This is a genomic window from Pseudomonas juntendi, from assembly GCF_021560075.1.
GTDB lineage: Bacteria > Pseudomonadota > Gammaproteobacteria > Pseudomonadales > Pseudomonadaceae > Aquipseudomonas > Aquipseudomonas juntendi.
Genome location: NZ_CP091088.1, coordinates 3,011,379 through 3,234,836 on the forward strand (window position 1 = coordinate 3,011,379; position 223,458 = coordinate 3,234,836).

The 223,458-nt window shown below is 63.9% G+C and carries 208 protein-coding genes, 9 pseudogenes and 2 riboswitches (2 of these 219 running past the window's edge); of the genes and pseudogenes, 124 read left to right on the plus strand and 93 right to left on the minus strand.

The window, feature by feature from the left end; all coding sequences use genetic code 11:
- From ilvA to L1P09_RS13940, 4 genes are all read right to left on the minus strand, one after another.
- On the minus strand, positions 1-184 hold the 5' end (the start) of the coding sequence (gene ilvA / locus L1P09_RS13925; protein WP_115294016.1) for a threonine ammonia-lyase, biosynthetic. It extends 1,376 nt beyond the left edge of the window; only the first 184 of its 1,560 coding nucleotides appear in the window; its start codon is at positions 182-184; its stop codon lies off the left edge, out of view.
- 180 nt (positions 185-364) lie between these two features.
- Entirely contained in the window at positions 365-796 is a 432-nt protein-coding gene (locus tag L1P09_RS13930) for a PACE efflux transporter (RefSeq protein ID WP_009686655.1), read from the minus strand.
- A gap of 79 nt (positions 797-875) precedes the next feature.
- Positions 876-2,174, minus strand: coding sequence for an ATP-binding protein (locus tag L1P09_RS13935; RefSeq protein ID WP_125854691.1), 1,299 nt, complete (start codon positions 2,172-2,174; stop codon positions 876-878).
- 6 nt (positions 2,175-2,180) lie between these two features.
- Positions 2,181-2,882: a response regulator transcription factor gene (locus L1P09_RS13940; protein WP_009686653.1), complete on the minus strand. Its 702-nt coding sequence runs from the start codon at positions 2,880-2,882 to the stop codon at positions 2,181-2,183.
- A gap of 271 nt (positions 2,883-3,153) precedes the next feature.
- On the opposite strand from L1P09_RS13940, the gene L1P09_RS13945 reads away from it, so the two are divergent.
- Together L1P09_RS13945 and L1P09_RS13950 are read left to right on the plus strand one after the other, a co-directional pair.
- Positions 3,154-4,329 carry an efflux RND transporter periplasmic adaptor subunit gene (locus tag L1P09_RS13945; protein WP_125854692.1) on the plus strand — a complete coding sequence of 392 codons (1,176 nt, stop codon included), beginning with the start codon at positions 3,154-3,156 and terminating at the stop codon, positions 4,327-4,329.
- Positions 4,330-4,340: 11 nt separating this feature from the next.
- Positions 4,341-7,466: an efflux RND transporter permease subunit gene (locus L1P09_RS13950; protein ID WP_115294014.1), complete on the plus strand. Its 3,126-nt coding sequence runs from the start codon at positions 4,341-4,343 to the stop codon at positions 7,464-7,466.
- A 27-nt stretch (positions 7,467-7,493) separates the two neighbouring features.
- Here the strand turns inward: L1P09_RS13950 and L1P09_RS13955 are convergent, their stop codons facing one another.
- A complete protein-coding gene (locus L1P09_RS13955) occupies positions 7,494-7,805 on the minus strand; it encodes an HU family DNA-binding protein (protein WP_235767754.1) in 312 nt (103 codons plus the stop codon).
- A 186-nt stretch (positions 7,806-7,991) separates the two neighbouring features.
- On the opposite strand from L1P09_RS13955, the gene mobA reads away from it, so the two are divergent.
- The 11 genes from mobA to L1P09_RS14010 all read left to right on the plus strand — a co-directional run bounded on the left by mobA (position 7,992) and on the right by L1P09_RS14010 (position 19,312).
- Positions 7,992-8,582 (plus strand): molybdenum cofactor guanylyltransferase MobA, encoded by a 591-nt coding sequence (gene mobA, locus L1P09_RS13960; protein ID WP_197885594.1) that lies wholly within the window; start codon positions 7,992-7,994, stop codon positions 8,580-8,582.
- A gap of 122 nt (positions 8,583-8,704) precedes the next feature.
- Complete coding sequence (locus tag L1P09_RS13965; RefSeq protein WP_235767755.1) at positions 8,705-9,013, plus strand: hypothetical protein; 309 nt, start codon at positions 8,705-8,707, stop codon at positions 9,011-9,013.
- Positions 9,014-9,581: 568 nt separating this feature from the next.
- The gene (locus L1P09_RS13970; protein WP_009686646.1) at positions 9,582-10,643 is read left to right on the plus strand and encodes a 3-deoxy-7-phosphoheptulonate synthase; all 1,062 of its coding nucleotides are present in this window, start codon (positions 9,582-9,584) and stop codon (positions 10,641-10,643) included.
- Positions 10,644-10,723: 80 nt separating this feature from the next.
- A complete protein-coding gene (locus L1P09_RS13975) occupies positions 10,724-11,005 on the plus strand; it encodes a peptidylprolyl isomerase (protein WP_009686645.1) in 282 nt (93 codons plus the stop codon).
- Between the two features lie 17 nt (positions 11,006-11,022).
- On the plus strand, positions 11,023-12,945 hold the full coding sequence (locus L1P09_RS13980) for an extracellular solute-binding protein (RefSeq protein ID WP_235767756.1): 1,923 nt from the start codon (positions 11,023-11,025) through the stop codon (positions 12,943-12,945).
- A complete protein-coding gene (locus tag L1P09_RS13985; protein ID WP_235767757.1) occupies positions 12,942-14,000 on the plus strand; it encodes a microcin C ABC transporter permease YejB in 1,059 nt (352 codons plus the stop codon). The genes L1P09_RS13980 and L1P09_RS13985 overlap by 4 nt, the downstream gene beginning before the upstream one ends.
- Positions 14,000-15,016, plus strand: a complete 1,017-nt coding sequence (locus tag L1P09_RS13990; RefSeq protein ID WP_009686642.1) for an ABC transporter permease — start codon at positions 14,000-14,002, stop codon at positions 15,014-15,016. The genes L1P09_RS13985 and L1P09_RS13990 overlap by 1 nt, the downstream gene beginning before the upstream one ends.
- Before the next feature lie 52 nt (positions 15,017-15,068).
- On the plus strand, positions 15,069-16,451 hold the full coding sequence (locus L1P09_RS13995; protein WP_110678397.1) for a sigma-54 interaction domain-containing protein: 1,383 nt from the start codon (positions 15,069-15,071) through the stop codon (positions 16,449-16,451).
- 232 nt (positions 16,452-16,683) lie between these two features.
- Entirely contained in the window at positions 16,684-18,075 is a 1,392-nt protein-coding gene (locus tag L1P09_RS14000; RefSeq protein ID WP_054904462.1) for a GntP family permease, read from the plus strand.
- A 10-nt stretch (positions 18,076-18,085) separates the two neighbouring features.
- The gene (hbdH, locus tag L1P09_RS14005; protein ID WP_054904463.1) at positions 18,086-18,856 is read left to right on the plus strand and encodes a 3-hydroxybutyrate dehydrogenase; all 771 of its coding nucleotides are present in this window, start codon (positions 18,086-18,088) and stop codon (positions 18,854-18,856) included.
- A 180-nt stretch (positions 18,857-19,036) separates the two neighbouring features.
- A complete protein-coding gene (locus tag L1P09_RS14010; RefSeq protein ID WP_009686637.1) occupies positions 19,037-19,312 on the plus strand; it encodes a peptidylprolyl isomerase in 276 nt (91 codons plus the stop codon).
- 52 nt (positions 19,313-19,364) lie between these two features.
- Here the strand turns inward: L1P09_RS14010 and L1P09_RS14015 are convergent, their stop codons facing one another.
- On the minus strand, positions 19,365-19,988 hold the full coding sequence (locus L1P09_RS14015) for a LysE family translocator (protein ID WP_009686636.1): 624 nt from the start codon (positions 19,986-19,988) through the stop codon (positions 19,365-19,367).
- 131 nt (positions 19,989-20,119) lie between these two features.
- On the opposite strand from L1P09_RS14015, the gene L1P09_RS14020 reads away from it, so the two are divergent.
- Both L1P09_RS14020 and L1P09_RS14025 read left to right on the plus strand, forming a co-directional pair.
- Positions 20,120-20,929 carry a helix-turn-helix transcriptional regulator gene (locus L1P09_RS14020; RefSeq protein WP_154211015.1) on the plus strand — a complete coding sequence of 270 codons (810 nt, stop codon included), beginning with the start codon at positions 20,120-20,122 and terminating at the stop codon, positions 20,927-20,929.
- 106 nt (positions 20,930-21,035) lie between these two features.
- The gene (locus tag L1P09_RS14025; RefSeq protein ID WP_054904466.1) at positions 21,036-21,650 is read left to right on the plus strand and encodes a LysE family translocator; all 615 of its coding nucleotides are present in this window, start codon (positions 21,036-21,038) and stop codon (positions 21,648-21,650) included.
- On the opposite strand, the gene L1P09_RS14030 is transcribed toward L1P09_RS14025, so the two are convergent.
- Positions 21,598-22,323, minus strand: a complete 726-nt coding sequence (locus L1P09_RS14030; protein WP_235767758.1) for a metallophosphoesterase — start codon at positions 22,321-22,323, stop codon at positions 21,598-21,600. The two genes, L1P09_RS14025 and L1P09_RS14030, sit on opposite strands and share 53 nt — an antisense overlap.
- Before the next feature lie 228 nt (positions 22,324-22,551).
- On the opposite strand from L1P09_RS14030, the pseudogene L1P09_RS14035 reads away from it, so the two are divergent.
- Positions 22,552-22,800 (plus strand): annotated as a pseudogene (locus L1P09_RS14035) (nitrilase-related carbon-nitrogen hydrolase); the annotation flags it as partial.
- 8 nt (positions 22,801-22,808) lie between these two features.
- Positions 22,809-23,051: a hypothetical protein gene (locus L1P09_RS14040; RefSeq protein ID WP_029885218.1), complete on the plus strand. Its 243-nt coding sequence runs from the start codon at positions 22,809-22,811 to the stop codon at positions 23,049-23,051.
- A gap of 4 nt (positions 23,052-23,055) precedes the next feature.
- Here L1P09_RS14040 and L1P09_RS14045 read toward each other — a convergent pair whose 3' ends face one another.
- Positions 23,056-23,556 carry a methylated-DNA--[protein]-cysteine S-methyltransferase gene (locus L1P09_RS14045; protein WP_235767759.1) on the minus strand — a complete coding sequence of 167 codons (501 nt, stop codon included), beginning with the start codon at positions 23,554-23,556 and terminating at the stop codon, positions 23,056-23,058.
- Between the two features lie 222 nt (positions 23,557-23,778).
- On the opposite strand from L1P09_RS14045, the gene L1P09_RS14050 reads away from it, so the two are divergent.
- Positions 23,779-23,949: a hypothetical protein gene (locus tag L1P09_RS14050; protein WP_009686627.1), complete on the plus strand. Its 171-nt coding sequence runs from the start codon at positions 23,779-23,781 to the stop codon at positions 23,947-23,949.
- A gap of 54 nt (positions 23,950-24,003) precedes the next feature.
- Here the strand turns inward: L1P09_RS14050 and L1P09_RS14055 are convergent, their stop codons facing one another.
- Positions 24,004-24,333 carry a hypothetical protein gene (locus tag L1P09_RS14055; protein WP_235767760.1) on the minus strand — a complete coding sequence of 110 codons (330 nt, stop codon included), beginning with the start codon at positions 24,331-24,333 and terminating at the stop codon, positions 24,004-24,006.
- 240 nt (positions 24,334-24,573) lie between these two features.
- Here L1P09_RS14055 and L1P09_RS14060 point away from each other — a divergent pair, with 240 nt between their 5' ends.
- Both L1P09_RS14060 and L1P09_RS14065 read left to right on the plus strand, forming a co-directional pair.
- Entirely contained in the window at positions 24,574-24,888 is a 315-nt protein-coding gene (locus L1P09_RS14060; protein WP_054904471.1) for a hypothetical protein, read from the plus strand.
- Between the two features lie 62 nt (positions 24,889-24,950).
- Complete coding sequence (locus L1P09_RS14065) at positions 24,951-25,202, plus strand: hypothetical protein (protein ID WP_054904472.1); 252 nt, start codon at positions 24,951-24,953, stop codon at positions 25,200-25,202.
- Here the strand turns inward: L1P09_RS14065 and L1P09_RS14070 are convergent.
- From L1P09_RS14070 to L1P09_RS14085, 4 genes are all read right to left on the minus strand, one after another.
- On the minus strand, positions 25,189-25,497 hold the full coding sequence (locus L1P09_RS14070; RefSeq protein ID WP_235768966.1) for a hypothetical protein: 309 nt from the start codon (positions 25,495-25,497) through the stop codon (positions 25,189-25,191). The two genes, L1P09_RS14065 and L1P09_RS14070, sit on opposite strands and share 14 nt — an antisense overlap.
- A 168-nt stretch (positions 25,498-25,665) precedes the next feature.
- Positions 25,666-26,034, minus strand: a complete 369-nt coding sequence (locus tag L1P09_RS14075) for a hypothetical protein (RefSeq protein WP_054904474.1) — start codon at positions 26,032-26,034, stop codon at positions 25,666-25,668.
- A 125-nt stretch (positions 26,035-26,159) separates the two neighbouring features.
- On the minus strand, positions 26,160-27,323 hold the full coding sequence (locus tag L1P09_RS14080) for a PAS domain-containing sensor histidine kinase (RefSeq protein WP_192441797.1): 1,164 nt from the start codon (positions 27,321-27,323) through the stop codon (positions 26,160-26,162).
- Between the two features lie 10 nt (positions 27,324-27,333).
- On the minus strand, positions 27,334-28,146 hold the full coding sequence (locus L1P09_RS14085) for an alpha/beta fold hydrolase (protein ID WP_235767761.1): 813 nt from the start codon (positions 28,144-28,146) through the stop codon (positions 27,334-27,336).
- Positions 28,147-28,729: 583 nt separating this feature from the next.
- Here L1P09_RS14085 and L1P09_RS14090 point away from each other — a divergent pair.
- Positions 28,730-29,407, plus strand: a complete 678-nt coding sequence (locus L1P09_RS14090) for a DsbA family protein (protein WP_235768983.1) — start codon at positions 28,730-28,732, stop codon at positions 29,405-29,407.
- Between the two features lie 71 nt (positions 29,408-29,478).
- On the opposite strand, the pseudogene L1P09_RS14095 reads toward L1P09_RS14090, so the two are convergent.
- Positions 29,479-29,794, minus strand: a pseudogene (locus L1P09_RS14095) (AMP-binding protein); the annotation flags it as partial.
- 132 nt (positions 29,795-29,926) lie between these two features.
- Between L1P09_RS14095 and L1P09_RS14100 the strand changes: the two are divergent.
- Together L1P09_RS14100 and L1P09_RS14105 are read left to right on the plus strand one after the other, a co-directional pair.
- Positions 29,927-30,253: pseudogene (locus tag L1P09_RS14100) on the plus strand (GNAT family N-acetyltransferase); the annotation flags it as partial.
- Between the two features lie 303 nt (positions 30,254-30,556).
- The gene (locus L1P09_RS14105; RefSeq protein WP_125855629.1) at positions 30,557-31,069 is read left to right on the plus strand and encodes a GrpB family protein; all 513 of its coding nucleotides are present in this window, start codon (positions 30,557-30,559) and stop codon (positions 31,067-31,069) included.
- A 178-nt stretch (positions 31,070-31,247) separates the two neighbouring features.
- Here the strand turns inward: L1P09_RS14105 and L1P09_RS14110 are convergent, their stop codons facing one another.
- Positions 31,248-31,706 (minus strand): VOC family protein, encoded by a 459-nt coding sequence (locus L1P09_RS14110; protein WP_232892124.1) that lies wholly within the window; start codon positions 31,704-31,706, stop codon positions 31,248-31,250.
- Positions 31,707-31,732: 26 nt separating this feature from the next.
- Between L1P09_RS14110 and L1P09_RS14115 the strand changes: the two are divergent.
- The 3 genes and pseudogenes from L1P09_RS14115 to L1P09_RS14125 all read left to right on the plus strand — a co-directional run.
- Positions 31,733-31,998 (plus strand): annotated as a pseudogene (locus L1P09_RS14115) (site-specific integrase); the annotation flags it as partial.
- A 20-nt stretch (positions 31,999-32,018) separates the two neighbouring features.
- Positions 32,019-33,605, plus strand: coding sequence for an ABC-F family ATPase (locus tag L1P09_RS14120; RefSeq protein WP_235767762.1), 1,587 nt, complete (start codon positions 32,019-32,021; stop codon positions 33,603-33,605).
- Positions 33,606-33,753: 148 nt separating this feature from the next.
- Positions 33,754-34,947: an MFS transporter gene (locus tag L1P09_RS14125; RefSeq protein ID WP_235767763.1), complete on the plus strand. Its 1,194-nt coding sequence runs from the start codon at positions 33,754-33,756 to the stop codon at positions 34,945-34,947.
- Here the strand turns inward: L1P09_RS14125 and L1P09_RS14130 are convergent.
- Entirely contained in the window at positions 34,918-35,955 is a 1,038-nt protein-coding gene (locus L1P09_RS14130) for an alpha/beta hydrolase family protein (RefSeq protein ID WP_054903977.1), read from the minus strand. The genes L1P09_RS14125 and L1P09_RS14130 overlap by 30 nt on opposite strands.
- Before the next feature lie 201 nt (positions 35,956-36,156).
- Between L1P09_RS14130 and yghU the strand changes: the two genes are divergently transcribed.
- The 6 genes from yghU (at position 36,157) to L1P09_RS14160 (ending at position 43,117) form a co-directional block, all read left to right on the plus strand.
- Positions 36,157-36,999 carry a glutathione-dependent disulfide-bond oxidoreductase gene (gene yghU, locus L1P09_RS14135; protein WP_235767764.1) on the plus strand — a complete coding sequence of 281 codons (843 nt, stop codon included), beginning with the start codon at positions 36,157-36,159 and terminating at the stop codon, positions 36,997-36,999.
- Between the two features lie 185 nt (positions 37,000-37,184).
- Positions 37,185-38,888 (plus strand): amidase, encoded by a 1,704-nt coding sequence (locus tag L1P09_RS14140; protein WP_047149638.1) that lies wholly within the window; start codon positions 37,185-37,187, stop codon positions 38,886-38,888.
- 93 nt (positions 38,889-38,981) lie between these two features.
- Positions 38,982-39,650 carry a helix-turn-helix transcriptional regulator gene (locus tag L1P09_RS14145; RefSeq protein ID WP_050492191.1) on the plus strand — a complete coding sequence of 223 codons (669 nt, stop codon included), beginning with the start codon at positions 38,982-38,984 and terminating at the stop codon, positions 39,648-39,650.
- Entirely contained in the window at positions 39,647-40,564 is a 918-nt protein-coding gene (locus L1P09_RS14150; protein ID WP_232892126.1) for a pyridoxal-phosphate dependent enzyme, read from the plus strand. Before L1P09_RS14145 ends, L1P09_RS14150 begins: the two co-directional genes overlap by 4 nt.
- A 177-nt stretch (positions 40,565-40,741) precedes the next feature.
- Positions 40,742-41,839, plus strand: coding sequence for a carboxynorspermidine decarboxylase (locus L1P09_RS14155; RefSeq protein ID WP_009686603.1), 1,098 nt, complete (start codon positions 40,742-40,744; stop codon positions 41,837-41,839).
- A gap of 33 nt (positions 41,840-41,872) precedes the next feature.
- A complete protein-coding gene (locus L1P09_RS14160; protein WP_054903974.1) occupies positions 41,873-43,117 on the plus strand; it encodes a saccharopine dehydrogenase family protein in 1,245 nt (414 codons plus the stop codon).
- A gap of 77 nt (positions 43,118-43,194) precedes the next feature.
- Here L1P09_RS14160 and ltrA (L1P09_RS14165) read toward each other — a convergent pair whose 3' ends face one another.
- From ltrA (L1P09_RS14165) to L1P09_RS14175, 3 genes are all read right to left on the minus strand, one after another.
- Positions 43,195-44,616: a group II intron reverse transcriptase/maturase gene (gene ltrA, locus L1P09_RS14165; RefSeq protein ID WP_222186725.1), complete on the minus strand. Its 1,422-nt coding sequence runs from the start codon at positions 44,614-44,616 to the stop codon at positions 43,195-43,197.
- A gap of 497 nt (positions 44,617-45,113) precedes the next feature.
- The gene (ltrA, locus tag L1P09_RS14170) at positions 45,114-46,535 is read right to left on the minus strand and encodes a group II intron reverse transcriptase/maturase (RefSeq protein ID WP_222186725.1); all 1,422 of its coding nucleotides are present in this window, start codon (positions 46,533-46,535) and stop codon (positions 45,114-45,116) included.
- Positions 46,536-47,016: 481 nt separating this feature from the next.
- Positions 47,017-47,880: a type 1 glutamine amidotransferase domain-containing protein gene (locus tag L1P09_RS14175; RefSeq protein ID WP_054903973.1), complete on the minus strand. Its 864-nt coding sequence runs from the start codon at positions 47,878-47,880 to the stop codon at positions 47,017-47,019.
- A 152-nt stretch (positions 47,881-48,032) separates the two neighbouring features.
- Between L1P09_RS14175 and L1P09_RS14180 the strand changes: the two genes are divergently transcribed.
- From L1P09_RS14180 to L1P09_RS14190, 3 genes are all read left to right on the plus strand, one after another.
- A complete protein-coding gene (locus L1P09_RS14180; protein WP_054903972.1) occupies positions 48,033-48,953 on the plus strand; it encodes a LysR family transcriptional regulator in 921 nt (306 codons plus the stop codon).
- Between the two features lie 100 nt (positions 48,954-49,053).
- On the plus strand, positions 49,054-50,274 hold the full coding sequence (locus L1P09_RS14185) for a putative DNA modification/repair radical SAM protein (RefSeq protein ID WP_054903971.1): 1,221 nt from the start codon (positions 49,054-49,056) through the stop codon (positions 50,272-50,274).
- Complete coding sequence (locus L1P09_RS14190) at positions 50,265-51,107, plus strand: TIGR03915 family putative DNA repair protein (RefSeq protein WP_235767765.1); 843 nt, start codon at positions 50,265-50,267, stop codon at positions 51,105-51,107. The genes L1P09_RS14185 and L1P09_RS14190 overlap by 10 nt, the downstream gene beginning before the upstream one ends.
- Before the next feature lie 33 nt (positions 51,108-51,140).
- Here the strand turns inward: L1P09_RS14190 and L1P09_RS14195 are convergent, their stop codons facing one another.
- The 6 genes from L1P09_RS14195 to L1P09_RS14220 all read right to left on the minus strand — a co-directional run bounded on the left by L1P09_RS14195 (position 51,141) and on the right by L1P09_RS14220 (position 60,363).
- Complete coding sequence (locus tag L1P09_RS14195; protein WP_009686597.1) at positions 51,141-51,398, minus strand: PAAR domain-containing protein; 258 nt, start codon at positions 51,396-51,398, stop codon at positions 51,141-51,143.
- Positions 51,395-52,207 carry a DUF6708 domain-containing protein gene (locus tag L1P09_RS14200; RefSeq protein ID WP_313903893.1) on the minus strand — a complete coding sequence of 271 codons (813 nt, stop codon included), beginning with the start codon at positions 52,205-52,207 and terminating at the stop codon, positions 51,395-51,397. Before L1P09_RS14200 ends, L1P09_RS14195 begins: the two co-directional genes overlap by 4 nt.
- On the minus strand, positions 52,204-55,422 hold the full coding sequence (locus L1P09_RS14205; RefSeq protein ID WP_232892128.1) for a T6SS effector BTH_I2691 family protein: 3,219 nt from the start codon (positions 55,420-55,422) through the stop codon (positions 52,204-52,206). Before L1P09_RS14205 ends, L1P09_RS14200 begins: the two co-directional genes overlap by 4 nt.
- The gene (locus L1P09_RS14210) at positions 55,419-56,342 is read right to left on the minus strand and encodes a hypothetical protein (protein ID WP_235767766.1); all 924 of its coding nucleotides are present in this window, start codon (positions 56,340-56,342) and stop codon (positions 55,419-55,421) included. Before L1P09_RS14210 ends, L1P09_RS14205 begins: the two co-directional genes overlap by 4 nt.
- Positions 56,342-58,414 (minus strand): type VI secretion system Vgr family protein, encoded by a 2,073-nt coding sequence (locus tag L1P09_RS14215; protein ID WP_232892130.1) that lies wholly within the window; start codon positions 58,412-58,414, stop codon positions 56,342-56,344. The genes L1P09_RS14210 and L1P09_RS14215 overlap by 1 nt, the downstream gene beginning before the upstream one ends.
- Positions 58,415-58,737: 323 nt before the next feature.
- Positions 58,738-60,363, minus strand: a complete 1,626-nt coding sequence (locus L1P09_RS14220) for a methyl-accepting chemotaxis protein (protein WP_232892131.1) — start codon at positions 60,361-60,363, stop codon at positions 58,738-58,740.
- Positions 60,364-60,722: 359 nt separating this feature from the next.
- Here L1P09_RS14220 and L1P09_RS14225 point away from each other — a divergent pair, with 359 nt between their 5' ends.
- Entirely contained in the window at positions 60,723-61,967 is a 1,245-nt protein-coding gene (locus tag L1P09_RS14225; RefSeq protein ID WP_235767767.1) for a DUF1835 domain-containing protein, read from the plus strand.
- Positions 61,968-62,002: 35 nt separating this feature from the next.
- Here the strand turns inward: L1P09_RS14225 and L1P09_RS14230 are convergent, their stop codons facing one another.
- The gene (locus L1P09_RS14230; RefSeq protein WP_029885762.1) at positions 62,003-63,136 is read right to left on the minus strand and encodes an aminotransferase class V-fold PLP-dependent enzyme; all 1,134 of its coding nucleotides are present in this window, start codon (positions 63,134-63,136) and stop codon (positions 62,003-62,005) included.
- A gap of 154 nt (positions 63,137-63,290) precedes the next feature.
- On the opposite strand from L1P09_RS14230, the gene L1P09_RS14235 reads away from it, so the two are divergent.
- From L1P09_RS14235 to L1P09_RS14245, 3 genes are read left to right on the plus strand one after another with little or no spacing between them, the layout of a single operon-like run.
- Positions 63,291-63,638: a metalloregulator ArsR/SmtB family transcription factor gene (locus L1P09_RS14235; RefSeq protein WP_054903964.1), complete on the plus strand. Its 348-nt coding sequence runs from the start codon at positions 63,291-63,293 to the stop codon at positions 63,636-63,638.
- A 21-nt stretch (positions 63,639-63,659) separates the two neighbouring features.
- A complete protein-coding gene (locus L1P09_RS14240; protein ID WP_029885760.1) occupies positions 63,660-64,943 on the plus strand; it encodes an arsenic transporter in 1,284 nt (427 codons plus the stop codon).
- A 28-nt stretch (positions 64,944-64,971) separates the two neighbouring features.
- Positions 64,972-65,442, plus strand: coding sequence for an arsenate reductase ArsC (locus tag L1P09_RS14245; protein ID WP_054903963.1), 471 nt, complete (start codon positions 64,972-64,974; stop codon positions 65,440-65,442).
- 52 nt (positions 65,443-65,494) lie between these two features.
- Here the strand turns inward: L1P09_RS14245 and L1P09_RS14250 are convergent, their stop codons facing one another.
- From L1P09_RS14250 to L1P09_RS14260, 3 genes are read right to left on the minus strand one after another with little or no spacing between them, the layout of a single operon-like run.
- The gene (locus tag L1P09_RS14250; RefSeq protein ID WP_425594994.1) at positions 65,495-65,659 is read right to left on the minus strand and encodes a hypothetical protein; all 165 of its coding nucleotides are present in this window, start codon (positions 65,657-65,659) and stop codon (positions 65,495-65,497) included.
- A gap of 6 nt (positions 65,660-65,665) precedes the next feature.
- Entirely contained in the window at positions 65,666-66,340 is a 675-nt protein-coding gene (locus L1P09_RS14255; RefSeq protein ID WP_235767768.1) for an FMN-dependent NADH-azoreductase, read from the minus strand.
- Between the two features lie 31 nt (positions 66,341-66,371).
- On the minus strand, positions 66,372-66,854 hold the full coding sequence (locus L1P09_RS14260; protein ID WP_054903962.1) for a GNAT family N-acetyltransferase: 483 nt from the start codon (positions 66,852-66,854) through the stop codon (positions 66,372-66,374).
- Between the two features lie 91 nt (positions 66,855-66,945).
- Here L1P09_RS14260 and pdxR (L1P09_RS14265) point away from each other — a divergent pair, with 91 nt between their 5' ends.
- A complete protein-coding gene (gene pdxR / locus L1P09_RS14265; RefSeq protein WP_235767769.1) occupies positions 66,946-68,436 on the plus strand; it encodes a MocR-like pyridoxine biosynthesis transcription factor PdxR in 1,491 nt (496 codons plus the stop codon).
- Positions 68,437-68,491: 55 nt separating this feature from the next.
- On the opposite strand, the gene L1P09_RS14270 is transcribed toward pdxR (L1P09_RS14265), so the two are convergent.
- The 4 genes from L1P09_RS14270 to L1P09_RS14285 form a co-directional block, all read right to left on the minus strand.
- Positions 68,492-68,968: a nuclear transport factor 2 family protein gene (locus L1P09_RS14270; RefSeq protein WP_182388983.1), complete on the minus strand. Its 477-nt coding sequence runs from the start codon at positions 68,966-68,968 to the stop codon at positions 68,492-68,494.
- 60 nt (positions 68,969-69,028) lie between these two features.
- Positions 69,029-69,598 (minus strand): TetR/AcrR family transcriptional regulator, encoded by a 570-nt coding sequence (locus tag L1P09_RS14275; RefSeq protein ID WP_054903960.1) that lies wholly within the window; start codon positions 69,596-69,598, stop codon positions 69,029-69,031.
- A gap of 122 nt (positions 69,599-69,720) precedes the next feature.
- Positions 69,721-70,932 carry a chromate efflux transporter gene (chrA, locus tag L1P09_RS14280; protein WP_054903959.1) on the minus strand — a complete coding sequence of 404 codons (1,212 nt, stop codon included), beginning with the start codon at positions 70,930-70,932 and terminating at the stop codon, positions 69,721-69,723.
- A 159-nt stretch (positions 70,933-71,091) separates the two neighbouring features.
- On the minus strand, positions 71,092-72,474 hold the full coding sequence (locus tag L1P09_RS14285; protein ID WP_235767770.1) for an aminotransferase-like domain-containing protein: 1,383 nt from the start codon (positions 72,472-72,474) through the stop codon (positions 71,092-71,094).
- 122 nt (positions 72,475-72,596) lie between these two features.
- Here L1P09_RS14285 and L1P09_RS14290 point away from each other — a divergent pair, with 122 nt between their 5' ends.
- Positions 72,597-73,466, plus strand: a complete 870-nt coding sequence (locus L1P09_RS14290) for a DMT family transporter (protein WP_054904037.1) — start codon at positions 72,597-72,599, stop codon at positions 73,464-73,466.
- Between the two features lie 10 nt (positions 73,467-73,476).
- On the opposite strand, the gene L1P09_RS14295 is transcribed toward L1P09_RS14290, so the two are convergent.
- Together L1P09_RS14295 and dapA are read right to left on the minus strand one after the other, a co-directional pair.
- Positions 73,477-74,370, minus strand: coding sequence for a LysR substrate-binding domain-containing protein (locus L1P09_RS14295; RefSeq protein ID WP_235767771.1), 894 nt, complete (start codon positions 74,368-74,370; stop codon positions 73,477-73,479).
- Positions 74,371-74,499: 129 nt separating this feature from the next.
- The gene (gene dapA, locus L1P09_RS14300; protein ID WP_054903956.1) at positions 74,500-75,366 is read right to left on the minus strand and encodes a 4-hydroxy-tetrahydrodipicolinate synthase; all 867 of its coding nucleotides are present in this window, start codon (positions 75,364-75,366) and stop codon (positions 74,500-74,502) included.
- Positions 75,367-75,758: 392 nt separating this feature from the next.
- Here dapA and L1P09_RS14305 point away from each other — a divergent pair, with 392 nt between their 5' ends.
- Positions 75,759-77,609 (plus strand): ABC transporter ATP-binding protein, encoded by a 1,851-nt coding sequence (locus tag L1P09_RS14305; protein ID WP_054903955.1) that lies wholly within the window; start codon positions 75,759-75,761, stop codon positions 77,607-77,609.
- Between the two features lie 24 nt (positions 77,610-77,633).
- Here L1P09_RS14305 and L1P09_RS14310 read toward each other — a convergent pair whose 3' ends face one another.
- On the minus strand, positions 77,634-78,398 hold the full coding sequence (locus L1P09_RS14310; protein ID WP_054904036.1) for an IclR family transcriptional regulator domain-containing protein: 765 nt from the start codon (positions 78,396-78,398) through the stop codon (positions 77,634-77,636).
- Between L1P09_RS14310 and L1P09_RS14315 the strand changes: the two genes are divergently transcribed.
- Positions 78,307-80,028 (plus strand): FAD-dependent oxidoreductase, encoded by a 1,722-nt coding sequence (locus tag L1P09_RS14315; protein ID WP_054904035.1) that lies wholly within the window; start codon positions 78,307-78,309, stop codon positions 80,026-80,028. The genes L1P09_RS14310 and L1P09_RS14315 overlap by 92 nt on opposite strands.
- An 8-nt stretch (positions 80,029-80,036) precedes the next feature.
- Here L1P09_RS14315 and L1P09_RS14320 read toward each other — a convergent pair whose 3' ends face one another.
- Entirely contained in the window at positions 80,037-82,223 is a 2,187-nt protein-coding gene (locus tag L1P09_RS14320; protein ID WP_054903954.1) for an OsmC domain/YcaO domain-containing protein, read from the minus strand.
- Positions 82,224-82,467: 244 nt separating this feature from the next.
- On the opposite strand from L1P09_RS14320, the gene L1P09_RS14325 reads away from it, so the two are divergent.
- From L1P09_RS14325 to L1P09_RS14340, 4 genes are read left to right on the plus strand one after another with little or no spacing between them, the layout of a single operon-like run.
- Positions 82,468-82,923 carry a (2Fe-2S)-binding protein gene (locus L1P09_RS14325; protein WP_009686563.1) on the plus strand — a complete coding sequence of 152 codons (456 nt, stop codon included), beginning with the start codon at positions 82,468-82,470 and terminating at the stop codon, positions 82,921-82,923.
- Positions 82,923-85,172 carry a xanthine dehydrogenase family protein molybdopterin-binding subunit gene (locus L1P09_RS14330; RefSeq protein ID WP_054903953.1) on the plus strand — a complete coding sequence of 750 codons (2,250 nt, stop codon included), beginning with the start codon at positions 82,923-82,925 and terminating at the stop codon, positions 85,170-85,172. The genes L1P09_RS14325 and L1P09_RS14330 overlap by 1 nt, the downstream gene beginning before the upstream one ends.
- Before the next feature lie 17 nt (positions 85,173-85,189).
- A complete protein-coding gene (locus L1P09_RS14335; RefSeq protein ID WP_235767772.1) occupies positions 85,190-86,533 on the plus strand; it encodes a c-type cytochrome in 1,344 nt (447 codons plus the stop codon).
- 50 nt (positions 86,534-86,583) lie between these two features.
- On the plus strand, positions 86,584-87,603 hold the full coding sequence (locus L1P09_RS14340; RefSeq protein WP_235767773.1) for an XdhC family protein: 1,020 nt from the start codon (positions 86,584-86,586) through the stop codon (positions 87,601-87,603).
- Positions 87,604-87,624: 21 nt separating this feature from the next.
- On the opposite strand, the gene L1P09_RS14345 is transcribed toward L1P09_RS14340, so the two are convergent.
- From L1P09_RS14345 to L1P09_RS14355, 3 genes are all read right to left on the minus strand, one after another.
- Complete coding sequence (locus tag L1P09_RS14345; protein ID WP_054903951.1) at positions 87,625-88,413, minus strand: substrate-binding periplasmic protein; 789 nt, start codon at positions 88,411-88,413, stop codon at positions 87,625-87,627.
- Between the two features lie 241 nt (positions 88,414-88,654).
- Entirely contained in the window at positions 88,655-88,852 is a 198-nt protein-coding gene (locus L1P09_RS14350) for a DUF1289 domain-containing protein (RefSeq protein ID WP_029887314.1), read from the minus strand.
- Positions 88,853-88,859: 7 nt separating this feature from the next.
- Entirely contained in the window at positions 88,860-89,177 is a 318-nt protein-coding gene (locus L1P09_RS14355; protein WP_054903950.1) for a hypothetical protein, read from the minus strand.
- A 314-nt stretch (positions 89,178-89,491) separates the two neighbouring features.
- Between L1P09_RS14355 and L1P09_RS14360 the strand changes: the two genes are divergently transcribed.
- On the plus strand, positions 89,492-91,240 hold the full coding sequence (locus tag L1P09_RS14360; RefSeq protein ID WP_054903949.1) for a BCCT family transporter: 1,749 nt from the start codon (positions 89,492-89,494) through the stop codon (positions 91,238-91,240).
- 159 nt (positions 91,241-91,399) lie between these two features.
- Here L1P09_RS14360 and L1P09_RS14365 read toward each other — a convergent pair.
- A pseudogene (locus L1P09_RS14365) lies at positions 91,400-91,504 on the minus strand (hypothetical protein); the annotation flags it as partial.
- A 159-nt stretch (positions 91,505-91,663) separates the two neighbouring features.
- Between L1P09_RS14365 and L1P09_RS14370 the strand changes: the two are divergent.
- Complete coding sequence (locus L1P09_RS14370; protein ID WP_054903948.1) at positions 91,664-92,314, plus strand: TIGR04211 family SH3 domain-containing protein; 651 nt, start codon at positions 91,664-91,666, stop codon at positions 92,312-92,314.
- Between the two features lie 6 nt (positions 92,315-92,320).
- Here L1P09_RS14370 and L1P09_RS14375 read toward each other — a convergent pair whose 3' ends face one another.
- Positions 92,321-93,253, minus strand: a complete 933-nt coding sequence (locus tag L1P09_RS14375; protein ID WP_029887319.1) for a LysR family transcriptional regulator — start codon at positions 93,251-93,253, stop codon at positions 92,321-92,323.
- 208 nt (positions 93,254-93,461) lie between these two features.
- Here L1P09_RS14375 and L1P09_RS14380 point away from each other — a divergent pair, with 208 nt between their 5' ends.
- Both L1P09_RS14380 and L1P09_RS14385 read left to right on the plus strand, forming a co-directional pair.
- Positions 93,462-93,848 (plus strand): VOC family protein, encoded by a 387-nt coding sequence (locus L1P09_RS14380; protein WP_054903947.1) that lies wholly within the window; start codon positions 93,462-93,464, stop codon positions 93,846-93,848.
- Between the two features lie 42 nt (positions 93,849-93,890).
- Positions 93,891-94,460, plus strand: a complete 570-nt coding sequence (locus L1P09_RS14385; protein WP_054903946.1) for a hypothetical protein — start codon at positions 93,891-93,893, stop codon at positions 94,458-94,460.
- 34 nt (positions 94,461-94,494) lie between these two features.
- Here L1P09_RS14385 and L1P09_RS14390 read toward each other — a convergent pair whose 3' ends face one another.
- From L1P09_RS14390 to L1P09_RS14400, 3 genes are all read right to left on the minus strand, one after another.
- Entirely contained in the window at positions 94,495-94,935 is a 441-nt protein-coding gene (locus tag L1P09_RS14390) for a VOC family protein (protein WP_054903945.1), read from the minus strand.
- Positions 94,936-95,002: 67 nt separating this feature from the next.
- Positions 95,003-95,929: an alpha/beta fold hydrolase gene (locus L1P09_RS14395; protein WP_009686546.1), complete on the minus strand. Its 927-nt coding sequence runs from the start codon at positions 95,927-95,929 to the stop codon at positions 95,003-95,005.
- Positions 95,930-96,081: 152 nt separating this feature from the next.
- Positions 96,082-98,586, minus strand: a complete 2,505-nt coding sequence (locus tag L1P09_RS14400) for a UvrD-helicase domain-containing protein (protein WP_054903944.1) — start codon at positions 98,584-98,586, stop codon at positions 96,082-96,084.
- Between the two features lie 184 nt (positions 98,587-98,770).
- On the opposite strand from L1P09_RS14400, the gene L1P09_RS14405 reads away from it, so the two are divergent.
- The 4 genes from L1P09_RS14405 to L1P09_RS14420 all read left to right on the plus strand — a co-directional run bounded on the left by L1P09_RS14405 (position 98,771) and on the right by L1P09_RS14420 (position 102,238).
- A complete protein-coding gene (locus L1P09_RS14405) occupies positions 98,771-99,469 on the plus strand; it encodes a pirin family protein (protein ID WP_235767774.1) in 699 nt (232 codons plus the stop codon).
- A gap of 124 nt (positions 99,470-99,593) precedes the next feature.
- Positions 99,594-100,511, plus strand: coding sequence for an AEC family transporter (locus L1P09_RS14410; protein WP_235767775.1), 918 nt, complete (start codon positions 99,594-99,596; stop codon positions 100,509-100,511).
- A gap of 32 nt (positions 100,512-100,543) precedes the next feature.
- A complete protein-coding gene (locus tag L1P09_RS14415) occupies positions 100,544-101,155 on the plus strand; it encodes a cell wall hydrolase (RefSeq protein ID WP_235767776.1) in 612 nt (203 codons plus the stop codon).
- Positions 101,156-101,386: 231 nt separating this feature from the next.
- Positions 101,387-102,238, plus strand: a complete 852-nt coding sequence (locus L1P09_RS14420) for a CAP domain-containing protein (protein ID WP_235767777.1) — start codon at positions 101,387-101,389, stop codon at positions 102,236-102,238.
- 34 nt (positions 102,239-102,272) lie between these two features.
- On the opposite strand, the gene L1P09_RS14425 is transcribed toward L1P09_RS14420, so the two are convergent.
- A complete protein-coding gene (locus tag L1P09_RS14425; RefSeq protein ID WP_029887073.1) occupies positions 102,273-103,247 on the minus strand; it encodes a GlxA family transcriptional regulator in 975 nt (324 codons plus the stop codon).
- A gap of 105 nt (positions 103,248-103,352) precedes the next feature.
- On the opposite strand from L1P09_RS14425, the gene L1P09_RS14430 reads away from it, so the two are divergent.
- Complete coding sequence (locus tag L1P09_RS14430) at positions 103,353-103,964, plus strand: LysE family translocator (protein ID WP_054905564.1); 612 nt, start codon at positions 103,353-103,355, stop codon at positions 103,962-103,964.
- Between the two features lie 41 nt (positions 103,965-104,005).
- On the opposite strand, the gene L1P09_RS14435 is transcribed toward L1P09_RS14430, so the two are convergent.
- Positions 104,006-105,208 (minus strand): MFS transporter, encoded by a 1,203-nt coding sequence (locus L1P09_RS14435; RefSeq protein WP_054905563.1) that lies wholly within the window; start codon positions 105,206-105,208, stop codon positions 104,006-104,008.
- 104 nt (positions 105,209-105,312) lie between these two features.
- Positions 105,313-106,218, minus strand: a complete 906-nt coding sequence (locus L1P09_RS14440; RefSeq protein WP_235767778.1) for a LysR family transcriptional regulator — start codon at positions 106,216-106,218, stop codon at positions 105,313-105,315.
- A gap of 318 nt (positions 106,219-106,536) precedes the next feature.
- Between L1P09_RS14440 and L1P09_RS14445 the strand changes: the two genes are divergently transcribed.
- Together L1P09_RS14445 and L1P09_RS14450 are read left to right on the plus strand one after the other, a co-directional pair.
- Entirely contained in the window at positions 106,537-108,954 is a 2,418-nt protein-coding gene (locus L1P09_RS14445; RefSeq protein ID WP_054905561.1) for a glucose/quinate/shikimate family membrane-bound PQQ-dependent dehydrogenase, read from the plus strand.
- A gap of 128 nt (positions 108,955-109,082) precedes the next feature.
- Positions 109,083-110,351 carry a carbohydrate porin gene (locus tag L1P09_RS14450; RefSeq protein ID WP_009686532.1) on the plus strand — a complete coding sequence of 423 codons (1,269 nt, stop codon included), beginning with the start codon at positions 109,083-109,085 and terminating at the stop codon, positions 110,349-110,351.
- A 70-nt stretch (positions 110,352-110,421) separates the two neighbouring features.
- Here the strand turns inward: L1P09_RS14450 and argE are convergent, their stop codons facing one another.
- Together argE and L1P09_RS14460 are read right to left on the minus strand one after the other, a co-directional pair.
- Positions 110,422-111,582, minus strand: coding sequence for an acetylornithine deacetylase (argE, locus tag L1P09_RS14455; RefSeq protein WP_054905560.1), 1,161 nt, complete (start codon positions 111,580-111,582; stop codon positions 110,422-110,424).
- Positions 111,575-112,252 carry a DUF1028 domain-containing protein gene (locus tag L1P09_RS14460; protein ID WP_054905559.1) on the minus strand — a complete coding sequence of 226 codons (678 nt, stop codon included), beginning with the start codon at positions 112,250-112,252 and terminating at the stop codon, positions 111,575-111,577. The genes argE and L1P09_RS14460 overlap by 8 nt, the downstream gene beginning before the upstream one ends.
- Positions 112,253-112,560: 308 nt before the next feature.
- Between L1P09_RS14460 and L1P09_RS14465 the strand changes: the two genes are divergently transcribed.
- Together L1P09_RS14465 and L1P09_RS14470 are read left to right on the plus strand one after the other, a co-directional pair.
- Positions 112,561-113,880 (plus strand): flavin-containing monooxygenase, encoded by a 1,320-nt coding sequence (locus L1P09_RS14465; protein ID WP_182365138.1) that lies wholly within the window; start codon positions 112,561-112,563, stop codon positions 113,878-113,880.
- Positions 113,880-114,296, plus strand: coding sequence for a RidA family protein (locus L1P09_RS14470; protein WP_029887064.1), 417 nt, complete (start codon positions 113,880-113,882; stop codon positions 114,294-114,296). Before L1P09_RS14465 ends, L1P09_RS14470 begins: the two co-directional genes overlap by 1 nt.
- Before the next feature lie 170 nt (positions 114,297-114,466).
- Here the strand turns inward: L1P09_RS14470 and L1P09_RS14475 are convergent, their stop codons facing one another.
- The 4 genes from L1P09_RS14475 to pgm all read right to left on the minus strand — a co-directional run bounded on the left by L1P09_RS14475 (position 114,467) and on the right by pgm (position 120,107).
- The gene (locus L1P09_RS14475) at positions 114,467-116,872 is read right to left on the minus strand and encodes a TonB-dependent receptor (RefSeq protein ID WP_235767779.1); all 2,406 of its coding nucleotides are present in this window, start codon (positions 116,870-116,872) and stop codon (positions 114,467-114,469) included.
- A 66-nt stretch (positions 116,873-116,938) separates the two neighbouring features.
- Positions 116,939-117,883, minus strand: a complete 945-nt coding sequence (locus L1P09_RS14480; RefSeq protein ID WP_054905556.1) for a FecR domain-containing protein — start codon at positions 117,881-117,883, stop codon at positions 116,939-116,941.
- Positions 117,880-118,392: a sigma-70 family RNA polymerase sigma factor gene (locus L1P09_RS14485; protein WP_009686523.1), complete on the minus strand. Its 513-nt coding sequence runs from the start codon at positions 118,390-118,392 to the stop codon at positions 117,880-117,882. The genes L1P09_RS14480 and L1P09_RS14485 overlap by 4 nt, the downstream gene beginning before the upstream one ends.
- Before the next feature lie 77 nt (positions 118,393-118,469).
- Positions 118,470-120,107, minus strand: coding sequence for a phosphoglucomutase (alpha-D-glucose-1,6-bisphosphate-dependent) (gene pgm / locus L1P09_RS14490; RefSeq protein WP_054905555.1), 1,638 nt, complete (start codon positions 120,105-120,107; stop codon positions 118,470-118,472).
- 204 nt (positions 120,108-120,311) lie between these two features.
- On the opposite strand from pgm, the gene L1P09_RS14495 reads away from it, so the two are divergent.
- On the plus strand, positions 120,312-120,959 hold the full coding sequence (locus L1P09_RS14495; RefSeq protein WP_235767780.1) for a DUF1345 domain-containing protein: 648 nt from the start codon (positions 120,312-120,314) through the stop codon (positions 120,957-120,959).
- 274 nt (positions 120,960-121,233) lie between these two features.
- Positions 121,234-121,494: a DUF1652 domain-containing protein gene (locus L1P09_RS14500; protein WP_009686520.1), complete on the plus strand. Its 261-nt coding sequence runs from the start codon at positions 121,234-121,236 to the stop codon at positions 121,492-121,494.
- On the opposite strand, the gene L1P09_RS14505 is transcribed toward L1P09_RS14500, so the two are convergent.
- The 3 genes and pseudogenes from L1P09_RS14505 to L1P09_RS26380 all read right to left on the minus strand — a co-directional run.
- On the minus strand, positions 121,491-123,581 hold the full coding sequence (locus L1P09_RS14505; protein ID WP_235767781.1) for a putative bifunctional diguanylate cyclase/phosphodiesterase: 2,091 nt from the start codon (positions 123,579-123,581) through the stop codon (positions 121,491-121,493). The genes L1P09_RS14500 and L1P09_RS14505 overlap by 4 nt on opposite strands.
- 173 nt (positions 123,582-123,754) lie before the next feature.
- Positions 123,755-124,396 (minus strand): annotated as a pseudogene (locus L1P09_RS26375) (dioxygenase family protein); the annotation flags it as partial.
- Positions 124,394-125,155: pseudogene (locus L1P09_RS26380) on the minus strand (muconate/chloromuconate family cycloisomerase); the annotation flags it as partial. The pseudogenes L1P09_RS26375 and L1P09_RS26380, both read right to left, overlap by 3 nt.
- A 135-nt stretch (positions 125,156-125,290) precedes the next feature.
- On the opposite strand from L1P09_RS26380, the gene L1P09_RS14520 reads away from it, so the two are divergent.
- Positions 125,291-126,163, plus strand: coding sequence for a LysR family transcriptional regulator (locus tag L1P09_RS14520; protein WP_054905552.1), 873 nt, complete (start codon positions 125,291-125,293; stop codon positions 126,161-126,163).
- 101 nt (positions 126,164-126,264) lie between these two features.
- Here L1P09_RS14520 and L1P09_RS14525 read toward each other — a convergent pair whose 3' ends face one another.
- The 3 genes from L1P09_RS14525 to L1P09_RS14535 are packed head-to-tail and all read right to left on the minus strand — an operon-like array spanning position 126,265 to position 130,437.
- A complete protein-coding gene (locus L1P09_RS14525; RefSeq protein ID WP_029887055.1) occupies positions 126,265-127,320 on the minus strand; it encodes a lipocalin-like domain-containing protein in 1,056 nt (351 codons plus the stop codon).
- Positions 127,310-129,772: an ABC transporter permease gene (locus L1P09_RS14530; protein ID WP_235767782.1), complete on the minus strand. Its 2,463-nt coding sequence runs from the start codon at positions 129,770-129,772 to the stop codon at positions 127,310-127,312. The genes L1P09_RS14525 and L1P09_RS14530 overlap by 11 nt, the downstream gene beginning before the upstream one ends.
- Positions 129,769-130,437 carry an ABC transporter ATP-binding protein gene (locus L1P09_RS14535; protein WP_054905549.1) on the minus strand — a complete coding sequence of 223 codons (669 nt, stop codon included), beginning with the start codon at positions 130,435-130,437 and terminating at the stop codon, positions 129,769-129,771. The genes L1P09_RS14530 and L1P09_RS14535 overlap by 4 nt, the downstream gene beginning before the upstream one ends.
- A gap of 201 nt (positions 130,438-130,638) precedes the next feature.
- Here L1P09_RS14535 and L1P09_RS14540 point away from each other — a divergent pair, with 201 nt between their 5' ends.
- Both L1P09_RS14540 and L1P09_RS14545 read left to right on the plus strand, forming a co-directional pair.
- Entirely contained in the window at positions 130,639-131,706 is a 1,068-nt protein-coding gene (locus L1P09_RS14540) for an aromatic ring-hydroxylating dioxygenase subunit alpha (protein ID WP_054905548.1), read from the plus strand.
- Between the two features lie 12 nt (positions 131,707-131,718).
- The gene (locus tag L1P09_RS14545) at positions 131,719-132,516 is read left to right on the plus strand and encodes a ferredoxin reductase (RefSeq protein WP_235767783.1); all 798 of its coding nucleotides are present in this window, start codon (positions 131,719-131,721) and stop codon (positions 132,514-132,516) included.
- Here L1P09_RS14545 and L1P09_RS14550 read toward each other — a convergent pair.
- A complete protein-coding gene (locus L1P09_RS14550) occupies positions 132,496-133,236 on the minus strand; it encodes a GntR family transcriptional regulator (RefSeq protein WP_009686503.1) in 741 nt (246 codons plus the stop codon). The two genes, L1P09_RS14545 and L1P09_RS14550, sit on opposite strands and share 21 nt — an antisense overlap.
- Positions 133,237-133,292: 56 nt before the next feature.
- Positions 133,293-134,222: pseudogene (locus L1P09_RS14555) on the minus strand (MFS transporter); the annotation flags it as partial.
- A 358-nt stretch (positions 134,223-134,580) separates the two neighbouring features.
- Between L1P09_RS14555 and mrdA the strand changes: the two are divergent.
- Positions 134,581-136,476, plus strand: coding sequence for a penicillin-binding protein 2 (gene mrdA / locus L1P09_RS14560; RefSeq protein ID WP_110678469.1), 1,896 nt, complete (start codon positions 134,581-134,583; stop codon positions 136,474-136,476).
- A gap of 61 nt (positions 136,477-136,537) precedes the next feature.
- Here mrdA and L1P09_RS14565 read toward each other — a convergent pair whose 3' ends face one another.
- Positions 136,538-137,170 (minus strand): glutathione S-transferase family protein, encoded by a 633-nt coding sequence (locus tag L1P09_RS14565; RefSeq protein ID WP_009686498.1) that lies wholly within the window; start codon positions 137,168-137,170, stop codon positions 136,538-136,540.
- A 189-nt stretch (positions 137,171-137,359) separates the two neighbouring features.
- Between L1P09_RS14565 and L1P09_RS14570 the strand changes: the two genes are divergently transcribed.
- Complete coding sequence (locus tag L1P09_RS14570; RefSeq protein ID WP_009686497.1) at positions 137,360-137,677, plus strand: DUF2388 domain-containing protein; 318 nt, start codon at positions 137,360-137,362, stop codon at positions 137,675-137,677.
- A 60-nt stretch (positions 137,678-137,737) separates the two neighbouring features.
- Here the strand turns inward: L1P09_RS14570 and glcC are convergent, their stop codons facing one another.
- Positions 137,738-138,502 carry a transcriptional regulator GlcC gene (gene glcC, locus L1P09_RS14575; RefSeq protein WP_232892147.1) on the minus strand — a complete coding sequence of 255 codons (765 nt, stop codon included), beginning with the start codon at positions 138,500-138,502 and terminating at the stop codon, positions 137,738-137,740.
- A gap of 195 nt (positions 138,503-138,697) precedes the next feature.
- Between glcC and glcD the strand changes: the two genes are divergently transcribed.
- The 6 genes from glcD (at position 138,698) to pdxR (L1P09_RS14605) (ending at position 144,873) form a co-directional block, all read left to right on the plus strand.
- Positions 138,698-140,197 carry a glycolate oxidase subunit GlcD gene (glcD, locus tag L1P09_RS14580; protein WP_154211006.1) on the plus strand — a complete coding sequence of 500 codons (1,500 nt, stop codon included), beginning with the start codon at positions 138,698-138,700 and terminating at the stop codon, positions 140,195-140,197.
- Positions 140,197-141,249: a glycolate oxidase subunit GlcE gene (gene glcE / locus L1P09_RS14585; protein ID WP_054905078.1), complete on the plus strand. Its 1,053-nt coding sequence runs from the start codon at positions 140,197-140,199 to the stop codon at positions 141,247-141,249. The genes glcD and glcE overlap by 1 nt, the downstream gene beginning before the upstream one ends.
- A gap of 9 nt (positions 141,250-141,258) precedes the next feature.
- Positions 141,259-142,494, plus strand: a complete 1,236-nt coding sequence (glcF, locus tag L1P09_RS14590) for a glycolate oxidase subunit GlcF (protein WP_232892148.1) — start codon at positions 141,259-141,261, stop codon at positions 142,492-142,494.
- Positions 142,487-142,885, plus strand: a complete 399-nt coding sequence (locus L1P09_RS14595) for a heme-binding protein (RefSeq protein ID WP_232892149.1) — start codon at positions 142,487-142,489, stop codon at positions 142,883-142,885. Before glcF ends, L1P09_RS14595 begins: the two co-directional genes overlap by 8 nt.
- A gap of 131 nt (positions 142,886-143,016) precedes the next feature.
- On the plus strand, positions 143,017-143,355 hold the full coding sequence (locus L1P09_RS14600; protein ID WP_054905082.1) for a hypothetical protein: 339 nt from the start codon (positions 143,017-143,019) through the stop codon (positions 143,353-143,355).
- 84 nt (positions 143,356-143,439) lie between these two features.
- On the plus strand, positions 143,440-144,873 hold the full coding sequence (pdxR, locus tag L1P09_RS14605; protein ID WP_235767784.1) for a MocR-like pyridoxine biosynthesis transcription factor PdxR: 1,434 nt from the start codon (positions 143,440-143,442) through the stop codon (positions 144,871-144,873).
- On the opposite strand, the gene L1P09_RS14610 is transcribed toward pdxR (L1P09_RS14605), so the two are convergent.
- A complete protein-coding gene (locus tag L1P09_RS14610) occupies positions 144,866-146,059 on the minus strand; it encodes a CynX/NimT family MFS transporter (protein ID WP_232892162.1) in 1,194 nt (397 codons plus the stop codon). The two genes, pdxR (L1P09_RS14605) and L1P09_RS14610, sit on opposite strands and share 8 nt — an antisense overlap.
- A 200-nt stretch (positions 146,060-146,259) precedes the next feature.
- Between L1P09_RS14610 and L1P09_RS14615 the strand changes: the two genes are divergently transcribed.
- Positions 146,260-146,700 carry a carboxymuconolactone decarboxylase family protein gene (locus L1P09_RS14615; protein WP_029887041.1) on the plus strand — a complete coding sequence of 147 codons (441 nt, stop codon included), beginning with the start codon at positions 146,260-146,262 and terminating at the stop codon, positions 146,698-146,700.
- Between the two features lie 45 nt (positions 146,701-146,745).
- Here L1P09_RS14615 and L1P09_RS14620 read toward each other — a convergent pair whose 3' ends face one another.
- Positions 146,746-147,756 carry an AraC family transcriptional regulator gene (locus L1P09_RS14620; protein ID WP_054905074.1) on the minus strand — a complete coding sequence of 337 codons (1,011 nt, stop codon included), beginning with the start codon at positions 147,754-147,756 and terminating at the stop codon, positions 146,746-146,748.
- A gap of 170 nt (positions 147,757-147,926) precedes the next feature.
- Here L1P09_RS14620 and L1P09_RS14625 point away from each other — a divergent pair, with 170 nt between their 5' ends.
- Genes L1P09_RS14625 through L1P09_RS14635 form a run of 3 tightly spaced genes read left to right on the plus strand, consistent with a single transcriptional unit; the run spans position 147,927 to position 150,566 of the window.
- The gene (locus L1P09_RS14625; protein ID WP_029887040.1) at positions 147,927-149,111 is read left to right on the plus strand and encodes an acetyl-CoA C-acyltransferase family protein; all 1,185 of its coding nucleotides are present in this window, start codon (positions 147,927-147,929) and stop codon (positions 149,109-149,111) included.
- 12 nt (positions 149,112-149,123) lie between these two features.
- Positions 149,124-149,972: a 3-hydroxybutyryl-CoA dehydrogenase gene (locus L1P09_RS14630; protein ID WP_054905073.1), complete on the plus strand. Its 849-nt coding sequence runs from the start codon at positions 149,124-149,126 to the stop codon at positions 149,970-149,972.
- Positions 149,973-149,984: 12 nt separating this feature from the next.
- Positions 149,985-150,566 carry a TetR/AcrR family transcriptional regulator gene (locus L1P09_RS14635; RefSeq protein ID WP_110678489.1) on the plus strand — a complete coding sequence of 194 codons (582 nt, stop codon included), beginning with the start codon at positions 149,985-149,987 and terminating at the stop codon, positions 150,564-150,566.
- Positions 150,567-150,614: 48 nt separating this feature from the next.
- On the opposite strand, the gene L1P09_RS14640 is transcribed toward L1P09_RS14635, so the two are convergent.
- Genes L1P09_RS14640 through L1P09_RS14660 form a run of 5 tightly spaced genes read right to left on the minus strand, consistent with a single transcriptional unit; the run spans position 150,615 to position 157,115 of the window.
- On the minus strand, positions 150,615-150,992 hold the full coding sequence (locus tag L1P09_RS14640) for a response regulator (RefSeq protein ID WP_009686481.1): 378 nt from the start codon (positions 150,990-150,992) through the stop codon (positions 150,615-150,617).
- Between the two features lie 45 nt (positions 150,993-151,037).
- The gene (locus L1P09_RS14645; RefSeq protein WP_054905071.1) at positions 151,038-152,264 is read right to left on the minus strand and encodes a hybrid sensor histidine kinase/response regulator; all 1,227 of its coding nucleotides are present in this window, start codon (positions 152,262-152,264) and stop codon (positions 151,038-151,040) included.
- Positions 152,258-152,833, minus strand: a complete 576-nt coding sequence (locus tag L1P09_RS14650; RefSeq protein ID WP_154211005.1) for a chemotaxis protein CheB — start codon at positions 152,831-152,833, stop codon at positions 152,258-152,260. The genes L1P09_RS14645 and L1P09_RS14650 overlap by 7 nt, the downstream gene beginning before the upstream one ends.
- Positions 152,830-153,651: a CheR family methyltransferase gene (locus L1P09_RS14655; protein ID WP_054905069.1), complete on the minus strand. Its 822-nt coding sequence runs from the start codon at positions 153,649-153,651 to the stop codon at positions 152,830-152,832. Before L1P09_RS14655 ends, L1P09_RS14650 begins: the two co-directional genes overlap by 4 nt.
- Entirely contained in the window at positions 153,648-157,115 is a 3,468-nt protein-coding gene (locus L1P09_RS14660) for a response regulator (protein ID WP_054905068.1), read from the minus strand. The genes L1P09_RS14655 and L1P09_RS14660 overlap by 4 nt, the downstream gene beginning before the upstream one ends.
- On the opposite strand from L1P09_RS14660, the gene L1P09_RS14665 reads away from it, so the two are divergent.
- Positions 157,114-157,281: a hypothetical protein gene (locus L1P09_RS14665; RefSeq protein ID WP_154211004.1), complete on the plus strand. Its 168-nt coding sequence runs from the start codon at positions 157,114-157,116 to the stop codon at positions 157,279-157,281. The two genes, L1P09_RS14660 and L1P09_RS14665, sit on opposite strands and share 2 nt — an antisense overlap.
- An 82-nt stretch (positions 157,282-157,363) precedes the next feature.
- Entirely contained in the window at positions 157,364-157,714 is a 351-nt protein-coding gene (locus L1P09_RS14670; RefSeq protein ID WP_054905067.1) for a response regulator, read from the plus strand.
- 69 nt (positions 157,715-157,783) lie between these two features.
- Here the strand turns inward: L1P09_RS14670 and cobF are convergent, their stop codons facing one another.
- Positions 157,784-158,533 carry a precorrin-6A synthase (deacetylating) gene (gene cobF, locus L1P09_RS14675; protein ID WP_054905066.1) on the minus strand — a complete coding sequence of 250 codons (750 nt, stop codon included), beginning with the start codon at positions 158,531-158,533 and terminating at the stop codon, positions 157,784-157,786.
- Positions 158,534-158,601: 68 nt separating this feature from the next.
- Positions 158,602-159,891, minus strand: a complete 1,290-nt coding sequence (locus L1P09_RS14680; RefSeq protein WP_232892152.1) for an OprD family porin — start codon at positions 159,889-159,891, stop codon at positions 158,602-158,604.
- 360 nt (positions 159,892-160,251) lie between these two features.
- Here L1P09_RS14680 and L1P09_RS14685 point away from each other — a divergent pair, with 360 nt between their 5' ends.
- The 3 genes from L1P09_RS14685 to L1P09_RS14695 all read left to right on the plus strand — a co-directional run bounded on the left by L1P09_RS14685 (position 160,252) and on the right by L1P09_RS14695 (position 161,692).
- Positions 160,252-160,611, plus strand: a complete 360-nt coding sequence (locus L1P09_RS14685; RefSeq protein WP_054905064.1) for a histone-like nucleoid-structuring protein, MvaT/MvaU family — start codon at positions 160,252-160,254, stop codon at positions 160,609-160,611.
- A gap of 226 nt (positions 160,612-160,837) precedes the next feature.
- A complete protein-coding gene (gloA, locus tag L1P09_RS14690) occupies positions 160,838-161,365 on the plus strand; it encodes a lactoylglutathione lyase (protein ID WP_054905063.1) in 528 nt (175 codons plus the stop codon).
- 84 nt (positions 161,366-161,449) lie between these two features.
- Positions 161,450-161,692, plus strand: a complete 243-nt coding sequence (locus L1P09_RS14695) for a hypothetical protein (protein WP_009686469.1) — start codon at positions 161,450-161,452, stop codon at positions 161,690-161,692.
- 73 nt (positions 161,693-161,765) lie between these two features.
- On the opposite strand, the gene L1P09_RS14700 is transcribed toward L1P09_RS14695, so the two are convergent.
- Positions 161,766-162,587, minus strand: a complete 822-nt coding sequence (locus L1P09_RS14700) for a shikimate 5-dehydrogenase (RefSeq protein WP_054905062.1) — start codon at positions 162,585-162,587, stop codon at positions 161,766-161,768.
- A gap of 158 nt (positions 162,588-162,745) precedes the next feature.
- On the opposite strand from L1P09_RS14700, the gene L1P09_RS14705 reads away from it, so the two are divergent.
- Together L1P09_RS14705 and L1P09_RS14710 are read left to right on the plus strand one after the other, a co-directional pair.
- Positions 162,746-163,093 carry a hypothetical protein gene (locus L1P09_RS14705; protein WP_009686467.1) on the plus strand — a complete coding sequence of 116 codons (348 nt, stop codon included), beginning with the start codon at positions 162,746-162,748 and terminating at the stop codon, positions 163,091-163,093.
- Between the two features lie 94 nt (positions 163,094-163,187).
- On the plus strand, positions 163,188-163,370 hold the full coding sequence (locus L1P09_RS14710) for a hypothetical protein (protein WP_054905061.1): 183 nt from the start codon (positions 163,188-163,190) through the stop codon (positions 163,368-163,370).
- A gap of 97 nt (positions 163,371-163,467) precedes the next feature.
- Here L1P09_RS14710 and L1P09_RS14715 read toward each other — a convergent pair whose 3' ends face one another.
- A complete protein-coding gene (locus L1P09_RS14715; RefSeq protein ID WP_054905060.1) occupies positions 163,468-163,779 on the minus strand; it encodes a hypothetical protein in 312 nt (103 codons plus the stop codon).
- Between the two features lie 159 nt (positions 163,780-163,938).
- Between L1P09_RS14715 and L1P09_RS14720 the strand changes: the two genes are divergently transcribed.
- Positions 163,939-164,763: a S24 family peptidase gene (locus L1P09_RS14720; protein ID WP_054905059.1), complete on the plus strand. Its 825-nt coding sequence runs from the start codon at positions 163,939-163,941 to the stop codon at positions 164,761-164,763.
- Positions 164,764-164,801: 38 nt separating this feature from the next.
- Here L1P09_RS14720 and L1P09_RS14725 read toward each other — a convergent pair whose 3' ends face one another.
- On the minus strand, positions 164,802-165,122 hold the full coding sequence (locus tag L1P09_RS14725) for a DUF1654 domain-containing protein (RefSeq protein ID WP_054905058.1): 321 nt from the start codon (positions 165,120-165,122) through the stop codon (positions 164,802-164,804).
- Positions 165,123-165,348: 226 nt separating this feature from the next.
- On the opposite strand from L1P09_RS14725, the gene L1P09_RS14730 reads away from it, so the two are divergent.
- Positions 165,349-166,023 carry a polysaccharide lyase family 7 protein gene (locus tag L1P09_RS14730; RefSeq protein ID WP_235767785.1) on the plus strand — a complete coding sequence of 225 codons (675 nt, stop codon included), beginning with the start codon at positions 165,349-165,351 and terminating at the stop codon, positions 166,021-166,023.
- A 281-nt stretch (positions 166,024-166,304) separates the two neighbouring features.
- Positions 166,305-167,231, plus strand: a complete 927-nt coding sequence (gene pbpG / locus L1P09_RS14735) for a D-alanyl-D-alanine endopeptidase (RefSeq protein ID WP_054905056.1) — start codon at positions 166,305-166,307, stop codon at positions 167,229-167,231.
- Between the two features lie 30 nt (positions 167,232-167,261).
- Here the strand turns inward: pbpG and L1P09_RS14740 are convergent, their stop codons facing one another.
- A complete protein-coding gene (locus tag L1P09_RS14740) occupies positions 167,262-167,708 on the minus strand; it encodes a hypothetical protein (RefSeq protein ID WP_232892155.1) in 447 nt (148 codons plus the stop codon).
- A gap of 276 nt (positions 167,709-167,984) precedes the next feature.
- On the opposite strand from L1P09_RS14740, the gene L1P09_RS14745 reads away from it, so the two are divergent.
- The 8 genes from L1P09_RS14745 to L1P09_RS14780 are packed head-to-tail and all read left to right on the plus strand — an operon-like array spanning position 167,985 to position 174,018.
- Positions 167,985-169,178, plus strand: a complete 1,194-nt coding sequence (locus tag L1P09_RS14745; RefSeq protein WP_235767786.1) for a PepSY-associated TM helix domain-containing protein — start codon at positions 167,985-167,987, stop codon at positions 169,176-169,178.
- On the plus strand, positions 169,175-169,714 hold the full coding sequence (locus L1P09_RS14750) for a hypothetical protein (protein WP_054905053.1): 540 nt from the start codon (positions 169,175-169,177) through the stop codon (positions 169,712-169,714). The genes L1P09_RS14745 and L1P09_RS14750 overlap by 4 nt, the downstream gene beginning before the upstream one ends.
- A complete protein-coding gene (locus tag L1P09_RS14755; protein WP_009686454.1) occupies positions 169,711-170,031 on the plus strand; it encodes a hypothetical protein in 321 nt (106 codons plus the stop codon). Before L1P09_RS14750 ends, L1P09_RS14755 begins: the two co-directional genes overlap by 4 nt.
- Positions 170,028-170,597, plus strand: a complete 570-nt coding sequence (locus L1P09_RS14760; protein WP_054905052.1) for a DUF6162 family protein — start codon at positions 170,028-170,030, stop codon at positions 170,595-170,597. The genes L1P09_RS14755 and L1P09_RS14760 overlap by 4 nt, the downstream gene beginning before the upstream one ends.
- Positions 170,598-170,613: 16 nt before the next feature.
- On the plus strand, positions 170,614-171,516 hold the full coding sequence (locus tag L1P09_RS14765; protein ID WP_110678520.1) for a metal ABC transporter substrate-binding protein: 903 nt from the start codon (positions 170,614-170,616) through the stop codon (positions 171,514-171,516).
- Complete coding sequence (locus L1P09_RS14770) at positions 171,513-172,259, plus strand: metal ABC transporter ATP-binding protein (RefSeq protein WP_009686451.1); 747 nt, start codon at positions 171,513-171,515, stop codon at positions 172,257-172,259. Before L1P09_RS14765 ends, L1P09_RS14770 begins: the two co-directional genes overlap by 4 nt.
- On the plus strand, positions 172,259-173,158 hold the full coding sequence (locus L1P09_RS14775) for a metal ABC transporter permease (protein WP_054905049.1): 900 nt from the start codon (positions 172,259-172,261) through the stop codon (positions 173,156-173,158). The genes L1P09_RS14770 and L1P09_RS14775 overlap by 1 nt, the downstream gene beginning before the upstream one ends.
- The gene (locus L1P09_RS14780) at positions 173,155-174,018 is read left to right on the plus strand and encodes a metal ABC transporter solute-binding protein, Zn/Mn family (RefSeq protein WP_192440263.1); all 864 of its coding nucleotides are present in this window, start codon (positions 173,155-173,157) and stop codon (positions 174,016-174,018) included. The genes L1P09_RS14775 and L1P09_RS14780 overlap by 4 nt, the downstream gene beginning before the upstream one ends.
- Positions 174,019-174,118: 100 nt before the next feature.
- Here the strand turns inward: L1P09_RS14780 and L1P09_RS14785 are convergent, their stop codons facing one another.
- The 6 genes from L1P09_RS14785 to L1P09_RS14810 all read right to left on the minus strand — a co-directional run bounded on the left by L1P09_RS14785 (position 174,119) and on the right by L1P09_RS14810 (position 178,191).
- Positions 174,119-175,174: a DUF1615 domain-containing protein gene (locus L1P09_RS14785; protein ID WP_290129209.1), complete on the minus strand. Its 1,056-nt coding sequence runs from the start codon at positions 175,172-175,174 to the stop codon at positions 174,119-174,121.
- Positions 175,175-175,197: 23 nt separating this feature from the next.
- Entirely contained in the window at positions 175,198-175,749 is a 552-nt protein-coding gene (locus L1P09_RS14790) for a hydrolase (RefSeq protein ID WP_054905048.1), read from the minus strand.
- A gap of 57 nt (positions 175,750-175,806) precedes the next feature.
- Positions 175,807-176,526 (minus strand): thioesterase II family protein, encoded by a 720-nt coding sequence (locus L1P09_RS14795; protein ID WP_192440265.1) that lies wholly within the window; start codon positions 176,524-176,526, stop codon positions 175,807-175,809.
- Positions 176,523-176,744: an MbtH family protein gene (locus tag L1P09_RS14800; protein WP_009686443.1), complete on the minus strand. Its 222-nt coding sequence runs from the start codon at positions 176,742-176,744 to the stop codon at positions 176,523-176,525. The genes L1P09_RS14795 and L1P09_RS14800 overlap by 4 nt, the downstream gene beginning before the upstream one ends.
- A gap of 93 nt (positions 176,745-176,837) precedes the next feature.
- Positions 176,838-177,239: a hypothetical protein gene (locus tag L1P09_RS14805; protein WP_054905046.1), complete on the minus strand. Its 402-nt coding sequence runs from the start codon at positions 177,237-177,239 to the stop codon at positions 176,838-176,840.
- A gap of 67 nt (positions 177,240-177,306) precedes the next feature.
- On the minus strand, positions 177,307-178,191 hold the full coding sequence (locus tag L1P09_RS14810) for a LysR family transcriptional regulator (protein WP_192440266.1): 885 nt from the start codon (positions 178,189-178,191) through the stop codon (positions 177,307-177,309).
- Between the two features lie 146 nt (positions 178,192-178,337).
- Between L1P09_RS14810 and L1P09_RS14815 the strand changes: the two genes are divergently transcribed.
- Both L1P09_RS14815 and L1P09_RS14820 read left to right on the plus strand, forming a co-directional pair.
- A complete protein-coding gene (locus L1P09_RS14815; protein WP_029887295.1) occupies positions 178,338-179,357 on the plus strand; it encodes an alpha/beta hydrolase in 1,020 nt (339 codons plus the stop codon).
- A 321-nt stretch (positions 179,358-179,678) separates the two neighbouring features.
- Complete coding sequence (locus L1P09_RS14820) at positions 179,679-180,914, plus strand: hypothetical protein (protein ID WP_232892157.1); 1,236 nt, start codon at positions 179,679-179,681, stop codon at positions 180,912-180,914.
- 64 nt (positions 180,915-180,978) lie between these two features.
- On the opposite strand, the gene L1P09_RS14825 is transcribed toward L1P09_RS14820, so the two are convergent.
- Positions 180,979-181,272 (minus strand): DUF1330 domain-containing protein, encoded by a 294-nt coding sequence (locus L1P09_RS14825; RefSeq protein WP_054905043.1) that lies wholly within the window; start codon positions 181,270-181,272, stop codon positions 180,979-180,981.
- 77 nt (positions 181,273-181,349) lie between these two features.
- Here L1P09_RS14825 and ribBA point away from each other — a divergent pair, with 77 nt between their 5' ends.
- The 7 genes and pseudogenes from ribBA (at position 181,350) to L1P09_RS14860 (ending at position 189,467) form a co-directional block, all read left to right on the plus strand.
- Positions 181,350-182,471 carry a bifunctional 3,4-dihydroxy-2-butanone-4-phosphate synthase/GTP cyclohydrolase II gene (gene ribBA, locus L1P09_RS14830; RefSeq protein ID WP_235767787.1) on the plus strand — a complete coding sequence of 374 codons (1,122 nt, stop codon included), beginning with the start codon at positions 181,350-181,352 and terminating at the stop codon, positions 182,469-182,471.
- Between the two features lie 265 nt (positions 182,472-182,736).
- Positions 182,737-183,762 (plus strand): ABC transporter substrate-binding protein, encoded by a 1,026-nt coding sequence (locus L1P09_RS14835; protein ID WP_054905041.1) that lies wholly within the window; start codon positions 182,737-182,739, stop codon positions 183,760-183,762.
- A complete protein-coding gene (locus tag L1P09_RS14840) occupies positions 183,759-184,676 on the plus strand; it encodes an ABC transporter permease (protein ID WP_009686435.1) in 918 nt (305 codons plus the stop codon). Before L1P09_RS14835 ends, L1P09_RS14840 begins: the two co-directional genes overlap by 4 nt.
- Positions 184,677-184,682: 6 nt before the next feature.
- Positions 184,683-185,489 carry an ABC transporter permease gene (locus tag L1P09_RS14845; protein WP_054905040.1) on the plus strand — a complete coding sequence of 269 codons (807 nt, stop codon included), beginning with the start codon at positions 184,683-184,685 and terminating at the stop codon, positions 185,487-185,489.
- 17 nt (positions 185,490-185,506) lie between these two features.
- Positions 185,507-186,654, plus strand: a pseudogene (locus L1P09_RS14850) (ABC transporter ATP-binding protein).
- A gap of 286 nt (positions 186,655-186,940) precedes the next feature.
- On the plus strand, positions 186,941-188,248 hold the full coding sequence (locus L1P09_RS14855) for a substrate-binding domain-containing protein (RefSeq protein ID WP_054905038.1): 1,308 nt from the start codon (positions 186,941-186,943) through the stop codon (positions 188,246-188,248).
- A gap of 178 nt (positions 188,249-188,426) precedes the next feature.
- Entirely contained in the window at positions 188,427-189,467 is a 1,041-nt protein-coding gene (locus L1P09_RS14860) for a TerC family protein (protein ID WP_154211002.1), read from the plus strand.
- A gap of 22 nt (positions 189,468-189,489) precedes the next feature.
- Here the strand turns inward: L1P09_RS14860 and L1P09_RS14865 are convergent, their stop codons facing one another.
- On the minus strand, positions 189,490-190,719 hold the full coding sequence (locus L1P09_RS14865) for an acyl-CoA dehydrogenase (protein WP_029887303.1): 1,230 nt from the start codon (positions 190,717-190,719) through the stop codon (positions 189,490-189,492).
- A 139-nt stretch (positions 190,720-190,858) separates the two neighbouring features.
- Here L1P09_RS14865 and L1P09_RS14870 point away from each other — a divergent pair, with 139 nt between their 5' ends.
- Both L1P09_RS14870 and L1P09_RS14875 read left to right on the plus strand, forming a co-directional pair.
- Positions 190,859-191,785, plus strand: a complete 927-nt coding sequence (locus L1P09_RS14870; protein ID WP_029887304.1) for a LysR family transcriptional regulator — start codon at positions 190,859-190,861, stop codon at positions 191,783-191,785.
- A gap of 210 nt (positions 191,786-191,995) precedes the next feature.
- Positions 191,996-193,150 (plus strand): cysteine desulfurase family protein, encoded by a 1,155-nt coding sequence (locus tag L1P09_RS14875; RefSeq protein WP_054905037.1) that lies wholly within the window; start codon positions 191,996-191,998, stop codon positions 193,148-193,150.
- Positions 193,151-193,591: 441 nt separating this feature from the next.
- On the opposite strand, the gene L1P09_RS14880 is transcribed toward L1P09_RS14875, so the two are convergent.
- Positions 193,592-194,245 (minus strand): oxygen-insensitive NAD(P)H-dependent nitroreductase NfsB, encoded by a 654-nt coding sequence (locus L1P09_RS14880; RefSeq protein WP_029884991.1) that lies wholly within the window; start codon positions 194,243-194,245, stop codon positions 193,592-193,594.
- A gap of 104 nt (positions 194,246-194,349) precedes the next feature.
- On the opposite strand from L1P09_RS14880, the gene L1P09_RS14885 reads away from it, so the two are divergent.
- Genes L1P09_RS14885 through L1P09_RS14895 form a run of 3 tightly spaced genes read left to right on the plus strand, consistent with a single transcriptional unit; the run spans position 194,350 to position 196,786 of the window.
- Positions 194,350-195,273, plus strand: coding sequence for a LysR family transcriptional regulator (locus L1P09_RS14885; protein ID WP_009683964.1), 924 nt, complete (start codon positions 194,350-194,352; stop codon positions 195,271-195,273).
- Positions 195,274-195,321: 48 nt separating this feature from the next.
- Entirely contained in the window at positions 195,322-196,152 is an 831-nt protein-coding gene (locus L1P09_RS14890) for an AraC family transcriptional regulator (RefSeq protein ID WP_054905212.1), read from the plus strand.
- Between the two features lie 49 nt (positions 196,153-196,201).
- Complete coding sequence (locus L1P09_RS14895; RefSeq protein WP_054905213.1) at positions 196,202-196,786, plus strand: LysE family translocator; 585 nt, start codon at positions 196,202-196,204, stop codon at positions 196,784-196,786.
- 52 nt (positions 196,787-196,838) lie between these two features.
- Here the strand turns inward: L1P09_RS14895 and L1P09_RS14900 are convergent, their stop codons facing one another.
- Positions 196,839-198,038: a sugar transporter gene (locus tag L1P09_RS14900; RefSeq protein ID WP_054905214.1), complete on the minus strand. Its 1,200-nt coding sequence runs from the start codon at positions 198,036-198,038 to the stop codon at positions 196,839-196,841.
- Positions 198,039-198,240: 202 nt separating this feature from the next.
- Here L1P09_RS14900 and L1P09_RS14905 point away from each other — a divergent pair, with 202 nt between their 5' ends.
- Complete coding sequence (locus tag L1P09_RS14905) at positions 198,241-199,557, plus strand: hypothetical protein (RefSeq protein ID WP_009683968.1); 1,317 nt, start codon at positions 198,241-198,243, stop codon at positions 199,555-199,557.
- Between the two features lie 70 nt (positions 199,558-199,627).
- On the opposite strand, the gene calA is transcribed toward L1P09_RS14905, so the two are convergent.
- On the minus strand, positions 199,628-200,680 hold the full coding sequence (calA, locus tag L1P09_RS14910; RefSeq protein WP_029884986.1) for a vanillin reductase: 1,053 nt from the start codon (positions 200,678-200,680) through the stop codon (positions 199,628-199,630).
- A 180-nt stretch (positions 200,681-200,860) separates the two neighbouring features.
- Between calA and L1P09_RS14915 the strand changes: the two genes are divergently transcribed.
- Entirely contained in the window at positions 200,861-201,766 is a 906-nt protein-coding gene (locus L1P09_RS14915; RefSeq protein ID WP_235767788.1) for an AraC family transcriptional regulator, read from the plus strand.
- Positions 201,767-201,791: 25 nt separating this feature from the next.
- On the opposite strand, the gene thpR is transcribed toward L1P09_RS14915, so the two are convergent.
- The gene (gene thpR, locus L1P09_RS14920; RefSeq protein ID WP_054905216.1) at positions 201,792-202,358 is read right to left on the minus strand and encodes an RNA 2',3'-cyclic phosphodiesterase; all 567 of its coding nucleotides are present in this window, start codon (positions 202,356-202,358) and stop codon (positions 201,792-201,794) included.
- A 159-nt stretch (positions 202,359-202,517) separates the two neighbouring features.
- Between thpR and lpxO the strand changes: the two genes are divergently transcribed.
- The 8 genes from lpxO (at position 202,518) to L1P09_RS14960 (ending at position 211,485) form a co-directional block, all read left to right on the plus strand.
- Entirely contained in the window at positions 202,518-203,417 is a 900-nt protein-coding gene (lpxO, locus tag L1P09_RS14925) for a lipid A hydroxylase LpxO (protein WP_029884983.1), read from the plus strand.
- A gap of 136 nt (positions 203,418-203,553) precedes the next feature.
- The gene (locus L1P09_RS14930) at positions 203,554-203,898 is read left to right on the plus strand and encodes a carboxymuconolactone decarboxylase family protein (protein ID WP_029884982.1); all 345 of its coding nucleotides are present in this window, start codon (positions 203,554-203,556) and stop codon (positions 203,896-203,898) included.
- Between the two features lie 75 nt (positions 203,899-203,973).
- The gene (locus tag L1P09_RS14935; protein WP_054905217.1) at positions 203,974-204,543 is read left to right on the plus strand and encodes a GNAT family N-acetyltransferase; all 570 of its coding nucleotides are present in this window, start codon (positions 203,974-203,976) and stop codon (positions 204,541-204,543) included.
- A 44-nt stretch (positions 204,544-204,587) separates the two neighbouring features.
- A riboswitch (cobalamin riboswitch) is annotated at positions 204,588-204,795 on the plus strand.
- Positions 204,796-204,906: 111 nt separating this feature from the next.
- On the plus strand, positions 204,907-207,033 hold the full coding sequence (locus L1P09_RS14940; RefSeq protein ID WP_232892482.1) for a TonB-dependent receptor: 2,127 nt from the start codon (positions 204,907-204,909) through the stop codon (positions 207,031-207,033).
- A gap of 137 nt (positions 207,034-207,170) precedes the next feature.
- Positions 207,171-208,337 carry a DUF1624 domain-containing protein gene (locus tag L1P09_RS14945; RefSeq protein WP_054905218.1) on the plus strand — a complete coding sequence of 389 codons (1,167 nt, stop codon included), beginning with the start codon at positions 207,171-207,173 and terminating at the stop codon, positions 208,335-208,337.
- A 28-nt stretch (positions 208,338-208,365) separates the two neighbouring features.
- Positions 208,366-208,563: riboswitch (cobalamin riboswitch) on the plus strand.
- A 110-nt stretch (positions 208,564-208,673) separates the two neighbouring features.
- Positions 208,674-209,684: an ABC transporter substrate-binding protein gene (locus L1P09_RS14950; RefSeq protein WP_054905219.1), complete on the plus strand. Its 1,011-nt coding sequence runs from the start codon at positions 208,674-208,676 to the stop codon at positions 209,682-209,684.
- The gene (locus tag L1P09_RS14955) at positions 209,684-210,700 is read left to right on the plus strand and encodes a FecCD family ABC transporter permease (protein ID WP_033690610.1); all 1,017 of its coding nucleotides are present in this window, start codon (positions 209,684-209,686) and stop codon (positions 210,698-210,700) included. Before L1P09_RS14950 ends, L1P09_RS14955 begins: the two co-directional genes overlap by 1 nt.
- Positions 210,697-211,485 (plus strand): ABC transporter ATP-binding protein, encoded by a 789-nt coding sequence (locus tag L1P09_RS14960; RefSeq protein ID WP_054905220.1) that lies wholly within the window; start codon positions 210,697-210,699, stop codon positions 211,483-211,485. The genes L1P09_RS14955 and L1P09_RS14960 overlap by 4 nt, the downstream gene beginning before the upstream one ends.
- 41 nt (positions 211,486-211,526) lie before the next feature.
- Here the strand turns inward: L1P09_RS14960 and L1P09_RS14965 are convergent, their stop codons facing one another.
- Positions 211,527-212,024: a GNAT family N-acetyltransferase gene (locus L1P09_RS14965; RefSeq protein WP_009683983.1), complete on the minus strand. Its 498-nt coding sequence runs from the start codon at positions 212,022-212,024 to the stop codon at positions 211,527-211,529.
- Between the two features lie 130 nt (positions 212,025-212,154).
- Here L1P09_RS14965 and L1P09_RS14970 point away from each other — a divergent pair, with 130 nt between their 5' ends.
- From L1P09_RS14970 to L1P09_RS14980, 3 genes are all read left to right on the plus strand, one after another.
- Complete coding sequence (locus tag L1P09_RS14970) at positions 212,155-212,634, plus strand: hypothetical protein (RefSeq protein WP_054905221.1); 480 nt, start codon at positions 212,155-212,157, stop codon at positions 212,632-212,634.
- A 58-nt stretch (positions 212,635-212,692) separates the two neighbouring features.
- Positions 212,693-214,264, plus strand: a complete 1,572-nt coding sequence (locus L1P09_RS14975) for a sensor domain-containing diguanylate cyclase (protein ID WP_235767789.1) — start codon at positions 212,693-212,695, stop codon at positions 214,262-214,264.
- A gap of 186 nt (positions 214,265-214,450) precedes the next feature.
- Positions 214,451-215,788 carry an MFS transporter gene (locus L1P09_RS14980; RefSeq protein WP_054905239.1) on the plus strand — a complete coding sequence of 446 codons (1,338 nt, stop codon included), beginning with the start codon at positions 214,451-214,453 and terminating at the stop codon, positions 215,786-215,788.
- A gap of 576 nt (positions 215,789-216,364) precedes the next feature.
- Here the strand turns inward: L1P09_RS14980 and L1P09_RS14985 are convergent.
- The 3 genes from L1P09_RS14985 to L1P09_RS14995 are packed head-to-tail and all read right to left on the minus strand — an operon-like array spanning position 216,365 to position 221,973.
- Complete coding sequence (locus tag L1P09_RS14985) at positions 216,365-219,511, minus strand: efflux RND transporter permease subunit (protein ID WP_235767790.1); 3,147 nt, start codon at positions 219,509-219,511, stop codon at positions 216,365-216,367.
- A gap of 16 nt (positions 219,512-219,527) precedes the next feature.
- Positions 219,528-220,727 carry an efflux RND transporter periplasmic adaptor subunit gene (locus tag L1P09_RS14990; protein WP_054911915.1) on the minus strand — a complete coding sequence of 400 codons (1,200 nt, stop codon included), beginning with the start codon at positions 220,725-220,727 and terminating at the stop codon, positions 219,528-219,530.
- Entirely contained in the window at positions 220,720-221,973 is a 1,254-nt protein-coding gene (locus tag L1P09_RS14995; protein WP_235767791.1) for a TolC family protein, read from the minus strand. The genes L1P09_RS14990 and L1P09_RS14995 overlap by 8 nt, the downstream gene beginning before the upstream one ends.
- 237 nt (positions 221,974-222,210) lie before the next feature.
- On the opposite strand from L1P09_RS14995, the gene aroQ reads away from it, so the two are divergent.
- Both aroQ and L1P09_RS15005 read left to right on the plus strand, forming a co-directional pair.
- Positions 222,211-222,660, plus strand: a complete 450-nt coding sequence (gene aroQ / locus L1P09_RS15000) for a type II 3-dehydroquinate dehydratase (protein WP_192440284.1) — start codon at positions 222,211-222,213, stop codon at positions 222,658-222,660.
- Positions 222,657-223,458, plus strand: the 5' portion of a protein-coding gene (locus L1P09_RS15005) for a shikimate dehydrogenase (RefSeq protein WP_009682786.1). The gene runs 47 nt beyond the window's last position; the window shows 802 of its 849 coding nt (coding positions 1-802); it begins with the start codon at positions 222,657-222,659; its stop codon lies off the right edge, out of view. The genes aroQ and L1P09_RS15005 overlap by 4 nt, the downstream gene beginning before the upstream one ends.

Sequence of the window (223,458 nt, forward strand, 5' to 3'; positions counted from 1 at the left end):
TCGGCTGCAGGTCTTCACGCTTGAGCAACACCTGGTTACCCAGGCGGGCAGACAAGGCCGGGGCAGCTTGCAGCGGCGTTTCGATAGCCAGGTCGTACACCGGCGCGGCAAGAATGCGCCGCACATGCTCCGACAGCAGTTGCTGGGGGGTTGCTGGGGTACGGGGTGTGCTGAAGCTGGTCATCGATGACTCCTTGGCGTTTTTACGTTGCCCAGGAGTCAGAGAGAAAAAACCCGCCTCCAGGGCGGGTTCGGTGCACGTACGCGCTAGCCCGCCAAGCTGATAATGGCGGTAATAATAATGGCGTTCACGTGCGGGTAAGTGTTCATAGACCAGGAACTTAGCTTGCCGCGCAGGCCCACGTCAACACTTGGCTTGCTGCGCCGACAGCGGCACATCGAACACTTTGTCGAAGCCCCACTGGAACACGAAGGCGTACACGAAGAAGAACACGAACAATGCCAGGTTGGTGAGCAGCGCCGCCCACAGACTGACGTTCAGCCAGTAGGCCACCAGCGGCAGCAGGATCAGCACCAACCCACCCTCGAAGCCCAGGGCGTGCAGCAGGCGCCGGGTGAACGTACGTTCACGCCGCTGCTGGCGCGCCTCCCAGCGCTCGAACACCCAGTTGTAACCCATGTTCCAGCTCATGGCGATGCCTGACATCAGCACCGACAGCACTGTGGATTGCGCCATGCCGGCGCCGAACGCCAACGCCAGTGCCGGGGCCACGCAGGCGACGGCGATGGCCTCGTAAAGAATGGCCTGAACGATCTTGCGTGCCTTGCCTTGCATGTTCAGCTCCCTGGCTTGAAGAACTGTAAACCTACAAGAACTGGCCGAGAAGAAAAAGCCTGTACGCCCCTGCCGCCTGCTAACGGGCAGGCAAGCGGATGCGGAACTGCGCCCCGCCCAGCGCCGACTGTGCGACAGTCAACGTACCGCCCTGGCCCTCGACCGCACGCCGGCTGATCGCCAAGCCCAGGCCAAAACCACCGGTGTTCCGGTCACGGCTGCGGTCCAGCCGGTAGAACGGCTGGAAGATCCGCTCCCGCTCCGCTACCGGAATGCCGATACCGTCGTCTTCCACCGTCAACAGGCACGCGCCGTCCTGGTCCAGGCACAAGCGCAGCAACAGGCTCTGGTCACAGTAACGCATGGCATTGCGCACCAGGTTCTGCACGGCCCTGGCGGTGAGCCGCGGGTCCAGCACAAAGCGGGGTAGCTCGCCTTCGGCGCGAACTTCCCACTGGATGCCACGGCCATCGAGCTCCTCGGCGAACCCCCCCAGCACGCTGTCGACCAGTTCCAGCAACGACACCTCGACCCGCTCGCGGGCCTGGTCGGCGTTGTACAGCCGGCTGTACGACAACAATTCCAGCACCAGCTCATCCAGCTCGCGCACATGGCCAACCAGTTCCAGCAAGCGCTTGCGGCTGGCTGGCGGCACTTCGTCGAACAACAGCACCAGGCCGAAGTCGAGCCGGGTCAACGGCGTACGCAGCTCGTGCGACACCGCATTGAGCAGCTCGCGTTGCTGGTTGACGTGCCGCTCAAGGTCGCTGGCCATGGTATCGAACACCCCGGCCAGTTCACCGATGTTGGAGTGCGGCGAGATGTGCGTACGCTCGGCCATGTGCCCCTGGCCCAGGCGCCGTGCGGTTTCCTTCAGGCGCTCCAGGTCCCGCCAGTGCGGCCACACCCACAGCAGCAGGCAGCCGAGCATGGCGGCACCGATCAAGACGGTCACCCCCCAGGACAATACGTTGATGTCGAACGGGTCGGGCGGCGAATGCAGCTCTACCAGCCACTGTTTGTCCAAGGGGGCCAGCACGGTTTCGTAATAGCCCCACTCGCCAATGCGTACCGCGTGCAGCCCCTGCGCCAGGCGCGCCTGCTCCTGGTCGCTCAGGCCCGCCTGGTCCATGGGCAACAGCCGCAGTTGCAGCGGTGCGAAATCACCCGCCAGCTCCTGCGCTACCGCTGGCCACTGCTCGCGCGGCGCCTGGCGGAACTGGCGCACGACCATCGACTGCACACCCTTGGCCTGGTCCAGGTTGTAGGCCATGAACCGATCATGGAACAGGCCGACGATACTGTCGGGGATAAGCAGCAGCGCACCGGCATAGGCAATGATGATCACCAGGTACAGCCGCACCAGGATCTTGAGCATGGCCGGTCAGCACTCCCACTCGACGCGGCTGAACAGATAGCCCTTGCCCCATACGGTCTTGATCTTGCGCGCTTCACCGGCGTTGTCGTCGAACTTGCGCCGCAGCTTGGAAATGGCCACGTCCACCGAGCGGTCGGTGCCATTGAATTCGATGCCCCGCAGTTGCTGCAGGATGCGGTCGCGGTTCAGCACTTCGCCGGCGTTGCGCGCCAGCACCACCAACAGGTTGTACTCGCCGCTGGACAACTCCACTTCGTCGCCGCGCCAGCTGACCGTGCGTTCGGCCAGGTCGATGCGCAGGCCGCCGATCACGATCAGGTCGTGGTCCAGCCGTGGCTCGTTGACACTGCTGCGGCGCAGCAAGGTACGCACCCGCGCCAGCAGCACACGGGGCTCGCAGGGTTTGCTCACATAGTCGTCGGCACCCATTTCCAGGCCCAGTACCTGGTCGTGGCTGTCGTCACGGGCGGTCAGCATCAGGATCGGCAAGCCTTGCGATTCCTGGCGCAACAGGCGGCAGACCTGCAGGCCATCGAGGCCCGGCAGCATCAGGTCGAGAATGACCAGATCGGGCTTTTGCCGGCGGTACTCGTCCAGCACATGATCGCCGCGGGCGATCACTTGGACGTGGAAGTCGTTGCGTTGCAGGTAGCTGGCGATCAACTCGGACAGGGCGCTGTCGTCTTCGACCAGGAGAATATTCGGCATAGGTGCTTGGGAATCTAGGTTGTGTTGGGCCTTGCCGGCCTCTTCGCGGGCTTGCCCGCTCCCACAGGTACAGCACAGATTTCAGATACTGTGCGGTCCTTGTGGGAGCGGGCAAGCCCGCGAAGAAGCCGGCACAGGAATACTCAGGATATAGAACACTGCAACACCACAGGCTTGTTCTTTACATTTTTTCACACTCGCCCTACAGGTATTAACAGCCGCCCAGCAATGCCTGCCGTAGCATATACCCCGTCATCATCGGAAGATCCGCATGCCTACTACCCTCTCCCTTCGCCTGCGCCCAGTGGCGCTTCTGGCGTTTCTGAGCCTGTCCCTGGCCGGCTGCGGCAACAGCGCCGAGCAAGACGAACAGGCACCCACCCCGCAAGTACGGGTGGAAACCCTGCAACTGCAGCCCTTGGCCATCAGCAGCGAACTCAGTGGCCGCATCCTGGCCCCGCGTACCGCAGAAGTGCGCGCGCGGGTCGCCGGCGTGGTGCTCAAGCGGGTGTACCGCGAAGGCAGTGACGTCAGGCAAGGCGATGTGCTGTTCCTGATCGACCCGGCGCCGTTCAAAGCCGACCACGACAGTGCCCGCGCAACCTTGGCCAAGGCGGAAGCCACTCGCTACCAGGCCCGCCTGCAAGAGCAGCGCTACCGCCAGCTGGTCGACGACAAGGCGGTCAGCCGCCAGGAATACGACAATGCCAAGGCCAGCCTGCTGCAGGCCGATGCCGCCGTAGCCGAAGCCAAGGCGGCACTGGCGCGCGCACGCCTCAACCTCGGCTATGCCACGGTCACCGCGCCCATCTCCGGGCGAATTGGCCGTGCCCAGGTCACAGAAGGCGCGCTGGTCGGGCAAAACGAGAGCACCCCGCTGGCGACCATTCAGCAACTGGACCCGATCCACGCCGATGTCACCCAATCCACCCGCGAGCTCAATGCCCTGCGCCGCGCCTTGCGCGCGGGCGAGCTGCAGCAGGTGGGCGACGGTCAGGCCCGGGCGACGCTGATCCAGGACGACGGCAGCGCCTACCCACTGCCGGGCAAATTGCTGTTCTCCGACATCAGCGTCGACCCCAGCACCAACCAGATCACCCTGCGCAGCGAGTTCCCCAACCCGGACCTGGACCTGTTGCCCGGCAGCTACGTGCGCGTGCGCCTCGAGCAGGCCGTGCAACCCCACGGCCTGAGTGTGCCGCAGCGCGCCATTCTGCGTGACAGCGCCGGGGAGCCCAAGGTACTGGTGGTCGACCCGCAGGCGCGGGTGAGCGAGCGCGAGGTGGTGCTGGGCAATACCCTGGGCGACCGCTGGATCGTCAGCGCCGGCCTGGCCGCTGGTGAGCGCGTGGTCATCGAGGGCCTGCAGCACGTCAAGGCCGGCGACCAGGTGCAGGTCGACCCCAGCCCACAAACGCCGCCCATCGCACAGCACAACGGCCAGTGAGGGCCTGACCCATGCCGCAATTCTTCATCGACCGCCCGGTATTCGCCTGGGTGGTCGCGCTGTTCATCCTGCTGGCCGGCGCGCTGGCCATCCCGCAACTGCCGGTGGCCCAATACCCTAACGTGGCACCGCCGCAGGTCGAGATCTACGCCGTATACCCCGGCGCCTCGGCAGCCACCATGGACGAAAGCGTGGTCAGCCTGATCGAACAGGAACTCAACGGCGCCGACAACCTGCTGTACTTCGAATCCCAGAGCAGCCTGGGCAGCGCCACCATTACCGCCACCTTCGCCCCGGGTACCCACCCGGACCTGGCCCAGGTCGACGTGCAGAACCGCCTGAAGGTGGTCGAGTCCCGCCTGCCGCGGCCGGTCACCCAGCAGGGCCTGCAGGTCGAGAAGGTGTCCACCGGCTTTCTGCTGCTGGCCACCCTCACCTCCACAGACGGCAAACTCGACGAAACCGCCCTGTCGGACATTCTGGCGCGTAACGTGATGGATGAAATACGCCGCCTCAAAGGCGTCGGCAAGGCCCAGCTGTATGGCTCGGAACGGGCCATGCGCATCTGGATCGACCCGCGCAAACTGGTCGGTTTCAACCTCACGCCCAACGACGTGGCCGACGCCATCGCCGGCCAGAACGCCCAGGTAGCCCCTGGAAGCATTGGCGACCTGCCGAGCCGCAGCACTCAGGAAATCACGGCCAACGTGGTGGTCAAAGGCCAGCTGAGCACGCCGGAAGCGTTCGCCGCCATTGTGCTGCGCGCCAACCCCGACGGCTCCGTGGTCACCCTTGGCGATGTCGCCAGGGTGGAAGTCGGCGCACAGGAATACCAGTACGGCACCCGCTTGAACGGCAAGCCGGCAACGGCCTTCAGCGTGCAACTGGCACCGGGCGCCAATGCCATGCAGACCGCCACCCTGGTACGGGCGAAACTGCAGGACCTGGCGCGCTACTTCCCCGAGGGGGTCAGGTACGACATCCCCTACGACACCTCGCCGTTCGTCAAGGTGTCGATCGAGCAGGTCATCAGTACCCTGTTCGAAGCCATGCTGCTGGTGTTCGCGGTGATGTTCCTGTTCCTGCAGAACCTGCGCTACACGCTGATCCCGACCCTGGTGGTACCGGTGGCACTGATGGGCACCTTCGCCGTAATGCTGGCGCTGGGTTTCTCGATCAACGTGCTGACCCTGTTCGGCATGGTGCTGGCCATCGGCATCCTGGTCGATGACGCCATCGTGGTGGTGGAAAACGTCGAACGCATCATGGCCGAAGAAGGCTTGCCGCCCCGGCAAGCCACGCGCAAGGCCATGAGCCAGATCAGCGGCGCGATCATCGGCATCACCCTGGTACTGGTGGCGGTGTTCCTGCCCATGGCCTTCATGCAAGGGTCGGTGGGTGTGATCTACCAACAGTTTTCGGTCGCCATGGCGGTATCGATCCTGTTCTCGGCATTCCTCGCCCTCAGCCTGACCCCGGCACTGTGCGCCACGCTGCTCAAGCCTGTGGCCAAGGGCGAACAGCATGCACGCAAGGGTTTCTTCGGCTGGTTCAACCGCCGTTTCGAGGGCATGAGCGATGGCTACCAGCGCTGGGTCATGCAAGCGCTGCAACGCAGCGGGCGCTACCTGTTGCTGTATGCGCTGCTGCTGGGGGTATTGGGCTATGGCTTGAGCCAGCTGCCCACGGCGTTCCTGCCCACCGAAGACCAGGGCTACACCATTACGGACATCCAGCTGCCGCCGGGCGCCAGCCGCATGCGCACCGAACAGGTGGCCGCCCAGATCGAGGCGCACAACAGTGAAGAACCGGGGGTCGGCAACACCACACTGATCCTGGGTTTCAGCTTCTCGGGCAGCGGGCAGAACGCCGCGCTGGCCTTCACCACCCTCAAGGACTGGTCCGAGCGCGGTGCCGAACACACTGCCCAGTCGATTGCCGAGCGCGCCAACCAGGCCTTCACGCAACTCAAGGATGCGGTGGCCTACGCCGTGCTGCCGCCGCCCATCGACGGGCTTGGCGAGTCGACCGGCTTCGAGTTCCGCCTGCAGGACCGGGGTGGCATGGGCCACCGCGCGCTGATGGCGGCGCGTGACCAGCTGCTCGAGCAGGCCGGCAAGAGCAAGGTACTGAGCAACGTGCGCGAAGCCTCGCTGGCGGAAAGCCCGCAGGTGCAGCTGGAGATCGACCGCCGCCAGGCCAATGCCCTGGGCGTGACGTTTGCCGATATTGGCTCGGTACTCGACGTGGCAGTGGGCTCCAGCTACGTCAACGACTTCCCGAACCAGGGCCGCATGCAGCGCGTGGTGGTGCAGGCCGAAGGCGACCAGCGCAGCCAGGTGCAAGACCTGCTGAACATGCATGTGCGCAACAGCAGCGGCAAGATGGTGCCGTTGGCCGCGTTCGTCCAGGCCAAATGGGTCAGCGGCCCGGTGCAATTGACGCGTTATAACGGCTACCCGGCGGTGTCGATTTCCGGCGAACCGGCCGCCGGCTACAGCTCGGGCGAAGCCATGGCCGAAATCGAGCGCCTGGTGGCGCAACTGCCCGCCGGTGCCGGCCTGGAATGGACCGGCCTGTCACTGCAAGAACGCCTGTCCGGCAGCCAGGCGCCGATGTTGATGGCGCTGTCGCTGCTGGTGGTGTTCCTGTGCCTGGCTGCGCTGTACGAGAGCTGGTCGATACCCACCGCAGTGCTGCTGGTAGTGCCGCTCGGCGTGCTGGGTGCGGTCCTGGCGGTAACCCTGCGGGGCATGCCCAACGACGTGTTCTTCAAGGTCGGCCTGATCACCTTGATTGGCCTGTCGGCGAAGAACGCCATTCTGATCATTGAGTTCGCCAAGCACCTGGTCGACCAAGGCGTGGACGCCGCCGATGCCGCCGTACAGGCCGCCCGCCTGCGCCTGCGGCCGATCGTGATGACATCGCTGGCGTTCATCCTCGGCGTGGTGCCCTTGGCGATCGCCAGCGGTGCCAGCTCGGCCAGCCAACAGGCGATCGGCACCGGGGTTATCGGCGGCATGCTGAGCGCAACGTTGGCGGTGGTATTCGTGCCGGTGTTCTTCGTCAGCGTGATGCGGCTGGCTGGCACGCGCAAAACCGTAACGGCCGGCGAGGCGCTGCACGACAGCCCCTGAATGAGGGTCCCCAGTGACCTTCTGCGTTCACTTGCGGGGTTTGGTCTTGGCGTCGGCCTCCCCGTTGAATCTGACGGCGTCCTTGGGGGCCTTGCCAGCTCGAAACTTGACCGTCATCGCCGCCGGAATGTTCAGCGGTTTGCCAGACCGCGGGGCCCTGCCGACCCGCGCTGGCCTTCGGGCAGTCTCGAACCTGCCGAAACCGACCAAAGCGACAGGCGTGTGTGTGCTCAGCGATGCCTTGATCCCGTCGATGAAGGCATCGACTGCCTTTTTGGCCATCGCCTGGCTGAGTTCGGCGCGCGCTGCTACCTGTTCAATAAGTTGCGCTTTGTTCAATTGCCTTCTCCTGGGAATCTGGCTTGCCCTCATTGCGCGGGCAAGGCTGCAGCCCTATTCAAGGGAGAAGCAGCGGCGGGCACAACTGGCAAAAATGTCAGTGCCCTGGCCCCGCGCTCACGTCCACTGGACAACCGCTGTCGTGCGTGTGAGGGTTGCCTTCGTGCCTGCCTCGGACTTTAGCCAATGACTGAACAATTGCTCACCTGCTCTGCCCTGATCCTCGCGGGGGGCCGCGGGCAACGCATGGGCGGCCGGGACAAGGGCTTGATCAGCTGGCAGGGCGAGCCACTGGTGGCCGCAATCCATCGCGTGCTGCGGCCCCTGACTGACGACCTGGTGATTTCCTGCAACCGCAACCAGCAGGCCTACCGGGTGTATGCCGACCAGTTGGTGGGCGATGCCGACAACGACTTCCCCGGGCCGCTGGCGGGGGTGATTGCCGGGCTCAAGGTGGCGCGGCATGCATGGGTGGTGGTGCTGGCCTGCGATGCACCGCTGGTCGACCGCGCACTGATCGAAGACCTGCTGCGGGTTGCTGCGGCCAATGACAGTGCCGCGATGGCGCACCAGGGCGGCTACTGGCAGCCGATGTTCAGCGTGCTGCCGCGCCAGTTGTTGCCGGTGCTGGAGCAAGCCTGGGCCGAGGGTGAGCGGAGCTTGCAAAAGGCCCTGTTGCGCGACAAGGTGCAAGCACTTGAGTGCAGCGCAGACGATCGCCGCTTGAGCAACTTCAACAGCCCCGAGTTGCTGCAGGAACACGCGCAACCTCGCTGATCGCCGGCCCGGCGCAGCGGCCCCCATCGCTTGTTGCGCTTACCGCTCGTCGCCCGAACGGCACCCAGCCCGGCTCACCAGGCCAAACGAATGACAGATCATCCGCACGATGGAGATATCCCATGATCCGCATTCGCCCGCTCTCCCTGTGCCTGGCACTGGCGCTGACCCCACTCGCTGGCACCAGCTTCGCCGCCACGGCCACCAACACCGACAGCCACCCACAAACCGACCAGTCTGGCGGCAAGACTGCCGGTGAGGGCAGCAGCGTCAACACCCCTGGCAGCGGCAAAAGCAATGACAGCAGCGACACCGGCAGCAGCACCGACGCCGCCGATGGCGCCACGGGCGGCTCCAACAGCACCGGCGAGGCTACTGGCTCGGGTGCCGGCGCCAGCGGTGGCACCTCTGAAGATCAGGACAGCCGTTGACAGGGCCGTTTAACCATTCAGTACACAAATAAATGATTGGACACATAGTATTTATCCATTGAATGGCCCAGCCGAACTGCAGTAAGCTCGGGCTCATTCACTGGAGCGCAACATGCCAACACACATCCGCCACCTCGCCAACCACACCGGTCGCCAACCGCGCCCTGTGCTGGCCGTTGCCGGCTGCGTAGCTCCAGCAAGCTATTACTTCGGGTATTGGTTTAGCCACTAGGCGCCGATACCTGCACGGCGCCCACCTTCGAGGGGCCGCCGAACATGAGAATACTCAAACCCCCGGTCGGCTCCCCGACCGGGGGTTTTGCGTTTCAGGCCTTTGAAAAAACCATTGATTCACATTGAGGACCGCTTCATGAACTACGCCACCTATTACTACGCCGACACCTACACCTGGCGATTTAGCCAATCCCGCTCGGGCCAGCCAGCCGCCTCCGATCGGTCTTGCACAGGTGGCAATGCAGCAGCCAACAGTAATTCAACGATCTGTCGAACACCTCGATAGGGCCGACCGAGCGGGCCAGCCCCCGCCGTCCGCCCAGGGAAAAATGCCATGCACGCCTCCAGCCTCGCCCTGCCCCTGACCCAGCCGCAAGCGGCCAACACCGCAGTCAGCAAACGCCTCCCCAGTGCGCACCTGCTTAAACAGCAAATGCCGCTCGCCACAGACCTGGCCCAGCAAGTACATGCCCACCGCCAGGCTATACGCAACATCCTCGAAGGCCACGATCAGCGCCTGCTGGTGATCGTCGGCCCGTGCTCGATCCACGACCCGCGCGCCGCGCTGGAATACGCCGACCGCCTGGCCGCCCTCAGCCGCGACGTCGACGACAAGCTGCTGTTGGTGATGCGCGCCTACGTTGAAAAACCGCGTACCACGGTGGGCTGGAAAGGCCTGGCGTATGACCCGCACCTGGATGGCAGCGACGACATGCATGCCGGCATCGCCCTGTCTCGCGGGCTGATGCTTAGCATGATCGAGCGCGGCCTGCCCATCGCCACCGAGTTGCTGCAACCGCTGGCCGCGGGCTACTTCGACGACCTGCTGGCCTGGGCTGCGGTAGGCGCGCGTACCACCGAATCGCAGATCCACCGCGAAATGGTCAGTGGCCTGGCGCTGCCGGTGGGCTTCAAGAACGGCACCGACGGTGGTATTGCCGTAGCCAGCGACGCCATGCGCAGCGCTGCACACCCGCACCGCCACTTCGGCCTGGACGCGCAAGGCCACCCGGCGATCATCGAAACCCTGGGCAACCCCGACACCCACCTGGTACTGCGCGGCGGCCACAAAGGGCCCAACTACGATGCCCCTAGCATTGCCCTCGCCCGCCAGGCGCTGGCCAAGGCTGGCTTGCAGCCACGGATCATGGTCGATTGCAGCCATGCCAACAGCGGCAAGGACCCAGCGCGCCAGCCTGCGGTGTTCAATGAGGTGCTGGCGCAACGCCTGAGCGGCGACCGCTCGCTGGTGGGCGTGATGATCGAAGGCCACCTGTTCGACGGTTGCCAGGCGCTGGGCAAGGGCGCCCTGAAGTACGGCGTGTCGATCACCGACGGCTGCCTGGGTTGGGCCTCGACCGAAACGCTGTTGCGCGAAGCCGCACAACAACTGTGAGCCGATGGTTGCAAGCCTGGCGAGACATACCCCGGACAAGTGCGCTAGGCTTGCACTTTTTACCCCAAGGAGCAGTACCCATGGCCCGTGCAACCGCCCGTCACATCCTCGTTGCCAGCGAAGACAAGTGCAACGAACTGAAAGCCCAGATCGAAGCCGGTGCCGATTTCGCTGAAATCGCCAAAGCCAACTCCACCTGCCCGTCCAGCCGCCAGGGCGGTGACCTGGGTTCGTTCGGCCCAGGCCAGATGGTCAAGGAATTCGACACCGTGGTATTCAGCGCACCTGTGAATACCGTGCAAGGCCCGGTAAAGACCCAGTTCGGCTACCACCTGCTGGAAGTCACCAGCCGTCAGGACTAAGCAGCCAACAGCTGTTCATGCCCCTGGTGGCAGCGGGTTCACACGCGAATACGTCAGCTCAGGCAACGAGGCTGCATGCTCGGGCGTATTCGCGGGGTAACCCGCTTCTGCATGGGTTGTGGTGCCTGTTGCTGCTTTGTTTCGCCCTCGATACCCTGGCCGCCCCCACCCATGCCCTCACGGTGTACGGCGAAGCCCCCCGCTACGGCGCCAGTTTCCAGCATTTCGACTATGTGAACCCCAGCGCCCCCAAGGGCGGCATGCTGCGCCGCTCGGCCATCGAGATTGGCCAGTTCGACCATATCCTGCCGTACATCGACAAAGGTATTGGTGTCAGCCAGGTCGATGGCCTGTTGTTCGCACCCCTGGCCGTGCGCTCATTCGACGAACCCTACACCGTCTATGGGCTGATCGCCCGGCGCATGGAGCGTGGCCCGGATGACGCCTGGCTGCGTTTCGATATCGACCCACGGGCGACCTTTGCCGACGGCAAGCCGGTGCGCGCCGAAGACGTGCGCTTCACCTACGACCTGCTGATGAGCAAAGGCAGCCTGACCTACCGCACCCAGTTCGCCGACGTCAGCGCGGTGACCGTGGAAGGCCCGCGCAGCATCCGCTTCGACTTCAAGCCCGAGCACGGCCGTACCCTGGCGCTGGACCTGGCCAGCTTGCCCGTGCTGCCCGAGCACGACTGGCAGCAACGCGATTTCGCCAACGGGGCCGGCTTCGACAAACCGGTCGGCAGTGGGCCCTACCGCATCGGCCAGATCGACAATGGCCGCAGCATCACCTTCGAGCGTGACCCCACCTGGTGGGCCCGTGACCTGCCGGCCAGCCGTGGCCGCTACAATTTCGCCAAACTGCGCATCGAGTACTTCGGCGACACCGAGGTGGCGCGCCAGGTGCTCAAGGGCGGGGGCTACGATTACAACCGCGAGTTCTCCGCAACCGCCTACACCCTGGGTTACAACGGGGCCACACTGGACGACGGTCGCCTGCAGCGGGCCCACCTGGGCCCAGCCAAACCGCAGGTAGCCCAGGGCTTCGTGTTCAACCTGGACCGGCCGCAGTTCAAGGACCGCCGTGTGCGTCAGGCACTGGGCATGCTCTGGGACTTCGAGTGGAGCAACCGGCAGATGATGCGCAACCTGTACATCCGCCAGCAGAGCATGTTTTCCAATACACCGCTGGCCGCCCGCCAGCTACCCGATGCCGGCGAGCTGAGACTGCTCGAACCGCTGCGTGGCCAGGTGCCGCAGGAAGTCTTCGACCACGTGTTCACGGCACCGGTCACTGATGGCTCGGGAATCATCCGCGCCCAGCAGTTGCAAGCCCTGGCCCTGCTGCAGCAGGCCGGCTGGCATGCCGATGGCGACCGCCTGGTCAACCGCGAAGGTGAGCCACTGGCGTTCACCTTCCTCAACGGCCAGGCCGGCATGGAGCGCCTGTTGTTGCCCTGGAAGCGCAACCTGGCACAGATCGGCGTTACCCTGAACATCCGTAACGTCGACTCGGCGCAGTACGTCAACCGGCTGATGGCCCGTGACTACGACATGGTCGTGACCGGCTACCCGGTGACGCTTTCACCGGGTGCCGAGCTGTACAACTACTTCGGCTCGGCCGCTGCCCACGACCCCGGTTCGAACAACCTGATGGTGCTGCAGGACCCGGCCGTCGACCACCTGATCGACGGCCTGGTACGCGCTGCCAGCGAGGCCGACATGCTGCGCCACGCTCACGCCCTGGACCGGGTGCTGCAGTGGAATTACTACTGGATCCCCAACTACTACCCGCCAGGCAGCTCTACCGTCTGGTGGAACCGCTTCGGCTTGCCCAAGGTTCCGGCCACCTACGATGAAGGCCTGGACACCTGGTGGGAGATCAACCCAACGGCGCTGACCAATGAACAGATGGCCATACGCCGGAACGCCGCCCCATGACCCGCTACCTGTTGCGCCGCCTGCTGCTGATCATCCCGACCTTGCTGGCGATTCTGCTGGTCAACTTCGTCATCGTGCAGGCCGCGCCAGGCGGCCCGGTGGAACAAGCCGTGGCGCGCCTGCAAGGCATCGGCGGTGGCGCCCCCGGTGCGCGCTCGGAGGTTGTGCACGGTGAATCACGCGCCACCCGCGGGCTCGACCCCAAACTGATCGAAGAGATCAAGCGCCAGTACGGCTTCGACAAGTCAGCGCCCGAGCGCCTTTGGCTGATGCTGGGCCAGTATGCCCGGCTGGACTTCGGCAACAGTTTTTTCCGGGGTGCCAAGGTCACCGACCTGATCCTCGACAAACTGCCGGTCACCCTGTCGCTGGGCTTTTGGGCCACGCTGATCACCTACCTGGTGTCCATCCCCCTGGGCATTCGCAAGGCGGTGCGCCACGGCAGCCACTTCGATGCCTGGAGCAGCGCACTGATCGTGGTCGGCTACGCCCTGCCCTCGTTCCTGTTCGCCCTGTTGCTGATCGTGGTGTTTGCCGGCGGCACTTCGCTGAACTGGTTTCCGGTGCGTGGCCTGGTTTCCGACAACTTCGACGAGCTGAGCCTGCTCGGCAAGGTGGCCGACTACTTCTGGCACCTGGTACTGCCCATCGGCGCCCTGGTGATCGGCGGGTTCGCCACCCTCACCTTGCTGACCAAAAATGCCTTCCTCGACGAAATTTCGCGCCAGTACGTGGTCACCGCCCGCGCCAAGGGCCTGAGTGAGCGGCGGGTGCTCTACGGCCATGTATTGCGCAACGCCATGCTGCTGGTGGTGGCAGGGTTGCCACAGGCACTGATCAGCGTGTTCTTCGCCGGCTCGCTGCTGATCGAGGTAATTTTCTCACTGGATGGCCTGGGCCGCATGAGCTACGACGCCGCCGTGTCCCGCGACTACCCCATCGTCTTCGGTACGTTGTTCATCTTCACCTTGGCAGGGCTGCTGATCCGCCTGATCGGCGACCTGGCCTACACCTTGCTGGACCCGCGCATCGACTTCGACACGAGGGCACACTGATGCTGTCGCCTGTGGCGCGCCGGCGCCTGCAACGCTTTCGCCGCAACCGCCTGGGCTGGGTATCGCTGTGGGTATTCGCCGCCCTGCTGTCGCTGAGCCTGGGCGCCGAGCTGGTGGCCAACGACAAGCCGTTGCTACTGGGCTACCAGGGCGAACTGTACGTACCGGCGCTCAAGCGTTATACCGAGCAGCAATTTGGCGGCCAGCTGCCGTTCCAGCCCGACTACCGCAGCGCCTACGTGCGCAAGCTGATCGAGGACCAGGGCGGCTGGATGCTGTTCGCACCGATCCCGTTCAGCGCCGACACCCCGAACTACGACTTGCAGGTCCCAACGCCCAGCCCACCGAGCAGCAGCAACTGGCTGGGTACCGATGACCAGGGCCGTGATGTGCTGGCCCGGGTGTTGTATGGCACGCGGGTGTCTTTGCTGTTTGCCTTTGCCCTGACCGTGATCAGCGTGGTCATCGGGGTGACGGCAGGCGCCCTGCAGGGCTACCACGGCGGCTGGGTCGACCTGTTCGGCCAGCGCCTGCTGGAGGTATGGTCCGGGCTGCCGGTGTTGTACCTGCTGATCATCCTCAGCGGGTTCGTCGAGCCGGATTTCTGGTGGCTGCTGGGGATCATGGCGCTGTTTTCATGGCTGACCCTGGTCGACGTGGTGCGGGCCGAGTTCCTGCGGGGGCGCAACCTGGAATACGTCAAAGCAGCCCGGGCGCTGGGTTTGCCAGACAGCCAGGTCATGCTGCGGCATATCTTGCCCAATGCCTTGAATGCCACACTGACCTACGTGCCGTTCATGCTCACCGGGGCCATCACCACGCTGACCGCGCTGGACTTCCTCGGTTTCGGCATGCCCGCGGGCAGCGCCTCGCTGGGGGAGTTGGTGACCCAGGGCAAGCAACACCTGGAGGCACCGTGGCTGGGCTTTACCGCGTTCTTTGCCCTGGCGCTGATCTTGTCGCTGCTGGTGTTCATCGGCGATGCCTTGCGGCAGGCGTTTGACCCGAAAGGCTGACGTTTCAGGCAAGGTGCCGGCGCGGGCAAACAACGTATTCAGGACTTTTTCCATGCACGACAGCGACAGCCTCAAGGACTACCCCCACGTTCGGCAACTGGCGATCCGTTCGTTGTTCGAGATCATCGAACAGTCCAGCGAGGGTACGGTGATCGTCGACCGCCAGGCGCGTATCGCCTGGATGAACGAACGCTATGCCCGGCGCTTTGGCCTGGCGGACGCGGCCAGTGCGATTGGCCAGCCCTGCGAAGCAGTGATCCCAGGTAGCCTGATGCGCGAGGTGGTGAGCAATGGCCGGCCTATCCTGCTGGACATGCTGGACACGCCGAACGAGCCGTTGGTGGTCATGCGCCTGCCTATCCACGACGACCAAGGCGCGCTGATCGGCGCCATCGGTTTTGCCCTGTTCGATCAGTTGCGCAGCCTGTCGCCGCTGCTCAAGCGTTATTCGAGCATGCAGCAGGAGCTTGCCTCGACCCGCTCGCAACTGCGCGCCCGCCAGGCCAAGTACAGCTTTGCGCAGTTCGTTGGCAGCAGCGCTGCCAGCCTGGAAGCCAAGCGCCGTGCGCGGCGCGGTGCAGGCAGTGACTCGCCGGTGCTGTTGCTGGGCGAGACGGGCACGGGCAAGGAGTTGCTGGCGCACGCCATCCACGCCGCCTCGGCCCGGGCCCACAAAGCGTTCGTCAGCATCAACAGCGCCGCTATCCCGGAAACACTGCTGGAGGCCGAGTTCTTCGGCACCGCGCCCGGTGCCTTTACCGGGGCGGACCGCAAAGGCCGCAGCGGCAAGCTGCAACTGGCCGAAGGCGGCACATTGTTCCTCGATGAAATCGGCGACATGCCGCTGGCCTTGCAAAGCAAGCTGCTGCGGGTGCTGCAGGAAAAGGAATACGAGCCGGTGGGGTCGAACCAGATGCTGCGCAGCGACGTGCGCATCATTGCGGCCACGTCCATCGACCTGCAGGCGGCCATGGCCCGCGGCGCATTCCGCGCCGACCTGTACTACCGGCTGAACGTGTTACCGATCGAAGTACCCCCGCTGCGGCAGCGGCTGGAGGACCTGCCGGCGTTATGCGAGGCCGTGCTGGCAGAGCTGGGCAGCCAATACGAGCTGGAAACCGAAGCGCAGCAACTGCTGGCACGCCATGCCTGGCCGGGGAATATCCGTGAACTGCGCAACGTGCTGGAGCGGGCGACCTTGCTGGCCGATCAACCACGCCTGGGGGTGGCGGACTTGCGTGCGGCGTTGGGGCCGTTGAGTCCGCTGTCGGCGGCACCGGTGCGCCAGACCTACCGCGAGGCGTGCGAGGCATTCGAGCGGTCACTGATCGCCGGGGCGTTGGCGGACCATGCCGGCAACGTGCCGCAGGCGGCAAAGGCGCTGGGGCTGGGGCGCTCTACCCTGTACAAGAAGATGGTGGCGCTTGGTCTCTAAGCAGAGACTTTTGTCTCCTTTTAGAGATAGCCTAACAAGCTCGGTTGTGCAGACAGGCAGCGTGCAAATCTGGGAGGAGATGGTGCGGGCGCTTGAACAACAAAATCTCAAAACAGAGACTGAAACACTGCAAAAAATAAAAACTCCATGTAAATCAATAAGTTAAAAATTGGCACGATATCCGCTTTCTCCTGCAAACCGATAACAACAAGACTCACCCAGGAGAAACACGATGACCGTGCTCATCGCCCTTGCCGCGCTGGCCCTGCTGATGCTGGCCGCCTACCGCGGCTACAGCGTCATACTGTTCGCCCCTATCGCGGCCCTCGGCGCCGTTCTGCTCACTGACCCGTCCGCCGTTGCCCCCGCCTTCACCGGGGTTTTCATGGAAAAAATGGTGGGCTTCATCAAGCTGTATTTCCCGGTGTTCCTGCTGGGTGCGGTGTTCGGCAAACTGATCGAGCTGTCCGGCTTTTCCCGCTCGATCGTGGCCGCTGCCATCCGCCTGCTCGGCACCCGCCAGGCCATGCTGGTGATCGTGCTGGTCTGTGCGTTGCTGACCTACGGCGGCGTCTCGCTGTTCGTGGTGGTGTTTGCGGTATACCCGTTTGCGGCCGAGATGTTCCGCCAGAGCAACATCCCCAAACGGCTGATCCCGGCCACCATTGCCTTGGGGGCGTTTTCATTCACCATGGACGCCCTGCCCGGTACCCCGCAGATCCAGAACATCATCCCCAGCACCTTTTTCAACACCACCGCCTGGGCCGCACCCTGGCTGGGCCTGATCGGCACACTGTTCGTGTTCTGCACCGGCATGGCCTACCTGCAGCGCCAGCGCAACAAAGCCCAGCGTGCCGGTGAAGGGTATGGCACCGACTTGCGCAACGAACCGGAAACCGCTGCCGACCTGAGGTTGCCCAACCCCTGGCTGGCGATATCCCCGTTGATGCTGGTGGGGGTGATGAACCTGCTGTTCACCCACTGGATCCCGCAGTGGTACGGCGCCAGCCACAGCTTGCAACTGCCCGGCATGAGTGCCCCAGTGAACAGCGACGTGACCAAGCTGACCGCCATCTGGGCGGTACAGGCAGCATTGCTGGTCGGCATCTTGATGGTGCTGGCATGTGCCTTCGGCGCCATCCGCAGCCGTTTGGCCGAAGGCACCAAAAGTGCTGTCGGCGGCGCCTTGCTGGCAGCCATGAACACGGCCTCGGAGTATGGCTTTGGCGCAGTGATCGCCTCGCTGCCTGGCTTCCTGGTGCTGGCCGATGCCCTGCGCGGCATCCCCAACCCCCTGGTCAATGAAGCCATCACCGTCACCCTGTTGGCCGGTATCACCGGCTCTGCCTCGGGCGGCATGAGTATTGCGCTGGCCGCCATGGGTGACACCTTCATCGCCGCCGCCCATGCCGCCAACATTCCGCTCGAGGTGCTGCACCGGGTAGCGGCCATGGCCAGCGGCGGCATGGACACCCTGCCGCACAACGGCGCGGTGATCACCCTGCTGGCAGTCACCGGCCTGACCCACCGGGAAGCCTACAAGGACATTTTCGGTATTACCCTGATCAAGACCCTGGCAGTGTTCGTGGTAATTGCCACGTTCTACGCCACTGGCATTGTCTAAGGAGCACTGCATGACCCTCAACGGCAAGACTGCACTCGTGACCGGCTCGACCAGCGGCATCGGCCTGGGTATCGCCCAGGTACTGGCCCGGGCCGGTGCCAACATCGTCCTCAACGGTTTTGGCGACCCGGCACCCGCCCTGGCGGAAATTGCCCGGCATGGGGTAAAAGCCATCCATCACCCGGCCGACCTGGCCGAGGTGGCCCAGATCGAGGCATTGTTCGCCGCGGCCGAGCGCGAGTTCGGCGGCGTCGACATCCTGGTCAACAACGCTGGTATCCAGCATGTGGCCCCGGTCGAACGGTTTCCGGTGCAAAGCTGGGACAAGATCATCGCGCTCAACCTGTCGGCGGTCTTCCATGGCACACGCCTGGCGCTGCCGGGCATGCGCACGCGCAATTGGGGGCGCATCATCAACATTGCCTCTGTGCATGGCCTGGTCGGTTCGACCGGCAAGGCGGCGTACGTGGCCGCCAAGCATGGCGTAGTGGGCCTGACCAAGGTCGTGGGCCTGGAAACCGCCACCAGCCCTGTCACCTGCAACGCCATTTGCCCGGGCTGGGTGCTGACTCCGCTGGTGCAGCAACAGATCGATGACCGTGCCGCCAACGGTGGCGATGCGCTGCAGGCGCAGCATGACCTGCTGGCGGAAAAGCAACCTTCGCTGGCCTTCGTTACCCCGCAGCACCTGGGCGAGCTTGTGCTTTTCCTGTGCAGCGAAGCGGGTAGCCAGGTGCGTGGTGCCGCCTGGAACGTTGACGGGGGCTGGTTGGCCCAGTGACGCAGGCTCCCGCGGTGGTTGGCAGCGGTTTTTGCCGGTGTTTGCCGCCGAACGGCTGCTGGCCGATGCGCTATCAGCGGTGCGATAGCACCGCCCACGGGCCTGGGTGAAAGGCCACAAACGCGCAGCAATCAGGCATAATGCGCGCTTTTCGCCCCCCCCCCGAAGCACAGGTAATCCATGAAAGCTCAAGCCCGCCATATTCTGGTCAAGACCGCTGACGAAGCCGAAAAGCTCAAGCAGCGTATCGCCAATGGCGAGGCGTTCGACGTGCTGGCGAAAAAGTTCTCGACTTGCCCGTCCGGCAAACGGGGCGGCGACTTGGGTGAAGTCCGCCCAGGGCAAATGGTCGGCGCCATCGACCAGGTCATCTTCAAGAAGCCCCTGCGCGTGGTACACGGCCCGATCAAGAGCAAGTTCGGCTATCACCTGGTGCAAACCTTCTACCGCGACTAACGCACTGGCCCTGTGCCACCTGACATTTACAGCTTACTACCCGGGTTGAACCCTAGCGACGCGCCACCAGTAGGCCGAGGCCAGCGCAACCCAACAGCGAGGCGCTGACCCGGTTGAACAGGCGCCGCGGACCTGGCTGGCTGAACCAGCGCTGCAGGTAGGCGCCAAGGCCTGCATAGAGGGCGATCGCTGCCCATTCCAGCACCAGGAACAGCGCTCCCAGCCAGAGGAACTGCTCACTGACCGGCATACGACTGTCGACGGTTACGAACTGCGGCAGGAACGCAGTGAAAATCAGGATCGCCTTCGGGTTGCCGGCCGCTACGAAGCATTCCTGCCGCGCCAGGTGCCACATGCCCCGCAGCTCACCGCCGGTGCTCGCAGCCACGCCCACCGGAGCCCGCCACAGTTGCCAGGCAATGTAGAACAGGTAACCCGCGCCCACCACTTTGATGGCCAGAAACAGATATTCACTGGTATGCAGCACCACCGCCAGGCCCATGGCCGCCAGCGCAATCATGCCACTGAACGCCAGAATGCGCCCGGCACCGGCCACACAGGCGGTGCGCAGCCCGTAGCGGCTGGCGTTGTGCAGCGACAGCAGGTTGTTCGGCCCCGGGGCCATGTTCAGGGCGAAGCAGGCGGGGATGAAGAGCAGCAGGCTCGATAAGTCCATTGTTGTTTTCCTTTGGCAGCAGGCGCCTATTTCGGCGGGCCCGGTGCCATTCAGTCAAGTGACAGCCAGCGATAAAAACTGTACAGGTGCCTTGCAGCTGTTACCCTGCCGACAACCCCGAGGAGCGCATAATGCCCCGTACCCACGCCGCACTGTGGCGCGACCCGAACCTGCCACATGTGGAAAGCCGGCGCGCCTGCCATAGCCGCGCCTGCTACAAAGCCCACAGCCACCCGACATTCTCCATCGGCGCAGTGGATGCTGGCCTCAGCCTGTTCAGCGGCGCTGCCGGCGGGCAGGCGCGGTTGACACCTGGAACCCTGGTGCTGGTACCGCCCCAGCGCGTGCATGCCTGCAACCCCGCACCCGGCTATGCCTGGAGCTACCAGATGCTGCATGTGGATGCCCGCTGGCTGTCGCAACTGCGCCTGGAGTCGGAACTGGGTGACGGCGGGGCTGGTGCACCTGCGCGTATCTGCCGGGAGGCACTGCTGTACCAACAATTCTGCGAGCTGAACGGCCTGCTGTTCTCCACCGCCAGCAATGCAGAGAAAGACGCGGCGCTGGTCGCCTTTCTCGGGGACCTGGACTTTGCCGCACAGCCGCCTCTGGCACCGGCACCGGCATTGGCGGCGACGGCCTTGAGCGGCTTGATCGCACGGATCGAAGCCCAGGATCCGGCACAGTTGAGCCTGGCGGTACTGGCGCGGGAGGCCGGGCTTGGGCGCTATCAGTTGATTCGGGCATTTCGTGCAGCCACGGGTTTCACCCCCCATGCTTACCTGCTCAACGCCAGGGTCAACCTTGGGCGGCAGCTGCTGGGCAAAGGGCAGGCACTGGCAGAGGTGGCCTACCGGTTGGGGTTTGCCGACCAGAGCCATTTCCAGCGGGTGTTCAAGGCTCATGTGGGGGTGACACCGGGGCAGTATCGCGGCGCTTGAAGGTGCACAGCCGCGAGGATGACCCATGGGGCCCCTGCAATATTCTTCAATACGCCATGCCAGCCCGGCAGCAGACTGCGGCTTTTCCCGCAGAGCAGCCCGGCCCATGCAAATATTCCTGATCGTCGCCCTCGCCCATTTTCTTGCACTGCTATCGCCAGGCCCGGACTTCTTCCTGGTCGCACGCACGTCGGTCAGCAGCGGCTGGCGTAGCGCCAGCGGCGTGTGCCTGGGTATCGCCCTGGCCAATGGTGCGTTCATCACCGTGGCCTTCACCGGCTTGTCGATGCTCCAGGAAGGCAGCCCATTGTTTGCCAGCCTGCAGCTGGTCGGTGCCGTCTACCTGGTGTACATCGGTATGCTGTTCCTGCGCCATGCAGGGCATACCCGCCTGACTGCGGCCGTTGGCAAGCACACTGGGCCAGGGTGGTGGCAGGGGCTGGGCATGGGTTTGCTGTCTGCCCTTCTCAACCCCAAGAACGCACTGTTCTACGCAAGCCTGGCCAGTATGGTGGGCAGCGCCAGTGTCGGCTGGAAAGCCGCTTGCGCGCTGTGGATGTTCGGTGTGGTGCTGCTGTGGGACCTGCTGATCGCCGTGGCCATCGGCAACCAGCGGGTACTGCGGCGCTTCGCGCGCTGGCTGCCGTGGCTGGAACGCAGCTCCGGGATCATGCTGGTGCTCTTGGGCGCGGCGGTGCTGTTACACCTGGCCTGGGGCTGACCAGCTTCAGGCTGCGCATGTCCACCAAGGTGAAGTGGCCGCTGGCCCAGCCGCCGGTGTCCAGGTGCCAGACGTTGCCCAGCAGCGTGGCCTGCGGCACCGGCGTGTGGCCCACCAGCAAGGCGCGCAGGCCTTGCACCGGCTCGGTATCGCCAGCCCTGAGTCGCCGCCGCGACCACTGGCATACTTGCCTGACTTTGGGGTCATCCAGCAGCTCCAGCCACGCTCTCAATTGCAGCCAATCGGCAGTCGGGCTGTCGGCATGCAGCAGGCCGACCAGGCCTGCCGCACTTTCAACCTCGATCGCAATCGGCAGTTGCTCGAAACGTTCGACGAAGCGCAGTTGCTCGGCCCGCGGCAGGTCGATGAACCAACCGCCGCCAGCTTCGCGGTACATGGCCAGGTCCAGTTTCCCACCCCGCACGCGGGTAATGGCCAAGGCCTCATGATTGCCTTGCACGGCATGAAACCAAGGCTTGGCCAGCCACTCCAGGGCCGCCTCGTTGTCTGGCCCGCGGTCGACCAGGTCGCCCACGCTGAACAGGCGGTCCACGGCGGGGTCGAAACCCACCGCATCCAGGCATTGCTGCAGGCGCTGGAAATGGCCGTGAATATCGCCCACTGCCAGGTCGCGGCCCCGCAGGTTGGCGATCATGCGCCGTAACCGTCCCATCTCACTGTTCCTCTGCTGGCGCTGCCCAGGCAGGGATGAAAGGCTGACGGACCCGGCCTCCCCCCGCACGCATCGCGCCCTTGATGAACAGCATGGCACAACCTGCTCCAAGCGCGCAGGTCGCGGGCCACTTTCGCCCCTTGTGCTCGCTGAACTCCCCTTCACTGGTACAGGCGTCGTGGCCGATAGTATGCTGGCGGCTTCAACCTTTACCAGGGAAGGGTTTACATGAAGCTGTGCGCCGTCCAACTGGCATCGCTCAAAGGCGAGGTCTCAGCCAACCTGCAGCGCCATCTGGCCTGCATCGAACAGGCTGCAGCGCTTGGCGCCGAACTGGTGGTGTTTCCCGAGTTGTCGCTGACCGGCTATGAGCCCAGTGTGGTACGCCAGGCGGCCATGCCGGCGCTGCTGGCAAACTGCATCGGCGAAGGCCTCATCGTCGATACCCGCCAGGCCAATGCCATTGCCCTGCCACTGGACCCGGTATGACCTATTTCGTACTGGCCGTGCTCAGCTATGCCTGTGCCTACTACCTGACCGGCCTGATCATTCGGGGGCAAATGGCCGACGTGGCCGAGCATTTGCGTCACCGGCCCGACGCGCCGACACCCGGCGCCTACCTGCGTGAAGTGCAACAGGCTGCGCGGCGGGCCCACCGGCACTACACCCTGATGGCAGGTTCGGTACTGGCGGTGCTGGCTTGCCTGATCGCCAGCTGGTTCGGTTGAACCGCTACAGGTCCAGCGCCAGGCTCTGCCGCCCTTCCAGCGCCAGCAGGTATTGCTTGGCCGCCAGCCCGCCGGCAAACCCGGTCAAGTTGCCTGATGAACCGATGACCCGGTGGCAAGGCGCGATGATCGAGATGGGGTTTCGGCCATTGGCCGCGCCCACCGCACGCACCGCACCGGGGTTGCCGACCTGCCGGGCAATTTCGGCGTAGCTGCGGGTTTCACCGAAGGGTATGGCCAGCAACGCGGCCCACACCTGGCGCTGGAACCCGGTACCGGCAAAATCCAGCGGCAGCTCGAACTGTCGGCGCTTGCCGCTGAAGTACTCACCTAGTTGGCGAGCGGTTTCCAGCAGCACCGTGCATTGATCGTCACTGTGCAGTGCGCCCAGGCGCACGCGGTTTTCGCGCTCGTTCTCCCACAGCACGGCTGCCAGGCGATCGCCGCGCGCTACCAGGGTAAGCGTGCCGACAGGCGAATGCATCATGGTGAATGCGCTGGACATCAGCGGGCTCCTGCAGATTGCGATGCCGCCACTGTAAGTCTGTACCGTCTGTGGCGCATCCGCTTTCTTGCTCGGGTAACTGCACAGCAGGCACTGATCCGCACCGGACGGGCGGACCGAGGCGTCCACACTATCACTTTGTGATTAACCCTAATCGAACTGAATCACGGGTTCTTCTGATGGGTCGAGAATTATGAATGCAGTCAATTCATGAGGTGAACCATGACCATCGTGGCAGAAACGCTCGCCCAGCTCGCCCAGGCACTCAAGGCTCAGGGGGCGCGGCGCATCGCGGACCTTACCTTCATCCGTGCGCCCTATCGCTGCGGCAAGCGCTGGATATGCAGTGTGGTACGCCGAGGGGCCGGGCGCAAACTGATCAAGCAGTCGTAAGCCCGGTTGAAACCTGGCGCGGTCTGAAAGGACCCAGCCGCGCTCGGCGCTGTTTCAGTCCAGGCATTCCTTGGCCGCCTGGCGCAACTTGTCCCCGGACAAGAAACTGCCTTTGTAGAACGTAGCACGGCTGCCTTCGCCTGAATCGATCACCTCCAGTACATCGTCACTGGCCACGGCACTGGATGCCGTCAGCCGATAGCCGTGGGCAATCGATTTCTGCGTGGCTTGCGGAGCCACAGCCTGCCATTTCGGCAACACGCAGGCCGCATATTCCTGGGGCGTTTTCGAACTGAGCTTGCTGGCCGTCGGCTTGCCAGGCGTCGCACAACCGGCGAGGCCGGCGATTAACAATGAACTGATAAAAATACGAAAAGTATGCATTTGCAATTACTCGTATGGATATGCTGCATTCTAACGAGACCGATACCGACTGACCAATCAACCAAAGGTCTTGCATTGAGTAGCCTGTTGTTCAACGGCAGCGCATCACAGCGATTATTTGCGTCTAACAACGGAACGAATTGAATCCGCTCCGCTTCTGATGAGCAACAGGCAGCGCAGATTCGGGCTGGCCCTGTTCACTTACCTTGACTCAGTGCTCGCTTCGTTCAGGAGATTGCCATGCTCTGGTGGCTGGAACTACTCACCCAATATGCAACCGCCACTGGCTTGGCTGTCCTCTGCATCCTGGTGTTCTGGGCTTTTGGGCTGGCGTTCGGACGCGCCTATCTGAAGTTGCTTTCTGGCTTGCTAGCCACCATGCTGCTGATGATCGCCGCGTTCCCGCACGGCGTGGACTTCGCCCTGAGGAACCACCTCACTCCGGGCGACGTCAGCGCCCTGCTATTGTTCATTGCCGACGCATCGGGCGTAATCACCGCGGTGCTGCTGGCCTCGTTCTTCTTCGATCCGGAACTGTTGCTGGATGAGGCCTGATCACTCAGGCCGGCCTTTGCTGACCCCAGGCGCAACAGCATCAGACAATCAGGCCCCGCATTATGGAAACGCTTCGCACCATCAAGTCAGATCTGGTCAGGACAGCAGAGCACCTGGACCAGCTTAGCCAGGCCATGAGTGGCCATGTGCGCTTCATGCTGGCTCGCGGCAGTTCGCCAGGCGACATCGATGTCACCGCGCACGTGCGCGCTATTGATGGGGTTGCGGAGCAACTGCGCGCCGTTGCTGCGAGAATGGATGGCGGCGAGCGCGCAGGTGAAAGCTGGCCGCAGCGCCAGCCTAGCGAAACTTGAGCTTCACGACTTTACTGAGTGCCCAGCCGCTGAAAACGTAGAATGCGTCCAGATACAAACGGCCTGCATAATTGGGCAACGGCGCGTTGTTGAGCAGCACATCAGGATCAGGCGCTGGCGGAAACAGCGCATAGATACCATTGGGCAGCACTGCCAGTGCCAGCAACAACAGGTAAGTCGATACTTGCAACAGGGTGGCCCGGCTGCCGAACCTGACCGACCATTTCAAACCGTAATAGGCTACCAGGCCGGCCACCGGCAATACCCAGAAATGCGTCGGAATTCCAATAAACATTTCGGCGACAACGCTTCTTGCTTCCACCCGCTGCTCTCCATTCAAACTGCTTTAATAGTGCGTAATGCTGTATCACCCGTTAAGGGGCTGCTGGGCAGCCCATCGCAGGTAAGCCAGCTCCCGCAGGTACCGCAGGCGCTGGTTCGTGGTTTCAAAGCGCGTGGGCAATCAAGCTTTCGAGCACAGCAGAGCGGCATCAAGCAGCCTGCCGTGGTCGTACCAGGCGTCACGCTGGTAGGCCGCGTATTGGCGCTGGGGCCCTTGCCCCTTCAACTCGACAAGGCCATCGGCCTTGTCAGGATCGGTGCTTTCAACGAACAGCCTGACCGAGTCGCTACTCTGGATCTCATAGGTTTTCACCTGGGCTGGAAGTTCGCTTCTGACGCAACCCAGGTACGTGGGTGGGCTTTTCGCGGTGGTCCCGTAAGTGTTGTCATGACTGTCGCGCACATCACCATCATGGGCACAGCCTGCCAACAACAGGGTACTTACCCCAACCATCAACACAGCGCCTGCCAGCGATTGGAATTTCATCATGCGACACGCTCCTGTTACCCCCACGAGAAACCGAGAACGTACTACCAGGTAAGCCGCCTTTTTAATTGTCTTTGCGCCATCATACTACCGAGTCTCACTCGGAAAAACTGACAGGTCAGAAGTGACTACGCCTCAGTGGCCGGGCGCTCCTTGTACAACTGAACCATGAAGGTAGTGCCGTACACGGCATTGGAGGTCATGGAGATGTGCCCGCCGTGGGCGTGGGCAACTTCCTTGACAATGAACAGACCAAGGCCGATGGACCGCAGCCCTTCCTGGCGGTCGCTGCCGCGCGTCATTGGCTCGTACAACGTGGGTATCACTGCTTCGGCGATGGCGGGGCCGTGGTTGTGCACACTGATCAGCACGCTGTCCGCAAAACAGTCAGTGGTCACCGTAATCGGCTGGCGCAAGTCACCGTAGGCAACGCTATTGGCGACCAGGTTGCCGATCATTTGCTGCAGCCTGTCCTGATCCACTTCGAACATGGCCTGCCCGCGGGAAAGATGACGAATGCTGGCGTGGCTGAAGGTGATCCTCAGCTCGCTGACACATTGATCCACCACCCGCAACAGGTCGACTCGCTGACGCTTGATGCTGATGCCCTGGCCTAGCCTGACCGAGGCGAAATCCAGCAGGTCGACGATCATGCGCTGCGCGCGCTCGGCCGATGTGTTGATGCTGCCCAACAGGCGCCGGGCCCGCTCGCCCTGGGCATCACGCCCCAGCAGTTCGGTGGCCATCCGGATAGCGGTCATGGGGTTTTTCAAATCATGGCTGGCAACCGCCACCATCTGCTCGGCCAGTAGCGCACGCCGCTGGGCCTCGGCGTAGGCCAGGGCCAGGTCGTCCTGTGCGCGCTGCAGGGCATGCTCGGCGCTGATTTTTTGCGCCAGCAGTTCCTCGGCCCGTTGCATGGCCTGAAACACCGTGTGCTCGTTGCGATCACGCTCGCTGGTACTGAACAAGGCCAGCTGAAAGCGAACCCCTTCAGCGGTTTCACGGCGCACGGCATTGAGCAGCATGGCCACCACGTGACCATCGCGGTGACGCAGGCCGACCTTCACCTCTGAAATCGAGCCCTGCAAGTTCAGCAAAGGCCCCCAGTGGGTAAGCTGGAAGGTACGGCCCACGGTGGTCAGCAACTGATCGAAACTGCGCTGTTTCAACTGCGCTACGTCATACCCCAGCCAGTTGCCAAAGGTGGCGTTGCAGCGCAGCAGTGTGCCGTCCGCCTCCATGACGACCAGGCCGCAAGGCGCATGCTCGAAGTAAGACGCGTCGAACATCACGGTCGGATCATCCACGGCCCAGCCCCAGGCGGGCGAAAAACCCGTCCATGGCCGCGGCGCAGGCGCTGGAGGCGCTGAGCTGCGGGTAATGGCCCATGTTGTCCACCAGTACAAGCTGGCTGCTGGGCATCACCCTTTCCAGGTACTCGCCCACGGCCACTGGAACTACCGGGTCCACTCTGCTCTGCAGGATCAGCGTCGGCACATTCAAGCCTTTCACATCCTCGCGGTGGTCGGACAAGAAGATCACGCGGGCGAAATGCCGGGCGATCTCCGCGTTGGTGCGACGGAAGCTGCTGGCCAACTCTTCCTGCATCGCGGGCTCACCCGACGCACCCATCAGCACAGGCGCCATGGTGCTGGACCAGCCCAGGTAATTCTCATCGATCATCGACAGCAGCCCCAGCACATCCTCCTGGCTGAAGCCGCCGTTGTAACCGTCCGAGTCGATGTAACAAGGCGACCCCCCGATCAACACCAGCCCCGCGATTCTGCCTGGCTGCCGTAGCTCGGCCAGCACACCGATCATGGCACTGACCGAATGCCCCGCAATAATGACCGGGCCCTGGCCGAAATCATCGATGATTGCGTTCAGGTCATCGGCATAGCCCAACAGGGTCGAGTATTTCGCTCTGTCGTAGGCAGCGAGATCGGACTGCCCAGCACCGACCAGATCGTACGTGATGACACGCATGTGTGGAATGAAATGCGGCGACAACGCCTTCCACATCGACTGGTCGCAGCCAAAACCGTGAGACAGAATCAGGGTAGCCGGGCCGTCACCCTCGATATGTACATTGTTACGCTGCTGTACAGTCATACATATCCCGATTTCGGTCGACATTGCGCTGATAAAACCAACCAGTCCATGCTGCCTGAGAGCATAGTGGACTGCAGATCAAGCTGCCTGTAGTGCTTGCTGAACGACATTGAGCGCGAAGCCGATCCACTTTCGAAGCCTTAAACCGGCACCATACAGGATGCAGATGGATAGTTCCGAAAAAACCATCGATCACGCAGCTTTTTGTATGCCTTAGCGCTCGGTCAGGTGAACGCCGATAGCAAAAGCCGCCACGACCAGCACCACCTCGACCACGACATAAGCAACCAGGAATTCATCGGAAAACATGACAGGGTCTCTGAGACGCCGCAGCGCACAATGCGCTGTGGGAATGGCTCAGAGCCATCAACGCCGGCAAAAGTTCAGCCACGGTGCGGCGCTGCCCAGCAGGGGGCTGGGGCGGCCGAAGCCGTGCACCGTTTTCGGGAAAAGGCTCGGCTGCGACAGGCAGGTTTTCGAACCGCATTTGCCCGGTTTGCGCAATGATCTATGCGCTGTAATCGCCTATTTCCGCGCATACCAATCGAATAGCCTGGCGCCATCACATTCAAGGAGCCTGATGATGGCCGCTATGAAATTGCACTTTCTGTTCGACCCGCTCTGTGGTTGGTGCTATGCCAGCGCCGACACGCTGAGGCACCTGGCAGAGCGCTTCGCCGGTGAGCTGGAGATGCACCCTACAGGGCTTTTCGCAGGGCCAGGTGCACGGCAGATAAACGCTGAGTTTGCCCACTTCGCCCGGGCCAACGACTTGCGAATCGCTTCACTCACCGGCCAGTCTTTCAGCGAGTTGTATGTTAAGGAGATTCTCGGTGACCGCTCGCTGCGGTTCGACTCACTGCCGGTCAGCCGTGCGCTTACCCTGGCCCGAGGGTACGGCAAGGCGCTGGAGCCAAAGCTGTACGCGGCACTGCAAACAGCGCGCTACGTGGATGGCCTTGATACCTCGTCGCCCGACGTAGTGGCGGCCTGCACTGCCGACTTCCTGGGCCAGGAGGGTTTCACGGCCGATACGCAGGCACTGCTCGCGGCGCTTACCCAGCAAGCGCGACTGGCCAGCCAAACCTCGGCCCGCTTCACCGAAGCGCAGGCACTGATGCGCAAAGCGGGCGCAAATGGTGTGCCGCTGTTGCTGGTCGAGCTCGACCAGCGCATGCATGCCTTCAGCGGGCCAGACCTCTACAACCAGCCAGACCGCCTGATCGCTACGATCGAGCAGTTCAGGCAGGCTGCAGTCTGAAGCCGCCAAGCACGGTGTTTGCCGCCAGGCTGCACTAGAAGTTGGCGCCCACGCTGAACGGCAAAGTGCGCATCGGGTGATCAGTGCGACAGTGCAGGAGCCTTCCAGTACCCGCACCACTCCATCCACCGACAGCCGCGCATTGATCGGCACCCTGACCATCGCCGCCTTGTACAGCGCCACTTCCGCTTCGACCAGTTCCACGCGTTTGGCGGCAAGAATCGCCACATGCTCGCCAACGCCCACGCCAAGCGTACCCAGCGCGCACGCCAGGCGGTTGCTGCGCCGTTCCAACTGCGCGTAGGTCAGGCGCGTCTGGCTGTCCGCCGCGGCGATGTGGTCCGCCCAGTAGCGGGCACTTCGGGTAATGATCGATCCAATGTTCACGTTATTGTTCTCGTCGACAGAAAGACATCGACGATACTAATCAGCTGTGCGCGCACAGATGAAATGCCAGATTCAGATGTGGCCCATACCTTTATTGGCTGGCGTACCGCGAGTGGCCGCCGACAGCTCGTTAGCTTTTCCCCTGAAGCCATCTCCAGGGAGCTTACGAAGCGTAAGGTTTTTGTAGCTTTGTTCGGCGACGACATTGTTGGCACTGCCGGTCTTGACGGCGAGGTGGTCAGGAGTGTTTTCGTTGACCCGGCCCGCCAGAAACGCGGTATCGGGCGGCATTTGATGGATGTCATTCATACAGCTGCTGCCAGTGCAGGCGTTGAGGCTGTACGTGTGCCATCGTCAATTACGGCTGAAGAGTTTTATACCGCGTTGGGGTATAAAAAAATCCGCGACGTGTTTCATGGGGCGGAACGCACCATCGTTATGGAGAAGCGGCTGGGCTGAGGGCGTTTCTCGCCATGGTTGCGCCGAATTGAAGGCATTCCTGAACGACCCAGGCCTTGAGCGGTTTTGGCCAAGAGCTCCGAGCGTCATCAACCAGGCGCTACCGACCCATTGCAGCCCTTCGCATGGGGCGGCAGTCGGCCAGAAGTACACGCTAGACAGGACGGCTACCCAACCTCGGTCAGATTCGATTTGGATCTACTAAATTGCCGAATGGCCGGGGTATCGTTATCAGTGGCTGGCGAATTCACAAGTATTGAGGGAACATTCGGAGTATCAGGTACTAGCCTCCAAGGAACGGAAATGGCACTGACCAGCAAGATCATCCCCTATGACCCCACTTGGCCCACCCGCTTTCTGGCAGACAAGCCACTCATCGCTTCGGCCTTTGGCGATGAACTGATTGCCATACAGCATATTGGAAGTACCTCCGTTCCAGGGCTCGCGGCGAAGCCTGAGATCGATGTGCTCATCGAGGTTCACGATCATAGCAACGCCTCGGCGCGGGACGAGGTGTTGATGGGCCTGGGATATGTGCGAGGAAGCGACTTATCGGAAGGGCATCATTTCTATCGACGTAATGTGAATGGGATTCGCACGCACAAGCTCCACGCTTGTGTCAGTGGACACCTTGCGATCACCCAGATGGTGGGGTTCAGAGATTTGCTTAGATGCGATGCCTCGATGCGCCAGCAGTATGAAGCACTGAAGCTCCAACTTGAGTCGAGCAATACAGGTGGGATGGCTGAGTATCTGGAGAAAAAGTCTCCGTTTATTATCGCGGCACTAGTGCATGCCGGCATCGTACCTGGATGACCGATGGGTTGCTAAGCGCCGCCGGTATCAAGTGTCTGCATTGGATCGGGAGCAGCCGATCACCATTGCCTTTCTCGGCCCAATGCGCACGCTTATGCCCGATGGCGGCATTACCGTTGGCTAGGTTGCCCATCATCACGATCAATGGCCTGAGATACGGGAGTCTGTTCGCAGCCCGCTACTCAGCCGCCTGCATCAGCTCCAGCGTAATGTTATCTGGCCCGGTCACATACACCACCAGCGTACCCTTGCGTGGGCCTGCGGGAATCGGTTGAGGCGTACCCCTGGCCTGCCAGCCCGCTTGCTCGATGCGACCGAGTACGGCGTGCATGTCTTGCACGCTCAATGCCAGATGCGCTGAGCCAATCGCAGATGCCGTAGGCGGAGTGACACCGTGGCGGGCACCCTGCGAATATTCCAGCAACTCCACTCGGCTGCCATCCGGCCCTTTCACTATCGCCGTTCGCACCTTCGGGTCGGCGGTGCCGGTTACATCGAGAATGAATCGTCCTCCCATTTCCGACTGGCGTTCGAGCGTGAAACCAAGCCCGATTGTCCAGAAGCGAATGGCTTCTTCCAGTGAGCTGACGGCGAAGCCAATATGATCGACGGCATAGACGCTGTGGTTGGAATTCATCAAGTCATCCTTCAAGGGGGACGGTCACGTCGGACCGGCATCAACCATGGCGGCCGATCTTCGCAGGTTTGGGGATCAGGTACCGCCCCCGTATAACTGCCGCCACACCTATGCGACAATACGCTCAATGTCTGGTCTCAACCCCACATTTATCGCCCAACAGCTCGGGCATGGCGTGCAGATGCTCTTATCGACTTATGCGCGCTGGATTGACTCGTCCAACCACTGGTCAGAACTGGAAAAGCGCCAGACTGGTCCCAAATTGGTCCGCAGCTGCGAAGAAGCCACGTAAGTTATTGATAGGTAAGCTCCTTGATCTCCACCGCCAACATCACCATGCAGTTCGGCTCCAAGCCGCTGTTCGAAAACGTTTCTGTCAAATTCAACAACGGCAACCGCTACGGCCTGACCGGCGCCAACGGCTGCGGCAAGTCGACTTTCATGAAGATCCTCGGCGGTGACCTGGAGCCTTCGGGTGGCCAGGTCATGCTCGAACCCAACACCCGCCTGGGCAAGCTGCGCCAGGACCAGTTCGCCTACGAGGAATTCACCGTCATCGACACGGTGATCATGGGCCACGGCCAGCTGTGGAAGGTCAAGGCTGAGCGCGACCGTATCTACTCGCTGCCGGAAATGTCCGAGGAAGACGGCATGGCCGTCGCCGAACTGGAAACCGAATTCGCCGAAATGGACGGCTACACCGCCGAGTCGCGCGCCGGCGAACTGCTGCTGGGCCTGGGTATTCCGCTGGAGCAGCACTTCGGCCCGATGAGCGAAGTGGCCCCTGGCTGGAAGCTGCGTGTGCTGCTGGCCCAGGCGCTGTTCTCGGACCCGGACGTGCTGCTGCTCGACGAACCGACCAACCACCTGGACATCAACACCATCCGCTGGCTCGAAACGATCCTCACGGCGCGTAACAGCACCATGATCATCATTTCCCACGACCGCCACTTCCTCAACAGCGTGTGCACCCACATGGCTGACCTGGACTACGGCGAGCTGCGCCTGTTCCCGGGCAACTACGACGAGTACATGACGGCCGCCACCCAGTCGCGCGAGCAATTGTTGGCGGACAACGCCAAGAAGAAAGCCCAGATCGCCGAACTGCAGACCTTCGTCAGCCGCTTCTCGGCCAACGCTTCGAAAGCCAAGCAGGCCACTTCGCGCGCCAAGCAGATCGACAAGATCCAGCTGGCCGAGGTGAAACCGTCCAGCCGCGTCAGCCCGTTCATTCGCTTCGAGCAGACCAAGAAGCTGCACCGCCAGGCCGTGGTCGTCGAGAAAATGGCCAAAGCCTTCGATGACAAGGTGCTGTTCAAGAACTTCGACCTTACCGTGGAAGCGGGTGAGCGCGTGGCGATCATCGGCCCGAACGGTATCGGCAAGACCACCCTGCTGCGCACCCTGGTCGGCGAAATGGCCCCGGATGCCGGTTCGGTGAAGTGGACCGACAGCGCCGAAGTCGGCTACTACGCGCAAGACCACGCCCACGACTTCGAAGACGACATGACCCTGTTCGACTGGATGGGCCAGTGGACATCCGGCGAGCAGGTGATCCGCGGCACCCTGGGGCGCATGCTGTTCTCCAACGACGAGATCCTCAAGTCGGTGAAGGTGATTTCCGGTGGTGAACAAGGCCGCATGCTGTTCGGCAAGCTGATCCTGCAAAAACCCAACGTGCTGGTGATGGACGAACCGACCAACCACCTGGACATGGAGTCGATCGAAGCACTCAACCTGGCGCTGGAAAACTACCCAGGCACCCTGCTGTTCGTCAGCCACGACCGCGAATTCGTTTCGTCGCTGGCTACCCGCATCATCGAGCTCTCGGCCGATGGCGTGGTGGACTTCAGCGGTACCTACGACGACTACCTGCGTAGCCAGGGTGTATTGGTCTGATTGAGCGGTAAGGCCTGGCCGCCTTCGGCGGCCAGGCCTTGCGCCACAGCGCAGGCCTCTCCACGAAAAATTCGTTAGCCTGCTTTCATTTCCTTCGCGCAACGGCCATGATGGGTTCACGCCCAACCGCCCGCCCGCGAACGAGCCCATGACCGCGCAACAACCTGCTCCCCCCAGCGATAGCTTGCACATAACCCTGCAAATCCTGTCGATCGTCTTCTACACCTTCATTGCCTTCCTCTGCATCGGCCTGCCGATTGCGGTACTGCCCAGCCATGTGCACGATCAGCTGGGCTTCGGCGCCGTGATAGCGGGCGTGACCATCGCCTTGCAATACCTGGCCACCCTGCTCAGCCGGCCATTAGCCGGCAGGGTGGCCGATACCCTGGGCGGCAAGCGGGCAATACGCTATGGCCTGCTGGGTATCGCCGGCTGCGGTGTGCTGACCCTGCTGTCCGCCTGGGCGCTGAACCTGCCAATCCTCAGCCTGGGCCTACTGCTTGCCGGGCGCCTGCTGCTGGGCATAGCCCAAGGTTTGATCGGCGTGGCGACCCTGAGCTGGGGAATCAGCCAGGTCGGCCCTGAACACACCGCCCGGGTCATTTCATGGAACGGCATCGCCTCTTACGGTGCCATCGCCATCGGCGCGCCGGTGGGTGTGCTGGCCGTGGACGGGCTGGGCTTCAGCGTGCTGGGCCCGGCGCTGCTGGGGTTGGCAGCCATTGCCCTGCTGGTGCTGCGCAAACGCCCCGACGTGGCGGTGACGCGCGGCGAGCGCCTGCCCTTCTGGTCGGCGTTCGGCCGGGTGGCGCCGTGTGGTGTTGGCCTGACCCTGGCTTCCATCGGGTACGGCACCCTGACCACCTTTGTCACCCTGTATTACCTTGAGCGTGGCTGGGCCGGAGCAGCCTGGTGCCTGAGCGCGTTTGGCGTGTGCTTCATCATCTCCCGGCTGCTGTTCGTCAAAGCGGTCAACCGCTTTGGTGGCTACAACGTCGCGGTCGCCTGCATGGCCACCGAAGTGCTCGGCCTTGGCCTGCTGTGGCTGGCGCCCTCACCACCGTGGGCGTTGCTGGGTGCCGGGCTGACCGGCTTTGGGCTGTCGCTGGTGTACCCGGCACTGGGGGTCGAAGCCATCAGGCAGGTACCCAGCAGCAGCCGGGGTGCCGGGCTGAGCGCCTACGCGGTGTTCTTCGACATGGCCCTGGCCCTCGCCGGGCCGGTAATGGGGGCGGTTGCCGCGCACCTGGGCTATGCCTCGATCTTCTGCGTGGCCGCCCTGCTGGCATTGGCCGGCGTTGGGCTGACGCTGCTACTGGCGCGGCGTGGCCGTGGCCGCTGAGCGCTCGGCCAATTGCGGCGCCCCCAGCGCCTCGCTGAAGAACGCTGCGGTTTCACGTTGCAGTGAGTGGTGGATATGCCGACGGTCAACGCCTTCGGCATCCTTGCACAGCACCGGCATGCGCTGGTATTGCTCGGCATCGCAACGGGCCATGAACACAAAATGCCCGGCACCGGCCAACAGCCGGTAATCCGGTGTGACTGGCAGCTTGCGGGCCAGCGCTGCGGCGTTGCGGTCCACGGCCACCAACTGGTCGCTGTCGCCGCTGTAGATCAATGCCGGCACCTGCACCCCGGCCAGGGCATGCCGCCCGAACAGCAGGCTGAGCGGCGCCATCAACATCACCGCGCCGACACGCGGGTCGGCCTTGGGGCCAAGCTCACTGCGGTCGGCTATCAATATGCCGTGGGTCTTGCAGGCGTCGGCGTCGTTCGGGCGTTCCAAGCAGTACTGGCGCAAGCGCTCCAGGTCCGGATGCGCGCCAGACAAGATCAACGCCGTTTCACCACCCGCCGAGTAGCCGATCACACCCACCTTGCCGTCCGTCAGGTACGGGCCCACCACGCCGTCTGCGCGGGCCGCAGTGATCGCGGCGCTGAGCTGCAACGGCCGGCCATACAGATTGCTCAGGGTGCCCAGGCGGCTGTGGTCGCGGGTGTTGTCCCCGGGGTGGACCACCGCCACCACCACGAACCCTGCGCGCGCCAACGCCGTAGCCAGATAATGCAACGCCAGCGGGCTGCCGGTATTGCCGTGCGACAGCACCAACAGCGGGAAGCGCCCCATGGCGATGGGGGCCTCTTCGGCCACGTCGAGCGGGTAGCCATCGATACGGCTACTGCGGGCCGGGCCCAGCGCTGGGTAGAACGCCAGCGCCTGCATGGGCCGGTTATCGACCGGGTCGGTCAGGGTCATGTGATGCAGCCCTGCTGCCCATTGCGCAGCCTCGGCATGGGCCAGCAGGCAGGCGCACAGCGCCAGCGCCAACACGCAACGGGGGAGATTCATCAGCCAGCGGCTCCTTGCGTGGCAATGCGATAACCCAGCATAGGCCTGGCCCCGCAGGCGCCGCATGAAAACTGGATGAAACCAGCGTTATGCCAGGCCTGCACGCGCACCCTGCATTTGCACCTGGCGGCGAGCCCGTGGCATAGATGACGGTCAACGGTTTTATCTGACCGCTTCAGCGCCCTTGAAGGAGTTTCATGCATGAGCAAACCTACCTACGTGCCACCCAAGGTCTGGCGCCCTGACGCTGCATCCGGGGGCCAGTTCGCCAGCATCAACCGCCCTGTCGCCGGCCCTACCCACGACAAGGACCTGCCCAAGGGCAAGCAACCGCTGCAGCTGTATTCGCTGGCCACACCCAACGGCGTGAAGGTCACCATTGCCCTGGAAGAGCTGCTTGAACTCGGCCACGCTGGCGCGGAATACGATGCCTGGCTGATCCGCATCGGCGAAGGCGACCAGTTTTCCAGCGGCTTCGTCAAGGTCAACCCCAACTCCAAGATCCCCGCACTGCTCGACTGCAGCCAGGAACCACCGGTGCGAGTCTTCGAGTCCGGCTCGATCCTGTTGTACCTGGCAGAAAAGTTCGGCGCCCTGCTGCCGACAGCGCCTGCTGCCCGCACCGAGTGCCTGAACTGGCTGTTCTGGCAGATGGGAGCGGCGCCCTACCTGGGTGGCGGCTTCGGTCATTTCTATGTGTACGCGCCGGAGAAGTTCGAGTACGCCATCAACCGCTTCACCATGGAAGCCAAGCGTCAGCTCGATGTGCTAGACCGGCGCCTGGCCGAAAGCCGCTACCTGGGCGGTGAGGCATACAGCATCGCCGATATTGCCGTATGGCCCTGGTACGGCCAGTTGGTACTGGGCAACCTGTACGGCGCAGCAGAGTTCCTGGCGGTGCACGAGTACCCGAACGTACAGCGCTGGGCCCAAGAGATTGCCCAGCGCAAGGCAGTGCAACGCGGCACCCGGGTGAACCGCACCTGGGGCGACGAAGCCAGCCAGGTGCCTGAACGGCATTCGGCTGCGGATCTGGACAACTGATACAACGCGCGCCGAAGGTGGCCCTGTGGTGACACAGGGCCGCCGCTGCCAATGCCTGCCGCGTACTCGGGCATGACAATGCCCACCTGCACAAAACCGTTTGCCCCTGCGCAAACCTGCGTCCGCGTAGCCCTTCTTGTACACTCCCCGCAATAGCCCCCACCTGTACATTGTTTGGTGAACGCATGATCGAGGTAACCGAGGTTTCCATTGCCGAGCTGCGCGACGCGCTCGAATCGGGCCGCACGACGGCGGTCGAGCTGGTCAAGGCCTACCTGGCCCGCATTGATGCCTACGACGGCGCCGACACGGCCACCGCCCTGAACGCCGTAGTGGTGCGCAACCCGCAGGCGCTGCAAGAAGCCGAGGCCTCCGATGCCCGCCGCGCCAAAGGCCAGCTGCTGAGCCCGCTGGACGGCATTCCCTACACTGCCAAGGACAGCTACCTGGTCAAAGGCCTGACTGCGGCATCGGGCAGCCCGGCCTTCAAAGACCTGGTGGCCCAGCGCGACGCTTTCACCATCGAGCGCCTGCGCGCCGCCGGGGCCATATGCCTGGGCAAGACCAACATGCCGCCCATGGCCAACGGGGGCATGCAGCGCGGTGTGTATGGCCGCGCCGAAAGCCCGTACAACGCCCATTACCTGACCGCGCCGTTCGCCTCGGGCTCGTCCAACGGCGCCGGCACGGCTACCGCCGCCAGTTTCAGCGCCTTCGGCCTGGCCGAAGAAACCTGGTCCAGTGGCCGCGGCCCCGCCTCGAACAATGGCCTGTGCGCCTACACGCCCTCGCGTGGGGTGATTTCGGTGCGCGGCAACTGGCCGCTGACCCCGACCATGGATGTGGTGGTGCCCTATGCGCGCACCATGGCCGACCTGCTGGAGGTACTCGACGTGGTGGTCGCCGATGACCCCGACAAGCGTGGCGACCTGTGGCGCCTGCAGCCCTGGGTGCCGATCCCCGCGGCCTCGGCGGTGCGCCCAGCGTCGTACCTGGACCTGGCCGCCGATGCCGGCGCCCTCAAGGGCAAACGCTTCGGCGTGCCGCGCATGTACATCAATGCCGACGACGCAGCCGGCACTTCGCAAAAGCCTGGTATCGGGGGCCCTACCGGCCAGCGCATCCACACCCGCGCCAGCGTTATCGCCCTGTGGCAACAGGCCCGTCAGGCCCTGGAAGCGGCCGGCGCGCAAGTGGTGGACGTCGATTTCCCGCTGGTGTCCAACTGCGAAGGGGACCGCCCCGGCGCACCCACGGTGTACAACCGCGGCATCGTCAGCAAGGAATTCCTGCACGACGAGCTGTGGGAGCTGTCGGGCTGGGGCTTCGATGATTTCCTGCGCGCCAATGGCGACCCCAAGCTCAACCGTCTGGCGGATGTCGATGGGCCTCAGATTTTCCCGCACGACCCGGGCACCCTGCCCAACCGCGAAGACGACCTTGCAGCCGGCATGGACGAATACGTCAACATGGCCAAGCGTGGCCTGAAAACCTGGGACCAGATCGAGACCCTGCCCGATGGGCTGCGCGGCCTGGAGCGGACCCGCAAGCTGGACCTGGAAGACTGGATGGACGCCCAAGGCCTGGACGCCGTGCTGTTCCCCACCGTGGCCGATGTCGGCCCGGCCGATGCCGACGTCAACCCGGTATCGGCGGACATCGCCTGGAGCAACGGCGTATGGGTGGCCAATGGCAACCTGGCGATCCGCCACCTTGGCGTACCGACCGTGACCGTACCGATGGGCGTCATGGCCGACATCGGCATGCCGGTGGGCCTGACCTTCGCCGGGCGGGCCTACAGCGACAATGCCCTGCTGACCTTTGCGGCCGCCTTTGAAGCGACCGGTTCGCGCCGCATTGTGCCGCCGCGCACCCCCGCCCTGGGTTGAGCCCCACACGGCAACGACCTTCAGGCAACTGTCGCTAAAATCAACGATTCGTGTAAATATACACAAATCGTTGATTTTTTCGGCTCGTTGCCCATGACACCCACTGCCGAGCGCCAGCTCACCCTCACCGTGCTCAAGGCCGCCATCCAGGCCTTGGGCAGCGTTGCCGCGCGCAACATGGAAATCCTCCTGCACGACCTCGACCACCCCGAGCACTCGGTGGTGGCTATCGTCAATGGCCACCTTTCCGGTCGCAGTATCGGCAGCCCGATCCTTGCCGCCCCGGAACAGGACCAGGGTTTCAAGGCCCTGATGCAGGCCTCGGCCGACCAGCAGGGTTGTGAGCCGGTGGTGCTGCCCGACTACCCCACTACCCTCAAGGGCCGCACGCTGCGCAGCGCCACCGCGATATTCCGCGACAGCAGCGGCCACCCGTTTGCCAGCCTGTGCGTGAACACCGATGTCACCGGCCTGGACGCGGCCATGCAGTTCCTCCAGCACTTCCAGCCCCTGGGCGCTACGCCAACCGCCACCGAGCCTGCCGACATGGCGCTGCTGATGAGCGAGATCATCCAGGGCGCACTGCAGCGCAACGGCCAAGGGCGAATGAACAAGCAGGCCAAGCTCGAAGCTGTGCGCGTGATGCAGGAGCGTGGCCTGTTCATCGTCAAGGGCGGCGTCGAGAAGGCCGCCAGCGCACTCGGCGTGACCCGCTACACCATCTACAACTACCTCGAACAACTGCGCGGAGCCAGCCTATGACCTTGCACATCCCTACGCCCCTGATCGAATCACGCCCGCTGTCGCTGGCTGCCGGGCGCAACATCTGGCTCAAGCTTGACGCCCTGCAGCCTTGTGGCTCGTTCAAGCTGCGCGGGGTGGGCCACGCCTGCGAGGTTCACTACGCGCGGGGTGCCAGGCACCTGGTGTCGTCCTCGGGGGGCAATGCCGGCCTGGCGGTGGCCTACGCCGGGCGCAAACTGGGGGTGCCGGTGACCGTGGTGGTGCCCGAGACCACCACCGAACGGGCCAAGGAACTGCTGCGCCTGGAAAATGCCAAGGTACTGGTACACGGCAGCTCGTGGCAGGAAGCCAACGAACTGGCACTGACCCTGGTAGGCGCTGGCGATGCCTTCATTCACCCCTTCGACGACCCGCTGCTGTGGGCCGGGCATGCCAGCCTGGTCGACGAAGTGGTTGCAACCGGCTTCAAGCCCGATGCGGTGGTGCTGTCGGTGGGGGGTGGCGGGCTGCTCAGCGGCGTGGTCGAGGGGCTGCAACGCAATGGCTGGGCGGACGTGCCGGTGCTGGCCGTGGAGACGACCGGCGCTGCCTCGCTGCACGCGGCCATGCAAGCCGGGCACACCGTGGCGTTGCCGCGCATTGCCTCGATCGCCGGCTCGCTGGGTGCCAAGCGGGTGGCCGAACAGGCGCTGGCCTGTACGCATCGGCAACCGGTACACAGCCACCTGGTCAGCGACCGTGCCGCGCTGCAGGCTTGCGAGCGCTTTCTGCAAGACCATCGGCTACTGGTGGAGCCCGCCTGTGGCGCCGCGTTGGCGCTGGCCTACGACGCCAGCGCCATGGCGCGTTACCCGAACGTGCTGGTGGTGGTATGCGGGGGTGCTACCGCCACTTTGGAACAGATACAGGCGTGGTTGCGACAGGTCGACTGATACGGGCTGTCATCTGTCTGTTTCCTTTGCCGTGTATCACTGAACCCGACACTGCCGGCGACTCTGCCCGGCAGTGGCAGCCACGCAAAGGAAAAATGCCCTGCGCCCTTTCGATCTGCGGCAAGGGAAGGCACAATGCGTGTCCTTTTTTTGGCCGGCCTGGCCGGGGGCCTTTAAATGATCAAGACGCCGTACTACCTCATCGATAAAACCAAGCTGCTCAGCAACATGGAGAAGATCGCCTACGTGCGCGAACACTCCGGTGCCAAGGCACTGCTCGCCCTCAAGTGCTTTGCCACCTGGTCGGTATTCGACCTGATGCAGCAGTACATGGACGGCACCACCTCGTCTTCCCTGTTCGAGCTCAAGCTCGGCCGCCAGAAGTTTGCCGGCGAGACCCACGCCTACAGCGTGGCCTGGGCCGACGACGAGGTCGAGGAAATGCTCGAGAACTGCGACAAGATCATCTTCAACTCGATCGGCCAGCTGCAACGCTTTGCCGACCAGTCCGAAGGCAAGGTGCGCGGCCTGCGCGTCAACCCGCAGGTCAGCAGCTCCGACTACTTGCTGGCCGACCCGGCCCGGCCGTTCAGCCGCCTGGGCGAATGGGACCCGGCCAAGATCGAGCAGGTGATCGGCCAGATCTCTGGCTTCATGTTCCACAACAACTGCGAGAACGGTGACTTCGGCCTGTTCGACAAGATGCTCACGCACATCGAAGAGCGCTTCGGCCACCTGCTGCACCAGGTCGAGTGGGTCAGCCTGGGCGGCGGCATCCACTTCACCGGTGAAGACTACGCAGTAGACGCCTTCTGCGCGCGCCTCAAGGCCTTCGCGCAAACCTACGGGGTGCAGGTGTACCTGGAGCCTGGCGAAGCCGCCATCACCAACAGTGCCTCGCTGGAAGTGACCGTGCTCGACACCTTGTACAACGGCAAGCACCTGGCCGTGGTCGACAGCTCGATCGAAGCGCACCTGCTCGACCTGCTGATCTACCGCCTGAACGCCAAGATGGCCCCCAACGACGGCGAGCACACCTACATGGTCTGCGGCAAATCGTGCCTGGCCGGTGACATCTTCGGTGAGTACCAGTTCGACCGCCCATTGGCCATTGGCGATCGCCTGTCGTTCGTAGATACGGCCGGTTACACCATGGTCAAGAAAAACTGGTTCAACGGTTTGAAAATGCCGTCCATCGCGGTCAAGCAACTCGACGGCAGCGTCGAGGTCGTCCGTGAGTTCGGTTTTGAAGACTACGTTTCCAGCCTGTCGTAAGGCCGGCTTCCCAAGTAAGGAGCAACAGGTAAATTGAAGAAGAACGTTCTTATCATTGGTGCAGGAGGTGTCGCCAAGGTGGTGGCCCACAAGTGCGCGCAGCATAACGACGAACTGGGTCGTATCGCTATCGCGTCACGGAACATCTCCAAATGCCAGGCCATCATCGACAGCGTCAAGGCCAAGGGTAGCCTCAAGGTTCCCGCCGACATCCAGGCCTTCTCGCTCAACGCCCTCGATGTCGAGGCGACCAAGGCGCTGATCCGCGAGACCGAGTCGCAGATCGTGATCAACGTCGGTTCCGCCTTCCTCAACATGTCGGTGCTGCGTGCCTGCATCGATACCGGTGTCGCCTACCTGGACACCGCCATCCACGAAGAGCCGGGCAAGATCTGCGAGACCCCGCCGTGGTACGGCAACTACGAGTGGAAACACCTCGAAGAGTGCCAACAAAAGAACATCACCGCCATTCTCGGGGTCGGCTTTGACCCGGGTGTGGTCAACAGCTACGCAAAACTTGCGCAGCAACAGTATTTCGACAGCATTGATTCGATCGACATTCTCGACGTCAATGCCGGTTCGCATGGCAAGTACTTCGCCACCAACTTCGACCCGGAAATCAACTTCCGCGAGTTCACCGGGCAAGTGTGGAGCTGGCAGAACAGCCAGTGGACCAGCAACACCATGTTCGAAGTCAAGCGTACCGACGACCTGCCGGTGGTCGGCTCGCAAAACCTCTACCTTACCGGCCATGACGAAGTTCACTCGATTTCGAAGAACCTCAACGTGCCGAATGTGCGCTTCTGGATGAGCTTCGGCGAGCACTACATCAATGTGTTCACGGTGCTGAAAAACCTTGGCCTGCTCAGCGAGCAGCCGGTGAAAACGGCCGAAGGCCTGGAAGTGGTGCCGCTGAAAGTGGTCAAGGCCGTGCTGCCAGACCCGGCCTCGCTGGCCCCGGGCTACACCGGCAAGACCTGCATCGGCGACCTGGTCAAAGGCACCAAGAACGGTCAACCGCGCGAAGTGTTCATCTACAACGTGGCCGACCACGAAGAGGCCTACGCCGAAACCGACAGCCAGGGCATCTCCTACACCGCAGGCGTACCGCCAGTGGCTGCCGCCCTGCTGGTTGCCCGTGGCGAGTGGGATGCCAAACGCATGGTCAACGTCGAGGAGCTGCCAGCCGAGCCGTTCCTCAAGGCGCTGGACGTGATGGGCCTGCCGACCCGCGTCAAGGATGAAAAAGGTGATCGTCCTTGGGACGCTGAAGCCTAAGCGGTAATCGAGTAGGAGGCGGGTTCACACCCGCCGTCCTCTCACACCACCGTGCGTACGGTTCCGTACACGGCGGTTCAGGCTATGCGGCTAAGCCGGTTGATCGTATCCAGTATCGAGACCAGTCCGAGTCGATCCCATAGCTTCTTCGGCAGCGCCTGATTCATATGAGATGCTCCCGAGTTCCACCATGGGCCTCGACCATTAGAGGCTGATTTGCAGGCACGCTCTTCACTTAGACCCAGGCGCATCAGGTTGCGCACCCTCGTAGAGGGCTGCTTCCATTGGCGCCAGATGGCACAGCGGAGTTTGTGCCTGAGCCAGCCATCCAGTTCCTCAAGTGGCCGTTTGCTCTGGCTGAGCTTGAAGTAACCCGCCCAGCCTCGTAATACAGGGTTTATCCGCTCGATGGTATTTGCCATCTTGCGACCCCGTGCACCGCGTAGCAGCTCTGCGAGCCGGTCGCGCAGGCGACCCAGGCTCATCGTTGCCACCCGCAGCCTTGGCTGCTGATGCCAGCTCATCCCATAGCCCAAGTAGTCACACTTCCAGGCTCTCGCGACTCGACTCTTCTTCTGATTCACCGTCAGTTTCAAACGTTGGTTCAGGAAGCGCTCGACACTGACCAGTACTCGCTCGCCAGCCCGAGGACTGCGCACATAAATGTTCGCGTCATCGGCATAGCGCACGAAGCGATGGCCCCGCCGCTCCAGTTCGCGGTCAAATTCATCGAGCAGGATATTCGACAGCAGCGGCGAGAGCGGGCCGCCTTGCGGCGTCCCTTCCTGCCGTGGGCTAACGACACCACCTGACATGACTCCCGCTTCAAGGTAGCGACGGATAAGCCTAAGTACGCACTTATCTTTGACCCGGCACTCGATACAGGCCATGAGGATGTCGTGGTTGACTCGATCGAAGAACTTTTCCAGATCGATTTCCACGCACCACCGATGTCCCGATGCCACATGGGCACGGGCCATCTCGACAGCTTGATGTGTGCTTCTGCCCGGACGGAAGCCATAACTGTAGTCCGAGAACAGTGGGTCGAAGATGAGCGTGAGCTGTTGCTGCAAGGCTTGCTGGATCAAGCGATCCACGACGCTGGGGATTCCCAGTTGCCGTGTGCCGCCCTGCGGCTTGGGAATTTCAACCGCTCGCACTGCTTGTGGATGGTATTCACCGGCCAGTAGCCTGGCCTTGAGGGTTGGCCAATACTGTTTCATGTAGCCCGCCAAGTCAGCGACCGTCATGCCATCGGCACCCGGCGCTCCCTTGTTGCTGACCACGCGTTGATACGCACGTCTGAGGTTGGCCGGTGCAAGCACCCGCTCCATCAGCGTGTCCGGCTCCGCGTTCGTCCACGTCGCTGACGCCGCCGGCACCTTTGCACTGTCAGGCATCACCCTCGGCTTCTGGCCGGGATTCGGGATGACAGTTTCCGCTGTGGGAAATTTCTGCATTACGGCTACCAACGAGACAGTGACGCCTACTAGCGGCATAACCTGTTCGGCCCTTGGTGGCGCGGTTATCCGCCACTTACTACGGCTTCGGCTGACTTCTGCACGCTCATCCCGTCGCCTTTCGACGCGCGGTAGCACAATGGCAAACGTACAGATCTCCCAGGGTAATTCGCGTGACCTTCCTGCTTATGCCTGTCGGATTTACGTCACAGCGTTCCGTGCAAGTATTGGGCTTTGGCGATTGTTGCCGCCTAACCCCGCTGTGCCGCCTGATCCGCTTCCTGTTCGTCAGGCCAGCATTTTGCCTCGGGCTTCCTTCAGATTCGCAGTCGCCCGCGACACCCTTGCCTCCGGCTAACACTTCCCCTTGCCGGGTGTGTAGAGGACTTTCACCTCCAAGTCACCCGCTTGGCCACCACAGCCAAGCAGGTTGCGCTTACGCGCAACGCGCCATGCCTGGCGCACATCGAGTAGGAGGCGGGTTCACACCCGCCGTCCTCTCACACCACCGTGCGTACGGTTCCGTACACGGCGGTTCAGGCTATGCGGCTAAGCCGGTTGATCGTATCCAGTATCGAGACCAGTCCGAGTCGATCCCATAGCTTCTTCGGCAGCGCCTGATTCATATGAGATGCTCCCGAGTTCCACCATGGGCCTCGACCATTAGAGGCTGATTTGCAGGCACGCTCTTCACTTAGACCCAGGCGCATCAGGTTGCGCACCCTCGTAGAGGGCTGCTTCCATTGGCGCCAGATGGCACAGCGGAGTTTGTGCCTGAGCCAGCCATCCAGTTCCTCAAGTGGCCGTTTGCTCTGGCTGAGCTTGAAGTAACCCGCCCAGCCTCGTAATACAGGGTTTATCCGCTCGATGGTATTTGCCATCTTGCGACCCCGTGCACCGCGTAGCAGCTCTGCGAGCCGGTCGCGCAGGCGACCCAGGCTCATCGTTGCCACCCGCAGCCTTGGCTGCTGATGCCAGCTCATCCCATAGCCCAAGTAGTCACACTTCCAGGCTCTCGCGACTCGACTCTTCTTCTGATTCACCGTCAGTTTCAAACGTTGGTTCAGGAAGCGCTCGACACTGACCAGTACTCGCTCGCCAGCCCGAGGACTGCGCACATAAATGTTCGCGTCATCGGCATAGCGCACGAAGCGATGGCCCCGCCGCTCCAGTTCGCGGTCAAATTCATCGAGCAGGATATTCGACAGCAGCGGCGAGAGCGGGCCGCCTTGCGGCGTCCCTTCCTGCCGTGGGCTAACGACACCACCTGACATGACTCCCGCTTCAAGGTAGCGACGGATAAGCCTAAGTACGCACTTATCTTTGACCCGGCACTCGATACAGGCCATGAGGATGTCGTGGTTGACTCGATCGAAGAACTTTTCCAGATCGATTTCCACGCACCACCGATGTCCCGATGCCACATGGGCACGGGCCATCTCGACAGCTTGATGTGTGCTTCTGCCCGGACGGAAGCCATAACTGTAGTCCGAGAACAGTGGGTCGAAGATGAGCGTGAGCTGTTGCTGCAAGGCTTGCTGGATCAAGCGATCCACGACGCTGGGGATTCCCAGTTGCCGTGTGCCGCCCTGCGGCTTGGGAATTTCAACCGCTCGCACTGCTTGTGGATGGTATTCACCGGCCAGTAGCCTGGCCTTGAGGGTTGGCCAATACTGTTTCATGTAGCCCGCCAAGTCAGCGACCGTCATGCCATCGGCACCCGGCGCTCCCTTGTTGCTGACCACGCGTTGATACGCACGTCTGAGGTTGGCCGGTGCAAGCACCCGCTCCATCAGCGTGTCCGGCTCCGCGTTCGTCCACGTCGCTGACGCCGCCGGCACCTTTGCACTGTCAGGCATCACCCTCGGCTTCTGGCCGGGATTCGGGATGACAGTTTCCGCTGTGGGAAATTTCTGCATTACGGCTACCAACGAGACAGTGACGCCTACTAGCGGCATAACCTGTTCGGCCCTTGGTGGCGCGGTTATCCGCCACTTACTACGGCTTCGGCTGACTTCTGCACGCTCATCCCGTCGCCTTTCGACGCGCGGTAGCACAATGGCAAACGTACAGATCTCCCAGGGTAATTCGCGTGACCTTCCTGCTTATGCCTGTCGGATTTACGTCACAGCGTTCCGTGCAAGTATTGGGCTTTGGCGATTGTTGCCGCCTAACCCCGCTGTGCCGCCTGATCCGCTTCCTGTTCGTCAGGCCAGCATTTTGCCTCGGGCTTCCTTCAGATTCGCAGTCGCCCGCGACACCCTTGCCTCCGGCTAACACTTCCCCTTGCCGGGTGTGTAGAGGACTTTCACCTCCAAGTCACCCGCTTGGCCACCACAGCCAAGCAGGTTGCGCTTACGCGCAACGCGCCATGCCTGGCGCACAACAAGAAGGGGCGCCACTGTGGCGCCCCTTCTGCTTTGGCTGGCCGCTTACGCTTCAGTTGGCCTCGGCCGTGAGCTTCGCGCGCTCACCGAGTTTTTTCAGCAACGCCTTGGCCAGGGCCTTGTCCGAGAACGGGTTCTGCCCGGTAATCAACTCGCGATCCACCACCACATTCGGTTGCCAGGGCTTGGCATAACCCATGTCGCCGCCGGCCATCGCCATCGCGTTCGCCGGGTAGAACAACAAGCGCTGGCCGTTGAGCGAACGCTCGAACACCTGCTCCTCCGGGTCAGAGAAGATAGTCATCTTGTAGCCCTGGTACACCCAGTCTTTGGCTGCCGCCCGCTCGCCACGCGCCAGTGCGGCCTGGTAGCCAACCGGGTCTTGCTGCGCCGACAGCAAAGCGATTGGGCCGTGGCAGATAGCCGCAGTGGGTTTGCCTGCCTGGTGGAAATGCCGCAACAAGGCGCCGACATCCGGGTTGTTGGCCAAGTCGATCAAAGGCGCGTGGCCGCCGGGGATGAACAGCCCGGCATAGCGGTCGAGGTCGCCAGCCAGCACTTCTTTCACCGACAGGGTATCGCCGATGTCTGGCAGCCCCTGCACCACCTTTTCAATCCGGCGCATCTCTGTGGCATCACCGGCGAAATACTGCGGGTCGACCGAGCGTGGGTCCACACGCGGGGCATTACCCTTGGGTGTCACCAGCACCAGGCGGTAGTCAGCCTTGAGCAATTGGTCGGCGGGCACACCGAACTCATTGAGGTAATAGCCGGTGGCGTAGTGTTCGCCGTTCTGCAACGGCAGCTGGTGTTCACTGGACAGCAGCACCAGTACCTCGCCCTTGGGCGCCGATTGGGCACCACCGGCAAGCAAAGCGCCGGTGACTGCCAGCGCCAGTGTGGTCGGCTTCTTCATGCGTTAACTCCTGATCAGGCAAGCGCCTGCAATACCAAAGTGGCGGAGCGCAGGGTGTAATTGGCAGCTCCGGGTCAGTCATCACTGGGGGAATGCTACCGCTGCGGCTATGATTCGATAATTCTAAAGTGATCATGGCTGCCATTCGGAATATGAATATCGCCAACAAGGACTTGAACCTGCTCTATCTGTTCCATGTGCTTTACCAGGAGCGCAGCGCCACACTCGCCGCCCAACGCATGGCGCTTAGCCAGCCCGCACTCAGCCACAAACTCGGCAAACTGCGTGATCAGCTCGGCGACCCCCTGTTCGTGCGTGCGCCCAGGGGGCTTACCCCCACACCACGGGCCCATGAGCTGGCGCCGGAGGTAGAACGCCTGGTAGCGGGCCTGGAAGGCTTCTATGAACGCTGCGAGGGGCAAGACTTTCTCTCCCGCCCTGCCCGCGTACACCTGTACAGCACCGATTATGTGGAGCAGACACTGCTGCCCAGGCTGTTACCAATACTGCGCAGCCAAGCGCCCAACCTGACGCTGATCACACACAACACCCGCGGCATGCTACCCCGAGAAGCGCTGGAAAAAGGCACCTGTGACCTGGCTGTCGCCGGCTTCTACACCGACTTGCCCGATACTTTCCACCAGCAGCGGCTGCTCAGGGAGCAGTTCGTAGTCCTTGCCTCGCGCAGCCATCCGGGCCTGGCCAGCGGCTTGGACTCGGACTTGGACTTGGACACATTTCTGGCCAGCGACCATCTGCTCACCACCCTGACCGGTGACCTTGATGGGCTGGTTGATCGCGCCCTGCACAGCCAGGGCAAGCAACGCCGGGTGGTGGCAGGCCTGTCCAGCTTCATCGCACCCATGCGCTTGCTGCGGGGTACCGACCTGCTTCTGACCTGCCTGCGCTCGCTGGCCCTCGAAGCTATCGACCGTGACCAGGACCTGCGCATGTTCCCGCTACCGCTGGAACTGCCGCCCGTGGAGGTGATGCAGATCTGGCATGCGCGTACCCATGCCGACCCCTTGCGGCGCTGGCTTCGCCAGCAGCTGTGGGCCGTGGCCCAGCAATAGGGATGTTTCCGACGAAAGTAGTCGGGTATGGCGAACAACTTCTTGCAATCCGGAAGATCTCAAAATACTGTATGAATATTCAGTACAGCGAGACGCCCCCATGCAACTCATCGCCAAACTCGGTATTTTGGCCGACGCTGCCAAGTACGACGCTTCCTGCGCCAGCAGCGGCGCGCCCAAGCGCAATTCGCGCGGTGGCGATGGCCTGGGTGCTACCAACGGCATGGGTATTTGTCACAGCTATACGCCCGACGGCCGCTGCGTGTCGCTGCTGAAGGTGCTGCTGACCAATTTTTGCCTGTACGACTGCCAGTACTGTGTCAACCGCCGCTCCAGCAACGTGCCTCGGGCACGTTTCAGCCCGGAAGAAGTGGTGCGCCTGACCTTGGATTTCTATCGGCGCAACTGCATCAGCGGCCTGTTCCTCAGCTCTGGCATCATCCGTTCGGCGGACTACACCATGGAGCAGCTGATTCGCGTGGCCCGGCTGTTGCGCGAAGAACACAACTTCCGCGGCTACATCCACCTGAAGACCATCCCCGACGCCGACCCGCTGCTGATCGAAGAAGCCGGGCGCCTGGCCGACCGGCTCAGCGTCAACATCGAGCTGCCGACCGACGACAGCCTCAAGCGCCTGGCACCCGAAAAGCAGGCACACACCATTCGCCAGGCCATGGGCGTCATTCACCAGGGCCAGCTAGCCATAGCCAATGAGCCCAGGGCACCGCGCTTTACCCCGGCGGGGCAAAGTACCCAGGTCATCGTCGGTGCCGACAGCACCGATGACAGCACCTTGTTGCGCAATGCCGAATCGCTTTACCAGGGTTACGGCCTCAAGCGGGTGTACTACTCCGCGTTCAGCCCGATCCCCGACAGCCCAGGTAGCGTGCCGTTGGCCGCACCCCCACTGTTGCGCGAGCACCGCCTGTACCAGGCTGACTTCCTGCTCCGGGGCTATGGCTACAAGGCGGGTGAACTGTTGGGCCAGCACGGTAACCTGGCACTGGACATCGACCCCAAGCTGGCTTGGGCGCTGGCCAACCGCGAGGTATTCCCCTTGGACGTGAACCGCGCCGAGCCGGCACTGCTGGCACGCATCCCCGGCATAGGCCTGCGCAGCGTGCAGCGCCTGGTGGCCTTGCGCCGGGAACGGCGTATCCGCTATGACGACCTGATTCAGCTGCGCTGCGTGCTGGACAAGGCGCGCCCGTTCATCGTCACCAGCGATTACCGCCCGGCACAGGCCGAACTGCGCAGCGGCTTGCTGCGTGCACGCCTGCGCGAACCGCAGGCACCGGTGCAAATGGGGTTGTGGGGGTGATTGCGCTCGACTGCGACGACCTGTTCGCCACATGGCGTGAACAGGCGCGGGTGTTACTGGGGCATGGCATCGACCCTTCGGAAATCACCTGGAACCAGGGCCCCATGTCGGATTTGCTGGCTGTACCCGCAGCGCTGCCTACCGGCCCTGGCCCCTTCCGGGCCAAAGTCCCGGCCCAATTGTTGGGTCAGTTGGAACTGGCCTCTCGCTACCGTGGCGAGCAACGCTGGAACCTGCTGTACGAAGTGCTGTGGCGTGTCGCCCACGGCGACCGCACCGCAATGCTGGCGGGGGACCGCCTGGGCAGTGAGTTGCAACGGCGCATCAAGCAGGTAACGCGCGAAGCCCATCATTTGCATGCCTTTGTCCGCTTCGTGCCGCTACCCGAAGTGGTGGCTGGGCAATTGCAACTGGACCTGGTGGCTTACCACGAGCCGGCACATGACGTTCTGCAGAGCGCCAGTGCGCACTTCGCCGACCGCCTGGGCAAGTTGCGCTGGCTGATCGCTACGCCTCAGGATGGCATTCGCTTCGACGGTGCCGGGTTCGACTATCAACGGCGCTGCCCGGCGCAATGGCGGCAGTGGGGGCGCAGTGCCGAAGACCCAGGGGCCGAGCTGTGGCGTACCTATTACCGCCATACGTTCAACCCTGCCCGCCTCAACCCTGATGCCCTGCGCCTGCACATGCCGGGGCGGTTCTGGAGGCACTTGCCGGAAGGCATGCTGATACCCCAGCTCGAGGGCCTGGCACGCCAAGGCAAGCAGCGGGACGGCCAGGCGCTGGAAGTGGCTGCGCAGGCCGGCAAAAAGATCAGCAAGACTGGGCGGTGATGCACGCCAGCCATACCGTGCGCGCAAATCGCCTCACTCCAGCAACCAGCCTGCATCGCCTTCGTCCAGCACGCCGCCATGATCAGTCCTGTCCCCCTTGCGCGCGACAGCAGCCCCCTCGATCAGGAAGTGCTCGGCCCCGCTTTCGATTACCGCACCGCAGGTAGTCCGGTCCCCCACCCTGGCCACTGCGCTGCCGTTGAATGTATACCCAGCACTCCCGCTCTCGACCTGGTTAGCGCCATGCAATGGGCAGAGATGTCGATGACCGACAAGCACAACAGGTTTCATCGCGCTTCGCCTGCGTGCGGTGCGGTACGTGATTCGCGATCAATCGCCACTGGCCAGTGAACCCTCGGCGCCAGGCAGTGCATGTGGCTCAGACCATCATCATCATTCCAGTCGCGGGCGGGGTGTACGAACTTCGGGAGGGCCTGGGGGCCTTGCTGCATGAACAGTCTGGCGATGGCCCAGTAGGCCTCGCCGTGGTAGAGGTCGTGGCTGAAAAACACGCGGTCAATGACTTCGTTGGTTTCCGGGTTACGGACCGACAGCATGACGTTTTCGATCAGACCGCCGTGGCCGGGGGCATAGATTCGGTAAACCTCGGCGGTAACGTCATCCCAGTTGTAGGCAACGGGTTTGACGCCCCAATGCTTTCGGCTGCAAACAAAGAATCGATTGAACCTGTATTGGTAAAGATAAATTCTTCGGCGCAGTCTATTGAAACGAATGGGCTCGTCTCTTGGAAGCACAAAATCAAGCTTGATGTAGGGCGATAGCACCCACGCCACGAGTAGCGGTGTAAGCAAGATAACAATATTCGTTATCCAGTCCCCCTGCCAATTGTCGAAAACCAGCCAATACGTGAACAACGTCATCCCACCACCCGCAATAAGAGCGGCAGAGCCTATCAGCGCACCTAGCCCCCGCGGACGAACAGTAGCCCTTGGCAACTCCAAATAGACATCATCGTAATAATTGGGCGGAGGGTTAATTTTTTGTGGTTCATGCTTGAACGTTGGCCTTTCTTCGATACCGGGTAAATCATGACTCCAACCCAATTGCCGATATGCTAATGGTCTGTGCTTGACGCTCATGCATTCTCCGCCTGCACCCGACTTTCGAGGCGTGCGCTTGAAATATTTTTATCTGGCCAATACGCAACCGTCAGTGTGGCCGATTTAATGGTGTGCGCACCAGCGGTCGGCATTAGCGCTATCACACCAGTCAATTCTAATGACGGCGCGCTTTCTAGATGCGCATGCACACTTTCCATCAATGAAACATCGGGGCGATAGTCCGGAAAACGTGGAGCGACGAAATTTGAAAACTTGTTTGTTTGGGTGAGAAACTCCGGGCAATCAGAATTACGGCTGCCGGATGCTACCAACTCTCCACTATCGCAGTCAGGAAACTCGCCATCACCTGCGCGATGTACTAGTAACGCCCAATCGTACCCTGAATTGACCTCGTCATACCGGGGCAAGCTAATTTGAAATTTTATTTTTTGCTCAACAACCAAGCCGGCCACCCCACCGACTTTGCGCATTGCGATATCGCTGGCCAGAACCGAGTCGAAATTCAGTCCAATTTGAAGTCCAAGAGTTGCAGCATTAAGCTCCGCAATGGCTATATCTGCCCACGCCACCGAATCCCAACGAACGTTAGGAATTTCGCCACCCTTGCCAAACAAACTACGACTGAGCCATAACTCAAGAGGGTTGAGCTCGTTGTTTTCCGCCATCCTTCTATAAGTGTAAGCGGAGAGTGTCAGTACTATTGCAACGCCCAAAGGCCCTGCAATCAAAGGTGACGCGACCGCCAGTGCAAACGCTGCAGAACCACCCAGATAAAGCACGCCTGATACAGCGTATTGTTTGCTCGACAAAATGCTACCCGACTTGACGGCGCGTTTTGATGCGGCAAACGCTTGGGCAACGTCAAACACCCCAGCCACTGAACTTATCAATGCGCCTAAACTTATGAGGAAACCTCCTACAACGGCGGCTCCCCTCGCCCAGGGCGCTTGCAGATGACGAATGCTCGTTCGCAGAACAAGCCCCACCAATTCTATTTGCCCCCCAAGCACACCCAGTTGCGAACCCTGCAGCGCCAATTTGGCTTCGTAAGCCTTGGGCCCAATCTCTGCCTCGGCCTTTTCTTGATTCCTGGTCAGGCTGTCATACTGCAAATACAACCCACCGATCCCGAGTAGCACCTCCCAACTGCCAGCAACCCCGCGCAGGCCTGAGAAACCGCCACGCACCAGCTGGCTGGCCTGGTGCGCAGTTATCTTCATCCCGTCAAGCAACTTGCGGGCATTGCTGTCGAGGGTACCTGCCGCGACCGAGATATCCACCATGGCCGCGTGCGCCGCACTGCTCGCCTGAGTCAGCTTGATGCTGGCCGCTTCGACTAACCGGCCATGCACTTGCGCAGCCGTGCCTTCGACCCAGACCGTGACACTGATCACGGTGTTGGTCAGACGAGGGTCGAGCAGCGCAAGGCTCATCAACCCGTGCTGCAGGATCGGCCGGACCTTGCGCATCGCCTTGAGCGAACCAACTTCAAAGTCATCGACACTGCGATACATACGGTCTCTCGCCTCAGCGAGGGTGGCATTTGCGCGGTGCTGCAACTGGCGTAAGTGCGCACTCTGCAAGGCGTAGTACTCGCCTAGCTTCATCTTCACTTCAAGCTCGATCAGTTGCACCCCGTTGTAAAGAAACTGGATTGCGCTGTTCAGGTGCCGAACAGCGTTGTGAATGCCTGGCCCGAGGCTAGGCGCCAGGCGTTGACTGGCGGCATTCACCGCGCTCTGCGTTTCGGCGATGGCCTGCTTCAAGCTATTTCGCATGCGTAAACCGGCATCGTCGCTGGCGATGACCTTGCTCAACATGCCGAAGAGCTTGTCGCTGTCGTTCCAGTTGATTTCCTGGTCACCTGAAAAACTGGGGAACAGCGCGGCCAGCAAAGCGTTGTCACGCATCAGCAGCGCGCGGTAGGGAGGGCTGTCGGGGTTTTGTAGCCATACCTGCCACAGCCGTTCGCTGGTACCGGCTGGGGGCTGGCGGGGTTCAAGGCTGGCCACCACGGCCTCTGTGACACCACCGCCCAAGCACAGCCCCATGGTCTTGGTATAGGCCACACCGGACTCGCGATCACGGCCGTCATAGTCGTGGCGCTCGGCCACCTTGAACATCGGGGTATCGAATAATGCAACATAGGCCTGCGCGTCCTGGTCGATGTAGCGCTGGAACTCGGCATCCTGCGCCTCGTACTCAGCTTGGAAAGCAGCCCGCTGCGGCTCGTGGTAGCGCTCTTCTAGACGGGCATCACTTTCCAGCTGCGCACGCTCGACCAAACGCTGTCGCTCGACTGCCGGGTCCACGAAAATTGGTGGCCCGTCGCCGGTCACCGGCTGCAGCGACGGCACCCCTTGTGCCGCCCACTCCCGGTGCGTGGCGCGGATCACCTGTACTATCTGCGACGTCTGCAACTGGTACGCGCGTTGTGGGTCCTCACGCCAGACCTGGCGCTTCACTACCCAGCTCAGCCGCTGGTGGTTATATTCCTGGATGAGACCTACGGTGTCGTCCAGCACCAGCGCCAACACACCGCTTGCCAACTGGTGGCGGTCCGATGCATTGACCACGTAACCACGCAGGGCAAACCTGCGCAGCCAACGACTGTGGAAACCATGCACGCTGTCGAACGGTGCGCACGCCTGCTGGCTGTACTCAAACACCTGGTTGTCAACTTGCAACTGGTCGGCCGTCATCGCCAGGCCCAGCAATTGCGGATGGGTACGCGCCTGGGTCAGATCAATCCCTACGAAGCGGTGCCTTGGTGCCACGCCTTGCTTGTAGGCGTTCAGCACGCTCACCGGCCAGGCATCACTGGAAAAGGCCAGCCAGGCACTGTTGTATTTGTCGGTGTCGATCGTGACGAAGGCCGCCGGAATATCGTGGTTTTCCTGCGCACATTTTTCCGGCAGTGGCCCAGGTGGGCCAGCTGGGGGCGCATAGGGGTCAAAGCGTCGCAGATGGCCCTGTGCGCTGACGGCGTAGGCTTGCCAGACCTGCTGGTCAAGCAAGACATACAGGTAGCCCATGCGTAACGTGCGCAGGCCAGGCTTGGCGCAGATGTGCAAATGCCCCGCCACGGTAGTGACGCACTCCGGTCGGGTATCCGGGACCAGCGCACGGCGCAGGGGCAGAATGGGCAGCCCCTGGCGCTGACAAGCCATGCAGTGGTCATGCGGCAGCCCGGCTTCAGCGACAGCCAGGGCGATTCGTTGACTGATGGTCATGCAAGGCGCTCCGCTTCCGGCAGGAGTTGGATCAGGTGCCGCCATTGCGCCTCGGAGTAGCAGGCAAGCAACGGCGCTAGCGCGCGCTGCTCTTGGCAGGCTACATCTATCAGGCCGCGCACGGCGGCAAGGGAGGTTAGCTGGGGATGAATGCACAGCTGGTGCAGGGCCAGCACCACGATATCTTCCGAGTCGGTCAAGCCCAAGGCGCGTGCTTCCTGGATATGGTTGCCGGCTCGTACAGCCGCAAACGACGGTATCTGACACTGAAGGCTATTGTTCACGCCTGCTCGCAGAGCGCTCAAGCTCCGCAATACGCGCTCGACCAATGCTCCATCCGCTTGCATGCGCCAAGCAGACGCGGGCAGCAGACAGCGCTGCTCGCTCTGCCCCTTGAGGTTCAGCAACTGCCCACTGCTGTTGAGGAACAACCAGCGGCTGATGGGCCACCACGGCGCACGCTCCCCTTGCTTGAACGTTGCCGCAAGCAGCTCCAGGCGTATCGGCTCGTAGACCGGATAGAAGCTCAGTGCCTGGGCCCTGTCGGGTAACCGGCACAAGCGACTGAGGTGAGCTGCGATGTCGGCCGCTGGCTGTTCACTGAACACCCAGCCGCATAGGTAGCGCCTTGGCTGAAACAACCCACGCACGGCTGCCCGGGCGGTCAATTCCAATACTGCGCGGTTGGGCAGCGCCCCGGGCACAGCCAGGCATACCAGTACAGGATGCAGGTGCGGCACATGCGCCAGGTCGGGCCTGGGTACACGCATCAAAGCGCTCGCCCCCAATGCCTCGCGAAGCTGGGCGAGCAAGGCTGGATCGCCTTTGTCCTCGGGCGCGAGGGGGTCGACCAACACATAGCTGTACAGGGTGGGCGCATGCTGCTGTTCGATCACGTGGGTCAGTTCATCAGCCGTCATCAGAGCTTTCCCTCACAGGTGCTGGCAGCGTTCGGCGTCAATGTCAGCGATGTAGCGCTGCCTGCCCCCTGCGCAGTCGCCTGGGTTTGCCCCAACAGGTTCAGGGTCTGGCCGTTGAGAGTGATGCCGCGCCGGTCCAGCACGATGCAGCCACCTGGGGTTTTCAACTCTATTCGCTCACTGGCATGCAGCTGATACACGGTAGTGCGCTGCTGCATGCCGTTGCCGACTTCGACCCGTTGAGCACCTTTGACCACCAAGGCGCTGTCCTTGCCGACGAGAACCTGCTGACAGCCCAGGGTCGCTTCACTGCGGTTGTTACCGACCTGGTGCGTCAGGTCATGCTTGATTTCGACCTGGCAGTTCTGCCCGATGAACTGGTTGTGGTTGCCCCCGGTTTCCTGGCGATAATGGTTACCGATGCTAAGTTGCTGATCATTGCCCACCTGCTCCAGCCGATCGCGCCCGACACGCGTGGTCTCGTCGTTGCCGACCACCGTGTTGTAGTCGCGCTGGGCATGAATGAACACCTCCTCCCTGCCCAGTTCATCCTCGAAGCGCAGCTCATTGAAGCCATTGCCCTTGTGAGTCTGGCTCTTGATGGTCATGCGGGTTTTGTGCTCCGGCAGGTCATACGGCGGAAGCTGATCACCGCAGTAGGTACGCCCGATGATCAGCGGCTGGTCGGGGTCGGCATTGACGTACTGGATGATCACGTCCTGGCCAATACGCGGGATGGCCATCGAGCCCCAACTGCCGCCTGCCCAGCTTTGCGAAACCCGGACCCAGCAAGAGCTGAACTCATTGCCCTTGCTCTCCCGATCCCAGGGAAAACTGACCTTGACCCGGCCCCACTCGTCACAGTAGATCTCTTCGCCGGGCGGGCCGACCACGGTGGCCATGTGCGGGCCATCGATACGGGGTTTGGCCAGGGGGGCCGGGCGCCATTCGCGGGTGCCCGGCACCAGCATGGCACGCTGCACGTAGCGGGTGCCCTGGTCGGCGCTGCCTGCCTCTTCCTGCAGGCTGGTGAACTGCACGCCTTCATGGTGCACGCGGATCGGCCGCCAATGCACGTTCAGGTCTTCGCGCGGGTGCCCGACAAGCGTGAAACTCAGCCCTGGTTGCAGGCGTACATCATCGCCCTGCACCTCGGCAACATGCGCGTCGTGGCGCAGCGCCGCGAGGCGCGTGGCCGTGAACGGTACGCCGACCGCGTCCCGCTTGTAGCGCCCAGGGTAGTCGAAACGCTCGTAGGCCAGCGTTTGATGGGGGATGCTGCTGTCAGCGGCCCGATGCTCCTGGCGGTAGCGCGGGTGGGTGAAGGTGTAGTCCCGCTGCACCTGCCGGGTGCTGCGGACCTGCTCGCTGTAACGCAGGCGCCGCAGGCACGGCACGGCCTGATCACCACCGCTGTTGGCGTGATACAGCACGTGGTCGGGGTCGATATCACCCTCATCTACCGCTTGCAGGTCATCGGCCCGGACCGCGCCGCGGCTGATAGTGCCAAACGCCAGCAGCCGATCGGTAATGACCAGGCGGTGCTGTTGTGGCGTGTGCTCGAAGCGGTAGACAAAGCCTTCTTCGGCTGCCAGCCGGGCGATGAAGTCGAGGTCGGTTTCACCGGCCTGGACGCAGAACTCGCGAACCTGATGCTCGCCGAGGCTCTTGATTTCGAAGCGGTTGATGCCCTGGCGCTGCAACATCAGTTCAATAATCTGCGGCACAGTCTTGTGCTGGAAGATGCGCCAGTTCGAACGCAGCCTGGCGCGGGCCAGTTGCGGCTCTACCAACGCGTGGTAGTAGGTACGAAACCTGCCGGTCTCGCCTTGGCTGAAACTGCTGACCAGGCCGTGCACATGGCGCAGCGGCTGCTCGCCACGCCAGACCGTGAACAGCCCGGGCTTGTCGAGCAGCAGGCCGAAGTCGACATCCGCGTCGAAACTGATCAGTTCCAGGTGCAGTTGGAACGGCGCGCTGATGGCCTCTTCGAGTTCGAATGAAACCACTTCGAACTCAACCCGGCCGGCCAGGGCCTCAAAGCTGAACCGCAGATCGGACTGGCTAGGCATGCGGACTCCCGGCTACCACCTTAAGACAAGGCTGTCGAGCGACTGCAGCACTCCGGCGCTGCTCAGCGCTCAGGCGAAATCGGTAGCAACAGAAGGCCCCGCGGCCTTGAGGTGGGTGGTGCATGAAGAGGTCCTTGTCTTCCGGCAAACTGAAGACATGAACGCTAGCGGGGAACCGATTCTGCGAGAAGTCCAGCACTTCCCGGCGTAACGTAGGAAATGTCGGCTGAGTTTTCGATGACAGGCGCGCGCCGAGAGACCGAGCGCTGCGCGAGGGCCGCTCGATCTCTGCGAGGCTCGTAAATGTTCAGGGCCGAAGGCGTTCAAAGCTTGAACTGCCCGACCAAGGTCGTCATCTCCCCCACCAGGCCCGACAGTGCCTTGCTCGCAGCGCTGGTCTGATGCGCCCCGGCCGCCGAATGGTTGGACAGTTCACGGATGTTCAGCAGGTTGCGATCCACTTCGCGCGCAACCTGCGCCTGCTCTTCGGCGGCGCTGGCGATGACCAGGTTGCGTTCGTTGATTTCGCCAATCGCACTGTAGATACCCTCCAGCACCTGCCCCGAGGCCAGGGTGACGTCCAGGGTCGACTGCGCACGGTGGGTGCTGGCCTGCATCGACGCCACTGCCGCTTCGGTGCCGGCCTGTACGCGGCCGATCATCTGCTCGATTTCCTGGGTCGACTGTTGCGTGCGGTAGGCCAGCGTACGCACTTCATCGGCCACCACGGCAAAGCCGCGGCCCGCCTCCCCGGCACGCGCCGCTTCGATGGCGGCGTTCAGCGCCAGCAGGTTGGTTTGCTCGGAGACCGAGCGGATCACTTCCAGCACCTTGCCGATATCGCGCACCTGCCCCACCAACTGCTCCAGGTGGGTACTGCTGGTCTGGATCTCGCGGGTCATGGCCTCGGTGCCGTCGATATTGTCGCTGACCTGGCGGCGGCTTTGCGTGGCTAGCTGGTTGGACTCGCTGGTGGTCTGCGAGGTGCTGATCGCATTGCGTGCAACCTCCTCCACGGCGGTGGTCATTTCGGTCACGGCAGTGGCTGCCTGTTCCAGCTCCAAGCCTTGTTGGCGCAGGTTTTTGGCGCTTTGCTCGGTTACCGCGTCCAGCGCAGTGGCGGCTTCGTCCAGTTGCCGGGCACAGCGGCCGATCTGGCCCAGGGTGTCGCGCTGGCTTTGCTGCATACGCTGCAACTCGTGGAACAGCTGGCCGATCTCGTTACTGCCTTGTGCCTGCACTGGCATGCTCAGGTCGCCCCCGGCAATACGCTGAAAGTGCTGGCCGGCCTCACGCAGGGGGTGCAGCACGCGCTGCGCGATGAAGCCCCAGCACAGGGCTGCCAGGGCCAAGGTCAGCGCCAGCAGGCCAAGGCTGAGCAACTGCGCACGGGCCAGGCGGCGATCGGATTCGAGCATGATCTGCTGGCCACGCTGGCCCAATTCGCCAACCAGTTGCTGACGTAGCGCCTGCAACCGGCCCATGGCGTTACCGGCGTCGACGTTGACCTTGAAGTATTGCTCCAGCGAGCGCTGGCGGGTGGCCTCACGCTGCCCGGCCACCGCGGCGGCGTATTCGGCGAAGGTCGCCTGCAACTCGGTCGCCAAAGTGCGCAGGGCCGGCTCGCGGCTGTTTTCGACGAATTCGTCGACCAGCTTCTGGCTTTTTTCGTTCAACTCGAGCGACAGTGCCATGCGCTGGGCAGCACTGTCGTCGTGGCCGCCGAGTTGCTCGATGAAGCCCGACGACACGTTGGCGCTGGAACGGATGGCCATCAGCAAGGCATTGTTCAAGCGGTCCGACTGGTGCGCAGTCTGGTCCAGTTCGGTGATCTGCTGGTCACTGCCAACCGCCGCTCGCCAGGCACTGAGGGTGGAAAACAGCAGGGTCAGGCTGAACAGCGACAATACCCAGAACATTCCGGTGCGGATCTTCAAGTTGGCAAGCATGCGGGCAGTACTCCTGGTTGGCACCACTTCTGATCGATGATGCGACGGTGGGTGTGCTGCTATCGGAGCGGCGCGGCGCCGGCTTGAGGGGCTCAGGCATGCTTGTGGGCGGTAACCGCACAGATGTTGCCTGCATGCGGGGCCTCGCCAAGCAACCCGCGCGGTGCCTGGCAGCGCATGCGTTGGCGGGCTCGGCAGGGAAAGCCTGGGTTTGCCAGCCAAGCCGCGATGCGGTTAAAGTCGAGCCCTGGCGCTGGCTGCGCCTGCGGTCCGCGCAAAGGGGTTACCCGAGCCATGCGATAACCTGTTTCCATACCAGCTCCAGGCTTGTCGGCGGACCGAGCCTCAAAGGAGTTGGCATGCCCACCATCCATGCATCCCGCCACCATGGCCTGCTCGATCTTGCCGCTTTGCGCAAACGCGCCAAGCGTTTGCTCAACGCCCTGAAGCACCACCAGGCCGACGACGCCCGGGAACAGTTGCGCACCCTTGGCCTGCCTGGCCCCCATTATCGCCTTGCCGATACCCAATGGCTGGTGGCCCGCGAAGCCGGCTTCGCCAGCTGGCCCAAGCTCAAGGCGCATGCCGATGCCGTAGCGTTCGCCGCACGCCAGCCTGGCTTCGCTGCCGATGACGAAGCCGCCGTGCAGCATTGGCGCTGCGGTAACGATATTGCCCACAGCTTGCGGGTTGCGGGGTTTGCCGGCGCTTTCCAGATGTTCGACGACCCCATGGTGATGGGGCCGGTGCCGGCCCTGCCAGAAGATCGGTACTGGCCGGTGCGCGGCGCGTTCATACAGCAAGCGTTCAACCTCAGCGCCGAGGCTGTCGCCCCGCGCCAGGCTGCACAGCAAGCCGCATTGGCCGGTTTGAACGGCGACAGTCAGCTGGTGCTGTGGTGCGAAGCCGACGCTTACGACCAGTTGTTCCTGATCCGCGTGCTCGCCAGCCTGCCCTGTTTGCCGCGACGCCTGGAGCTGATCGAAATCGACCAGGTCCCTGGCGTAGAGCGCTTCATCGGTATCGGCCAACTGGCCCCGGATCTGCTGGCCTGGCTATGGCCACAACGTCGCGCGCTGGGTGAGGATGCACTGACCTTGGCGCGCCAGGCTTGGGCTGCCTACACCGCCGCTGAACCCCAAGCCTGGGCCGCCCTCGCTGGCCGCCAGCACCGGCCTTTGCCGCTGTTGGGCCGGGCACTGGCGCGCCAGCTGCAAGAGCTGCCTGGCGCCAGCGACGGCTTGAGCCTGACCGAACGCCTGCTGCTGCGCGTTCTGGCATCGCATGGGGAGCTGCCAGCCGGACGCGTGTTTACCCAACTGATGCAGCAGGATGAGCCGCTCCCTTACCTGGGCGACATGATGTTCCATGCCCTCCTGCAGCCGTTGCTCCATACACCCCACCCGCTGCTGCGCGAAGGCCCGGTCGACGCCTGGGCCCATCGGCCATTACGGCTGACCGCACTCGCCGAACAGGTGCTGGCCGGCCAGCGCCACTGGCTCGACCAGCGCCCTGCTCAGCGTTGGGTAGGCGGGGTATGCATCGACCCGGCTGACAAGCCTTGGGTGGTTAGCGAGCAAGGCGAGGTCTGGCGACGACAATAGCGACGCGGCTTGGCTGCAAGGGTTGGCGGGAAGCCTTATTCCGCCAGCACCTCCTCCAGCGCCTGCTCCAGCGTGCTGACGGTGCGCTCGATATGCTGCAGTTTTTCCAGCCCGAACAGGCCAATGCGGAAAGTCTGGAAATCTGCCGGCTCATCGCACTGCAGCGGCACCCCAGCGGCGATCTGCAGCCCGTGGTCGGCAAATTTGCTGCCGTTCTTGATGGCGGCATCATCGGTGTAGCTCACCACTACACCCGGGGCCTGGAAACCGCTGGCGGCCACGCTCTTGATGCCTTTGCCGGTCAACAGGGCGCGCACCCGCTTGCCGAGGGCCTGTTGCTCGGCCCGCAGTGCGTCGAAGCCGTAGGCGCGCATCTCGTTCATCACGCCGTTGAACCTTGCCAGTGCATCGCTAGGCATGGTCGCGTGGTAGGCATGCCCGCCCTGCTCATAAGCCTGCATGATCTGCAGCCACTTTTTCAGGTCGCAGGCAAAACTGCTGCTCTGTGTCTGCTCGATGCGTTGCAGGGCCAGGGCACTGAACATCACCAAGGCGCAGCATGGGGAAGCACTCCAGCCCTTCTGCGGGGCGCTGAGCAGCAGGTCGACGGCGCATGTGTGCATATCGACCCACACCGCGCCGGAGGCGATGCAGTCCAGCACGAACAAGCCGCCCACTGCATGCACGGCCTCACCCACCGCGCGCAGGTAGTCGTCGGGCAGCATGATCCCGGATGACGTTTCGACATGCGGGGCAAAGACCACCTGCGGTTTGTGTGCCGCAATCGCCGCCAGCACTTCATCCAGCGGCGGTGGCGCATAGGCTGCCTGGCGCCCGGTTTCCACCGGCCTGGCTTTCAGCACCGTGGTAGCCGCCGGAATGTTGCCCATCTCGAGAATCTGGCTCCAGCGATAACTGAACCAGCCGTTGCGGATCACCAGGCACTGCTGGCCAGTGGCGAACTGCCGCGCCACTGCTTCCATGCCAAACGTGCCACTGCCCGGCACCACGGCCACGCCCTGGGCGTTGTACACCTGTTTCAAGGTGCCGGAGATGTTCTTCATCACGCCCTGAAATGCCTGTGACATATGGTTGAGGGAGCGGTCGGTGTACACCACCGAGTACTCGATCAAACCCTCGGGGTCGACACTGGGATAAAGCTTTGACATGGGCTGGCTCCTTTGGCAGAGACGTCATTGCCCTCGACCCTGCCTCAAGCCCCGGCAAATGACAAGGCGCGGCCGCGGCGGCAGCTCACAAATCCGCTTGGACAATACATATGGAAATACGTATATTCGGATTTCCATATGTAAAGACCCTGCCATGATTACCCCACCTGAAGTGTTCAAATGCCTGGCCGACGAAACCCGTGCCCGCGCCACCCTGCTGATCGCCAGGCTGGGTGAACTTTGCGTCTGCGAGTTGATGTGCGCGCTGAACGACAGCCAGCCGAAGATAAGCCGCCACCTGGCCCAGCTACGCAGCAGTGGCCTGTTGCTGGACCGACGCCAGGGGCAATGGGTGTATTACCGCCTCAACCCGGACCTGCCCACTTGGGTCAATGCGGTTCTGCAGGCGACGCTACAGGCCAACGAGCAATGGTTGGCACACAACACCCAACGCCTGCAGAACATGGATGGCCGCCCTGTCCGGGGCTCTGCCTGCTGCTGATCAACAACGAGAAAGAACCCTATGCTGGTCGCCATTGCAGTCTTCGTTTTCACCCTTACCCTGGTCATCTGGCAGCCCAAAGGGCTTGGCGTTGGCTGGAGCGCCGCGCTCGGCGCGGTCATCGCCCTTGCCACAGGTGCCGTTTCGCTGCACGACATCCCGGCGGTCTGGGGCATCGTCTGGAACGCCACGTTCACGTTCATCGCCGTCATCATCATCAGCCTGCTGCTCGACGAAGCCGGGTTTTTCGAATGGGCAGCCCTGCATGTGGCGCGCTGGGCAAATGGCAGCGGCTACCGCCTGTTCGCCTTTTGCGTACTCCTCGGTGCTGCCGTGTCGGCATTGTTCGCCAACGACGGTGCGGCGCTGATCCTCACCCCCATCGTAATGTCGATGCTGCTGGCACTGCGTTTCTCGCCGGCTGCGACGCTGGCTTTCGTCATGGCCGCCGGCTTTATCGCCGATACCGCCAGCCTGCCGCTGGTTGTCTCCAACCTGGTGAACATCGTTTCGGCCGATTACTTCGGGTTGGGCTTCGCCGAGTACGCTTCGGTGATGGTGCCGGTGAACCTGGCCAGCGTCGCCGCGACGCTGGTGGTACTGTCGCTGTACTTTCGCCGTGACATACCGCAGCACTACACCGTTGCAGCCCTCAAAACGCCCGGCGAAGCGATCCACGACCGTGCCACCTTCACGGTCGGGGGTTGGGTGTTGCTGGCGTTGCTGGTGGGCCTGTTCGCACTTGAGCCACTGGGTATCCCGATCAGTGCAGTGGCAGCCGTGTGTGCCGCCCTACTGTTCGCGGTCGCCGCGCGCGGGCAGCGCATTGCGACCCGCCGCGTGCTGCGCGAGGCCCCCTGGCAGGTGGTGATTTTCTCGCTCGGCATGTACCTGGTGGTCTACGGGCTGAAAAATGCCGGCCTGACCGACATGCTCACCCAACTGCTCGACCGCCTGGCTCAACAAGGGCTGTGGAGTGCCACCCTGGGCACCGGGTTGATCGCAGCGTTGCTGTCTTCGGTCATGAACAACATGCCCAGCGTGCTGGTCGGCGCGTTGTCGATCCAGGCCAGCGAAGCGCAAGGCCTGGTGCGCGAGGCGATGATCTACGCCAATGTGATTGGCTGCGACCTGGGCCCGAAAATTACCCCTATCGGCAGCCTGGCAACACTGCTCTGGCTGCATGTGCTGGCGCGCAAAGGCGTGCGGATAACCTGGGGTTACTACTTCAAGGTCGGCATTTTGCTGACCCTGCCCGTGCTGTTGATCACCCTTTCGGCTTTGGCACTGCGCCTTAGCCTCTGATAGTCCGCCAGCAAGCGGAGGAGCCCCTATGCGAGTTCTGTTCATGTGCACGGCCAACAGCTGCCGCAGCATCCTTTCCGAGGCCGTGTTCAATCACCTGGCGCCTGACGGCTTTGAAGCCGTCAGTGCCGGCAGTTTTCCCAAGGGCCAGGTGTTGCCTCGCAGCCTGACCACCCTGCAGCAGGCCGGCATTTCGACCCAGGGCCTGAGCAGCAAGGGTAACGAGGCATTCGAGGGGTGCCCGCCCGACATCGTGGTCACCGTGTGCGACAAGGCCGCCGGCGAAGCCTGCCCGGTGTACTTCGGCACGGCACTGAAGGCGCACTGGGGCCTGGAGGACCCGTCCGATGTAGAGGGCGATGCAGCGACCGTCGACGCGGCTTTCCACGCCACGTTGGCGCGGATAACAGCCCGTTGCGAAGCATTCTTCGCCCTGCCCTTCGACACGCTGCAACGCGATCAGCTGCAGCAAGCGCTGGCTCGCATCGGTACGCTTTAAGCATCAGGGGCAGGAGGTCGCCGCTACAGGCCTGAACCCCTGCCACCAACCCTCACGCTTTTGCGGCCGGTCGCAAGCGGAAGCTGACACCCATGCGGTTGAACGCGTTTATCGCGGCAATGGCCGCGGTGAGCTCGACCAAATCTTTTTCTGTGAACGCGGCCGACGCGGCGGCGTAGGCATCGTCCGATACGTGCGTCTCACTGACCCGGGTCACTTCCTCTCATGCGTGTTGCCCCTGCGGTAGCGGCTTGGAAGACGCGGCGAAGAACCCTTGCACTTCAGCCTGTGCAGCAGCCCTGGCCGCTTGCAGAAACTCCGTCCCTCTGGCGGTGCCCTCGAGGGTGAAGTAATTGACCTGCTTTAGGCCAATCGTGGCAAGTACGGCGGACAGGTATGGCCGGAGAAAGTCGGGTTGGCGGGCATTCGGCCCGCTGATGTAGCCCCCGGAGGCTACAGCCACATAAACCGGCCGATCCACCACCGTGCCCACCTTGCCTGCCGCAGTGCTCAGGAACGTGATGCCGACCCGTACCACGTGATCGATCCAGGCCTTGAGCGGTGCTGGCACACTGTAGTTATGCATTGGCGTGGCAATCAGCAGCAGGTCGCAGGCCTGCAACTGGCCAATCAGTTCGTCGGAACGGTTCAATGTGCCGTCTTGCGCTACGGCTTCAGGCCCTCCTGGGTTGGCCAGGGCCTGGGCATACCCGGCGTCGACGGGCGCCAGGTCATTGAGGTCGAAATCGGTGACCTGGATACCGCGTCTGCCAGCCTGCACGGCCAAGCCGAGCAGAATGTGCTGGGACAGTTTGAAGCTTTCTGATGCCTGACCGTTCGGGCTGGCGATCAGGCGAAGAATGCGCAAAGGCGCCCTGGGCTGCTCTGACGACGTCATGAAGTTACCTCGTTGAGAGACGTGCTGCCGCTCAAGGCGCAGCGAACTGTTTTTGGAAGCGCGTGGCACTGTTGTGCAGGCCTTGACGGGAATAGAAGTGTTGGGCGCGGGTATTGGCCAACCCGGTATCGAGCACGAGGCGCGCACACCCCGTGGCCTGGGCCAACCGCTGCAAGGCAGCCAGCAATCGTGCGCCCCACTGCTGGCCACGCTGCGTTTCGGCGGTGACCAGGTCGTCCACATACAGGAACCGCCCGTAGACCAGGTTTTCCTGAAGGCGGTAACCTGCCAGCGCCACGAGTTGGCCTGAGTCGAAGCCCCCGAGCAGCCGATAGCCTTCAGCGCGCATACGCTGGACGCGGCCGATGAAGTCGGCCTCGCCAGCCAGGTGCGGGCGCAGTTGCTGCATGACCGGGAACGCGAGATGCAGGTCATTCTCGCCGTCCAGATAGCGCAGGTCCGAATCAGCCAGGTCAGGCTCACGCGGTACTGAGGGGGCCGGGGTGAACGTCATGGTGGCAAAGCTCGCTCGATGGGTGACGGGGCTATGATGAACCACGTTCAACCCATTTGAATGAGCCAAGAAAGGGTATATGAACTAGGCCATGATGACGTTTTCTTCTCCATCCTTCGCACCGCTCGATGAGCGCTCCGCCGCGCCGCTCTACCGGCAACTCTACAACCGTGTGCTCGCCGCGATAGCAGCAGGCACCTTGGCGCCGGGTGACCGCTTGCCGTCTGCGCGGGCCATGGCCAAGGAGCTGGGGGTGGCACGTGGCACCGTCGAGCTTGCCTATTCGTTGCTCACCAGTGAGGGCTACCTGCTGGGCCTGAAGCAGAAAGGCACCGTGGTCAACCCTGAGCTGCGCCCGCCCGCAGCCGCGGCGACAGCGCAGCCCCCGGCCAGTGATGGTCCCGAGGACCCGGACGCCCTGCGGCGCCCGCCACAGCTTTTTCCATTTCAAATGGGTTTGCCGGCGATGGATGCCTTCCCGCGCAAGATCTGGGCGCGCCTGGGTGCTCGCTACCTGCGCGGGATGCAGCCGGGTGACCTGGACTACCCGCCGCCCCTTGGGCTGCCAGCACTGCGCAGCGCGATTGCCTCGTACCTGCAGATGTCACGGGGCATCGCTTGCACGGCCCAGCAGGTGTTCATCACCAGCGGTTGGCGCAACAGCCTGTCGCTGGTAGCGCAGACGTTGTTGCGCAACGGCGAGCGTGCCTGGGTTGAAGACCCGGGTTATCCCGTCACGCGCCAGGTACTGCACCAATTCGGGCTTGAACTGGAGGGGGTGGCAGTGGATGCCGAGGGCATGAATGTCGAGCAGGCTATCGCCAACGCCAGGGCAGCGCAGGTCGCCATGGTCACACCGGGCCATCAGAGCCCCCTGTCCATGGCCTTGTCGCTGCCGCGACGGCAACTGCTGCTGGACTGGGCCGCCAGCACCGGGGCCTGGATCGTGGAGGACGACTACGACAGCGAGTACCGCTATGTCAGCCGCCCGCTCCCGCCGCTTGCCAGCCTGGATCGCAATGGGCGGGTGCTGTATGCGGGCACCTTCAGCAAAGTGCTGTTCCCCGGTATCCGCCTGGCCTACCTGGTGGTGCCCCTGGCTCAGGTTGCAGCGTTCGAGCGGGTCGCCCACGCACTGTTTTCCGGCGGTTCACCCTCGATGACCCAGGCCCTGGTGGCGCAGTTCATTGCCGAGGGCCATTTCACCCGTCATATCCAACGTATGCGCCGGCTCTACAACGAACGCCGGGCCTTGACCGTCGGCGCACTGGAGCGGAGCTTGCCCAAAGGTTGGCATGTCGAGCGGTCTCCAGGCGGCATGCATTTGCTGCTGCGCCTGCCGCAGGGGGTAAGTGACACCCTCCTGGCGGAGCAATTGCTCGCCAAGGGGATCGCGGTACAGGCCCTGTCGCGCTGGCATCTGGCGCTTCCCCGCCGTTCAGGGCTGCTGCTGAGCTTCACCAATTGCGCCAGCGCTGCCCAGGCTGAGCAGCTCGGCGCATTGATCAGCGAGAAGCTAAGCCACTCGCCGCGGCCCCTCGCACCGGCTGCAAATCTTCTGGCAAATAACCGTGAGCCCTGATGCGTTCTGTGGGCAGGGCTAGCTCGCTAACGAAGACGCTCAGGCGGAAGATCACTTACAGCCCGAGCTCGCTCAGCCCAGGGTGGTCATCCGGGCGGCGGCCCAATGGCCAGTGGAACTTGCGCTCGCTTTCCTTGATAGGCATATCGTTAACGCAGGCGAAGCGACGGTGCATCAGGCCATCCGCTTCGAATTCCCAGTTCTCGTTACCATAGGAGCGGAACCAGTTACCGGAATCATCATGCCACTCGTAGGCGTAACGCACGGCGATGCGGTTATCGGTAAACGCCCAGAGCTCTTTGATCAGGCGGTAATCCAGCTCTTTTTTCCACTTGCGGGTCAGGAAACCTTTCGCTTCTTCGCGGTTGGTGGCGAACTCAACGCGGTTACGCCATTGGGTATCCAGCGTATAGGCGTGCGAGACTTTTTCCGCGTCGCGGCTGTTCCAGCCATCTTCAGCGAGTCGAACTTTCTCGATGGCTGTTTCACGGGTAAAAGGTGGAAGTGGCGGGCGAGCTTGGGCATTGGACATGATCATGTCTCCAGTCGAGTTGGGCAGCAAAGTGTGATTACAACTTCAGGCATTCAAACGTCAGGGCGCAAACTCTTTCAGCAAAAGTTGCGCAACTTCCATGGCATCATCAGCAGCGTGATAATCCCCCATGACACGCGCCGTGGTGATCGCGCCCTCGATCAGGACAAACAACTGCCGGGCCAAGACCAACGGTTGCCGAACATTCAATTGCTCAGCCAGTTCAAGCGTGTAGTCCAGGAGTTTCTGCTTGTGCAACTTAGCGATCTGGCGGATGGGGTCTTCAGGGTCCCCGACCTCGCCTGCCGTGTTGATGAATGCACAACCGCGAAAACCATCCGACTCGAACCAGCCTTTCAACACAGTGAACATGTTCAGTATGCGAGCGTATGGCGTGGCTGCTTTATCGCATTCAGTCCTGAACCACTGCATCCAGCGTACGTCGCGGGCACCCAAGGCCGCAGCGGCAATATCATCTTTGGTGGCGAAGTGGTTGTAGATGCCCTTTCTCGACACGCCCGAAGTTTTCACCAGTAAATCCATGCCCGTTGCATGAATCCCGTTTTCGTAGATGAGTTTCTCGGCGGTCGCCAAGATCTGGTCTCTGTGATCTATCGTTGGTCTGCTCATGGGGCCAATGTAGAACGATCGTTCTCTACGGTCAAGCACCTTTCGGTGATTTATGTTTTCAGGCCAGCGGGGCAGTGACGCAACGCTCCGGGCAATCCCCCCGCGATTGCAGACATCAGCAATCAGCCTGTCAGGGCGATATCCAACAGCCAGCCCAGGCCACCGCTGCCGAGTACAACCAGCCACGGCGGCAATTTCCAGAACATCAAGGCAACCAGCGCCACAAGGGCCAGGCCAACGTCATGTGGGGCGCGAATCGCGCTCGTCCATACGGGCTGATACAAGGCGGCAAGCAATAGCCCTACCACTGCCGCATTGATGCCCAGCAGTGCCGCTTGGGTGCCGCTGTTGCGCAACAGCCGCTGCCAGAACGGCAAGACACCCACAACGAGCAGGAACGCAGGCGCGAAAATCGCCACCAGGCAGCTCAGGCCCCCCACCCAGCCGCTGGGCGCCTGGTTCATCGAGGCGCCAAGGTAGGCTGCGAAGGTGAAAAGCGGCCCTGGGACGGCTTGAGCCACGCCATAGCCAGCCAGGAATGCGTCTTTGTCGACCCACCCAGATGGCACGACTTGCGCCTCCAATAGCGGTAGCACCACATGCCCGCCACCGAAGACCAGCGAGCCCGAACGGTAGAAAGCGTCCAGCATCGACAGCATCTGACCGGGGAACAACGTTGCCAGGAGCGGCAGGCCCAGCAGCAAGGTCAAGAACAAGGCGAGCCAGCATAAGCCTGCGCGACGGCGAATGCTGATGGGCAGTGAATCATGGCATGCCCCTGGCTGGGGCTTGAACAGCAATAGACCGATGAGTGCGGCAACGCCAATGACGCCCACTTGCCCTAAAGCGGACGGCAGCAGCAGCACGAAACAAGTGGCTGCCGCCATGATGGCCATACGCGGTGCATCGGTGCACGCATTACGCGCCATACCCCATACCGCCTGTGCGACTACCGCCACCGCCACCACCTTCAAACCGTGCAACACGCCAGTGGGCACCGCATCGCCATAGCTGGCCAGGCCCTGAGCGAAGAGGATCAAGGCAATCGCCGACGGTAGGGTGAAGCCCATCCAGGCAACCAGTGCACCGCCATAGCCCAAGCGGCTCAGCCCAAGCGCGATGCCGACCTGACTGCTTGCAGGCCCGGGCAGAAACTGGCAAAGGGCGACCAAATCCGCATAACTGCGCTCGCTTAGCCATTGTCGACGCACAACGAATTCATCCCGGAAATAAGCCAAGTGTGCGACGGGGCCGCCAAACGAAGTCAGGCCCAATCGCAAAAAAATCAGGAAAACAGCCCAGTGGCTACGGTCGGCCTGAAGGGTATCGCTCATATTCGTTTGATCCATGACTGGCGATTGCGCCAAACGATAATCCAAAATCCGAACGCCACAGCATGAACCTGGCATTGCGACCTGATGAAGCAGGTGCCATTGAACCTTACGGGTCACCGCCCGGCCGGGCAACGGGGATGGCGCCGGGCCCTAGACCTCTCAACCGCGCAACGCCCGCGCCAACACGTCCCAGATTCTGTCATCTGCACATTGGGCCACGTTGAAACGCAGGAAATCACCGGCAGTACCGGCTTGGCTGAATGCATTGCCAGGGGCCAGCACCACGCCTTCGCTCAAGCAGGCCTTGGCCAGCGTGGCGGCATCTTTACCGTGGGGCAACTGGCACCACACGTACATGCCTGCCTGGGGCGTTATCCAAGGCTCGATGCTCAGGGCGCGCAGCCTGGCGACCGTTGTGGTCATTGCCTGGGCCAGGCGTTGGCGAACACCCTCCATGTGTTTGCGGTAGCCACTGTCGGTAATGGCCTGGTAAATGATGTCTGCACCGAGGCGGCCACCGCCGAAGGTGGTGGCAATCTTCAGATCGACCAGGCTCTCGATCCATTCACCACGCGCAGCAATGTAGCCGCAGCGAATGGAGGCGGAGATGGTCTTGGAAAAGCTGCCGATCTGGATGACCCGCGAAAGCCCGTCGAAGGCCGCCAGGCGAGGCGCCGGTGTGGCCTCGAAATCCGCGAAAATCTCGTCTTCCACGATCACCAGGCTGGAGCTGTCGGCCAACTTCAGCAGCCGGTGTGCCGTGACCGGCGACAGGCTGGCGCCGGTCGGGTTGTGAATCCCGGCATTGGTTATGTACAACCGTGGCGCATGCTCACGCAAGGCAGCACCGAACGCCTCGATGTCCGGGCCTGCCGGCGTGTAGGGCACACTGACGATGTTCACCCTGTGTGCCTTGAGCAGGGCGTGGAAATTGAAATAGCACGGGTCGTCGACCAGCACCGTGTCACCCGGCTGCAGCAGAAAGCGGCAAATCAGGTCAATGGCATGGGTGCCGGACTCGGTGAGCATGATGTGGTCTGCCGGGGCTTCGATCCCGGTCCCCGCCAAACGCCGCGACAAGAACTGCCTGAGCGGCGGATGCCCAAGCGGTGAGGCGTAGTCGGTCAGCTTCACGGTGTCGGAACGCGCCAGGGTGCGCAACGCTTTGCGCATGCCCGCCTCGTACATCCAGGCGGCAGGCAGCCAGCCACACCCCGGTTTCATCGCGTCGCTGGCAGTTTCCAAGGACTGGCGCGAGATCCACAACGGGTCCACTTCCCGGTCGAGCCTGGGCGCCAGTTCGGTCAGCACCAATGGCGCGACCGGCCCGGCGACGTAAAAGCCAGAGCCCGGGCGGGAATTGAGCAGCCCCTCGGCCATCAAGCGTTCATAGGCTTCCAGCACGGTAGACACCGACACCTGCAGGGCCCGCGCCATGGCCCGCACCGAGGGTATTCTGGCACCAGGGGTATAGGTTCGCGAGGCTATCCGCGATTTGATTTCGCCCATCACCGCATCAATCCGCGTTCCGTTCCGGCTCATCACACCCTCGACTGTACTGGTTTCATAGGCATAACAGTTCGGTTCAACTGTACTGGATTGTACATGGCCTTCCTCGTGTTGTCGGTGCTGTACTGGGGCCTGAATGAACGAAGGGTATGGCCATGGAAAAAACAACAAGCGGGTGGATCAACGGGTTTATCGGCGTCGCCATCTTTGCTGGCTCGTTACCGGCAACGCGGGTGGCTGTGGCAGCTTTCGAGCCCACCTTCCTGACCTGCGCCAGGGCGTCCATCGCCGGCCTGCTGGGTGCGCTCGTACTGATCTTGCTGAGGCAGCCTCGCCCGCAACGTGCTGACTTGCTGCCGTTGGCCGTGACCGCACTGGGCGTGGTGATCGGGTTTCCGCTACTCACGGCATTGGCCCTGCAGCACATCAGTTCTGCCCACTCCATCGTGTTCGTGGGGCTTTTACCCCTGTGCACCGCCGGGTTTGCCGTACTGCGTGGCGGGGAGCGGCCGCGGCCGTTGTTCTGGCTGTTCTCGTTTGCAGGTGCCGGGCTGGTCGCAGGCTACGCATTGCTCAATGGCGCCGAAGCGTCGGCAAGCGGTGACCTGCTGATGTTGGCGGCGGTGCTGGTTTGCGGGTTGGGTTACGCCGAGGGCGCGCGCCTTTCCAGAAGGCTGGGGGGCTGGCAGGTGATCAGCTGGGCCTTGATCGTGGCGCTGCCGCTGATGCTGCTGCTGACCATCGCCAACCTGCCGACCGCGGATGTGTTGGCCAGGGCAGGCGCCCCTGCATGGTTCAGCTTTGGCTACGTGTCCCTGTTCAGCATGCTGATCGGCTTCGTGTTCTGGTACCGGGGGCTGGTGCAGGGTGGCATTGCGGCCGTGGGCCAACTGCAACTGCTGCAACCCTTCATGGGGCTTGGCCTGGCAGCCTTGTTGCTGCACGAACACGTCAGCTGGATGATGCTGGTGGTCACGCTGGGGGCGGTGATGTGTGTGGCCGGGGCAAGGAAGTACGCACACTAGCCGAACCGGCTCAGCGAGGGCCGGCCTGGTCCTTGAGCCATTGCAGCACGGTACCAAGCGCCTTGGGTTGCTGCAGCTTGCGTGGCCATACCAGGTAGAACGACTTGTCGAGCCGCAATTCATGGTCGAACACCTGCCTCAACCTGCCAGCGGCGATGTCCTCGTTGACGAAGGCCAGGCTGGCCAAGGCAATGCCCTGCCCGCTGAGGGCGGCGTCGATAGCCAGCGAGGTCTGGTTGAAGCGCAGATTCCGGGCGCTGGGTTGACCGTGCTGGGGGAACAACTCGGCCAGGAACCTGGGCCAGAAATCGTGGGCGTCGTGCAGCATGACGAACGCTTGCAATTGCGCGAAGCTAGTGGGCGCGTGGGCCCCCTTGAACAGGGCCGGGCTGGCTACCGCGACAATCCGCTGCTCCATCAACCGTTCACTGTTCAGCCCCGCGCCGACGTCCGGGTTGCCATAGCGCACGGCAACATCCACGCTGTCAGTGCCGAAGTGCGACAACCGATCGGTCGCCAACACCCGCAAATCGATGTCTGGGTGGAGCTGGGCAAACGCGCCGAGCCGGGGTATCAGCCATTTCGAGGCAAAGGTCGGGGTCACGCTGACCGTCAGGTGGGCAGCCTGTGGCCGGAGCAGGCGCGTCGCCTCATCGATCATGGCCAGGGCGTTGCGGATGCTGGCGCTGCAGCCCAGGCCCGCATCGGTCAGCGCCAGGCCGCGGGGCAGGCGCTCGAACAGGCGCAGGCCAAGGCTCGCCTCCAGCCCGCGTACCTGTTGCGCAACAGCGGCCTGGGTCACGCCCAGCTCCTCGGCCGCCAGCCGAAAGTTCAGGTGGCGGGCGACCACTTCAAAAACACGTAGCGCGTTAAGCGAGGGCAACGCTGGGAAACCGTCTGGCATGGCTGTGGCAAGGCTACCGGGTCGAGGGGGCGTGATGCCTTCTGACACAGCTCCAGGTCGAAAACCTGGACGCGGTGAAGGCGGATGGGGCCGATGCTACTCCCCGTGCCCCCGTGAAGATACCCTGGCTCAGGCGCCGAATGCGGCCAGCACCTCTTGCAGCTTGCCCCGGGTCGCCGCCGTGCACGCCTGCATAGGGGCGCGCACCTCATCGCCAATCAGGTTCTGCAGCATCAATGCCGCCTTGACCACAGCCGGGTTGGGCTCGGCAAAGGCCATTTTCAGCCATGGCAGCAGTTGGTAGAAAGTACCGCGTGCCGCCGCCCAGTCACCTGCGTCCACCTGGCGCAGCATGCGCACGTAAAGGTCCGCCCGCACATGCGCCGAAGCCGAAATGGCCCCCGCGCCCCCCAGGCACAGGTTGTTGAAGATCTGCAGGTCTTCACCGGCCAGCACCTGGGCGTTACCGTCCTGGATCAGCGCCAGGGTGGTTTCCAGGTCGCCACTGCAGTCCTTGACCGCAGCAATGCGCGGGTGGCGCACGATACGCAGCAGGGTTTCCTGCTCGATGCGTACGCCGGTACGGTAAGGTATGTCGTAGACGATCACCGGCACGCGGGCGGCATCGGCGACGGTGCGGAAGAAGGCTTCGATACCCGCTTGCGAAGGGCGGATATAGCACGGTGCGGGAACCAGCAGCCCGCCCAGCGGCCGCTGCTGGACCTGCGCCTGGAAGGCCAGCAGTTCATCCAGGTTGTAACCCGACAACCCCATCACCACCCTGCCCGGCTCCACCCAGCCCAGCACGGCATCCAGCACCGCCAGTTGCTCGGCCTTGGACAGCGCCGCAGCCTCACCCGTAGTACCGCACACCACAAAACCGGCCACGCCCTCTTCGAGCAAATGCTTCACCAGCTTTTCCAGCCCGGCGAAGTCGATTTCATTCGCGCGCATGGGCGTGACGAGGGCGATCCAGATACCACGGAAATTCGACATGCAAAAACTCCTGATGTTGACCGAAAGTCAGCGTCAGCAGGGCGAAGAGTGGAGGGAGTCGGGGCGGGGTTGCCTTGCGCCTTCTGTCTCGTCAGCCCACCTGACGAGACAGCGCGCCTCGGTCAGATGAGCGGCTGTTTCTTGGATTTCTTGGCAACGGCAACGCACGCACCAGCCTGGGCATTGAAGCCCGAAGCGAAGATGGCGTGGTTGGTCATGGACATGCTGGCAAGCCCGTTGCGTGGAGATGGCTGGATAATGGTAGGGGAAGCAGACACCTGTCAAGCCCGCCGGCTTGATCGAATGTGCGCCGCAGGTGTCTATTGGCAGGCGGATTGCGCCCAGTGCTGTATGGTTATCGGTTACGCCAAAGCAGATGCCCGGAGACAAGCATGCTTCGTATTTTTGAGCGCAGGCTCGACCCCTTCCCGCCCGACGAGGTGCCGCCGCCGCCCATGGGGCTGTTGCGCTTCATGTGGGCCTGTACGCGCGGCGCCCGTGGTTACATCCTGGTGCTGGCATTGCTCAGTGCCGGGGTATCGGTCTATGAGGCCTGGCTGTTCGCCTTCCTTGGCCAGGTAGTGGACCTGCTGGCCGCCTGGCAGGCGGGCAGCACCGTCAGCCCCGAGGAAAGCCGCGTGCTGTGGGGCATCGGTATCGTGCTGGTGGTCAGCGTCGGGCTTGTGGCCTTGCGCACCATGGTGCAGCACCAGGTGCTGGCAATCAATTTGCCGCTACGGTTGCGCTGGGACTTCCATCGGCTGATGCTGCGCCAGAGCTTGTCGTTCTTCTCCGACGAATTTTCTGGCCGGGTCACCACCAAGGTGATGCAGACAGCACTGGCAGTACGCGACGTGTTGTTCACCCTTATCGAGATCCTGCCCGGGATCGGCGTGTACTTCATCGCGATCATCGCCCTGGCCGGTGGTTTTGCCCTGAAACTGATGCTGCCCTTCATTGCCTGGGTGCTGTTGTTCGGCCTGGCCATGCTCTATTTCGTCCCCCGCCTGGGCAAGGTCGGGCAGGAACAGGCCAACGCCCGCTCGTCGATGACCGGGCGGGTTTCCGACGCCTACACCAACATCACCACGGTGAAACTGTTCTCACATTCAAACCGTGAAGCGCATTTCGCGCGTGCCGCCATGGAGGATTTCAAGCAGACCGGCTTTCGCCAGATGCGCCTGGTCAGCCTGTTCGAAATCGTCAACCAGGCGCTGGTCGTGGCCTTGATCATGGGCGCCGGCGGTTATGCACTGTGGCTGTGGCACCAGGGCCAGGTCGGCGCCGGTGCGGTAGCCGCGATCACTGCCATGGCCCTGCGGATCAACGGCATGTCGCACTGGATCATGTGGGAGATCACTTCGCTGTTCGAGAACATCGGTACCGTACAGGACGGCATGGGCACCCTGACCCGCGGCCCCAAGGTGCAGGATGCAGCGGATGCGACCACGCTGGTGAGCAAAGGTGGCGCGGTCAGTTTTGACCAGGTCAGTTTCAACTACAACGGCGAGCGCCAGGTGCTCAACGACTTGACCCTGCACATACGCCCCGGCGAGAAAGTCGGCCTGGTGGGGCGCTCGGGTGCCGGTAAGTCCACCTTGATCAACCTGTTGCTGCGCTTCTATGACGTGGACCAAGGTGAAATCCGCATCGACGGGCAGAACATTGCCAAGGTCACCCAGGACAGCCTGCGCAGTGCGATCGGCATGGTCACCCAGGACACCTCACTGCTGCACCGCTCGATTCGCGACAACATTGCCTATGGCCGCCCGGATGCGACCGACGCGCAGATCCGCGCCGCCGCCGCCAATGCCCAGGCCGATGGGTTCATCGACCAGCTCAGCGACCGCCAGGGCAACAGTGGTTACGACACGTTGGTGGGCGAGCGCGGCATCAAGCTGTCTGGGGGGCAGCGCCAGCGCATTGCCATTGCCCGGGTGATGTTGAAGAACGCGCCGATCCTGCTGCTGGACGAAGCCACCAGTGCGCTGGACTCGGAAGTGGAAGTGGCGATTCAGGAGAGCCTGGATGAAATGATGCAGGGCAAGACGGTCATCGCCATTGCCCACCGCTTGTCGACGATCGCGGCCATGGACCGGCTGATCGTGATGGATGAGGGCCGCATCATCGAGCAAGGCACCCATGCCGAACTGCTGGCCAAGCAAGGGACCTACGCCCGGCTGTGGCAGCACCAGAGTGGCGGCTTCCTGGGCGAAGACCAAGTTATGGCCGACGCCCTGTAGACCCGGCGGCCTGCGGTGCTGGGCTCAACCCAGCACCGGCCGCAACAATGCCTGGGCCTCGTACAGTGCCGGTAGATAGCGCAAGCGGATTTCATCCATGCTCAAGCGTGAGGCATGGGTGGTAATGGTCAGGGTCGCCTGCAACTGGCCGGCGCGGTCCAGCAACGGCACACCCAGCACGCGCATGCCGATTTCATATTCCTGGTCGACGATGCAGAACCCTTGCGCCTTCACCCGCTGCAACTCGGCCTGCAGCAGCACAGGGTCAGTCTGCGTATACGGCGTCAACGCCTGCAGCGCGTTACGCGCAAAGTATTCGGCCTGCGCGCCCTCCCCCAGCCAGGCCAGCCACACCCGCCCCCCGGCCGTGCAATACATCGGCACCCGCGAACCTGGCTGGATCGATAACGACGCCACATGGCTGTAGCGGCTGCGCACCAGGTGAATGATTTCGTCCCCATCGCGGGTGCCTACCGACACATGCTCCTGGGTATGCCGCGCCACCTGCTCGATGATCGGCCGCAGCATGCGCGGCAATTGCGCCGAGTCCACATAGGCCTGCCCAAGGCGCAAGGCCTTGGGCGTAAGCCAGTACTCACGGCTGTCGGTCTGGGCGAAACCCTCATGCACCAAGGTCAGCAGAAAACGCCGCGCAGCGCTGGGGGTGAGACCTGACAGGCGGGCGGCTTGCGGCACACTGAGGCGCGGCTGCTCGGCACTGAACACCTGCATCAGGGCAGGCCTGGCGGCCGCCGTGACTGCGGCACACCATGGCCAGCAGGTAATCATCGCCGAAAAGGCCACCCACCTGGGTGGCACCAGCGCCTGGTCGGGCGGCTGGCTGTGGATACCCCGCAACCCGCTGGCCGTTGCCGAGGGCATCGTCGAGACGGGCGACGCCCCGGAGCGCTACCTGCGCGCGCAAACCCATGTCAGTGAACTGGATGCACGCCAACGGGCGTTTCTGCACCACGGCCCGGAAATGGTGGCGTTTTTCCAGCGGCACACTGCCGTGCAGTTTCAAAGCGGCAGCCGCATGCCCGACATGCACGCAGGTGACGGCAGTGCGCACGGCGGCCGCTCGCTGTGCGCACTGCCCTACGACGGGCGCCGGCTGGGGCCTTGGCTGCGCAAGCTGCGCCCGCCGCTGGACATTCTCAGCCTGGCCGGCATGGGCATTGCCGGGGGCGCCGACATGGCCGCCTTCTTCAACGCCACCCGCTCGCCCAAGGCGGCCATGCATGTCGGCAGGCGGCTGCTGCGCCATGGCCGCGATCTGCTGCTGCACCGTCGCGGCCAGCAGCTGGTCAATGGCAACGCGCTGGTGGCACGCCTGCTGCGCAGTGCGCTCGATCTGGGCGTGACCGTGCTGACCGGCAAGGCGGCCACGCGCCTGCTGGGCTCAGGCCGGGTCGGCGGCGCACAGTTTGCCGACGGCGAGGTGATTCATGCGCGCCGTGGCGTGGTGCTGGCTTGCGGGGGCTTCCCGCATGATCGTCAGCGTATTGCGCAACTGGTGCCGCATGCGCCGCAAGGTCACCAGCATTATTCTGCCGCGCCCCGGGAAAACACCGGGGACGGCCTGCGCCTGGGCGAACAGGCCGGTGGCCAGGTACATAGCTGCGGTGCCCATGCCGGGGCTTGGGCACCCGTGTCGCAGGTGCCACGCCGCGATGGCAGTCATGGCCACTTTCCACACCTGGTCGACCGCGCCAAACCCGGTTTCATTGCGGTACGCAGCGATGGCCGGCGCTTCGCCAACGAGGCCGACTGCTACCACGACTTCATGAATGCATTGTTCGCCGCCACGCCGCAGGGCGAGCCGGCGCAGGCCTGGCTGATCTGCGACCATGCCGCGCAACGGCGCTATGGCATTGGCTGGGCCAAACCCTTTCCGTTCTCCACCCGCATCTACCAACGCTGTGGCTACTTGCACAAGGGCGACAGCCTGGCCCAACTGGCGCAGCGCTGTGGCATCGATGCGGCGCAGTTGCAGTGCACGGTGGCGGCGTTCAACCAGCATGCGGCCCAAGGCCTGGACCCCGTTTACGGCCGAGGCGCGTCAGCCTATAACCGCGCCCAAGGGGAACCGTTGCACGGGCCCAACCCCTCGCTACGGCCCCTGCTGAACGGGCCGTTCTACGCGGTCAAGCTGTTGCCCGGCAGCCTTGGAACGTTTGCCGGCCTGGCAACAGACGCGGCGGCCCGGGTGCTGAACGAGCAGGCGCAGCCTATTCCCGGGCTGTATGCGGTGGGCAACGATATGCACAGCGTGATGGGCGGGCACTACCCGAGCGGCGGTATTACCCTGGGGCCGGGCATGACCTTTGGCTATATCGCTGGCAAGGCGTTGAGCAGTTCCGGGGCGGGTTTGCCCGACATGCTGCATGCCTTGCCAGCGCCATTCAGCGCTGTCTAAAGCCGCTATCAGGCGAAGCGGGCCCGCGCCGCATGCAGCTTCTTGTAGCTCTCGATCAACCGCAGGTGCCGGTCGAGGCCTTCGAGCTTCATGCTGGTCGGGGTCAGGCCATGGAAGCGGACGCTGCCGTCAACCGAGCCCAGCACCGCGTCCATGCGCGCATTGCCGAACATGCGGCGGAAGTTGGCCTCGTAGTCGCCCAGCTCCAGTTCGTCATCCAGTTGCACCTCCAGCACCACATTCAGCGCCTGGTAGAACAGGCCGCGTTCGACGGTGTTGTCGTTGAACTGCAAGAACGCCTCGACCAGTTCCTTGGCCTCCTCGAAACGTTGCACGGCCAGGCAGATCAGCAGCTTGAGTTCAAGAATGGTCAGCTGGCCCCAGGCGGTGTTTTCGTCGAACTCCACACCGATCAGCGTGGTGATGGTGGTGTAGTCATCGACATCGCAGTTGTCCAGGCGCTTGAGCAGCAGTTTCAGCGAGCGGCTGTCGAGGCTGTGCAGGTTGAGGATGTCGGCACGGAACGCCAGGGCGCGGTTGGTGTTGTCCCAGATCAGGTCTTCGACCGGGTAGATCTCGGAATAACCCGGCACCAGGATACGGCAGGCTGTGGCGCCCAGGTTGTCGTACACCGCCATGTACACTTCCTTGCCCATGTCTTCCAGAATGCCGAACAGCGTGGCCGCCTCCTGCTGGTTGGAGTCTGCGCCGTGGCCAGAGAAGTCCCACTCGACGAACTCGAAGTCGGCCTTGGCGCTGAAGAAACGCCACGACACCACCCCGCTGGAATCGATGAAGTGTTCGACGAAGTTGTTCGGTTCGGTCAGCGCATGGCTTTCGAAGGTCGGTTGCGGCAGGTCGTTCAGGCCCTCGAAGCTGCGCCCCTGCAGCAGTTCGGTAAGGCTGCGTTCCAGCGCCACTTCCAGGCTTGGGTGGGCACCGAACGAGGCGAAAACGCCACCGGTGCGCGGGTTCATCAGGGTCACGCACATGACCGGGAACTCACCCCCCAGCGAGGCATCCTTGACCAGTACCGGGAAGCCCTGCGCTTCCAGACCCTGGATACCCGCAAGGATGGCCGGATACTTGGCCAGGACTTCGTGCGGCACATCCGGCAGGCACAATTCGCCTTCGAGGATTTCACGCTTCACCGCCCGCTCGAAGATTTCCGACAGGCACTGCACCTGCGCCTCGGCCAGGGTGTTGCCAGCGCTCATGCCGTTGCTGAGGAACAGGTTTTCGATCAGGTTGGACGGGAAGTACACCACTTGCTGGTCAGACTGGCGCACGAACGGCAGCGAGCAGATCCCGCGCGCCGTGTTGCCCGAGTTGGTGTCGTACAGGTGAGAGCCGCGCAGTTCGCCATCGGGGTTGTAGATTTCCAGGCAATGCGCATCGAGAATCTCGGCCGGCAGCGCGTCGCGCGGGCCGGGTTTGAACCACTGCTCGTCGGGGTAATGCACGAACGCGGCATTGGCCAGGTCTTCGCCCCAGAACTGGTCGTTGTAGAAGAAGTTGCAGTTCAGCCGTTCGATGAACTCGCCCAGCGCCGAGGCCAGTGCGGCCTCCTTGGTAGCGCCCTTGCCGTTGGTGAAGCACATGGGCGACTGCGCGTCGCGAACGTGCAGCGACCACACATTGGGGACGATATTGCGCCATGAGGCGATCTCGATCTTCATCCCCAGCCCGGCGAGAATGCCCGACATGTTGGCGATGGTCTGCTCCAGCGGCAGGTCCTTGCCGGGGATGCAGGTGCTGGTATCGGACACCGGCATCAGCAGGCCCTGCGCATCGGCGTCGAGGTTGTCGACCACCTCGATGACGAACTCCGGGCCGGTCTGCACCACTTTCTTCACCGTGCAGCGGTCGATGGAACGCAGGATACCCTGGCGGTCCTTTTCGGAAATGTCCTCGGGCAGTTCCACCTGGATCTTGAAGATCTGGTTGTAGCGGTTTTCCGGGTCGACAATGTTGTTCTGCGACAGGCGGATGTTTTCTGTCGGTATGTCGCGGGTCTGGCAGTAAAGCTTGACGAAGTAAGCCGCACACAAGGCCGAAGACGCCAGGAAGTAGTCGAACGGGCCCGGGGCCGAACCATCGCCTTTGTAGCGGATCGGCTGGTCGGCGATCACCGTGAAGTCGTCGAACTTCGCTTCGAGGCGCAGATTGTCGAGAAAGTTAACCTTGATTTCCATGCGGGATTACCGTGATTTAAGCGTGCAAGACGAAATTGGCCGGCATTATCCGGGTTTTTACCGCGCACGTCCTGCCTGGCTGCCCAGTTGCGCATTCCAACGGATTACTTGCCTGATTCTCTGAACCTGCCACCCGGTTCAAACCGGTGGCCGCTGGCCTGTGCTAGCGTTTCCCCACCGGGGAACAATGTATTCCCCACCCGACATGACCCCGCGACAACAACCGATGACTGGCAGGTGAACCATGGAACTACGCATCAACCAGAAGACCTACCAGGTCGAGGCGGACGCCGACACGCCCCTCTTGTGGGTGATCCGCGATGACCTGGGGCTGACCGGCACCAAGTATGGCTGCGGCCTGGCCCAGTGCGGCGCGTGTTCGGTACTGGTCGACGGCAACGTGGTCCGTGCCTGCGTCACCCCGGTGGCCGGCGTGGTCGGCCGCGAGGTCACCACCATCGAAGCGATCGAAGCCGACCCGGTCGGCCAACGGGTGGTCACGGCGTGGGTCGACCACCAGGTGGCTCAGTGCGGCTACTGCCAGTCCGGCCAGGTGATGGCGGCCACCGCGCTGCTCAAGCACACGCCCAAACCCAGCGCCGAGCAGATCGACGCAGCCATGGTCAACCTGTGTCGCTGCGGCACCTACAACGCCATCCATGCCGCCATGCACGACTTGGCCCAAGGGGAGCAGGCCTGATGAACACACCCGTCGATACCCCTGCCGAACTGCTCGCCCTGCAGCACGGCGAAACGGTCAACCTGTCACGCCGTCGCTTCCTCGCCGGCACTGCCGTGGGCGCACTGGTGCTGGGCTTCGGCCTGCCGGTGGGCGTGCCGCGGGTGCAAGCCGCCGCCGTGGCCACAGCAGAACGCGGCACCCAAGTGCCGGCGTTTCTAGAAATTCGCCCAGACGGTACGGTGCGCCTGCTCAGCCCGTTCATTGAAGGCGGCCAGGGCCCGTTCACCGCCATGGCCCAGATCGTCGGTGAAGAGCTGGACGTGGACCCCGCGCACTTCGTGGTCGAAAGCGCGCCACCCGGCGAAGCCTATGTGGTGATGGAAAACGGCATGCGGATTACCGGCGGCAGCATGTCGGTACGCATGAGCTACCCCACCATGCGCCGCCTGGGCGCCCTCGCCCGGGCCATGTTGCTGCAGGCTGGCGCCGAAAAACTGGGGGTGCCGGTGGCCGAACTGTCGAGCACCCCGGGTAACGTGGTACATACCATGAGCGGCCGCTCGGTGCCTTACGGCGAACTGGCCGGGCGGGCCATGGACCTGCCGGTACCCGATCCGGCCAGCGTCAAGCTGCGCGACCCTGGCCAGTTCCGCTGGATCGGCAAGCCGGTTCGGCGCCTGGATGCCTACGACAAATCCACCGGCAAAGCCCAATACTGCATCGACATCAAGGTGGACGGCATGCTCCACGCCGCCGTACAGCATGCGCCGCGCCTGGGCATGACCGTTGGCAGCCTGCGTAACGAAGGCCAGGTCAAGGCCATGAACGGCGTGCACTCGGTGCATCAGTTGCCAGGGGCGGTAGCGGTGGTCGCTGAACGCTGGTGGCACGCCAAGCGCGCCGTCGAAGCCCTTCAAGTCGATTGGCAAGAACCAGCCGCCGACAGCACCCTGCGGGCGATGCCGGCTGATTTTTCCAGCGACGGCTGGCGCGAGCACCTGGCCACGGTCGATGGCCCGGCGCGCGATGAAGAAAACGAAGGCGATGTAGCGGGTGCCTTGGCCAATGCCAAGACCCGGGTCGAGGCCAGCTACCACAACCAGTACCTGAACCATGCCCAGCTGGAGCCACCGTCGGCCCTTGCCCGCTTCAATGCCGATGGCACGCTGGATGTCTGGCTGCCCAACCAGGCCCCGGACATGTTCCGCGACGACATCGCCCAACGCACCGGCCTGCAAACCAGCCAGATCAACCTGCACTCGCCACTGTTGGGCGGCTTCTTCGGCCGCCACTTCCTGTACGAATCGGCCAACCCCTACCCGCAGGCCATTGCCCTGGCCAAGGCGGTGGGCCGGCCGGTCAAACTGATCTGGAGCCGCGAAGAAGAGTTTCTGCGTGATGTACTGCGCCCGGTCGCCGTGGTGAAGTTCCGCGCTGGGCTCGATGCCGACGGCCTGCCGGTGGCCATCGAAGCGGTCAGCGCCACCGAAGGCCCGACCGAGGCCCTGGCGGGCAAGCAGGGCGACAAGGTCGACCCCACCGCGCTTGAGGGGCTGTCGGGCAAGGCCTATGCCATCGCCAACAAACGCATTGCCCAGGTCTATGTCAAAGGTCCGGCCATGCTCGGCTACTGGCGCTCGGTGGGCAACTCGCTGAACGATTTCTTCTATGAGTCGTTTCTAGACGAACTGGCCGACAAAGGTGGCAAGGACCCGTTCGAACTGCGCCTGCACCTGCTGCGCGACAACCCCCGGCTGACCACCCTGCTGAACGCGGTCGCCGACTTGTCCGGGGGCTGGAAGCGCGGGCCGTTCACCGCCGAAGATGGCAGCAAGCGGGCCCGTGGCGTGGCCATGGCCTCGCCCTTCGGCTCGCACGCAGCCGTCATCGCCGAAGTGTCGATGGAGAACGGCCAGGTCAAGGTGCACGATATCTGGCAGGCCATCGACCCCGGCAGTATCGTCAACCCGGCCATCATCGAGCACCAGGTCAATGGGGCGGTGGCGTTGGGCCTGTCGCAGACGCTGGTGGAAGAAGCGGTGTACGTGGATGGCAAGCCGCGCGCGCGCAATTACGACCTCTACCCGATCCTGCCGCCTTCGCGCATGGCACGGGTACATGTGCGCATTGTCGAAAGCGGGGCGAAAATGGGCGGCATTGGCGAACCGCCACTGCCCGCAGTCGCGCCGGCAGTGGCCAACGCGGTGGCGCAACTGACCGGCCAGCGCGTACGCAGCCTGCCAATGAGCCGCCACACCTTCAGCTGACGCACGAGGATTGCCCCATGACCCATCGCTTCGCAAGAACCGCTGGTTGGCTGGCGCTGCCGTGCCTGATCGCGGCGGGCCTGCTGGCCTGGTATGTCACCCGCGAGCCCGCTTCGCCGTTCACCGACGCGCAGGCGGATACCGCCGCCGCAGCGCTGGTCAGCCGTGGCGAATACGTGGCCCGGCTCAGCGACTGCGTCGCCTGCCACAGCCTGCCAGAGGGCCAACCGTTCGCCGGCGGGCTACAAATGGCCACCCCGCTGGGGGCCATTCATGCCACCAACATCACCCCCGATCGCGACACTGGCATCGGCGCCTACAGCCTGGCGGACTTCGACCGCGCCGTGCGCCACGGCGTGGCGCCCGGTGGCCGGCGCCTGTACCCGGCCATGCCCTACCCCTCGTACGCCAAACTCAGCGACGACGATGTAAAGGCGCTGTATGCGTTCTTCATGCACGGCGTGCAGCCGGCCAAGCAAGCCAACCTGCCCAGCGATATCCCGTGGCCGCTGAACCTGCGCTGGCCCATTGCGCTGTGGAACGGCCTGTTCGCCCCGACTGCGCCGTACACCGCCCAGGCGGGGCAGGACGCGCAGTGGAACCGTGGTGCCTACATCGTCCAGGGCCCTGGCCACTGCGGCAGTTGCCACACGCCGCGTGGCCTGGCGTTCAACGAAAAGGCCCTGGACGACAGCGGCACAGCGTACCTGGCCGGGGCATTGCTCGATGGCTGGTATGCACCGAGCCTGCGTGCGGACCACAACACCGGGTTGGGGCGCTGGAGCGAAGCGGAAATCGCCCAGTTCCTCAAGACCGGCCGCAACCGCCATGCCGTGGTATTCGGTTCGATGACCGAGGCATTCAACAACTCCACCCAGTTCATGACTGACGACGACCTGGCCGCCATCGCCCATTACCTGAATTCGCTGCCCGGTGACCCTCAGCGCGATGGCGCGCCCTGGCAGTACCAGGCGGTGTCGGCTGCCGAGCGGCTGTACGCCCCCGGGGCGCACACCTACGTGACCCGCTGCGCGTCGTGCCATGGCCTGGACGGCAAGGGCCAGGCGCCATCGATGCCACCACTGGCCGGGGCTACATCGGCTTTGGCCAAAGAAGACGCGTCGGCGATCAATATCACCTTGAACGGTTCACAGCGGGTAGTGTCTGCTGGAGTGCCTGATGCTTACCGTATGCCGGCCTTTCGCGAGCAACTGGGGGACAAGGAGATCGCCGAAGTGCTGACGTTCGTGCGCTCGGCCTGGGGCAACCAGGGCGGCGCGGTGGACGCGCAGGCGGTAAGCAAGTTGCGCGGGCACACCGACCCGGCCAGCAGTAGCCCCATCATCTTGCATATGCGCTGAAGGGGGCATGCCTGAGCCAACCTTCTCGACAGCGTTGTAACGGAGTTTCCATGGAAAGCATCGACCTGCTGGTGCTGCGCACCACCCGCGACTGGCTTGCCGGCGGCCACCGCGCCCTGCTTGCCACGGTCGCCCGTACGTGGGGCTCTTCACCGCGCCCGGTCGGCTCGATGATGGCGCTGCGCAGCGATGGCCGGGTGGTTGGCAGCGTATCCGGTGGCTGTATCGAGGACGACCTGATCCACCGCTACACCAGCGCCTATGGCGGCCCCGGCATGCCCAGCGGCCAGCCGCAGGTGGTGCGCTACGGCGTCAGCGCCGACGAAGCCCACCGTTTCGGCCTGCCCTGCGGCGGCACCCTTGAACTGGTGCTGGAGTTCGCGCCCGCGTTGTCGCACCTGGAACAACTGCTGGCCAGCCTGGACAGCGGCAACCTGATGTGTCGCGAACTCGACTTGCACACGGGTGCTGCCAGCCTGGTTGCCACCGCTACCCCACAACTGTTCAGGTTTGATGGCCAGCGCCTGTGCACCACCCTTGGGCCTGGTTACCGCCTGCTCCTGATCGGTGCTGGCGCCCTGGCCGAGTACCTCGCAACCATGGCCCTGTTCAACGGCTTCAGTGTCTCGTTGTGCGACCCGCGCCCGGAATACACGGCAGGCTGGAGCATCCCCGGCGTTACCCTGCTGCCAGGCATGCCAGACGATGTGGTCCGTGCCTTCAAGGCGGATGTGCGCAGCGCCATCGTTGCCGTCAGCCATGACCCCAAGCTGGACGACCTGGCCTTGCTCGAAGCCTTGCACAGCCCGGCCTTCTACATTGGCGCCATCGGCTCGCGGCGCAACAGCCAACTGCGCCGTGAGCGGCTGATCGAGCATTTCGGCGAAAGCGAAGCGTCGCTGCAGCGTTTGCATGGACCGATAGGCATCTATATCGGCAGCAAGACCCCGGCGGAAATCGCCGTCAGCGTGATGGCCGAGCTGCTGGCGGCAAAAAATGATGTGCATTTGCCTGGCGCGGTCAACGTCAGCAACGCCAAGGAAGCCGAGCAGCTGGCCCACGCGCTGTAGCAACGGCCGGCGCACGACCTGTCATTGCCATTGCTCCATGTTCTGCTTCAACAACTGCTGCGGCAGGGCTCCGCCCACGATCCTGGCCATCTCCCGGGCCAGTGCTGCGCGCAGCTGTGGTTGGTTGCAGGGTGAATTATGCGAAATGGCCAGGTACAACCCTTCACTGGAGACCGGTGGCTGCAGTACCTGCACGGCACCGCCAATACCCAGTGTGCGCGCCAGGGCCATGCCTGGGTACTGTTCGTAAACCACGTAGGCACTGCGCTTGTGCACCAGTTTTTCGAACGCCTGGCGAGCAGTGGGTACCGCTTCGAGCGTGAGATGAGCCTGCGCGTACTCGTCGAACTGCTGGCCATGGCTGTTGTTCACCAACGTACCGCCCTTGCGGCCCTTCAGGTCCGCCCATTGCCGGTAGGCAAAGGCGTCACCCTGGCGCACCCAGACCACGCTGGGGGTGGCCAGGAACGGTGGCTCGATGAAGTCCATGTGCTGTTGCCGCGCCTCGGTGCGAAAGTACCCGGCCAGAAGGTCGATCCGACCAGTGCGCACTTCTTCCTGCGCGCGTGACCACGGCCCCGCGTAAACCACGTCGATCTCCAGCCCGAGCTGCTTGCCCAGGTGCTTGAGCAAATCGGCATTGGCACCCATCAACTGCTGCGGGTTGCGCGGATCGCGCCACAGGTAAGGCGGGTATTCCGGGTTACCGGTGGCGGTCAGCCGCCGGCATGTGTCATCGGCTACCGCCGCCAGGGGCAGCAGCATCAGGCACAACAAGGGCAAGGCGTGGCGCAGGCAACGCTTGATCATCAACGACCCTCGGCAGTTGTAACTTCGCCGCCCCGCTGGGTGACCAATGGCTTGAGCAATGCTGGTCGGCTGCATCAGGTGTGGGGCTGCATACAGTCTGGACCATCAGAGGCCGACTAGCGGACCTTTTATGGGCAAAAAAAGGAGTGCGGCCCATCGCCGGCAAGCCGGGCTCCCACAGGAGCAGTGCAGACCTCATGCTTTGCGCCCCCTGTGGGGGCTGATGGGCTGCCAGCAGGGCCTAACTGACCTGCCGCTTGGCCGCCTTCTTGGCGATGGCCTTCATGCGCGTGGCCGCCCGCTGCACGGTCGCCATCTTCTCGGGGCGCTTCATGCCCCGCCATTTGCGGATTTCCTCGCGGGTACGGCCGCAGCTCACGCACAGCTCACTGTTGAGCTGGCACAGCGAAACGCAGGGGTTGTCGATGTCTTTGGCCATATGCTGTTCAGCCGGGTAATTCGGCCCGCGCGCGCTCGCCAGCATCCTTGAACACTTTGCTCACTTCATCGGCCTTGACCTTGTTGACCGAGTAGGCGGCCACCAGCTCGTCGACAACGCGTAGGCCTTGTTCCAAGGCCGTCTTCAATTGGTCGGCGTCGCTAGCGTCAGCGATATCCCCAAGGTAAGGCGCGATGAGGTAAACGTAACGGTCTTGCAGCTTGAGCGCTTCCAGCGCATCGAGAGCATGCTGGAACCGCTCGGCTGCGGCAGGGCTCATGCTCAGTTTATCGAAATGAATCAGGCTCACACGGTCAGTGGCCATTATTACGAATCTCCGTTTCCTGGTACGGCCGGGCCCGCACGCGACAGCGCTTCTACGGTGCTTGATGTGCGGCCCCGGGTAATGCTCACCAGCGTACCAGAAGCCGAGACAGAAAGGGCCAATGCCCCCAGAACTAAAAGTATTTGCCAAGTCGCGCAAGGGCAGCCCCAGGACGCTATCGGGACAGGTGCCGGCGCCGACCGCGCAGGATAATCCCGCCAGCACTCCACCCGGCCGAGGCGCCAACGCCCTCGGTAGCTCACACAACTACAAGCCTGCACGAACAGGCAAGCCACACAGGGGCCTCAGCATTCATGGTAAAGGAACACATCAACGAAACACTCGACCTTGGCGTTACCGACCCCTCGAAAACCGCAGAAGCCCGCCAGGACCGGCGCTTCGAGGGCAAGCTGGACTGGGTGGTCTTCGGTTTCACCAGCATCCTGGCCATCGCTTTCGTGCTTTGGGGCTTCATCAACCAGGCCAGCCTGGCGCGCAGTGCCTCCACCGCTCAATCGTGGGTCATTCTCAACTTTGGCTGGTTCTTCGTACTGACCTCCACCCTGTTCGTGATGTTCGTGCTGTGGCTGGCCGCCAGCCGTTACGGGCGGGTACCGCTTGGCCGTGATGGCGAACAGCCAGAGTTTCGCACGGTGTCCTGGGTGGCGATGATGTTCAGTGCCGGCATGGGTATCGGCCTGATGTTCTTCGGGGTGGCCGAGCCGCTGTCGCACTACGTGTCACCGCCGCCCGGCTCGGCCAGCGGGCAGACCAGCGAAGCGATGCAGGTCGCGATGGCGACCACCCTCTTCCACTGGACCTTGCACCCTTGGGCCATGTACGCCATCGTTGGCCTGGTCATCGCCTACGGGACCTTCCGCCGGGGCCGCTCACAGTTGATTTCCGCGGCCTTCCGGCCGTTGATCGGCAAGCACGCCAACGGCCCGCTTGGCCGGCTGATCGACATGATGGCAATTTTCGCCACGCTGTTCGGCTCGGCGGCCTCGCTGGGCCTGGGCGCCCTGCAGATCGCCGGCGGGTTGGAATACAACGGCTGGATCGAAAGCCCTGGCAAGCTGTTCTACATCTCCATCATCACCCTGCTGACCATCGCCTTCGTCTCGTCGGCGGTATCGGGCATCGGCAAGGGCATCCAGTGGTTGTCCAACATCAACATGGTGCTGGCCCTGGTGCTGGCGCTGTTCGTGTTCATGGTCGGGCCGACCCTGCTCATGCTGAACCTGCTGCCGACCTCGCTCGGCATCTACATCAAGATGCTGCCGGAAATGATGGCCCGTACCAACGCCAGCGGTGGCGAGCAGATGAACAGCTGGCTGGCCGGCTGGACAGTGTTCTATTGGGCCTGGTGGATTTCCTGGACGCCGTTCGTGGGCATGTTCATTGCCCGCATCAGCCGTGGCCGCACCATCCGCCAGTTCGTTACCGGCGTGCTGCTGGTGCCGAGCCTGGTCAGCCTGGTGTGGTTCACCATCTTCGGCGGCGCGGCCGTCGATGCCCTGCGCGAAGGTGCTTTCCAGCTGGCCAACGGGGCCGTCAACAGCAACCATGCGTTGTACCAGTTGCTGGACAGCTACCCACTGGCCTCTGCGACGTCAGTGCTGGTGATGGTGCTGGTGGGCATCTTCTTTGTCTCGGGCGCCGACGCGGCGTCGCTGGTGATGGGCACGCTGTCGGAGCACGGCACCACTGCACCTTCGCGGCGCACGGTGATCTTCTGGGGCGCGCTGACCGGGACGGTCGCGGCCATCATGTTGGCGATCGGCGACCCACGGGACCCTGGCGAAGCGCTGACCGGGCTTCAGAACCTGACGATCGTGGTGGCCCTGCCGTTTGTGGTGGTGATGGTGCTGCTTTGCCTAGCGCTGTACCGCGACCTGCGCAAGGATCCGATGATGCTGCGCCAGCTGCGCGGCAACGAGCTGATCGAAAAAGCCGTGCTGTATGGGGCGGTGAAGCATGGGGAAGAGTTCTATATCGTGGTGCAGGAGAAAAAGGCGTCGGTCAAGACGGCGCAGGCTGCGAGCGAAACCGCAGACACCTGAACCCGCGCAGCGGTAACGGCTACTAAGCGTTACAGGGGCTGCTTTGCAGCCCTTCGCGGGCGTGCCCGCGAAGGGTCGCAAAGCGGCCCCAAATTACTTGACTGACTTGCCTCACCCAACGGGCGCAAAACATTCACCCAAACCAAAGGAGCAGGAAAGCTACCAAGGTGAATTCGACAGTGGGTACTCGACGATCAGCCGCACTTCGTCCAGGTCCGACGCGAACGCCGTGGCGCGGGTGGTGGCCTGGCGTACGCGCAGCGCCCGGGCACGGCCTGGGCGCTGCAACATCCTGCAGACATTTCCGACGCCAGGCAGTGAACCTGCTGACAAAAAAAAGGTCATTCGCTGACGGTCAACTCACCGACCGGTTCATCGGCCCAGTCACCGGCCTACTTTTTCTCCGTTGCAGCGAAGACCAACATGCCCGATTCCCGCCCAACCGCCTCCGCCCTCCCTGCCCTGCGCGGCAGCCTGATCGCCGCCCTGCTGGCGCTTGCCGCACCCGTGCATGCCGAACAGGCCGCCAGCGACGCACGCTGGGTCAGCGACAGCCTGAGCACCTATGTGCGTAGCGGGCCGACCGACGGCCATCGCATTGTCGGCACCCTCAAGTCCGGGCAAAAGCTGACCCTGCTTGGCAGCCAAGGCAAGTACAGCCAGGTGCGCGGCCAGAATGGCGATGTGGTGTGGATCCTCAGCGAGGACCTGCAGGCGGTTCCCGGCCAGAACGAACGGCTGCCGCTGCTGGATGCGCAGGTGGCAGAGCTCACCGGCCAGCTGAAGACCATCGACGACAGCTGGAAAAACCGCGTGCAGGGCATGCAGGAAACCCTGGACTCGCGCAAGAAGCTGATCGACGAGCTGGAGGCACGCAACAAGGCGCTCAACGAGCAATACGACCAGAGCCAGTCGGAGCTGCGCGACACCCAGGCGCGCCTGGGCGATGAGAACAAACAGGTGATGATGCGCTACATGGTCTACGGTGGCAGCATCGCCGGCGCGGGCCTGCTGGCGGGGCTGATCCTGCCGGCGCTGACCCGCGGGCGCAAGAAGAATGACCGCTGGTTCTGAACGGCGTCAGGCACCGCGCTGCGGCTGCAGATCTTGGAACTTCGCCAGCTCTTCGCGGCAGAACGCCACGAACAACTGCGCCGGCTTGGTCAGCTGTACACGCTTCAACCAAGCCGCGGCCAGCCCCGACAGCGCCACCGGCTCGGTGATGTCCAGCATGACCAGGCGCTGGCCGTCGTAGGTGTAGGGCGAATGCGGCCGGGTGACCAACAGCGAAAACCCGAACCCCTGCCCGACCATGCCGCGCACCATCTCGATCGAGGGCGAACTGAAGACGATGTTTGGCGTGAGGCCCAGTTCGTTGAACAGGCTGACGAAGTAAGTACGGCTGGGCGCCACGTCCAGCAAGATCATCGGCTCCGGGCACAGGTCGCGCAGCGAGACCTGGCCCTGGCTGGCAAAACGGTGGTTCTCCGGCAGCAATACGTACGGTTTTTGCGGCGGCATCAGCGGCTCGGCCTCGATGGTGCCATCGAGGTCGTGATCATAGAGAAACGCCAGGTCGAAGCTGCCTGCCGTCAGGCCCTGGATCAGGTCCTGCTGCTCGCCGTCGCGCAGGCGGATATCCACGCCAGGGTAGCGCTGGCGGAAACCGGCAATCAGCCGTGGCAGGTACAACGGCGCCACGGTTTCGAAACAACCGATATCGATTTGCCCGGCAACGGTGTCATTGTCGGCCAGGGCGTTTTGTTCGAACTCATGGGCCATTTGCAGCAGCGACTTGGCCTTGGCGTAAAAGCGCTTGCCGCTGGGCGTCAACGACACACCCTGAGCATGGTGGCGGATGAACAACTGCACCCCGAAGCTTTCCTCCAGGCCTTTGATGGCCGTGGAAATCGACGGCTGGGCGATGTAAAGCTGGCGCGAAGCCTCCGCCACGCTACCGGCTTCTACCGTGGTGACGAAGTACTTGAGTTGTCGCAGGGTATAGGCAGCCACGCTTACCTCTCTGGCGCCGGCCTGGGCGCACGGGAATCGGGATCATGGCTGATACTTTACCCCCGCAGGCGCCCGGGCGGTGGCTGGCGGATCAAGCATTTGCCTATGGCTTGAGCAGGTTTTCCCTGGGTAGGCTCAAGCGCACTGGTCAAATGGCCGTCAGCGTCTTTACTAATGCTTATCGACCCTAGGCATACGGTGTGCACTCATGAAGATCGTCGTCACCAGCATCCTCGTCGACAATCAAGCCAAAGCCCTTGCTTTCTACCATTACGTACTCGGTTTCGAGCCCAAGCAGGACTTCCCCATGGGCGACCACCGCTGGCTGACCCTCACCTCGCCCAACGACCCCAACGGCGTTGAGTTGCTGCTGGAGGCGTACGACAGCGAACAGGCCCAGGCCAACCATGCGAGACTCAAGAAAGCCGGTACCCCTGCCACCTCCTTCGCCGTGCGTGACATTCAGGCAGAGTATGCCCGGCTCTGCGCCGCCGGCGTCCAGTTCACCCAGCACCCTACCAACAAGGGGGCGGTAACCGTCGCGGTGTTCGATGACACCTGCGGCAACCTGATCCAGATCGCACAGAAGCACTAACCCCATGCCGCTATGGCACTGCGCAACAAATAAGGAAAACAGATGCGCCACGAATTCAGCGAAGTGCTCAATGACGGGGTCGACTACTTTCTGCTTGGCGATATCCAGTTGCTCGAACGGTTCAAGCAGGACCAGCAACTGCCCGATGACCTGGCCTACGCCTTCACCCATGACGACAGCGGCGACCAAGCCGTGAGTGAAGGTGTGGTGCTGCCACTGGCCGGGGTCGATAACCTGCCGTACCGCATTCTGTTCACCCTGGACAACCACACACCAGCGCTGCGCGAAGCTGGCAGCCGCCTGAAGCACCAGCGCAACGGCTATGTGCTGCGCGTCGAGCACGGGGCGCTGATGCTGTATACCTGGCGGATCCTTCAGCACTTCACGCCCAAGACGCTGGGTGACTTCTTGGCGCGTTACCAAGTACCGGGGCGGCCGATCATCGAGCTGGACAATGGCTGGTATGACGTGGAGGTGCTGGCCGGCGCAGTGGTGCGCGACGCCTTGTACGAGCCAGCGTTCGAGTTCGTGTTGAAAAAGCGCTGGAACCGGGGCCGGCCGGCCACCGTGGACACTGGCTACGCGTTCGGGCTGCGCGGCTATTTCGACTGATGGTTGCCTGCCCCGGTGTGCGGCGCCGCCAGGGTTAAACCCCGAGGGGGTGCACCGCTGCCACTGGCGCTATCGGCCCCTTAAGCTCGACCTGGTTGCCATCCGGGTCGTAGCAGTACAGCGACGGCCCTTCGCCTTCGGCACCGTAGCGTTTCTCGGCAGGTTCCACCTGCACCCCCGCCGCTTGCAGGTAGGCCAGCAAGGCGGGCTCATCGAATGGCTCGATACGCAGGCAGAAATGATGCAGGTTGCGCCCCTCGGCGCCCGGCGCCGCACCACCGGTTCGCCCCAGCGGCCCGTCCAGCGTAACCAGGTCGATCATCGCCGTGCCCGTGGCCAGGTGCACCATGCCCAGGTCATCGCGCACGCGGCTGACCGAACAGCCAAGCAGGTCGGTATAGAACGCCACGCTGCGCGGCAGGTCCCTGACCCGCAGTACCAGGTGGTCGATATGCTGGATGGCGAAGGGTCGCATGGCGGGCTCCTGCTGGCCTGGAGGTGTACCACCATAGCGCAGGACACCAGGCCATCACCAGCACTCGCTACTCATTCACCAGGCGTTGCAGCATGCCCCCTTCGTGCCGCGCGATGATGCGCAGCAGTTGGTCGGCCAGCGCCCGGTCCGGCGCATCCAGGTGGAAATGATGACCGCCCGGGTGCCAGGACACCTTCGCATGGTCGGGCAAAGCTGCCTGGCGCTGGCTGAACGCATCGCCGGAAAATGCCCCCTGGCGGCCGAACATCAGGTACAACGGGCAGCGGATCTGGCTGAGCAGGTCGCACGCTTCGCGCTCGGTCAGCGGCATGGGTTCGGGCAGCACCAGCCGCGGGTCGTGGCGCCAGCAATAGCCCTCGCCCAACTGCAACAGGTCGCGCATGGCCAACAAGCGGGCGGCGCCTTCGGACAGCTCGGTGTCCAGCCGCTCGCGGCGTTGCGCCAAGGCGGTGTCGAGGTCATCGAAGCGGGCGGCGCCCGGCTCGCCGAAGCCCGCTAGCTGGCTGCGCTGCACCATGCGCTTGAGCCGATAGGCCCGCGCCAGGTGCTGCACGCGGTCATCCTCCGCGACGGTGAACGGTGCCCCCATGCCGTCGAGGAACGTCATGCTGGCGATGCCGCTGGTCATGGCCGCAAGCAGTGACGCCACCCCCGTGCCCATGCCGTGGGCCAGTACATGGAATTGGCTCAGGCCGAGGCTGTCGGCAACCGCCAGCATGTCCTCGGCGTGCTCCCACAGGTAATAGCCACTGTCGTGCCGGCGATGGTCGGAACGCCCATGGCCGACCAGGTCGGGGGCCACGACGAAACAGTGTTCGAGCAGCGGTGCCAAGCGGTCGAACGAGGCTGCATTGTCCAGCCAGCCATGCAAGGCCAAGACCGGCATGCCGTCCTCCCGGCCCCAGCAGCGCACCGCGATCTCGATGCCATTGTTGTCCAGCAAGTAATCCTTGGGTGTCGACGATGAACGCATGGGTAGCTTCCTGACTAAGGCCTGGCAAGGCCGCGACACCCCTACCTTGGCGCGATGCCGGCAGCCGCGTTGGTGCCGGGCCGACACTTGCATAGGCCAGACCGACACCCCTCAGCTGAACGGCGCCCCTTGCTCGCCGGCCACAGCACCCTTCACTGCCCGCGCAGGTCCTCGAAGAATGCCTGCCGACCATCGACCCGTGCAGACGCCCTTGGCGCCACCGCCGCTTCGCCGCTGGCGGCCTCGACGTGCCAATAGCAGTGCTGCACGGCTCGGGTCACTGCCACGTAGGCCAGGCGCTGCACTTCTTCCTTCTGCGCGGTATCGAACGGCTGGGCGTCTGCGGCCTTGCCCAACCCGGCCTGGCGGTAGACCTGGTTCTTGTAGGGGGAGCTGGTCAGGTACTGGCAGTCGCCGAGCATGAACACCGCGTCGGCCTGCAGCCCCTTGGCACTGTGGTAGGTCAGCTGGCGCAGCCGGCGTTGCTCGGCCGGCAGCGCGGCCTCGGCTTGCACCACGCTTTGCAGGTGCTCGCTCATCAGTACCCGGTCGCTGCCCTTGCGGTACAGCATCATCACCGTCTCGCCGCGCTGGTAGTGCTCCATCAGTGTCTGGCCCAAGGCTGCCTCATCCCGGTCGAAGACCTTGACCGGCGAGCCCGGCAATTGCGCGGCGGGGCCGCTGGCGCGGGCCTTCTTGCCGGCAATTGCCGGGGTGCCCTTGACCAGGTGCTCGGCGGCATCGATCACCTGTTGCTGGCAACGGTAGTTATCGACCAGCATCACGCGGGTGTTTGCCGGTGCAGCAAAGGCCTTGGTGAATTCCATGAAGTACTTGGGTGAACTGCCGCGCCAGCCATAGATCGACTGCCAGTCGTCGCCCACGCACAGCAGTGACGAATGCTGGGCATGCCGCCCGGTGTGCATGGCCGGGCCGCGTCGGCGTATTTCGCGCAAACTCGCACGCAGCCAGCTGACGATCTGTGGCGACACGTCCTGGAACTCGTCGATCATCAGGTGCGCCAATGGCCGCAACAGCGGGTCGGGTAGCAGGCGCAGGTTTTCCGGGTTGTTTTCGCCGAACAGGGCGAACATGCGGTTGTAGCTCATCACCGGTGGCGACAGGCCCAGCAGGTGCGCTTCCAGGGCTTTCCAGTACAAGGCCAGGGCCTCGAAGAACAGGGCGTCGCTGTCACCGCTGGGGAAACTCATCGACGCCACGGCCGTGTTCACCTCAAGGCCAAGGTTCTCGATGAAATTGGCAGCCCCCACGAACGCATCCAGCAGTGGCGCCGCCGCCAGCTCGCCCTTGACCTTGTACTCGAAGCCAGGGCCCGCCACGGCATCACCGGCCAGCGACGCTGCCAGGCGCCGAGCCATGGCGTAGTTGTCGAGCCAGATCAGCGGCCGGTCGCAGAACGCCTGCAACAAAGTGCGTTTGACCGCCCACTCACCGCGTACCGCCAGCTTGGCGCCAGGGCGCTGGTACTGCGCGCTTTCCGTCGGGTCGAAGCCGAGCACCACCAACGGCCCGCCCCCCGCCAGGCGCCCATGCACATGAAACCGGCTGCCACGGATCTCGACGGTATCGCGGCACGGTTCGATACCTGTGATCGGCCAGGCGCCGGCAGCGAACCAGAGGTCCTCGATCACATCGCACAGCTCTTCGTCGCGCTGCGCAGCCAATTGCGTAACCTGGGCGCGTTTTTGCACCTCGGGGTTGTTCGGGTCCAGGGGTTTGAGCTGCAAGGCTTCGCTTCGCAGCAAGCCGACCAGCTCGGCAAAGCGTGGGCTTTCATGCAGCACGCGGCTGTAGCACTGGTTCAGTTGCTGGCGTTGGGCGTCATTCAAGCGCAGGTCGAACGGGTTGCTGTCGGCCTCGGCTTCGCGCCCGGCTGGCATGTCGCTGCCCAGCGTTTCGAAAGCACGCAGCTGGTCAAAACCCGGCAGGCTGCGCACCAGCGGAAGAATGCGTGAATGGAAGGTCCGCACCAGCTCGCGCGCCTGCGCCGGTTGCAGGTTGATCTGCCATAGGGCGAACACCTGCAGCAGGCGCTTGATGAAGTCTTTGCGCGACTCGCGGGTAAAGGTGACCACGGTCATCGCGTCCAGTTCGTAGCCCAGGTAATGGCGCAACAGCAGGATGCGCAGTACCAGCGACGTCGATTTGCCCGCGCCCGCGCCGGCCACCACGCAGGTAGACGGCGTGTCGCTGAAAATCAGCTTCCATTGCGCAGCGCTGGGTTGCGCTTCGGCGGGCAGGCGCTGGGCCACATCGGCCTTGAAGCGTTTTTTCAGTTCGGCCGTCAGCGGCAGGCGCCAGTCGTCGAAGAGGTTGTCGTCGCAGCCAGGCACGGCAGCATCCTCGGGGCGGCTGTCGCGGATCACCAGTACCTGGCGCCCGGCCTCGTAGCCGGCTTCCCGGCCACGCTCGAAACCATCGCGCACACCCTCGGCATGGCCCCTGCGTTGCCCGCTGGCATGGCCCTGGAACCATGAGTCCCTGTGCTGCGCCTGCAAGCCGGTCAGGCAGCGCCCCAGCAGGCGCGCCGCCACACGGCGAAACCAGGGCAACTGGGCGGGCGGGGTAAGGTCGGCGGGGGCATGGGGTAGCTCTTGGGCCACGGTCACTCCTTGCTGAACAGAAACAATGGGCATGTTCGCCGCATCGACTCAAAATGGCCAGCGAATGCTTGCAGATCAGGGGATTAGGCGATGAAGCGGATAAGTGCCTGCAGGTTATAGAACCACTAATTCGATTGTTTTGAGCCGATATTTACGCTTATTTTCGATGCTTCTTTGGCGCATCATGGCCTCATCCACTGATTCAAGGAGCACGACCATGCTGCAACTTCGTTCGTTCGATAGCCTCGGCCATGCCAACCACGGCTGGCTCGACGCCCACCACCATTTTTCCTTTGCCGAGTACTACGACCCAGCGCGCATGCACTGGGGCAACCTGCGGGTCTGGAACGATGACCTGATCGCGGCCGGCAGCGGCTTCCCTCCGCACCCACACCGTGACATGGAAATCATCACTTATGTGCGCGAAGGCGCGATCACCCACCAGGACAGCCTTGGCAATAAAGGCCGGACCGAGGCCGGTGACGTCCAGGTGATGAGTGCCGGTACCGGCATCGTGCACAGCGAGTACAACCTGGAAGACGTCGATACCCGTATCTTCCAGATCTGGATCGTGCCGGAACGCACCGGTGAAGCACCGCAATGGGGTAGCCGACCATTCCCCAAAGGTGAACGTGGCGAAGGCTTCGTGACCCTGGCCAGCGGCCGCGCCGGCGATGAAGACAGCCTGCAGATCCGCACCGATGCACGCCTGGTGGCTGCCACCCTGAAAGCGGGTGAGACCGCCGAATACCGTTTCGACGCCGATCGCCGGGGCTACCTGGTACCCGCCAAGGGCCGGGTGGAAGTCAACGGCCTGCGGGTCGAGGCGCGTGATGGTGTGGCCATCGCGCAGGAGCAGCTTCTGCGCGTGACCGCCATCGAAGACAGCGAGATCGTGCTGGTGGACGTGGCCTGACCTTCACCCGGCAGGCTTGGTGGTCAGCCGGGCTGTCGTTTTCAGCAGCGAGTGCAGTCAATACCGTTTCACAAATCGTTGCGTAGCCGTAGTCTTTGCCGGTACCCGACCACGGAACGTTGACATGCTGCAGTTGCTGCTGACCACCCTGCTCCCGATCATTCTGCTGATTGCCCTGGGTACTTTCCTGCGCCTGCGGGGGTTTCTGGCCGAAACCTTCTGGCCTGGCGCTGAACGCCTGAGCTACTACGTACTGCTGCCAGCGCTGTTCCTGCATGGCCTGGCCACCGCCAACCTGGCGGGTGTGCCGGTGCTGGGCATGGTCGGCGCGCTGATGCTTTCCACCTTGGCGGGCGCGGTGATGCTGGTGCTCTACCAAGGCATGGCAGACCACGAGGGTGCCGATTTCACCTCGGTGTTCCAGGGCGGTATCCGCTTCAACAACTACATTGGTGCCACCCTGGCTGCCGGCCTCTACGGCAGCGCCGGCATAGCCCTGGCCGCGGTTGCCAACGCGGCCATCGTGCCTCTGGTCAACCTGCTCTGCGTGCTGGTGTTCGCCCGCTTCAGCGCCCGCCACAGTTCGCCAGCAACCGTGCTGAAGGCAATCTTCGCCAACCCGCTGATTGTCGGCTGCGCGGGTGGCCTGCTGCTGCGTTTGACCGGGCTGGGCCTGCCGCCGGGCATCGAGCCCACGGTCAAGGCCCTGGGCCAGGCTGCCCTGCCGCTGGGGCTGCTGTGCGTGGGTGCAGCGCTGGGCGGCGCCCGCCTCGGCCAGCAGGCGCGGCCATTACTGGCGGCTTCGGCGTTCAAGTTCCTGGTCATGCCCGTGACCACCTGGGGCCTGTGCCGGCTGCTGGGCCTGGGCGGCCAGGCCGCAGTGGTGGCGGTGCTGTTCCAGGCACTGCCGACAGCCTCGTCCTCCTACGTAATGGCGCGGCAAATGGGCGGCAATGCACCGTTGATGGCCACCATCATCGCCCTGCAAACCGTGGCCGCCGCCGCCACCCTGCCTTTGGTATTAATGCTTACGCTTGGCTAGACTGGCATCAGCCCACCATTGGGAGTTAGACCATGCGCTTTTCGTGGATGCTGATCGGCCTGACCACCGCCCTGCTTGCCGCCCCCTTGCACGCTGCCGACCCCGCCAAAGCCGCCGTGGCCGAGGGCAAGGCCGAGGCCCTTGAAGAAAAAGTGGTCGAGGCAGCGCCCCCGCCCAAGCCCGCCGAAAAGTTGACCCCGAGCGAAGCGCAGGCCGTGGACCCGGCTGGCAAGGCACCGCTGGATGACAGCCTTACCTGCCTGGCGCGCACCCTTTACTGGGAAGCCAAGGGCGCCGATGCCTCAGACATGGCCGCCGTGGCCAGCGTGGTGCTGAACCGCCTGGGCCAGGATGGCTTCCCGGATACCATCTGTGGTGTGGTCAAGCAGGGCGTTGAAAGCAGAGCCTGCCAGTTTTCCTGGTGGTGCGACGGGCGCCCCGACCAGGTCGAGGAGCCGCAGCGCTACGACGTTGCCAAGGAAATTGCGCGCAAAGCCCTCAACCAGCAGTTGCAGGATTCCACTGGCGGCGCGCTCTACTTCCATGACCGCAGTGTGCATCCAGCCTGGGCCAAGACTTATCGCCGAACGGCCAAGACCACGCACTTTTTGTTCTACAAACCCAACCAGGCTTTGGCCCGCTGACAAGGCACGTGTTAGCGCACACTGCCCTGTCACCCGACTGGTCGCCGGCTTTTAGATTTGTTTGCCCAAGCTTCGCACTTTTGCGGCGGGCAATGGTCTACCTCCCTTCGTGTACCGCCGGCACTAATTGCCGGCGTTTTATTTGCCTTGCACCCGCCTGGGCCAAAAGCCCCGAGCTTGTGTAGGATGAGCAGCGCCTACCACGCCGCTGCCAGTCATAGGGAGATACACATGCGCGTGCTGTCATCCGTTGCCGCCTTGTCGCTTGGCCTGTTGATTTCGACCGGGGCATTGGCCGTTACCGGCGAAGAAGCGCAACTGATCGCGTCGATCAATGCCTACCGCAGCCAGGCCCAACCTTGCGGTGGCGAGGCATCGCTGGAACTGCCACCGCTGAACAGCGATACCCGCCTGGCGCTGTCGCCGGAGGGCACCCGCGATCTGCAGCAGGCCATGACCCGGGCGGCCTACCCTATGGTCAATGTGCAGGCCATCAGCCTGTCGGGGCCGCGCGATGCGCCTGCGGCCATGCATGCCATCGAGGAAAGTTTCTGCCAGGTGGTGCTGGACCCGCAGTTCGTCGACATTGGCGTCAGCCAGGAAGGCCGCGATTGGCGTATCGTGCTGGCCCGGCCACTGCTCAGTGGCCGCCTCGGTGACTGGCAAGCCGAAGGGCAGAAAGTGGTGGAGGAAATCAACGCGGCCCGCAAGGTGCCCCGGCAGTGTGGCGGGCAACCCTTCGCTGCCGCCCCGCCGTTAAGCTGGAACACGGTGCTGGCGGGGGCTGCCGCCAACCACACGCGGGCCATGGCCAACCAGAATTTCTTCGACCACATCGACAAGGATGGCCGCACCCCCGGCGACCGGGCGGAGCTGGCCGGCTACCTGTATCAGCAGATCGGCGAGAACATTGCTGCTGGGCGTGACACTGCGCACAAGGTGGTCGAAGGCTGGCTGGACAGCCCCGGGCACTGTGCCACGTTGATGAACCCCGAGTTCCGCGACCTGGGGGCTGCCTACGCAGTGGACCCAAAGAGCGATGCGGGCATCTACTGGACCGCACTGTTCGGCACACCACAGTGAATTCGAGCCCCCTTGCAACCCTGTCAGGCGCGCTTCAGCCCTGGTGTGTAGCTGCTCGCAGCTCGAGCGCGGTACAGCCAAACCGCGCCCGCAGGCATTTGCCCAGGTAACTGGCATCGCCCAGGCCGACTTCATCGGCAATCTGCGCCAGGCTGTGCGTGGAGTTGAGCAAGCGCCAGCGTGCTTGCTGCAGGCGCATTTCGCGCCACCAGGCCTTGGCACTCAGGCCATGACTGGCATGAAACTGCCGGTCCAGCTGGCGCCGGCTGATGCCCAACGCTGCCGCCAGTTGCTCCACCGCCAGCGGCGCCCCCAGGTGATGGCGCATCAGTGCCTGCGCCTTCTGCACCTGGCGCCCCGGCCCGCTGCCCGGCTCCAGCGAGCGCAAGGCATGGCGGCTGTCGCGGGTTTCATCCACCAGCATGTCGGCCAAGCCCTTGAGTGCCCGCGTGCGACCGCAGGCACGTGACAGCAGCGCGACAGCCAGGTCGATGGCCGCCGTGCCACCGGCGCAGGTAATACGGTTGCCATCGATGCAGTACAGTTGCTCAGGCAGTAGCTGCACATGCGGGAACGCCGCCCGGAATTCGGCTTCGTGGCGCCAGTGCACCACCACCTTGTGCCCACGCAACAGGCCGCACGCCGCCAGCAGGAAAACACCATTGTCGACCCCGACCAATTTGACGCCCGCCTTGCTGGCGCGCTTGAGCAAAGCCTGGTAGCGCGGTGCAAGTGCGGCGGTGGCCATGGCATTGCGCCCGCCGAACAGCACCAGGTAGTCGAAACTGGCCAACTCGAGGTCGCCGGCCACGGCCTCGACCTGCAGCACTGCACCGCTGCTGGAAGGCACCGGTTCACCACCCAGCCCCGCCACCGTCCAGCTGCAATAACGCTGCTGGCTGTAGTCCTCGTCATCGGCGCTGAAGCGCAACTTGTCGAGGAAAGCGCCAAACGGCAGCAAGGCAAAATCCGGTAGCGGCAAGATCAGCAAGCGAATATCGGGATACACAGTATTCACGTCCAGAAAGTACCATCGAATGTCCGGATATTACCCTGCCAGCGCCACCATTGCGCCCTAGACTGGCGCCCTGTTCATCACATGGCGTTACCCGGCATGAACCTCGACACATGGCTCATCTACCTGCTGGCGAGCATCGGTTTGTCGCTCACCCCAGGCCCTAACAGCCTGCTGGCCTTGACCCACGGCGCCCTGTATGGGGCCCGGCGAACCCTGTTCACCATTGTCGGCGGCGTATTCGGCTTCAGCGCGCTCATCGCCCTGGCGATGTTCGGCCTTGGTGCATTGCTGCAGTCCTCGGCGTCGGTGCTTGGCGTACTGAAATGGCTAGGGGGTGCCTATCTGGTCTGGCTAGGTGTGCAGCTGTGGCGCAGCCCAGGCCTGCAGTTGGAACTCAATGCGGGCAACGCTGGGCTGAACAACGCAGGGTTGTTTCGCCAAGGGCTGCTGTCGGCCATGGCCAACCCCAAGGTGCTGCTGTTCTACGGCGCGTTCCTGCCACAGTTCATCGACCCACAGCGCGGGCTGCTGTTGCAGTTCGTGGTCATGGCGGCCACCTTCGCCAGCGTCGAGTTTCTGGTCGAATACCTGCTGGCGCGGCTGGCGTACCGCGTTCGGCCCTGGCTGAGCAAAGCAGGCAAAGGCTTCAATCGCTGCTGCGGGGGCTTGTTCGCCCTGATTGGCGTGGCCTTGCCCTTGAGCCGCTAGCCCCTGGCACAGGCAGGCCACTGCCACTGGCGTTGCAGCGCCTATCGAGCCTGGCGTGCCTGGAAAACGAAGACCAGCAGCGCCAGCCCCGGCAAGGCGGCGCCCACCAATGCCACCCCTGGCCAACCAACCTGGCTGAACAGCGCACTGGCCACTGCCGAACCCACTGCCCCGCCAAGGAAGATGCTGGTCATGTACACCGCATTCAAACGCCCACGGCTGGCCGGGTCCAGTGCATACACTTCACGCTGGCCGATCACCATGTTCATCTGCACCGCAAAATCCAGCAGCACACCCGTCAGGCCCAGGCCGATCACGCTGTAGCCGGGCACCGTCAAACCCAGCAGCAAGGCGGCCGGCGCCAGTAACAGCGCCAGTAACGACCCCGCCCGGGCATGCCCGGCATCGGCCAGGCGGCCGGCAATGGGTGCCGCAACCGCACCCACTGCGCCGACCAACGCGAACAAGGCAATCTGGCTTTGCGACAGGCCATGCCCTGCAGCCAGGGCCAGCGGCACCGCCGTCCAGTAAAGGCTGAATGCGGCGAACATCAGGGCCTGGTAGAGCGAGCGCTGGCGCAGCAGCGGGTAACGGCGCAGCAAGGTGAGCAGCGACAGCATCAGCCCTGCGTAACTGGCCTTGTGCTCGGGCCGACGCTGCGGCAGGGTCGACGCCAGCAGCAGGATGATCGCCAACATCACCCCGGCAGCGCCGATGAATACCGCACGCCAGCCGAAGTGGTCGGCCACCAGGCTGGACAACGGCCGGGCCAGCAGGATGCCCAGCAGCAACCCACCCATGATGTTGCCCACTACCCGACCGCGCTGGTGCTCGGGTGCCAGGTGCGCCGCCAGCGGAATCAGCATCTGCACCGCCACTGAACTGAAGCCGATCAGCAGGGCGTAACCCAGGAACAACTGCCCCTGGCCACTGCCACTGGTACCTGCCAACAGCAGGCTGATGCAGGCCAGAACGGCGGTGGCCACCATCAGACGACGGTTTTCCAGCAAGTCGGCCAACGGTACCAGCAACAACAGGCCCAACGCATAGCCGAGCTGGGTGAGGGAAACGATCAGGCTGGCATGTTCGGTAGACAGCCCCAGGTCCGGTGCGATCAGCCCCACGATGGGTTGGGCGTAGTAGATGTTGGCGACGATAGCGCCGCAGCAAAACGCCAGGAGTACCACCAGGGCCCGGCTCAGGCCGGCAGTGGCCGGTTGCGCTGACGCGACGGAAGGGTTCATGCGAGGTTCCTCGACAAGGTATGGGGATGACGGCCACCTTACCTGCGGGCAGCGGCGCCGAGAATTGGGCAGCTACGCAACGCGCCTTTGCGTACAGCGCAACGCTAGCGGCCAGTATTCAGCACATTTTCGCAAAACCCGATGAAAGCGCTGACCCGTCGCGAACCCCGGTGGTTGGGCAGGTACAGGGCGTTGATACAGTCGTTGGCGGTGCCAGGGTTGGCTTGCCATTCAGGGAAGAGGCGCTGCAGCCGACCGCCTTCAACATCTTCGCGTACCAGCCAGTCGGCCAGCAATGCAATACCGCTGCCTGCCAGCGCCGTTTCGCGCAACATGTCGGCGTTGGCACTGCGCAGCGGCCCGCTTACGTCGAGCTCCAGGCTTTCCTGGCCACAGGTCAGCCGCCAGGGCCGTGCTTTTTGCCCATAGCGAAAACGCAGGCAGGGGTGTTCAAGCAGCTGCCGGGGATGCAGGAGCGGCCCGCGCTCGGCCAGGTAGCCCGGGCTGGCGTCCAGCCATCGTTGGAAGCGGCCGAGTGGGCGGCATACCATTTCATCGCTGGGCGATGGGTCACCCAGGCGGATCGACAGGTCATAACGCCCGTCGAGCAGGTCGTCGATGCGGTCGCTAAGGTCGATGTCCAGCTCCAGCGCCGGGTGGCGCGCCAGAAACGGCCCCAGGTGCGGGGCGATGACCCGCCTGCCGAACTCCACCGGCAAGCACAGGCGCAGCACACCGACCGGTTCCTCACCGCGGTCCGAGATGCTGGCATCGGCCTCGTCCAGCGCCTCGAAGATGCCTCGGGCGCGCTGGTAGTAGCGCGCGCCTTCCTCGGTCAGACTGACCTGGCGCGTCGAACGATTGAGCAAGGTGGCACCCAGCGCCGACTCAAGGGCATCGACCAGGCGCGTCACCGATGAGGTCGCCACCCCCAGCCGGCGTGCAGCCGCTGAAAAACCCTGGGCATCGACGGTGGCCACGAACATTTTCATCGCCAAAAGTTTGTCCATGTCAGGCCGTCCTCGAAAACTCGCAAAGGTCTAATAAACCGCCAGCCCGGTCAAGAAGCATGGCGCCAAGCAAACAGGGCCATGGCGGGCGCACGCCCAACCGGCGTTAAGCCTACAAATGAACGTAGCCGCGATAAAAAAACCTTGCCCGCCATACCCGGTGTTTTCCTGCATTTTTCCAGGCACGATCTAGAATTTTAGACACACCGCGTTAAGTTCAGCCCTGCGACAATCAGCCTCACAAAATTATGTACCAACTTGTTAATTAGCAAGCTAAGGGATTAAACTGCGCGCATTCCACCTGCTGAGATCCCTGGCATGAACGAAACACCGCGCGCCTCTGGCGCCTCTAAAATCATCCTGATTGGCCTGGGCGTGATCATCGCCCTGCTTGGCCTGCTCCTGGCTGCCGGCGGCGTCAAACTCGCCGGCCTGGGCGGTTCCTGGTACTTCCTGATCGGCGGCCTGGCCATGGCCATCGCCGGTGTGCTCATTGCCCGCCGTAAAAAAGCGGGCGCCTGGCTGTACGCGCTGTTCCTGGTTGGCACTGCCCTCTGGGCGCTGGTCGACGCCGGCCTGGTGTTCTGGCCGCTGTTCTCGCGCCTGTTCATGTTCGGTGTCATCGGCATGGTGGTAGCGCTGGTGTACCCACTGCTGGCCCGCGCCAATGGCGCCAGCGCCGGGCGCGGTGCCTACGGCGTTGCCGCGGTGATGGCCGTGGTGCTGGCGGTTGCCGCCGGCAACATGTTCGTCGCCCACCCAAGCGTGGCCCCTACTGGCAAAGGCCCGGGCATGACCGCGGTCGAGGCCGGCAAGGAACAGAAGGACTGGGCCCACTACGGTAATACCGAAGGTGGCAGCCGCTTCGCCGCGCTGGACCAGATCAACCGTGACAACGTGAACAAGCTGAAGGTGGCCTGGACCTACCACACCGGCGACGTCGCCATCAGCGACGGCAACGGTGCCGAAGACCAGCTGACACCCCTGCAGATCGGCAACAAGGTGTTCATCTGCACCCCGCACAACAACCTGATCGCGCTGGATGCCGACACCGGCAAAGAGCTGTGGAAGAACGCCATCAATGCCCAGTCCAAGGTCTGGCAGCGTTGCCGTGGCCTGGCCTATTTCGATGCCACTGCGGCCATCGCCCAGCCGACCCAGCCCAACAGCTCGCCGGTCACCGGCGGTAGCGTGCCGGCCGGCGCCAACTGCCAGCGTCGCCTGCTGACCAACACCATCGATGGCCGCCTGATTGCCGTCGATGCCGACACCGGCAAGTTCTGCCAGGGCTTCGGCAACAACGGCCAGGTCAACCTGATGGCCGGCCTGGGCGATGTGCCAGACTCTTACTACCAGCTGTCCTCGGCACCGCTGATGGCCGGCACCACCGTGGTGGTCGGCGGCCGCGTTGCCGACAACGTCCAGACCGACATGCCAGGCGGCGTGATCCGTGGCTTCGACGTGATCACCGGGGAAATGCGCTGGGCCTTCGACCCGGGCAACCCGGAAGACCGCCAGGCCCCGCAGGGCGACAACACCTACGTGCGCAGCACCCCGAACAGCTGGGCACCGATGTCCTACGACCCGGCGATGAACACCGTATTCCTGCCGATGGGCTCGTCGTCCACCGACATCTACGGTGTTGAACGCAGCAAGCTGGACCACACCTACGGCGCTTCGGTGCTGGCCCTGGACGCCACCACCGGCAACCAGAAGTGGGTGTACCAGACCGTGCACAACGACCTCTGGGACTTCGACCTGCCGATGCAGCCGAGCCTGATCGACTTCACCAAGGACGACGGCCAGACCGTACCTGCGGTAGTGATCGGCACCAAAGCCGGGCAGATCTATGTGCTCGACCGCGCCACCGGCAAACCGCTGACCCAGGTCGACGAAGTTCCGGTCAAGCCAGGCAACATTCCAAACGAGCCGTACTCGCCAACCCAGCCCAAGTCGGTGGGCATGCCGCAGATCGGCGCGCAGACCCTGACCGAGTCGGACATGTGGGGTGCTACCCCGTATGACCAGCTGCTGTGCCGCATCGACTTCAAGAAGATGCGCTATGACGGCTTGTACACAGCGCCTGGCACCGACCTGTCGCTGAGCTTCCCGGGTTCGCTGGGCGGCATGAACTGGGGCAGCCTTTCCACCGACCCGGTGCACGGTTTCATCTTCGTCAACGACATGCGCCTGGGCCTGTGGATCCAGATGATTCCGTCGCAGAACAAAGGCAATGCAGCGTCCGGCGGCGAAGCCCTGAACACCGGCATGGGTGCAGTACCGCTCAAGGGCACCCCGTATGCGGTGAACAAGAACCGCTTCCTGTCGGTAGCCGGTATTCCATGCCAGGCGCCGCCGTTCGGCACCCTCACCGCGATCGACATGAAGACCCGTCAGGTGGCCTGGCAGGTACCGGTGGGCACCGTTGAAGACACCGGCCCGCTGGGTATCCGCATGCACCTGCCGATCAAGATCGGCCTGCCCACCCTGGGCGGCACCCTGTCGACCCAAGGCGGCCTGGTGTTCATTGCCGGCACCCAGGACTTCTACCTGCGCGCCTACAACAGCGGCAACGGTGACGAAATCTGGAAGGCGCGCCTGCCAGTGGGCAGCCAGGGCGGCCCTATGACCTACGTTTCGCCGAAAACCGGCAAGCAGTACGTGGTCGTGACAGCGGGCGGTGCGCGCCAGTCGACCGACCGTGGCGACTACGTGATCGCTTACGCCTTGCCGTAACACAGCGTCGCCCCGTTCGCGGGTGAACCCGCCGCCACAGGAGGATCACTGCCCCGGCAAATGGTGCAGCCCCTGTGGCAGCGGGTTCGCCCGCGAAGAGGCCCGAACAGACAACCCGAGACACAGCAATGCCATCCGTAATTCGCTTCACCCCCACCCTGCTGCTGGCGCTGGCCAGCAGCACTGCACTCGCCAACGACGACCTCCTCACCCGCAGCACCCTCACCGGTGACTGGGGCGGCCTGCGCCACCAGCTGGAACAGGACGGGGTGAAAATCACCGGCGACTACAGCGGTGAAACCGCCTACAACGCGCATGGCGGCCTGCACCGCTCGGCGCGTTACTCGCAGAACGTCAAGCTGGGCGTGCAGTTCGACCTGTCGAAGCTGTACGGCCTGGACAACGGCGGCAAAGTCCAGCTGACCATCAACGACCGTCGCGGCAACAGCGCGTCGGACGACTTGGTCGGCAACCGCCTGCCGATCCAGGAAAACTACGGCGGTCTGTACACCCGCCTGACCGAGCTGAGCTACGAACGCACCCTGTTCACCCCTGCGCTCAACGTCAAGCTGGGCTACATGGCCATGGGCAACGACGTTGGCGGCCTGGACAGCGGCATCCTGTGCAATTTCATGAACGCCGGCTTCTGTGGCCACCCGCTGAACATGTCGGGGGGCAGCGGCTGGACCAACTACCCCAACGCCCACCTCGGCGTGCGCGTGAAGTACGACCTGTCGCCCGCCTGGCAACTGCGTGTGGCAGCGTTCAATGTGGACCCCGAGAGCAACGGCAATTCCAGCCGTGCCTGGCACCTGGGGCCCAAGCACACCACTGGCACCGTGGTCCCGGTGGAGCTGGTGTACAAGCTGCAGGGCGAGCTGCCGGGCGAGTACAAGCTGGGGTACTACTACGACAGCTCCGACGTGAAGCGCATCGGCAGCGACGACGAAGTGTCGGGGCGCGGCGGGCACTACCTGCTGGTCGACCAGGCGCTGTGGAACGATCAGGCCTCGCCAGGCCGCAGCCTGCACGCCTTCGGCCAGTATTCGGCGTCGAGCAAGGCCGCTTCGCCGTTTACCAAGTGGTATGGCGCCGGGGTGGTGCTGTACAAGCCGTTCGAAGGCCGCCCGAGAGATACCGTGGCACTGGGTTATGGCCGCGCCGTACCCAACCCGCGTAGCCGCGATGTGCTGGAAGATGCTGCATTCAACGCCGGCCAGCCGTTCCCCGATATCGACAGCGCCGAGCAGTTGATCGAGCTGAGCTACGGCTACCAGGCCACGCCATGGCTGAACCTGCGCCCGGATGTGCAGTACATCATCGAGCCAGGGGCGTTCACTGGCAAAGACATCGACAATGCGCTGGTGGTGGGCCTGCAGGTAAAAGCAACCTTCTGAGTCGCCGGGGACCGCACTGCGGCCCATTCGCGGGTGCATCCGCGCCCACAGAGCCCCGGCAGTTAAACCGTCAAGCCTGCCTGAGGTGATCCACCAGCCTGAGCAGCATGGCATCGCAGCCCTGCAGCTGTTCGACACTGACGAATTCATCCGGCTTGTGCCCCTGCTCCATGCTCCCGGGCCCGCACACCACGGTGGGGATGCCCGCCTGGTCGAACAGCCCGCCTTCAGTACCAAACGCCACGGTGCCGAACTTGTCCGAACCACTGAGCAGCGCCACCAGCTGCGCAGCTTCGCTGTTCTGCGGTGTAGCCAACCCCGGATAGGCACTCAGCGGCTGCAGGCGAATGGCGCTGTCGGCGTGGACCTTGCGCATGCGCGGCAGCAACTCGGTCTCGGCATAGGCCTGCAGTTGGTCCGCCACCGCCTGTGCCTCGAACCCCGGCAAGGCACGCACCTCGAAATCGAATTCGCACTCGGCCGGCACGATGTTCAGCGCCCTGCCCCCTTTGATCACCCCGGTCTGCACCGTGGAGAACGGTGGGTCGAAACGTTCGTCGTGATGCTGCGGCAAGGCCAGCGCGTCGCCGATATCACCCAGCTTGCCGATAAGCCTGGCGGCATACTCGATGGCATTCACGCCATACGGTGCATACGCTGAATGGCAAGCAGCGCCATGCACCTGGCAGCGCATCGCCAGTTTGCCCTTGTGCCCCAACACGGGTTTGAGTTCGGTGGGCTCACCGATCAGGCACAGCCGTGGTTTGTGCGGGCGCTGTTCGAGCGCTGCGAGCATCGAGCGTACACCCAGGCAGCCGACCTCTTCGTCATATGAAAATGCCAGGTGCACCGGCATGCGTAGCGGCTGGGCGAGAAAGGCCGGTACCGCTGCCAGCACTGACGCGATGAAGCCTTTCATGTCGGCTGTGCCACGGCCATACAAGCGGCCATCGTGTTCGCTGAGGGCGAACGGTTCGGCCGTCCAGGCCTGGCCGTCTACCGGCACCACGTCGGTATGCCCGGACAGCACCACGCCGCCAACATCCTTGGGCCCGATGGTGGCAAACAGGTTAGCCTTGGTTCTCTCCGGGTTGTGGAACAGCTCGCATTCCACGCCCAACCCGGCCAGGTAATCGCGAATGAAGCCGATCAGCGCCAGGTTTGAGTCACGGCTGACCGTGGCAAAGCCGACCAGCCTGGCCAGCAGCGTGCGGCTGGCAAACTCACTCATCGCCCGGCACCCCGTAGCTTGGCGCAGAGGTCGGGTTGAGGGCGCGGGTAACGTAGTCTTGCATTTGTGGGCGGTAGGCTTGCCACAGGCCATCGAGCGCTCCGATCGGGTCGTTGTCGGCCCAGTCGACGCGCAGGTCCACCAGTGGCCAGGTCAGCTCGCCCGCAATTTTCAGCGCCGCCGAGTGTACCGGCCCCGCCTCACCGCCCGCAGCCATCGCCGCGTGCATGGCCGCCAGCAGGCGGTCGGCCAGGTGCCCACCGGCCTGTTCGAAGGCCAGCACCATCGCTTCGATCACCACGGTGGAGGACAGCAAATTGCCCGCCGCCGCGCATTGCTCGCCGGCCACGGCATGGTGTGTGCCAAGCGCCTCGCGCCCCGTGAACAAGGCCACCTGGCCGGTGCTGTCGATCACCGTCACCTGGCGGTACTCGCTCCAGCCATTGGCGCTCAACACCCGGTCCAGCGCAGCGGCGGGTGGCAACTGGCCCTGCTCCATGGCGTCGAGAATCTGCGGGCCCAGCGCCGGCAGGGTGATGTTCTGGGTAGCGACCGCGCCCACGCCGGCACGCACCCACGGGCAACGGGCCCCTACGGCGATGCTCGACGAGCTGATGGCAATACCGATCTGGCCGGTTTCCTGGCAGCGACCAATGATGGAGAAGGTCATGGCATGGTTCCTGTGTGCTGTGCAATGCAGGCCATTCTGGGTGGAACCTTCGGGCAGGCGAAACCACCTTTTTCCGAGGAGCTAGGCAGGAAAAAACTAGGGTCTGAGGCCCGCTCCCACAGCGAGTGCGCGAGCTTTCAACGTTTCAACACGACAGTTGCGTTCACAAGATCCGGGCCTTCGCCGTTTTATCGGCAAGCCCCAGCTAAATACTATTTTCGCCATTTGCGCAGCATCCCTAGTCTGGCCCCAGGCAACGGCGGTCCCCAAACCGACCTGACAAAAACCGCCTGAACAAGGGCTCGGACATGACACTGAACAACTTCGAAATCGACACCCTCGTGGTCGGCGCCGGCCAGGCTGGCGTGGCCATGAGCGAACACCTGAGCAAGCTGGGCGTGCCGCACCTGGTGCTGGAGCGCAACCGCATTGCCGAGGCCTGGCGCAGCGGCCGCTGGGATTCGCTGGTGGCCAATGGGCCGGCCTGGCACGACCGCTTCCCAGGGCTGGAATTCAACCTCGATGCCGACGCCTTCGCCGGCAAGGACCAGGTGGCCGACTACTTCGAGCAGTACGTACGCAAGTTCAACCTGCCGGTGCGCACCGGCATCGAAGTGAAGAAAGTACAGCGCAACAGCGACCGCCCTGGCTTCACCATCGAAACCAATGAAGGCGTGATCCGCGCCAACCGCGTGGTGGCGGCGACCGGCCCGTTCCAGAAGCCGGTGATACCGGCGATCGCGCCAAAAGACGCCAACCTGCACCAGATCCACTCGGCCGCCTACTTCAACCCCGAACAACTGCCCGAAGGGGCAGTGCTGGTGGTGGGTGCAGGCTCGTCCGGCGTGCAGATCGCCGAAGAGCTGATGCGTGCCGGCCGCCAGGTGTACCTGTCGGTCGGCGCTCATGATCGCCCGCCACGGGCTTACCGCAACCGCGACTTCTGCTGGTGGCTTGGCGTATTGGGTGAATGGGACGCAGAGATTGCCAAGCCTGGCCGCGAGCACGTGACCATTGCCGTGAGCGGCGCCCGTGGGGGCCATACGGTCGACTTCCGTGCCCTCGCCCACCAGGGTATGACCCTGGTTGGCCTGACCCGGTCATTCGAAAACGGCGTGGCGCACTTCCAGGACAACCTGGTCGAGAACATCACGCGGGGCGATGAGAACTACCTGGCCTTGCTGGACGCCGCCGATGCCTATGTGGAGCGCAACGGCCTCGACCTGCCGCAAGAGCCTGAAGCGCGCCGGCGCCTGGCCGACCCGGCCTGCATGCTCAACCCACTGCAGCAGCTGGACCTGGCCAAGGCCGGTGTCCGCAGCATCATCTGGGCCACCGGCTACGGCGTGGACTTCAGTTGGCTGCAGGTGGACACCTTCGACGCCAATGGCAAGCCCCAGCATCAGCGCGGTGTCGCTCGCGAACCAGGTGTGTATTTCCTTGGCCTGCCGTGGCTGTCGCGCCGTGGCTCGTCGTTCATCTGGGGCGTATGGCACGACGCCAAACACGTCGCCGGCCACATTGCCACGCAACGCACCTACAGCGCCTACCGCGACCGCGACCAGCGCGCGGCCGACCGGCAGCAACCTGCCGCATTCAGCAACGTCAGCACCCTCGGAGCCCACTGATGCCTACCCATACCCGCATCCGCATGTTCAACACCAAGGCCACCTACCCCAACCAGACCCTGGACAACGACCTGTGCCAGGCGGTGCGGGCCGGTAACACCATTTATGTGCGTGGCCAGGTCGGCACCGACTTCGAAGGCAGGCTGGTGGGCCTGGGTGACCCGCGGGCGCAGGCCGAACAGGCGATGAAGAACGTCAAGCAACTGCTCGAAGAAGCCGGCTCGGACCTGTCGCATATCGTCAAGACCACCACCTACATCACCGACCCACGTTTCCGCGAGCCGGTGTACAAGGAAGTCGGCAAATGGCTCAAGGGCGTGTTCCCGATTTCCACCGGCCTGGTAGTGGCCGGCCTGGCCCAGGCCGAATGGCTGATGGAGATCGACGTGATCGCCGTGGTGCCGGACCAGGCGTGACCGGCAATTGCCAGGCGCTTGCCCTGTAGGAGCGGCCTTGTGTCGCGATGGGGCGCGAAGCGGCCCCGTTTTTTTGCGGCGAAGCTGAAGTTGCGGCGAAGCTGGAAATTTAGGGCCGCTTCGCGCCCCATCGCGACACAAGGCCGCTCCTACAGGGGACGGTGCAAGGCTTAGAAGCCGACCGTGGCAGACAGCAGATAGGTGCGTGGGGTCGACAGGGTCAGGCCCGGCTCGCTGTCATCCGGGGCCCCTGTCGAGCTCCAGTAGCGGTCATCCAGCACGTTCTCGACGCTGGCACGCAATGTGACCTCGGTCTCATCCACCTTGAACGCGTAGCGCGCCCCCAGGTCATAGCGCTCCCAGCCATCGATCTTCTTGCTGTTGTTCTGGTCCAGGTACTGCGAGCTGGAGTGGATACCGCGTGCCGTCAGGGTCAAGCCTTTGACCCCCGGCACGTCCCACTCGCCCCCCAGGTTCACGTTGTACTCCGGCGTGGCCGGGGCGCGGTTGCCGTCGTAGGCGCCATCGACCGTGTCGGTCAGCTCGCTGTCGATGTACATCACCCCACCCAGTACCCGCACACCCTGCACAGGCTCACCGAACACACTCAGCTCGATGCCGCGGTTATCACGCTTGCCATTGGGGCCGAACACCCGCGAAGCCGGGTTGGTTTCGTAGGCCGGCTGGCGAATGCGGAACGCGCTGGCGGTGAAGGCCACCTGGCCAAAGTCATACTTGGCCCCGACCTCGACCTGGCGGCTGGTGAATGGCGGAAATATCTGGTCTTCGTTGACCGAGGTCGACGGGGCGATCTTGCCTTGGCTCAGGCCTTCCATGTAATTGGCGTACAGCGACAACTGCTCGGTGACCTTGAGCAGCACCCCGCCAGAGGGCGAGACCTTTTCTTCGTCATAGGCGGTGTCGCCTTTGACGCCATCACTCCAGTCATCCACTTGCACCCGCTGCCAGCGCGCGCCCAGGGTCAGCAGAAGGCGGTCGTCGAAAAAGCCCAGGGTGTCGGCCAGGGCCACGCCGGAGAAGCGGTTTTCCGTGTAGACCTTCGAATCGAAGCGGGTGGGTGTGCCCGGCGTGGGTGTGGCCACCGGGTGGTAGAGGTTGCTGGGTGCGGCGGCATAACGGGCGCCGCCGTTGGTGAAGTCCATGTAGTAATAGCTGGCGGCCAGGTTCAGTTCGTGGCTGACCGGCCCGGTCTGCAGCCACTTGCGCAGGCCAGCCATGGCGGTACGCACAGATTCATCGCGGGTAAAGTCGCGGGGCTGCACACTGAAATTGCCGGCGTCATTGATGACCGACACGTTGTGGCGCAGGAAGTCATGGTTGCTCTTGCGCGCGCCGACCGCACCATAGGCCAGCAGCGAATCACTGATATCGTATTCGGCATTCAGTGCGCCAAAGGTGTCATTGGTGCGCGCCTTGCTCCAGGCCTGGGCATAGTTGTGGCGCACGTCATCGGCATCCGGCACCTTGGCGTTGGCGCCGATCAGCACACGCTCCTGCGGCGCATCGGTATCGCGCTCGGTGTGGCCCAGGTCGGCCGAGAGGCGCAGGCGCTCGCCGCGGAAATCCAGGCCCAGCACCGCCATCTGGCGATCGACAGACTGGTGGTCCCAGGCAGTATCGCCGGCTTGCTTGACGCCGTTGAAGCGCACACCGAACTGGTCACCTTCGCCGAAGCGCCGGCCGATATCCACAGCCCCCCCCACCTGGCTGTCGGAGGCATAGCTGCCGGTGAACGTGGTAATCGGCTTGTCGCCAGCGCGCTTGGGTTGCACGTTGATGCCACCGCCTACGCTGCCCCGGGGCGATATGCCGTTGAGCAACTGGTTGGGGCCTTTGATGATATCGACCCGCTCGGCCATTTCCATGTCGATCGAATAGGTCGGCAAGATCCCGTACAAGCCGTTGTAGGCGACATCACTATTGAACAGGCTGAAGCCGCGAATGGTGAATTGTTCGAAGCGCCCGCCGGCGGGGTTGGTGGCGCGTACCGAGGGGTCGCTGGCAATCAGCTCGCCCAGGGTGCGGGCCTGCTGGTTCTTGACCACCTCGCTGGTGTAACTGGTGATGCTGAAGGGGGTTTCCATGAAGTCCCGCGAGCCGAGCAGGCCTTGTGCGCCCTGGCGTGCCACCTGGCCGCCAGCGTAGGGCTGCGATTGGCCAGGGGCGACCAGCCCGCCGACGATACTGGTAGGGGCGATTTCCAGGGCGCTACCGGCCTGGGGGGCCGGCACCAGGGTGAAGGCCCCTTCACCCACCGGGAGCCATTGCAGGCCGCTGCCACGCAGCAATTGGGCAAACCCTTCGTCAACACTGTAGGCGCCAGACAGGCCAGCGCTCTGCCGGCCTTGCACCAGTGCCGGGTCCAGCGAAAGGCTGACGCCCGCCTGGTCGGCGAAGCGGGTCAACGCGGCCCCCAGGCTGGCGGGCGCTACCTGGTAAGTGCGGCGCACGGGCTCATCGGCCCAGGCCGGTGAACACAGCAACAGGCTCATGGCGAACAACGGATGCGCGGCGCGCGCCAGTGGGCGCAAGCGGCAAGACTTTACTGCAGGCATTGAACAAGGCTCCCCTTTATTTTCTCCTACCGGTAATGACCGGCGAGTGAAAAAAAGGGGACAGCCTCATGCACGATTTTCTCGCGCAGACAAACTGACCCAGTAACGGGTGCGTGACTGCACCTGCAACGGCAGGCTTGCAGCCAGCAAGGCCAGCACCCGGTCGGTGTCGTCAAGGCGGAAGGTGCCGGTGACGCGCAGCCGCTCCAGCGCGGGCGCCCAGCGCAGCACCCCGGGGCGGTAGCGACGCAGCTCGTGCAACAGTTCGCCCAGCGGCCGGTCGTCCAGCCGCAGCACCCCTTCGCGCCAGCCCAGCCGCCAAGGGTCCAGCCCGCTGACCGCGCCGACGCCAGTTGCCTGCAAGCTGGCCTGCTGCCCTGCCAGCAGCGTGCGTGCCGGGCCGCGGGCCGGCTGAAGCTGGGCCCTGCCGTTGAGCACCGACACCCGGCAGGCGTCGCCCAACAGGCGCAAGCACACCTCGGCATCGCCCAGCAGCACCTGGCCCTCGGGCACGTGCAAGGTCAGTTGCAGATGCGCGGGCACCTTTACCGCAACCTCCCCGCGCAGCAAGGTCAGGCGCCGTGCACCGAGGTCGAGATCGACCGCGCTGTCGGTATTCAACTGCAGGAAGGTCCCGTCGCTCAACAGCACCTGGCGCTGCTCTCCCACCGCGGTGCGCAGGTCGGCAGCCCAGGTTTCCAGGGGCAGCTCACGGCTTGCCAGCCACGCCGCCGGCAGCACCGCCGCCACGCCCAGGGCGCGCTTGAGCAGCGCCCGTCGGCCGGCATCCGGGCGGTCCAGCGTGGCCATTGCCAACGCCCCTGGCAGCCCGGAGAAGCGCGCGCGCAACAAGGCTGCCTTGTGCCACGCCTGCTCATGCAGGCTGCTGCTGGCGCGCCATTGCGCGAGCCGCTGCAGGTCCTTGTCGCTGGCGGCGCCGGAATCCAGCAGTGCCAGCCAACGGGCAGCGGCACGCACGGCCTTGCGGGTTTCGGCGCTAGGTTGGGTCATTGCAGATCGGCCAACAGGCAATGCTCGTAAGCCTGCGCCATGTAACGTTTGACCGAGCGCTCGCACACACCCAGCCGCTTGCCGATTTCGGCATAGCCCAGGCCTTCCAGCTGGCTCCAGAGAAACGCCCTGCGCACCGGCGGCTTCAGGCCGTCGAGCAGTTCATCCAGTGCTTGCAGGGTTTCCAGCACGATCCAGCGCTGCTCGGGCGACGGTACATGCTGCTCAGGCAACTGCGCCAAGGCATCCATGTAGGCCTGCTCCAGGCTGCGGCGCTGGTGGAAGTTGCTGAGCAGGCGCTTGCCCACGGTAAGCAGGTAGGCGCGTGGCTCGCGGATGTCTGCCAGCGGCTGAGCACTGGCCAGCACCCGCAGGAACGTATCCTGGCTGAGGTCGGCGGCATCCCAGGCATTGCCCATGCGCCGGCGCAGCCAGCTTTCCAGCCAGCTGCGATGCTCCCGATACAGGGCAGGCAGGCTAGGCTCTTGTGGCGGCGCGGCGTCGATCATGGGAAGGCCCTGCGGCGGCGTAAATAGGATTAATTCTAATTTACATCGCGCCGCAGTTCCAAGTGCTTTGTTGCCGGTCAGGCGATAGCAGCGTCCACCAGCACCTGCGCTTCCTGCACCAGACGCTGCAGGTGGGCTTCGTCGATGAAGCTTTCGGCGTAGATCTTGTAGATGTCTTCGGTGCCTGACGGGCGTGCGGCGAACCAACCGTTGGCAGTCATCACCTTCAGCCCGCCAATCGCCTGGCCATTACCTGGGGCGTGGCTGAGGATCTGCACGATCGGCTCACCGGCCAGCTCGGTGGATTTCACCTGCTCCGGTGCCAGCTTGCTCAGCAGCGCCTTCTGCCGCGCATCGGCCTTGGCCTCGACGCGGGTGGCATAGGGTTTGCCCAGTGCCTCGGTCAGGTCGGCATAGGCCTGGCTAGGGTTGCGCCCGGTGCGGGCGGTCATCTCGGCAGCCAGCAGCGCGGGGATCAGGCCGTCCTTGTCGGTGGCCCACACCGAGCCATCGCGGCGCAGGAACGATGCCCCTGCACTTTCTTCGCCACCAAAACCGAGTGTGCCGTCGAACAGGCCTTGGGCAAAGAACTTGAAGCCCACCGGCACTTCATACAGCTCGCGGCCCAGGCGCTGGGTAACCCGATCGATCAGGCCGCTGGACACCACGGTCTTGCCCACGGCGGCATCGCTGCGCCATTGCGGGCGATGGCGGTACAGGTAATCGATGGCCACGGCCAGGTAGTTGTTCGGCTGCAGCAGGCCATCGGCCGTGACGATGCCATGGCGATCATGGTCCGGGTCGCAGGCGAACGCCACGTCGAAGCGGTCGCGCAGGCCGATCAGGCCCTGCATCGCATACGGCGAGGATGGGTCCATGCGGATCTGGCCATCCCAGTCGACGGTCATGAAGCGGAAGGTCGGGTCGACCTCGGTATTCACCACTTCCAGGTCGAGTTGGTAATGCTTGGCGATCGCCGACCAGTAACGCACCCCTGCCCCACCCAGGGGGTCTACGCCCAAGCGCAGCTTGGCAGCACGGATGACGTCGAAGTCGATGACGTTTTCCAGGTCGGCCACATAGTGGCTGACGTAGTCATGGCGCTGGGTGGTGGCCGCCTGCAGGGCCTGGGCATGGTCCATGCGCTTGACGCCGGCCAGGTTGGCCGCCAGCAAGTCGTTGGCCTTGGCTTCGATCCACTTGGTCACGTCGCTGTCGGCCGGGCCGCCATTGGGCGGGTTGTACTTGAAGCCACCGCTTTGCGGCGGGTTGTGCGACGGGGTGATGACGATGCCGTCGGCCAGGCCCTGGGTACGGCCACGGTTATGGCAGAGGATGGCGTGCGACACGGCCGGGGTTGGCGTGTATTCGTCATCCTTGGACAGCATGACATGCACGCCGTTGGCGGCCAGCACTTCCAGGGCGCTGGCGGCGGCAGGGGCCGACAGGGCGTGAGTGTCGGCGCCGATGAACAGCGGGCCATCGATGCCCTTTTCCTTGCGGTACAGGCAGATCGCCTGGGTGATGGCCAGGACGTGGTACTCGTTGAAACTCAATTCAAGCGAAGTGCCGCGGTGCCCCGAGGTGCCGAAGGCCACCCGCTGGGCCGCCACGGCGGCGTCTGGGCGGCCGGTGTAGTAGGCGGTGAGCAGCCGGGGAATATCGACCAGCACGCTGGCTGGTGCCGGCTTGCCTGCCAAAGGACTGAGCTTCATGCAAAAACCTCGAGATCAACGGATGTTGGTGTTGGAACGTGCAGTGTACTGAGAGTTGCAAGGGTGTGCGATGGGCGCCAGCAAACAACACCGGCGTTGCCGCCGGCCACCCTGCCGCTGGCGGCCTGAAGCGCCAGGTGACCTGCCACCGGGTTGGCCACGACAGGCTAGAGTGATAGCCATATCGACCGAGAAAGAGGCCCCATGGCTTTCCACCGCCTGACCCGTACACACCCCCGCCTGAGCATCGCCGCCGTGGTCGGCCCGCTGGGCGGCTGGCTGATACCCGCTGGCGACAGCGTGCAGCATATCCTCGCTGGCTGGAACCTGGGGGTCTGGCTGTATCTGCTGCTGGTGCTGTACCTGAGCTGCAGCGCCAACCCGGAGAAAGTCCGCCAGGTGGCCCGCATCGAAGATGAAAATGCCGGCCTGGTGCTGCTGACGGTGTGCATTGCCGCCATCGCCAGCCTGGCCGCAGTGACGCTGCAACTGGTGTCCAGCCGCGGCCTGCAGGGCAGCGCCCAGGCCCTGCACTACCTGTACACCGGCCTGACGGTGGCGGGGTCCTGGTTGATGATCGGTTGCATCTTCAGCCTGCACTATGCGCGGTTGTTCTACACCGGGCGGCAGCATGAACCCTCCCTGCGATTTGCCGATGGCGAACGCAACCCCGACTACTGGGACTTCCACTACTTCTCGTTCACCATCAGCGTGGCCGTGCAGACCTCCGACGTGGGAGTGGCCGGGCGTGGCTTGCGCCGGGTAGTGCTGGCGCATTCATTGGTGGGGTTCGTGTTCAACACGGCGATCCTGGGGTTCACCATCAACATCGCAGCCGGTTTGCTGGGTTGAGCACGCCGTTCGTCTGAAAGCCAGGGGCCAGGGCCGACAGTGCAACCCGCATGAAAGGTGCGCCGGGGCGCACATCCAACAGGCGAAAACGTTTGCCCCTAGGGCTTTGGCACTGCGCCGGCGGGGCCGCAGATGTGACCGTTGTCATGCATCAATACATTTGTCATGTTCGCCGCTGAGAATCGCGCATTGCAGGTGCTATGTTTACTTACCCGGCGGCCGCATCGATGTGGCCACCCGCCCACTACGTCCAGGCACGGACCAGGAGGCTGGCATGAACAAGATGACGTTCCCCAACGCCTGCCAGGTGATGCGCTGGCATTTCCACCCGCTGGGCTTCGAGGCCAGCATGGATGCGCCACGCAGCATGGTCGCGCGGTTGTTCGACCGGGCGACCGGAGAAACCGTGCTGGCAATTGCCGGCATCCCGTGTGCGGCAATCATGGCCGCCGCCGATGTCGAACGCATCATCGAGGCCGTCGAGGCCGAGATGGATGCCTTCGCCCCCGCCTTTACCTTGCGCGACGCCGGCTAACCGGCTGCCAGGGCCCCCGGGCCCATCGCTTGCAGCTTGCTCAGAAATTGCTCGGCCGGTACGGGTTGCCCCAACAGGTAGCCCTGCAGCGAGTCACAGCCCAGGCGGGTCAGAAACGCCTGCTGCCGGTCAGTTTCTACCCCTTCGGCGACGATTCGCAGCCCCAGTGCCTGGCCTAGCGCGACAATCGCCGACACGATCGCGGCGTCATCGCTGTCCTGTTCCAGTTCACGCACAAAGCCCCGGTCGATCTTCAATTCGTTGGCGGGCAGGCGCTTGAGGTACATCAGGCTGGAATAACCGGTACCGAAATCATCAATGGACAGGTCCACGCCCATGTCGGACAAGCGCTGCAGCACCGTGAGGCTGGCATCGGCGTCATGCATGGCGGTGGTTTCGGTAATTTCCAGGGTCAGGCAGTTGGCTGGCAGGCCATTGTGCTGCAACGCCTGGGCCACGCTGTCGACCAGCCCGCAATGGCTGAACTGGATAGCCGACAGGTTGACCGCCATGCGCCACTGATGATGGCCTTGGTCCAGCCAGAGACGCATCTGCCGGCAGGCTTCGTTGAGCACCCATTCGCCAATCGGGATGATCAGGCCGGTTTTTTCTGCCAGCGCGATGAAGCGGTCAGGCATCAGCAACCCCTGCTGCGGGTGCTCCCAGCGCAACAAGGCTTCGGCACCGATGGGCTGGCAAGCCTGGGCGTCGAACTTGGGCTGGTAGTGCAAGCGGAACTGGCGCTGTGCCACGGCCTGACGCAAGTCCTGCAACAGCTGCAACTGCTGGCGGGCGTTGCTGTTCATCGACACGTCGAAGAACCTGTAGCCATTCTTGCCGGCGCTCTTGGCGTGGTACATGGCCGCGTCGGCATTGCGCAGCAGCTCGTGCTGGTCCTGGCCATTGCCCGGGTAAAGGACGATACCCAGGCTGGCCGACAACTGCAGGTCGTGCTCGGCCACCCGGAATGGCCGTGACACCAGGTTGACCTGCTTGACCGCCACGTCCATGGCATCGTCGGGTTCCTGCAACTGCACCAGCAGCACGAACTCATCGCCACCGATCCGTGCCAGGGTGTCCTGGCTGTGCAGGTGGCCGCGCAGGCGGGCGGCCACGGCCTTGAGCAGCAGGTCGCCAATGTGGTGGCCAAACGCATCGTTGACCGGTTTGAAACCGTCCAGGTCGATGAACATCAGGGCAAAACAGCCGCCCTGCTCCGCCACCCTGGCGATCGCCTGCTCGATGCGGTCGGCCAGCAAGGTGCGGTTGGGCAGGTCTGTCAGGGTGTCGTGCAGGGCCAGCTGGGTCAGTTCCTGGTTGGCCAAGGTCAGCGAACGGGCCAGCTCTGCGGTGCGCACCTCCAGGCGCGCGTCCAGCACCGAGGTCAACAAGGCTACCGCCAACACGGACAAGGTGGTGATAAGCACCAGGTAGACCAGGCCATCGCCTTGCAGGCCACCGCCCGCCAGCGCCCCGCAGAAGCTGCCATCCGGGAAGTTCGCCGCTGCCATGCCGGTGTAGTGCATGCCCACGATGGCCAAGCCCATTACCACTGCTGCCAGGCCGCGAATCTGCCGCACATAGGGTGTGTGCGCACGCAGGCGGAAGGCGATCCACAATGCCGCCGCCGAGGCACCGACCGCGATCAGCAGCGAGGCGCCGAACAGTGTCGAGTCATAATCGATGCCTGGCAGCATGCGCATCGCCGCCATGCCGGTGTAGTGCATGCAGGCAATGCCTGCACCCATGATCAGCGCGCCAAACGCCAATTGCAGCCCTGGCAGGCTTGGCTGGCTGACCAGCCACAAGGCAAAGCCCGATGAAAGCACGGCGATCAACAGCGAGAACGCGGTCAGGCCCAGGTCGTACCCCAGGTCGATGGGCAGGCTGAAGGCGAGCATGCCCACGAAGTGCATGGACCAGACGCCCATCCCCATGGCCAGTGCGCCACCGAACATCCACAAGTGCGCAGCCCGGCCCTTGGCCGTGGCGATGCGGCCGGCCAGGTCAAGGGCGGTATAGGACGCCAGGATCGCCACGCACAGCGAAATCAACACCAGCGAAGAGGAGTAGCTACCGGTCAGCATGGGGGTTTCCAGCACTGGGACGGGAGTCCCGGAAAAAGCTGACGATTGTACTCAAGCTTTGGCGAAACGCACGGGGTTTTTGCGAATGGAAATGGATCCAAAAAAGCCCGTAGCGGGTTTGCCAACGGAGCCGGTGCCGCGGCGGGTGGCAACGGCTTTGCGGGTGTTTGCGGCTAACCTTGCAAGGCGCGCGGGCGGTGGCTGCGTTCCTCGGCTTGCGGCGCCGTCGCCGCCTGCAGATGGAAGTCGAAGGCCAGCTCGGCAAAGCGCCCACCCTGCACGCCACGGTCATGCGCTGCCGCGACATCCTCGACAAAGCGCAGCTCGCCGATCAACCCGTCACGGGTGGCATAGGCGAAGTCATCCCACAGATACCGGTCGCCGGCAAAATTGATCTGGGTGGTCAGGTACCGGTGCCCAGGTGCCGAAATGAAGAAGTGCACGTGCGCCGGGCGCTGGCCGTGACGACCGAGCTGGTCCAGGCACTCCTGGGTAGGCCCCTGTGGGTCGCAGCCGTAGCCCGACGGCACGATCGAGCGCGCCCGGTAGCGGCCCTCGGCATCGGTGACGATGCGGCGGCGCAGGTTGTAAGCGGACTGGCTCGAATCGAAGTACGAGTACGTGCCTTGGGTGTTGGCGTGCCACAGGTCGACGGTCGCGCCCGCCAACAGCCGGCCGTCGGCAGCAAAGACCTGGCCGTGCAGGAACATCACCACCCCGGGGTCGGTGCCGTCATCCAAGCGCGCCTCCCCTTCTGCCAGCGGGGCACCGGCAACGTACAGCGGCCCTTCGATGGTGCGCGGGGTCCCCCCGCTTTCGATCGACTCATCGGCCATGATCGGTGCCGGGCTGCGCTGGTTCAGGCGCACCTGGCCAGCGCGGTTGATGCGCGAAATCGGCTGCTCGATCAGGTCGATGCCGTTGTCGCCCAGTACCTGGCATGCCCGCAGCGCCTGGGACTCGTCCCAGTACTGGTTGACGTCGACCCGCACGCTGGCGCTGTCGCCCAGTTCGCGCTTGATCGCCACCACATGCCTGAGGTCCTGGTCCACCGGGTTGGCACCGATCTTCAGCTTGAACACCCGGTGGCGGCGTATTTCCAGCATGTGCTGGGCTTCGGCGATATCACGCGCAGTGTCGCCGCTGGCCAGGGTCCAGGCCACCTCCAGGCTGTCGCGTACACGGCCACCCAGCAGTTCGCTGACCGGCAGGCCCAGGCGCTTGCCCTGGGCGTCGAGCAACGCGCTTTCGAGCCCGGACTTGGCAAAGGTGTTGCCTTTGGCCAATTTGTCCAGCTTGAGCATGGCCGCGTTGATGTTGTCTGCCGGCAGGCCGAGCAGCGCCGGGGCCAGGTACGCGTCGATGTTGGCCTTGATACCCTCGGGGCTTTCGTAGCCATAGGCCAGGCCGCCAATGGTGGTGGCCTCGCCCAGGCCTTCCACGCCATCGCTGCAGCGCACGCGCAATACCACCAGGGTCTGCTGCTGCAGGGTGTGCATTGCCAGCTTGTGCGGGCGAATGGTGGGCAGGTCGACGATGACTGCCTCGATACGTTCAATCAGCGCGCTTGTCATTGTTGCCAGGTCTCGTCAGGTCGGGAGGGCGAAGGCCAGCCCGGATGGTGCATGTGCTTGCTTGTGCGAAGATTGCGCGAGACCCTGCGCAGCGTCCAATATCATGTGAATCTCTCACCATACCCTGGAGGTCTGATGGAGCTACGCCACCTGCGCTACTTCAAGGTCCTGGCAGAAACCTTGAACTTCACCCGCGCCGCTGAGCTGCTGCACATTGCCCAGCCACCGCTGAGCCGGCAGATCAGCCAGCTCGAAGACGAGCTCGGCACCCTGTTGGTCGCGCGCGAACGCCCGCTGCGGCTGACCGATGCAGGCCGTTTTTTCTATGAGCAAACCTGCACCGTGCTGCAGCAGTTGCAGAGCATCAACGACAACACCCGGCGTATCGGCCAGGGCCAGCGCCAGTGGCTGGGCATCGGTTTTGCCCCCTCCACCCTGTACACCGTGCTGCCCGACTTGATCCGCGAGCTGCGCCAGGACAGCGACCTGGAGCTGGGCCTGAGCGAAATGACCACGCTGCAGCAGGTGCAAGCCCTGAAAAGCGGGCGTATCGACATTGCCTTTGGCCGCATCCGCATCGACGATCCGGCCATTGAGCAGCAGGTACTGTGCGAGGACCCGCTGGTAGCGGTGCTACCCAAGGGCCACCCGCTGTCTGGCAGCCCATTGAGCCTGGCGCAACTGGCGGCGGAGGCGTTCATCCTTTACCCGGCCAACCCTCGGCCCAGTTATGCCGACCATGTGCTGGCGCTGTTTGCCCAGCACGGCATGAGCATCCGGGTCAGCCAGTGGGCCAATGAGTTGCAGACAGCGATCGGCCTGGTGGCAGTAGGTGTCGGTATCACCCTGGTGCCGGCATCGGTGCAGCAGCAGCACCGCACCGACATTGAATACGTGGGCCTGCTGGACAGCAGCGCGGTCAGCCCGATCATTCTCAGCCGCCGCCAGGGGGATATCAGCCCGATGGTGCAGCGATGCCTGGCCTTGCTCGAGCGACAGGCTGGCTGAGGCGAGTGCTGCAACGGCATAGGTAGCGATGCGTTGCATGGGCTGTGCATGTACCGGGAGGTCTATGTGGCAGGCAAAGGGGATGCTGAGGCCTGAAATGCCTAGTACCCGGTCATTTCCAGGTACCCACGGCCACCGGCACTGCCGCTCAAGCGCACCGGCCCTTCCCAATACGGGAAGCGCGTCTGCATCCACGCCTGCGGCTGAACAGCATCGACCTGCACATCCACCCCGTGCTCAGGCACCTGCACCCGCCAGCGGGTCGGCAGCTGCTTGCCATTGCCCTGTGGGGCCCAGGCCAACGGCTGCAAGCGGATCTGTGCCGGCAACAGCGCTAGCCCCTGGCCCTGCGGGTCGATCCAGGTGCCGGCGCGATACGCCTCCCCGTGCGCTTCGCGCACCTGGAACAGCATCAGCTTGGCGCCGCTGTCCAGGTGCAGCGAGAACCAGTCCCAGCCCGTTTGCCCGGCGGCCAGCGGCTGGCTGCTCCATTCCCGGTCCAGCCAGGCCTGGCCAGTCACCGCGATGCACAGGCCGTCGCGCTCGACCTCGCCGCGCACCCGGTAGAACGGCTGGCTGTAGTAGTAAGAAGCCTGGCCCTTGCCCGACTTTTCGCTGTAGCCCTGCTGGCCGTGCAGCACCAGAGGCCGCTCGCTGCGCAACTGCAGGTCGTAGCGAAAACCTTTGCCAGCGGCCGTCATGCGCAGGTTGTCGATACCGCCCGGCCCCTGCAGCGACCAATCGTCGATCCACGCCCGAAACGGCTGGGCCTGCACACCCGCCTGGCCAATCCCGCCACGGGCCAGGGTTTCAGCTGACCGATGGCCGCCGGGGCCGGTCAACGCGGCGTGGCCCATCCACAGGTTCGGGCTCTGCCAATCGCCGGTCTCCGGGCCGGGGCGCAGGGCCGAGCGGAACAGCGTCCACTGCGCGCCCCAGTCACGCCCTTGGGTGTCTTTGAGGTTGGCGGTGACGTACCACCACTCGATGCGGAAACCATCGTGGGCCGCATGGTCCCGTGGGAATTCCAGGCGATGGCCGCGGGTGACCTGGCTGAACCCGCCTGCCGGCTGGCCGAGGCCGGCATAGCTTTGCGGTGCCGGCTGATCACAGCCGCACAACAGGCTGCAGAGCAACAGCCAGGCTCTACGTTTCATCGGCAAACGGCCTCAACAGTTCGCGCGGCTGACGCCGGGCCAGTTGCCAGAGTGGCCAGGCGCTGGCCAACAGGCTGGTGAGCAGGCCCAGCAGGGCCAGTTGCAGCAACTGGGCGGGAAACACATGCAGCGGCAAACGCCAGCCGAATGCCTGAACATTCACCACCGCGACCAGGCACCAGGCCAGCAACAGGCCCAACGGCAGCGCCAACAGCACGGTGAGGCTGCTGAGCAGCAGTGCCTGGCCAAGGCTCAGCCACACCAGCTGGGTACGCCGTACCCCCAAGGCCCATAGCGGCGCCAGCTGGCGCAGACGGGACTGGCCCAAGGTCAGCAGGTTGATGAACAGCGCCACGCCGGCCACGCCCAGGGTCAGGCTGTTGAGCGCGGCGGTGGCGGCGAAGGTGCGGTTGAATACCTCGGTCGACCACCGCTTCAACTGCACCTGCTGCACGACCCGGCTGTCGTCGAGGTGAAAGCGCTGTTGCAACGCGGCTTTCAAGGCGGTCCCCTGGGGGTCGAGCAGGTCGACGCTCAAGCCTGTCAACGCAGCATCCGGCCAATGCGCGCGCAGCAATTGGGCATTCACCAGCATTTGGCCCTTGGGGTTGCCATAGTCGGCGTACAGGCCAACGACGAGCAGGCGGCGAGACGGGTCCGTGGGCAGTTTCAGGTGGTCCCCCAGGTGCAAACGCAACCGCCGCGCCAGCTGCTCACTGAGCATCACGGCCTGCCCCTCGGCCAATAGCTGCCAGGCCTGCGGCTGCTGTTCCAGCAACGGCCACCGGCTGTGATAAACGGGGTGGTCGACAATGCCCTGCACCTGGACCGGCCAGCCTTGCACCTGCGTTTCGACGCGCCAGCCAGGCAAAACCACCCGCACGGCAGGTTGCTGCCCCAGCCACTGGGCTATCTGCAGGCCTTGCGCGGTATCGCTTGGGCTCACGTACAGGTCGGCGGACAAGCGCTGGTCCAGCCAGCCGACAAAGGTTTTGCGAAAGCCCTCGGTCATGCTGCCCACACCCACGCTGGCAGCCAGCGCCAGCAGCAAGGCCATCAGCGCCAGGCTCAAGGCAGGCAACTGCTGGCGGCTGTCGGCGACGAACCACTGGGCCAACGGCCGCTGACAACGGCGCGCCAACCAGGCCAGCACCCTGTCGAGCCAGGCTGGCAACGCCAATGCCGCCCCCAGCAGCAGCGCCGCCAGCATACCGAAGGCGCTGGGCAGGCTGTCACCGAACACCCCACAAGCTGACGCCAGCACCAGCAACAGCCCCGCTACCCAAGCCTGACGCCTCAGCCACGGCCCCTGTGCCAGGCGCCATGTTTGCGGCTGCGCCAACGCCAGCAAGGGCAAGCGCGCGGCGCGCAGGATGCTGCCCAGCCCGGCCAGCAGTGCACCGAGCACGCTCACCAGCACGCCCCATAACCACCACTGCGCAGGCAGGTTCAACGTGCCTGCGACCTGCGCGCCATACAGGCCGCGCAGGCTGGCGGCGACATCGGGCAGCAACCAGGCCGCCACCGCATAGCCACTGGCAACCCCGGCCAGCCCGCCGAGCACTGCGAACAGCCCCAGCTCCAGCCCCAGGGCACACAGCAGGGTAGCCAGGCTGACACCACAGGCGCGCAGGTTGCGAATCAGCCCGCGCCGCTGTTCCAATGCCAGGCCAATCGCGGCATGGGCAATGAACAGGCCGACGACGAAGGCCAACAGGCCTAGCGCAGTGAGGTTGAGGTGGAAGCTGTCGGTCAGGCGCTGCAAACCGCCATCATCCTGCCGGGGTTGCACGACAAGGTCAGCCGCAATCTCGGCAGGCAAAGGCCCCGGGCTTGCCGCTACCAGCAGGCGTGACAACTGCCGCGGTGCCTGCAGCAAGGCCTGCGCGTGGCCGATATCGACCACGATCACCCCGGGGGCCAGCTCGGCTTGCACCAGCAACGGTGGCAGCGGTTGCCCATCGCGGTCGTGGGCCACCTGCTCTGCGGTCATGTTCAACAGGCGCAAGGTGTCTGGCCCGACCCAGGCCTGCCCGGGCACGCCGATGAACGCCTGCAGGTCGAACGCCTGGGGCTGCACCCCGGCAATACTGCTGGCCGCCGGCAGGCTCAATGGCTCGATGCCGATCAAGCGCACACTGCGCCCGGGCTCGCCTGGCAGGCGCAGGCGCCCCTCCAGCACCGGCGACACCGCCCAACCCAGCCTGCGCAGTTGCACGTACAGCGCCTGGTCAAAGCGTTCGCCGTGGCGTGGCAGCAGTTGCGTCTGCAGCGGCCCGGCCAGCACCGCACTGGCCCTGGCGTAGTCGCTGCGTGCCTGGCTGTTCAAGGCCTGCACCCCGGTCCATAACGCCGTGGCCAGCCACAGCCCGGTGAAGATGCTGAAAAACTGCACGCGGTGGCGCCGCCAGTGGCTGAGCAATGCCAACAGGGCCAGCGACAGCAGCCTCATGCGCCCTGCCCGCTGCGCACACGGCCACCCTGCAGGTAGCAACGTTGCTGCAGCCGCGCCGCCAGCCGAGGGCTGTGGGTGACCATCAGCAGGCCACTGCCAGCCTCGCTGACCAGTTGCAGCAACAGGCTCAGCACTTCGTCGCTGGTGGCTTCGTCAAGGCTGCCGGTGGGTTCGTCAGCCAATAACCAGGCCGGGCGCCCAGCCAATGCGCGGCCGATGGCCACGCGTTGCTGCTGGCCGCCCGACAGTTGTTCAGGGTAACGCCCGAGCAGGTCAGCCAGGCCCAGGCGTTGAGCCAGGTGGGCGCCCCATTCGGGATCGTGCCGGTTGGCCAGCCGGGCCTGGAATGCCAGGTTGCTGCCCACGTCCAGGCTGCTGATCAGGTTGTACTGCTGGAACACCAGGCCAATCCCCTGTCGCCGCCACAGTGCCAGGGACGCCTCCGAGCGGCTGTCCAGGGCACTGCCGTCAATCAGGATGCGCCCGCTGTCGGCACGGTCCAGGCCGGCCACCAGGTGCAGCAAGGTGCTCTTGCCACTGCCAGACTCGCCCATCAAGGCCAGGCTGCTGGCGCGCGGCAGGCACAGGTCGACACCCTGCAACACCGGCAACGGCCCTTGGGGGGTGGCAAATGATTTGTGCAGGTTTTCGATGGCCAGCATCGGGGGGGCCTTGGGGTATCGGGTGACTATCCAGTAATAGCAGGTCACGGACACATAGGAGAGACGCGCCCATCAATGGATCCACAGGCGATTCGATAATCGCACAAATAGCACTACTCATTACCTAAAGTCAGATTGACCACGGACGGGCATATGGCTCTAATGGATCCATTACAAAAAAACAAAACCTGGAGAGCCTTCATGTACCCGAAAAACACCTGGTACGTTGCCTGCACCCCTGACGAAATTGCCGACAAGCCCCTGGGCCGACAGATCTGCGGCGAAAAAATCGTGTTTTACCGTGGCCAGCAGAACCGCGTAGCCGCTGTCGAGGATTTCTGCCCGCACCGAGGGGCGCCGTTATCCCTCGGCTACGTGGAGGACGGCAACCTGGTCTGCGGCTATCACGGCCTGGTCATGGGCTGCGACGGCAAGACGGTGTCGATGCCTGGCCAGCGGGTTCGCGGCTTTCCGTGCAACAAGGCGTTTGCCGTTGTGGAGCGCCATGGCTTCATCTGGGTCTGGCCTGGCGACCAGGCGCAAGCCGACCCAGCGCTTATCCCGCACCTGGAATGGGCAGACAATGAAGAGTGGGCCTACGGCGGAGGGCTGTTCCACATTGGCTGCGACTATCGCCTGATGATCGACAACCTTATGGACCTGACTCACGAAACCTACGTGCATGCCTCCAGCATCGGCCAGAAGGAAATCGACGAAGCGCCGCCCGTCACCACCGTCACCGGCGACGAGGTGGTCACCGCCCGGCACATGGAAAACATCATGGCCCCGCCCTTCTGGCGCATGGCCCTGCGCGGCAACGGCCTGGCCGACGATGTGCCGGTGGACCGCTGGCAGATCTGCCGCTTCACCCCACCCAGCCACGTCCTGATCGAAGTGGGTGTGGCACATGCCGGCAAGGGTGGCTACCACGCTGCAGCGCAGCACAAGGCCGCGAGCATCGTGGTCGACTTCATCACCCCGGAAAGCGACACCTCGATCTGGTACTTCTGGGGCATGGCGCGCAATTTTGCCGCGCACGACCAGAACCTGACCGCCGACATCCGCGAGGGCCAGGGCAAGATTTTCAGCGAGGACCTGGAAATGCTCGAGCGCCAGCAACAAAACCTGCTGGCCAACCCTGGGCGCAACCTGCTGAAGCTGAACATCGATGCCGGTGGCGTGCAATCGCGCAAGGTGCTGGAGCGGGTCATCGCCAAAGAGCGTGCAGCACAGCCGCAACTGATCGCCACCAGCGCCACCCCTGCCTGAGGAGCCACCGACATGATCGATGCCATCGTGGTATCCCGTAACGATGAAGCGCAGGGTATCTGCAGTTTCGAGCTGGCCTCGGCAGATGGCAGCCTGCTGCCGGCATTCAGCGCCGGGGCCCACATTGACGTGCACCTGCCCGATGGCCTGGTGCGCCAGTATTCGCTGTGCAACCACCCGCAAGAGCGCCACCGCTACCTGATCGGCGTACTCCATGACCCGGCTTCGCGGGGCGGCTCACGCAGCCTGCACGAGCAGGTGCAGGTCGGCGCGCGGCTGCAGATCAGTGCACCGCGCAACCTGTTCCCGCTGGCCGATGGGGCGCGGCGCAGCCTGCTGTTTGCCGGCGGCATCGGCATTACCCCGATCCTGTGCATGGCCGAGCAGTTGGCCCACAGTGGCCACGATTTCGAGCTGCACTACTGCGCCCGCTCCAGTGAGCGTGCCGCATTCGTCGGGCGTATCCGCAACGCGCCCTTTGCCGACCGCTTGTTCGTGCATTTTGACCAGCAGCCGGAAACGGCGCTGGACGCTCGCCAGGTGCTGGGCAACCCGCAAGCTGACGTGCACCTGTATGTGTGCGGGCCGGGCGGGTTCATGCAGCATGTGCTGGGCAGCGCCAGGGAGCTGGGCTGGCAGGAGGCCAACCTGCACCGCGAGTATTTCGCAGCCGCACCCGTGGACGCCAGCAACGACGGCAGCTTCTCGGTACAGGTCAACAGCACCGGCCAAGTGTTCGAGGTGCCAGCCGATCAGTTCACGCCTTGCTGCTCGCGCGCGAAAACACCGTTACTGGTGCTGGATATCTGAAGCGGCCAGCGCACTGGGAAGGATCACCTGCATGCCGGTGCCCGAGGCGTTTGCGCCGAAGGTTTCGGCATAGCGCAAGGTTGCATTGGCATGCTCGCGCATGATCGCTTCGGCGCGGGCACCCTGGCGGTTGACCAGGGCATCGAACACGGCATGGTGCTGCATGTGGGCGAAGTTGAAGCGCCGGTATTCACGGGCCAGGTCGTGGCGGTCTACCGCCAGCGCCGTGACCGAGGCGAATGGCAGGTGGTCGTTGCGCGCCAGCGCCACGGTAATGGCCGGGTTGTGGCTGGCTTCGATGATCACCTGATGAAAGCGCATGTTCAGATCGTGGTAGGCCTGCAGGTCTTCTTCGGTTACGAAGCCCTTGTCGAACAGCTGGTCGCCCTCTATCAGGCACTGCTGCAGTGCCGCACGGGCCGGCGCGGCCAAGCCGCGCTCGGCAGCCTGGCGGGCGGCCAGGCCTTCGAGCACACCGCGCACCTCGACTGCACCGGCAATGTCATCGGCGCTCACAGAACGCACTTGAAAGCCCCGGCCGCCGAAGCGGACCAGCAGGCCTTCCTGTTCGAGCGTGCGAAAGGCCATGCGCACCGGCATGCGTGAAACGCCGAACAGTTCGGCAGTGGGAACTTCCATCAGGCGCTCGCCGGCCGCCAGCTCGCCTGAGGCGATCATCTTGCGCAACGCGACCAGCACCATTTGACCGGGCTTGCTCATCCAGGCAACTTCCAGGGAAACTAGCCGGCATCTTAGCGCAAGCCGGGCTCGAGTAGTCAGTGGCTCAGCGCATCGCTGACCGCCACTGGGGCCGGCCTGGGTGCGCGCAGCAGTAGCAGGCACCCCGCCGCCAGCACGAACACACTGGCAAACACCCCATACAAGTTCAGCGGCTGCCAGCCGCCATCGAGCAGCACACCCGCCACGGTGGGCGACACAATGGCGCCCATACGCCCGATGCCGATGCCCCACCCCACGCCGGTGGCGCGCACCGATGCGTCGTAGACCACCGGCGACAAGGCATACAAGCCGGCCACGCAGCCGTTGGCGAACAGCCCGATCAACAGGCCCAGGGCCAATGCCGCGCTAGCCGAGGCGCCGTTGGCCACGAACAGCACCAGCACGCGGGTAAGCGGCCAGCGCGAGGCCAGCCCGCCGATCAGCGCCGCGCCGAGGATGCCGCCCACGCTCAACAGAACACCGCCCGTAATGCCTTGCTGCGCGGACAGCCCGGCAGCCACCAGCAGCTTCGGGGTCCAGCTCATGACGAAGTAGAAACCGAACATGACCAGGAAGAACAGCAGCCAGATCACCAGCGTGGTCCGGCGCATGGCCGGCGCCAACAGTTGCCGGAAACCGCTGGCACTGCCCGGCACCCTGGCCGCAAGCGCTGGCAGCTGCGCCAGTGCCGGGTGGCCTAGCCTTGCCGCCAAGCGATTGACCCGCACCAGGGCGTTGGCGGGCCGGCGTGCCAGCAGAAAGTCCAGCGACTCCGGCAACCACAACCACACCAGCGGTAACACGCAGACGGTGACGATACCGCCGAACAGAAACACCGACCGCCAACCCCACTGCCCCAGCAGCCACACCGCCAGCAAACCGCCCAGGGTTGCCCCCAGGGCATAGCCGGTGGACTGCAGGCTGACCGCCAGGCCGCGCCAGCGTTTGCTGGCATATTCGCTGACAATGACGAATCCAGGGGCTAACGCAAGCACGGCTCAGGCCGGTGATGACATTCTGATCAGCCCAAAAACCAAAAATTTAAATCTTAATTATCAGTACTTTACATATTCATGATTACCGTCAATTCGCGTTCGTTTATCGAACAGATTCAGTACATGGATCCATATCGATCACGGCATTACCGCATAGGCCTGTCATCGCACCCGGCGCCATGAACAAATCTTCATATAGCGCTCCAGCGCCCTGACCATGCGGCGCACAGCGCAAGCCAGGCTACCGCCAGCCACCACCCGGCTTGAGGCTGCCGGGTGGGTTGCGTAGCATCCCCCGCCCGTTCGCGCGCCTGCACATCGACGCGTAACCCGCACAAAAGAGCCCCGAATGCCGCAACCTATCCCCCTCAAGGACCACGAAAAGGAAAAGCACCTGGTCAACCGCCGGCTTCTGGCCTGCGCCGCCCTGGTCTTCAGCCTGTGTGCCGTGCTGGTGGGTCGGCTCTATGTGCTGCAGGTGCTGCAGCACGACCAGCAGAGTGCCGTGTCGGAAAACAACCGCGTGCATGTGCTGCCCATCGCCCCTGAGCGCGGGCTTATCTACGACCGCAACGGCGTGGTGCTGGCCGACAACAAGCCCAGCTTCGACCTGACCATCACCCGCGAGCGGACCGGCGGCAATTCGGCCAAGGTGCTCGACACCCTGACCCAGGTGCTGGGGCTGAACGAGGACGACCGCAAGCAGTTCGACAAGGACCTGCGCCGGGGCCGCAAGCCGTTCGAGCCGGTCACCCTGATAGTGGGGCTGAGCGAAGAGCAGATCGCCCTGGTGGCGGTCAACCAGTTCCGCCTGCCGGGCCTGGAGGTCGAACCACAGTTCATCCGCGAGTACCCGCTGGGCGCGCATTTCGCCCATTCGGTTGGCTACGTGGGGCGTATCAACGAGAAGGAGGCCAAAGTAGTCGACAGCACCGAATACCGGGGCACCCAGTCGATTGGCAAGACCGGCATCGAGCGCTTCTACGAAAGCCAGCTGCATGGCCATGTGGGCTATGAGGAAGTCGAGACCAACGCCCAGGGCCGGGTGATGCGCGTGCTCAACCACAAGGCCCCGACACCCGGGCAGGACATCGTGCTGACGCTGGACGCCCGCCTGCAAGTCGCTGCAGAAAAGGCCCTGGGCGACCGCCGTGGCTCGGTGGTGGTGCTGGACCCGGCCAATGGTGACGTGCTGGCCATGGTCAGCAACCCCAGCTTCGACCCCAACCTGTTCGTCAAGGGCATCAGCTTCAAGCAGTACGCACAATTGCGCGATTCGATCGACCGCCCACTGTTCAACCGCGTGCTGCGCGGCCTGTACGCGCCCGGCTCGACGGTGAAGCCGGAAGTGGCCATCGCCGGCCTCGACAGCGGCGTGATCACCCCCGGCAGCCGGGTGTTCGACCCGGGCTACTACGAGCTGCCCAACTACGCCCACAAGTACCGCAACTGGAACCGCAGCGGTGACGGCTGGGTAGATATGTACACAGCCATCATGCGCTCCAACGACACCTACTTCTACGACCTGGCGCACAAACTGGGCATCGATCGCCTGCACGACTACATGGCGGAGTTCGGCCTGGGCCAGAAGGTGTCGCTGGACATGTTCGAAGAGGCCGCCGGCCTGATGCCTTCTGCCCAATGGAAACGGGCCACCCGGCGCCAGGCCTGGTTCCCTGGCGAAACACTGATCCTTGGCATCGGCCAGGGCTACATGCAGGTCACCCCGTTGCAGCTGGCCCAGGCCACCAGCCTGCTGGCCAGCAAGGGCGTGTGGCACCGCCCGCACCTGGCCATGACCGTAGGCGGCGATGCACCGGTCGACCCCCACCCGATGCCCGACATCGTGCTGCATGACAAGCACGCCTGGGACCAGGTCAGCCAGGGCATGCAGATGGTCATGCACGACCCGCGGGGTATCGCCCGTGCGGCCGCTGCCGGCGCGCAGTACCGGATTGCCGGCAAAAGCGGCACCGCACAGGTGGTGGCGATCAAGCAGGGTGAACGCTACAACCGTGACAAGACACTGGAACGGCACCGCGACAATGCCCTGTTCGTCGGCTTTGCCCCGGCTGACCACCCGGCCGTGGTGGTGGCGGTGATGATCGAGAACGGCGAAGCCGGTGGCCGGGTGGCGGGGCCTGTGGTGCGTGAAGTGATGGACGCCTACCTGCTGGATGAACAGGGGCACCTGAAGCCCGAGTATGCGGGTGCCGTGCCACCGCGCACTACGCCGCATACCTGATGCTGCGCGGGCCTGCTGGCTGAGCGGGCCCGTGCTTCAAGCCCAGAGCAGCCCCGTGCCCTCAGTGCTGCCCACCGGTACGAGGCATCAGCTCGTAGGGGTGCTTCCACCCTGGCATGGCTTGGATGCGTGCCTTCCATGCCTCGATGTGGGTGAACTCGGCCAACGCCATACCGGTGTCCTCCGGCATGAACACATACCCCGCCAGCGACAGGTCGGCGATGGTCAACCGCCCGCCCACCATGAACGGGGCCTTCGCCAGATGGGCATCGACAATGCGGTACGCGGCGGTTGCACGCTCGCGCAAGAACTGCGTCACGTCGGTTTCGCCCGTGTTCTTCAGGCAGAACAGGAAACGCAGCGCCGCGTAATAGCTGGTGAACTTATGGTTGTCGAACAGCATCCAGCGCCAGATTTCGCGCTTTTCGTCCGCGTCGCGGGGGCCGAATTGCCCGGTCTGCTGCGCAAGGTACTCCAGAATCAGCGCAGACTGGGTCAAGGACTTGCCAGCGTGCTCCAGCACCGGCACCTCACCCTGTTCATTGACCTCATCGCGCCAGGCTTGCTCGCGGGTCTGGCCGTTGAAGAAATCGACGAACACCGGCTGCCAGTTCTGGCCAGTCAATTGCAGCATCAGCGCGGCCTTGTAGGCGTTGCCGGATTCGGCGAAGCAATGCAGCTTGTAGTCAGGCATGGGCGAACCTTGCGGTGGCTGTGATGAGCGAATGGCAGAGCAGACCACGCGCACCGCGTGGCGGTCAATGCCCGGTACCACCTGCGGGCATGCATTCTGCCAACGAACAACGGAACTACTTTCACACTGATGCTTTCTTAACCTCTGAGTGGTTTATTCCTTGGGCTTCACCCTTCTGGAGAACACGACATGCGCCACCTACTCATCGCACCTGCGCTGCTGCTCCTGCTGCCTGCCGGTGCCGCACTGGCCCGCGTCGATGCGGGCGACGTCGCCACCTCGGCCGGTGTTTCCGCTTCGCTGTATTCCACCTTCAAAGATGACAAACGCATCATTCCTGCCCGCGACGAGCTTTCGGCGTTCGTTGCCAGTGGGGGTGCGATTCGCGGCGCTTATGTCGAAGCCGCACTGGAACAGGCCCGCAAGGACCACCCAGGGCTCCAGGCCGACGACGAAGAGCTGGCCAGGGCCATTCTGTCGCAGGATGACCGCATCGCTGATCGTTGAATCAGACTTGCACCCGCCTCTGCGTGAATCTACCCACGCCGAGGCCGGTGCAGGTTCGGCTCACCCCCAACCATCCATACGCATGGTCGCCCTGACCAGGCGCTGGTCCTCCTGTTCGATCTCCCGCAAACTGTCGCGAATGCCATTGATGTGCTCGCGCGCCGCGCGCTGGGCCTGTTCCGGCAACTGCTCCATCACCGCGTGATACAGGCGTGCATGCTGGCGATCGATCTGGCGTTTCTGCGCCGGCCGGCAGTACAGGTTGTTGACCGACGCAAACACTGTGTTAAGGGTCAGATCGCTCAGCGATTGCAGGGTATGTACCAGCACGGGGTTGTGCGAGGCCTCGCTGATCGCCCGATGGAACGCATGATCGCGGTGGGCGTGCTCACGGGCATCAATGGCCTCGACGGCCTGATGCGCGGCCAGCATCTCCTCATAGCGGCGGCGGATCAGCAAGCGGTCCACGTCGGTGGCGCGCAACGCTGCCAGCCGGGCAGATTCGGCCTCCAGCAAAGCGCGCACTTCCAGCAAGTCGAACAATGTGCGCGGCTGTGAGCTGAACAGATGCATCAACGGCGTGTGGCCCGCCTGCCCGGTGAGGTCGGCAACAAAGGAGCCGCGCCCGTGCTCGGTGTCGATGATGCCCCGCCCGCGCAGCACCCGCAGCCCCTCACGCAGTGCAGAGCGCGAGCACCCCAGCTTCTCGACAAGCCGCCGCTCCGAAGGCAATGCCTGGCCCACCTTGAGCACGCCGTCGACAATCAGCCGCTCGACCCGCTCGGCCACGTGGTCGGCCACCTTCGCCCTGCCCTCGTTCGCCATTGCGCACCCTCCTGCTGGTAGGACCACTTGCACACCCGCCTGCAATCTAGCCAAGCCAGGCCACCAACGGCCAGTACCCAGCGGAAAAACTGGTAGGACCAGTGGCGAGCCCACTCGACCCAGACTAGCACCGCGCGCAGGCTGCAAGCGTGACCGCTTTGCCAACAACAATAAAAACCGTTGCCGAGTGAGCCAATGACCATTCTCTACGACGAACGCGTCGATGGTGCGCTGCCCAGCAGTGACCGCGAGGGGCTGTTGCAGGCATTGCAGGCTGCCCTGCCCGACCTGCACGTTTTGCACCGTGAAGAAGACCTCAAGCCCTACGAGTGCGACGGCCTGTCGGCCTACCGCACCGTACCGTTGCTGGTCGTGCTGCCCGAACGCCTGGAACAGGTGCAGGCGCTGCTCAAGCTGTGCCATCAACGCGGCGTACCGGTAGTGGCGCGTGGCGCCGGTACCGGCCTGTCCGGTGGCGCCCTGCCACTGGCCAAGGGCATTCTGCTGGTCATGGCGCGCTTCAACCGCATCCTGGAGGTCAACCCGCAGGGTCGCTTCGCCCGGGTGCAGCCCGGGGTACGCAACCTGGCCATTTCCCAGGCCGCAGCCCCCCATGGCCTGTACTACGCACCTGACCCCTCTTCGCAAATAGCCTGCTCCATCGGCGGCAACGTGGCTGAAAACGCCGGCGGCGTGCACTGTTTGAAGTACGGCCTGACCGTGCACAACCTGCTCAAGGTCGAAATACTCACCGTCGAGGGTGAACGCCTGACCCTTGGCAGCGATGCCCTCGACTGCCCTGGCTTCGACCTGCTGGCGTTGTTCACCGGCTCCGAAGGCATGCTCGGCATCGTCACCGAAGTGACCGTCAAGCTGCTGCCCAAGCCGCAAGTCGCACGGGTGTTGCTGGCCAGCTTCGACAGTGTCGAGGACGCCGGCCGCGCCGTGGCCCAGATCATTGCTGCCGGGATCATTCCCGGCGGCCTGGAGATGATGGACAACCTGGCGATCCGCGCCGCCGAGGACTTCATCCACGCGGGCTACCCGGTGGAGGCGGCAGCCATCCTGCTGTGCGAGCTGGACGGTGTCGAGGCCGATGTGCACGCTGACTGCGAACGGGTCGCGGCCGTGCTGGCGCAAGCCGGCGCCCGCGACGTGCGGCTGGCCTGCGACGAGGCCGAGCGGGTGCGTTTCTGGGCCGGGCGCAAGAACGCCTTCCCGGCCGTGGGGCGCATTTCACCCGACTACTACTGCATGGACGGCACCATCCCACGCCGCGAGCTGCCGCGCGTGCTGAAAGGCATCAGCGACTTGTCCAGCGAATACGGCCTGCGCGTGGCCAATGTGTTCCATGCCGGCGACGGCAACATGCACCCGCTGATCCTGTTCGATGCCAACCTGCCGGGTGAACTGGAGCGCGCCGAGGCTATCGGCGGCAAGATTCTCGAACTGTGCGTGGCCGTGGGCGGCAGCATCACGGGTGAACACGGGGTCGGCCGGGAAAAGATCAACCAGATGTGCGCACAGTTCAACAGCGACGAAATCACCTTGTTCCATGCGGTCAAGGCTGCGTTCGACCCACAAGGCCTGCTCAACCCCGGCAAGAACATCCCCACCTTGCACCGCTGTGCCGAATTCGGCGCGTTGCACGTGCACCACGGGCAACTGCCTTTTCCCGAGCTGGAGCGCTTCTGATGAGCATGGACCACGACGACAGCCAGGCCCTGCTCGAACAGGTGAACCAGGCGCTGAACCAAGGGACGGCACTGCGCATTCAGGGTAGCGGCAGCAAGGCCATGCTCGGCAACCCGGTGGTGGCTGAGGTGCTGGACACCCGCCGCCACCGGGGCATCGTCAGCTACGACCCGACCGAACTGGTGCTGACCGCCCGCGCTGGCACGCCGCTGCGCGAAATCGAGGCAGCGCTGCACCAGGCTGGCCAGATGCTGCCGTGCGAACCGCCCCACCTGGGGCCTGATGCGACGTTGGGTGGCATGGTCGCGGCCGGGTTGTCCGGCCCCAGGCGGCCCTGGGCGGGGTCGGTGCGCGATTACGTACTGGGTACACGCGTGGTTACCGGCCACGGCAAGCTGCTGCGCTTTGGCGGCGAGGTCATGAAGAATGTCGCTGGCTACGATGTGTCGCGCCTGATGGCGGGCAGCTTCGGTTGCCTGGGCTTGTTGACCGAGGTGTCGCTGAAGGTGCTGCCACGCCCGCGCCAGTGCCTGAGCCTGCGGCTGCCGATGGGCCGCCACGAGGCGTTGGCCGAACTGGCCGAATGGGGCCAGCAGCCGCTGCCGATCAGCGCCGCCTGCCACCACGGCGATGCCCTGTACCTGCGCCTGGAAGGCGGCGAGGGTTCGGTGCAATCGGCGCGCCTGCGGCTGGGCGGTGAGGCGCTGGACAGCCGGTTCTGGAACGACCTGCGCGAACAGCGCATGGCCTTTTTCAACGGCCCCGCCCCGCTATGGCGGTTATCCGTACCCATTGCCTGCGGCGAGCTGGCATTGCCCGGCGAGCAATTGATCGACTGGGGCGGGGCCCAGCGCTGGCTCAAGTCTGACGCAGAGGCGCACAGCATTCGCGAGGCGGTTGCCAGGGTGGGCGGCCACGCGACCGCCTACACCCCCGGTGCGGCCAGCAGCCCGCCACTGCCCGCTGCGCTGATGCGCTACCACCAGGCGCTCAAGCAACAGCTCGACCCCCAGGGGGTATTCAACCCCGGCCGCCTGTACCCGGACCTGTGAGGCCAGACCATGCAAACCAACCTCAGCGAAAGCGCCCGCCGCCTGCCCCGTGCCGACGAAGCCGAAAGTATCCTGCGCGCCTGTGTGCACTGTGGTTTCTGCACCGCCACCTGCCCCACCTACCAGTTGCTGGGTGACGAACTGGATGGCCCGCGCGGCCGCATTTACCTCATCAAGCAGATGCTCGAAGGCGAGCCGGTCAGCGCCAGCACCCAACTGCACCTGGACCGTTGCCTGAGCTGCCGTAACTGCGAGTCCACCTGCCCGTCCGGGGTGCGCTACCACGACCTGCTGGACATTGGCCGCGCCGTGGCCGAGCAGCAGGTGCCGCGACCACTCGGCCAGCGCCTGCTGCGCCAGGGTCTGCGCGCAGTGGTACCACGCCCGGCACTGTTCAAGGCGCTGACCCGCAGCGGCCAGGCCCTGCGAGCGCTGCTACCGGCCACGCTCAAGGGCAAGCTGCCGGCATCGGCGACACCGCCCGGCGAGCGCCCGGCGCCGCGCCATGCCCGCCGGTTGCTGATGCTCGAAGGCTGCGTGCAGGCGGCGTTCTCGCCCAATACCAACGCCGCTGCCACGCGCCTGCTCGACCGGCTGGGGATCAGTGTGCAGCCGATCCGCCAGGCAGGCTGCTGTGGCGCCGTGGACTATCACCTCAACGCCCAGGCGCAGGGCCTGCAGCGTGCAAGGCGCAACATAGACGCCTGGTGGCCCGCCATCGAGGCGGGTGCCGAAGCCATCGTGCAAACGGCCAGTGGCTGCGGCGCGTTCGTGCGCGACTACGGCCATCTGCTGGCAAAGGACCGCCAGTACGCAGCCAAGGCGGCGCGCGTCAGCGCGCTGGCCCGCGACCTGGTGGAGGTGCTGGCTGCAGAGCCCGTCGAGCAGTTGGGCCTGTGCGCTGAACAGCGCCTGGCCTTTCACTGCCCGTGCACACTGCAACATGCCCTGAAACTGGGCGGGGCGGTGGAGGCTTTGCTGACCCGCCTGGGCTTCACCCTGACCGCCGTGCCCGATGGCCACCTGTGTTGCGGGTCGGCGGGCACCTATTCGCTGACCCAGCCGGACCTGGCCCTGCAACTGCGCGACAACCGCCTGAACGCGCTGGAAAGCGGCAAGCCGCACATCATCGCTACGGCCAACATCGGCTGCCAGACCCACCTCGCCGGTGCAGGGCGCACCCCCGTCAGGCACTGGGTGGAAATCGTCGAAGCCGCCTTGCGACCGGAGAACGCCCATGCATAGCAAACCCGTGATCGGCCTGGCCGAGGTTACCCGTGTACTTGAGGCTGCGCGCCAGCATGCCTTGGCCGAACAGTGGCTTGTGACCATCGTGGTGGTCGACGACGGCGGGCACCCCCTGGCCCTGCACCGCCTGGATGGCTGTGCGCCAGCCAGTGCCTACATTGCCATGGAAAAGGCCCGCACCTCGGCGCTGGGGCGCAAGGAAACCCGGGACTACGAAGACATGGTCAATCGCGGGCGCACCGCATTCGTCACCGCACCACTGCTGACCTGCCTGGAGGGCGGTGTACCGCTGCAGGTGCAGGGCCAGGTGGTGGGTGCCATTGGCGTGTCGGGGGTCAAGCCCGACCAGGACGCACAAGTGGCCAAGGCGGGCGCAGCAGCGTTGTGAAGGCTGCACAGAGGGTTGCCACTCGGGCAGACTCAGAATTCCCCTACAAAATGTTCGGACGCGTCTTACTTGCCGCCTCAGCGTTGAGAAAACAAGATCGGCGCAGCATGACCAGCCAGGGGAAACGCCGCATGCACCCGTACGCACGCTCCATTGCCGAACTGCGCAGCAGCCTGCGCGAAATGCTCGCCCATGACATCAGCAACCCTGATGACGACCCGCACCTGTCGGGGGTGATGTTCTTCTGCGCTACAGACGAACAGACCCGTTTGCTGATCGAGCGCATCGAGCTGCTGGCCAGCGAGGTGCTTTTCGACCCGAACGGGCGCGCCATTGCCGAGCACATGCGCGCTGCGGCAATCGACGGCGTATGCATCAAACGCAAGCGCAAGGCAGCCACAGACGAAACCCAGATACGCATTGCGCTGGCGGGCAAAGGCTACATCACCATCAGCACCGCCCGGCTCTGACAGCCGTAGCGCAAGGCTCGCGGCCCGGCGCACACGGCGCAGCCAATCCGCTATCCTGTGGGCACCCCCGCTCCGGACCGTTCCATGGAACTGCACATTCGCCTGGATGGCCGCAAAGGCCTCACCGACCAGCTTTACCAGCAATTGCGCGCTGGCATCGACAGTGGCCACCTGGCAGCTGGCACCCAGCTGCCACCCACCCGTCTGTTGGCCGAACAACTGGGTGTGTCGCGCAAGACGGTAGCCGAAGCCTACTCACGCCTGACCTATGACAACCTGCTCAGCGGTGTGGTGGGCCGTGGCACATTCGTCACGCCGCGCCAGCCGCTGCGCAGCAGCGAACCTGCCGCCATCACCCTGGCCGCCAGTGCATCGCTCGAGCGCTGGCAAGCGCGCGCCACGGTGCTCAGCCAACGCCAGGCGCAGGCCCAGTCACGCTACGATTTCATCGGCGGCGTATCGAGCAAGGCCCAATTCCCCTTCGACCAGTGGCGCAGTTGCCTGAACTACGCCCTGCGGCGCAGCCAGCGCCACCCCGAACGGCATTTTACGGCCCAGGGTTTGCCTGAACTACGCCAGGCCATCGCCCACCACATCGCCTACACCCGTGGCGTGCACTGCAGCGCAGCCGACCTGCTCGTGTGCAACGGCGCCCAGCAGGCCCTGGACCTGATCGCCCGCGTGCTGGTCGAGCCAGGTTGCCAGGTGGCCATGGAAGACCCCGGTTACCCACCGGCACGGCAGCTGTTCCTGGCCTTGGGCGCGCAGCTGCAGTCGGTACCGGTCGACGACCAAGGCCTGTGCGTCGAGCACATCGCCGACGGCACCCGGCTGATCTACGTCACGCCGTCTCACCAGTTCCCGCTGGGCATGCCGATGAGCGAGGCGCGTCGGCACGCGCTGATGGCGCGGGCTGCACAGCTGGGGGCGCTGATCATCGAAGACGACTACGACTGTGAATTTCGCTATCAGGGCCCCGCTGCGGATGCCTTGCAGCGCCTGGACCGACAGGGGCTGGTGGCCTACGTGGGCACGTTTTCCAAGACCCTTTTGCCTGAGCTGCGCCTGGGCTACGCTGTGCTGCCGCCTGCCGTACTGCAGGCTGCCTGCGTGGCCAAGCACCTCAGTGACTGGCACAGCCCGAGCTTGCTGCAGTGGGCCTTGGCGCGCTTTCTTGCCGAGGGCCACCTGCACAAGCACATCCGCCGTTGCCATGAGGTCTACAGCGCGCGCCGCGAACGCATTCTGGCGCGCCTGCAGGGCGACCTGGCCCCATGGTTCAGCGCGGTTCCGGCCAGCGCCGGCTTTCATCTGAGCGCGTTGGCCAGACCAGGGGTCGACGTGGAATTGCTGGCCAACCTGGCGCGCAAGGTCGAGGTCGGGCTGTACCCACTGGCGCCGTTCTTCAGCGAAGCGCCTGCGCGGCAGGGCTTGCTGATGGGTTTTGGTGCCATTGAACTGCTGGATATCGACCCCGCACTGGATCGCGTGCGCGACACCCTGCAGCACCTCAACTGACCGCTGCCGCCTTGCCGGTTGCCGGGCGGGCGATGGCGGCCGAGTAACCGCGCGGGTTGAAAAACGCGGTGACCCACAGCATGGCCAGCACGGTGACCGTCAACAGTGTCCACGACGCCTGGAAGTCACCACTGACATCCCGCAGCCAACCGGTGATGTAGGGCACGATCCCGGTAATGATGAAGCCGATGCCCTGCACAAATGCCGCCAGGCTGCCCGCCTCGGCTGGCGTTTGCAAATGCTCCAGGGTCAGCGTAAGGCACTGGCTGAAGCAAGCGCCCAGGCCGAAACCGATCAGCGCCACCCACAGCCCCGGGGCCACGGTGGGGGCCAGTAACAGGCCGAGAAAGCCGACCAGCTGGATTGCCAGCGCCAGCCACAAACCGGGGCGCCGGTCAGCATAGCGCCGCAGCAACAGCGGCAAGCCGAGCGCGCCGGCCACCTGGAAAATGGTCATCAGGCCCACCAGGTCGGCGCCACCCTGGGCGCTGCCGCCGTGCTCGGTGTGGTAGGCCGGCAACCACGCCACCATGCTGGTGTAACCGCCATTGATCAAGCCGAAGTACAGGGCCAGCAACCAGGCCCGGCGCGTGCCGAACCAGTGCCCACCGGATGCCCCTGCCAGCTTCGCTGTGCCATGGCGTGGCCGCAGCACGGCCCAGGCCAGCAACGCCAGCACGGCCGGCACCGCCCACAGGCCCAGGCCGGCCTGCCAGTGGCCGAAGTGCGCACTGATGTGCGGGCCCAGCACTGCCGCCAGGCCACCGCCACTCATCAGCGCCGCCGAATACAGGCCCATGGCCGCCGCCAGGCGGCGGGGGAACCAGCGGTTCACCAGCCCCGGCATCATGCCCTGTACCACCGCTACGCCCAGGCCAGCGACCACCGCACTGGCGATCAGTGCCCAGGCACTGTCCAGTTGCAGGCGCCACAGGCAAGCCATGGCAATCGCCGCCAGGCCGCCCAGCATACCGCCGTGCTCGCTGAGCCAGCGCCGCAGCCACGGCTGCAGCAACGGCACCAGGCCCATGCAAAGCACCGGCAAAGCGGTCAGCAGGGCGGCCTGCTGGTAGCCCAGCCCGGTAGTGGCGCGCATGGGCTCGAGCAAGGGGCCGATACTGGTCAGGATGGGCCGCAGGTTCAGGGCCAACAAAATCACCAGCAACAGGTTCAGCGCAGGTCTCATGGTCATTCGTTTCTCTTCGTGCGAGATCGACCATTATCCCGGCTTGGCTGGCTGCGCAGAAATGAAGAGATTGGATGCCTGTCAGTGGCCAGCTGAATGGACATTGGCCTCCTGCGCAAGCGTGCAATTGGCTATCGGGGTGGCCAATCAACGGCGCTACAGTAGCGCCATCACCCCCCACATCCGCATTGGAGACAGCCATGCACAACCGTATCGAATGGGCCAAGCACGCGCCCGAAGCCTACAAAGCCATGGTCGGCCTGGAACAGGCGCTGGCCAGGTGCGGCCTGGAAAACTCGCTGCTGGAACTGGTGCGCCTGCGCGCCTCGCAGATCAACGGCTGCGCCTATTGCGTCAACCTGCATGCCAACGATGCGCGCAAGGCCGGTGAGACCGAGGCACGCCTGCAAACACTGTGCGTGTGGCAGGAAACCGCGTACTTCACCCCGCGTGAACGGGCAGCACTGGCCTGGCTCGAGAGCCTTACCCGCCTGCCTGAACGGGGTGCGCCGCAGGGCGAATACGAAGCCCTGCTGCAGCACTTCGAGCCGGCCGAAGTGGTCAACCTGACCTTGGCCATCGCCACCATCAATGCCTGGAACCGCTTCGGGGTGGGCTTCGCCATGGTGCCGGCGGGCTGAGTGTTGGCGCGGTGGCACCCGCGCAAGGGTCGGCACTGGCCAAGATCAGCGCCCGGCCAACCGCGCGCGGTAGCTACCGGGGCTCTGCCCGGTCCATTTCTTGAACGCCCGGTGGAACGCGCTGGGCTCCTGAAAGCCGGCCTGCTCAGCGATCTCGGCAATGCTCAGCACGCCTTCGCGCAAGCGCTCGAAAGCCATCGCCCGGCGTACCTCGTCCTTGATCTGCTGGTAGGAGCGCCCCTCGCGCTCCAACTGCCGGCGGAAGGTGCTGGCACTGATACCCTGCTGCTGTGCCAGCGACGCCAACGTGGGCCACTGCCCATAGCCACGCGCCCGTAAATGCCGGTACACCTCGGCCACCAGGCCGTTCTGGTTGCGAAAGCGAATGACCAGCCCCTGCGGCGCGCTGCGCAGGAAGGTTTTCAGCGCCGCCACGTCCTGGACCACCGGCTGGCGCAGGCAGGCACTGTCGAACTCCACCTCGGTACGCCCGCTGCCCAGGCGCAGGTCCGGCCCCCACAACAGCAGGTCATCCTCCTGGGCTGGGCGGGCCACTGCCAGTTCGGTCCGGTCAATCGCCACCCTGCGCCCGCCCAGCCAGCACAGCAGGCCGACCATCAGCACCAGGTAGGTTTCCTCGGCGTATACCCGGGTCAACGGGTCGGCGATGCTCGACTGCACGCTGATCAGCGCCCGGCTACCGCGCACGGTCAGGCTGCCGCGCAGATCGTGCAGGAACAGGCCAAAGCCTGCCAGGCACTGGCGTAGAGCCTTTTCCAGGTTGGGTTCCAGGATCAGGCCCCGACAGATCAGGGCGAAACTGCCCAACGGCATGCCATGGCTGTCGAGGCGGAAGAACTCATCGTCCAGGCGCCGGATCATTGCCAGCCACAGCTCGGCGAAGGCCCGGGCCGGCACCCGCGCCTGCGGCTGGTCGAGCAGGTGCGGGTCGATGCCCACCGCACGCAAATGCGCGTCACGCTCGGCGGGGCAATCGCGCAGGGCATGCAGCATGGCGTTGAGGAAGTACACGGCGACCGAATCGCTATCGCGCATGGCGGTGTTCGCTGTCTATGCTGAGTGGCAAAAAGTGCCAGGTTGTTTGAACAGTTCCGGCATAGGCTGCGACAGAGCCTTTGCCTAGACTCGGACCCACTTCGGGACCTTGCCGGCCATTCTCGCAGAGCCTGGCCCAGTCCCGCCATGCCTATGCAATCGGAGCCTCTATGAGCAGCGCAGAAATCTACGTCGTCAGTGCCGTCCGTTCAGCCATCGGTGGCTTTGGCGGCTCCCTCAAGGACCTGCCGCTGGCCGACCTGGCCAGCGCCATCACCCGCGCCGCCATCGAGCGCTCGGGGCTGGCCGCCGAACAGATCGGCCATGTGGTAATGGGCACGGTGATCCCTACCGAACCCCGTGATGCCTACTTGGCGCGGGTTGCGGCCATGAACGCCGGCATCCCCAAGGAAACGCCGGCGTTCAATGTCAACCGCCTGTGTGGCTCGGGCCTGCAGGCCATTGTTTCGGCGGCCCAAGGGCTGCTGCTGGGCGACACCGACGTGGCCATTGCCGCTGGCGCCGAGTCCATGAGCCGCGGCCCTTACCTGCTGCCACAGGCACGCTGGGGCGCGCGCATGGGTGACCTGCAAGGCATCGACTACACCGTCGGGGTACTGCACGACCCCTTCCAGCACTTCCACATGGGCATCACCGCCGAGAACGTCTCGGCCAGCCAGGGCATTACCCGCGAAATGCAGGACGAACTGGCCCTGACCAGCCAGCGCCGGGCCGCTCGCGCCATTGCCGAGGGCCGCTTCACCAGCCAGATCGTGCCGTTGGAACTCAAAACCCGCAAAGGCAGCGTGCAGTTCAGTGTCGATGAACATGTGCGCGGTGAGGTCACCGCCGAGCAACTGGCCGGCATGAAGCCGGTGTTCAAGAAAGACGGCACCGTGACTGCCGGTAACGCCAGTGGCATCAACGACGGCGCCGCTGGCCTGGTGCTGGCCAGCGGTGACGCGGTGCGGCGCCTGGGCCTCAAGCCACTGGCCCGGCTGGTGGGCTACGCACATGCCGGGGTGGAACCCGAGTTGATGGGCCTGGGGCCGATCCCCGCCACCCGCAAGGTGCTGGAGAAGACCGGCCTGAAGGTGCAGGACCTGGATGTGATCGAGTCCAACGAAGCCTTCGCCGCCCAGGCTTGCGCGGTGGCCCGCGAACTGGGCTTCGACCCGGAAAAGGTCAACCCCAACGGTTCGGGCATTTCCCTGGGCCACCCGGTGGGTGCCACCGGCGCGATCATCGCCACCAAGGCCATCCATGAATTGCAGCGCATTCAGGGGCGCTACGCCCTGGCCACCATGTGCATCGGTGGCGGCCAAGGCATTGCCGTGGTCTTCGAGCGGGTTTGAGGAAACTGGAAGATGAACATTGAACAGATCGCCGTGATCGGCGCCGGCACCATGGGCAACGGCATCGCCCAAGTGTGCGCGGTGGCAGGCTACCAGGTGCTGCTGGTGGACGTGGCCGACGCTGCCCTGGAGCGCGGGGTGGCAACGCTGGGCAAGAACCTCGAACGCCAGGTCAGCAAAGGGACCCTCGCCGCCGAGCAGGCAGCGGCAGCCAAAACCCGGATCCGCACCAGCACCGACTACGGCCAGCTGGCCACGATGCAGATGGTGATCGAAGCGGCCACCGAGAACCTGCAGCTCAAGCAACGCATCCTGCAGCAGGTGGCAAGCAACGTCGCCGCCGATTGCCTGATCGCGACCAATACCTCGTCGCTGTCGGTGACCCAGTTGGCCGCCAGCATCGAGCACCCCGAGCGCTTCATTGGCGTGCACTTCTTCAACCCGGTGCCGATGATGGCGCTGGTCGAGATCATTCGTGGCCTGCAGACCAGCGACAGTACCTACGCCCAGGCACTGCTGGTGACAGAGAAGCTGGGCAAGACCCCGATCACTGCTGGCAACCGGCCAGGCTTCGTGGTCAATCGCATCCTGGTGCCGATGATCAACGAAGCGATATTCGTACGCCAGGAAGGCCTGGCCAGCGCCGAGGACATCGACACCGGCATGCGCCTTGGTTGCAACCAGCCGATCGGCCCACTGGCGCTGGCCGACCTGATCGGCCTGGACACCTTGCTGGCGATCATGGAGGCCTTCCATGAGGGCTTCAACGACAGCAAGTACCGCCCTGCCCCGCTGCTCAAGGAGATGGTGGCGGCCGGCTGGCTGGGGCGCAAGAGCGGCCGCGGCTTCTTCACCTACTGAGGCCCAGGCGCCATGCCCCCGATCAATGCCGCGATGCGTTGTGCCAATTTCGAAGAGCGACGTGAACAGGCCATGGCGCTGTTTGCCGAGAAAGGCTTTGGCCAGGTCAGCATGCGCGAATTGGCCGCGCATGTCGGGCTGACGGCCGGCTCGCTGTACCACCACTTCCCCAGCAAGCAGGACCTGCTGTTCGACTTGATCGAGGAACTGTACGAGGAGTTGCAGGCCCTGCTGGACCAGGGGCGGCGGGCCATGGCGCGCGGCGCTTCAGCCTTGAATTGCCTGATCGCGGCGCATTGGCAGTTGCATGCCGAACGGCCGCTGCAGTTTCGTTTGGCTGAGCGTGATTTCTGTTGCCTGAGCGAAGCCCAGCAGGCACGCCTGACGCAGTTGCGCGGGCGTTATGAGGCCGGGCTGTTGCGGCTGATCGCGCCGCAGGCGAAGCTGCAGGGGCCAGCCTTGGTGGCCACCGCCCAGGTGGTTGCAACGCTGCTGAACCAGTTGCCCGGCGCGCTGCAGGCATTGCCTGAAGCGCAAGCGCTGGTGTTGATGGAGAGCATGTTGCTGGGTGGGCTGGAACGGACCTTGCGTTGATCAGCACCGGCCCGTCAGCGCGCGCTGGTGACAGGGCCTTGACGGGTATCAGCGCAGCAGAGCCTGAATCTGCTCGTGCAAGGTGTCCAGGTCGAACGGCTTGGCCAGGATCGGTGCCTTGCGGGTGATCGGGCTTCCGGACTCGAGGATCTCGGCGGGGTAGCCGCTGATGAAGATCACTTTCAGGTCGGGCCGCAACTTCACCGCCGGCTCGGCGATTTCCACCCCGGAGATCCCGCCCGGCAGGCGGAAGTCGGTCACCATCAGGTCCAGGTGCGGCTTGCTGGCCAGGATGGCGAACGCCTGTTCACCGTCCTCGGCGACCAGCACGTGGTAGCCCTCGCCCGCCAGGTAGTCCCGCAGAATCATGCGTATCGCTGGTTCGTCCTCGACCACCAGCACTACGTCTTGTGCATCTTCACTCATGTTAACGCCTTGAAAATTCTTCCAGTTGGCCATCAGACCCCAGGCTTATGCAGAGGTTGCCCACGCCTGGTCGTTTAGTTGTTCCACTGCAGCCAGGGGCAGTTGCAGGGTGAAGGTCGCACCTTTGCCCACCTCGCTTTGCACCACAATCCGTCCGCCATGCGCTTGCACGATCTGGTCGGAAATATACAGGCCCAAGCCCAGGCCACCCGTAGCTTGCTGGGTTGCGACGCGCTCGAACTGCTGAAAGATACGTTGCTGGTTAGCCATGTCGATACCAATGCCATGGTCCTGCACCTGCACGCACGCCAGGCCGTCCTGCTCGTACAGCCTTACCTGCACCGGTTTGCGTTCACCATAACGCAAGGCATTGGACAACAGGTTGGCCAGTACTTGTTCAATCCGAAATTCGTCCCACTCCCCCTGCAGTGGCTGGCAATGCTGCAACTCGATGAACGTATCCAGTGCCGTGGCCTGGGCGGTGAAATTCTCCACCAACCGCTGCACCAGCTCGCTCAGGTCGAACGCTTTGGGCCGCAGCGACAGCTTGCCGGTACGAATGCGCGAAACATCGAGCATGTCTTCGATCAGGCGGATCAGGCTGTTGATCTGGCGCTCGTCGCGCTCGACCATGGCCTGCAGCTTGTCGGCGCTGAACGCCGCCAGGTTGCCCCGCGCCAGGTGCAGCTTGCGCAGTTGGGTTTCCAGGATCAGCCCGTTGAGCGGGGTACGCACCTCGTGGGACACGATCGACATGAAATCGTCGCGCATGCGCACCGCATGCTCCAGCTCACCGCGCGCCGCCTGCAGCTGGCCCAGCAGCACTTCCTGCTCCTGGCGGCTGCGCTCCAGCGCCTGCAACTGGCGGTCAAGCACCTTGCGCTGGCGGTAAAGGTCGACGAACACCGACACCTTGCTCTTCACCGCAGCGGTATCCAGCGGTTTGTGCAGGAAGTCCACGGCGCCACTTTCGTAGCCCTTGAAGGCGTAGTTCATTTCACGCCCGGCTGCGGTGACGAAAACGATAGGGATGTGGCGGGTTTTTTCCGTACCGCGCATCAGTTCGGCCAGTTCGAAGCCGTTCATGCCCGGCATCTGCACATCGAGAATGGCCAGCGCGAACTCGTGTTCGAGCAACAGCGACAAGGCGGCTTCGGCAGACTGGGCCTGGTGCACCTCACGGTCCTCGCCCTGTATCAGGGCATCGAGGGCCAACAGGTTCTCTGGCAGGTCGTCGACGATCAGCAGTTTGGCGATAGTGTTGCTTAGCATGCGCTGGGTTCCAGGGCGGCGAGCAACTGCTCGATCCCACTCAAGGTAAGAATATGGTCGGGCTGATGGAGGGCCAGGGCGGCCTCGGGCATCAGCGCCACCTGTGCGTCGCGAGGGTCCTGGACGATGGTCCGGCCGCCGCTGTTCTTGATGTAAGCCAACCCCTGGGCACCGTCTTCATTGGCACCGGTGAGCAGCACGCCAAGCAGGCCGGCACCGTAGGCATCGGCCGCGGAAATGAACAGGTAGTCGATGGCCGGCCGGGAAAAATGCACCGGTGGTTCCTGGCTCAACGACAGGGTGAAGTCGCGTTCTACCGATAAATGATAGCCCGGCCCGGCCACGTAGACCTGGCCAGGGCGCAGCGGTTGCTTGTCACGTGCCTCACACACGGGACGAAGCAGGCGGCGTTGCAGCACCTCGGCCAGTTGGCTGTGGCGGTGATCAGGCAGGTGCAACACACAGACTACCGGAATGGCGAACCCCGACGGCAACCCGCCCAGCACGGTGAACAGCGCGGACACCCCGCCGGCCGAGGCGCCGATCACCACCGCTTGTACGCCCTTCATGATTTTCGATAGATCCGTTCAGGCTTGACCAGCGGCTCGAAACCGTCGCTGTAAGCGGAAAAGTCGACCGACTCCTTGCTGCCCAGCACCAGAAAACCGCGATGGCACAGCGATTCATGGAACAGGCCCAGGGCGCGGTCCTGCAGCTCCTTGTTGAAGTAGATCAGCACATTGCGGCAAGACACCAACTGCGTCTCGGAGAACACGCTGTCGGTGGCCAGGCTATGGTCGGCGAAGGTCACGTTTTCACGCAGGGTGCTGTCCATGATCGCGTTGCCATAGGCTGCCGTGTAGTACTCGGCGAAATCCCGGCGGCCACCGGCGATGCGGTAGTTCTCGGCGTAGTCGAGCATGTTCTGCATCGAGTAGATGCCCTGCTTGGCTTTATCCAGCGAGTGCGGGTTGATGTCGGTGGCGTAGATGATGGTGCGCTCGAGCAGGCCTTCTTCGCGCAGCAGGATGGCCATCGAATACACCTCCTCGCCCGTGCTGCAGCCAGCGATCCACACCTTGATCGATGGCCAGGTGCGCAGCAGCGGCACCACCTCGTTGCGCAGCGCCAGGAAGTGGCCCGGGTCACGGAACATCTCGCTGACCGGTATCGTCAGGTACTGCAGCAACTGCATGAACATGCCAGGGTCGTGCAGCACGCGCTCTTGCAAGGCCGATACCGTCTGGCAACCGAACTGGCGCAGCGCATGCAGGATCCGACGCTTGATCGAAGCGCCGGAATAATTGCGGAAATCATAGCTGTACTTGAGGTAGATGGCCTCGATCAGCAAGCGGATCTCGATGTCGGTGTTACGTTCGCTAGTCAAATTCGCTCCAGTTGCGGCAGCCATACGCGGATCAGCGAGAACAGGCGGTCCAGGTCGATCGGTTTGGCCAGGTAATCGTTGGCACCGGCCTGCAGGCAACGGTGCTGGTCATCTTTCATGGCCTTGGCAGTCACCGCAATGATCGGCAGCTTGCGCCAGCGCGGTTGCTGGCGGATCAGCCGGGTGGCTTCGAAGCCGTCCATCTCCGGCATCATCACATCCATCAGTACCAGGTCGATGTCGTCATGCTGCTCCAGGCGCTCGATCGCCTCGCGGCCGTTACGGCCGATCTCGACGATCGCGCCCTTGTGCTCCAGTGCACTGGTCAGGGCGAAGATATTACGCACATCGTCATCTACCAGCAGCACCTTGCGCCCCTCGAACACCTTGTCGCGGCTGCGCGCCGTTTTCAGCATACGCTGGCGTTCGTTGGACAACTGCGACTCGACCTTGTGCAGGAACAGCGTCACTTCGTCGAGCAGCCGCTCGGGTGAGCGGGCGCCCTTGATGATGATCGAGCGCGAGTACTTGAGCAGGTCGGTTTCTTCTTCGCGGGTCAGGTTGCGGCCGGTATACACGATCACCGGCGGGAAGGCGCGGATATCTTCGGCAGTCATGCGCTTGAGCAGTTCGTTGCCGAGCATGTCTGGCAGCTTGAGGTCGATGATCATGCAGTCGTAGATGTTTTCCCGCAGCAGGGCCAAGGCCTCCTGCGCCATGCCTACGGCGGTGATCTCGACGTCGTCGTCACCGATCAGGCGGGCAATGCTTTCGCGCTGCAGGTCGTCATCTTCCACCAGCAGAATGTGCTTGAGCTTCTGCGTCAGCTTGGCCTCCAGGCGCGCGAAAACTTCCTTGAGCTCTTCGCGGCTGGTGGGTTTGACGGCGTAGCCCACTGCCCCCATGTGCATGGCGGCCTCGACACGGTCCTCGACGGAAATGATATGCACCGGAATGTGCCGGGTATTGGCCTGTTCTTTCAGGCGTTGCAGCACGGTCAGGCCGGAATGGTCAGGCAGGCGCATGTCCAGCAGGATCGCATCGGGTATGAACCGGGCGGCCAGCTCGAAACCTTCGTCGGCCGCATGCGCCACCAGGCAGCTGTAACCCAGCTCGTGAGCCAGGTCGAAGAGAATGCGGGCGAAGTTCGGCTCGTCTTCGATCACCAGGATGCAGCGGTTACTGAAAGGCGCCCGGTCACGGTCGTCGGTGAAGGCCAGTTGCGGCAGCTTCGGCGCCTGGGCAGTGGCGAGTTGCGGTACTGGCGGCAGGGTATCGACAGCCGGGCGCAGGCTAAGGGGCTCGACCTCCTGCTCCAGGTTCTCGTAGCGTTCGGGTAATACCAGGCTGAATACACTGCCCTGCCCGGGGCTGCTCTCGACACTGATCTGCCCGCCAAGCAAATGGGCAAGGTCGCGGGAAATCGACAGCCCCAGCCCAGTCCCGCCATACCGGCGGTTGCTGGTGCCATCGACCTGGTGGAACGCACCGAAGATTGCCTGCTGCTGGTCGGCAGCAATGCCGATGCCGCTATCGCGCACGGAAAACACGATGCCGCTGTCTGGCTGGTAGCCGATGTTCAGGCTGACCTGGCCGCGCTCGGTGAACTTGATGGCGTTGGACAGCAGGTTCTTGAGGATCTGCTCCAGTCGCTGGCGGTCGGTGAACAGGGTGGCGGGCACCTGAGCCTGGGCGGTGACCTCGAAGGCCAGCCCCTTTTGCCCGGCCAACGGCTCGAACATGTCGCGCAGGCCTTCGACCAGGCGGTCCAGGTGGGTGGTTTCAGGTCGCACTTCAAGCTTGCCGGCCTCGACCTTGGCGATGTCGAGGATATCGTTGATCAGGTTGAGCAGGTCGTTGCCGGCCGAGTAGATCGACTCGGCGAACTTGACCTGCTCACCGCTGAGGTTGCCTTCAACGTTCTCGGCCAGCAGCTTGGCCAGAATCAGCGAACTGTTCAGCGGCGTGCGCAATTCGTGGGACATGTTGGCGAGGAACTCGGACTTGTACTTGCTCGAACGCAGCAGCTCATCGGCGCGCGCCTGCAGCTCTTCCTGGGCCTGGGTCAGCTCCTCGTTCTTGCGGTCCAGCGCTTCGGTACGGTCGGACAACTGCTCGTTGGTCTGCTCCAGTTCCGCTTGCTGGGTTTCCAGGTGGGCCTGGGACTCCTTGAGCACGCGGGACTGTTCCTCCAGCTCTTCGTTGGCGGTTTTCAGCTCTTCCTGCTGCACCTGCAATTCTTCGTTCAATTGCTGGGTTTCGGCCAGGACTTCCTGCAAGCGCTGGCGATAACGGGCGCTTTCGATGGACATACCCAGGTTGCCCTCCACGCGCTGCAACAGTTCGTCGTCACGCGCCTGCAGCGGCCGCAGGAAGCCCAGTTCGAGCACGCCGTTGATCTGCCCGCCGTCGCTGGCCGGCATCAGCAGTGCACTGCGCGGCAAGCCCTTGCCCAGGCCGGAGCTGAGCTGGAAGTAGTCTTGCGGCAGGTCGTCCAGGCGCAGCAGCCGCCCTTCACGCACGGCCTGGGCCAGCAGGCCCTCACCATCACCCAGCACCTGCTCGCGCGCCTGCTCTTCGGCATCCAGACCATAGCAGGCAACGCGTACCAGGCGGCCATGCTCGTCGCGCACGTACAACGCCCCGACCACACTGCCCAGGTAAGAGGCAAAGAACCGCAGAATGTTGTCCCCGAGCATGTTCAGGGTCAGCTGCCCAAGCACTTGTTGAGCCAGCTGGGTCTGGCCGTTGCGCAGCCAGGCCTGGTGCTCCAGGCGCTCGGCAGAACGTTGCTGGGCCTTGAGGTTGTCGTCGTAACTGCTGGACAACGCCAACAGATCGCGGCGCCCCAGGTACGCCAGCAAGGCGCTGAGGCCAACGATCAGCAGCACGAACGCCGAAATGGAAGTTACGGTGACGGTGCTGACCTTCTCGTTGCGTGCCATGCGCAATTGCTGCTCGGTGGCAATGAGGTCGGCGAATTCCTTGCGAATCTCGTCTGTCAGGCGCTTGCCGCGGCCGTTACCTATCAGCTCCCGGTAGGGGCCGTCATTGCGGCGCAGGGTGATCATGCCGCTGCCGAAGTCATTCCAGGCTTGCTGCAAGGCGATCAGCCGGTCGATACGGTCAACTTGCTGCGGGTTGTCCTCGACCATGCCTTTCAGGCCCTGCAAGCTGCTGAGAATGCGCGGCTTGGCCACCTCATAGGGGTCGAGGAAGCGCTCGTCACCCGTCAGCAGGAAGCCGCGCATGCCGGTTTCCATGTCGATCGACAGCTTCACCGCTTCGTTGGCATTGCCAATGACCCGGTCGGTGTGTTCGACCCATTGCATGGCCGAAAGCAGGTAGTTGATCACCGCGACGAACGCCACGGCACCCAGCAGGCCCACCCCCAAAGGAAGGCCGATGTTGCGGCTCAACAGCTTGCGGAAGCTGCGCTGGTCCATCGAGGCTGCTTGAATCATGAGAAAACGCCCGAGCAAGAAAATCCATGGAAAAGAATGGCGGAACAATCGTTATGGTTATGTGCCGCTGCGCCGTGCCGACAAGCGAAGTCTAACCAGCTTTAGCGGCTCAGGCAGGGCATTTAGCCAGTATTTGAAAGTGCTGTGTGCCAATCGTTCCATCTGATTGCAAGTATCGGTATCCTCGGGAACTTCTGCTGTCGCCTTGTGCACAGATCATAGACATTCAATTGCACAGGACCCGAACCATGCACCTTTTGGTAGTCGAAGACGACGACATCGTACGTATGCTGATGGTCGAAGTGCTCGATGAGTTGGGCTACTCGGTGATCGAGGCGGAAGATGCCAGCGCGGCGCTCAAGGTGTTGGAAGACCCTAACCAGCCGTTGGCGCTGATGATGACGGATGTGGGCCTGCCGGACATGCGCGGCGAGGCGCTGGCAGGCAAGGCACGCGAACTGCGGCCACTGTTGCCGGTGCTGTTCGCCAGTGGCTACGCCGAAAACATTGATGTACCGGAGGGCATGCACATGATCGGCAAGCCGTTCAGCATCGACCAGCTGAGCGACAAGGTGCAGGGGATTCTCGGCAACGCCTGAATTCGGCGGCACCCGCTTACCAAGCGCGCAGGGCGCGCAGGGCGCGCAGGGGCCAAGGAACGGTGCCCGCTACACCTCCCTGCGCAACAGGTAGGTGTCCATGATCCACCCTTTGCGCGCCCTTTCCCGCGCACGCACTTCAAGAATCTGTGCCTTCACCGCCTGCAGCGGCCCGGCGATCAGCTGTTCGTCAGCCGTGCCCAGGTAAGCGCCCCAGTAAATCGTCAAGGCCGGGTCATCGATAGCTGCAAACGCGCACTGCCCATCGAGCATCACCACCACATTGTCGATACTCCCCTGCCCGGCCAGACGCCGACCAGGCAGCACGGTCAGCGGTTCGCCAATGCGGTTGAGCGCAACCCGGTGGCGCGCCGCCAGTGCCTGCACGCTGCTGATGCCCGGAATGACCTGCAGGTGCAGCGCGCCAACTCGCTCGCAGACCAGGTCGAGGATGCGCAAGGTGCTGTCATAGAGCGTGGGCTCGCCCCATAGCAGAAAGGCGCCGGTTTCGCCGTCGCCGATTTCCTGTTCGATCAGTTGCGCATACAGCGCTGCACGTTGTACGTGCCAGTCCTGTACCGCCTGCACATACGCGTCGGCCTGCCCATCGCGCAGCGGGTCGGCGACCTGAACCAGCCGATAGCCGCCCTCGGGGCGGTACCGCTGCAGGATGGCCTTGCGCAGCTGCACCAGCTCGTTCTTGACGCTGCCCTTGTCGAGCACGAAGAACACGTGGGCCTGGCGCAACCCGTCGACGGCTTCGTACGTGACCTGGCGTGGGTCACCCGGGCCGATGCCGATCAACAACAGCTGTTTCATTGTGCTGCCCTCCGGTGCTGTTCAGCAGCCATTGTCGGGCGCCACCAGGCCGCTGGCAAAGCACCCGTTCAGAGCAGCGAGAAGTTGTAGCTGACGATCACCCGCGTTTCGTCCATATCCCGCGCCCACCGCTCATAGTTGCTGCGGTAGGTGGAATTACGCAAACGCACGCTGACGTCCTTGAACGTGCCACTTTGCACTTGATACTTGAGCTCGCTGTCGCGCTCCCACTCCTTGCCTTCGGCATGGCTGCCTGGCACCTGGATATGGTCACCGTTGATGTACCGGGTGAAGAACGTAAGGCCAGGCACACCCAACGCCTTGAAGTCATAGTCATAGCGCACTTGCCAGGAGCGCTCCTGGGCGGCGGCAAAATCATTGACCTGTGCATAGTTGACCAGGTACGGGTTGCTGCCATCCAGGTAGGGCATGGCGCTGTCGCCATACATGCGCTGCCAGCCAGCACTGAGCTTGTGACCACCTAGGCTGTAGCCGAGCATGCCGCTGACGGCGCGGTGGTCGATCGCACCGGCGCGGGCGTTGCCGATGTCGTCGCTTTTGATCAGCCGCAGGTCGGCAGCAAGGCTACCCACCGGCAGCGGTTGGATGGCCACCAGGCCGAAATACTGCTGGCGATAGATGTTCTCCAGCCTGGCCACTTGATACTGGGCACCGAAACGCTCGTTGACCCGGTAATCGACCCCGGCGAGGTCGAAGTGGTCGGCTTCGATGTCGCAGGCGTAACGCTTGTTCTTGCAATGCACGCGAATGTTTTGGCGGTCGGTTGAATCCCTTGCGGTGTACCGATCCAGGCGTGCCAGGGTGAACTTCAGATCGCGGCGTTCCTCGGAGGTCAGCATGGCGCCCTGGAACATCGTCGGCAGCAGGCGGCCATCGTTGTACTTGAGCAGGGGCACATCCGGCATCATCGAACCGTACTTGAGCACCGTGTTGGAAACTTTGACCTTGGCCGCCAGGCCCATCTTTGCATACTGGTCGGCGGAGTGCCGCGGGTTGTGCCCGGAAGACGGCAGCAAGCCGCTGTTACTGTCGGCGGGGCTGGAGTCCAACTTCACACCGAACATGCCCAGCGCATCCACACCGAACCCTACCGGGCCGTCGGTGTAACCCGACTGTACATTGAGGATAAAGCCCTGGGCCCACTCTTCTCGCTTGGACGCCCCTTGGCCGGAACTGCTGTGGCCGTCACGGAAATCCCGGTTGAAGTAGACAGTGCGTGCTTCAACCTTGGCACTGCTGTCTTCAAGAAAACCGCCAGCCTGGGCGTTGGCACCGGCACATAACAGGAACAGGCCGGCAACACGACGCCCCGGGGCGAGAGGATAGGGGGAAAACATGCAGGGAAACATCCAGATTCAAAGCGGGTTGACAACCGGCGGCACAGACTTGCCACGGTAATGAGACATGACCGCGCAACAGCCAGCCATACTTTGAAATGATCGCGCAATGGCTCTGGCACGGGCAATTGGACCATGGTCTAAGCGCCCTGCCAGGCCGCTTCGGCGGGTCGCCTGTATCGCGCATGGGCAACTAGGAAAGTTCCCCGCTTATTTGCAATAAGTTAGCAGTTTACCCCGCCCCAATGTGTGACTACACTCGCTATCAACGAACAGTAAAACCCACCTGCGTGGCCGGCGTATTCATGCGTTCCAATGTTCGTCACGCCCCGCCACAGCCGACGTACAGGAGTGATTACAGTGTCCAGACTTGCAGAGTTTCGTGCTGCGGAAAAAGCGCTCCAGGAACAGATGGCGCAACTGGAAGCGTTGAAAAAAGATGCCGGGTTAAAACGCGAAATCGAGTTCGAGCAGAAACTCGTCAACCTGATGAAAAGCTACGACAAAAGCCTGCGCGATGTCATAGCCATACTTGACCCCAAAGCCGGGGCGCGCGCCACCAGCCCTGCCCCCAAACAGCACCGTCGCCCGCGGGTGGTGAAGGTTTACACACACCCCGAGACCGGCGAGCGGATCGAGACCAAAGGCGGCAACCACCGCGGCCTCAAAGCCTGGAAAGAGCAGTATGGCGCCGCCGAGGTGGAAAGCTGGGCTCGCTGATGAAACATCAACACGTGCTTCACACTTTTTTCACAAGGGCTGGCTCAGTATCGAGGCAGCTAAAGGACTAGCGACCCCATCACGCGCCCGCACATGCGGGCCTCTAATTCCAGCGCCCTGCACTCGTGCAGGGCGCTTTCATTTGCGCAATCGGCGCACTGACGTATCATGGCCAGCCTGTCTGTTTTGCCGGCGCCCAGTGCCCGGCCCTGCCTCAGGAGTTCCCATGAGCCTGCACGATCTGCAAACCTTGCCTGGTGTCACCGCACAACCCGACGCCGCCACTGCCCAATTCGTCTTCAACCACACCATGCTCCGGGTCAAGGACATCGTTAAGTCGCTGGACTTCTACACCCGTGTGCTGGGCTTTCGCGTGGTAGACAAGCGTGATTTCCCCGAAGCCGCTTTCAGCCTGTACTTCCTGGCCCTGGTCGACCCGGCGCAGATTCCCGCCGATGACGCCGCCCGTCACCAGTGGATGAAATCGATCCCTGGCGTGCTGGAGCTCACCCACAACCACGGCACCGAGAACGATGCCGATTTCGCCTATCACGATGGCAATACCGACCCACGCGGCTTCGGTCACATCTGCGTGTCGGTACCCGATGTACGCGTCGCCTGTGCGCGCTTCGAAGCGCTGGGTGTACCGTTCCAGAAGCGCCTGCAGGATGGGCGCATGAACCACCTGGCGTTCATCAAGGACCCGGATGGTTACTGGGTCGAAGTGATTCAGCCGGCCGACCTCGCAGGCTAAGCGTTCGTCGGGGGCGGGAACCACCGCCCCCTTGCTGTGGTATATGAAGGTAATCGCTTCCCATGCCACAGCGAGGTAAGAACCATGCAATCCCTTCACTGTGAATACCGCAAGCACACCATCACCGCCAGCGTGATGCCCCATCCTGACTCGCCCCTGCCCTACGCCGCCGGTTGCCTGATCACCGCCCCTGATGGCCATACCAGCAGGCGCCTGTCGATGCCGATGAAGTTCTTCTCCGACCTGGAACGTGCCCAGCATGTGTCGCTGGCCCACGGTCGAGCGCTGGTCGACCAGCAACTGGACGCCGGCACCAAGGTGTTCTGATTGCCCCCTTGACCTGTAGCGGCCTCTTCGCCAGCACAGCTGCCATACCGCGAAGGGGCCGCTGCTGGTGCAATCAGATTTCGCGAGCGTACGCCACGGCGGCATCGACTTGCGCCGGCGTCGGCCTCACACCTGTGTACAGCACGAACTGCTCCAGCGCCTGCAGCGCAATCACCTCGAGCCCGGTAATCACAGGTTTGCCCAGCGCTTGGGCGCGGCGAATCAACGGTGTTTGCGCGGGCATGGCCACCACATCGAACACCCGCTCTGCAGCAGCGATGGCGATCTCCGAAAACGCCAGCTCTTCAGCTTCTGCGCCCCCCGCCATGCCGATTGGCGTGACATTCACCAGCATCGGCGGGCAGATATCGCCGAGTTCTGGCAGCCAGCGGTAGCCGCACATATCCGCCAGCTGCTGCCCCGCCTGGGCATTACGCGCGACGATGGTGCCTTCGGCAAAGCCGGCATCGCGCAAGGCGCTGGCAACGGCCTTGGCCATACCGCCGCTGCCGCGCAGGGCGAAAGCGGTTGCCGGATCGACCTGGTGCCGGGTCAACAACTGGCGTACGGCCAGATAGTCGGTGTTGTAGGCTGTGAGGCGACCGTTGGTGTTCACCAAGGTGTTGACCGACTCGATGGCCGCTGCCGACGGATCGATCTCGTCTACCAGCGCCATGCACGCTTCCTTGTATGGCATCGATACCCCACACCCGCGTATGCCCAAGGCTCGAATTCCCGCTACCGCGGCCGGGAGGTCGTCGGTGCGCATGGCCTTGTAGTAATAGTCCAGGCCCAACTGTTGGTACAGGTGATTGTGAAAGCGCACGCCGAATGTACCGGGGCGGCCTGCCAGGGAAATGCACAGCACGGTATCCCTGCCGGGAGTTGTCGACATAGCCTGCTCCTGAGTCATGACTGAAACGTTTGTGCAGCGTACCAGAGGCAACCGCTGGTCGTCCCTTACACAACCTTTACCATTGCCCTGCGCGCAATTGATAAATACCGGAGTCATATTAGTGACACCCCACTTTGGGGGTTACTCGCGAGGTTGATATGAACCGTCTCATTCCCGGAATCGCCCTGCTGGTCGGCGCTTTGGCCATCAGCGGGCCTGCAGCTGCCCACGGTGGTTACGGCCATGGCGGCGGTTGGTACGGACCGGGCCCGCTACTGGGCGCTGCCGTGGTTGGCGCGGTGGTTGGCGCTACGGTGTCTGGCGGGCACGACCGTACGGTGTACGTGGAACGCCAGCCGGTGTACTACCCGCCGCAACCGGTGTACGTGCAGCCGCCGCCGCAGCCCGTCTATTACCAGCCTTATTATGCGCCGGCCCCGCCACCGCCAGGCTACCGGGCCTACTACGGCCCGCCACGGGTGTATTACGGCCCGCCACGCTGGTAAGGGTTGATAGAAGTAATGACCACTATCGACAACGTTGATTTCAAACCCTGGTAGCGGCTGGGTATGGTAGGCCCATGTTTCACAGGAGGTCCCCATGGCCACTATCCAGATCATGTCCGTTGTCGGCAGCGCTGTACCGGTTTCACTGCGTGAACAAGGCCTGTTGGCCTGCTGGTACCTGGTGCGCAACGGCGAGGCTGTGAGTGGGCCGGTGCCGACCCTCGCCCAAGCCCGCGCATTGGCTGAACTGTTGCAACCAGGCACTTTGGCAGCCTGACCCGAATTTGTTGTGCGTTGCTCCCTACGCCCTTGTGCCCGCCGAAATGGCGGGCTTTTTTTTGTCTGGCCATGGTGGGTGCGGGTCGTCGGTCGTTTCACGCCCTGGCCCGGGCCAGTTGACTGGTCAGGACCACGACCCTGCCTTGCAAGCGGCCGACGGTGACCACCAGTTCATTGCGCTCCTTGGCGAAATGCTCAGCCTTGGCCTCCGCCTCACGGCGGGCATCGCGCTCGCTATCGAGCAGCTCGGTCAGGCGGCGAATCACGGCAATGTCTGCATTGTCCAGCGCGCGGTCTGCCGCATCTCTGGACAGCCATTTGCGCAGCCATAGAAAGGCCCCGAACAACACGGTGCCTGTACCACCCAGCCACGTGAGGGTGCCTGGGCCGAGGTCGGTGGGATCCATGTAAACCTCTTTGCTGACGAGATGGACAATCCACGGCATTGCATCGCCGTGGCTTTTATTGTTTGGAGGTTTAATTTAGCCTAGGGGTAAATTTACCTCAAGGGAAATTTAGCCATGCGAACATTTAGCAGAGAGCTAAACACTGGCATGCTTCGCCTTATGGACATCTATGAAATCCGCAAGCAGAACCTGGTCAAGCTGATCGCCGACCAGAAAAAGGGCGCCTGCGCCGAGCGCTGGGGCATGGCGCCTGCGCACCTGAGCCAGATTCTCTCCAACAGGACCGCCAAGAACCTGGGCGACGACGTGGCGCGGCGGATCGAGGGTATCGAAGGCTTGCCACGCGGCTGGTTCGACGCGCTGGCGCCCGGCGATCACCCGCAGGCCTCGGGCGGGCCTGCCGACGGCGCGCTGTGCGCCGCCGACCTGGTCAAGCAGATGCTGGCAAAAAGTGGCAAAGGCATCCCCGAAGAAACCCGCCAGAGGCTGCTGGCCGCGGCTGCCGAGCCCGCGGAAACCGTATTGCTGCAGGCCGACCACGGCCGGCCCGGCCTGGTGGGCGATGAGGTATGGATTGCCCACTATGATGTGCGCGCAGCCATGGGCGGCGGCCAGATCCCCCATGACTACCCGGAAATGTTCAAGGATGTGCGGGTCAGCCCCAGCCACCTGCGTGAACTGGGTGTGGAGTTCAGCGAGCACCACCACCTGAAGATGGTCACTGGCTGGGGCCAATCGATGGAGCCCACCATCAGGCACCGTGACCCACTGATCGTCGATGTGAGCATTCGCGAGTTCGTGGGCGACGGGATCTACTTTTTCGCGTGGGGTGACCATATCTACATCAAGCGCCTGCAGATTGCCGATGACGATCATTTCGAGATGATTTCCGACAACTCACGGCACAAGGACCGCCTGATTCGCCGCGAAGAAACCTATATCCAGGCCAGGGTCTTGCTGGTGTGGAATGCCCACCTCGTGTAAGGCGCCACCTGCCCCGGCAGCGGCCTGGCGCCGGTATTTCAGAACGGCGCAGCAGGCATCAGTGACCCACAGCCCTGCTCGGCGCTCACTTCGTCAAACTGCTGGCCGGCGTGGCGCTGCCAGCGCACCAGCACGCTGCCATCAGGGTTGAAGGTCAGGTCCAACTCGGGTGTTTCCAGCAGCAGCCCCATCACCTCTTCCCATTCCGCGTCGCCATCGCTGTGCAGGCGATGCACCAGCACCCAGCGCTGGGTCTGGGCCACAGGGTGGTTGATCATCGACGATACCCGTAGGCTCAGGCGCTCTACACCCGACATTCCCGGGGGCTGAAGGGTGGTCGACGCTGTTTGCATAGGCATATTGTCATCCTGATATATGTATATTTGTACAGTACCTGGCGAAAGCTTATCGCACAGCCAAATCCAGCGTAAAGGCCTTGCCCTGAAAATTTTCGCCAACAGGTAATTTCACCCACAGCGCAATTTTTAGCTTTAAGCTATTGACATTTAATTTAGCCATTGGCTAACTCTCAACCAGGCAGCATTTAGTCTGCCATCCAAACCTGGCTGTTCATGAGGAGTTACCATGGCCGTAGACATCAGCAACCTCTTGATCGCCACCCCGGTGGCAGTATCCGCAACCAACCCCGTTGCCTTGGAACTTGACGGTGACGAAGCCATTGCCCGCCTCCCAGAGGTGGTCACGTTACTCAGTGACGGCTCGATCCAGTTTTCTGCGCCGACCAAAGGGGCGTCGAGCAAGAGTACCCACCGCACCCGCTGTGAATGGACCGAGACCCGTTCCTGGACGCTGGCCAGTGCCGCGGACCATTGGAGCCGTCAAAGCATGACGTTGACCATGGTCAACGCAGCGCAGAAGGTGGTCATTGCCCAGATGCACGTGCGCAGCGACGACGGCCCGCCCGTCAAGGTGTTCTGGAAGAAAGGTAATATCACCTTGGGCTTTCGCCAAACCTATGACCAGGCTGACCCGGTGAATTCGACGGTGCTCAAGGGCGTACCGCTGGGCGCGCAGTTCGGCATCAGCCTGCACGTCACGGCACAGGGCCTGGTCACGGTCACCGCAAGCTGCAAGGGAGCAACCGGTACTTCAGGTGGTTTGCAACTCGACGGCAGTTGGGCTTCGCGCCTGTTCGAATTCCACGGCGGCGTTTACAACCAGATCGACTACAACGACCAAACGTCGGTCGACGATGGCTCGATCTGCATTATCAGCGACCTGACGTTGATACATGGCTGAGGCGACAACGCCCTTTGCGTGCCGGCCCTCCTGTTCACGGGTCGGTACCGGACCTGATCAGAACCGAGCGCTCAGTTTGCCCCCGCCCCTATCACCGTTCGGCGCACTTCATGAACAGCACATGAAGGGTACACAACGGGTACGGGATTAAATTTCGTTCACGTTGCGCCCTTTAGGTATAAGGCATTCGACAGCCGTTCAGCCATACTCCAGAATGCAGCGGTTTTTGGGGGAAAACCCTTGCACAGCCAACGACATACCAACCTTTAGTGAGCCTCAACGTGAAAACATCCCTGTCCATTCTCAGCCTGCTGCTGTTGCTCACAGGTACCGCGGCGCTGCCGTCGACCGCTGCTGCACAACCCCCGGCCAAGGTGCAACGCGACCCCTCCAAACTGCACCTGGCGTCGGGCAGCGCGCTGCTGATCGACCTCAATACCAACCAGGAGCTGTACTCGAACCACGCCGACCGCGTGGTACCGATCGCTTCGGTGACCAAACTGATGACCGCGATGGTGGTGCTGGACGCCAAGCTGCCCATGGATGAGATGCTCACCATGACCATCGCCAACAACCCGGAGATGAAGGGCGTGTATTCACGGGTACGCCCCGGCAGCCAGCTCAATCGCCGCGAGACCCTGCTGATTACCTTGATGTCTTCGGAAAACCGTGCAGCCAATAGCTTGGCCAATGCCTACCCCGGTGGCTACCCGGCATTCATCAAGGCGATGAACGCCAAAGCCCGCAGCCTGGGCATGGCCCATACCCGCTACGTAGAACCTACCGGGCTCTCGACGCAGAACGTGTCGACTGCGCGCGACTTGTCCAAGCTGCTGATGGCCTCGCGCAAGTACCCGATGCTGAGCGAGCTGTCGACCACCCGTGAGAAGACCGTGGCCTTCCGCAAGCCCAATTACACCCTGGGCTTCCGTAACACCGACCACCTGGTGAACAAGAGCAACTGGGACATCAAGCTGACCAAGACCGGTTTTACCAACGAAGCCGGGCACTGCCTGGTGCTGTTGACCCGAATGGATAACCGCCCTGTGGCGATGGTCATCCTGGATGCCTTCGGCAAGTACACCCATTTCGCCGATGCCAGCCGCCTGCGCCAATGGCTGGAAACCGGTGCAGCCAAGCCAGCGCCGGCGGTGGCCATGCAGTACAAGGCAGATCGCCAGGGCAAAGGGCGCGTAGCGGCCGAGTAAGCTGGCCCGAACTCACAGGCCACGGCGCCGTCAGGCCGTGGCGCTGACCATTGAGCCGGAGCTGCTGCCACCCTCTTGCTGCAGCAGCGCCAGCAATTGCGCGGTAGCGGCCATGATCTGACCGTTGAGGGTGGCGATGCTTGCCTGTTTGGCACCGACCGCAGCCGCCTTGGATGTCTCATCCATCTTGCTGTTCTGCAACGCGGCAAGCTGCTTCTGCTGCTCGGCCAATTGCTTCTGCAAGTCCTTGATCAACTGTTGCAGGGCGCTTACCGCCTCCGACCCACCAGTGCCCGCTGTATCCGTTGCCTGTGCCTGGCTACCCGCGGATACCCTCAGGCTGTCGCTGCTGATTTGCAGTGGGCCCACCGCTTCGCCGGCCTGCTTGGCCTGGTCGCGTTCAGCGGCGGCATTGGCGCTGCGCGCCTGCGCCGATAGGCCATTGATCATGAGGTTGCCAGCTGTGATGACGGCCATGTCGGTCCCTGTCTGAAAGATCGGTCTTTGCGCTAACCATCCTATCGGCCACTTCGCGTCGCGCTTTACCCAATTAAATTCCCTGCCGGCTGTTTCGTTACACCTCATCATGAGCCCCCCCTTGGCCGACCTGCCGCCCCCTGCGCAGGTTGGCTTCATCGCTTGAAACATTTGCTTTCATTTTAATCGGCAGGATTTCGATTCTCATTCGTCCTTATCAGTACAGCCCTCTTTGGTTGGGCGCACGCTCGACCACCCATTGCAGAAGACCGTCTGATGGCCAAACCCTTGAAAAAATCCAAATCCAGGCTGTGGTTCCTGGTGCACAGCTGGCTCGCCTTGCCGATCTGGTTCTTTGTATTGATCGTCTGCTTCACGGGCATGCTCGCGGTGGTCAGCCAGGAAATCGTCTGGCTGGCCAACCCGGATGTACGTGCCAGCAAGCCGGACACCGACGCCGAACGCCTCAGCTTCCAGCAGGTGCTGAACGCCCTGCACAAAGCAGAGCCGGATATGGTCGTGCAGTCCATCATCCAGCCCGACGGCTCACACTTCGCCCTCACGGCCAATGTGACCTTCCCGGACGGCACCACCCCGACCCTTTACGTCAATCCCTACACCGGTGCGATTCAGGGCAAATCCCCTGACTTCAACTTCGAAGCCTTCACCCGCGCCCTGCACGGCTGGTGGCTGGTGCCCTTCACCAACGGGTTCAGCTGGGGCTGGTACCTGGTGTCGATCCTCGGTCTGCCCATGCTCGCTTCACTGGTAACCGGGCTGGTGGTGTACAAGAAGTTCTGGAAAGGCTTCTTCAAACCGGTACGTACAGGCCACGGTTCGCGCATCTTCTGGGGCGACCTGCACCGCCTGGCCGGTGTCTGGTCGATCTGGTTCATCGCGGTCATTTCCATCACCGGTACCTGGTTCCTGATCCAGGCGATTCTGTTCGACAACCACATCAGCATTTCCAGCGAGCCGATCGTGCCGGTCATCGCTCGCGAAGAAGTGCCCCAGACCGCCGATGGCAGCCCAGCCCCACGGATCGACCTCGATGAAGCGGCACGCATCGCTGGCCTGGCGATTCCAGGGCTGGAAATCAACTTCATTGCGTTGCCTGCCACCGCTTACAGCCATATTTCCATGGGCGGGCGGGGTTGGTATCCGCTGATGTTCCAAAGCGCCGAGGTCAACCCCTACACGCGCAAGGTGGACAGCCAGTTCCTGCTGGGCGACCGCTCCGCCCTGGAGTTCGTCACCGAGTCCATGCGCCCCCTGCACACCGGTGACTTCGGCGGCCTGCCGATCAAGCTGATCTGGTTCTTCTTCGGCCTGGTGCTCACCCTGATGGTGTTCAGCGGCTTGCTGATATGGACAAAACGTACCGCACAAGCCACCGCTGCCGCGCTGAAGCGCAGCGAACGCGCCCCCCGCACTGTGCCCACCCGGACCTCGCTGGAGATGCAACGATGAGCCCCACCCAGGCCGTGCCCGTCAGCCCGCTTAAACAGTGGTGGTTGAAGTGGCGCTTCCACTTGAACATCCTGCTGATCCTGATCCCCCTGGGTTTCATGCCCAAGTATTTCAGCGACGCCAAGCTGTTCCGCGGCGAGGCAGGGCTGGGGGCGAATGTGATCACCGGCATCCAGGCCGGCCCCTACACCCTTGACCTGGCGGAACTGCGTGACGAAGCGCCCCGCAGAGACGGCCCGGCAGGCGACTTCAAGGTATTCAGGGCAGCGCTGTGCAAGTCGTGCGTCAACGACGTGAAGGCCGTTTACCTGCGCATCGGCAAACCGCGCAGCCTGCGGGCGGCGGGCACGATTTTCTTCGGCGCGCCCTACGCCATGGCCACCAACCTGCCGGTGCCTCCGCGCACCAAACCCGACGCCCAGATCTGGATCACCGTGGAAGGCTGGGACGGCAGCATGCACCAGGCGTCTGTCCCGCTGGCCAAGGCATCGCCAGCCACCGTGGCCTGGCTCGAGAACAAAGGAGGCAAGAAATGAAATACCTGCTGCGCACCCTCGCCCTGCCCTTGCTGGCACTGGCCGCAAGCCCGGCATTGGCCCACAACCCCATGTGCGAATGCGAAGAACTGGCCAGCGGCCAAGTCAAGTGCACCGGTGGTTTCTCGGACGGCAGTGGCGCCCCCGGGGTAACCCTGGATGTGATCGGCTATGACGAGCAAGTGCTGGTCGGCGGCAAGCTTGGCGACGATTCGACCCTGACCTTCAAGCGCCCGGACGGCGAATTCTACGTACTGTTCGACGCCGGCCCCGGGCACGTGGTGGAAGTCGACTACGCCGACATCGCCCAGCCATGAGCCGCGCTCACGTGATTCGCCCGGCCGGGGCCGGGCACGAAACCCTGTACGTGCTGTTGGCCAGCTTGCTGATAGTGGCGTTGGCAGCTGGCGTGGTGTCGCTGCGCGGCGAGCGCGAGGACGAACAGGCCATCGCCAGCCACCAGATCGACGCCCGCCGCGACCTCACTGCGGCCGAGCAAGGCCTCTACACCGACCTGCGGGTGGCATTCGACGAGATCCAGTTGCTGCGTGAAGAAAACGCCGCTGCACCTGGGGTACAGGCCCTGGCCGATGAAGGCCTGCCACCATTCGTGGTCGACGCCGGCAGCCAGAGCCGGGGCAGTCACCAGTGGACCTGGCTGGTGCCCGGCGCCTACCTGGGCCGCAGCCAGGCACCCGAAATTGCCGGCAGCCTGCTGCTGATCCTGCCACCCGACAGCACCGGCCAGGCCGATATCTGGTTGCGCCGCGACAGCGCCGCAATCATCCCGGATGACCTCGGCCAGGCGGCACTGATCGCCGCTGGCTGGCAACAGGTGGTCAGCCACTACGACGCCGGGGTTACCCGCGAACACCGCCACTGAACCGAAGGACTCGCCCATGTTTCGCTCCGCCCTCGCCCTGCTCCTGGCCCTGGCCCTGCCGGCAATGGCTCTGGCCGATAACGGCAAGCCGCTGCGTATCGGCATCACCTTGCACCCCTACTACAGCTACGTGAGCAACATTGTTGGCGACAAGGCCGAGGTGGTGCCGCTGATTCCGGCGGGCTTCAACCCGCACGCCTACGAGCCCCGGGCCGAAGACATCAAGCGCATCGGCACCCTGGACGTGGTGGTGCTCAATGGCGTTGGCCATGACGACTTTGCCGACCGCATGATCGCTGCCAGTGAAAAACCTGATATCGCCACGATCGAGGCCAACCAGAACGTACCGCTGCTGGCAGCTACCGGCATTGCCGCACGCGGTGCCGGCAAGGTGGTCAACCCGCACACTTTCCTGTCGATCAGCACGACCATTGCCCAGGTCAACAACATTGCCCGCGAGCTGGGCCGGCTCGACCCGGACAATGCCCGGTTCTACACGCAGAACGCCCGGGCCTACGCCAAACGCCTGCGTGGCTTGCGTGCCCAGGCACTGGCCAAGGTCACCGAGGCCCCCAGCGCTACCTTCCGCGTGGCCACCATCCACGCTGCCTACGACTACCTGGTCCGCGACTTCGGGCTGGAAGTGACCGCCGTGGTCGAACCCGCCCATGGTATCGAGCCGAGCCCGGCGCAGCTGAAGAAGACCATCGACCAGCTCAAGGCACTGGACGTGAGGGTGATCTTCTCGGAAATGGACTTCCCCTCAGCTTATGTCGAAACCATCCAGCGTGAGTCTGGTGTGCGCCTTTACCCCCTCACCCACATTTCCTATGGCGAATACACCAAGGACAAGTACGAAGTGGAAATGAAGCGCAACCTCGACACCGTGGTCCGCGCCATTCAGGAGAACCGCGCATGACCGCCGCTGCCAACCTGGCAACCGCCTGCGGGCCGCGCATCACCTTTGCCGGTATCGACTTGACCCTGGGCCGCACCCGTATCCTCGAACAGGTCAGCTTCACCGTCGCCCCGGGCAGCGTGCACGCCATCGTCGGCCCCAACGGCGGCGGCAAGAGTTCGCTGATCAAGACCCTGCTCGGGCAAATGCCCCACCATGGTGAACTGACCCTGCACTGGCCAGGGCAAGGCGAGGTGATCGGCTACGTCCCGCAGGCCCTGGAGTTCGACCGCGGGCTGCCAATGACCGTGGATGATTTCATGGCCGCCATGTGCCAGCGGCGCCCGGCCTTCCTGGGTTTGTCGCGCAGGGTGCAGCCTGCCATCGATGCTGCGTTGGCGCGGGTTGGCATGCTGGAAAAGCGCAAGCGGCGCATGGGGGCCTTGTCGGGCGGTGAGCGCCAGCGGGTGCTGCTGGCCCAGGGGCTCATCCCCGAACCACAGCTGCTGGTGCTGGACGAGCCGATGTCGGCGCTCGATGAAGCCGGCATTCAGGTGTTCGAACAACTGCTGCTGGCCTGGCGCCAGGCGGGGACCACTGTGTTGTGGATCGAACACGACCTGGAAGCGGTGCTGCGCCTGGCCGACCGGGTTACCGGGCTGAGCCGCCAGGTACTGTTCGACGCCCCGCCAGCCCAGGCCCTGACGCCGGAGCGCCTGCTGGGCCTGTTTTCCGTCCACCCGCGTAGCGAGAGCATTGCCTGATGAGTTTCGAAACCTTTCGCCAAACGGTCCAGGACTGGGCCACTGCCGGCTACCTGCCCGAGGCGCTGGCCTATGGCTTCGTGGTCAATGCCTTGCTCGCCGGCCTGATGATTGGCCCGGTGCTGGGTGGCCTGGGCACCCTGGTGGTGGTCAAGCGCTTTGCATTCTTTTCCGAAGCGGTCGGCCATGCCGCACTGACCGGCGTGGCTATCGGCATCCTGCTGGGCGAGCCCTATACCGGGCCTTATGGCAGCCTGTTCGGTTACTGCCTGCTGTTCGGCATCCTGCTGAACTTCCTGCGTAACCGCACCGGCTTGTCACCGGACACACTGATCGGCGTATTCCTCTCGGTGTCGCTGGCGCTGGGCGCCAGCCTGCTGCTGATGCTGGCGGGCAAGATCAATGTGCACATCCTCGAGAACGTGCTGTTCGGTTCGGTGCTGACCGTGAGCGGGCAGGACCTGGTGGTACTGGGCATCGTCGCCATGCTGGTGCTGGCCTTGGCGCTGCCGCTGTACAACCGCATCATGCTGGCCAGCTTCAACCCGCAGTTGGCTGCTGTACGCGGCGTGGCGGTGAAAACACTGGACTACCTGTTCGTGGTGCTGGTGACCCTGGTCACCGTGGCTGCAGTGAAGGTGATCGGGGCCATTCTGGTCGGTGCGTTGCTGGTGATCCCGGCTGCCGCCGCGCGCCTGGTCAGCCAGTCACTGAAGGGCTTTTTCTTCCTCTCGGTGCTCATCGCCACCATCAGCACGTTGTTCGGCATCCTGCTACCGATCGTGTTCGACCTGCCGGTGCCGTCGGGTGCCGCGATCATCCTGGTCGCCGGTCTCTGCTTCGCCCTCGCTGCGCTCGCCCGCGCCCTCGTTCCCCGCCTGCAAGGAAACCCGGCATGAACCTGAAACACCTGACCCTGGCACTGGCCCTGGCCAGCCTGCCGTCGCTGTCTTTCGCCACGCAGGTGCTGACCACCTTGCCGATCACCCACAGCCTGGCCAGCGCCCTGCTCGAGGGGACCGGCGTACAACTCAAGCGCGCAGCCCCGGCCAACCTGCCGGCCAGTCGCCAGCCGTCGTATTTCAGCGGCCGTGGTGGCGCCAGCCTGGACAAGGCTGCGCAACAGGCCGATGCGGTGATCGGCGTACGTTCGATCTGGCGCGACGACCCGCTGTACCCGATGGCCCGGCGCAGCAATATCCGCATTGTCGAGATCGATGCCGCACGACCGGTGGACGGCGCATTGCCAGGTATCGCGGTGAGTGGCGACGATGCCTACAACGCCTACCCGTGGATGAACCCGACCAATCTGGGGCGCATGGCCGACGTCGTGGCCAACGACCTGGAACGCCTTGCGCCGAGCGAAAGAACGAAAATCCAGGGCAACCTGGCCGCGCTCAAGCGCCAGCTGTTGGAACTTGCCGCCAGCAGCCAGACGCAGTTGGCCAAGGTCGACAACCTCACAGTGGTCAGCCTGTCGCCGCGGTTGGGTTACCTGGCCAGCGGCCTGAACCTGGATGTGGTTCAGCAGCCGCTGCCAACGGCGTGGGATGCTGCCGCGCTGAAGGCGCTGGAGGCCAACCTGAAGGCACAGGATGTAGCGTTGGTGCTGGACCATCGCCAACCGGAGCCGGCGCTGGCCGCAGCGATCCAGGCGGCCGGCGCGAAGCTGGTGGTGGTGGACAGCGACCCGGATGATGCGTTTGCCGGGTTGAAGGCCAGTGTCGAACAAGTCGTCGGGGCACTTGGCGAAAGCTGATCAACAGTCCGTCGCAAATCCTGGGGCCGCTTTGCGGCCCTTTCGCGCTGCAAGGCCGCGCCCGCCTCGGCAGGGGCGACATTGACAGTTCACCTGGGCGCTAGCGCTTCATGCACCGTTGGTAACGCTCGTCCACCCGCCCTGCAAACCACGCCGTGGTCAGCTTGCGGGTAATCTTCGGGCTCTTCAGTTCGATCCCCGGCAGCACCGCTCGCGGGAGCGGCTTGCCAGCGGCCGCGTCGGCCAGGGCAAATACCCCGGCGTACAGCTTGCTGTCCTCGAACGCCAGGCTGTCGCCGTCCTCCAGTTGGCGGCGAATCTGCGGGTTGCGCAGCCCCAGCTTCCCGCCCACTTTGCGCGCCGCCGTTTCGGTCGCGCCCGGCATGATCGACCCCGGTGCGATCAGGTCGCCGTCCAGCGCCAGGCGCACACCCGTGACCTTGCTCAGCGCCGCTTGAAACGCCGCATTGCGGCTGGCGTACCAGCCGGCATTGAAATCGGCGAAGCGGTAGAGCGGGCGTTCGTAGCTGGCTGGGTAACCCAACAAGTGGGCGATACCGAAGTACATGCCACCGCGCCGGGTGAACACCTCCTGGCGAATGCTGCCGTCATGGCTGTAGGGGTACCCCTGCGCATGCTGTTCGGCAAAGTCGATGCTGACCTGCATGGGCCCGCCGGTATGCACCGGGTTCAGCCCGCCAAGCAAGGTCCTGCCCAACGGGAGCCGGGCAATGACCTCGTCGTACAGTTCGCTCAACTGTTTCTCGCTGCGCACTGCCTGTAGCCGCTGCTGGTAGCTTTGGCCGTTGCCAGACGGCGTTTTCAACGCACCATCGATCAGCAGCCTGGGGATGTGCAGGCGCGCGGCGCGGCGGTCGATTTCTTCACGGGCGATACGCCCCAGGTTGGGCACCTGTGGGTCGGCAGTGAAGGTCGACTCCTGCTCGGTGACCGCCAACACGGCACACAGGTTGCTCTTGCTGGGGGGGATGCGCTGGGCCTCGAAGGCCACCTGGATGTCCTTGGCCCAGCCCTCGCGGTCGCGGGCTTGCGTGGGCAGCAACCGCAGCAGTTGGGCGCGAACCTCGGCCGGGTCCGCTGCGGGCACCTCTTCGCGGCGCCCGGCGCAACCTTGCAGCAGTGCAAGGGCCATCATGCCTGCCGCCCATAACCGGCCGTTCAGGGCTGTTCACCGACCAGGTAGGTCTTGCTGATATGGCGGAACAACGGATGCGCTGCACTCCCCATCAGTTCGAACAGCACCATTTCCCGGGTCACGACCTGCGCACCGGCTTCGCGCATGCGCGCCAGGCCCGCCGCCTTGCTGGCCGCCGTACGGCTGTCACAGGCATCTTCGACCACGAACACCTGCTTGCCCAGCGCCAGCAGGCCGAGCACGGTCTGCAGCACGCAGACATGGGTTTCCATGCCACACACGATCACCTGTTCACGGGCCATCAGGCTGTCGGGCAAGCATTGGGCGGCAACGCAGGAAAAATGGCTTTTCTCCACCACCTGGGCGGCCGGTGCCACCGCCAGCAACTCGGCCAGGGTGTGGCCCAGACCCTTGGGGTACTGTTCGGAAATCACCACCGGCAGCTCCAGCTCGGCGGTCGCCGCCAGCAGCCAGCGGGCCCGCGCCCGGGTGCCTTCGGCGTCGCTCATGGCGCCGATGAGCTTTTCCTGGATGTCGACGACCAGCAGCGTGGCCTTGTGTGGATCGATCAGCATGCTCTGCCCCTTGCCTGGGAAAAGGTCTAGCCTCCCCCAGGCAAGCGGTGACGTCAATCAGGCGGACAGGCGCAACGGTTGCAGCGAGGCAGTGAGGGCGTCGAGCACACGGTCTTCATGCTCGTGGATGAAGAAGTGCCCGCCGGGGAACATCTGCAGCGAAAACTCGCCGTTGGTTTCTTTGCCCCAGGCCCGCAGTTGCTCGTCATTGGCCCGGTCATCAGTGCCGGCCAGCACATGCAGCGGGCAGCTCAGGGCCGGCCGCTGACGGTAGGCGTAGGTGCCGCACAGCAGGAAATCGGCGCGCAGTGTCGGCAAGGTCAGGCTCATCAACTCGGCATTGGCCAGCACTTCCTCGGGCGTACCTTGCAGCTCACGCAGCTCGCTGATCAGCTCGGCGTCGGTTTTTGGCTCGCGCCAGTGCCTGCCATCGTAATCTTCGCGCCGGGTCGGGGCCGCCGTGCCGCAGGCAAACAACGCCAGCGGCGCCGGGCAGCCCAGCGCTTGCAGCTCATGCGCCAGCTCGAAGGCCAGCAAGGCACCCAGGCTGTGGCCCAGCAACGCGTAGGGTGCATTGGCGGCCAGGCGCTGCTCGCTGGCCAGTTGCCGGGCCAGCGCCTGCATGTCGGTGTGCAGCGGCTCGGCCATGCGGGCGCCACGCCCGGGCAGTTCCACCGGGCGCACCTGCACCCACGACGGCAGCTTGCGCCGCCAGCGGCTGTAGACCATGGCGCTGGCCCCCGAGTACGGCAGGCACAGCAGGTTCAGTGCGGTCACTGGGGGGCGGCTTCGGCCATTTTCTGGCGCAGGCTGAGGGGGCGCATGTCGGTCCACACCTCGTCGATATACGCCAGGCATTCCTTTTTCAGGCCGCTTTTGCCCACTGCACGCCAGCCGTTGGGGATGGCTTTGTAGTCGGGCCAGATCGAGTATTGCTCTTCATGGTTGACCACTACTTGGAACTGGATATCTTCGCGGTCGAATACAGAAGTCATTGCCTGCCTCCTTGAATGATGAAAACCGCTGCACGCACTGGCGCAGGGGGCTTTCAAGTAGACGTAGCAAGGCGGCGGAAAATTAACTTCATCTCATGCATCGCGCAGCAGGTCGTGGGTATCGAGCAGGCGGAACGCAACCTCGGGATTGCGCTCCAGCCCGCGCCGAATCGCCGCCGGGATCGCCTGCCGGGTCTTGCGGCATAGCCCGGGCTGGTTATCCAGTTCGATGACGATGCCGCGCATGGTCCGCACTTCATTGAAGCCCGGGGCGATGTGCACGCGAATGCCGAGATTGTCGAACAGGCGTTGTTGCAGCCGCTGCAGGTCTTCAAGGTCCTTCAGGTTTTCCAGGCGGTCGAGCAGGCGCTTTTCTTCCTGGCGGGTCAGCAGGAGTATGCGCTGGGCGGTCTGCGGGTGGTCGGCCAGTTGTTCGCGACCACAAATGCAGGCGCCAGGGGGGCAAGGCTGGCGCAACGGTGGAGAGCTGGTCATGGGCCAAGCATAGCCAGTTTTTGCGGGTGCTTGTAGAAGCGGTCTTCATATCGCCCGTGCCCCGGCTTTACAACAGCAGCAAGCGCTCGCGCAGGAAGTTCACGAACCCCTGCACCGGCCGCGCCACCTGCCGGTGCTGCGGGTACACTGCCGACAGCTGCAATGCCGGCGGGCGCCAGTCATCCAGCACCGTGACCAGGCGCCCATCGGCCAGCGCTTGCCCTACGATGAAGGTCGGCAGGTAAGTCACCCCCATGCCGGCAATCGCCGCGTCCCTCAGGATTTCACCATTGTTCGCGCGCATGCGCCCGGCCACCTGAATCGCCTGGGCCTTGCCAGCCTGCCGAAACTGCCACTGCACCTGCCGCGAATGCCCATAGGGCAGGCAGTCATGCCCGGCCAGGTTCTCCGGCCTGGCCGGCACACCGCGCGCCGCCAGGTAGCTCGGGCTCGCGCAGTACACCCGCTGCACATCGGCGATGCGCCGGGCGATCAGGCTGGAGTCCTCCAGCGCGCCAATCCGCAACGCCAGGTCATAGCCTTCGCCGATCAGATCCACCGCCCGGTCACTGAGGTCCACCTCCACATCCACCTGCGCATGCAACTGCAGGAACTCGGTCAGCAAACAGCCCAGGTGCGCCATGGCGAAAGACAATGGCGCGCTCAGGCGCAAGGTGCCGCGCAAGGCCTGGGCCTGGCCGCTGATGTCGTGCTCCACCTGCTGCACTTCACCCAGCAGGCGCATGGCCGACTGGTAGTACTGCTGGCCCAGCGGCGTGGCATCCAGGCGCCGGGTGGAGCGGTTGAGCAGGCGCACGCCCAGGCGCGCTTCGAGTTGCATCAGGCGCCGGCTCACCGATTGCTTGGACATCCCCAGGCGCTCGGCAGCGGCGGTGAAACTGCCGGCCTCCATCACCTGGGCAAAGATTCGCATGTCTTCGTAGGGGTTCATTGTCTCGCTCTTGGTGACAGTAAAACGCTTTATAGCGGCTTTTTCCCACGAGCGCACCTGCCTAATCTACGCACAGGTCGCAGCGATGGCCCAGCAGGCCAGGCAAGACGACCATTCCCGACACTTGCACAGAAAAGGATTCGCCCATGAACATTGTCCACAAAACACTCACCGCCTCGCTTCTGGCGCTGTCCGTTTCCAGCGCGTTCGCAGCGGGAAGCCCAGGCGTGGAGCAACGCACCCAGGCCTTCCTCGAAGCCCTGGAGCAAGGCGGCGGCAAGCCACTGGAGCAACTCAGCCCGAAAGATGCCCGCGCGGTGCTGACCGGCGCCCAGGCCTCGGTCAAGGTTGACCTCTCCGGGATCGAGGTGAAGGAACGCACCATCGAGGCCGACGGCCAGTCGATCAAGCTGCAGGTGGTTCGCCCGGCCAATGTCAAAGGGGCGTTGCCGGTATTCATGTTCTTCCATGGCGGTGGCTGGGTGCTCGGCGACTTCCCGACCCACCAGCGGCTGATCCGTGACCTGGTGGTTGGCTCTGGGGCAGTGGCGGTCTATGTCGACTACACCCCGTCGCCGGAGGCGCATTATCCAACCGCGATCAACCAGGCCTATGCCGCGACCCGCTGGGTGGCCGAGCACGGCCAGCAGATCGGCGTGGATGGCAAGCGCCTGGGCGTGGCTGGCAACAGCGTCGGTGGCAACATGGCGGCGGTCGTGGCGCTGAAGGCCAAAGAAGCTGGCACCCCGGCCCTGCGCTTCCAGCTGTTGCTGTGGCCGGTGACGGACGCCAGCTTCGAAACCGCTTCGTACAAACAGTTTGCCGAAGGGCACTTCCTGACCACCGGCATGATGAAGTGGTTCTGGGACAACTACACCACGGATGCCAAGGCGCGGGAACAGATCTACGCCGCGCCGCTGCGAGCTACCACTGAACAGTTGCAAGGCTTGCCGCCAGCGCTGGTGCAAACAGCCGAGTTCGACGTGCTGCGTGATGAAGGTGAGGCCTATGCCCGCAAGCTGAATGCCGCCGGCGTGCCGGTGACCTCGGTGCGCTACAACGGCATGATCCATGACTATGGGCTGCTCAACCCGCTGAGCCAGGTACCGGCGGTCAAGGCGGCAATGCGCCAGGCTGGCGCCGAACTCAAAGCGCACCTGAACTGAGCCCATGACCGGAAGACCTGCCCAGGCCCAATCGAGATGTTGGCGCTCGGTCACCTGGGCTTGGCCCGAATGCTGATAGAACTGCCAGTAGCCGCCACTTTTTTCCTGTGCGCAAATTGCACCAAAGCCCACGATAGCTATGCGTGCGGCAGTGCTGCTCCACTCAGAAAAAGGTGCTCGCCAATGTGGACACGAATAGCCTTGTCGCTTCTAACCCTGGGAAGTTTGATCGGTTGCGTGTCGCACACGTCCCCTGTGCTGCCTGCCCGTCCGCCCGCGCAGACTCAGGCACTCACAAGCGCAACAGCCAAGTCACAGCAGTTGATCGAATTGAACAAGCGGGGTGAACAGGCGGTTACGCAACTGAAAGTCTGGTACGACTCGGTCACCGAAGACTGTGGTGGGCCTGACAAACCCAGCTACCTGTGCAGCGGTTTTGAAATGCGTGCCACCGGTTTCAGCCCAGAATCGCTACCTTGGGACCCGAGCCGCAAGCACTTGGATAAAGGCGCCATAGCGTTTTCCTGGGTGCGCCGCGACACCAACTTCGGCAGGGCGGCGGAACGCTTCAATGGTTTTTTGTTCCCGCCGCTGCAGGCCATCCCGCACGGCAAGCTGCGCGAGCTCGAAGTACTGTGCACCTTCCCCATCGATGGTGGCACGGACAACCGCGAAACCGCGCAGGGGTGCGGCCCGCATGATGGGTTTGAGAGCACCACGGATGCGTGCCAGAAGGTCGGCGTGAAGGATGCCGAAGCGTGGTTGGCAACGTACAGCGAAGATGACATCAGAAAATCAAGAGTCTGCGGATGGGACCTTCGCGAAGCACCCGCGAACATGAAGGCCCGGTGGTTCGAGATGCCGTTAAAAGTCAGGGCAGGTTTGAGCGCCGATGCGTGGATGGGCTACAACGAGATTTTGCTCCCAGCCTGGCAAGTCGGCGTGGGCGCCGACTTGCCTGTTTTTGCATTTTTCTATGTCGAGGGTCAGACGCAGGCTGGCTTGCTGGCGCAGTTCGACCAGTTCCGGTATCACGCAGCGTATGGCCAGGCGGTGCCTGTAATCCGAATCAAGCTGCCCACGGCGAAGGATCAGGTTATGCAGCTCACCTACGATGAGCAAGACCAAGCGGTAGGTCGCCCCATCGTGCCTTCGGAGGTCGATTTCGAGTCCGAGCAGGTCGGTGACCGCAAGGAATTCAAGGTTGACCAAACGACATTCAAACTACATGGCACGGGTGGGATCAGCGACGATTCGCACAGCGGCGATGGAAGCGCCATAAAGGCAAAACATCTTACGTTCGACGGTTCAACCGAAATTCTGCTGCCTGGCACAGGTACCCGCCGCGTAAGTTACGACTGGGGGTGCAGTGATCTATGTACCAGAGATCTCACCTTTACGGACAACCACAAACGGCTGAGTGACCGTGACGGTATGCATTATGGGTCCGATGAGCTAACGGTGAACGGCCCTGAAATCCTGCACCTTCACATGGTTGAAGACGGCGTAAATCCGCGCATGGTCATCGACAACGTGCACGTTACGCAAGCGCCTTGAGCTTCTGTTTTGCCAGTAGTGGCCCTATCGCCGGCTCGCCGGCGTCAGGGGCATCAACCAACACTCACGGCCCCACCCCTTCAACGATGATCACCTCGGCCTTCGCTACCCCTTGGCGATGGCTGCACGCCTCCTGGTACAGCTCAGACCGGTAACACGCCACCGCCTGCGCGTAGGAATCAAATTCGATCACCACGCTACGCTGAGGTGTGGCCCGCCCTTCCAGCGCTTCGCTGCGCCCGCCACGGGCCAGAAAGCGGCCACCGAACGCCTGGAAGGCAGCCGGGGCGCGTTGGGTGTATTGCAGGTACTGCTCGGGGTCGGTCACGTCCACATGGGCGATCCAATAGGCCTTCATGCACTTCCTCCTGATTCGTCGACATTTGTGTATGATGGTATACCATAAAAATGACACCACCACAGCGAGCGTGCAACATGGCTTTCAACACCATCGAGGAACTTCTCGAGGACTACCGGCAAGGCAAAATGGTCCTGCTGGTGGATGACGAGGACCGCGAAAACAAAGGCGACCTGCTGATCGCCGCCGAGCGTTGCGACGCCCAGGCCATCAACTTCATGGCCCGCGAAGCACGGGGCCTGATCTGCCTGACCCTGACCGACGATCACTGCCAACGCCTGGGGCTGGAGCAGATGGTACCGGCCAACGGCAGTGTGTTCAGCACCGCGTTCACCGTGTCGATCGAAGCTGCCACGGGCGTCACTACGGGCATCTCTGCCGCCGACCGGGCACGTACCGTGGCCGCCGCCATGGCCCCCACGGCCCGCCCCGAAGACCTGGTCCAACCCGGCCATATATTCCCCCTGCGTGCCCGCGAAGGCGGCGTGCTGACCCGCGCCGGCCACACCGAAGCGGGTTGCGACCTTGCGCGCCTGGCCGGCTTCAGCCCGGCCTCGGTGATCGTCGAAGTGCTCAACGACGACGGCACCATGGCGCGTCGCCCGGACCTTGAGGTGTTCGCTGCACGGCATGGCATCAAGATCGGCACCATCGCCGACCTGATCCACTACCGCCTGAGCACCGAGCAGACCATCAAGCGCATCGGCGAACGTGAGCTGCCGACCGTGCATGGCACCTTCCGCCTGGTCACCTATGAAGACCGCATCGAAGGTGGCGTGCACATGGCCATGGTAATGGGCGACATCCGCCGCGAGCAGCCAACCCTGGTCAGGGTGCATGTGATCGACCCCCTGCGCGACCTGGTTGGTGCCGAGTACGCCGGCCCCGCCAACTGGACCCTGTGGGCGGCACTGCAGAAGGTGGCCGAGGAAGGCAGCGGCGTGGTGGTGGTCCTGGCCAACCATGAATCCTCGCAGGCATTGCTGGAGCGGGTACCACAGCTGACCCAACCGGTGCGGCCTTACCAGCGCGGGCAGTCCAAGGTGTACTCGGAAGTGGGCACCGGAGCACAGATTCTGCAGGACCTGGGGGTGGGCAAGCTGCGCCACCTGGGGCCGCCGCTGAAATATGCGGGGCTGGCGGGTTATGAGCTGGAGGTGGTGCAGAGCATTCCCTTTGAGCCAGGCCTGGTGGACTGACGCAGTGCCTTGTAGGCGCGGCCTTGCGTCGCGCCTACAGAGGTTCGCGCAAGCATGCAGAGGACAGAGTGATGGCCGGTCGCCTCATACCTCTTGCCAAAAGTTTGGAATACCATAATATGATATCCCGTAGACCTTAAGTCTGCTGGCCGGCATCCACAACGCCAGATGGCCATCGACACTTTGTTTTAGCTGCTCCCCGAACACTATTGGCGGGCGCACCACAAGCCCAGCCTCGAATAACAAAAGCAACGAGGGCGTAACCATGCTGTTGAGCAAACGTGTAACCGCAGTGCTGTCTGCCAGCCTGCTGACCCTGGCATGTCAGGCCGCCCAAGCCGCCGACAGCCTCAACTTCGTCAGCTGGGGCGGGACCACCCAGGACGCCCAGAAAGAAGCGTGGGCCGTTCCCTTCACCAAAGCGACCGACATCAAGGTAGTCCAGGACGGCCCGACCGACTATGGCAAGCTCAAGGCCATGGTCGAGAGCGGTAACGTGCAATGGGACGTGGTCGACGTGGAAGCCGACTTTGCCCTGCGCGCCGCCAGCGAAGGCTTGCTCGAACCCCTCGATTTCACCCAGATCAAGCGCGACAAGATCGACCCACGCTTTGTGTCCGACCACGGTGTCGGCTCGTTCTTCTTCTCCTTCGTGCTCGGTTACAACGAAGGCAAGCTCGGTGCCAACAAGCCAGTCGACTGGGCCGCGCTGTTCGACACCAAGACCTACCCTGGCAAACGCGCCTTGTACAAATGGCCCAGCCCAGGCGTGCTGGAACTGGCCCTGCTGGCCGACGGTGTAGCCCCCGACAAGCTCTACCCGCTGGACCTGGACCGCGCCTTCAATAAGCTCGACACCATCAAGAAAGACATCGTCTGGTGGGGCGGTGGCGCTCAGTCGCAGCAATTGCTGGCCTCTGGTGAAGCTGCGCTGGGCCAGTTCTGGAACGGTCGCGTCTACGCCCTGCAGCAAGACGGTGCCCCGGTGGGTGTGAGCTGGAAGCAGAACCTGGTCATGGCCGATTTCCTGGTCATCCCCAAGGGCGCCAAGAACAAGGACGCGGCCATGAAGTTCCTGGCCAACGCCAGCAGCGCCGAAGGCCAGGCCGAGTTCGCCAACAAGACCGCCTACGCGCCGGTCAACGTCGACAGCGTAGCCAAGCTGGACAAGGACCTTGCACCCAACCTGCCTACCGCCCATGCCCAGGACCAGGTCACCCTCGACTTCGCCTACTGGGCCAAGAACGGCCAGGCCATCGCCGCGCGCTGGAATGAGTGGTTGGTCAAATGAAAGTCGCCATCAACGCCCTGCATAACGCCCAAGGTGCCCCCACGGGGGCCGGCGCTCCGGGCACCGTACCGCGGCGCGTGGGCCTGAGCCAGCGCTGGAAAGGCAGCCGCAACCTGCTGCCGGCCTTGCTGTTCCTGGGTCTGTTCTTTTTCGCCCCGCTGATCGGCCTGTTGCTGCGCGGGGTACTGGAGCCAACGCCCGGGCTGGGCAACTACGAGCAGCTGTTCGCCAACTCGGCTTACGCACGGGTGCTGTTCAACACCTTCTCGGTGGCCGGTGTGGTCACCCTGATCAGCGTGCTGCTCGGGTTCCCGCTGGCGTGGGCCATCACCCTGGTGCCCAAAGGCTGGGGCCGCTGGCTGCTGAACATCGTGCTGCTGTCGATGTGGACCAGCCTGCTGGCACGCACCTACTCGTGGCTGGTGCTGCTGCAGAGTTCGGGGGTAATCAACAAGGCGTTGATGGCCATGGGCATCATCGATGCCCCGCTGGAGATGGTGCATAACCTGACCGGTGTAGTGATCGGCATGAGCTACATCATGATCCCGTTCATCGTGCTGCCGCTGCAGGCGACCATGCACGCCATCGACCCGATGGTGCTGCAGGCAGGCTCGATCTGTGGCGCCAGCCCGTGGACCAACTTCTGGAAGGTGTTCCTGCCACTGTGCCGCTCGGGGCTGTTTTCCGGGGCGCTGATGGTGTTCGTGATGTCGCTCGGTTACTACGTCACCCCGGCACTGCTGGGCGGGGCGCAGAACATGATGCTGCCGGAATTCATCATCCAGCAGGTGCAGTCGTTCCTCAACTGGGGCTTGGCCAGCGCCGCCGCCGCACTGCTGGTGTTGATCACCCTGGTGCTCTTCTACCTGTACCTGAAGCTGCAGCCGGAGTCCCCGGTTGGCAACCCGAGGTAAACCGCCATGCTCCTTTCCCCCAATGCCATGGGCCGCCCGCTGCGCACAGGCCTGTACCTGACCACCGGGGTGATCGCAGCCTTCCTGCTGCTGCCGGTAGTGTTCATCGTGTTGCTGTCGTTCGGGTCGTCGCAGTGGCTGGTCTTCCCGCCGCCCGGCTGGACCCTCAAGTGGTACGGCCAGTTCTTTTCCAACCCCGAGTGGATGGAGGCTGCACTGGCCAGCTTCAAGGTGGCCGTGCTGACCACCGTTGCAGCGGTGCTGCTGGGGTTACCCAGCGCGTTCGCCCTGGTGCGTGGCCGCTTCCCGGGCCGTGAACTGCTGTACGGGCTGTTCACCATGCCAATGATCGTGCCGCTGGTGATCATTGCGGTGGCGGTGTACGCGCTGTTCCTCAAGCTGGGCTATACCGGCACGCTGTTCGCGTTCGTGGTCAGCCATGTGATCGTCGCCCTGCCCTTCACCATCATTTCGATCATCAACTCGCTGAAGCTGTTCGACCAGTCGATCGAGGATGCCGCCGTGATCTGCGGCGCGTCGCGCCTGCAGGCGATCTTCAATGTCACCTTCCCGGCCATTCGCCCGGGGATGATTGCCGGGGGCCTGTTCGCCTTCCTGGTGTCCTGGGATGAAGTGGTACTGAGCGTGATGATGGCCAGCCCCGACTTGCAGACCTTGCCAGTGAAGATGTGGACCACCCTGCGCCAGGACCTGAGCCCGGTGATCGCCGTGGCCTCGACCTTGCTGATCGGCCTTTCGCTGCTGGTCATGTTCATTGCCGCCGCCTTGCGCCGGCGCACCGAAAACGCCTGAGCGCGGAGATAACAACAATGAGTGCAGTGATCAAAGACAACGCGCACGGCAAGACCCTGGTCAGCCTGCGTGGCCTGAACAAGCACTACGGCGACTTCACCGCCGTGGACAACCTAGACCTGGAGATCCAGGAAGGCGAGTTTCTGACCTTTCTCGGCTCCAGTGGCTCGGGCAAGTCCACCACCCTGTCGATGCTGGCCGGTTTCGAAACGCCGAGCAGCGGCGAGATTCTGGTCGACGGCCAGTCGCTGGTCAACGTGCCGCCGCACAAGCGTGATATCGGCATGGTGTTCCAGCGTTACTCGTTGTTCCCGCACCTGAACGTGCGCGACAACATCGCCTTTCCGCTGGCCATTCGCAAACTCAATGCGGGCGAAACCAGCAAGCGCGTCGATGCCATGCTCAAGCTGGTGCAACTGGAACAGTTCGCCCAACGCAAGCCGTCGCAGATGTCCGGCGGCCAGCAGCAACGTGTGGCGATTGCCCGCGCGTTGGTGTACGAGCCACGCATTCTGCTGATGGACGAGCCGCTCGGGGCCTTGGACAAGAAGCTGCGTGAAGACCTGCAGGACGAGCTGCGTCAGCTGCACCGCCGCCTCGGCATCACCATTGTCTACGTGACCCACGACCAGGAAGAGGCCATGCGCCTGTCGCAGCGCATTGCCATTTTCAGCCACGGCAAGATCGTTGGCCTGGGCACCGGCTACGACCTGTACCAGAACCCGCCGAATGCGTTTGTGGCATCGTTCCTGGGCAACTCCAACTTCCGCGGATCAAGGCCAGCAGCAACGGCGCAGCCAGCTTCGAAGGCCAGCCGGTGGCCATCCGCCTGACCCCGGGGCTGGCAGCCTCGCAGGATGCGCTGATCATGGTCCGCCCGGAAAAAGCCCTGGCCCTGACTGCCGAACAAGCCGCGCGCCAGCCGCTGCCGGCAGGCTGGAACGAGGTCAGCGCCAAGGTTGGCGAGGTACTGTTCCTGGGGGAAAGCCAAACCTGCCATGTGGTCACTGCTGGTGGTACCGAACTGACGGTCAAGGCACTGTCTGCAGCGGGTATGCCGATGCAGCCAGGGGACAGCGTGAAGGTGCGCTGGGCAGTGGCAGATGCCTGCATCTACACCGAATGGGCCGAGAGCGACCTGAGCAAATCGGCCGGCGCGCATTGAGACCGCCAAGGCCGGCTTGCGGCCCATCGCCGGCAAGCCGGCTCCCACAGGGATCGCATCAGGGCTGACAGGCGCTGAAGATGCTGCGGCTACCTTTGCCAGAAACCATAGAATCTCCCACAACGTACAGCACAGGTCTTGAGAACATTGCTATCGGTGTGGGAGCCGGCTTGCCGCCGATGGGCTGCACAGCAGCCTCGACAGCCTCAAGCCCATTGACTGTCACATTATCATCACGCCCCTGTCGTAATCTGCCGGCCAACTCTATGCCACAGGGCCACCCGGCATGCCGCGCCTGCTTGTGCTACTGCTCACCGTGCTACCACTGACCACCGTGGCTGAACCAGTTCATTTGCGTGTGCAAGGCTCCAATACCATTGGCGCAGCCCTGCTGCCGGCGCTGGTGGAGGGCCAGCTCCGTGCGCAGCAAGCCAGCGCGATCGAACGCCAGGCCGGCAAGCTGCCCAACGAAACCGTGATCACGGCCCGCGACACGCAGGGCCAACCGGTACGCATCGACATCGCTGCCCACGGTTCCAGCACCGGCTTCACCGCCCTGGTTGAGGGCGAGGCCGACCTGGCCGCCGCCTCACGGCCGATCAACGACAACGAAGTACTCCAGTTGCGAGCGTTGGGCGACCTGCGTGCTGCCGCTTCCGAGCAAGTCATTGCCCTGGATGGTGTGGCGGTCATTGTCCACCCCGACAACCCGCTGCCGCAGCTCAGCACAGGGCAACTGGCGCAAGTTTTCTCTGGTCAGATCCAGCGTTGGGAAGAATTGGGCATTTCCGGCGGGGCCATTCACCTGTACGCCCGTGACGACCGCTCCGGCACCTTTGAAACCTTCAAGGCACTGGTACTGGCGCCACAGCACGCGGCACTGTCAGCCCAGGCCCGGCGCTTCGAATCCAGTGACGAACTGGCCGCAGGGGTGAGCACCGACCGCCAGGCCATTGGCTTCAGTAGCCTGGCCGCCATTCACGGGGCCAAGGTGCTGGCGGTGGCTGAAGGGGACGCCCCGGCCATGCTGCCAGCGCGCGCCCTGGTGGCCAGCGAGGACTACCCCCTGTCACGGCGCTTGTACTTCTATCTGCCGGCCAACCCCAAACCACCCGCCAAAGCCTTGGCGGACTTCGCCCAAAGCCCGGCAGGCCAGGCCATCGTCGCCCAGCAAGGGTTCGTTTCGCAGCAGATACAGGCCCTGCCAGTGCCACCACAGGCAGGCATGCCGCCGCGCTACCGCAACCTGGCCAGGCAGGCACAACGGCTGAGCGTGAACTTTCGCTTTCAGGCAGGCAGCGCCAACCTCGACAACAAGGCCCTGCGTGATGTGCAACGGGTGGCCGATTACCTGCACCAGGCCGGCAAGCTACAAGGCAAGACAGTGCTGGTTGGCTTCGGCGACCCCAAGCTGACCCCAGGCCGCGCTGCGCTGCTGTCGCGCTTGCGGGCGCAGGCGGTGCGCCGCCAGTTGGCACGTAACGGCGTCGCAGTGCTGCAGGTGACCGGCATGGGCGCTGAGTTGCCTGTGGCCGGCAACGAACGTGAACAAGGGCGGCTGCACAACCAGCGTGTGGAGGTGTGGGTGTACTGAGCAACAGGGTGATGCTGTTCACGGCCGCCTGGCAAACAAATGTAACAGCGCCGGATTCGGCAGCGCAGGCAAACAGGTCTAGCCTTAACCCTATGTGATACCGGGCCCCTCTGACGGCTGCCACGCCGTGATGTCGGATCACTGTTGCCACGCAACGTCGACATTCAAGGAGGGGCTCATGACAGCTCTACAGGCGTTTCTCACCACCCCGTTCCTCGGTACCAGCACCTGGTTGTGGCTGGTGTTCATGGCCATCGTCATCGGCCTGCTGGTACTCGACCTCGGCATACTGCACCGTCACGAACGTGAAATCGGCATGCGCGAGAGCCTGCTGTTGTACTCCGGCTACTTCAGCATCGGCGTGCTGTTCGGCGGTTGGGTCTGGTTCCAGCTAGGCGCGCAATCGGCGCTGGAGTTCTACACCGGCTTCCTGGTCGAGCAATCACTGTCGATGGACAACGTGTTCGTCATGGCCATGATTTTCAGCTATTTCGCCATCCCCCGCCGTTACCAGCACCGCGTGCTGTTCTGGGGCATCCTCGGGGTGGTGATCCTGCGCGCGATCATGATCGGGGTGGGCGCAGCACTGGTGCAGAACTTCGCCTGGGTGCTGTACCTCTTCGGGGCCTTCCTGCTGTTCACCGGGGTGAAGATGGCGCTGGCCAAAGAAGACAGCCATCCAGACCTGGCCAACAACCCAATCCTCAAGTTCGTGCGCCGGCACCTGCGGGTGACCGACGAGATCCATGGCTCGCACTTCTTTGTCCGCCAGACACCCCCGGGGCAGAACAAGGCCCTGCGCCATGCAACGCCGCTGTTCCTGGCACTGGTGCTGATCGAGCTGGCCGACCTGGTGTTCGCAGTGGACAGCGTACCCGCGATCTTCGCCATCACCCAGGACCCGTTCATTGTCTACACCTCGAACATCTTTGCCATTCTTGGCCTGCGCTCGCTGTACTTTGCGTTGTCGGCGCTGATGCACCGGTTCGTATACCTCAAGTACGCATTGGCGCTGGTGTTGATCTTCATCGGCTGCAAGATCTTCTACCATGGCATGGTCGGCAAGGTGCCGGCGTTGCTGTCGTTGGGTGTGACGTTCGGGCTGTTGCTGGGTGGGGTGGTGATTTCGCTGCTCAAGACGCGGGGGCAGAAGCCGGCTGTGGTGGATCAGCCGCCGGCACACGGTACCCCCCAAGCCAATGCCGGCCACAAAGAGTAGGCCTGACGAGAATCAGCCTGCCTCACCGCCCGCTGCGCAACATCTCTGCCGGCACATACTTGCCAATCTCATACTTGCCGATCGCCGCCCGGTGCACTTCATCGGGCCCGTCGGCCAGGCGCAGGGTGCGTTGCATGGCGTACATGTACGCCAGCGGGAAATCGCCGCTCACCCCTGCCCCGCCATGCAGCTGGATCGCCCGGTCGATCACCTTCAGCGCCACGTTCGGCGCCACCACCTTGATCTGCGCGATCTCGCTGCGCGCGACCTTGTTGCCGACCGTGTCCATCATGTACGCCGCTTTGAGCGTGAGTAGCCGGGCCATGTCGATTTCCATGCGCGAATCGGCAATCTTGTCGACGTTGCCCCCCAGGCGTGCCAGAGGCTTGCCGAAGGCGGTGCGCGCAACCGAGCGCTTGCACATCAGCTCCAGCGCCCGTTCGGCCATGCCGACAGAACGCATGCAGTGGTGGATACGCCCAGGGCCCAGGCGCCCCTGGGCGATCTCGAAGCCGCGGCCCTCGCCGAGGATCACGTTTTCGTAAGGCACCCTTACGTTCTCGAACAGCACCTCGGCGTGGCCATGCGGGGCATCGTCGTAGCCGAATACCGGCAGCGGGCGAACAATCTTCACACCAGGCGTATCGGTTGGCACCAATACCATCGAGTGCTGCTGGTGACGCGGGCTTTCCGGATTGGAGAGGCCCATGAAGATCATCACCTTGCAGCGCGGGTCGCACGCACCAGACGTCCACCATTTGCGCCCATTGATCACCCACTCGTCACCGTCACGCACCGCGGTCGCGACCATGTTGGTCGCGTCCGAGGAAGCCACATCCGGTTCGGTCATGGCGAAGGAGGAACGAATCTCGCCCCGCAGTAGCGGCTCCAGCCACTGGCGTTTCTGCGCCTGGCTGCCGTAGCGCACCAGCACCTCCATGTTGCCGGTATCCGGGGCCGAACAGTTGAACGGCTCCGGGCCGAGCAGTGAGCGGCCCATGATTTCGGCCAGCGGCGCGTACTCCAGGTTGCTCAGGCCAGCGCCGTACTCCGACTCGGGCAGGAACAGGTTCCATAGCCCCTCAGCGCGGGCCTTGGCCTTGAGCTCTTCCATGATCGCGGTGGGCTGCCAGCGGTCACCCTCGGCGACCTGGCGATCAAACACCGCCTCGGCGGGGTAGACATAAGCATCCATGAACGCGGTGACACGTTCGCGCAGTGCCTGGACCTTGGGCGAATAGGCGAAATCCATCGGGGTTACCTTCACGGTTCGAAGAACATGGCCAGAGCCTAGAGCAGCGCAACCCGATCCACCTAGTCTATTTTCAGCGTGTATGAACATTCATAACCGATATATGATCGACAGATAACTCCAACAAAGAGCGGCGCCCATGAACCTCAGCAAGGTCGACCTCAACCTGTTCATCGTGTTCGATGCGATCTACACCGAAGCCAACCTCACCCGCGCCGGGCAGATTGTCGGCATCACCCAGCCGGCGGTGTCCAACGCCCTGTCGCGCCTGCGCGAAACTTTCAACGACCCGCTATTCGTGCGCACTGCGCAAGGCATGGTGCCCACGCCCATGGCGCAGAACATCATCGGCCCGGTGCGCAACGCCCTGGCGCTGCTGCGCACCTCAGTACAGGAAAGCCGCATTTTCAACCCGCAACAGGCCAACAAAACCTTCCGTATCAGCATGACCGACCTGACCGAAGCGGTCATTCTGCCGCCCCTGTTCCAGCGGCTGCGCCGCCTGGCGCCGGCGGTGCTGATCGAGAGTTTCCTGTGCAAGCGCCGTGAAACCACCAAGGAGCTGGCCGCAGGCCGCCTGGATTTCGCCATCGACGCGCCGTTGAACACCGACCCCCAGGTCCGCCACGTGAAGTTGATGCAGGACCGCTATGTCTGTGCCCTGCGCCAAAGCCACCCGCTGGCGGACAGCAAACTGACCCTCGACAGCTACCTGGGCATGACCCATATCCACATTTCCAGCCGCCGCAACGGCCTGGGGTATGTCGACCTGGCCTTGGGCAAGATGGGCGTGCAACGCAAGGTCGCCCTGCGCTCGCAGCACTACCTGATGGCCTCGCAAGTGTTGCAGCAGACCGACATGGCAATGACCGTCCCGGAGCGTTTCGCTCGCCGTCATCAGCTGCGCTACCACCCGCTGCCGGTGGAGGTCCCGGCCCTGGAAACCCACCTGTACTGGCACGAAAGTACCGACCAGGACCCGGCCAACCGTTGGATGCGCGAGCAGATCACCGAGCTGTGCCAACGTGTGGTAGCCGACGAAGAAAAAGCGCTTGAACCTGCCTGAAATGCGCGCTGAAACCGGTCGATGCGTATCACGGTGTGCTGTGCGAAAGAATGAATCGAGAAAAATATTCTCCAAAAAGACAATCAAATAGAACAAGCATGCAAATACGCCACAAATAGCCCAGCGGGAAGCGAAAAGCATCTTTCGGCCACACGATAGGCTGATGCCAACGATCGCCGACCCCACGGCGACAGACATGGACATGCCTCGATGCCTAACGCCCCGCTGTACTTCGATTACGCCGCCACTACCCCGGTCGATGACCGGGTCATCGAAACCATGCTCGCCTGCCTCGGCCGCCAGGCCAACTTCGGCAACCCGGCCTCCAGTGGCCATGCCTACGGCCAGGCCGCCCGCAGTGCGGTGGACCAGGCACGCCAGCAAGTGGCCGAGCGCATTGGGGCCCCGGCCGAAGCGCTGGTATGGACCTCTGGCGCCACCGAGTCGAACAACCTGGCACTCAAAGGCGTTGCCAACGGCATCGACCACCCCGGGCACCTGGTCACCAGCCTGCTGGAACACAAAGCCGTACTCGACACCGTGGCCGAACTGGAGCGCCAAGGCTGGGCGGTCACGCGCCTGGCACCTGATGCCCGTGGCCTGATCCAGCCCGCGGCGGTACAAGCCGCGTTGCGCGCCGATACCCGCCTGGTATCGCTGATGGCCGTCAACAATGAATTGGGCACGGTCACCGACGTTGCCGCCATTGGCGAGTGCGTTCGCGCGCATGGCGCCCTGTTGCACGTGGACGCCGCACAGGCAGTGGGCAAACTGGCGATCGACCTGCGCGCGATGGCTGTCGACCTGATGTCGTTCTCGGCGCACAAGGTCTATGGGCCCAAAGGCATCGGCGCCCTGTACGTCGGGCCTCGCGCGCGCCCGGTACTGCGCGCACAGATCCACGGCGGTGGCCATGAACAGGGCCTGCGTTCCGGGACCTTGGCCACCCATCAGATTGCCGGCATGGGCAGTGCGTTCGCCCTGGCCGGGCAGCCCGGCGACAGCGAGTACCTGCGCCTAGCACAGCTGGCCACGCGGCTGCAGGAAGGCTTGCTGAAGTTGTCCGGGGTCAGCCTCAATGGCTGCGCCACACAACGCATCCCGCACACCCTGAACCTGTGCATCGACAGCCCGGGCTTCAACAGTGCGGCGCTGGCGAGCGAACTGGCGTTGTCCACCACCTCGGCGTGCAACTCGGGCAGCAACATGGCGTCCCACGTGCTGCTGGCGCTGGGGCTGAATGAGCACCAGGCGCGCAACAGCGTGCGCCTTAGCATCGGCCGTTTCAGCACCGACGCCGAAGTCGACAAGGCGCTGGAGGTGTTTGCCAGGGTACTGGCTGCGGCCTCGGCAGCCTTGTGGTAACCCGCCTCTTGCGCGGGCCCTGTGGGAGATTCTATGGTTCCTGGCAAGGGTAGCCGCAGCATCTTCAGCGTCTGTGCGATCGAGCGCCGCCCGCGCGGCGCATCGCGAGCTGCGCTCGCTCCTACATTTATTTCGGGCCAGTAACCCCTGTGCCAGATGCGCGCGGCCGCCTTGTTCGTACGACGCGATTTTGAGGCATGCGCCAAGGCGTTCGCGCGCAAATCCCACAGGAATAATTGGCCCGAAACAAACGTAGGAGCGAGCGCAGCTCGCGATGCGCCGCGCGGGCGGCGCTCGATCTCACAGGCGCTGCATATCTTGTGACAACCACCTATCAGCCCTGATGCGCCCCCTGTGGGCTGGCTTGCCGGCGATGGGCTGCAAAGCAGCCCAATGGCTGCCACCAGGGCTTGACTGACGGGCATTACCCGGCAGCCGCGCTTACAGGAAGGTGAATACCTGTGCTGCCGGCAAGCGCGACTTGCCCAGGCCGGCATTGAAGTCGGCCTCACTGCGATAGCCCAGGCAGAGCATCACCACGCTGGTGAACCCCCGCTCGCGCAAGCCCAGTTCGGCATCCAGCAGCTTGCTGTCGAAACCTTCAATGGGCGTGGCGTCCAGCCCCAGCGCCGCAGCACCCAGCAACGCCGTGCCCAGGGCCAGGTAGGTCTGTTTCTCCATCCAGTGCTGCACGTCCTTCAGATCGAAGCGGTGCAGGTCAACGTAGTGACGGCGGCTCTGGTTTTGCGCCGCGCGCGCCTGGTCGTCCCGGAAGCGCCCGTCGGCGGCCTCCTGGTCCAGCACGCTGTCCAGGTGCGCTTCAGTCATTTCGGTACGGGTGCAGAACACGATCACGTGCGAAGCATCGAGCAGCTTCGGCGTGTTGTAGGCGTAGCCCTGCGAGGTGCTCTTGGCCAGGCGGGCCTTGCCTTCGGCGCTGTCGGCGACGATGAAGTGCCAGGGCTGGGAATTGACCGAGGACGGGCTGTGGCGCAGTTGCTCGAGCAAGGCATCGACCGTGGCCTGGGGAATACGGCGTGAGGCATCGTAGGCTTTGGTGGTGTAACGGCGCTTGGCCAGCGAGACGGTATCCATGCAACGACTCCAGGTATGAGCAGTGAATTTGCCGCTCATCTTATCTTTCCTGCAGAAAAGAAAAACCGGCACAATGCAGCAACACTTTCGGCCCTGGAGTGAAAATGCTGCGCATCGCAGACCTTGAGCTGTTCGCCCGTAGCAGCGTGCTGGGCAGCTTCACCGCCGCTGCCCACGAAGCGGGCTTGCTGCCTGGCCAGGTGGCTGCGGCCATCAAGCGCCTGGAGCGCGACCTGGACGTGCGTCTGTTCGCCCGCACCACCCGCAGCCTGCGCCTGACCGCAGAGGGCGAGCGCTACCTGCCGACCGCACTGAATGTGCTGGAGAGCCTGCGCCAGGGCCACGAGGACCTGCATGGCAACCCTGACACCCTGCGCGGTACGCTGCAGGTGTCGGCGCCCTCCGACATGGGCCGCAACATGCTGTTGCCATGGCTCAGCGCCTTCCGCCGCGAGCACCCGGCGTTGCAGGTGCGCTTCTTTCTCTCTGACCAGATCGCCGACCTCAACCGTGACCCGGTAGACGTGGCCATCCGTTATGGCCACAACCAGGACGCCAACTACATCGCCCTGCCGCTGGCTGCCTGGAACCGCCGGGTGCTGGTCGCCTCGCCCGACTACCTGGCCCGCCACGGCCGCCCACTCACCCCCGATGCGCTGCAACAGCATGCATGCCTGTTGTACATGCAGCACAACCGGGTGTACGACAAATGGCAACTGGGCAACCGCACCGTGCAGGTGCGCGGGCCGCTGGTCAGCGACGACGCCGATGTCATCCGCCGTTTGGCCGTACAGGGTGAAGGCATCGTGTACAAGTCGTGGCTGGACGTCAGCGCCAACATAGCCACCGGCGAACTGGAGGTCGTTCTCCCCGGACTGCTCGGCGAATCGACCCCGGTCACGCTGGTTTGCCCGCATCGCAAACAGCTCACCCCAGCGGTAACCCAACTGCACCTGTGGCTACGCGAGCGCTTCGAGGCGCTGCGTGAACCGGCACTGGCCAGCGGCTGCACAATTGTTCCAGACTGAACTCAACCGTTACGCTAGGTTGGCGTTTTGAATCGGCGGCATGCCCCCATGAGCAACTGGATAGACTTCAAGCAGGACGCCGACACCGGCATCGAGTCGGTGCGGGCGCATTTTGTCGGGCATGCCTACGACCCGCACTGGCACGACAGCTTCCTGGTGGGCGTCACCGAACAGGGGGTGCAGCAGTTCAATTGCCGCCGGGTGCGCCACCGCAGCACACCCGGGCAGGTGTTCTTGCTCGAGCCTGGCGATATTCACGATGGCCTGGCCCCCACCGAGGAAGGCTTCACCTACTCCACGCTGTACCTGGACCCGCTCTGGCTCGACCAGCAATTGCGGTCGCTGTTCGAGCACGCGCCGGGCGGCAGCCTGCCGAGCTTTGCCGACACCCTTTGCCATGACCAACGTTTGGCAAGCGCTACCGCCCTCGCCTTCCGCGCGGTTCATGACCAGGACTTGCGCATCGTCCGGCAAACCGCCACCGACGAACTGCTTGCCCGCCTGACCTGCCACCTGCACTGGCGCCGGCGCATCAACCCCGACCCGCGCCTGCCGCTGAGCGCACAGCGCGCGCGGGACTACCTGCATGCCAACCTGGAACGTGACATTGGCCTCGACGACCTGGCCCAGGCCTGCGGCATCGACCGTTTTCGCCTCACCCGGGCGTTCAAGGCCGCCTTCGGCATTGCCCCGCATGCCTACCTCATCCAGCTGCGCCTGACCCGGGCAAGGCGGCTGCTCGCCCAAGGCCAGTGCTCGGCGCAAGTGGCCGTGGCCTTGGGCTTTGCCGACCAGAGCCACCTGGGCCGCTGGTTTCGCCGTGCCTACCAGCTGACGCCGGCCGACTACCGCAGGCGCTGCTCAAACCTTCCAGACTGAACCGCTTGGCAACAGCGAGCATGGGGCTTTGATGCTCTGGAGCGTTCCCATGTCTCAGTCGATGCTGCCCTTCATCCTGTTTGCTTTGGTCGCCAGCCTCAGCCCGGGGCCAACCAACCTGTTGATCCTGGCGCACGGCGCCCGCCTGGGCGTACGGGCCAGCCTGTTGCCGATCCTGGCGGCCTGCTGCACGGCAGCGACGATTGTGCTGCTGGTGGGCCTGGGGCTGGGCGAGCTGTTGCTGCGCCACCCACTGGCACAGCAACTGATGAGCTGGGCCGGAGCGCTGTGGTTGAGCGGGCTGGCGTGGAAAATGCTGCGCAGTGCCGGGGCACCGCTGCATGCGGGTACGGCGCAAGGCTTCAGCGCGCTCAGCGCCGCCTTGCTGCAGGCGGTCAACCCCAAGGTGTGGTTGATGGCCGTGGCGGTTGTGGGGGTGTTTGCCGCCCCCAGGTTACCGGTATGGCACCTGGCGTTGGTGTTCTGCCTGGTTGCCCTGCCGTGCATGGGGGCATGGGCGGTACTGGGGGCAGGCAGCGCCCGCTGGTTGCAGGCGCCGCAGCGGTTACGGGTGTTCAACCAACTGTTGGCGGGGCTTTTGCTGATTTCAGCATGGGCGGCTGTGCTGGCCTGACGCCCTGCCACCGGTTTGGGCTGCCGCGCAGCCCATCGCAGGGCCTGACCGGTCAGTGCGGTAATGCCTCTCGCAAGCGCCGGGCGCTGGCCACGGCCAGCAACAACCCGGCCACCGCCACACTGCCACCCACCAGGCCGATGTACGCCACATCCATCCGGCTGCTGACAATGCTGCCCAGCAGGGCCCCACCCCCGATGCCGATGTTGTAGATACCCGAGAACAGCGCCATGGCCACGTCGGTCGCATCAGAGGCCAGCTTCAAGGTCCTGGACTGCAACGCCAGGCTGAAGCTGAGGATCGCTACCCCCCACAACATGCTCAGCACCGCGAACACATAAAAGTTGCCTGACAGTGGCAACAGCAACAGCAGGCACGCCGCCAACACCCCCATCGAGCCCAGCAGGAAACCCTGCGGGAAGCGCTCGCTGTAGCGGCTGAACAACACTGAACCCAGTACCCCTGCCCCCCCGAACAGCAACAGCAACAGCGTGGTGCGCTCGCCGCCGATCTGCGCCACGTGCAGAGCGAATGGCTCGATATAGCTGTACGCGGTGAATTGCGCAGTAATCACCAGGGTCACCAGCAGATAGGTGATGACCAGCGCCGGGCGCCTGAACAGGACCGGCAGGCTGCGTAGCGACCCGGAGTTCTGGCTGGGCAGCAGCGGCAACGACTTCATCAGGCACACCATGGTCGCCAGCGCTACCACGGCAATGCTCAGGAAGGTGATGCGCCAGCCCAGTGCCTCGCCCACCACACGCCCGAGCGGGATGCCAAGCACCATGGCCAGGGTGGTGCCGGTGGCCAGCAGGCCCAACGCCTTGGCCTGCTGCCCGGGCGGCGCCACGCGCACCGCCAGCGAAGCGGTAATGGCCCAGAACACTGCATGCGCCAGGGCAATGCCGATGCGACTGACCAGCAGCATGGCGAAGCTTTGCGACAGCCAGGACAACAAGTGGCTGACGATGAACACCATGAACACCAACAACAGCAAGCGCCGCCGTTCGATGTTGCGGGTCAGCAGCATCATCGGCAGAGACGCCAGCGCCACCACCCAGGCATAGATGGTCAGCATCAGGCCGACCTGGGCAGTGCTCATCTCGAAGCTGCCGCCAATGTCACTGAGCAGCGCCACTGGAACGAATTCGGTGGTATTGAAAATGAAGGCCGCCAGGGCCAAGGCGATGACGCTAAGCCAACTGCCGCTGCCCGTGCCGGGTGGCAGGTGGCTGGGTACAGGTCCGTTCATTGTAGAAAGAGAGTCTCCGTGAAAAAGCAACAGGTCGCGCGCCAGGGCCCCCGTCTACGGGGTTGCCGACGTACGCATTGTCATGAATAGGAATGCCGGCATGGTACGCGTCACACCCGGGGCCAACAACCGCAAGTCGGGCATAAGGAGTACCATGCCCACTTGAAGTGAAACACGTTGCAGCAAGGAGCCCGATCCACTCATGGACAAGCAGTACCCCCAGCAGCAATGGCAGCAGGCGGTCATCGCCTATGCCCAGGCCGTCAACGACTACGTCGCACAAGGCCGTGCCCAAGGCTGGGACAACCTTCAAGCGCCACAAGTGCCCGCCACCGACCACCTGCTCGACGCCTGGCTGGCAGCCTTGCAGGCAGCCAACCGCCCGGACTGCAGCGAGCAGCAACGCCAAGCCTTCCGCCAAGCCTGGCCGCCTGCCCACCAACCGCTGGTACCGTTGCTCGATGAGCATGGCCAGGGCATCAGCAATGTCCTGCTGCTGGGCGACGGTAGCCTGCTGGCGCGCATCGGCATGCCGCACGAAAAAGGCCAGGTGCTGCGTATCGATCGCCATGGGGTCACCCCGGTGATCGGCGTCGAGTGCTTCGGCCGCTGCCCGGCCCGCCGCTACTTTGCCCTGGGCAATGCCGAAGGCGTCCGGGTGACCGCTGGCTGGGGCGGCCCGCAGGTACAGCGCCTGGCCTGGCCGACCGGCCTGGAAGGGTTGCCGGCCGGCTACCCGTTCGAGCCGTTCGACCTGCCACCCGCGCCCACCGCATTGATCCCTTTCCCGGACGGCCAACGCGTGCTGCTGGTCAGTGCCGATGGCACCTTCGTGTTGGCCAGCGACGGCGCAACCCGCCTGCTGCCGCACCAGGCGCGGGTACTCGACGCCCTGGCCGAAGGCACCGAGCCGGAGGACATCAGCCTCGGGCTGAGCATGGAGCACGGCGCGGTGTCGGCGGATGGCCGCTGGGTCGTGGTGGGTGAGCAAGGCAGCCGGCACCTGGTGCTGGACGACCGGCTCAGGTTGGTGGCCGAGATTGGTCCCGGCAGCGAATACCCGCATTTCGCGCTCTTCAACCAGCGGGGTGACCAGTTGCTCCTCAACGCCTGCCACTTCTACAGCGGTGCCACGCTGGCGGTACGGGTAGCCGACCTGCCGGGGCTGCGCACCGATTACTACAGCCAGGACCCGCGCACCCCACTGGTGCAGGATGGCGCGCGTGTCTATGCCGGGGTGGCTCGCGCTGGCGAATACATCATCGGTGATGCCTACGGCTACCTGCGGGCCTTTGGCGAAGATGGCCAGGAGCATTGGCAGCACTACCTGGGCTCGACCATCAGCGCCATGGACATCAGCGCCGACGGGCGTACCCTGGTGGCCGCCAGCCATGCCGGGATTGTGGCGGAGATTGCCCTCGACAGCGGCCGGCCGGCGTGGCAGATCGGTACCGGCGCGCATGGGGAGGTGCGCCGGTGGCTGTTCTGGAAGGGCTGGGACAAACCGCTGGCCTGGTAGCCAAGCCTGCCCCGGCCTGCCAGCCAGCCGCTTCGCGGCTTGCCCGCATAGCGGCCGGCGCTGGCCTCGATCAGGCCTGCAGCGTGGCCATGTCGATCACGAAACGGTATTTCACATCACCGGCGATCATGCGCTCGTACGCCTGGTTGATATTGCGGATGTCCAGCATCTCGATATCGCAGCGGATATCGTGTTCGGCACAGAAATCAAGCACTTCCTGGGTCTCGGCGATACCCCCAATCAACGACCCCGCCAGCACCCGACGCTTCATGACCAGGTTGGCCGCATGCACGGCCGGGTCGATCGGCTCGATCAGGCCGACCAGAATGTGCACCCCGTCGAACTTCAGCGTTTCCAGGTACGGGTTCAGGTCGTGCTGCACCGGAATGGTATCGAGCAGGAAATCGAAACGGTCGGCCGCAGCGCGCATCTGCTCGGCATCGGTGGACACGATCACATGGTCGGCGCCCTGGCGCCGCGCTTCTTCGGCCTTGGCCTGGGAGCGGGTGAACAAGGTCACTTCTGCGCCCAGCGCCTTGGCCAGCTTGATGCCCATGTGGCCCAGCCCGCCCATGCCCAGGATGCCGACCTTGTGCCCTGGGCCGACACCATGGTGCTTGAGCGGCGAATAGGTGGTGATACCGGCGCACAGGATCGGCGCGGCGCTGGGCAGGTCCATGCCGGCCGGAATGCGCAGCACGAAATGCTCGCTGACCACGATGCTGCTGGAGTAGCCGCCCATGGTGTTGCTGCCGTCGACCCGGTCCGGGGTGGCGTAGGTCATGGTCGGGCCTTGCTGGCAGTATTGCTCCAGGTCCTTGGCGCACGCCTCGCAGTGGCGGCAGGAGTCGACCATGCAACCCACGCCTACCAGGTCACCTACCTTGTAGGCGGTAACCTGGTCGCCCGTGGCGGTGACGCGGCCGATGATTTCGTGGCCAGGCATCAGCGGGTATACGGCAATGCCCCATTCGTTGCGCGCCTGGTGGATGTCGGAGTGGCACACGCCACAGTACAGGATCTCGATGGCGACATCGTCCGGGCGCGGGCTGCGGCGCTCGAAAGTCATAGGCGCCAGGGGGCTGGTAGGGGTTTGGGCGGCGTAACCGATGGCGGTATACATGCTGGACCTCGCTGTAGAATGAAACGATTCAGTGGGGCGATTGTGCCCACCATTCGCTCTCGCGCACACGGCTGATTCTCCGGCATGCATGCCTGATTCTCCGAACCTGCCTTTGTGCTACTGGCGCGATACCGTCAATCTGCGATCATTAGGCTGTCTGATCCTCTGCCCTGGTTCATCATGCAACTGACCCGCCACGTCGATGCCAATGCGCCCCTCTGCGCCCTGATCCGCTGCCTGGCCACGCGCCCGGGCTTCGTGCCTACGCACCTGCCCCAGGTGCAGGTACTGAGCTGGGACCACTATGTCGCCAGCAGCCCGCAAATCTACGAGCCCAGCCTGATGATCCTGGCCCAGGGCAGCAAGCTGGCGCGCCTGGGGCCACGCACCCTTGAGTACGGTGCCGGCCACTACCTGGTGCAGGCGTTGTCGGTGCCCTTCATGTGTGAAACCTTCGCCACCCGCGAGGCGCCGTTATTGGGCGTGGCAGTGGACATCGACCGTGGCGTGCTGGGTGAACTGGTACAAAGCATGGACCTGGCGCCAGACCCTGCCGTGCAGGCGCAAACACCGCAATCGATGACTTCCGCAGCACTGGATGCGCCCATGCGCGACAGTGTGGAGCGCCTGCTGCAGTGCCTGCAGGACCCACTGGATGCCAAGGTTCTGGGCCCGGCGAGGGTGCGTGAAGTGCTTTACACCGCGCTGCGCGGCCCGCAGGCTGGGGTGTTGCGGGCGCTGGTGGAACAACAAGGGCACTTTGCCCGTATCGGCGCCGCCCTCGCCCACTTGCGCGAGCACTATAGCGAGCCCCTGAGCGTGGAGACGCTCGCGGCACGGGCCAACATGAGTGTTTCGACCTTTCACGAACACTTCAAGCGCTGCACCGACATGGCGCCCATGCAATACCTCAAACGCCTGCGGTTGCTCAAGGCCCAGCAAATGCTGATCGGCGAAGGCATGGGTGTAGCCCAGACGGCGCACCGGGTGGGCTACCAGAGCACGTCGCAGTTCAGCCGCGAATACAAGCGCCAGTTCGAACGCAGCCCAGGGGATGAACTGCCCTACCAAAGCTTGCCGGTTTGACTGAAGGGCGGCGGGCAATCACCCGTCAGTCACCAGGCGTGGCACTTGAGGGCGCCAGTGGCCATTGCGCCAACGGCCAGTAGGCGCCCTTGCGCGATTCATACAACGTGAAGTGCGGGGCGCCGAGGAAAAACGCCGGCGCGCTGCCGGCCTCTGGCAAGTGGCCCCGAAAATCCCTGGCAAGCGTCAGGTGCGGGCGGTAGTCGCGCTTGGCAGCTTGCCCGGCAAAAGGCAGCAGCGCCTGCTGCAGGCCGTACACCAGGCGCATCAGCGCTGCTGGCACCTGCTGCGCCTCCAGTACCAGGGCGCTGGAGCGCTGCCACACCTGCAAGCGGTCAAGTGTCAACCGGGGTACCCTGCCCGGCAGCGCCAGTTGATCGACCGCCGCACAGATTGCCGGCACCAGGGCGGCATCTACATCGCCCAGGAACAGCAACGTGACATGAAAGTTGGCGGCCGGCACCGGTTTGCCGCTGCGCAGGTTCAGGCCGCGACGGAACTGGGCCAGAGCGCGGCGCTGGACATCGCTGACCGGCAAGGCGAAAAACAGCCGTTTGAACGGACTGCCGCTGGGGCGTACATCATGAACCATGGTGACTCCTGGGCATGAAACGTTTGCGCACGACTGTAGGGCATTACACCAATGTCGGCCTATGGTTTCGTAACAATAAGTACAAACTGCCCACATGATTGTTTATGCTGGCGGGCTTATGCCATGGCGCATGGCCTTATTTTCGACAAGTATCCGTCCATGAAAATTGCACTCGTCCTCCTCTTCGTTCTCTCGATCGCGTACGTTCACCTGCGCGGTCGGGTCCGTCACAAGCTGACCCGCCAACTGGGCGATCACTCCAGCTTTCTGGCCCCGATCAACAGTTTTCTGTACCTGTTTTCCAAACACCCGGCCAAACCGTACCTGCCCGTCGAGGCCTTTCCCGAACTGAAACCGCTGCAGGAGCACTGGCAGGAAATTCGCGAAGAAGGCCGGCAACTGCTGCAGGTAGGCGAAATCAAGAAGTCCGACAACTACGACGACGTGGGCTTCAACTCGTTCTTCAAAACCGGCTGGAAGCGCTTTTACCTGAAGTGGTACGGCGAAAGCCACCCGTCGGCAATGGCCCTGTGCCCACGCACCACCGAACTGTTGCAAGGTATCGGCACGGTCAAGGCGGCCATGTTCGCCACCCTGCCACCGGGGGCCAAGCTGGTGCGCCACCGTGACCCGTATGCCGGCTCCTACCGCTATCACCTGGGCCTGGACACACCGAACGACGACGCCTGCTACATCGATGTAGACGGCGAGAAATACTCATGGCGCGACGGTGAAGGGGTGGTTTTCGATGAAACCTACATCCACTACGCGGCCAACAATACCGAGCACAACCGCATCATTCTGTTCTGCGATGTCGAACGCCCGCTCAAGTACCGCTGGGCCAGCGCGTTCAACCGCTGGTTCAGCCGCAATGTCATGGCGGCTGCCGCAGCCCCCAACACCGCCGGAGACAAGACCGGCGGCATCAACCGGTTGTTCACCCGGATCTACAAGATCCGGGAACGCGGCAAGGCGCTGAAAAAGCGCAATCGCACGCGCTACTACCTGGAGAAGTGGGCGGTGGTGGCAGCGTTGCTGCTGGTGTTCATCTACATCTGAGTCCGTGTGTTGCCAGCGGCCTGTGCGAAGGTGCAGCCAAAGGCATGACTGGGCATGCACCAAAGTACAAGCCGCACGTTCGCCACGCTTCGACTAGCCTGAAAGCTCCATTCGCAACCACCCCAAGGTGACGACGATGAGCATGATGGACTGGGATGCCTACCGAAAGCAGTTGATGGCCGGCATCGGCGATCTGAAGCAACTTTCCCCCGACACCGTGGCCGGCTACATGACCGCCAGCGGCGCCGGGGCCAAAACCGGTCATCTGGACGCCAAGACCCGCGAACTGATCTCCCTGGCCGTGGCGGTAACCACCCGTTGCGACGGCTGTATCGCCGTGCATTCGCAGCAAGCGGTGAAGCATGGCGCTACCCGTGAGGAGATTGCCGAGGCGTTGGGTGTGGCGGTGGCGATGAACGCGGGTGCCGCGCTGGTCTACTCGGCCAGGGCCCTGGATGCAGTGGGCAAGGCCAACGGTTGAGCCCGAACGGCGCCGCCCTTGCGCGACGGCGCCGTGCCCCGCAGACTGGGCGGCTAAACCCGCGCAGGAACCCGCATGATCCACATCCGCCCCATGACGGCCGAAGACTTCGAGCGCTTCTGGCCCACTTTCCAGGCCACTGTCCAGGCCTGCGAAACCTATGCCTACGACCCGTCCCTGAGCTTCGAACAGGCCCGCCACCTGTGGCTGGAGCTGCCTTTGCGCACCTTGCTGGCCGAAGAAGAGGGTCAACTGCTGGGCTCGTACTACCTCAAGCCCAATGCGGCAGGGCCCGGTGCGCATGTCGGCAATTGCGGCTACATGGTCTGCGCCCAAGCGCGCGGGCGCGGCGTGGCCAGGTTGATGTGCGAGCACTCGCAGAAACTGGCGCGCCAGGAAGGCTTTCTGGCCCTGCAGTTCAACTCGGTGGTGGCCACCAATGAAGTGGCAGTCGCCCTGTGGCACAAGCTGGGGTTCGAAACGGTTGGCCGGCTGCCCAAGGCCTATCGCCATGCCCGGCTGGGGCTGGTGGACTGCCTGGTGATGTACAAGTGGCTGGCCGATGAGCCAGTGGCAGAGAAGCCGCCGCTGCTGATCGGGCGCAAGAATATCGAAGCCCGGGTTTCGCGGCGGCGTGGGCGCTGATCGTTCTTCACGATCTGCCTTGACGAAGGCACCGCCAGGTGCTCAGATGCGCGCCAGTTTCAGGTGCCCTGCGCCGCCGCGCGCAGGGTGAAACGGGAAGCCGGTGCGTCGTGTTGATCACGACAAGTCCGGCGCTGCCCCCGCAACGGTAAGTGAGCGAACCCTTCGAGATACCACTGTGCTCAGGCATGGGAAGGTGAAGGTTTCATGCCCCTCGCAAGCCCGGAGACCGGCCTGAGGCTTCATTTGGCACCCCGCGGTGGGCGGGCGCAGGCCGGTATCCGTGCGCGCGCTTGCCTGTACGGAGCCCTCCTTTGCGTGTTTTCCACCGGGATCCATTCATTCCTGCAGCAGTGGAACGACATGTCCCGTATGTTCAAGCTTCACCCCCTGGCGGCCTGCCTGGCCGTCACGCTTCCGGCCCTGGCCGATGACCGCGGACCGCAGCCCCTGGCATTGCCCTCCACGGCCATCACCGACACCCTCGACAGCCATGCCAGCGACTTGGCCACGCCGACCCAGGCCGGCTCGCGCCTGGGGCTCAGCGCCCTGGAAACGCCAGCCAGTACCAGCAGCATCAGCGCCGAGCAGATCCAGCAGCGCAACAACCTGACCGTGCAGGATGCCGTAACCCGCTCGCCAGGCATTACCTTCATCGGCTCCCCCGGCGACGGTGGCACCGGCCTGTCCGCCCGCGGCTTTGCCGGGCACGGCTCGGTCATGACCTTGTTCGATGGGGCCCGCCTGTTCACCGGAGCCGGCACCCAGACCTTCCCGGTCGACCCGTGGATGGTCGAACGTATCGATGTGCTTCGCGGCCCGGCATCGGTGCTCTACGGCGAAGGCGCCACCGGCGCGGTGGTCAACGTCATCCCGAAAAAACCGGTTGCCGGTACGGTGCGCAACCAGCTGCGGCTTGGATATGGCAGCTGGGACCACCAGCAACTCGGCCTGGACAGCGGTGGCAGCCTCAGCGAGCGCCTGAGCTATCGCCTGACGCTGAACCAGCAAGCCGGCAATGGCTGGGTGGACCGCACCCCCTCACGCAGCCTGGCGCTCAGCGCGGCCCTGCGCTTCGATGCCAGTGACGACCTCAGCTTTACCCTGGCCCATGAGCGCGGTGCGGCGCAGCCTGCCAACTACTACGGCACGCCGCTGATCGACGGCCATTACCGCAGCAGCCTGCGCAAGAAAAACTACAACCTGCAGAACGACGTGCAGCGCTACGACGACCAGTGGACCCGCCTGACCACCGACTGGGCACTCAACGACCACCTCAGCGCCAGCAACCAGCTGTACTACATCAGTAGCCGCCGCCATTGGCGCAACGCCGAGCAGTATGAATGGGACGCCGGGCGCCAGCAGTTGCTGCGCGGCAGCTACCTGGAAATCAAGCACGACCAGGAGCAGTTCGGCGACCGCCAGACCTTCACCCTCGACCATTCGCTGTTCGGCCTGGCCAGCAGAACCGTGCTCGGCGCCGAGTACAACAAGGTGCGCTTCAACGTCGACAGCAACAGCCCCTACAACGACGTAGGCGGTGACTACATCGACCCGTGGCAGCCGCAGCCGGGCGTATTCCACAGCGGGTCGCCGCTGCGCCCGCAAAGCCTGTCCACCACCCATACCTTTGCCCTGTTCGGCGAAAACCGCCTGCAACTCACTGAGCGCCTGTCGCTGGTGACCGGGGTGCGCCGCGACCAGCACCACATCGACCGCGACAACCTGACCAATGCCAGCCGCAGCGACCGCAGCCTGCAAGGTGGCAACTGGCGTGCGGGGCTGGTGTATGCACTCAGTGACGCGCTGTCGCTGTATGGCCAGTACTCCACCAGCGAGGATGGGGTCAACAACCTGATAAGCCTCAGCCCCAACCAGATGCACTACGACCTCACCCAGGCGAAACAGACCGAGGTGGGCCTCAAGCAACGTTTCTGGGGCGGGGATGGCGAATGGACCTTGGCGGCCTACCACATCGTCAAGCAGAAGCTGCTGGTAGACGACCCCCTCACGCACCAGCCCCAACAGGCTGGCCAGCAGACGTCGGATGGGCTGGAGGCAACCGTGGAACTGGCGCTGGCCCACCAGTGGCGGGTGTCTGCCAACGCAGCGCTGCTGCGCGCCCGGTATGACGCGTTTGACGAACAGGTGGGCGCAGCGGTGCAGGACCGTGCCGGCAACCGCCCGGCCAACGTGCCTCGGCGCACTGCCAACCTGTGGCTGAGCAAAGGTATTGGCCAGCAGATCGAGTTGGGGGTGGGCGCGCGCTATGTGGATGAACGTTACGCCGATAACGCCAATACCCAGAGCGCCCCAGGCTATACCGTGGTCGACGCCACGATCGGCTGGCAGGTTCTGCCGCAGGTGAAAGTGGGGTTGCAGGTGAACAACCTGTTCGACCGCGAATATGTGCAGGCGGCGTTCAGCGGCCAGCAATGGCTGATGGGAACGCCACGTTCCTACTTTGCGACGCTGGACTACAGCTTCTGAAGCGGGCAGCCCGGGTTGGCGTAGCGCAGCTTCACGGCGAAAAGCCAACCCGGCGCTGAGCAAAAAACCTACCCGTGCATGGCCATATGGATATAACATAACATTTCATTCAGGCTTTTTTTCATCAGCGACCCTCCATGACAAGCGCCAGCCCCAGTCCCACCCAACTCAACCAGCGCCTGCAGAGCATCGACGCCCTGCGCGGTCTGGTAATCCTGTTCATGCTCCTGGACCACGTGCGCGAAACCTTCTTCCTGCACCGCCAGGTCAGCGACCCGATGGCCATCGATACCACCGAGCCGGCACTGTTCGCCAGCCGTACCCTGGCGCACCTGTGCGCGCCGGTGTTCGTGCTGCTGACCGGGCTCTCGGCCTGGCTGTATGGCGAAAAGCGCCAGGGCCGTGGCGATGTCGCGGCGTTCCTGTTCAAGCGCGGGCTGTTTCTGGTGGCGCTGGAGTTCACCCTGGTCAACTTTGCCTGGACGTTCCAGCTGCCGCCCACGGTGATCTACCTGCAGGTGATCTGGGCCATCGGCATCAGCATGCTCGCCCTGTCGTTGCTGGTGTGGCTGCCACGCCCGGCGCTGCTCGGCGTGAGTGCCGTCATCATTGCCGGGCATAACCTGCTCGACAGCCTGCACTTTGCCCCGGGGTCTGCCCTGCACGTGCCCTGGGCGATTCTGCATGACCGCGGCTGGCTGACGTTGTCCGACACGCTGCGGCTGCGCACGTCCTACCCGGTACTGCCGTGGATCGGGGTGATCGCCCTGGGCTACTGCCTTGGGCCATGGTTTGCCCGCGGCAGCCAGGCCGGGCCACGTCAGCGCTGCCTGCTGCTTGGCGGGCTGCTGGCGCTGCTGGGCTTTTTCGTGCTGCGCGTATTCAACGGCTATGGCGAAGCCGCGTGGAGCAGCTACCCCACGCTCACACACACCCTGATGAGCTTCTTCAACCTCACCAAGTACCCGCCTTCGCTGTTGTTCCTGGCACTGACCCTGGGCTGCGGCCTGCTGTTGCTGCGCGCATTCGAGCGCGCCGGCCAGGCCCGCTGGATCAGCGCCCTGGCGGTGTTCGGTGCAGCGCCGATGTTCCTCTACCTGCTGCACCTGTATGTGCTGAAGCTGCTGTACCTGGCCTGCGTGGCGCTGTTCGGCAGCAACCACGGCAGCTATTTCGGCTTCGACGGCGTCGCGGCGGTATGGTGCGTGGCGCTGTTGCTGGCGGCTTCGCTGTACCGGCCGGTGCACTGGTTCGCCCGGCTGAAACAGCGGCGGCGCGACATCCGCTGGCTGAAGTACTTCTGAAAAGCGTTTTCACCCGGCGGCGCGATGGTCTACCATGCGGGCCGCCGGTTTCCATCACGGAATCAATAGGGAATCCCCGGCCCGCCAACACGGGCCAAACGGAACTGCCCCCGCAACTGTAAGTGCCGAGCCTGCTCCATCGACGCCACTGGGTGTACTACCCGGGAAGGCCGGAGCCGGGCCGTGACGCACCAGTCAGGAGACCTGCCGGCCAACATTCACCAACCGGCGGGGTGCCCGGGATTGGCCATTGTGTTGCCTTTGCCGCTGGCAAGGGCGCGGCGATGTCTGTCCGTGCGTTCATTCCGTGAACTGTCCGATAGGAGATCGCCCAGCATGCTGCCCCGCTTCGCCACCCTGCTTGCCGGCCTCAGCCTCAGCGGCCTGGCCCAGGCCGCCGCCACCCAGTACCCGCTGACGGTGGACAACTGCGGTAAGCCGCAGAGCTTTGCCCAGGCGCCACAGCGCGCCGTGACCATCGGCCAGGCCGGCACCGAGATGCTCTATGCCCTGGGCCTGGGTGACAAGCTGGCGGCGAGTTCGCTGTGGTTCAACAATGTGTTGCCCGAATACCAGGCCATGAACGCCACGGTACCGCGCCTGGCCGACAACGAACCCAGTTTCGAGGCGGTGGTTGGCCAACGCCCGCAACTGGTGGCCGTGCAGTTCGAGTGGATGGTCGGGCCGCAGGGTGTGGTCGGTACGCGCGAACAGTTCGCCGAACTGAACATCCCCACCTACCTGTTGCCCTCGGACTGTGAGGGCAAGGACAACCTGATCGGTGCCGACGGCACCCGCCTGCAGGCGTTCCAGGTCGACAGTATCTACAAGAGCGTCAGCCAGCTGGCGGAGATCTTCGATGTACAGGCGCGCGGCGTGGCCCTGAACGCCGAGCTCAAAGGCCGCCTGGACAGCGCCCGCGCGCAATTGGCGGGCAAGGACCTGTCGGGCACCTCGGCACTGTTCTGGTTCTCCAGCGCCAACCTGGTCATCGACCCTTACGTCGCGGGCCGCCAAGGGGTCGCCGACTTCATGCTGCGCACCCTGGGGGTGCGCAATGTGGTCGAGTCCAGCGAGGAGTGGCCCACCGTAGGTTGGGAAACCCTGGCCAGGGCCAACCCCACCTGGCTGATCATCGCCCGCATGGACCGCCGGCGTTTCCCCGCCGACGACTACCAGAAGAAGCTGGCATTCCTGCGCAGCGACCCGGTAACCCGCAACATGGACGCGGTGAAACACGACCGCATCATCATCCTCGACGCCGACGCCATGCAGGCGGGTATCCGCCTGTTCCGTGGCGTGCAAACGTTGGCGGCCGCTTTTGCCAGCGGTAAAGCCAGCCAGTGATCAGTCGACTGTCAGCCTGTATCGGCCTGGCCGTGGCCGCACTGCTGGCGGCCCTGCTCGCCGGCACAGCCATTGGCGAAACCGGCCTGGCACCGCGCGTGGTCGGCCAGGTGCTGGCCAACCAGCTGTGGCAAGCCGGTTATCCGGTCGACCCGATCGATGCCGGGATCATCTGGAACTATCGCCTGACCCGCACACTGGTTGCGGCGGCCTGCGGTGCCGGCCTGGCCACCTGCGGCGTGATCCTCCAGGCGCTGCTGCGCAATCCCCTGGCCGAGCCCTACCTGCTGGGGCTGTCCGCCGGCGCTTCGACCGGTGCCGTACTGGTTGGCCTGCTGGGCCTGGGCAGCCTGGCTTTGAGCATGTCGGCCGGCGCCTTCATCGGTGCCCTGGCGGCCTTTGCCCTGGTGCTGGTGCTGGCCCGCGCGGCAGGCCCTGGCAGCAATAACGCCCAGGTGATTCTGGCTGGTATCGCCGGGTCGCAACTGTTCAATGCCCTGACGGCATTCCTGATCACCAAGTCGGCCACCGCCGAGCAGGCACGGGGCATCCTGTTCTGGCTACTGGGCAACCTCAGTGGCGTGCGCTGGCCCGCAGTATGGCTAGCCGTGCCAGTGGCACTGTTCGGCTTGCTGGTGTGCCTGTGGCATCGCCGCGCGCTGGATGCCTTCACCTTCGGCGCCGACTCGGCAGCTTCGCTGGGCATACCGGTGCGGCGCAGCCAGTTACTGCTGATCAGTTGCGCGGCGCTGGTAACGGCCGTGATGGTGTCCATCGTCGGCGCCATCGGTTTCGTCGGGCTGGTCATTCCACACGCCCTGCGCCTGCTGCTCGGCCCCGGACACAGCCGCCTGCTGCCTGCCAGTGCATTGGGCGGGGCACTGTTTCTGATTGCCGCCGACATCCTCTCGCGCACGCTGATCAGCGGCCAGGTCATACCGGTGGGCGTGGTCACCGCGCTGCTTGGCGCGCCTGTCTTCGCGCTGATACTGGTCAGCCGCCGGGGGCGCCCATGACGGTCATGGCTGCATTCCAACTGGCGCCGCTGAGCTGCCAGGATCTCGGCCTGCAACTGGCCGGCAAACGGGTGCTGCACGACATCCATCTCAACCTGGTGGCGGGTGAAACACTCGCGATCGTCGGCCCCAACGGCTCAGGCAAGTCTTCGCTGCTGAAGGTGCTGGCCGGCCTGCGCCCGCCGGCCTGCGGCAGCGTGCAGTTGATGGGCGAGCCACTGGCAGGCATGCCTCGCCGGCGCGTGGCCCAATGCCTGGCACTGGTTGAACAGCAGGCCGACACCCTCGATGCAATCAATGTGTTCGACGCGGTGGCCTTGGGCCGCACGCCGTGGCTGTCAGCCATTGCGCCGTTCTCCAGCGCGGACCGGGCGATTGTCGAGCAGGCACTGGCCGACCTCGACGCCTTGCACCTGCGCGCTCGCCTTTGGGGGTCGTTGTCCGGTGGCGAGCGGCAGCGCGTGCATATCGCCCGCGCCCTGGCCCAACGGCCGCAGGTGCTGCTGCTCGACGAACCGACCAACCACCTGGACATCCAGCACCAGCTGAGCCTGCTGCAGCAGGTACAAGCCCTGCAGGTGACCACCCTGGTGGCCCTGCACGACCTCAACCAGGCGCTGACCTGCGACCGCGTTGCAGTGCTCGACAAAGGCCGGCTGGTCGCCCTCGGCACGCCGTTCGAGGTACTGACCCCCGAGTGCCTGCTGCACACCTTTGGTGTTCATGGCCATTACCTCACCGACCCCTGGGACGGCACACGCATCCTGCGCTTTCGCGCCCCCTGAGCTACCGGCAGAAGCCTGGGTAGCCCAGGCGCCTGGCCTGCTCAGCCCAAGCGCAGTTGCATGTGCGTGGTTTGCCAGACCGGGTCTGGCTCCACGTCCACGACAGCGAAGCCTTGCCGCTCCCAGAACGTGATGGCCCCCGGCAGGAATGGGTGGGTATGCAGGTAGAGGCAACCGATGCCGGCCTGCAGCGCCTGCTGGCGCAAGGCGCCGAACAACGCGGCGGCAAGCCCGCGCCTGCGGTACGCCGGCAGCACGAACAGGCGCACCACTTCAACGACGCGCTCGCCAGCATAATCAAGTTGGCTGAAACGGTGGTCGTAGGGCAGGTAGCCGATCACCCCGACCAGGCGCTCATCAACCCGGGCTTCCAGGAAGCAGCCCTCGCCTTCAAGGTAGGTTTCGCTGAAATGCGCCAGGTCCCGGGGCAACGGTGCATTGGCCAGCGCCGGAAACAGCTCGCGGCGCGCGCTGTCGACAAACGCCAGCACTTGGCCAATGGCATCGCGGGTAACAGGTTGCAACGTCCAGTTCGGCATAAGGTTCAAGCCTGAGTGTTGGGTGCACGGTTCTAACCCAGCCGGCCGTACAAGGCAAATCGCAGGGCTCGTCGCGGCAGGGCTGACCTCGCTATAATCGGCAGCCTTCACTGCCCGACCAGGCCACGCCATGCCTCGCATCCAGAAGTTGCTGTTGCCGCTGTTGCTGATTGCTGCCGTTGCCGCCTGCGACCAGAAGCCCTCCCGTGAAGAGCAGATTCTTGCCCAGCTGCCGCTGCAGGATGCCTACGACCACAACATCGAACGCATGGCCGGGCTGCTGGCCCGCCAGCACCCACGGCTGGCGCGTACCACCATCGAAGATGTGCTGCGCAAGCATCTGACGGTAGAAGACCAGCGCCAGGACCTGTTCCGCCTCTACAGCAAGGAGCATTTCAGTGACGCCGAGTTCGCCACCATTGTCGCGGCCACCCAGGACCCGGCCAAGGCCCGTGCTCTGGAAAACACCGATGCTGGCCGGCAACTGAGCGACAAACTCACCGGCCTGATGCGTGAAACCGCCCGCGACCCCAAGGTGCAAGCATTGGCCGAGCAGCGCATGCAGCAGGTGCAAGACGAACTGAACGCCTTGGAAAAGGCAGGTTCATGAGCGCGACCGGCACGGTCGCTTCCGTTTCGTAGCCCTATTCGAACACTCGAGGTCAGGATTGCCACACGCCAAGCACGGACTGCGCCTGGATCTACGCACACTCATTCTGGTGCTGTGCGCCCTTACTGCCGTGGTCATGCTGTGCGCCAGCTATTTCGCCAGCTACCGGGTACAGCGCCAATTGCTGATCGACCACGCGCTGGAAGCCAACCGGGTGTATGCGGCCAAGCTGGCCAGCATCACCGATGCATTCATCGGTAGTGCCTTGCAGCAACTGGCGTTCAGCGCCAGCGAGCAAGGCCGGCAACTGGACGATCCCGCCGCCTTGCAGCGCGAGACCGACCGGGTGCTGGGCCAGAGCATGGCGTTCAATTCCACGTTCGTGATCGATGCCAATGGCGTGCTGCTGGCGATATCCCCCGCGCCGCTACGCCACATGGTCGGCACCCGGATGCAATCGCCCGGTGTGCAGGAGGCATTGCAGGAGCGCCGCGCGCTGGTGTCGACACCCTATCTGTCGGCGGCCAACAACCTGGTGGTGGCGCTGACGCAACCGGTCGTCGACGCCAACGGCCGCTACCTGGGGTATGTCGGTGGCAGCCTTTACCTGCGGGAACGCAACATCCTCAACCGCCTGCTCGGCGAGCACTTTTACAAGGACGGTTCGTACCTGTATGTGATCGACCGCAATCGCCGGCTGCTCTACCACCCCGACAGCCAGCGGGTGGGTACCGTCGTGCAGGGCAATGAGCTGATCGACCAACTGACCAACCTGGGCAACGGCACACGCCAGCTGACCAACAGCCAAGGTGTGGAGATGGTCGCCGGCTTCGCCACCGTGCCCAGCGCCGGCTGGGGCGTGGTGGCACAGCAGCCACTGGCACAAACCATGATGCCGCTCAGCCGCCTGGTGCTGAACGTGGTCGGTATTTCCGCGCCGCTGGCCCTGATAGGCTGCTTGCTGCTGTGGTGGCTGGCCCTGACCATCGCCCGCCCACTGTGGCAACTGGCTGCAGGTGCCCGCTCGATGGACCGCCCCGGCACCGCTGAGCGCTTGCATCGCGTGCGGGCCTGGTACTTCGAGGCCGCAGAGCTCAAGCGCGCCTTGCTGTTCGGCTTGAACTTGCTGCAGGCGCGCATCGGCAGGCTCAACCGCGATGCCCAGACCGACCCCCTGACAGGCCTGGGCAACCGCCGCAGCCTGGAGCTCAACCTGTCGCTGCTGGAAGCCGAAGGCCGGGCATTTGCAGCCATCGTGCTGGATATCGACCACTTCAAGCAGGTCAACGACAAGCATGGGCATGTGGTCGGTGACCAGGTGCTGCAGCGGCTGGCCGAGCTGATGCGCCGCTGTTGCCGCGAGGGTGACCTGCTTTGCCGCACCGGCGGTGAAGAATTTCTCATGCTGCTGCCTGGGACCAGCCTGGAGGTGGCCGCCGCGGTCGCTGAGCGCCTGCGGGTGACGGTGCAGGAAACGCCGATCCAGCCGGTGGGCGCGGTGACCCTGTCACTGGGGGTGGCCCACTGGAGCGGCGAGCCGGGGCGCGAGCCGGAAACCGTGCTGAGCGAGGCTGACCTGGCGCTGTACCGGGCCAAGCAGGAAGGGCGCAATCGCGTCGCTGTCGCCTGATTGCCTGGCGCCCGCTGCGCTGCCGGGCACACGCCGTGTCGATGGCGGTTGATTCAGGTATCCCGAGGTCGTCCTCGACAAAGCGCCTTGCGCTGCCCGGTTATCTACTGGCAGGCATAACAATGATGGCGCGGCCAGACCGCACCACGTTCATCATGCCTGCCAATGGAATCGGAGAGCACCCGCATGCCCGCACCTCATGAGGTATCCCCCGCCACCCTGCGCAGGGTGATCGCCGCCTCGGCCATCGGCAACTTCGTCGAATGGTTCGACTTTGCCGTATACGGCTTTCTCGCCACGCTGATCGCCAGCCAGTTCTTTGCCAGCGAAGATTCCAGCGTCGCCTTGCTCAAGACCTTTGCCGTGTTCGCGGTGGCCTTCGCCTTGCGCCCCCTGGGCGGTATCGTGTTCGGCGCCCTCGGCGATCGGCTGGGGCGCAAGCGCATCCTCTCGCTGACCATCTTGCTGATGGCCGGCTCCACCACCCTGATCGGCCTGCTGCCGACCTACGCCAGCATCGGCCTGGCCGCGCCGGTATTGCTGACCTTGGCGCGCTGCCTGCAGGGGTTTTCTGCCGGTGGCGAATACGCCGGGGCCTGCGCCTACCTGATGGAACACGCGCCCAACGACAAGCGGGCTTTCTACGGCAGCTTCGTACCGGTTTCGACCTTTTCCGCGTTCGCCTGTGCGGCGGTGATCGCCTATAGCCTGGAAGCCAGCCTGTCCAGCGAAGCCATGGCTGCCTGGGGCTGGCGCATTCCGTTCCTGATCGCCGCGCCACTGGGCCTGGTCGGCCTGTACCTGCGCTGGCGCATGGAAGAAACCCCGGCATTCCGGGAAGCCGTGGCCCAGGGCAAGGAGCACGAGCATTCGCCACTCAAGGAAACCCTGCGCCACCACGGCCGGGCCATTCGCAACCTGGGGGCGTTCATTTCGCTGACGGCGTTGTCGTTCTACATGTTCACCACCTACTTCGCCACCTACCTGCAACTGGTCGGCAACCTGACCCGGGCGCAGTCGCTGCTGGTCACCACCGTAGCCCTGCTGTTCGCCGCCATCGGCTGCCCGCTGGCGGGGGCGCTGTCGGACCGGTTCGGGCGGCGCAAGACCATCGGCTTCACCTGCCTTTGGGTGATGCTGTGCGTGTTCCCGGCCTACTGGCTGGCCAGCTCCGGCTCGATGCCGGGGGCCCTGCTGGGGGTGATTCTGCTGGCGGTCGGCGCGCTGTGCAGCGGGGTGGTGACTGCGGCATTGCTGTCGGAGAGCTTCCCGACCCGGACCCGCTACACCGCTTCTGCCATTACCTACAACGTGGCCTATACGCTGTTCGGTGGCACCGCGCCGCTGGTCGCGACCTGGCTGATCGGGCAGACCGGCAGCAGCCTGGCGCCGGCGTTCTACCTGGTGGTGATTGCGTTGGTGGCTTTGCTCGGCGGGCTGGCGTTGCCGGAAACGTCCCGGATATCGCTGCATGATGAACCCAACGCCGAGGGTGTAGGCCAAGGCGTTCAAGGCTCGGTTTGAGATCCTGGGGCTGCCTGGCAGCCCATCGCGACACAAGACCGCGTGTGTCTTGGGAGGGGATTAGAGTCTGGAGTGAGAGCGGTGAATGACAAGCTGAATGCCGCAGATGCCTAGAGCCCGCTCCCACAACGAATCGCGCAGGCTTTTCAAAATTTGAGCAAGACAGTTGCTCCTGCAAGTACGGCGGCAACTCCAAGCCAGCGCAGACCCCCTGTGGGAGCGGGCATGCCCGCGAACACCGGCGCAGCCGGTGCCAGACACCGCGTCGCCTGCTTCGCGGGCTTGCCCGCTCCCACAGGTTGAATCGCGCAGGCTTCAAATTTTGAGAAAGACAGTTGCTGCTGCAAGTACGGCGGCCACTCCAAGCCAGCGCAGACCCCCTGTGGGAGCGGGCATGCCCGCGAACACCGGCGCAGCCGGTGCCAGACACCGCGTCGCCTGCTTCGCGGGCTTGCCCGCTCCCAGAGGTTGAATCGCGCAGGCTTTTCAAATTTTGAGAAAGACAGTTACTCCCACCAGGCACACCCTGCAGGGTGGAGGTGTGCCGCGATGGGCCGCCTCAGCGGCCTCAGGGCTTTACCCCTCCTGCGCCTCTTCGCGTCGATAAGCCCATTGGTACAACGCCGGCAATACCAGCAAGGTCAAGGCGGTCGAAGACAGGATTCCGCCAATCACCACGGTCGCCAACGGCCGCTGCACCTCAGCCCCGGTGCCCGTCGCCAAGGCCATGGGAATGAAGCCCAGTGACGCCACCAGCGCGGTCATCAGTACCGGGCGCAAACGGGTCAGCGCGCCCTCCTCGACCGCCGCCCGCAGCGTTCGCCCCTGCTCACGCAAGCCGCGGATGAAGGCAATCATCACCAGGCCATTGAGCACGGCCACCCCCGACAGGGCAATGAAGCCCACGCCAGCGGAAATCGACAAGGGAATGTCGCGCAACCACAGGGCCAGGACGCCCCCTGTGAGGGCGAACGGAATTCCAGTGAACACCAGCAGGCCATCCCTGAGGTTGTTGAACATCATCAACAGCAACGCCATGACCAGCAGCAAGGCCACTGGCACCACCACTTGCAGGCGCTCGGCCGCCGATTGCAGCTGTTCGAACTGGCCACCCCAGCGTGTCCAGTACCCAGGCGGTATCGGCACCTGGCCGCGCAATACCTGCTCGGCCTCCTGCACGAACGAGCCCAGGTCGCGCCCCCGCACGTTGGCGCTGACCACCACCACCCGCTTGCCGTCTTCGCGGCTGACCTGATTCGGCCCCAGTTGCAGGTCAAGGGTGGCCACCTGCGACAGCGGGATGAAGCCGATCTGCCCGGTGCCCGCAGCCCCACTGGCCGGCACCGGGATCAGCAGGCTGGCCAGCCCATCCACGTCGGTACGCAAGGTTTCCGACAGGCGCACCACCATATCGAATCGCCGGTCACCTTCATACAAGGTGCCCGCCTTGCGGCCGCCCACCGCGGTGGCGATGGCATCCTGCACATCGCCCACGTTCAGGCCATGGCGGGCAGCCTTGTCGCGGTCGATGTCGATGGTCAGCACCGGCAGGCCCGTGGTCTGCTCGACCTTCACCTCGGACGCACCGGGTACGCCCTGCAGGCTGCCGGCGATCTGTGCGGCAGTACGGTTGAGCACCTGCATGTCGTCACCGAACAGCTTCACCGCCACATCACTGCGCACACCGGAAATCAGCTCGTTGAAACGCAACTGGATCGGCTGCGACAACTCATAATTGCTGCCGGGAACACTGGCGGCGGCACGTTGCACGTCGGCGATCAGCGCCTCGCGTGACTTACCGGGGTCGATCCATTGCTCGCGCGGGCGCAGCATCACATAGGCATCGGAAATATTCGGCGGCATCGGGTCGGCAGCGATCTCGGCGGTACCGGTACGGGCAAACACCCGCTCCACCTCGGGCACCTGGGCGATGATGGCCTGCTCCAGGCGCTGCTGCATGTCCACCGATTGCGACAGGCTGGTGCCCGGCACACGCAGGGCCTGCAGGGCAAAATCACCCTCGCTGAGGCTGGGGATGAATTCACTGCCCATGCGGCTGGCCATTACCCCGGACAACAGCACCAAGGCCGCTGCCCCGGCAAATGCACGCCGGCGCCGGCCCAGCACCCAGGCCAGCACCGGCGCATAACGCTGCCGCGCGGTGCGCATTACCAGGCCCTCTTCTTCCTTGACCTTGCCGGTGACGAACAGGGCGATCGCAGCGGGTACGAAGGTCACCGAAAGGAGCATCGCGCCAAGCAGGGCGATGACCACGGTGAAGGCCATGGGGTGGAACATCTTGCCTTCGACCCCGGTCAGGGCAAAGATCGGCAGGTACACCACCATGATGATCAACTGCCCGTAGATCAGTGGCCGCCGTGCTTCACGGGCGGCGGCAAACACCTCGTGCAAGCGCTCGCTGCGCGTCAGCATGCGGCCATGCCGTTGCTGGGCATGCGCCAGTCGGCGGATGGCGTTTTCCACGATCACCACCGCGCCGTCGACAATGATGCCGAAATCCAGCGCGCCCAGGCTCATCAGGTTGGCGCTGACCTTGTTGGCGAACATGCCCGTGAAGGTAAACAGCATCGACAATGGAATGACCATGGCGGTGATCAGTGCCGCGCGAATGTTCCCCAGGAACAGGAACAGCACGGCGATCACCAGAATGGCCCCCTCGATCAGGTTCTTCTTCACCGTGGCGATGGCCTTTTCCACCAGGTTCGTGCGGTCGTACACGGTCACCGCCGACACCCCTTCGGGCAGGCTGCGGTTGATCTCCACCAGTTTGGCAGCCACTGCCTGGGATACCGTGCGGCTGTTTTCGCCGATCAACATGAATACCGTGCCCAGCACCACCTCGCGGCCGTTTTCGGTCGCCGCCCCCGAGCGCAACGCTTCGCCGAGGCCTACCTGGGCAACGTGGCTGACGCGGATCGGGGTGCTGTCCACGCTGGAGATGACGATATTGGCGATATCATCGGCCGAGGCCACCTGGCCAGGCGCGCGGATCAGCAACTGCTCGCCGTTACGTTCGATGTAACCCGCGCCGACGTTGGCGTTGTTACGCTCCAGCGCCGCGACCAGGTCGTTGAGGGTGAGCGTGTAGGCCGCCAGGCGCTTGGGGTCCGGCGCAATCAGGTACTGCTTGGCGTGCCCGCCAATGCTGTTGACCTCTGCCACCCCGGGCACGTTGCGCAACTGCGGCTTGATGATCCAGTCCTGGATCACGCGCAGGTCGGTTGCGCTGTAGGGGGTGCCGTCTTCCTTCAGGGCCCCCTCTTCGGCTTCCACCGTCCACAGAAAAATCTCCCCCAGCCCGGTGGAGATCGGCCCCATGCCAGCCTCGATGCCCTCGGGCAGTTGCTCGCGCGCCACTTGCAGGCGCTCGTTGACCAACTGGCGGGCGAAGAACAGGTCGGTGCCGTCCTCGAAGATCACCGTGACCTGTGACAACCCCGAGCGCGACAGCGAGCGCGTCTGCTTGAGCCCGGGCAGGCCGGCCATGGCGGTTTCGATGGCGAAGGTGATGCGCTGCTCGGTCTCCAGGGGCGAGTAACCGGGTGCGGCCGTGTTGATTTGCACCTGGACGTTGGTGATATCCGGTACGGCGTCGATCGGCAACTGCCGGTAGCTGTGAATGCCCACCGCGGCCATCAGGACCACAGCCAGCATCACCACCAGGCGCTGCTCGATGGCAAATTGGATCAGGCGTTCGAACATGCAGGCGTCCCCCTGGTCAATGGCTGTGCTCGGCCGAGCCTTTGCCCAGCTCCGACTTGAGAACGAAGCTGCCGGCGGCAGCCACCTGGGTTCCGGCGGCCAGGCCGCTGGTGATTTCCACCTGCCCGGCATCGCGACGGCCGGTGGTTACGGGTCGGGCCTCGAAGCCCTGCTCGGTACGGGCAAATACCACGGTCTGCGCGTCCAGGCTTTGCAGGGCGATTTCAGGCACCACTACCGCAGCCTCGAAACGTTCGATGCTGACCGCAACATTGACGAACAAACCGGGGCGCCAGGCGCCGTCAGGGTTGGCCAGGCTGGCACGGACGGTGGCGGCACGGTTCTGTTCGCCGAGCAGGCTGCCAACGTAATTGACCTTGCCTTCGACCTGGGCCCCCAGGTCTGGCGCGCTGACCATGACCGTACGGCCGGTGCGTACCTTGTCCAACTCACGCGGTGCCACGGCGAAAGTCGCCCACACCCGGCTCAGGTCAGACAGGGTGAAGGCGTTGCTGGTCGCGTCGACCACCTCACCCACGCTCAGGTGTTTCTCCACGACCACGGCGTCGAACGGTGCGCGCAGTTCATAGCGGTTGCCGGCACCTGCCGGCCCCACCGCCGCGACCTTCTGCCGGGCATTGGCCAAGGCTATTTCGGCCTCCTGCAGCGCCTGGCGCGCTTGCAGGTAATCCTGCTCGGCGCTGATGCGCTCCTGCCACAGCTGTTGTTCGCGGCGCAAGGTCAGGCGCGCCAGCTCAAGGCGGCGTTGGGCAGCCTGCTGCTCGCTGCGCAGGTCAGAGATCTGCTGGCTGGCGATTACCGCCAGCACCTGCCCGCGCTTGACCGCCTGGCCCAATTCGGCCTGGACTGCCTCGACCACACCCGGCACCCGCGGTACCACGTGGGCGGTGCGGTCCTCGTCAAAACGGATTTCACCGGGGAAGTTTATGGCTGTACCCAGCGCGCGCGGCCCGGCAGCAACCAACTGCACCCCGGCAGCTTCGATCTGGGCGATGGACAGGTGCACCTGCCCTTGTTCATCGTCGTGCTCTGTTTCTGCATGGCCTTCGGCGGCGTCCGCCTCGCCATGCTCATGGCTGTCTTCAGCTGGCTGGGCAGTGGCTGCCTGGCCGAGTGTACCGGTCCAGGCCAGGCCACCGAGGCCTAACGCGGCCAGGGTGGCTGCCAGAAGGGCCAACTTGCGTGGGTTAGTCATTGCTGCTCCTGCTGGTCATTGGGTTGCCCATGTCATCGAGGTCGCCGTAGATACGCTCGACCCGCGCGCGTGCATCGGCAGCCGTGGCCAGGGCCTCGAGGTACAGGCCACGGGCCTCGATCAGCGTGCGCTGGGCATCGAGTACATCGAGAAAAGCAAACTTGCCCATTTCGAAACCACGGGTGGCGGTGTCCACGGCTTGCTGTGCAGCCGGCAGGATGGTGCGGTCGTAGGCCGCCACCTCCTGCATGGCCGTGGCCCATTGGTCGACGGCGCTGCGGGTTTCGCTGCGCAAGCGCAGGGCCACGGCATTGCGCAAGTCACGCGCCTGGTCGGCACGGCGCGCCGCCGCCAGCACGTTGCCCTGGTTACGGTCGAACAACGGCAGCGGCATGGACAGGCCAACCACGTTCACCCGCTCGCGCTCTTCGCGGCTGTACTGGCTGCCAAGGCTGACGGTGAGGTTGGGAATGCGCTGAGCCTTTTCCGTGCCCAACGCCGCATCGCCACGCTCGACCTGGGCGGCGGCCAGGCGCCACTCGACCGTTTGCTCGACGTGGGCGAGCAAGGTGTCAGGACTGGGCGCGGCCCCAAGCGAAAGGTTGGCCGCCTGCAAGCTGTCGAAGCTGGCCAGCGGGCTGCCGGTCAAACGCGCCAGGGCCTGGTAGGCCACGCTACGCTGGGTTTGCGCGCGGCGCAGTTGGGCCTCGGCCTGGGCCAGTTGCACCTGGGCGCGGGTGGCCTCCACGGGCGATGACTGGCCGGCAGTGACCCGCCCCTGCACCACCCGCAAGCCGCGGGTGGTCAAGGCCTGGGATTGCTGCGCCAGCTCCAGCGCGGTCTGTGCTCGCAAGGCGGCATGGAACGCCTGGACCACATCGGCACGCAGGCCATTGCGCTGGCGTTCCAGGTCAAGCCGGGCGATCGCCTGACCGAGGCCGGCCGCAGCGATGCGTGCAGCGCGCTTGCCGCCCAATTCCAGCGGCTGGCTGAGGGTGATGGTGGTGGTGCTGGTGTCCCGGCGCGTGTCCTCCACCTCCCACGCCAGCTCGGGGTTGGGCAGTAACCCGGCCTGGTGCCGCTCGCCGTCGGCAATGCCGATTTCGCGGCTGGTGGCAGCCAGTTCCGGGTTCTGGGCAAAAGCGGCGGCCAGCGCCTGGGGCAAGCTCAAGCGCTGGCTGGCGTGGGCGCTCGTAGCGCCAACCAGCAGCAGGCAGAGCAAGGCGAACTTGCGGGGGATGAGCACGGAACAGGTCCTCGTCGACGAAGGGTGGCGAGGGACTGTAGAGAAGGCTGGTTATCGGGGTGGTGGCATGAAAATTACAATTCTGTAAGGCGTGCAGCCTGTGCGCCAGCGCGCCTTGGCGGCGAACGCGGTTCGATAATCGCCCACTTTCCCAGCACGGCGGCTCCCCTCAATTGACGGAACTAACCAGTCAGTACAAAACTAGGCACATCCAACAACAACAAAGCGAAGCCCGTCATGACGCCCCTGATTCTCGTGCTCAACGGCCCCAACCTGAACATGCTGGGCACCCGAGAGCCGGCCCAGTATGGTTACGAAACCCTCGCCGACCTTGGCCAACACTGCGCCAACACTGCCAATGCCCACGGCCTGGAAGTCGAATTCCGGCAAACCAACCATGAAGGTGAACTGATCGACTGGATCCACGCCGCGCGCAATCGCTGCGCCGGTATCGTGATCAATCCAGGTGCCTGGACCCACACCTCGGTAGCCATTCGCGATGCGCTGGTGGCCAGCGAAGTACCGGTCATCGAAGTGCACCTGTCCAATGTGCACAAACGTGAACCGTTCCGCCACGTGTCGTTCGTTTCGTCGATCGCGGTCGGCGTCATCTGCGGCCTGGGAAGCCACGGCTACCGCATGGCCATCAGCCACTTCGCCGAACTGCTCAAGGAGCGTGCAGCATGAGCCAGCCTGCCATCCTTGCCGGCCTGATCGGCCGGGGTATCCAACTGTCGCGCACCCCGGCCCTGCACGAGCACGAAGGCGATGCCCAGGCCCTGCGCTATCTGTACCGGCTGATCGACGCCGACCAGTTGCAACTGGACGACAGCGCCCTGCCCGGCCTGCTCGACGCTGCGCAGCACACGGGTTTTACCGGCCTGAACATCACCTACCCGTTCAAGCAGGCGATCCTGCCTTTGCTCGACGAGCTGTCGGATGAAGCGCGCGGCATCGGCGCGGTCAACACCGTGGTACTCAAGGACGGCAAGCGGGTTGGCCACAACACCGATTGCCTGGGCTTTGCCGAAGGTTTGCGCCGCGGCCTGCCCGATGTGGCCCGCCGCAAGGTGGTGCAGATGGGGGCTGGCGGCGCGGGCTCGGCGGTGGCGCATGCCTTGCTGGGCGAAGGGGTTGAACAGCTGGTGTTGTTCGAAGTGGATACCGCCCGCGCTCAGGCACTGGTCGACAACCTGAATGCGCATTTCGGTGCGGGGCGGGCAATGCTTGGCGGTGACTTGGCCACGGCACTGGCCGATGCGGACGGGCTGGTCAACACCACCCCGGTCGGCATGGCCAAGCTACCCGGCACGCCGCTGCCAGTGGCGCTGCTGCATGCACGGCTGTGGGTGGCGGAGATCATCTACTTCCCGCTGGAAACCGAACTGCTGCGCGCTGCACGGGCGCTGGGCTGCCGCACACTGGACGGTAGCAACATGGCGGTGTTCCAGGCTGTGAAGGCATTCGAACTGTTCAGCGGCCGGC

What these genes read in the sequence shown, in the direction of transcription:
- L1P09_RS13930 (WP_009686655.1), bottom strand. Translation starts at nt 796, where the DNA reads ATGCAAGGCAAGGCACGCAAGATCGTTCAGGCCATTCTTTACGAGGCC.
- L1P09_RS13935 (WP_125854691.1), bottom strand. Translation starts at nt 2,174, where the DNA reads ATGCTCAAGATCCTGGTGCGGCTGTACCTGGTGATCATCATTGCCTAT.
- L1P09_RS13940 (WP_009686653.1), bottom strand. Translation starts at nt 2,882, where the DNA reads ATGCCGAATATTCTCCTGGTCGAAGACGACAGCGCCCTGTCCGAGTTG.
- L1P09_RS13945 (WP_125854692.1), top strand. Translation starts at nt 3,154, where the DNA reads ATGCCTACTACCCTCTCCCTTCGCCTGCGCCCAGTGGCGCTTCTGGCG.
- L1P09_RS13950 (WP_115294014.1), top strand. Translation starts at nt 4,341, where the DNA reads ATGCCGCAATTCTTCATCGACCGCCCGGTATTCGCCTGGGTGGTCGCG.
- mobA (WP_197885594.1), top strand. Translation starts at nt 7,992, where the DNA reads ATGACTGAACAATTGCTCACCTGCTCTGCCCTGATCCTCGCGGGGGGC.
- L1P09_RS13965 (WP_235767755.1), top strand. Translation starts at nt 8,705, where the DNA reads ATGATCCGCATTCGCCCGCTCTCCCTGTGCCTGGCACTGGCGCTGACC.
- L1P09_RS13970 (WP_009686646.1), top strand. Translation starts at nt 9,582, where the DNA reads ATGCACGCCTCCAGCCTCGCCCTGCCCCTGACCCAGCCGCAAGCGGCC.
- L1P09_RS13975 (WP_009686645.1), top strand. Translation starts at nt 10,724, where the DNA reads ATGGCCCGTGCAACCGCCCGTCACATCCTCGTTGCCAGCGAAGACAAG.
- L1P09_RS13980 (WP_235767756.1), top strand. Translation starts at nt 11,023, where the DNA reads ATGCCCCTGGTGGCAGCGGGTTCACACGCGAATACGTCAGCTCAGGCA.
- L1P09_RS13985 (WP_235767757.1), top strand. Translation starts at nt 12,942, where the DNA reads ATGACCCGCTACCTGTTGCGCCGCCTGCTGCTGATCATCCCGACCTTG.
- L1P09_RS13990 (WP_009686642.1), top strand. Translation starts at nt 14,000, where the DNA reads ATGCTGTCGCCTGTGGCGCGCCGGCGCCTGCAACGCTTTCGCCGCAAC.
- L1P09_RS13995 (WP_110678397.1), top strand. Translation starts at nt 15,069, where the DNA reads ATGCACGACAGCGACAGCCTCAAGGACTACCCCCACGTTCGGCAACTG.
- L1P09_RS14000 (WP_054904462.1), top strand. Translation starts at nt 16,684, where the DNA reads ATGACCGTGCTCATCGCCCTTGCCGCGCTGGCCCTGCTGATGCTGGCC.
- hbdH (WP_054904463.1), top strand. Translation starts at nt 18,086, where the DNA reads ATGACCCTCAACGGCAAGACTGCACTCGTGACCGGCTCGACCAGCGGC.
- L1P09_RS14010 (WP_009686637.1), top strand. Translation starts at nt 19,037, where the DNA reads ATGAAAGCTCAAGCCCGCCATATTCTGGTCAAGACCGCTGACGAAGCC.
- L1P09_RS14015 (WP_009686636.1), bottom strand. Translation starts at nt 19,988, where the DNA reads ATGGACTTATCGAGCCTGCTGCTCTTCATCCCCGCCTGCTTCGCCCTG.
- L1P09_RS14020 (WP_154211015.1), top strand. Translation starts at nt 20,120, where the DNA reads ATGCCCCGTACCCACGCCGCACTGTGGCGCGACCCGAACCTGCCACAT.
- L1P09_RS14025 (WP_054904466.1), top strand. Translation starts at nt 21,036, where the DNA reads ATGCAAATATTCCTGATCGTCGCCCTCGCCCATTTTCTTGCACTGCTA.
- L1P09_RS14030 (WP_235767758.1), bottom strand. Translation starts at nt 22,323, where the DNA reads ATGGGACGGTTACGGCGCATGATCGCCAACCTGCGGGGCCGCGACCTG.
- L1P09_RS14040 (WP_029885218.1), top strand. Translation starts at nt 22,809, where the DNA reads ATGACCTATTTCGTACTGGCCGTGCTCAGCTATGCCTGTGCCTACTAC.
- L1P09_RS14045 (WP_235767759.1), bottom strand. Translation starts at nt 23,556, where the DNA reads ATGTCCAGCGCATTCACCATGATGCATTCGCCTGTCGGCACGCTTACC.
- L1P09_RS14050 (WP_009686627.1), top strand. Translation starts at nt 23,779, where the DNA reads ATGACCATCGTGGCAGAAACGCTCGCCCAGCTCGCCCAGGCACTCAAG.
- L1P09_RS14055 (WP_235767760.1), bottom strand. Translation starts at nt 24,333, where the DNA reads ATGCATACTTTTCGTATTTTTATCAGTTCATTGTTAATCGCCGGCCTC.
- L1P09_RS14060 (WP_054904471.1), top strand. Translation starts at nt 24,574, where the DNA reads ATGCTCTGGTGGCTGGAACTACTCACCCAATATGCAACCGCCACTGGC.
- L1P09_RS14065 (WP_054904472.1), top strand. Translation starts at nt 24,951, where the DNA reads ATGGAAACGCTTCGCACCATCAAGTCAGATCTGGTCAGGACAGCAGAG.
- L1P09_RS14070 (WP_235768966.1), bottom strand. Translation starts at nt 25,497, where the DNA reads ATGTTTATTGGAATTCCGACGCATTTCTGGGTATTGCCGGTGGCCGGC.
- L1P09_RS14075 (WP_054904474.1), bottom strand. Translation starts at nt 26,034, where the DNA reads ATGATGAAATTCCAATCGCTGGCAGGCGCTGTGTTGATGGTTGGGGTA.
- L1P09_RS14080 (WP_192441797.1), bottom strand. Translation starts at nt 27,323, where the DNA reads ATGTTCGACGCGTCTTACTTCGAGCATGCGCCTTGCGGCCTGGTCGTC.
- L1P09_RS14085 (WP_235767761.1), bottom strand. Translation starts at nt 28,146, where the DNA reads ATGACTGTACAGCAGCGTAACAATGTACATATCGAGGGTGACGGCCCG.
- L1P09_RS14090 (WP_235768983.1), top strand. Translation starts at nt 28,730, where the DNA reads ATGGCCGCTATGAAATTGCACTTTCTGTTCGACCCGCTCTGTGGTTGG.
- L1P09_RS14105 (WP_125855629.1), top strand. Translation starts at nt 30,557, where the DNA reads ATGGCACTGACCAGCAAGATCATCCCCTATGACCCCACTTGGCCCACC.
- L1P09_RS14110 (WP_232892124.1), bottom strand. Translation starts at nt 31,706, where the DNA reads ATGAATTCCAACCACAGCGTCTATGCCGTCGATCATATTGGCTTCGCC.
- L1P09_RS14125 (WP_235767763.1), top strand. Translation starts at nt 33,754, where the DNA reads ATGACCGCGCAACAACCTGCTCCCCCCAGCGATAGCTTGCACATAACC.
- L1P09_RS14130 (WP_054903977.1), bottom strand. Translation starts at nt 35,955, where the DNA reads ATGAATCTCCCCCGTTGCGTGTTGGCGCTGGCGCTGTGCGCCTGCCTG.
- yghU (WP_235767764.1), top strand. Translation starts at nt 36,157, where the DNA reads ATGAGCAAACCTACCTACGTGCCACCCAAGGTCTGGCGCCCTGACGCT.
- L1P09_RS14140 (WP_047149638.1), top strand. Translation starts at nt 37,185, where the DNA reads ATGATCGAGGTAACCGAGGTTTCCATTGCCGAGCTGCGCGACGCGCTC.
- L1P09_RS14145 (WP_050492191.1), top strand. Translation starts at nt 38,982, where the DNA reads ATGACACCCACTGCCGAGCGCCAGCTCACCCTCACCGTGCTCAAGGCC.
- L1P09_RS14150 (WP_232892126.1), top strand. Translation starts at nt 39,647, where the DNA reads ATGACCTTGCACATCCCTACGCCCCTGATCGAATCACGCCCGCTGTCG.
- L1P09_RS14155 (WP_009686603.1), top strand. Translation starts at nt 40,742, where the DNA reads ATGATCAAGACGCCGTACTACCTCATCGATAAAACCAAGCTGCTCAGC.
- ltrA (WP_222186725.1), bottom strand. Translation starts at nt 44,616, where the DNA reads ATGCCGCTAGTAGGCGTCACTGTCTCGTTGGTAGCCGTAATGCAGAAA.
- ltrA (WP_222186725.1), bottom strand. Translation starts at nt 46,535, where the DNA reads ATGCCGCTAGTAGGCGTCACTGTCTCGTTGGTAGCCGTAATGCAGAAA.
- L1P09_RS14175 (WP_054903973.1), bottom strand. Translation starts at nt 47,880, where the DNA reads ATGAAGAAGCCGACCACACTGGCGCTGGCAGTCACCGGCGCTTTGCTT.
- L1P09_RS14180 (WP_054903972.1), top strand. Translation starts at nt 48,033, where the DNA reads ATGAATATCGCCAACAAGGACTTGAACCTGCTCTATCTGTTCCATGTG.
- L1P09_RS14185 (WP_054903971.1), top strand. Translation starts at nt 49,054, where the DNA reads ATGCAACTCATCGCCAAACTCGGTATTTTGGCCGACGCTGCCAAGTAC.
- L1P09_RS14195 (WP_009686597.1), bottom strand. Translation starts at nt 51,398, where the DNA reads ATGAAACCTGTTGTGCTTGTCGGTCATCGACATCTCTGCCCATTGCAT.
- L1P09_RS14200 (WP_313903893.1), bottom strand. Translation starts at nt 52,207, where the DNA reads ATGAGCGTCAAGCACAGACCATTAGCATATCGGCAATTGGGTTGGAGT.
- L1P09_RS14205 (WP_232892128.1), bottom strand. Translation starts at nt 55,422, where the DNA reads ATGACCATCAGTCAACGAATCGCCCTGGCTGTCGCTGAAGCCGGGCTG.
- L1P09_RS14210 (WP_235767766.1), bottom strand. Translation starts at nt 56,342, where the DNA reads ATGACGGCTGATGAACTGACCCACGTGATCGAACAGCAGCATGCGCCC.
- L1P09_RS14215 (WP_232892130.1), bottom strand. Translation starts at nt 58,414, where the DNA reads ATGCCTAGCCAGTCCGATCTGCGGTTCAGCTTTGAGGCCCTGGCCGGC.
- L1P09_RS14220 (WP_232892131.1), bottom strand. Translation starts at nt 60,363, where the DNA reads ATGCTTGCCAACTTGAAGATCCGCACCGGAATGTTCTGGGTATTGTCG.
- L1P09_RS14225 (WP_235767767.1), top strand. Translation starts at nt 60,723, where the DNA reads ATGCCCACCATCCATGCATCCCGCCACCATGGCCTGCTCGATCTTGCC.
- L1P09_RS14230 (WP_029885762.1), bottom strand. Translation starts at nt 63,136, where the DNA reads ATGTCAAAGCTTTATCCCAGTGTCGACCCCGAGGGTTTGATCGAGTAC.
- L1P09_RS14235 (WP_054903964.1), top strand. Translation starts at nt 63,291, where the DNA reads ATGATTACCCCACCTGAAGTGTTCAAATGCCTGGCCGACGAAACCCGT.
- L1P09_RS14240 (WP_029885760.1), top strand. Translation starts at nt 63,660, where the DNA reads ATGCTGGTCGCCATTGCAGTCTTCGTTTTCACCCTTACCCTGGTCATC.
- L1P09_RS14245 (WP_054903963.1), top strand. Translation starts at nt 64,972, where the DNA reads ATGCGAGTTCTGTTCATGTGCACGGCCAACAGCTGCCGCAGCATCCTT.
- L1P09_RS14255 (WP_235767768.1), bottom strand. Translation starts at nt 66,340, where the DNA reads ATGACGTCGTCAGAGCAGCCCAGGGCGCCTTTGCGCATTCTTCGCCTG.
- L1P09_RS14260 (WP_054903962.1), bottom strand. Translation starts at nt 66,854, where the DNA reads ATGACGTTCACCCCGGCCCCCTCAGTACCGCGTGAGCCTGACCTGGCT.
- pdxR (WP_235767769.1), top strand. Translation starts at nt 66,946, where the DNA reads ATGATGACGTTTTCTTCTCCATCCTTCGCACCGCTCGATGAGCGCTCC.
- L1P09_RS14270 (WP_182388983.1), bottom strand. Translation starts at nt 68,968, where the DNA reads ATGTCCAATGCCCAAGCTCGCCCGCCACTTCCACCTTTTACCCGTGAA.
- L1P09_RS14275 (WP_054903960.1), bottom strand. Translation starts at nt 69,598, where the DNA reads ATGAGCAGACCAACGATAGATCACAGAGACCAGATCTTGGCGACCGCC.
- chrA (WP_054903959.1), bottom strand. Translation starts at nt 70,932, where the DNA reads ATGAGCGATACCCTTCAGGCCGACCGTAGCCACTGGGCTGTTTTCCTG.
- L1P09_RS14285 (WP_235767770.1), bottom strand. Translation starts at nt 72,474, where the DNA reads ATGAGCCGGAACGGAACGCGGATTGATGCGGTGATGGGCGAAATCAAA.
- L1P09_RS14290 (WP_054904037.1), top strand. Translation starts at nt 72,597, where the DNA reads ATGGAAAAAACAACAAGCGGGTGGATCAACGGGTTTATCGGCGTCGCC.
- L1P09_RS14295 (WP_235767771.1), bottom strand. Translation starts at nt 74,370, where the DNA reads ATGCCAGACGGTTTCCCAGCGTTGCCCTCGCTTAACGCGCTACGTGTT.
- dapA (WP_054903956.1), bottom strand. Translation starts at nt 75,366, where the DNA reads ATGTCGAATTTCCGTGGTATCTGGATCGCCCTCGTCACGCCCATGCGC.
- L1P09_RS14305 (WP_054903955.1), top strand. Translation starts at nt 75,759, where the DNA reads ATGCTTCGTATTTTTGAGCGCAGGCTCGACCCCTTCCCGCCCGACGAG.
- L1P09_RS14310 (WP_054904036.1), bottom strand. Translation starts at nt 78,398, where the DNA reads ATGATTACCTGCTGGCCATGGTGTGCCGCAGTCACGGCGGCCGCCAGG.
- L1P09_RS14320 (WP_054903954.1), bottom strand. Translation starts at nt 82,223, where the DNA reads ATGGAAATCAAGGTTAACTTTCTCGACAATCTGCGCCTCGAAGCGAAG.
- L1P09_RS14325 (WP_009686563.1), top strand. Translation starts at nt 82,468, where the DNA reads ATGGAACTACGCATCAACCAGAAGACCTACCAGGTCGAGGCGGACGCC.
- L1P09_RS14330 (WP_054903953.1), top strand. Translation starts at nt 82,923, where the DNA reads ATGAACACACCCGTCGATACCCCTGCCGAACTGCTCGCCCTGCAGCAC.
- L1P09_RS14335 (WP_235767772.1), top strand. Translation starts at nt 85,190, where the DNA reads ATGACCCATCGCTTCGCAAGAACCGCTGGTTGGCTGGCGCTGCCGTGC.
- L1P09_RS14340 (WP_235767773.1), top strand. Translation starts at nt 86,584, where the DNA reads ATGGAAAGCATCGACCTGCTGGTGCTGCGCACCACCCGCGACTGGCTT.
- L1P09_RS14345 (WP_054903951.1), bottom strand. Translation starts at nt 88,413, where the DNA reads ATGATCAAGCGTTGCCTGCGCCACGCCTTGCCCTTGTTGTGCCTGATG.
- L1P09_RS14350 (WP_029887314.1), bottom strand. Translation starts at nt 88,852, where the DNA reads ATGGCCAAAGACATCGACAACCCCTGCGTTTCGCTGTGCCAGCTCAAC.
- L1P09_RS14355 (WP_054903950.1), bottom strand. Translation starts at nt 89,177, where the DNA reads ATGGCCACTGACCGTGTGAGCCTGATTCATTTCGATAAACTGAGCATG.
- L1P09_RS14360 (WP_054903949.1), top strand. Translation starts at nt 89,492, where the DNA reads ATGGTAAAGGAACACATCAACGAAACACTCGACCTTGGCGTTACCGAC.
- L1P09_RS14370 (WP_054903948.1), top strand. Translation starts at nt 91,664, where the DNA reads ATGCCCGATTCCCGCCCAACCGCCTCCGCCCTCCCTGCCCTGCGCGGC.
- L1P09_RS14380 (WP_054903947.1), top strand. Translation starts at nt 93,462, where the DNA reads ATGAAGATCGTCGTCACCAGCATCCTCGTCGACAATCAAGCCAAAGCC.
- L1P09_RS14385 (WP_054903946.1), top strand. Translation starts at nt 93,891, where the DNA reads ATGCGCCACGAATTCAGCGAAGTGCTCAATGACGGGGTCGACTACTTT.
- L1P09_RS14390 (WP_054903945.1), bottom strand. Translation starts at nt 94,935, where the DNA reads ATGCGACCCTTCGCCATCCAGCATATCGACCACCTGGTACTGCGGGTC.
- L1P09_RS14395 (WP_009686546.1), bottom strand. Translation starts at nt 95,929, where the DNA reads ATGCGTTCATCGTCGACACCCAAGGATTACTTGCTGGACAACAATGGC.
- L1P09_RS14400 (WP_054903944.1), bottom strand. Translation starts at nt 98,586, where the DNA reads ATGCCCATTGTTTCTGTTCAGCAAGGAGTGACCGTGGCCCAAGAGCTA.
- L1P09_RS14405 (WP_235767774.1), top strand. Translation starts at nt 98,771, where the DNA reads ATGCTGCAACTTCGTTCGTTCGATAGCCTCGGCCATGCCAACCACGGC.
- L1P09_RS14410 (WP_235767775.1), top strand. Translation starts at nt 99,594, where the DNA reads ATGCTGCAGTTGCTGCTGACCACCCTGCTCCCGATCATTCTGCTGATT.
- L1P09_RS14415 (WP_235767776.1), top strand. Translation starts at nt 100,544, where the DNA reads ATGCGCTTTTCGTGGATGCTGATCGGCCTGACCACCGCCCTGCTTGCC.
- L1P09_RS14420 (WP_235767777.1), top strand. Translation starts at nt 101,387, where the DNA reads ATGCGCGTGCTGTCATCCGTTGCCGCCTTGTCGCTTGGCCTGTTGATT.
- L1P09_RS14430 (WP_054905564.1), top strand. Translation starts at nt 103,353, where the DNA reads ATGAACCTCGACACATGGCTCATCTACCTGCTGGCGAGCATCGGTTTG.
- L1P09_RS14435 (WP_054905563.1), bottom strand. Translation starts at nt 105,208, where the DNA reads ATGAACCCTTCCGTCGCGTCAGCGCAACCGGCCACTGCCGGCCTGAGC.
- L1P09_RS14440 (WP_235767778.1), bottom strand. Translation starts at nt 106,218, where the DNA reads ATGGACAAACTTTTGGCGATGAAAATGTTCGTGGCCACCGTCGATGCC.
- L1P09_RS14445 (WP_054905561.1), top strand. Translation starts at nt 106,537, where the DNA reads ATGAACGAAACACCGCGCGCCTCTGGCGCCTCTAAAATCATCCTGATT.
- L1P09_RS14450 (WP_009686532.1), top strand. Translation starts at nt 109,083, where the DNA reads ATGCCATCCGTAATTCGCTTCACCCCCACCCTGCTGCTGGCGCTGGCC.
- argE (WP_054905560.1), bottom strand. Translation starts at nt 111,582, where the DNA reads ATGAGTGAGTTTGCCAGCCGCACGCTGCTGGCCAGGCTGGTCGGCTTT.
- L1P09_RS14460 (WP_054905559.1), bottom strand. Translation starts at nt 112,252, where the DNA reads ATGACCTTCTCCATCATTGGTCGCTGCCAGGAAACCGGCCAGATCGGT.
- L1P09_RS14465 (WP_182365138.1), top strand. Translation starts at nt 112,561, where the DNA reads ATGACACTGAACAACTTCGAAATCGACACCCTCGTGGTCGGCGCCGGC.
- L1P09_RS14470 (WP_029887064.1), top strand. Translation starts at nt 113,880, where the DNA reads ATGCCTACCCATACCCGCATCCGCATGTTCAACACCAAGGCCACCTAC.
- L1P09_RS14475 (WP_235767779.1), bottom strand. Translation starts at nt 116,872, where the DNA reads ATGCCTGCAGTAAAGTCTTGCCGCTTGCGCCCACTGGCGCGCGCCGCG.
- L1P09_RS14480 (WP_054905556.1), bottom strand. Translation starts at nt 117,883, where the DNA reads ATGACCCAACCTAGCGCCGAAACCCGCAAGGCCGTGCGTGCCGCTGCC.
- L1P09_RS14485 (WP_009686523.1), bottom strand. Translation starts at nt 118,392, where the DNA reads ATGATCGACGCCGCGCCGCCACAAGAGCCTAGCCTGCCTGCCCTGTAT.
- pgm (WP_054905555.1), bottom strand. Translation starts at nt 120,107, where the DNA reads ATGAAGCTCAGTCCTTTGGCAGGCAAGCCGGCACCAGCCAGCGTGCTG.
- L1P09_RS14495 (WP_235767780.1), top strand. Translation starts at nt 120,312, where the DNA reads ATGGCTTTCCACCGCCTGACCCGTACACACCCCCGCCTGAGCATCGCC.
- L1P09_RS14500 (WP_009686520.1), top strand. Translation starts at nt 121,234, where the DNA reads ATGAACAAGATGACGTTCCCCAACGCCTGCCAGGTGATGCGCTGGCAT.
- L1P09_RS14505 (WP_235767781.1), bottom strand. Translation starts at nt 123,581, where the DNA reads ATGCTGACCGGTAGCTACTCCTCTTCGCTGGTGTTGATTTCGCTGTGC.
- L1P09_RS14520 (WP_054905552.1), top strand. Translation starts at nt 125,291, where the DNA reads ATGGAGCTACGCCACCTGCGCTACTTCAAGGTCCTGGCAGAAACCTTG.
- L1P09_RS14525 (WP_029887055.1), bottom strand. Translation starts at nt 127,320, where the DNA reads ATGAAACGTAGAGCCTGGCTGTTGCTCTGCAGCCTGTTGTGCGGCTGT.
- L1P09_RS14530 (WP_235767782.1), bottom strand. Translation starts at nt 129,772, where the DNA reads ATGAGGCTGCTGTCGCTGGCCCTGTTGGCATTGCTCAGCCACTGGCGG.
- L1P09_RS14535 (WP_054905549.1), bottom strand. Translation starts at nt 130,437, where the DNA reads ATGCTGGCCATCGAAAACCTGCACAAATCATTTGCCACCCCCCAAGGG.
- L1P09_RS14540 (WP_054905548.1), top strand. Translation starts at nt 130,639, where the DNA reads ATGTACCCGAAAAACACCTGGTACGTTGCCTGCACCCCTGACGAAATT.
- L1P09_RS14545 (WP_235767783.1), top strand. Translation starts at nt 131,719, where the DNA reads ATGATCGATGCCATCGTGGTATCCCGTAACGATGAAGCGCAGGGTATC.
- L1P09_RS14550 (WP_009686503.1), bottom strand. Translation starts at nt 133,236, where the DNA reads ATGAGCAAGCCCGGTCAAATGGTGCTGGTCGCGTTGCGCAAGATGATC.
- mrdA (WP_110678469.1), top strand. Translation starts at nt 134,581, where the DNA reads ATGCCGCAACCTATCCCCCTCAAGGACCACGAAAAGGAAAAGCACCTG.
- L1P09_RS14565 (WP_009686498.1), bottom strand. Translation starts at nt 137,170, where the DNA reads ATGCCTGACTACAAGCTGCATTGCTTCGCCGAATCCGGCAACGCCTAC.
- L1P09_RS14570 (WP_009686497.1), top strand. Translation starts at nt 137,360, where the DNA reads ATGCGCCACCTACTCATCGCACCTGCGCTGCTGCTCCTGCTGCCTGCC.
- glcC (WP_232892147.1), bottom strand. Translation starts at nt 138,502, where the DNA reads ATGGCGAACGAGGGCAGGGCGAAGGTGGCCGACCACGTGGCCGAGCGG.
- glcD (WP_154211006.1), top strand. Translation starts at nt 138,698, where the DNA reads ATGACCATTCTCTACGACGAACGCGTCGATGGTGCGCTGCCCAGCAGT.
- glcE (WP_054905078.1), top strand. Translation starts at nt 140,197, where the DNA reads ATGAGCATGGACCACGACGACAGCCAGGCCCTGCTCGAACAGGTGAAC.
- glcF (WP_232892148.1), top strand. Translation starts at nt 141,259, where the DNA reads ATGCAAACCAACCTCAGCGAAAGCGCCCGCCGCCTGCCCCGTGCCGAC.
- L1P09_RS14595 (WP_232892149.1), top strand. Translation starts at nt 142,487, where the DNA reads ATGCATAGCAAACCCGTGATCGGCCTGGCCGAGGTTACCCGTGTACTT.
- L1P09_RS14600 (WP_054905082.1), top strand. Translation starts at nt 143,017, where the DNA reads ATGCACCCGTACGCACGCTCCATTGCCGAACTGCGCAGCAGCCTGCGC.
- pdxR (WP_235767784.1), top strand. Translation starts at nt 143,440, where the DNA reads ATGGAACTGCACATTCGCCTGGATGGCCGCAAAGGCCTCACCGACCAG.
- L1P09_RS14610 (WP_232892162.1), bottom strand. Translation starts at nt 146,059, where the DNA reads ATGAGACCTGCGCTGAACCTGTTGCTGGTGATTTTGTTGGCCCTGAAC.
- L1P09_RS14615 (WP_029887041.1), top strand. Translation starts at nt 146,260, where the DNA reads ATGCACAACCGTATCGAATGGGCCAAGCACGCGCCCGAAGCCTACAAA.
- L1P09_RS14620 (WP_054905074.1), bottom strand. Translation starts at nt 147,756, where the DNA reads ATGCGCGATAGCGATTCGGTCGCCGTGTACTTCCTCAACGCCATGCTG.
- L1P09_RS14625 (WP_029887040.1), top strand. Translation starts at nt 147,927, where the DNA reads ATGAGCAGCGCAGAAATCTACGTCGTCAGTGCCGTCCGTTCAGCCATC.
- L1P09_RS14630 (WP_054905073.1), top strand. Translation starts at nt 149,124, where the DNA reads ATGAACATTGAACAGATCGCCGTGATCGGCGCCGGCACCATGGGCAAC.
- L1P09_RS14635 (WP_110678489.1), top strand. Translation starts at nt 149,985, where the DNA reads ATGCCCCCGATCAATGCCGCGATGCGTTGTGCCAATTTCGAAGAGCGA.
- L1P09_RS14640 (WP_009686481.1), bottom strand. Translation starts at nt 150,992, where the DNA reads ATGAGTGAAGATGCACAAGACGTAGTGCTGGTGGTCGAGGACGAACCA.
- L1P09_RS14645 (WP_054905071.1), bottom strand. Translation starts at nt 152,264, where the DNA reads ATGCTAAGCAACACTATCGCCAAACTGCTGATCGTCGACGACCTGCCA.
- L1P09_RS14650 (WP_154211005.1), bottom strand. Translation starts at nt 152,833, where the DNA reads ATGAAGGGCGTACAAGCGGTGGTGATCGGCGCCTCGGCCGGCGGGGTG.
- L1P09_RS14665 (WP_154211004.1), top strand. Translation starts at nt 157,114, where the DNA reads ATGAGAAAACGCCCGAGCAAGAAAATCCATGGAAAAGAATGGCGGAAC.
- L1P09_RS14660 (WP_054905068.1), bottom strand. Translation starts at nt 157,115, where the DNA reads ATGATTCAAGCAGCCTCGATGGACCAGCGCAGCTTCCGCAAGCTGTTG.
- L1P09_RS14670 (WP_054905067.1), top strand. Translation starts at nt 157,364, where the DNA reads ATGCACCTTTTGGTAGTCGAAGACGACGACATCGTACGTATGCTGATG.
- cobF (WP_054905066.1), bottom strand. Translation starts at nt 158,533, where the DNA reads ATGAAACAGCTGTTGTTGATCGGCATCGGCCCGGGTGACCCACGCCAG.
- L1P09_RS14680 (WP_232892152.1), bottom strand. Translation starts at nt 159,891, where the DNA reads ATGTTTTCCCCCTATCCTCTCGCCCCGGGGCGTCGTGTTGCCGGCCTG.
- gloA (WP_054905063.1), top strand. Translation starts at nt 160,838, where the DNA reads ATGAGCCTGCACGATCTGCAAACCTTGCCTGGTGTCACCGCACAACCC.
- L1P09_RS14695 (WP_009686469.1), top strand. Translation starts at nt 161,450, where the DNA reads ATGCAATCCCTTCACTGTGAATACCGCAAGCACACCATCACCGCCAGC.
- L1P09_RS14700 (WP_054905062.1), bottom strand. Translation starts at nt 162,587, where the DNA reads ATGTCGACAACTCCCGGCAGGGATACCGTGCTGTGCATTTCCCTGGCA.
- L1P09_RS14705 (WP_009686467.1), top strand. Translation starts at nt 162,746, where the DNA reads ATGAACCGTCTCATTCCCGGAATCGCCCTGCTGGTCGGCGCTTTGGCC.
- L1P09_RS14710 (WP_054905061.1), top strand. Translation starts at nt 163,188, where the DNA reads ATGGCCACTATCCAGATCATGTCCGTTGTCGGCAGCGCTGTACCGGTT.
- L1P09_RS14715 (WP_054905060.1), bottom strand. Translation starts at nt 163,779, where the DNA reads ATGGATCCCACCGACCTCGGCCCAGGCACCCTCACGTGGCTGGGTGGT.
- L1P09_RS14720 (WP_054905059.1), top strand. Translation starts at nt 163,939, where the DNA reads ATGGACATCTATGAAATCCGCAAGCAGAACCTGGTCAAGCTGATCGCC.
- L1P09_RS14725 (WP_054905058.1), bottom strand. Translation starts at nt 165,122, where the DNA reads ATGCCTATGCAAACAGCGTCGACCACCCTTCAGCCCCCGGGAATGTCG.
- L1P09_RS14730 (WP_235767785.1), top strand. Translation starts at nt 165,349, where the DNA reads ATGGCCGTAGACATCAGCAACCTCTTGATCGCCACCCCGGTGGCAGTA.
- L1P09_RS14740 (WP_232892155.1), bottom strand. Translation starts at nt 167,708, where the DNA reads ATGGCCGTCATCACAGCTGGCAACCTCATGATCAATGGCCTATCGGCG.
- L1P09_RS14745 (WP_235767786.1), top strand. Translation starts at nt 167,985, where the DNA reads ATGGCCAAACCCTTGAAAAAATCCAAATCCAGGCTGTGGTTCCTGGTG.
- L1P09_RS14750 (WP_054905053.1), top strand. Translation starts at nt 169,175, where the DNA reads ATGAGCCCCACCCAGGCCGTGCCCGTCAGCCCGCTTAAACAGTGGTGG.
- L1P09_RS14755 (WP_009686454.1), top strand. Translation starts at nt 169,711, where the DNA reads ATGAAATACCTGCTGCGCACCCTCGCCCTGCCCTTGCTGGCACTGGCC.
- L1P09_RS14760 (WP_054905052.1), top strand. Translation starts at nt 170,028, where the DNA reads ATGAGCCGCGCTCACGTGATTCGCCCGGCCGGGGCCGGGCACGAAACC.
- L1P09_RS14765 (WP_110678520.1), top strand. Translation starts at nt 170,614, where the DNA reads ATGTTTCGCTCCGCCCTCGCCCTGCTCCTGGCCCTGGCCCTGCCGGCA.
- L1P09_RS14770 (WP_009686451.1), top strand. Translation starts at nt 171,513, where the DNA reads ATGACCGCCGCTGCCAACCTGGCAACCGCCTGCGGGCCGCGCATCACC.
- L1P09_RS14775 (WP_054905049.1), top strand. Translation starts at nt 172,259, where the DNA reads ATGAGTTTCGAAACCTTTCGCCAAACGGTCCAGGACTGGGCCACTGCC.
- L1P09_RS14780 (WP_192440263.1), top strand. Translation starts at nt 173,155, where the DNA reads ATGAACCTGAAACACCTGACCCTGGCACTGGCCCTGGCCAGCCTGCCG.
- L1P09_RS14785 (WP_290129209.1), bottom strand. Translation starts at nt 175,174, where the DNA reads ATGATGGCCCTTGCACTGCTGCAAGGTTGCGCCGGGCGCCGCGAAGAG.
- L1P09_RS14790 (WP_054905048.1), bottom strand. Translation starts at nt 175,749, where the DNA reads ATGCTGATCGATCCACACAAGGCCACGCTGCTGGTCGTCGACATCCAG.
- L1P09_RS14800 (WP_009686443.1), bottom strand. Translation starts at nt 176,744, where the DNA reads ATGACTTCTGTATTCGACCGCGAAGATATCCAGTTCCAAGTAGTGGTC.
- L1P09_RS14805 (WP_054905046.1), bottom strand. Translation starts at nt 177,239, where the DNA reads ATGACCAGCTCTCCACCGTTGCGCCAGCCTTGCCCCCCTGGCGCCTGC.
- L1P09_RS14810 (WP_192440266.1), bottom strand. Translation starts at nt 178,191, where the DNA reads ATGAACCCCTACGAAGACATGCGAATCTTTGCCCAGGTGATGGAGGCC.
- L1P09_RS14815 (WP_029887295.1), top strand. Translation starts at nt 178,338, where the DNA reads ATGAACATTGTCCACAAAACACTCACCGCCTCGCTTCTGGCGCTGTCC.
- L1P09_RS14825 (WP_054905043.1), bottom strand. Translation starts at nt 181,272, where the DNA reads ATGAAGGCCTATTGGATCGCCCATGTGGACGTGACCGACCCCGAGCAG.
- ribBA (WP_235767787.1), top strand. Translation starts at nt 181,350, where the DNA reads ATGGCTTTCAACACCATCGAGGAACTTCTCGAGGACTACCGGCAAGGC.
- L1P09_RS14835 (WP_054905041.1), top strand. Translation starts at nt 182,737, where the DNA reads ATGCTGTTGAGCAAACGTGTAACCGCAGTGCTGTCTGCCAGCCTGCTG.
- L1P09_RS14840 (WP_009686435.1), top strand. Translation starts at nt 183,759, where the DNA reads ATGAAAGTCGCCATCAACGCCCTGCATAACGCCCAAGGTGCCCCCACG.
- L1P09_RS14845 (WP_054905040.1), top strand. Translation starts at nt 184,683, where the DNA reads ATGCTCCTTTCCCCCAATGCCATGGGCCGCCCGCTGCGCACAGGCCTG.
- L1P09_RS14855 (WP_054905038.1), top strand. Translation starts at nt 186,941, where the DNA reads ATGCCGCGCCTGCTTGTGCTACTGCTCACCGTGCTACCACTGACCACC.
- L1P09_RS14860 (WP_154211002.1), top strand. Translation starts at nt 188,427, where the DNA reads ATGACAGCTCTACAGGCGTTTCTCACCACCCCGTTCCTCGGTACCAGC.
- L1P09_RS14865 (WP_029887303.1), bottom strand. Translation starts at nt 190,719, where the DNA reads ATGGATTTCGCCTATTCGCCCAAGGTCCAGGCACTGCGCGAACGTGTC.
- L1P09_RS14870 (WP_029887304.1), top strand. Translation starts at nt 190,859, where the DNA reads ATGAACCTCAGCAAGGTCGACCTCAACCTGTTCATCGTGTTCGATGCG.
- L1P09_RS14875 (WP_054905037.1), top strand. Translation starts at nt 191,996, where the DNA reads ATGCCTAACGCCCCGCTGTACTTCGATTACGCCGCCACTACCCCGGTC.
- L1P09_RS14880 (WP_029884991.1), bottom strand. Translation starts at nt 194,245, where the DNA reads ATGGATACCGTCTCGCTGGCCAAGCGCCGTTACACCACCAAAGCCTAC.
- L1P09_RS14885 (WP_009683964.1), top strand. Translation starts at nt 194,350, where the DNA reads ATGCTGCGCATCGCAGACCTTGAGCTGTTCGCCCGTAGCAGCGTGCTG.
- L1P09_RS14890 (WP_054905212.1), top strand. Translation starts at nt 195,322, where the DNA reads ATGAGCAACTGGATAGACTTCAAGCAGGACGCCGACACCGGCATCGAG.
- L1P09_RS14895 (WP_054905213.1), top strand. Translation starts at nt 196,202, where the DNA reads ATGTCTCAGTCGATGCTGCCCTTCATCCTGTTTGCTTTGGTCGCCAGC.
- L1P09_RS14900 (WP_054905214.1), bottom strand. Translation starts at nt 198,038, where the DNA reads ATGAACGGACCTGTACCCAGCCACCTGCCACCCGGCACGGGCAGCGGC.
- L1P09_RS14905 (WP_009683968.1), top strand. Translation starts at nt 198,241, where the DNA reads ATGGACAAGCAGTACCCCCAGCAGCAATGGCAGCAGGCGGTCATCGCC.
- calA (WP_029884986.1), bottom strand. Translation starts at nt 200,680, where the DNA reads ATGTATACCGCCATCGGTTACGCCGCCCAAACCCCTACCAGCCCCCTG.
- L1P09_RS14915 (WP_235767788.1), top strand. Translation starts at nt 200,861, where the DNA reads ATGCAACTGACCCGCCACGTCGATGCCAATGCGCCCCTCTGCGCCCTG.
- thpR (WP_054905216.1), bottom strand. Translation starts at nt 202,358, where the DNA reads ATGGTTCATGATGTACGCCCCAGCGGCAGTCCGTTCAAACGGCTGTTT.
- lpxO (WP_029884983.1), top strand. Translation starts at nt 202,518, where the DNA reads ATGAAAATTGCACTCGTCCTCCTCTTCGTTCTCTCGATCGCGTACGTT.
- L1P09_RS14930 (WP_029884982.1), top strand. Translation starts at nt 203,554, where the DNA reads ATGAGCATGATGGACTGGGATGCCTACCGAAAGCAGTTGATGGCCGGC.
- L1P09_RS14935 (WP_054905217.1), top strand. Translation starts at nt 203,974, where the DNA reads ATGATCCACATCCGCCCCATGACGGCCGAAGACTTCGAGCGCTTCTGG.
- L1P09_RS14940 (WP_232892482.1), top strand. Translation starts at nt 204,907, where the DNA reads ATGTCCCGTATGTTCAAGCTTCACCCCCTGGCGGCCTGCCTGGCCGTC.
- L1P09_RS14945 (WP_054905218.1), top strand. Translation starts at nt 207,171, where the DNA reads ATGACAAGCGCCAGCCCCAGTCCCACCCAACTCAACCAGCGCCTGCAG.
- L1P09_RS14950 (WP_054905219.1), top strand. Translation starts at nt 208,674, where the DNA reads ATGCTGCCCCGCTTCGCCACCCTGCTTGCCGGCCTCAGCCTCAGCGGC.
- L1P09_RS14960 (WP_054905220.1), top strand. Translation starts at nt 210,697, where the DNA reads ATGACGGTCATGGCTGCATTCCAACTGGCGCCGCTGAGCTGCCAGGAT.
- L1P09_RS14965 (WP_009683983.1), bottom strand. Translation starts at nt 212,024, where the DNA reads ATGCCGAACTGGACGTTGCAACCTGTTACCCGCGATGCCATTGGCCAA.
- L1P09_RS14970 (WP_054905221.1), top strand. Translation starts at nt 212,155, where the DNA reads ATGCCTCGCATCCAGAAGTTGCTGTTGCCGCTGTTGCTGATTGCTGCC.
- L1P09_RS14980 (WP_054905239.1), top strand. Translation starts at nt 214,451, where the DNA reads ATGCCCGCACCTCATGAGGTATCCCCCGCCACCCTGCGCAGGGTGATC.
- L1P09_RS14985 (WP_235767790.1), bottom strand. Translation starts at nt 219,511, where the DNA reads ATGTTCGAACGCCTGATCCAATTTGCCATCGAGCAGCGCCTGGTGGTG.
- L1P09_RS14990 (WP_054911915.1), bottom strand. Translation starts at nt 220,727, where the DNA reads ATGACTAACCCACGCAAGTTGGCCCTTCTGGCAGCCACCCTGGCCGCG.
- aroQ (WP_192440284.1), top strand. Translation starts at nt 222,211, where the DNA reads ATGACGCCCCTGATTCTCGTGCTCAACGGCCCCAACCTGAACATGCTG.